The 225,510-nt window shown below is 71.1% G+C and carries 218 protein-coding genes and 6 pseudogenes (2 of these 224 running past the window's edge); 119 read left to right on the plus strand and 105 right to left on the minus strand.

Annotation, left to right across the window (positions count from 1 at the left end; all coding sequences use genetic code 11):
* Positions 1-244, plus strand: partial view of an RlpA-like double-psi beta-barrel domain-containing protein gene (locus tag LWP59_RS16180; protein ID WP_144646198.1) — the 3' portion only. It extends 158 nt beyond the left edge of the window; 244 of the gene's 402 nt are visible here — the last part of the coding sequence; the start codon falls outside the window, past its left edge; its stop codon occupies positions 242-244.
* On the opposite strand, the gene LWP59_RS16185 is transcribed toward LWP59_RS16180, so the two are convergent.
* From LWP59_RS16185 to LWP59_RS16205, 5 genes are all read right to left on the minus strand, one after another.
* Positions 234-3,539, minus strand: a complete 3,306-nt coding sequence (locus tag LWP59_RS16185; RefSeq protein ID WP_144646196.1) for a glycosyltransferase — start codon at positions 3,537-3,539, stop codon at positions 234-236. The genes LWP59_RS16180 and LWP59_RS16185 overlap by 11 nt on opposite strands.
* A gap of 21 nt (positions 3,540-3,560) precedes the next feature.
* On the minus strand, positions 3,561-4,313 hold the full coding sequence (locus LWP59_RS16190) for a hypothetical protein (RefSeq protein ID WP_191334800.1): 753 nt from the start codon (positions 4,311-4,313) through the stop codon (positions 3,561-3,563).
* A gap of 230 nt (positions 4,314-4,543) precedes the next feature.
* A complete protein-coding gene (locus tag LWP59_RS16195; protein WP_144643746.1) occupies positions 4,544-5,515 on the minus strand; it encodes a glycoside hydrolase family 18 protein in 972 nt (323 codons plus the stop codon).
* 256 nt (positions 5,516-5,771) lie between these two features.
* On the minus strand, positions 5,772-5,960 hold the full coding sequence (locus tag LWP59_RS16200; protein WP_229857465.1) for an MBL fold metallo-hydrolase: 189 nt from the start codon (positions 5,958-5,960) through the stop codon (positions 5,772-5,774).
* Entirely contained in the window at positions 5,957-6,196 is a 240-nt protein-coding gene (locus LWP59_RS16205) for an MBL fold metallo-hydrolase (RefSeq protein ID WP_229857466.1), read from the minus strand. Before LWP59_RS16205 ends, LWP59_RS16200 begins: the two co-directional genes overlap by 4 nt.
* Positions 6,197-6,463: 267 nt before the next feature.
* Between LWP59_RS16205 and LWP59_RS16210 the strand changes: the two genes are divergently transcribed.
* Both LWP59_RS16210 and LWP59_RS16215 read left to right on the plus strand, forming a co-directional pair.
* On the plus strand, positions 6,464-7,420 hold the full coding sequence (locus LWP59_RS16210; protein WP_144643745.1) for an SDR family NAD(P)-dependent oxidoreductase: 957 nt from the start codon (positions 6,464-6,466) through the stop codon (positions 7,418-7,420).
* Between the two features lie 29 nt (positions 7,421-7,449).
* Entirely contained in the window at positions 7,450-8,550 is a 1,101-nt protein-coding gene (locus LWP59_RS16215) for an esterase-like activity of phytase family protein (protein WP_144643744.1), read from the plus strand.
* Between the two features lie 169 nt (positions 8,551-8,719).
* Here LWP59_RS16215 and LWP59_RS16220 read toward each other — a convergent pair whose 3' ends face one another.
* Positions 8,720-12,211, minus strand: coding sequence for an indolepyruvate ferredoxin oxidoreductase family protein (locus LWP59_RS16220; protein ID WP_144643743.1), 3,492 nt, complete (start codon positions 12,209-12,211; stop codon positions 8,720-8,722).
* A gap of 242 nt (positions 12,212-12,453) precedes the next feature.
* Here LWP59_RS16220 and LWP59_RS16225 point away from each other — a divergent pair, with 242 nt between their 5' ends.
* Complete coding sequence (locus LWP59_RS16225; protein WP_144643742.1) at positions 12,454-12,933, plus strand: Lrp/AsnC family transcriptional regulator; 480 nt, start codon at positions 12,454-12,456, stop codon at positions 12,931-12,933.
* 9 nt (positions 12,934-12,942) lie between these two features.
* On the opposite strand, the gene LWP59_RS16230 is transcribed toward LWP59_RS16225, so the two are convergent.
* The 5 genes from LWP59_RS16230 to LWP59_RS16250 all read right to left on the minus strand — a co-directional run bounded on the left by LWP59_RS16230 (position 12,943) and on the right by LWP59_RS16250 (position 18,907).
* Entirely contained in the window at positions 12,943-13,557 is a 615-nt protein-coding gene (locus LWP59_RS16230) for a hypothetical protein (RefSeq protein ID WP_144643741.1), read from the minus strand.
* A 465-nt stretch (positions 13,558-14,022) separates the two neighbouring features.
* On the minus strand, positions 14,023-14,457 hold the full coding sequence (locus tag LWP59_RS16235; protein ID WP_144643740.1) for a hypothetical protein: 435 nt from the start codon (positions 14,455-14,457) through the stop codon (positions 14,023-14,025).
* Positions 14,458-14,479: 22 nt separating this feature from the next.
* Entirely contained in the window at positions 14,480-17,350 is a 2,871-nt protein-coding gene (locus LWP59_RS16240) for a WXG100 family type VII secretion target (RefSeq protein WP_144643739.1), read from the minus strand.
* Entirely contained in the window at positions 17,350-17,661 is a 312-nt protein-coding gene (locus LWP59_RS16245; protein WP_144643738.1) for a hypothetical protein, read from the minus strand. The genes LWP59_RS16240 and LWP59_RS16245 overlap by 1 nt, the downstream gene beginning before the upstream one ends.
* A 376-nt stretch (positions 17,662-18,037) precedes the next feature.
* Entirely contained in the window at positions 18,038-18,907 is an 870-nt protein-coding gene (locus tag LWP59_RS16250) for an alpha/beta fold hydrolase (RefSeq protein ID WP_144643737.1), read from the minus strand.
* 343 nt (positions 18,908-19,250) lie between these two features.
* Between LWP59_RS16250 and LWP59_RS16255 the strand changes: the two genes are divergently transcribed.
* The 4 genes from LWP59_RS16255 (at position 19,251) to LWP59_RS16270 (ending at position 21,797) form a co-directional block, all read left to right on the plus strand.
* On the plus strand, positions 19,251-19,766 hold the full coding sequence (locus tag LWP59_RS16255) for a DUF5994 family protein (RefSeq protein WP_144643736.1): 516 nt from the start codon (positions 19,251-19,253) through the stop codon (positions 19,764-19,766).
* An 8-nt stretch (positions 19,767-19,774) separates the two neighbouring features.
* Positions 19,775-19,963 (plus strand): DUF6307 family protein, encoded by a 189-nt coding sequence (locus tag LWP59_RS16260; protein WP_144643735.1) that lies wholly within the window; start codon positions 19,775-19,777, stop codon positions 19,961-19,963.
* Between the two features lie 145 nt (positions 19,964-20,108).
* Positions 20,109-20,591, plus strand: coding sequence for a DUF5994 family protein (locus LWP59_RS16265; RefSeq protein WP_222425708.1), 483 nt, complete (start codon positions 20,109-20,111; stop codon positions 20,589-20,591).
* Positions 20,592-20,612: 21 nt separating this feature from the next.
* Entirely contained in the window at positions 20,613-21,797 is a 1,185-nt protein-coding gene (locus LWP59_RS16270; RefSeq protein WP_144643734.1) for a N(5)-(carboxyethyl)ornithine synthase, read from the plus strand.
* A 49-nt stretch (positions 21,798-21,846) separates the two neighbouring features.
* Here the strand turns inward: LWP59_RS16270 and LWP59_RS16275 are convergent, their stop codons facing one another.
* From LWP59_RS16275 to LWP59_RS16285, 3 genes are all read right to left on the minus strand, one after another.
* Complete coding sequence (locus LWP59_RS16275) at positions 21,847-22,410, minus strand: DUF5994 family protein (protein WP_144643733.1); 564 nt, start codon at positions 22,408-22,410, stop codon at positions 21,847-21,849.
* Positions 22,411-22,540: 130 nt separating this feature from the next.
* Positions 22,541-23,017: a lipopolysaccharide assembly protein LapA domain-containing protein gene (locus tag LWP59_RS40700; protein ID WP_308431702.1), complete on the minus strand. Its 477-nt coding sequence runs from the start codon at positions 23,015-23,017 to the stop codon at positions 22,541-22,543.
* Positions 23,018-23,203: 186 nt separating this feature from the next.
* On the minus strand, positions 23,204-24,229 hold the full coding sequence (locus LWP59_RS16285) for a fatty acid desaturase family protein (protein WP_144643732.1): 1,026 nt from the start codon (positions 24,227-24,229) through the stop codon (positions 23,204-23,206).
* A 336-nt stretch (positions 24,230-24,565) separates the two neighbouring features.
* Here LWP59_RS16285 and LWP59_RS16290 point away from each other — a divergent pair, with 336 nt between their 5' ends.
* The 6 genes from LWP59_RS16290 (at position 24,566) to LWP59_RS16315 (ending at position 29,595) form a co-directional block, all read left to right on the plus strand.
* Positions 24,566-24,781 carry a hypothetical protein gene (locus LWP59_RS16290; RefSeq protein WP_144643731.1) on the plus strand — a complete coding sequence of 72 codons (216 nt, stop codon included), beginning with the start codon at positions 24,566-24,568 and terminating at the stop codon, positions 24,779-24,781.
* 166 nt (positions 24,782-24,947) lie between these two features.
* A complete protein-coding gene (locus tag LWP59_RS16295) occupies positions 24,948-25,781 on the plus strand; it encodes a slipin family protein (protein ID WP_373299429.1) in 834 nt (277 codons plus the stop codon).
* A 348-nt stretch (positions 25,782-26,129) separates the two neighbouring features.
* On the plus strand, positions 26,130-26,810 hold the full coding sequence (locus LWP59_RS16300) for an ANTAR domain-containing protein (RefSeq protein WP_144643729.1): 681 nt from the start codon (positions 26,130-26,132) through the stop codon (positions 26,808-26,810).
* 46 nt (positions 26,811-26,856) lie between these two features.
* Positions 26,857-27,615 carry a GAF and ANTAR domain-containing protein gene (locus LWP59_RS16305; RefSeq protein WP_144643728.1) on the plus strand — a complete coding sequence of 253 codons (759 nt, stop codon included), beginning with the start codon at positions 26,857-26,859 and terminating at the stop codon, positions 27,613-27,615.
* Positions 27,616-27,767: 152 nt separating this feature from the next.
* Positions 27,768-28,286, plus strand: a complete 519-nt coding sequence (locus LWP59_RS16310; RefSeq protein ID WP_186383531.1) for a DUF5994 family protein — start codon at positions 27,768-27,770, stop codon at positions 28,284-28,286.
* 172 nt (positions 28,287-28,458) lie between these two features.
* Complete coding sequence (locus LWP59_RS16315; RefSeq protein ID WP_144643727.1) at positions 28,459-29,595, plus strand: hypothetical protein; 1,137 nt, start codon at positions 28,459-28,461, stop codon at positions 29,593-29,595.
* 101 nt (positions 29,596-29,696) lie between these two features.
* Here the strand turns inward: LWP59_RS16315 and LWP59_RS16320 are convergent, their stop codons facing one another.
* The 5 genes from LWP59_RS16320 to LWP59_RS16340 all read right to left on the minus strand — a co-directional run bounded on the left by LWP59_RS16320 (position 29,697) and on the right by LWP59_RS16340 (position 35,781).
* Positions 29,697-30,845 (minus strand): acyl-CoA dehydrogenase family protein, encoded by a 1,149-nt coding sequence (locus tag LWP59_RS16320; protein ID WP_144643726.1) that lies wholly within the window; start codon positions 30,843-30,845, stop codon positions 29,697-29,699.
* A 33-nt stretch (positions 30,846-30,878) separates the two neighbouring features.
* Positions 30,879-31,037 (minus strand): hypothetical protein, encoded by a 159-nt coding sequence (locus tag LWP59_RS16325; protein ID WP_186383530.1) that lies wholly within the window; start codon positions 31,035-31,037, stop codon positions 30,879-30,881.
* 276 nt (positions 31,038-31,313) lie between these two features.
* Complete coding sequence (locus LWP59_RS16330) at positions 31,314-31,538, minus strand: hypothetical protein (protein ID WP_144643725.1); 225 nt, start codon at positions 31,536-31,538, stop codon at positions 31,314-31,316.
* The gene (locus LWP59_RS16335) at positions 31,535-33,661 is read right to left on the minus strand and encodes an acetate--CoA ligase family protein (protein WP_144643724.1); all 2,127 of its coding nucleotides are present in this window, start codon (positions 33,659-33,661) and stop codon (positions 31,535-31,537) included. Before LWP59_RS16335 ends, LWP59_RS16330 begins: the two co-directional genes overlap by 4 nt.
* A 26-nt stretch (positions 33,662-33,687) precedes the next feature.
* Positions 33,688-35,781, minus strand: coding sequence for an acyl-CoA dehydrogenase family protein (locus LWP59_RS16340; protein ID WP_222425706.1), 2,094 nt, complete (start codon positions 35,779-35,781; stop codon positions 33,688-33,690).
* A 108-nt stretch (positions 35,782-35,889) separates the two neighbouring features.
* Here LWP59_RS16340 and LWP59_RS16345 point away from each other — a divergent pair, with 108 nt between their 5' ends.
* Positions 35,890-36,531: a TetR/AcrR family transcriptional regulator gene (locus LWP59_RS16345; protein WP_229857469.1), complete on the plus strand. Its 642-nt coding sequence runs from the start codon at positions 35,890-35,892 to the stop codon at positions 36,529-36,531.
* An 843-nt stretch (positions 36,532-37,374) separates the two neighbouring features.
* Here LWP59_RS16345 and LWP59_RS16355 read toward each other — a convergent pair.
* The 3 genes from LWP59_RS16355 to LWP59_RS16365 all read right to left on the minus strand — a co-directional run bounded on the left by LWP59_RS16355 (position 37,375) and on the right by LWP59_RS16365 (position 41,715).
* Positions 37,375-39,753, minus strand: coding sequence for an acetyl-CoA acetyltransferase (locus LWP59_RS16355; protein WP_144645459.1), 2,379 nt, complete (start codon positions 39,751-39,753; stop codon positions 37,375-37,377).
* Complete coding sequence (locus LWP59_RS16360; protein WP_144645461.1) at positions 39,754-40,872, minus strand: MBL fold metallo-hydrolase; 1,119 nt, start codon at positions 40,870-40,872, stop codon at positions 39,754-39,756.
* Between the two features lie 231 nt (positions 40,873-41,103).
* The gene (locus LWP59_RS16365) at positions 41,104-41,715 is read right to left on the minus strand and encodes a PaaI family thioesterase (protein ID WP_222425739.1); all 612 of its coding nucleotides are present in this window, start codon (positions 41,713-41,715) and stop codon (positions 41,104-41,106) included.
* 102 nt (positions 41,716-41,817) lie between these two features.
* Here LWP59_RS16365 and LWP59_RS16370 point away from each other — a divergent pair, with 102 nt between their 5' ends.
* The 3 genes and pseudogenes from LWP59_RS16370 (at position 41,818) to LWP59_RS16385 (ending at position 43,830) form a co-directional block, all read left to right on the plus strand.
* A complete protein-coding gene (locus LWP59_RS16370) occupies positions 41,818-42,129 on the plus strand; it encodes a hypothetical protein (protein WP_144645463.1) in 312 nt (103 codons plus the stop codon).
* A gap of 256 nt (positions 42,130-42,385) precedes the next feature.
* Positions 42,386-42,667 (plus strand): annotated as a pseudogene (locus LWP59_RS16375) (thiolase family protein); the annotation flags it as partial.
* Positions 42,668-42,738: 71 nt separating this feature from the next.
* Positions 42,739-43,830 (plus strand): acyl-CoA dehydrogenase family protein, encoded by a 1,092-nt coding sequence (locus tag LWP59_RS16385; protein ID WP_144645467.1) that lies wholly within the window; start codon positions 42,739-42,741, stop codon positions 43,828-43,830.
* 216 nt (positions 43,831-44,046) lie between these two features.
* Here the strand turns inward: LWP59_RS16385 and LWP59_RS16390 are convergent, their stop codons facing one another.
* A complete protein-coding gene (locus LWP59_RS16390) occupies positions 44,047-44,811 on the minus strand; it encodes a FadR/GntR family transcriptional regulator (RefSeq protein ID WP_222425740.1) in 765 nt (254 codons plus the stop codon).
* Positions 44,812-44,852: 41 nt separating this feature from the next.
* Positions 44,853-45,644 (minus strand): FadR/GntR family transcriptional regulator, encoded by a 792-nt coding sequence (locus LWP59_RS16395; RefSeq protein ID WP_222425741.1) that lies wholly within the window; start codon positions 45,642-45,644, stop codon positions 44,853-44,855.
* A gap of 352 nt (positions 45,645-45,996) precedes the next feature.
* On the opposite strand from LWP59_RS16395, the gene LWP59_RS16400 reads away from it, so the two are divergent.
* Genes LWP59_RS16400 through LWP59_RS16410 form a run of 3 tightly spaced genes read left to right on the plus strand, consistent with a single transcriptional unit; the run spans position 45,997 to position 49,206 of the window.
* Entirely contained in the window at positions 45,997-47,517 is a 1,521-nt protein-coding gene (locus tag LWP59_RS16400; protein WP_144645468.1) for a class I adenylate-forming enzyme family protein, read from the plus strand.
* 16 nt (positions 47,518-47,533) lie between these two features.
* Positions 47,534-48,454 (plus strand): TIGR03619 family F420-dependent LLM class oxidoreductase, encoded by a 921-nt coding sequence (locus LWP59_RS16405; RefSeq protein ID WP_222425742.1) that lies wholly within the window; start codon positions 47,534-47,536, stop codon positions 48,452-48,454.
* Positions 48,451-49,206, plus strand: a complete 756-nt coding sequence (locus LWP59_RS16410; protein WP_144645472.1) for an enoyl-CoA hydratase/isomerase family protein — start codon at positions 48,451-48,453, stop codon at positions 49,204-49,206. The genes LWP59_RS16405 and LWP59_RS16410 overlap by 4 nt, the downstream gene beginning before the upstream one ends.
* Before the next feature lie 146 nt (positions 49,207-49,352).
* Here LWP59_RS16410 and LWP59_RS16415 read toward each other — a convergent pair whose 3' ends face one another.
* Entirely contained in the window at positions 49,353-50,366 is a 1,014-nt protein-coding gene (locus LWP59_RS16415; RefSeq protein ID WP_222425743.1) for a DUF2889 domain-containing protein, read from the minus strand.
* A 351-nt stretch (positions 50,367-50,717) separates the two neighbouring features.
* Between LWP59_RS16415 and LWP59_RS16420 the strand changes: the two genes are divergently transcribed.
* Positions 50,718-51,752 (plus strand): aldo/keto reductase, encoded by a 1,035-nt coding sequence (locus tag LWP59_RS16420; protein WP_144645476.1) that lies wholly within the window; start codon positions 50,718-50,720, stop codon positions 51,750-51,752.
* A gap of 423 nt (positions 51,753-52,175) precedes the next feature.
* On the opposite strand, the gene LWP59_RS16425 is transcribed toward LWP59_RS16420, so the two are convergent.
* Positions 52,176-52,382 carry a hypothetical protein gene (locus LWP59_RS16425; RefSeq protein ID WP_233921994.1) on the minus strand — a complete coding sequence of 69 codons (207 nt, stop codon included), beginning with the start codon at positions 52,380-52,382 and terminating at the stop codon, positions 52,176-52,178.
* Between the two features lie 15 nt (positions 52,383-52,397).
* The gene (locus tag LWP59_RS16430) at positions 52,398-53,525 is read right to left on the minus strand and encodes an amidohydrolase family protein (RefSeq protein WP_233921925.1); all 1,128 of its coding nucleotides are present in this window, start codon (positions 53,523-53,525) and stop codon (positions 52,398-52,400) included.
* Between the two features lie 267 nt (positions 53,526-53,792).
* On the opposite strand from LWP59_RS16430, the gene LWP59_RS16435 reads away from it, so the two are divergent.
* Both LWP59_RS16435 and LWP59_RS16440 read left to right on the plus strand, forming a co-directional pair.
* Complete coding sequence (locus tag LWP59_RS16435; protein WP_144639372.1) at positions 53,793-54,629, plus strand: SDR family oxidoreductase; 837 nt, start codon at positions 53,793-53,795, stop codon at positions 54,627-54,629.
* A 102-nt stretch (positions 54,630-54,731) separates the two neighbouring features.
* Entirely contained in the window at positions 54,732-55,496 is a 765-nt protein-coding gene (locus tag LWP59_RS16440; protein WP_144639374.1) for an enoyl-CoA hydratase, read from the plus strand.
* Positions 55,497-55,515: 19 nt separating this feature from the next.
* Here LWP59_RS16440 and LWP59_RS16445 read toward each other — a convergent pair whose 3' ends face one another.
* Positions 55,516-56,517 (minus strand): LLM class flavin-dependent oxidoreductase, encoded by a 1,002-nt coding sequence (locus tag LWP59_RS16445; RefSeq protein WP_144639376.1) that lies wholly within the window; start codon positions 56,515-56,517, stop codon positions 55,516-55,518.
* Positions 56,518-56,716: 199 nt separating this feature from the next.
* On the opposite strand from LWP59_RS16445, the gene LWP59_RS16450 reads away from it, so the two are divergent.
* Genes LWP59_RS16450 through LWP59_RS16465 form a run of 4 tightly spaced genes read left to right on the plus strand, consistent with a single transcriptional unit; the run spans position 56,717 to position 60,627 of the window.
* Entirely contained in the window at positions 56,717-57,487 is a 771-nt protein-coding gene (locus LWP59_RS16450) for an SDR family NAD(P)-dependent oxidoreductase (protein WP_144639378.1), read from the plus strand.
* Positions 57,488-57,496: 9 nt separating this feature from the next.
* Positions 57,497-59,008, plus strand: coding sequence for an acyl-CoA synthetase (locus LWP59_RS16455; protein ID WP_144639380.1), 1,512 nt, complete (start codon positions 57,497-57,499; stop codon positions 59,006-59,008).
* An 11-nt stretch (positions 59,009-59,019) separates the two neighbouring features.
* The gene (locus LWP59_RS16460) at positions 59,020-59,862 is read left to right on the plus strand and encodes a TIGR03619 family F420-dependent LLM class oxidoreductase (protein WP_144639382.1); all 843 of its coding nucleotides are present in this window, start codon (positions 59,020-59,022) and stop codon (positions 59,860-59,862) included.
* A 24-nt stretch (positions 59,863-59,886) separates the two neighbouring features.
* Positions 59,887-60,627: an SDR family NAD(P)-dependent oxidoreductase gene (locus LWP59_RS16465; RefSeq protein WP_144639384.1), complete on the plus strand. Its 741-nt coding sequence runs from the start codon at positions 59,887-59,889 to the stop codon at positions 60,625-60,627.
* A gap of 2 nt (positions 60,628-60,629) precedes the next feature.
* Here LWP59_RS16465 and LWP59_RS16470 read toward each other — a convergent pair whose 3' ends face one another.
* The 5 genes from LWP59_RS16470 to LWP59_RS16490 form a co-directional block, all read right to left on the minus strand.
* On the minus strand, positions 60,630-60,923 hold the full coding sequence (locus LWP59_RS16470) for a hypothetical protein (RefSeq protein ID WP_229857705.1): 294 nt from the start codon (positions 60,921-60,923) through the stop codon (positions 60,630-60,632).
* 159 nt (positions 60,924-61,082) lie between these two features.
* Positions 61,083-61,829 carry an SDR family NAD(P)-dependent oxidoreductase gene (locus LWP59_RS16475; protein WP_144639386.1) on the minus strand — a complete coding sequence of 249 codons (747 nt, stop codon included), beginning with the start codon at positions 61,827-61,829 and terminating at the stop codon, positions 61,083-61,085.
* A complete protein-coding gene (locus tag LWP59_RS16480) occupies positions 61,826-62,593 on the minus strand; it encodes an SDR family NAD(P)-dependent oxidoreductase (protein WP_144639388.1) in 768 nt (255 codons plus the stop codon). The genes LWP59_RS16475 and LWP59_RS16480 overlap by 4 nt, the downstream gene beginning before the upstream one ends.
* Positions 62,594-62,600: 7 nt before the next feature.
* Positions 62,601-63,026 (minus strand): Zn-ribbon domain-containing OB-fold protein, encoded by a 426-nt coding sequence (locus LWP59_RS16485; RefSeq protein WP_144639390.1) that lies wholly within the window; start codon positions 63,024-63,026, stop codon positions 62,601-62,603.
* Entirely contained in the window at positions 63,023-64,213 is a 1,191-nt protein-coding gene (locus tag LWP59_RS16490; protein WP_144639392.1) for a thiolase C-terminal domain-containing protein, read from the minus strand. The genes LWP59_RS16485 and LWP59_RS16490 overlap by 4 nt, the downstream gene beginning before the upstream one ends.
* Before the next feature lie 147 nt (positions 64,214-64,360).
* On the opposite strand from LWP59_RS16490, the gene LWP59_RS16495 reads away from it, so the two are divergent.
* From LWP59_RS16495 to LWP59_RS16505, 3 genes are read left to right on the plus strand one after another with little or no spacing between them, the layout of a single operon-like run.
* Positions 64,361-64,972: an acyl-CoA dehydrogenase family protein gene (locus tag LWP59_RS16495; protein ID WP_144639393.1), complete on the plus strand. Its 612-nt coding sequence runs from the start codon at positions 64,361-64,363 to the stop codon at positions 64,970-64,972.
* A 43-nt stretch (positions 64,973-65,015) separates the two neighbouring features.
* Entirely contained in the window at positions 65,016-66,494 is a 1,479-nt protein-coding gene (locus LWP59_RS16500; protein ID WP_144639395.1) for a FadR/GntR family transcriptional regulator, read from the plus strand.
* Between the two features lie 47 nt (positions 66,495-66,541).
* Positions 66,542-67,390 carry an SDR family NAD(P)-dependent oxidoreductase gene (locus LWP59_RS16505; protein ID WP_144639396.1) on the plus strand — a complete coding sequence of 283 codons (849 nt, stop codon included), beginning with the start codon at positions 66,542-66,544 and terminating at the stop codon, positions 67,388-67,390.
* Here the strand turns inward: LWP59_RS16505 and LWP59_RS16510 are convergent, their stop codons facing one another.
* Positions 67,391-68,017, minus strand: coding sequence for a cysteine hydrolase family protein (locus LWP59_RS16510; protein ID WP_144639398.1), 627 nt, complete (start codon positions 68,015-68,017; stop codon positions 67,391-67,393).
* Between the two features lie 99 nt (positions 68,018-68,116).
* Between LWP59_RS16510 and LWP59_RS16515 the strand changes: the two genes are divergently transcribed.
* Positions 68,117-69,487, plus strand: a complete 1,371-nt coding sequence (locus tag LWP59_RS16515) for a phosphotransferase family protein (RefSeq protein ID WP_222425555.1) — start codon at positions 68,117-68,119, stop codon at positions 69,485-69,487.
* 8 nt (positions 69,488-69,495) lie between these two features.
* On the opposite strand, the gene LWP59_RS16520 is transcribed toward LWP59_RS16515, so the two are convergent.
* Positions 69,496-70,665 (minus strand): acyl-CoA dehydrogenase family protein, encoded by a 1,170-nt coding sequence (locus tag LWP59_RS16520; RefSeq protein ID WP_144639400.1) that lies wholly within the window; start codon positions 70,663-70,665, stop codon positions 69,496-69,498.
* Between the two features lie 77 nt (positions 70,666-70,742).
* Between LWP59_RS16520 and LWP59_RS16525 the strand changes: the two genes are divergently transcribed.
* The 9 genes and pseudogenes from LWP59_RS16525 (at position 70,743) to LWP59_RS16565 (ending at position 76,973) form a co-directional block, all read left to right on the plus strand.
* Positions 70,743-71,708 carry an acyl-CoA dehydrogenase family protein gene (locus LWP59_RS16525; RefSeq protein WP_144639402.1) on the plus strand — a complete coding sequence of 322 codons (966 nt, stop codon included), beginning with the start codon at positions 70,743-70,745 and terminating at the stop codon, positions 71,706-71,708.
* Between the two features lie 8 nt (positions 71,709-71,716).
* On the plus strand, positions 71,717-72,475 hold the full coding sequence (locus tag LWP59_RS16530; protein ID WP_144639404.1) for an enoyl-CoA hydratase/isomerase family protein: 759 nt from the start codon (positions 71,717-71,719) through the stop codon (positions 72,473-72,475).
* On the plus strand, positions 72,475-73,344 hold the full coding sequence (locus tag LWP59_RS16535) for an SDR family oxidoreductase (RefSeq protein WP_144639406.1): 870 nt from the start codon (positions 72,475-72,477) through the stop codon (positions 73,342-73,344). Before LWP59_RS16530 ends, LWP59_RS16535 begins: the two co-directional genes overlap by 1 nt.
* A 56-nt stretch (positions 73,345-73,400) precedes the next feature.
* Positions 73,401-73,721: pseudogene (locus LWP59_RS16540) on the plus strand (FAD binding domain-containing protein); the annotation flags it as partial.
* A 185-nt stretch (positions 73,722-73,906) separates the two neighbouring features.
* Positions 73,907-74,203, plus strand: a complete 297-nt coding sequence (locus LWP59_RS16545) for an FAD binding domain-containing protein (RefSeq protein WP_229857764.1) — start codon at positions 73,907-73,909, stop codon at positions 74,201-74,203.
* A complete protein-coding gene (locus LWP59_RS16550) occupies positions 74,196-74,672 on the plus strand; it encodes a (2Fe-2S)-binding protein (protein WP_144639409.1) in 477 nt (158 codons plus the stop codon). The genes LWP59_RS16545 and LWP59_RS16550 overlap by 8 nt, the downstream gene beginning before the upstream one ends.
* Before the next feature lie 97 nt (positions 74,673-74,769).
* Positions 74,770-75,012: pseudogene (locus LWP59_RS41000) on the plus strand (hypothetical protein); the annotation flags it as partial.
* Positions 75,013-75,137: 125 nt separating this feature from the next.
* The gene (locus tag LWP59_RS16560) at positions 75,138-75,278 is read left to right on the plus strand and encodes a hypothetical protein (protein WP_222425567.1); all 141 of its coding nucleotides are present in this window, start codon (positions 75,138-75,140) and stop codon (positions 75,276-75,278) included.
* Between the two features lie 18 nt (positions 75,279-75,296).
* Positions 75,297-76,973 (plus strand): xanthine dehydrogenase family protein molybdopterin-binding subunit, encoded by a 1,677-nt coding sequence (locus tag LWP59_RS16565; RefSeq protein WP_222425563.1) that lies wholly within the window; start codon positions 75,297-75,299, stop codon positions 76,971-76,973.
* Positions 76,974-76,983: 10 nt separating this feature from the next.
* Here the strand turns inward: LWP59_RS16565 and LWP59_RS16570 are convergent, their stop codons facing one another.
* Positions 76,984-77,436, minus strand: coding sequence for an acyl-CoA thioesterase (locus LWP59_RS16570; protein ID WP_144639411.1), 453 nt, complete (start codon positions 77,434-77,436; stop codon positions 76,984-76,986).
* Between the two features lie 21 nt (positions 77,437-77,457).
* Entirely contained in the window at positions 77,458-78,639 is a 1,182-nt protein-coding gene (locus LWP59_RS16575; protein WP_144639413.1) for a thiolase family protein, read from the minus strand.
* Positions 78,640-78,828: 189 nt separating this feature from the next.
* On the opposite strand from LWP59_RS16575, the gene LWP59_RS16580 reads away from it, so the two are divergent.
* Complete coding sequence (locus tag LWP59_RS16580) at positions 78,829-79,779, plus strand: TIGR03619 family F420-dependent LLM class oxidoreductase (protein WP_144639415.1); 951 nt, start codon at positions 78,829-78,831, stop codon at positions 79,777-79,779.
* On the plus strand, positions 79,776-81,395 hold the full coding sequence (locus tag LWP59_RS16585) for an AMP-binding protein (RefSeq protein WP_144639417.1): 1,620 nt from the start codon (positions 79,776-79,778) through the stop codon (positions 81,393-81,395). The genes LWP59_RS16580 and LWP59_RS16585 overlap by 4 nt, the downstream gene beginning before the upstream one ends.
* 24 nt (positions 81,396-81,419) lie before the next feature.
* Here the strand turns inward: LWP59_RS16585 and LWP59_RS16590 are convergent, their stop codons facing one another.
* Genes LWP59_RS16590 through LWP59_RS16605 form a run of 5 tightly spaced genes read right to left on the minus strand, consistent with a single transcriptional unit; the run spans position 81,420 to position 84,688 of the window.
* Positions 81,420-82,499, minus strand: a complete 1,080-nt coding sequence (locus tag LWP59_RS16590) for a CoA transferase (RefSeq protein WP_186383277.1) — start codon at positions 82,497-82,499, stop codon at positions 81,420-81,422.
* Complete coding sequence (locus LWP59_RS40330; protein WP_186383278.1) at positions 82,433-82,909, minus strand: CoA transferase; 477 nt, start codon at positions 82,907-82,909, stop codon at positions 82,433-82,435. The genes LWP59_RS16590 and LWP59_RS40330 overlap by 67 nt, the downstream gene beginning before the upstream one ends.
* On the minus strand, positions 82,885-83,121 hold the full coding sequence (locus LWP59_RS40335; protein WP_373299581.1) for a hypothetical protein: 237 nt from the start codon (positions 83,119-83,121) through the stop codon (positions 82,885-82,887). The genes LWP59_RS40330 and LWP59_RS40335 overlap by 25 nt, the downstream gene beginning before the upstream one ends.
* Positions 83,118-83,636 carry a CoA transferase gene (locus LWP59_RS16600; protein ID WP_222425558.1) on the minus strand — a complete coding sequence of 173 codons (519 nt, stop codon included), beginning with the start codon at positions 83,634-83,636 and terminating at the stop codon, positions 83,118-83,120. Before LWP59_RS16600 ends, LWP59_RS40335 begins: the two co-directional genes overlap by 4 nt.
* The gene (locus LWP59_RS16605) at positions 83,633-84,688 is read right to left on the minus strand and encodes a DUF7065 domain-containing protein (RefSeq protein ID WP_222425559.1); all 1,056 of its coding nucleotides are present in this window, start codon (positions 84,686-84,688) and stop codon (positions 83,633-83,635) included. The genes LWP59_RS16600 and LWP59_RS16605 overlap by 4 nt, the downstream gene beginning before the upstream one ends.
* Positions 84,689-84,843: 155 nt before the next feature.
* Between LWP59_RS16605 and LWP59_RS16610 the strand changes: the two genes are divergently transcribed.
* On the plus strand, positions 84,844-85,254 hold the full coding sequence (locus LWP59_RS16610) for a hypothetical protein (protein ID WP_144639425.1): 411 nt from the start codon (positions 84,844-84,846) through the stop codon (positions 85,252-85,254).
* 71 nt (positions 85,255-85,325) lie between these two features.
* Here the strand turns inward: LWP59_RS16610 and LWP59_RS16615 are convergent, their stop codons facing one another.
* Together LWP59_RS16615 and LWP59_RS16620 are read right to left on the minus strand one after the other, a co-directional pair.
* Positions 85,326-86,300: an NADPH:quinone oxidoreductase family protein gene (locus LWP59_RS16615; RefSeq protein WP_144639427.1), complete on the minus strand. Its 975-nt coding sequence runs from the start codon at positions 86,298-86,300 to the stop codon at positions 85,326-85,328.
* A 125-nt stretch (positions 86,301-86,425) separates the two neighbouring features.
* A complete protein-coding gene (locus LWP59_RS16620) occupies positions 86,426-87,031 on the minus strand; it encodes a TetR/AcrR family transcriptional regulator (RefSeq protein ID WP_144639429.1) in 606 nt (201 codons plus the stop codon).
* Positions 87,032-87,138: 107 nt separating this feature from the next.
* On the opposite strand from LWP59_RS16620, the gene LWP59_RS16625 reads away from it, so the two are divergent.
* Genes LWP59_RS16625 through LWP59_RS16640 form a run of 4 tightly spaced genes read left to right on the plus strand, consistent with a single transcriptional unit; the run spans position 87,139 to position 90,911 of the window.
* Positions 87,139-87,333, plus strand: a complete 195-nt coding sequence (locus LWP59_RS16625) for a ferredoxin (protein WP_144639431.1) — start codon at positions 87,139-87,141, stop codon at positions 87,331-87,333.
* Positions 87,334-87,379: 46 nt separating this feature from the next.
* Complete coding sequence (locus LWP59_RS16630; RefSeq protein ID WP_144639433.1) at positions 87,380-88,603, plus strand: cytochrome P450; 1,224 nt, start codon at positions 87,380-87,382, stop codon at positions 88,601-88,603.
* Positions 88,604-88,614: 11 nt separating this feature from the next.
* Positions 88,615-90,081: an aldehyde dehydrogenase family protein gene (locus LWP59_RS16635; protein WP_144639435.1), complete on the plus strand. Its 1,467-nt coding sequence runs from the start codon at positions 88,615-88,617 to the stop codon at positions 90,079-90,081.
* An 11-nt stretch (positions 90,082-90,092) separates the two neighbouring features.
* Positions 90,093-90,911: a mycofactocin-coupled SDR family oxidoreductase gene (locus LWP59_RS16640; protein WP_144639437.1), complete on the plus strand. Its 819-nt coding sequence runs from the start codon at positions 90,093-90,095 to the stop codon at positions 90,909-90,911.
* A 49-nt stretch (positions 90,912-90,960) separates the two neighbouring features.
* Here LWP59_RS16640 and LWP59_RS16645 read toward each other — a convergent pair whose 3' ends face one another.
* The 4 genes from LWP59_RS16645 to LWP59_RS16660 form a co-directional block, all read right to left on the minus strand.
* On the minus strand, positions 90,961-91,557 hold the full coding sequence (locus LWP59_RS16645; RefSeq protein ID WP_144639439.1) for a TetR/AcrR family transcriptional regulator: 597 nt from the start codon (positions 91,555-91,557) through the stop codon (positions 90,961-90,963).
* Positions 91,558-91,690: 133 nt separating this feature from the next.
* Positions 91,691-92,458, minus strand: a complete 768-nt coding sequence (locus LWP59_RS16650; protein WP_144639442.1) for an SDR family NAD(P)-dependent oxidoreductase — start codon at positions 92,456-92,458, stop codon at positions 91,691-91,693.
* Positions 92,459-92,469: 11 nt separating this feature from the next.
* Positions 92,470-93,504: a phosphotransferase family protein gene (locus tag LWP59_RS16655; protein ID WP_229857709.1), complete on the minus strand. Its 1,035-nt coding sequence runs from the start codon at positions 93,502-93,504 to the stop codon at positions 92,470-92,472.
* Positions 93,501-94,694, minus strand: coding sequence for an acyl-CoA dehydrogenase family protein (locus tag LWP59_RS16660; protein WP_144639444.1), 1,194 nt, complete (start codon positions 94,692-94,694; stop codon positions 93,501-93,503). Before LWP59_RS16660 ends, LWP59_RS16655 begins: the two co-directional genes overlap by 4 nt.
* Before the next feature lie 132 nt (positions 94,695-94,826).
* Between LWP59_RS16660 and LWP59_RS16665 the strand changes: the two genes are divergently transcribed.
* Entirely contained in the window at positions 94,827-95,438 is a 612-nt protein-coding gene (locus tag LWP59_RS16665; protein WP_144639446.1) for a TetR/AcrR family transcriptional regulator, read from the plus strand.
* A 21-nt stretch (positions 95,439-95,459) separates the two neighbouring features.
* On the opposite strand, the gene LWP59_RS16670 is transcribed toward LWP59_RS16665, so the two are convergent.
* Positions 95,460-96,797 (minus strand): MFS transporter, encoded by a 1,338-nt coding sequence (locus LWP59_RS16670; RefSeq protein ID WP_229857711.1) that lies wholly within the window; start codon positions 96,795-96,797, stop codon positions 95,460-95,462.
* Between the two features lie 84 nt (positions 96,798-96,881).
* Here LWP59_RS16670 and LWP59_RS16675 point away from each other — a divergent pair, with 84 nt between their 5' ends.
* On the plus strand, positions 96,882-97,613 hold the full coding sequence (locus LWP59_RS16675; RefSeq protein WP_144639517.1) for an IclR family transcriptional regulator: 732 nt from the start codon (positions 96,882-96,884) through the stop codon (positions 97,611-97,613).
* On the opposite strand, the gene LWP59_RS16680 is transcribed toward LWP59_RS16675, so the two are convergent.
* A complete protein-coding gene (locus LWP59_RS16680) occupies positions 97,614-97,928 on the minus strand; it encodes a hypothetical protein (RefSeq protein WP_186383283.1) in 315 nt (104 codons plus the stop codon).
* A 194-nt stretch (positions 97,929-98,122) separates the two neighbouring features.
* Here LWP59_RS16680 and LWP59_RS16685 point away from each other — a divergent pair, with 194 nt between their 5' ends.
* A complete protein-coding gene (locus tag LWP59_RS16685; protein WP_373299583.1) occupies positions 98,123-98,275 on the plus strand; it encodes a CGNR zinc finger domain-containing protein in 153 nt (50 codons plus the stop codon).
* Positions 98,276-98,331: 56 nt separating this feature from the next.
* Here the strand turns inward: LWP59_RS16685 and LWP59_RS16690 are convergent, their stop codons facing one another.
* Entirely contained in the window at positions 98,332-100,266 is a 1,935-nt protein-coding gene (locus LWP59_RS16690) for a potassium transporter Kup (RefSeq protein WP_186383280.1), read from the minus strand.
* A 203-nt stretch (positions 100,267-100,469) separates the two neighbouring features.
* Between LWP59_RS16690 and LWP59_RS16695 the strand changes: the two genes are divergently transcribed.
* Together LWP59_RS16695 and LWP59_RS16700 are read left to right on the plus strand one after the other, a co-directional pair.
* On the plus strand, positions 100,470-100,889 hold the full coding sequence (locus LWP59_RS16695; RefSeq protein WP_144639450.1) for a cupin domain-containing protein: 420 nt from the start codon (positions 100,470-100,472) through the stop codon (positions 100,887-100,889).
* A gap of 90 nt (positions 100,890-100,979) precedes the next feature.
* A pseudogene (locus tag LWP59_RS16700) lies at positions 100,980-101,470 on the plus strand (AMP-binding enzyme); the annotation flags it as partial.
* A 175-nt stretch (positions 101,471-101,645) separates the two neighbouring features.
* Here LWP59_RS16700 and LWP59_RS41005 read toward each other — a convergent pair.
* From LWP59_RS41005 to LWP59_RS40710, 4 genes and pseudogenes are all read right to left on the minus strand, one after another.
* Positions 101,646-102,104 (minus strand): annotated as a pseudogene (locus LWP59_RS41005) (LUD domain-containing protein); the annotation flags it as partial.
* A 43-nt stretch (positions 102,105-102,147) separates the two neighbouring features.
* Positions 102,148-102,600 (minus strand): nuclear transport factor 2 family protein, encoded by a 453-nt coding sequence (locus tag LWP59_RS16705; protein WP_144639452.1) that lies wholly within the window; start codon positions 102,598-102,600, stop codon positions 102,148-102,150.
* 81 nt (positions 102,601-102,681) lie between these two features.
* Positions 102,682-102,927, minus strand: coding sequence for a hypothetical protein (locus LWP59_RS40705; protein ID WP_308431742.1), 246 nt, complete (start codon positions 102,925-102,927; stop codon positions 102,682-102,684).
* Between the two features lie 224 nt (positions 102,928-103,151).
* Positions 103,152-103,349: pseudogene (locus LWP59_RS40710) on the minus strand (hypothetical protein); the annotation flags it as partial.
* Here LWP59_RS40710 and LWP59_RS16715 point away from each other — a divergent pair.
* From LWP59_RS16715 to LWP59_RS16735, 6 genes are all read left to right on the plus strand, one after another.
* On the plus strand, positions 103,288-103,503 hold the full coding sequence (locus tag LWP59_RS16715) for a hypothetical protein (RefSeq protein ID WP_229857769.1): 216 nt from the start codon (positions 103,288-103,290) through the stop codon (positions 103,501-103,503). The pseudogene LWP59_RS40710 and the gene LWP59_RS16715 overlap by 62 nt on opposite strands.
* 70 nt (positions 103,504-103,573) lie before the next feature.
* A complete protein-coding gene (locus tag LWP59_RS40340) occupies positions 103,574-103,708 on the plus strand; it encodes a hypothetical protein (protein WP_267903769.1) in 135 nt (44 codons plus the stop codon).
* A gap of 574 nt (positions 103,709-104,282) precedes the next feature.
* A complete protein-coding gene (locus LWP59_RS16720; protein ID WP_186383281.1) occupies positions 104,283-104,480 on the plus strand; it encodes a hypothetical protein in 198 nt (65 codons plus the stop codon).
* A 32-nt stretch (positions 104,481-104,512) separates the two neighbouring features.
* The gene (locus LWP59_RS16725; protein WP_144639454.1) at positions 104,513-104,968 is read left to right on the plus strand and encodes a pyridoxamine 5'-phosphate oxidase family protein; all 456 of its coding nucleotides are present in this window, start codon (positions 104,513-104,515) and stop codon (positions 104,966-104,968) included.
* Between the two features lie 78 nt (positions 104,969-105,046).
* Complete coding sequence (locus LWP59_RS16730) at positions 105,047-105,574, plus strand: sugar phosphate isomerase/epimerase family protein (protein WP_144639456.1); 528 nt, start codon at positions 105,047-105,049, stop codon at positions 105,572-105,574.
* 35 nt (positions 105,575-105,609) lie between these two features.
* Positions 105,610-106,677 carry a lactonase family protein gene (locus tag LWP59_RS16735; RefSeq protein ID WP_144639458.1) on the plus strand — a complete coding sequence of 356 codons (1,068 nt, stop codon included), beginning with the start codon at positions 105,610-105,612 and terminating at the stop codon, positions 106,675-106,677.
* Between the two features lie 1,222 nt (positions 106,678-107,899).
* On the opposite strand, the gene LWP59_RS16740 is transcribed toward LWP59_RS16735, so the two are convergent.
* From LWP59_RS16740 to LWP59_RS16750, 3 genes are read right to left on the minus strand one after another with little or no spacing between them, the layout of a single operon-like run.
* Complete coding sequence (locus LWP59_RS16740; protein ID WP_144639460.1) at positions 107,900-109,462, minus strand: hypothetical protein; 1,563 nt, start codon at positions 109,460-109,462, stop codon at positions 107,900-107,902.
* Positions 109,463-109,493: 31 nt separating this feature from the next.
* Entirely contained in the window at positions 109,494-111,470 is a 1,977-nt protein-coding gene (locus LWP59_RS16745) for a hypothetical protein (protein ID WP_144639462.1), read from the minus strand.
* 7 nt (positions 111,471-111,477) lie between these two features.
* On the minus strand, positions 111,478-112,620 hold the full coding sequence (locus tag LWP59_RS16750; protein ID WP_144639464.1) for a toll/interleukin-1 receptor domain-containing protein: 1,143 nt from the start codon (positions 112,618-112,620) through the stop codon (positions 111,478-111,480).
* A 1,024-nt stretch (positions 112,621-113,644) separates the two neighbouring features.
* Here LWP59_RS16750 and LWP59_RS16755 point away from each other — a divergent pair.
* The 3 genes from LWP59_RS16755 (at position 113,645) to LWP59_RS16765 (ending at position 114,324) form a co-directional block, all read left to right on the plus strand.
* Complete coding sequence (locus LWP59_RS16755) at positions 113,645-113,839, plus strand: hypothetical protein (RefSeq protein WP_144639466.1); 195 nt, start codon at positions 113,645-113,647, stop codon at positions 113,837-113,839.
* Between the two features lie 75 nt (positions 113,840-113,914).
* Positions 113,915-114,115: a hypothetical protein gene (locus tag LWP59_RS16760; protein ID WP_144639468.1), complete on the plus strand. Its 201-nt coding sequence runs from the start codon at positions 113,915-113,917 to the stop codon at positions 114,113-114,115.
* Between the two features lie 62 nt (positions 114,116-114,177).
* Positions 114,178-114,324 (plus strand): hypothetical protein, encoded by a 147-nt coding sequence (locus LWP59_RS16765; protein WP_186383282.1) that lies wholly within the window; start codon positions 114,178-114,180, stop codon positions 114,322-114,324.
* Positions 114,325-114,416: 92 nt separating this feature from the next.
* On the opposite strand, the gene LWP59_RS16770 is transcribed toward LWP59_RS16765, so the two are convergent.
* Positions 114,417-116,642 carry a hypothetical protein gene (locus LWP59_RS16770; RefSeq protein ID WP_144639470.1) on the minus strand — a complete coding sequence of 742 codons (2,226 nt, stop codon included), beginning with the start codon at positions 116,640-116,642 and terminating at the stop codon, positions 114,417-114,419.
* Between the two features lie 265 nt (positions 116,643-116,907).
* On the opposite strand from LWP59_RS16770, the gene LWP59_RS16775 reads away from it, so the two are divergent.
* Entirely contained in the window at positions 116,908-117,714 is an 807-nt protein-coding gene (locus LWP59_RS16775) for a polysaccharide lyase family 7 protein (protein WP_229857713.1), read from the plus strand.
* 337 nt (positions 117,715-118,051) lie between these two features.
* Here the strand turns inward: LWP59_RS16775 and LWP59_RS16780 are convergent, their stop codons facing one another.
* The gene (locus tag LWP59_RS16780) at positions 118,052-119,011 is read right to left on the minus strand and encodes a sigma-70 family RNA polymerase sigma factor (RefSeq protein ID WP_144639472.1); all 960 of its coding nucleotides are present in this window, start codon (positions 119,009-119,011) and stop codon (positions 118,052-118,054) included.
* A 79-nt stretch (positions 119,012-119,090) separates the two neighbouring features.
* Between LWP59_RS16780 and LWP59_RS16785 the strand changes: the two genes are divergently transcribed.
* The 4 genes from LWP59_RS16785 (at position 119,091) to LWP59_RS16800 (ending at position 123,848) form a co-directional block, all read left to right on the plus strand.
* Positions 119,091-119,489, plus strand: a complete 399-nt coding sequence (locus LWP59_RS16785) for a YybH family protein (protein WP_144639474.1) — start codon at positions 119,091-119,093, stop codon at positions 119,487-119,489.
* An 88-nt stretch (positions 119,490-119,577) separates the two neighbouring features.
* Positions 119,578-120,006, plus strand: coding sequence for a Fur family transcriptional regulator (locus LWP59_RS16790; protein WP_144639476.1), 429 nt, complete (start codon positions 119,578-119,580; stop codon positions 120,004-120,006).
* A 23-nt stretch (positions 120,007-120,029) separates the two neighbouring features.
* A complete protein-coding gene (gene katG, locus LWP59_RS16795; protein ID WP_144639478.1) occupies positions 120,030-122,306 on the plus strand; it encodes a catalase/peroxidase HPI in 2,277 nt (758 codons plus the stop codon).
* Positions 122,307-122,468: 162 nt separating this feature from the next.
* Entirely contained in the window at positions 122,469-123,848 is a 1,380-nt protein-coding gene (locus LWP59_RS16800) for an amino acid permease (RefSeq protein WP_144639480.1), read from the plus strand.
* Between the two features lie 27 nt (positions 123,849-123,875).
* On the opposite strand, the gene LWP59_RS41010 is transcribed toward LWP59_RS16800, so the two are convergent.
* Positions 123,876-124,199 (minus strand): hypothetical protein, encoded by a 324-nt coding sequence (locus LWP59_RS41010; RefSeq protein WP_222425561.1) that lies wholly within the window; start codon positions 124,197-124,199, stop codon positions 123,876-123,878.
* A gap of 64 nt (positions 124,200-124,263) precedes the next feature.
* Between LWP59_RS41010 and LWP59_RS41015 the strand changes: the two genes are divergently transcribed.
* Positions 124,264-124,614, plus strand: coding sequence for an RraA family protein (locus LWP59_RS41015; protein ID WP_373299623.1), 351 nt, complete (start codon positions 124,264-124,266; stop codon positions 124,612-124,614).
* Here LWP59_RS41015 and LWP59_RS16810 read toward each other — a convergent pair.
* The 3 genes from LWP59_RS16810 to LWP59_RS16820 are packed head-to-tail and all read right to left on the minus strand — an operon-like array spanning position 124,611 to position 128,189.
* Positions 124,611-126,782 (minus strand): xanthine dehydrogenase family protein molybdopterin-binding subunit, encoded by a 2,172-nt coding sequence (locus tag LWP59_RS16810; protein WP_144639482.1) that lies wholly within the window; start codon positions 126,780-126,782, stop codon positions 124,611-124,613. The genes LWP59_RS41015 and LWP59_RS16810 overlap by 4 nt on opposite strands.
* Positions 126,782-127,741, minus strand: coding sequence for an FAD binding domain-containing protein (locus LWP59_RS16815; RefSeq protein ID WP_144639484.1), 960 nt, complete (start codon positions 127,739-127,741; stop codon positions 126,782-126,784). Before LWP59_RS16815 ends, LWP59_RS16810 begins: the two co-directional genes overlap by 1 nt.
* Positions 127,728-128,189 carry a (2Fe-2S)-binding protein gene (locus LWP59_RS16820; RefSeq protein ID WP_144639486.1) on the minus strand — a complete coding sequence of 154 codons (462 nt, stop codon included), beginning with the start codon at positions 128,187-128,189 and terminating at the stop codon, positions 127,728-127,730. The genes LWP59_RS16815 and LWP59_RS16820 overlap by 14 nt, the downstream gene beginning before the upstream one ends.
* A gap of 221 nt (positions 128,190-128,410) precedes the next feature.
* Between LWP59_RS16820 and LWP59_RS16825 the strand changes: the two genes are divergently transcribed.
* Entirely contained in the window at positions 128,411-128,983 is a 573-nt protein-coding gene (locus LWP59_RS16825) for a TetR/AcrR family transcriptional regulator (protein ID WP_144639488.1), read from the plus strand.
* Positions 128,984-129,026: 43 nt separating this feature from the next.
* Positions 129,027-129,224, plus strand: a complete 198-nt coding sequence (locus LWP59_RS16830) for a hypothetical protein (protein ID WP_144639490.1) — start codon at positions 129,027-129,029, stop codon at positions 129,222-129,224.
* Here LWP59_RS16830 and LWP59_RS16835 read toward each other — a convergent pair.
* Together LWP59_RS16835 and LWP59_RS16840 are read right to left on the minus strand one after the other, a co-directional pair.
* The gene (locus LWP59_RS16835; protein WP_144639492.1) at positions 129,205-129,774 is read right to left on the minus strand and encodes a hemerythrin domain-containing protein; all 570 of its coding nucleotides are present in this window, start codon (positions 129,772-129,774) and stop codon (positions 129,205-129,207) included. The two genes, LWP59_RS16830 and LWP59_RS16835, sit on opposite strands and share 20 nt — an antisense overlap.
* Before the next feature lie 61 nt (positions 129,775-129,835).
* The gene (locus tag LWP59_RS16840) at positions 129,836-130,897 is read right to left on the minus strand and encodes an RNA polymerase subunit sigma-70 (protein ID WP_229857717.1); all 1,062 of its coding nucleotides are present in this window, start codon (positions 130,895-130,897) and stop codon (positions 129,836-129,838) included.
* Positions 130,898-131,099: 202 nt separating this feature from the next.
* Here LWP59_RS16840 and LWP59_RS16845 point away from each other — a divergent pair, with 202 nt between their 5' ends.
* The 4 genes from LWP59_RS16845 to LWP59_RS16860 all read left to right on the plus strand — a co-directional run bounded on the left by LWP59_RS16845 (position 131,100) and on the right by LWP59_RS16860 (position 133,305).
* The gene (locus LWP59_RS16845) at positions 131,100-131,507 is read left to right on the plus strand and encodes a tautomerase family protein (RefSeq protein ID WP_144639494.1); all 408 of its coding nucleotides are present in this window, start codon (positions 131,100-131,102) and stop codon (positions 131,505-131,507) included.
* A gap of 47 nt (positions 131,508-131,554) precedes the next feature.
* Positions 131,555-131,893, plus strand: a complete 339-nt coding sequence (locus LWP59_RS16850) for an antibiotic biosynthesis monooxygenase family protein (RefSeq protein ID WP_144639496.1) — start codon at positions 131,555-131,557, stop codon at positions 131,891-131,893.
* A gap of 101 nt (positions 131,894-131,994) precedes the next feature.
* Positions 131,995-132,966 (plus strand): cytochrome P450, encoded by a 972-nt coding sequence (locus tag LWP59_RS16855; protein ID WP_144639498.1) that lies wholly within the window; start codon positions 131,995-131,997, stop codon positions 132,964-132,966.
* 12 nt (positions 132,967-132,978) lie between these two features.
* Positions 132,979-133,305, plus strand: a complete 327-nt coding sequence (locus tag LWP59_RS16860) for a 2Fe-2S iron-sulfur cluster-binding protein (protein WP_144639500.1) — start codon at positions 132,979-132,981, stop codon at positions 133,303-133,305.
* Between the two features lie 55 nt (positions 133,306-133,360).
* Here LWP59_RS16860 and LWP59_RS16865 read toward each other — a convergent pair whose 3' ends face one another.
* The 6 genes from LWP59_RS16865 to LWP59_RS16890 all read right to left on the minus strand — a co-directional run bounded on the left by LWP59_RS16865 (position 133,361) and on the right by LWP59_RS16890 (position 140,042).
* Positions 133,361-134,026 (minus strand): GntR family transcriptional regulator, encoded by a 666-nt coding sequence (locus tag LWP59_RS16865; RefSeq protein WP_144639502.1) that lies wholly within the window; start codon positions 134,024-134,026, stop codon positions 133,361-133,363.
* A gap of 46 nt (positions 134,027-134,072) precedes the next feature.
* On the minus strand, positions 134,073-135,140 hold the full coding sequence (gene hpaD, locus LWP59_RS16870) for a 3,4-dihydroxyphenylacetate 2,3-dioxygenase (protein ID WP_144639504.1): 1,068 nt from the start codon (positions 135,138-135,140) through the stop codon (positions 134,073-134,075).
* A complete protein-coding gene (gene hpaE, locus LWP59_RS16875) occupies positions 135,137-136,630 on the minus strand; it encodes a 5-carboxymethyl-2-hydroxymuconate semialdehyde dehydrogenase (protein ID WP_191334830.1) in 1,494 nt (497 codons plus the stop codon). The genes hpaD and hpaE overlap by 4 nt, the downstream gene beginning before the upstream one ends.
* Positions 136,627-137,565 (minus strand): 4-hydroxy-tetrahydrodipicolinate synthase, encoded by a 939-nt coding sequence (gene dapA / locus LWP59_RS16880; protein WP_144632275.1) that lies wholly within the window; start codon positions 137,563-137,565, stop codon positions 136,627-136,629. The genes hpaE and dapA overlap by 4 nt, the downstream gene beginning before the upstream one ends.
* Positions 137,566-137,595: 30 nt before the next feature.
* Positions 137,596-139,038, minus strand: coding sequence for a fumarylacetoacetate hydrolase family protein (locus LWP59_RS16885; protein WP_144632273.1), 1,443 nt, complete (start codon positions 139,036-139,038; stop codon positions 137,596-137,598).
* Between the two features lie 83 nt (positions 139,039-139,121).
* A complete protein-coding gene (locus LWP59_RS16890; RefSeq protein WP_144632270.1) occupies positions 139,122-140,042 on the minus strand; it encodes a LysR substrate-binding domain-containing protein in 921 nt (306 codons plus the stop codon).
* Here LWP59_RS16890 and LWP59_RS16895 point away from each other — a divergent pair.
* From LWP59_RS16895 to LWP59_RS16905, 3 genes are all read left to right on the plus strand, one after another.
* Positions 140,037-140,369, plus strand: a complete 333-nt coding sequence (locus tag LWP59_RS16895; RefSeq protein ID WP_144632267.1) for an MDR/zinc-dependent alcohol dehydrogenase-like family protein — start codon at positions 140,037-140,039, stop codon at positions 140,367-140,369. The genes LWP59_RS16890 and LWP59_RS16895 overlap by 6 nt on opposite strands.
* 167 nt (positions 140,370-140,536) lie before the next feature.
* Entirely contained in the window at positions 140,537-141,142 is a 606-nt protein-coding gene (locus LWP59_RS16900) for a sigma-70 family RNA polymerase sigma factor (protein WP_186382994.1), read from the plus strand.
* Between the two features lie 76 nt (positions 141,143-141,218).
* On the plus strand, positions 141,219-141,728 hold the full coding sequence (locus LWP59_RS16905) for a nitroreductase family protein (RefSeq protein WP_144632262.1): 510 nt from the start codon (positions 141,219-141,221) through the stop codon (positions 141,726-141,728).
* Between the two features lie 27 nt (positions 141,729-141,755).
* Here LWP59_RS16905 and LWP59_RS16910 read toward each other — a convergent pair whose 3' ends face one another.
* The 3 genes from LWP59_RS16910 to LWP59_RS16920 form a co-directional block, all read right to left on the minus strand.
* Complete coding sequence (locus LWP59_RS16910) at positions 141,756-143,048, minus strand: ArsB/NhaD family transporter (RefSeq protein WP_144632259.1); 1,293 nt, start codon at positions 143,046-143,048, stop codon at positions 141,756-141,758.
* Between the two features lie 13 nt (positions 143,049-143,061).
* On the minus strand, positions 143,062-143,502 hold the full coding sequence (locus tag LWP59_RS16915; protein WP_144632256.1) for a CBS domain-containing protein: 441 nt from the start codon (positions 143,500-143,502) through the stop codon (positions 143,062-143,064).
* Between the two features lie 291 nt (positions 143,503-143,793).
* Entirely contained in the window at positions 143,794-145,569 is a 1,776-nt protein-coding gene (locus LWP59_RS16920) for a chloride channel protein (protein ID WP_144632253.1), read from the minus strand.
* A 60-nt stretch (positions 145,570-145,629) separates the two neighbouring features.
* On the opposite strand from LWP59_RS16920, the gene LWP59_RS16925 reads away from it, so the two are divergent.
* The 6 genes from LWP59_RS16925 to LWP59_RS16950 all read left to right on the plus strand — a co-directional run bounded on the left by LWP59_RS16925 (position 145,630) and on the right by LWP59_RS16950 (position 152,105).
* Positions 145,630-146,124, plus strand: coding sequence for a MarR family winged helix-turn-helix transcriptional regulator (locus LWP59_RS16925; protein ID WP_144632250.1), 495 nt, complete (start codon positions 145,630-145,632; stop codon positions 146,122-146,124).
* 412 nt (positions 146,125-146,536) lie between these two features.
* Positions 146,537-147,724 (plus strand): IniB N-terminal domain-containing protein, encoded by a 1,188-nt coding sequence (locus LWP59_RS16930; RefSeq protein ID WP_144632247.1) that lies wholly within the window; start codon positions 146,537-146,539, stop codon positions 147,722-147,724.
* Between the two features lie 217 nt (positions 147,725-147,941).
* A complete protein-coding gene (locus tag LWP59_RS16935) occupies positions 147,942-148,514 on the plus strand; it encodes a TetR/AcrR family transcriptional regulator (RefSeq protein ID WP_144632244.1) in 573 nt (190 codons plus the stop codon).
* Positions 148,511-149,668 (plus strand): NADH:flavin oxidoreductase, encoded by a 1,158-nt coding sequence (locus tag LWP59_RS16940; RefSeq protein WP_144632242.1) that lies wholly within the window; start codon positions 148,511-148,513, stop codon positions 149,666-149,668. The genes LWP59_RS16935 and LWP59_RS16940 overlap by 4 nt, the downstream gene beginning before the upstream one ends.
* The gene (locus LWP59_RS16945; protein WP_144632239.1) at positions 149,665-150,399 is read left to right on the plus strand and encodes an SDR family oxidoreductase; all 735 of its coding nucleotides are present in this window, start codon (positions 149,665-149,667) and stop codon (positions 150,397-150,399) included. The genes LWP59_RS16940 and LWP59_RS16945 overlap by 4 nt, the downstream gene beginning before the upstream one ends.
* Positions 150,400-150,584: 185 nt before the next feature.
* A complete protein-coding gene (locus LWP59_RS16950) occupies positions 150,585-152,105 on the plus strand; it encodes a carboxylesterase/lipase family protein (RefSeq protein ID WP_144632236.1) in 1,521 nt (506 codons plus the stop codon).
* A 51-nt stretch (positions 152,106-152,156) separates the two neighbouring features.
* On the opposite strand, the gene LWP59_RS16955 is transcribed toward LWP59_RS16950, so the two are convergent.
* Positions 152,157-152,507 (minus strand): GatB/YqeY domain-containing protein, encoded by a 351-nt coding sequence (locus LWP59_RS16955; RefSeq protein WP_144632233.1) that lies wholly within the window; start codon positions 152,505-152,507, stop codon positions 152,157-152,159.
* Between the two features lie 37 nt (positions 152,508-152,544).
* On the minus strand, positions 152,545-152,718 hold the full coding sequence (locus LWP59_RS40715) for a hypothetical protein (RefSeq protein ID WP_308431735.1): 174 nt from the start codon (positions 152,716-152,718) through the stop codon (positions 152,545-152,547).
* A 98-nt stretch (positions 152,719-152,816) separates the two neighbouring features.
* Here LWP59_RS40715 and LWP59_RS16965 point away from each other — a divergent pair, with 98 nt between their 5' ends.
* The gene (locus LWP59_RS16965; protein WP_144632230.1) at positions 152,817-153,008 is read left to right on the plus strand and encodes a LacI family transcriptional regulator; all 192 of its coding nucleotides are present in this window, start codon (positions 152,817-152,819) and stop codon (positions 153,006-153,008) included.
* On the opposite strand, the gene LWP59_RS16970 is transcribed toward LWP59_RS16965, so the two are convergent.
* A complete protein-coding gene (locus LWP59_RS16970) occupies positions 153,001-153,669 on the minus strand; it encodes a GntR family transcriptional regulator (protein ID WP_144632227.1) in 669 nt (222 codons plus the stop codon). The two genes, LWP59_RS16965 and LWP59_RS16970, sit on opposite strands and share 8 nt — an antisense overlap.
* 17 nt (positions 153,670-153,686) lie before the next feature.
* Positions 153,687-154,190, minus strand: a complete 504-nt coding sequence (locus LWP59_RS16975; RefSeq protein ID WP_222425394.1) for a VOC family protein — start codon at positions 154,188-154,190, stop codon at positions 153,687-153,689.
* A gap of 113 nt (positions 154,191-154,303) precedes the next feature.
* Here LWP59_RS16975 and LWP59_RS16980 point away from each other — a divergent pair, with 113 nt between their 5' ends.
* Positions 154,304-156,484, plus strand: coding sequence for an alpha-ketoacid dehydrogenase subunit alpha/beta (locus LWP59_RS16980; RefSeq protein ID WP_144632221.1), 2,181 nt, complete (start codon positions 154,304-154,306; stop codon positions 156,482-156,484).
* Between the two features lie 26 nt (positions 156,485-156,510).
* Positions 156,511-157,758, plus strand: coding sequence for a dihydrolipoamide acetyltransferase family protein (locus LWP59_RS16985; protein WP_144632218.1), 1,248 nt, complete (start codon positions 156,511-156,513; stop codon positions 157,756-157,758).
* On the opposite strand, the gene LWP59_RS16990 is transcribed toward LWP59_RS16985, so the two are convergent.
* On the minus strand, positions 157,755-158,756 hold the full coding sequence (locus LWP59_RS16990; protein WP_144632215.1) for a LacI family DNA-binding transcriptional regulator: 1,002 nt from the start codon (positions 158,754-158,756) through the stop codon (positions 157,755-157,757). The genes LWP59_RS16985 and LWP59_RS16990 overlap by 4 nt on opposite strands.
* A 204-nt stretch (positions 158,757-158,960) precedes the next feature.
* On the opposite strand from LWP59_RS16990, the gene LWP59_RS16995 reads away from it, so the two are divergent.
* The 7 genes from LWP59_RS16995 to LWP59_RS17025 all read left to right on the plus strand — a co-directional run bounded on the left by LWP59_RS16995 (position 158,961) and on the right by LWP59_RS17025 (position 167,888).
* Positions 158,961-159,902: an NAD(P)-dependent oxidoreductase gene (locus LWP59_RS16995; protein ID WP_144632213.1), complete on the plus strand. Its 942-nt coding sequence runs from the start codon at positions 158,961-158,963 to the stop codon at positions 159,900-159,902.
* A 1-nt stretch (position 159,903) separates the two neighbouring features.
* Entirely contained in the window at positions 159,904-161,157 is a 1,254-nt protein-coding gene (locus LWP59_RS17000; protein ID WP_144632210.1) for a M24 family metallopeptidase, read from the plus strand.
* 10 nt (positions 161,158-161,167) lie between these two features.
* Positions 161,168-162,631, plus strand: coding sequence for an NAD-dependent succinate-semialdehyde dehydrogenase (locus LWP59_RS17005; protein WP_222425393.1), 1,464 nt, complete (start codon positions 161,168-161,170; stop codon positions 162,629-162,631).
* Positions 162,632-162,636: 5 nt separating this feature from the next.
* Positions 162,637-163,953 (plus strand): amidohydrolase family protein, encoded by a 1,317-nt coding sequence (locus tag LWP59_RS17010; protein ID WP_144632207.1) that lies wholly within the window; start codon positions 162,637-162,639, stop codon positions 163,951-163,953.
* Between the two features lie 13 nt (positions 163,954-163,966).
* Positions 163,967-165,580 (plus strand): amidohydrolase, encoded by a 1,614-nt coding sequence (locus tag LWP59_RS17015; RefSeq protein ID WP_144632204.1) that lies wholly within the window; start codon positions 163,967-163,969, stop codon positions 165,578-165,580.
* 493 nt (positions 165,581-166,073) lie between these two features.
* Entirely contained in the window at positions 166,074-166,583 is a 510-nt protein-coding gene (locus tag LWP59_RS40345) for an SDR family oxidoreductase (protein ID WP_144632360.1), read from the plus strand.
* Positions 166,584-166,655: 72 nt separating this feature from the next.
* Complete coding sequence (locus LWP59_RS17025; RefSeq protein WP_186382993.1) at positions 166,656-167,888, plus strand: CaiB/BaiF CoA transferase family protein; 1,233 nt, start codon at positions 166,656-166,658, stop codon at positions 167,886-167,888.
* Positions 167,889-168,042: 154 nt separating this feature from the next.
* On the opposite strand, the gene LWP59_RS17030 is transcribed toward LWP59_RS17025, so the two are convergent.
* Positions 168,043-168,645: an acyl-CoA-like ligand-binding transcription factor gene (locus LWP59_RS17030; RefSeq protein WP_144632201.1), complete on the minus strand. Its 603-nt coding sequence runs from the start codon at positions 168,643-168,645 to the stop codon at positions 168,043-168,045.
* A gap of 146 nt (positions 168,646-168,791) precedes the next feature.
* Here LWP59_RS17030 and LWP59_RS17035 point away from each other — a divergent pair, with 146 nt between their 5' ends.
* The 7 genes from LWP59_RS17035 to LWP59_RS17065 all read left to right on the plus strand — a co-directional run bounded on the left by LWP59_RS17035 (position 168,792) and on the right by LWP59_RS17065 (position 179,594).
* A complete protein-coding gene (locus LWP59_RS17035; protein WP_144632198.1) occupies positions 168,792-171,188 on the plus strand; it encodes an MFS transporter in 2,397 nt (798 codons plus the stop codon).
* 139 nt (positions 171,189-171,327) lie between these two features.
* On the plus strand, positions 171,328-173,220 hold the full coding sequence (locus LWP59_RS17040) for an NAD(P)/FAD-dependent oxidoreductase (protein ID WP_144632195.1): 1,893 nt from the start codon (positions 171,328-171,330) through the stop codon (positions 173,218-173,220).
* 59 nt (positions 173,221-173,279) lie between these two features.
* Positions 173,280-174,212, plus strand: coding sequence for a DUF2889 domain-containing protein (locus tag LWP59_RS17045; protein ID WP_144632192.1), 933 nt, complete (start codon positions 173,280-173,282; stop codon positions 174,210-174,212).
* Between the two features lie 108 nt (positions 174,213-174,320).
* Positions 174,321-175,184, plus strand: coding sequence for a 3-carboxyethylcatechol 2,3-dioxygenase (locus LWP59_RS17050; protein WP_222425392.1), 864 nt, complete (start codon positions 174,321-174,323; stop codon positions 175,182-175,184).
* A gap of 105 nt (positions 175,185-175,289) precedes the next feature.
* Positions 175,290-176,900, plus strand: a complete 1,611-nt coding sequence (locus LWP59_RS17055; protein WP_144632189.1) for a bifunctional 3-(3-hydroxy-phenyl)propionate/3-hydroxycinnamic acid hydroxylase — start codon at positions 175,290-175,292, stop codon at positions 176,898-176,900.
* A complete protein-coding gene (locus LWP59_RS17060; protein ID WP_144632187.1) occupies positions 176,897-178,426 on the plus strand; it encodes a class I adenylate-forming enzyme family protein in 1,530 nt (509 codons plus the stop codon). Before LWP59_RS17055 ends, LWP59_RS17060 begins: the two co-directional genes overlap by 4 nt.
* A gap of 16 nt (positions 178,427-178,442) precedes the next feature.
* Positions 178,443-179,594: an acyl-CoA dehydrogenase family protein gene (locus tag LWP59_RS17065; RefSeq protein ID WP_144632185.1), complete on the plus strand. Its 1,152-nt coding sequence runs from the start codon at positions 178,443-178,445 to the stop codon at positions 179,592-179,594.
* Here LWP59_RS17065 and LWP59_RS17070 read toward each other — a convergent pair.
* A complete protein-coding gene (locus LWP59_RS17070; RefSeq protein WP_186382992.1) occupies positions 179,560-181,695 on the minus strand; it encodes a CaiB/BaiF CoA-transferase family protein in 2,136 nt (711 codons plus the stop codon). The genes LWP59_RS17065 and LWP59_RS17070 overlap by 35 nt on opposite strands.
* 55 nt (positions 181,696-181,750) lie before the next feature.
* Here LWP59_RS17070 and LWP59_RS17075 point away from each other — a divergent pair, with 55 nt between their 5' ends.
* Positions 181,751-182,377, plus strand: a complete 627-nt coding sequence (locus tag LWP59_RS17075; RefSeq protein ID WP_144632181.1) for a TetR/AcrR family transcriptional regulator — start codon at positions 181,751-181,753, stop codon at positions 182,375-182,377.
* Positions 182,378-182,451: 74 nt separating this feature from the next.
* Here LWP59_RS17075 and LWP59_RS17080 read toward each other — a convergent pair whose 3' ends face one another.
* The 4 genes from LWP59_RS17080 to LWP59_RS17095 are packed head-to-tail and all read right to left on the minus strand — an operon-like array spanning position 182,452 to position 186,329.
* Positions 182,452-183,213, minus strand: coding sequence for an SDR family oxidoreductase (locus LWP59_RS17080; RefSeq protein ID WP_186382991.1), 762 nt, complete (start codon positions 183,211-183,213; stop codon positions 182,452-182,454).
* Complete coding sequence (locus tag LWP59_RS17085) at positions 183,210-184,502, minus strand: acyl-CoA dehydrogenase family protein (protein ID WP_144632178.1); 1,293 nt, start codon at positions 184,500-184,502, stop codon at positions 183,210-183,212. Before LWP59_RS17085 ends, LWP59_RS17080 begins: the two co-directional genes overlap by 4 nt.
* Before the next feature lie 19 nt (positions 184,503-184,521).
* Positions 184,522-185,286 (minus strand): SDR family NAD(P)-dependent oxidoreductase, encoded by a 765-nt coding sequence (locus tag LWP59_RS17090; protein ID WP_144632175.1) that lies wholly within the window; start codon positions 185,284-185,286, stop codon positions 184,522-184,524.
* Entirely contained in the window at positions 185,283-186,329 is a 1,047-nt protein-coding gene (locus LWP59_RS17095; protein WP_144632172.1) for a phosphotransferase family protein, read from the minus strand. Before LWP59_RS17095 ends, LWP59_RS17090 begins: the two co-directional genes overlap by 4 nt.
* A 279-nt stretch (positions 186,330-186,608) precedes the next feature.
* Here LWP59_RS17095 and LWP59_RS17100 point away from each other — a divergent pair, with 279 nt between their 5' ends.
* Genes LWP59_RS17100 through LWP59_RS17110 form a run of 3 tightly spaced genes read left to right on the plus strand, consistent with a single transcriptional unit; the run spans position 186,609 to position 191,352 of the window.
* Entirely contained in the window at positions 186,609-189,335 is a 2,727-nt protein-coding gene (locus tag LWP59_RS17100) for a branched-chain amino acid ABC transporter permease/ATP-binding protein (RefSeq protein WP_144632169.1), read from the plus strand.
* The gene (locus tag LWP59_RS17105; protein WP_144632166.1) at positions 189,332-190,051 is read left to right on the plus strand and encodes an ABC transporter ATP-binding protein; all 720 of its coding nucleotides are present in this window, start codon (positions 189,332-189,334) and stop codon (positions 190,049-190,051) included. Before LWP59_RS17100 ends, LWP59_RS17105 begins: the two co-directional genes overlap by 4 nt.
* Positions 190,052-190,089: 38 nt before the next feature.
* Positions 190,090-191,352, plus strand: a complete 1,263-nt coding sequence (locus LWP59_RS17110; RefSeq protein ID WP_144632163.1) for an ABC transporter substrate-binding protein — start codon at positions 190,090-190,092, stop codon at positions 191,350-191,352.
* Between the two features lie 49 nt (positions 191,353-191,401).
* On the opposite strand, the gene LWP59_RS17115 is transcribed toward LWP59_RS17110, so the two are convergent.
* Genes LWP59_RS17115 through LWP59_RS17125 form a run of 3 tightly spaced genes read right to left on the minus strand, consistent with a single transcriptional unit; the run spans position 191,402 to position 194,250 of the window.
* Positions 191,402-191,992, minus strand: coding sequence for a DUF2889 domain-containing protein (locus tag LWP59_RS17115; protein ID WP_222425391.1), 591 nt, complete (start codon positions 191,990-191,992; stop codon positions 191,402-191,404).
* Positions 191,993-192,005: 13 nt separating this feature from the next.
* On the minus strand, positions 192,006-193,181 hold the full coding sequence (locus LWP59_RS17120) for an acyl-CoA dehydrogenase family protein (RefSeq protein ID WP_144632160.1): 1,176 nt from the start codon (positions 193,179-193,181) through the stop codon (positions 192,006-192,008).
* Positions 193,174-194,250 carry a CaiB/BaiF CoA transferase family protein gene (locus tag LWP59_RS17125; protein ID WP_144632158.1) on the minus strand — a complete coding sequence of 359 codons (1,077 nt, stop codon included), beginning with the start codon at positions 194,248-194,250 and terminating at the stop codon, positions 193,174-193,176. The genes LWP59_RS17120 and LWP59_RS17125 overlap by 8 nt, the downstream gene beginning before the upstream one ends.
* Before the next feature lie 135 nt (positions 194,251-194,385).
* Here LWP59_RS17125 and LWP59_RS17130 point away from each other — a divergent pair, with 135 nt between their 5' ends.
* Together LWP59_RS17130 and LWP59_RS17135 are read left to right on the plus strand one after the other, a co-directional pair.
* Positions 194,386-195,915 carry a class I adenylate-forming enzyme family protein gene (locus tag LWP59_RS17130; RefSeq protein ID WP_144632155.1) on the plus strand — a complete coding sequence of 510 codons (1,530 nt, stop codon included), beginning with the start codon at positions 194,386-194,388 and terminating at the stop codon, positions 195,913-195,915.
* A complete protein-coding gene (locus tag LWP59_RS17135) occupies positions 195,912-197,294 on the plus strand; it encodes an MFS transporter (protein WP_186382990.1) in 1,383 nt (460 codons plus the stop codon). The genes LWP59_RS17130 and LWP59_RS17135 overlap by 4 nt, the downstream gene beginning before the upstream one ends.
* 15 nt (positions 197,295-197,309) lie before the next feature.
* On the opposite strand, the gene LWP59_RS17140 is transcribed toward LWP59_RS17135, so the two are convergent.
* Positions 197,310-199,559, minus strand: coding sequence for an acyl-CoA dehydrogenase (locus LWP59_RS17140; RefSeq protein WP_222425390.1), 2,250 nt, complete (start codon positions 199,557-199,559; stop codon positions 197,310-197,312).
* Between the two features lie 101 nt (positions 199,560-199,660).
* Here LWP59_RS17140 and LWP59_RS17145 point away from each other — a divergent pair, with 101 nt between their 5' ends.
* Genes LWP59_RS17145 through LWP59_RS17155 form a run of 3 tightly spaced genes read left to right on the plus strand, consistent with a single transcriptional unit; the run spans position 199,661 to position 201,767 of the window.
* Positions 199,661-200,248, plus strand: coding sequence for a flavin reductase family protein (locus tag LWP59_RS17145; protein ID WP_144632150.1), 588 nt, complete (start codon positions 199,661-199,663; stop codon positions 200,246-200,248).
* Positions 200,248-200,844, plus strand: a complete 597-nt coding sequence (locus LWP59_RS17150; protein WP_144632147.1) for a nuclear transport factor 2 family protein — start codon at positions 200,248-200,250, stop codon at positions 200,842-200,844. Before LWP59_RS17145 ends, LWP59_RS17150 begins: the two co-directional genes overlap by 1 nt.
* Positions 200,845-200,849: 5 nt before the next feature.
* A complete protein-coding gene (locus LWP59_RS17155) occupies positions 200,850-201,767 on the plus strand; it encodes an LLM class F420-dependent oxidoreductase (protein WP_144632144.1) in 918 nt (305 codons plus the stop codon).
* A gap of 9 nt (positions 201,768-201,776) precedes the next feature.
* Here the strand turns inward: LWP59_RS17155 and LWP59_RS17160 are convergent, their stop codons facing one another.
* Positions 201,777-202,856, minus strand: a complete 1,080-nt coding sequence (locus tag LWP59_RS17160) for a TIGR03857 family LLM class F420-dependent oxidoreductase (protein ID WP_144632141.1) — start codon at positions 202,854-202,856, stop codon at positions 201,777-201,779.
* Positions 202,857-202,917: 61 nt separating this feature from the next.
* Here LWP59_RS17160 and LWP59_RS17165 point away from each other — a divergent pair, with 61 nt between their 5' ends.
* Positions 202,918-203,982, plus strand: a complete 1,065-nt coding sequence (locus LWP59_RS17165; protein ID WP_222425389.1) for a phosphotransferase family protein — start codon at positions 202,918-202,920, stop codon at positions 203,980-203,982.
* 56 nt (positions 203,983-204,038) lie between these two features.
* Here the strand turns inward: LWP59_RS17165 and LWP59_RS17170 are convergent, their stop codons facing one another.
* On the minus strand, positions 204,039-205,208 hold the full coding sequence (locus LWP59_RS17170) for an amidohydrolase family protein (protein ID WP_144632135.1): 1,170 nt from the start codon (positions 205,206-205,208) through the stop codon (positions 204,039-204,041).
* A 101-nt stretch (positions 205,209-205,309) separates the two neighbouring features.
* On the opposite strand from LWP59_RS17170, the gene LWP59_RS17175 reads away from it, so the two are divergent.
* The gene (locus tag LWP59_RS17175; protein ID WP_144632132.1) at positions 205,310-205,606 is read left to right on the plus strand and encodes an acyl-CoA synthetase; all 297 of its coding nucleotides are present in this window, start codon (positions 205,310-205,312) and stop codon (positions 205,604-205,606) included.
* Positions 205,607-205,612: 6 nt separating this feature from the next.
* Here LWP59_RS17175 and LWP59_RS17180 read toward each other — a convergent pair whose 3' ends face one another.
* Positions 205,613-206,392 carry an SDR family NAD(P)-dependent oxidoreductase gene (locus tag LWP59_RS17180; protein WP_144632130.1) on the minus strand — a complete coding sequence of 260 codons (780 nt, stop codon included), beginning with the start codon at positions 206,390-206,392 and terminating at the stop codon, positions 205,613-205,615.
* 182 nt (positions 206,393-206,574) lie between these two features.
* On the opposite strand from LWP59_RS17180, the gene LWP59_RS17185 reads away from it, so the two are divergent.
* Positions 206,575-207,963 (plus strand): tannase/feruloyl esterase family alpha/beta hydrolase, encoded by a 1,389-nt coding sequence (locus LWP59_RS17185; protein WP_222425388.1) that lies wholly within the window; start codon positions 206,575-206,577, stop codon positions 207,961-207,963.
* Between the two features lie 24 nt (positions 207,964-207,987).
* A complete protein-coding gene (locus tag LWP59_RS17190) occupies positions 207,988-208,653 on the plus strand; it encodes a PKD domain-containing protein (protein ID WP_222425387.1) in 666 nt (221 codons plus the stop codon).
* A gap of 2 nt (positions 208,654-208,655) precedes the next feature.
* Here LWP59_RS17190 and LWP59_RS17195 read toward each other — a convergent pair whose 3' ends face one another.
* Positions 208,656-209,447, minus strand: coding sequence for an SDR family NAD(P)-dependent oxidoreductase (locus tag LWP59_RS17195; RefSeq protein WP_144632127.1), 792 nt, complete (start codon positions 209,445-209,447; stop codon positions 208,656-208,658).
* A 150-nt stretch (positions 209,448-209,597) separates the two neighbouring features.
* Between LWP59_RS17195 and LWP59_RS17200 the strand changes: the two genes are divergently transcribed.
* Genes LWP59_RS17200 through LWP59_RS17210 form a run of 3 tightly spaced genes read left to right on the plus strand, consistent with a single transcriptional unit; the run spans position 209,598 to position 211,821 of the window.
* On the plus strand, positions 209,598-210,218 hold the full coding sequence (locus LWP59_RS17200; protein ID WP_144632123.1) for a cysteine hydrolase: 621 nt from the start codon (positions 209,598-209,600) through the stop codon (positions 210,216-210,218).
* The gene (locus LWP59_RS17205; protein ID WP_229857721.1) at positions 210,215-210,640 is read left to right on the plus strand and encodes a Zn-ribbon domain-containing OB-fold protein; all 426 of its coding nucleotides are present in this window, start codon (positions 210,215-210,217) and stop codon (positions 210,638-210,640) included. The genes LWP59_RS17200 and LWP59_RS17205 overlap by 4 nt, the downstream gene beginning before the upstream one ends.
* Positions 210,637-211,821, plus strand: coding sequence for a thiolase family protein (locus LWP59_RS17210; RefSeq protein ID WP_186382989.1), 1,185 nt, complete (start codon positions 210,637-210,639; stop codon positions 211,819-211,821). The genes LWP59_RS17205 and LWP59_RS17210 overlap by 4 nt, the downstream gene beginning before the upstream one ends.
* Positions 211,822-211,874: 53 nt before the next feature.
* Here the strand turns inward: LWP59_RS17210 and LWP59_RS17215 are convergent, their stop codons facing one another.
* Positions 211,875-213,077: a CaiB/BaiF CoA transferase family protein gene (locus LWP59_RS17215; protein ID WP_144632118.1), complete on the minus strand. Its 1,203-nt coding sequence runs from the start codon at positions 213,075-213,077 to the stop codon at positions 211,875-211,877.
* Between the two features lie 185 nt (positions 213,078-213,262).
* Here LWP59_RS17215 and LWP59_RS17220 point away from each other — a divergent pair, with 185 nt between their 5' ends.
* Positions 213,263-214,033 (plus strand): enoyl-CoA hydratase, encoded by a 771-nt coding sequence (locus LWP59_RS17220; protein WP_222425386.1) that lies wholly within the window; start codon positions 213,263-213,265, stop codon positions 214,031-214,033.
* Here the strand turns inward: LWP59_RS17220 and LWP59_RS17225 are convergent.
* The 10 genes from LWP59_RS17225 to LWP59_RS17270 are packed head-to-tail and all read right to left on the minus strand — an operon-like array spanning position 214,020 to position 223,769.
* Complete coding sequence (locus tag LWP59_RS17225) at positions 214,020-215,486, minus strand: aldehyde dehydrogenase (protein WP_144632113.1); 1,467 nt, start codon at positions 215,484-215,486, stop codon at positions 214,020-214,022. The two genes, LWP59_RS17220 and LWP59_RS17225, sit on opposite strands and share 14 nt — an antisense overlap.
* A 9-nt stretch (positions 215,487-215,495) precedes the next feature.
* Positions 215,496-216,653 (minus strand): acyl-CoA dehydrogenase family protein, encoded by a 1,158-nt coding sequence (locus LWP59_RS17230; protein ID WP_144632110.1) that lies wholly within the window; start codon positions 216,651-216,653, stop codon positions 215,496-215,498.
* A gap of 11 nt (positions 216,654-216,664) precedes the next feature.
* On the minus strand, positions 216,665-217,849 hold the full coding sequence (locus tag LWP59_RS17235; RefSeq protein ID WP_144632108.1) for a CaiB/BaiF CoA transferase family protein: 1,185 nt from the start codon (positions 217,847-217,849) through the stop codon (positions 216,665-216,667).
* The gene (locus LWP59_RS17240; RefSeq protein WP_144632105.1) at positions 217,846-218,607 is read right to left on the minus strand and encodes an enoyl-CoA hydratase/isomerase family protein; all 762 of its coding nucleotides are present in this window, start codon (positions 218,605-218,607) and stop codon (positions 217,846-217,848) included. The genes LWP59_RS17235 and LWP59_RS17240 overlap by 4 nt, the downstream gene beginning before the upstream one ends.
* Positions 218,604-220,169, minus strand: a complete 1,566-nt coding sequence (locus tag LWP59_RS17245; RefSeq protein WP_222425385.1) for a class I adenylate-forming enzyme family protein — start codon at positions 220,167-220,169, stop codon at positions 218,604-218,606. The genes LWP59_RS17240 and LWP59_RS17245 overlap by 4 nt, the downstream gene beginning before the upstream one ends.
* Entirely contained in the window at positions 220,166-220,663 is a 498-nt protein-coding gene (locus tag LWP59_RS17250; protein WP_144632102.1) for an aromatic-ring-hydroxylating dioxygenase subunit beta, read from the minus strand. The genes LWP59_RS17245 and LWP59_RS17250 overlap by 4 nt, the downstream gene beginning before the upstream one ends.
* A gap of 4 nt (positions 220,664-220,667) precedes the next feature.
* Entirely contained in the window at positions 220,668-221,954 is a 1,287-nt protein-coding gene (locus LWP59_RS17255) for an aromatic ring-hydroxylating oxygenase subunit alpha (RefSeq protein ID WP_144632099.1), read from the minus strand.
* Positions 221,951-222,403, minus strand: a complete 453-nt coding sequence (locus tag LWP59_RS17260) for a Zn-ribbon domain-containing OB-fold protein (protein WP_222425384.1) — start codon at positions 222,401-222,403, stop codon at positions 221,951-221,953. The genes LWP59_RS17255 and LWP59_RS17260 overlap by 4 nt, the downstream gene beginning before the upstream one ends.
* Complete coding sequence (locus LWP59_RS17265; protein WP_144632093.1) at positions 222,400-223,536, minus strand: thiolase family protein; 1,137 nt, start codon at positions 223,534-223,536, stop codon at positions 222,400-222,402. Before LWP59_RS17265 ends, LWP59_RS17260 begins: the two co-directional genes overlap by 4 nt.
* A complete protein-coding gene (locus LWP59_RS17270; RefSeq protein ID WP_229857724.1) occupies positions 223,533-223,769 on the minus strand; it encodes a hypothetical protein in 237 nt (78 codons plus the stop codon). Before LWP59_RS17270 ends, LWP59_RS17265 begins: the two co-directional genes overlap by 4 nt.
* 184 nt (positions 223,770-223,953) lie before the next feature.
* On the opposite strand from LWP59_RS17270, the gene LWP59_RS17275 reads away from it, so the two are divergent.
* Together LWP59_RS17275 and hpaH are read left to right on the plus strand one after the other, a co-directional pair.
* On the plus strand, positions 223,954-224,820 hold the full coding sequence (locus tag LWP59_RS17275) for an alpha/beta fold hydrolase (protein ID WP_144632090.1): 867 nt from the start codon (positions 223,954-223,956) through the stop codon (positions 224,818-224,820).
* Positions 224,817-225,510: the 5' portion of a 2-oxo-hept-4-ene-1,7-dioate hydratase gene (gene hpaH / locus LWP59_RS17280; protein ID WP_186382988.1), read on the plus strand. The gene runs 128 nt beyond the window's last position; only the first 694 of its 822 coding nucleotides appear in the window; it begins with the start codon at positions 224,817-224,819; its stop codon lies beyond the right edge, outside the window. Before LWP59_RS17275 ends, hpaH begins: the two co-directional genes overlap by 4 nt.

Here is a 225,510-nt window from a genome sequence, read left to right on the forward strand (position 1 = left end):
CGCCCCCGGCACCAGGATCTACGTGCCCGACGTCAAGCGGTACTTCATCCTCGAGGACACCTGCGCGACCTGTTCGGGATCACATATCGACCTGTGGGTGGGCCCCGCCACGGACTCCGCCGTGCTCGACTGCGAGGACGCGCTGACCCACGACGACGCCCGGCCCTACGAGGTCGCCCCGCCACCGACACTGCCCGTGACACCCGGCGACCTCTACCGTTCCGGCACCTGCTTCAAGCCGTAGGCACCCTGGGCCGGACCTCGGCGGCCTCGGCCGAACCGGCGGGTGGATCCCACTCGGCGCGGGGCAGCAGCCGTGGCCGGCGCCGCGCCGCGACGTCCTCCACCCAGCCGAAGGCCGCGAGGGCCACCACCAGCAACACCAGTGCCGCGCCTGCCTGTGAGAGCCAGCCGAGGCGGGCCGCGACGGGAGCCGCCACGGCGGTCGCGACGGCGCTCCACAACACGATGGTCAGCACGCGTGCCTCCAGGACCGCCACCAGCCGCCCCAGCGGGGCACGGTCGAGCCAGCCCAACCGCGGCGACAGCCGCAGCAGCACGAGCACCGCGCCCGCGCACACGAGCGCCTGCCCCAGCGCGGTGGCACTGATGTCGGGCAGCCCGTCCCGCTGGTCCTTCCCGGCCGCCCACAGCACCCCGAGCGCGATCGCCGATGCGGACAGCACGCACACGAGCACCGGGTGGATCCGCGCGAGCCTGCCCTGGCGGTGTGCGAGACCGAGCAGCCAGCAGGCGCCGTAGACGCAGAGGTCCACTGCCGCCTCCCCGAACGCGCCGAGGTCCCGCGCGGGGGAGCCCGCCAGTGCGTCCGCGGCGACGAGTGCGAGGGGCGCGAGCACCACCGGCACCGGCCATCGCCGCAACGCCCGCATCAGCAGCGGGGTGAGCAGGATGAACCACAGGGTGGTGCGCACGAACCACAACGCCATGCGGGCGTCCAGCCCCCACGAGTCGATCGGTGGATCCGCGACGGGGAACAGCCACAGCACCAGCCGGGGCCAGTCCAGCGGCTCGTCGGCATCGGTGAGCCAGCCCGACAGCAGCATCACCGGCACGCAGACGAACCCCAGCAGCCACAACGGCGGCAGCGATCGCCGGATACCGCGCCCGATCGCGTCGATCGTGGCGTGCTCCCGCATCGCCTTCGCCATCGCCGAGCCACCGAGTGCGAACAACACGCCCAGCGACGGGAAGACCAGGCCCGGCCAGACCCAGCCGGTGACCGACGCGAGCACGATCCCGAGCACCGCGACGGCCGCGAGCAGCGCCGGCCACCGTTCCCGCGTGCGCCGCCGGTTCCTGGCCCGCTCCGTGAGCGTGGCGACACTGGGCACGGGCGGCAGTTCGCCGCCGCGGGCCGCGACCACCGGCGCCGCATCGCGCGGGCGGCTGCGCCCGGGTTCCTTCGGCGGGCGCAACAGGGCGTCGAGCGCGCCGATCCGCCGGGTCCGCTGCCAGCGCACCAGGACCCCCGAAGCGGCCGCGACGAGCGACTGCCCGAGCACCACGTACATCAGCTGCCGGTACACCAGCTGCTGGGCGGGCATCAGCCACAGCGGGCCGGCCGGCTCCTTGTCCATCCGGAAAGCCAGCGCGGCGCCCAGGGCCTGCGCCAGCATCACCGACAGCCACAGCACCAGCGTGGTCCCGGGGTTGAGGAAGAACAGCCCGTACACGAAGAAGATGTCGATCACCGGCGAGGTCACCGGCAGGATGAGCTGGAACACGACGACGTGCAGCAGCCCGAACCGGCCCACCCGGCCCGCCGGGCCCCGCTGCACGATGGCCCGCCGGTGCTTCCACACCGACTGCATGGTCCCGTAGGTCCAGCGGTAGCGCTGCTGCCACAGCTGCCGCACCTTCGTCGGCGCCTCGGTCCAGGCGACCGCGTCGTCGACGTAGACCAGGCGCCAGCCCGCCCGGCCCAGCGCGATGGTCAGGTCGGTGTCCTCCGCGAGCGTCTCCTGGCTGACCCCGCCGACCCCGAGCAGCGCCCGGCGGCGGAACGCGCCGGCCGCGCCCGGGATCGTGCACATCGAGCCCAGCAGGTCCTGCACGCGGCGGTCGATGGTGAACCCGACGACGTACTCGATGTGCTGCAGGCGGGTGAGGAACGTGTCCCGGTTGGCGATCTTCACGTTCCCCGAGACGGCGCCCACCCCGCTGTCGGCGAACGGCTGCACGATCCGGCGGACCGTGTCGGGCTCGAACATCGTGTCGCCGTCGACCATGACGATCAGTTCGTGCCGCGCGTGCGCGATGCCGGTGTTCAGCGCGGTCGCCTTGCCGCCGTTGGCCTGGCGGATCACCCGGACCCGGTCGAGGCCGAGGCCTTCCACGAAGTCGGCGGTGCCGTCGGTCGAGCCGTCGTCGACGACGATCACCTCCAGCGGATGGCCGTTGGCGAGGATGGACCGGATCGTGATCTCGATGTTCGCCAGCTCGTTGTAGGCGGGCACGATCACCGACACCGGGTCGGTCACCGGCGCGCCCCATCGCCATCCCGGCCGGTGCCGCCGCCGGGCCTGGACGCACGCGACGGTGACCATCAGCAGCAGGCGCAGCACCACCAGCAGGCCGACCGCGAACAGGATCAGCTGCAGCCCGTCCACCACGAACAGGGACACCGCGACGACCGTCAGCAGCACCTTGCCGAGAAAGCGGGTGCTCGCCGACGCGGGCTGGTACGCCGGCGGCAGGCCGAGCCCGCCGGTCACCGTGGTGAAGTGGTAGCCCCGCGCCTGCAACGACGGGATCAGCCGGTCGAGCGCCGCGACGGTTTCGGCGCGGTCGCCGCCCGCGTCGTGCATCAGCAGCACCGCGCCCGTCCCGTCGGCGGGCGTGGAGTTGCGGACGATCTGGTCCACGCCGGGGCGTTCGAAGTCCTTGCTGTCGGTGTCGCTGAAGACGCTGACGTAACCGCGGCCGGCCGCGGTCTGGACGCCGCGGTAGGTGGCGTCGTCGATGGCGGAGTTGGACGAGGAGTACGGCAGCCGGAACAGGTAGCTCGTCGCCCCTGTGGCGCCGGCGATCGCGAGCTGGCTCTCGTCGAGCTCCCGGTTCATCCGCCAGGCCGAGACGTCGGTCAGCTCGGGATGGGTGAACGTGTGCAGCCCCAGCTCCGAACCGGAGTCGTAGATGCGCCGGACCAGCTCGGGATGGGTGCTCGCCCGGGAGCCGACGACGAAGAACGTGCCGGGCACGTTGTACTTGTGCAGGATCGAGAGCACCTGCGGGGTCCACGTCGGGTCCGGCCCGTCGTCGAAGGTCAGCGCGATGGTGTGGTCGGGCATGCCCCGGGCGCTGATCGGCGAGCTCCGCACGTCGACGACCGGCCCGCCGGACTCGACCGCGGTCGGCACGTGGTCCGCCCCTTCGGGCTCGTGCGCGAGGTTGTCGCTGACGATGCCGGCACTCGCCAACCCGGCGACCACCAGCATCACCCCCAGCGCGGCCACCGCCACGCCCGCGAACACCCACGGCAGCCGAAGCCGCCGGTTCCTCTTCTCCCCGGCCATGTCCGCCCCTGTCCCGTGGTCCTACAGCGCGCTGACCGATGCGGTCGCCACGCCGAGCGACGCGGGCGGCTCGACGGCCGTCGGCGCCACGGTCGGCTCGGCGGGCGGGGGAGTCTCGACCGGCGCCGGGTCAGTCGTCACCGGTGGCGGCTCTGTGGTCACCGGCGGGGGAGTCACCACCGGGGGCGGGTTCGTGGTCACCGGGGGCGGTTCCGTGGTCACCGGGGGCGGTTCCGTCGTCACCGGAGGCGGCGTCACGACCGGCGGCGGCTGGGTGGTCACCGGCGGCGGCACGACCACGGGCGGCTGCTCGGGGCCCTGCAGCGGCGCGGGACTACTCGGCACGGGGGCGCCCGGGACAACGGGAGCCGGGTTTCCCATCCCGGACATCCCCGGAAATCCCGGAAAGCCGGGGAAACCCGGGATGCCGGGCACCAGGCCCGCGGCAGCGGGATCGATCAGGATTCCGCCCAGCCCGCCGGTGTCGACGGCGCCCCGCAGCGGTACCAGTGCGCTCCTGCCGGGAACGGGCGCCCAGCCGGCGACAGGCGGGCTCGACGCGCGCGGCGCGGCGGCGACGCCACCGCTGTCGCCGGTGTCCTGTCCGGTCACGGCTTCGCCGAGCAGACCGGGCAAGCTCGTCAGTGGCCGGTTGGTCAGCAGCGCACCGGCCCCGGCCATGAACACGAACGCCCCGGCCGCCACCGCCGCCGCTGAGGCGCGCAGCAGCCTTCGGCGCCGGCCGCTGGGATCGACGAAGACGGGTCTGATCAACACGGTGTCCGGTTCGGACGGTTGGGGTGTCGGTTCTGGCATGGCGGCAGCTCCGGATGATGTGGTGACGCGATGGGGGACTTCCCTTCCGGACTCCGCGGAGCTACCCCGAAACCGGCGATTCATCCGCCAACGCTGTCACTGGTGGTCGCGCCGATCTTGAGCCGCGTTACGAACTTCGCTTCATTCGTCCACATGAGCCGGAATCGAACCGGGGCGAACACCCGGTGTCACCGACCGCGAAGCGCTCGTGTGAACGCATAGGTTTCCTGTGCCAGGCCACTGCAGACCGGGCTCGCCCGCACCTCGTCCGCACAGTTTCCGTTGTCCCGGGCCAGAGACCAGAAACCGAGGAACGCGATCGCGTGCGCCACGGCGTAGTCACGCAGCGCGTGCGCGTCGTCCACTGTGGTGAGCACCCCGGTGTCGTTGCGTCCCGCCATGTAGGTGATTCCCAACCTGGAGTAGGGATTTCCGGGCCAGATCTCCCCTGTCTGCCCGGCGACCGTCGTCGCGGCCGTCAGCATCGATTCCCGCCAGGAACCGCTTTCCGGGAAGTTCATCACCATCGCGTTCACCACGACATCCGTGCCGCGCGAGGCGAGTGCCCGCAACAGGTCGAGCGTCGACTGTTCGAGCCCGCTGCCGGCGTCCGCGACCGTGGCCGTGATCGTCACCGGGACCGCGAGTTCGGTGTGGACGATGCGCAGGGCGTCGGCGACCACGTCGGGCCGGACCGCCGTTTCGACGTCGAGCTCCAGCCGGTCGGCGCCCGTGGTCTGGAGTGCCTGGCGATAGGCGCCCGCCAGTTCGGCGGCTGTGCTGCAAGCGTTTTCCAGATACGTGCCGGTCGCGCCACCGCTGGCCAGTGTCACGCTTCCGCCCGCGCTTCGCACCGCAGCGATGTCGCCCAGCACCGCCGGGTCGTCGATCGGTGTGCTGCCCGCCCAAGCCGGTGCGCACGCGGAATGCTTCGCCAGCATGAACGCGAGCACGAACCTTCGCGTGGGCGTCTTGGCGACGACTGATCCCAGCGGGGGATGCCGCACGCTGACGTCGACGTAAGGCGCGGTTTCCGTTGGCGCCGACGGTATTTCTGCCGACACCGGCGACGGCTGGGGCCGGGCGGGGCCGGGCGCGGCGCACGCCGTGAGCAGTGCGGCACAGACCGCGACCTTCCACAGACGATGGGGGAGCACCATGCGAGAGGCGGCTCCTCTCTGTCTGAAGTGGACCACCGGCGCGGCAGGCACGCCGGGGGGAGCATCGACGCTACGGGCAAGTCCGCCGCCGTGCAACACCGGCACGGCCACATCTCGGCGTACAGTCCATAAAGGACGGATGTGGGAAGGCGTCCGGCGGCCGGTGAGTACTCGTTGCGCAGCGGGTTCAGCCTGCTACGGAGTGCTCAAGCCCCGCCCGGACGGGAGCCGCGAACCCCGGCGGGTCACGATGTGCTCAGGCGAGTTCGGGGTGACCGAGCTGGACGGGGTGGTGGACGCTGTCGCCCGTGATGACGGCCCGGGCGTCGCCCCCGTCGAGCTCGACGGCGATCTGGCACGGGGTGTGCCCGGGCGTGGGCACCAGCCGGATGCCCTCGGCCGGCTCCACCGACGCCCAGTAGTCCCATTCCGTCCGGCTCGTCACGAACCTCCGTTCGGGAACGCCGGCGCCCAGGACTGTCCATCGTGGACGGTGTTCCAGCCGACGTGGTCGGTGTGCAGGTGGGTGAGCACGACGAGGTCCACCTCCCCGGCGGGAAAGCCCGCAGCGGTGAGCCGGTGCGCGTAGTCGGTCCACAGCCCGTGCCGGGCGGGGTTCGCGCGCTGCTTGCCGTTGCCGATCCCGGTGTCCACCAGCACGCGAAGGCCCCCGGCGCGCACCGCGAACGACGTACGGCGTCGCCTCCGGCAGCAGCCACGTTCCTGTCTCCGGCGGCAGCGCCACCTCGTCGACCCGGTGCACGACCAGCTCGCCCAGCGACCAACGACCTCCCGCGGCGGACGGCAACGGCGCGAACTCGGACACGGCCTCGATTCTGCACTGCCGGAAGGGTGGCCGCACTCACTGGCAAGTGGAGCCAAGTCCGCTTACACTCGACCGTACCGGACCCGGCTCCGCTTACCGGTCAACGCCACAGAGAGGCAGTCATGTCCACCCACCGCATCACCACGCCGTTCGGGGCACAGTCGACCGCCGGTCAGGTCGTCGACGGCGTCGACCTGACCGGAAAGCGTGCGATCGTCACCGGCGGCGCTTCCGGCATCGGCGTCGAGACCGCCCGGGCACTGGCGGGTGCGGGCGCCGAAGTCACCCTCGCCGTCCGCGATGTCGAGGCGGGCGAGCGCACCGCCGCGCAGATCACCCCCACGACCGGCAGCGCCGGCGTCCTCGTCGCCCCGCTCGACCTCGCCGACCAGGCGTCGGTCGCCGCGTTCGTCGCCGGCTGGCGCGGTCCACTGCACATCCTGGTCGACAACGCCGGGATCATGGCGACGCCCGAACTGCGCACCCCGCGGGGCTGGGAACTGCAGTTCGCCACGAACCACCTCGGCCACTTCGCCCTGGCCACCGGCCTGCGCGACTCGCTCGCCGCGGCGGGCGGAGCGCGCGTGGTGGTGGTGAGCTCCGTCGGTCACGTGAACGCGGACGTTGACTTCGACGACATCCACTTCCGGCGCCGCCCGTACGACAAGTGGACCGCCTACGGCCAGTCCAAGACCGCGAACGTCCTGTTCGCCGTCGAGGCGGCGCGCCGCTGGGCCACCGGGTCGATCGCGGTGAACGCCCTCAACCCCGGGCGCATCACCGGCACCAACCTCAGCCGGCACATCGGTGACGTGTCGAGCGCGCCCGCGTCGTTCGACCCGGCGAGCACCGACGTGTCGTGGAAGACGGTCGAGCAGGGTGCGGCCACCTCGGTGCTGCTCGCCGCGTCGCCGCTCGTGGACGGCGTCACCGGCCGTTACTTCGAGGACTGCGAGGAAGCCGTTCCCTACCGGGCGCCCGTCCGTCGTGGGGTCGCCGGCTACGCGCTCGACCCCGGGCGGGCGGCCCGGCTGTGGCAGGTCTCGCTCGACACCCTCGCGACCCGCAACATAGGTTGAGGGAAAACCGGTGTGCTGGAAGAGGGTCGATGAGAGTCCTGGATCGTCACCGCCGTATTCCCGTGGTGCTCGCGGGCGCCGCGCTGTTGACGCTGGCGGTCGCACCGGCGGCCGCCGCGCAGCCCGGGCCTGCCCCGCGCTGTTCCCCGACGGTGTCCGAACGCGGCTTCAGCGATGCCCTGAACAAGGCCGAGCACCACGGTGTCGAGGTCGGCGGCCTTTCCTCGCTGGCCTTCGACGCCCGCTCGCGCGCCTGGGCGTCCACAGTGGACAACCATGGCCGTGACCCGGCGCGCATCTGGTTCTTCACGGACCTGGCCGACCCGGTCGTCGCCCGGGATCCGCTGGTGCTCGAGAAACCGGACGGCACGCCCTACCTGGGCACGGACTCGGACAACGAGGGGCTCGCGGTGCTGCCGGACGGCGACTACCTGGTCAGCTCCGAGACCGAGCCGTCGATCCGGATCTTCGGTCGCGACGGCGCGCAGAAGGCGGCGCTGCCGGTTCCGGCGCGGTTCGGGGTCGCCGGCGGCGGATCCGCGGGCCAGGCCACCGCGAACGCCACCCTGGAGGGCTTGACGATCTCGCGGTCGGGCCGCGAGATCGTCGCGGCGATGGAGGGCGCCCTCGCCGGTGACGTCTCGGCCTCCGGGGACGCCTCGCTGCACCGTTTCCTGGTCTACACCACCGATCGGCATGGCCAGTGGCGGCTCGCCCGGCAGGTCGGCTACCGTGCCGAACCGGGCATGCGGGTGCCCGAAGTCGCCGCGTACGGCGAGGATTCGCTCCTGGTCGAAGAGGCCGCTTTCGACGCCGCCACCGGCAACTCCGTGAACCTGTTCGCCGTCACCGGCCTCGACCACGCCCCGGACGTCGGTCCGATCGCGAACCTGTCGGCCGCGCCGGCACGCGATGTCATGCGCAAGCGACCGGTCGCCGAGCTGGTGAACTGCCCGCCCCTGGGCGCGACGGCGCCGGAACACCAGACCAACCCGTTGCTGGACAACTACGAAGGCATGGCCGTCAACGGGAACGCTGGGGGCCTGACGGGGGTGAGCCTGATCAGCGACGACAACTTCAGCGCGACCCAGACCACCCGGGTGCTGAACCTGGTCGCCCGGCTGCCCTGACCCCGTGCGAAATCCGGCCGCTCCCGCTGGTCCGGCATCTGCGGGACAAGCGGGGAGCCGAGCCGATCGACCCGGTGAAGGTGGCGCGACATGACAAGCTGATGGACGAGGTCGGCCGCTCAGTGGACTTCGCCGGCTGAGCACGGCCTCTCCGGCATGCCACGAGCGCTCAGACGGCGCTGTCCACCGGCACCTCGCGTAGCTGTTCCCGGGCCTGCGCGAGCGCCGCACGGTAACGGTCCACGTTGTCGAGTTTGATCCGCTCGTAGCCGCGGACCAGGTCCGGGAGCTCCGCGAGGCGGACGGCCACGGGCAGCGTCACCGGGCTCAGCAGGTCCAGCGACTCCAGCACGGCTTCCCGGTACTCCGCGATCAGCGCCCGCTCCACCTTGCGCACGCGCGCGTAGCCGAAGAGGTCCGCCGGAGTGCCGCGGAGCCTCCTCAGTCCTTTCAGGACTCGCAGCGCCGGGCGCGCCGACGGGCCGAGCGCGATCTTCCGCCGCATGCCCAGCACCCGCAGCACCGGCGGGTGCAGCCGGTTGGCGTAGCGGGCGGACGGGCCGAACGTGGCCGCCAGCTCGGCCTGGAACGCGGGCGCCAGGGACAGCCGGGCGACCTCGTACTCGTCCTTGTAGGCCATCAGCTTGTGCAGGTACCGCGCCACGGCCTCGGTGAGCACGGCCGACCCCGGCGCCGCGGCGTCCTCGGCCGCATGGACCCGCGCGACGAACTCGGCGTATTCCTTGGCGTAGCGCGTGTTCTGGTAGCCGATGAGGTCCGAGACGCGCGCCCGCACGAGCTCCGCCACCGCTGACCCGCCCGGCAGCCCGGCCGCCGCCGCGAGTGGCGCGGCGGCGGCCGGGTCCACGGGTTCGGTCCGGACACCCCCGTCTTCGAGGAGCCCGCGCACCGCGTCCGGGTCGGCGATCGCCTGCCGTCCCCGGCGCAACGCCTGGATGTTGGCCTCCACGGCGGTGCCGTTGAGCGTGATGGCCTGTTCGAGCGCCGTCGCGTCCAGCGGAAGGGCGCCGGTCTGCAGCGCCGCGCCGACCAGGATCATGTTCGCGTACTGCTCGTCCCCGAACAGCCGGTCGGCGAGCCTGCCGGCGTCGAGGTAGGCGCTACGCCTGCTGGCCTCGTCGATCGCCGCGCTGATCCGCGCGTGCGGCGGGAACCGCGCCGTCGTGTCCACGACCATGCGTCCGGTCGGCACCTGCGTGCTCGACACCACGGCGACGGTCCGGTCGGCGGAGGCGACCGCGAGGTTCGCCGGGTCGGCCGCCACCACCACGTCGCAGCCGAGGTAGAGGTCGCAGCTGCCGCGATGCAGCTTCGCCGTGCGCGGCGCGGGCGCGGCGCTCACCTTCAGGTCGGAGATCACCGCGCCGCCCTTCTGCGCCAGCCCCGTCTGGTCGAGCGTGCGGACCGACCGGCCTTCGAGAACCGCCGCGGTGGCGAGCACCTGGCTGATGGTCACCACGCCGGTCCCGCCGACACCGCAGATGCGCAGGGCGAAGTCGGTGCCGGGAACGCCCGTGGGGGCCGGAAGCGCGTCCGCAGGCAGGTCCGCCACCCGGGCCCGGCGCTGCGTTCCGCCCGGCAGCACGGTGACGAACGACGGGCAGTCCCCTTCGAGGCACGAGAAGTCGAGGTTGCACGACGACTGGTTGATCCGGGTCTTCCGGCCGAACTCCGTCGCCACCGGCTGCACCGACAGACAGTTGGACTTGCTGCCGCAGTCGCCGCAGCCCTCGCAGATCCGCTCGTTGATCATGACGCGGGCGGCCGGTGCCGCCAGCTTGCCCCGCCGCCGCTTGCGCCGCTTCTCCGCCGCGCACTCCTGGTCGTGGATCAGGACGGTCACGCCCGGCACCGCGGCCAGCTCCCGCTGGACGTCCGGAAGGTCCTCGCGCGGCCGGACACGCACCCCGGCGGGCAGCGACCGCCCGGCCAGCCGGCCCGGGTCCTCGGTGGTGATCACCACCCGCTCGACGCCTTCGGCCAGCAGGAGTCCGGCCAGCCGCTCGACCGGCAGCGCGCCCACCGCGTCCTGGCCGCCGGTCATCGCGACCGTCGAGTTGTACAGCAGCTTGTAGGTGACGTTCACCCCCGCCGCCACCGCGGCGCGCACGGCGAGGCTGCCCGAGTGCAGGAAAGTGCCGTCACCGATGTTCTGCACGAAGTGCTGCTCGTCCAGGAAGGGGGCCATCCCGATCCACTGCGCGCCCTCGCCGCCCATCTGGGTGAGGCCGACGACGGTGCCGACCCTGTCCGGCTCCATGAACAGGACCATCGCGTGGCATCCGATGCCCGCGCCGACGAGCGAGCCGTCCCGCACCGCGGTCGACGAGTTGTGCGGGCAGCCGGAACAGAAGTACGGGGTGCGGGTCACGAGCGGCAGGGAGATCTGTGCCGTCCTGGCCCGCGCGCGCTCCCGCTGCCAGGCCCGCACCGGCTCGAGGCCGAGGTGCTCCAGCGCCGACGCGAGCCCGACGGCGACGGAGTCCGCGTCCAGCTCGCCCGTTTCGGCGAAGAGCCGGCTGCCCTTGGCGTCGCGCTTCCCGACCACCGACGGCGCGCCGGTGCGCCCGTAGAGGATCTCCTTGACCGCGGTCTCCAGGAACGATCGTTTCTCCTCCACCACGACGATCTCGTCGAGGCCCGCGGCGAACTCGGTCACGATCCCGGGTTCGACCGGGTGGACCATCCCCAGTTTGAGCAGGCGGATCCCGTGCCGCGCCAGTGCCGCCTCGTCCAGGCCGAGCAGCTCCAGCGCCTGCCGCAGGTCGAGGTAGGTCTTGCCGGCGGCGATGACACCGACCCGGTCGGACGGTCTACTGTGGACGATCGTGTTGAGCCCGCTGTGCCGGGCGTAATCGAGCGCCCGCGGCAGCCGGATCTCGTGCAGGCTGCGTTCCAGCGCCATAAGGTTCGGCCCGAGCAGCTGCGAGCTCGGCCGGTGTGCGCTGGGCCCGAGCTCGGCGAAGACCGCGGGAAGTGCCGCCCGGCGCACCACCGCGGTGCTCGCGCCGTCCGCGACGGCGGTGGCCATCTTCAGCGCCGTCCACACCCCGCTGAACCTCGACAGGTACTGCGCGTGCAGGCCGAACTCGACGACCTCCTGCGAGTCGGCGGGATACAGCGTGGGGATGGCGAGGTCGGCCAGGGCGGCCTCCGACGCACCCGGCACGGTGGAGGACTTCGCACCGGGGTCGTCGCCGACGAGGGCGACCGCGCCGCCGGCCGGGCCGGTCCCCACCAGGTTGGCGTGGCGCAGCGCGTCCGACGCCCGGTCCAGGCCCGGGGCCTTGCCGTACCAGATCCCGGTGACCCCGTCGCAGGACAGCGAGCCGACCTCGCCGGCGAGCTGGCTCCCCAGCACCGCGGTGGCCGCCAGCTCCTCGTTGAGGCCGGGCTCGTGCCGCACCCCGGCGGCTGTCAGCAGATCGCGTTGCCGAGCCAGCTCCAGGTCGTAGCCCGCCAGGGGAGACCCTTCGTAGCCGGATACGAAGGTCGCCGTCGTCAGCCCGGCACCGCGGTCGCACGCCGAGCGCTCGAGCAGGGTCCGGACCAGCGCCTGGACACCGGTCAGGTAGATGGTGCCCTCGTCCCGGACGTACTTCTCGCGCAGGGAGAACGGTGCGCCGCTCGGTGTCGCCATGTACTGGCCCCCCTCGTGGGTGTCGCGCTGTCGCGGGCGCCGCTGCTCGGCTGATCTCCTGGCTGCAGGAGAGCGACCGTCACCTGCGGATGCACGAACCGTAACGGTGAAGTGCGCCGTTGCGGCAAGAGATCGAAGGAATGCTGGACCAGTTGTACAGTAGCGTCCGTCGGCCGGACCGCCGTGAGTGTGCCACTGGTTCACGTCCGCCGTCCGCCTGACCCTGCCGAGAGGACACCGCCGTGGCACGAGAGCTGGACGCGACGGACCTGGCCATGCTGCGGTTGCTGACCGAGGTCCCGCGGGCCGGGGTCCGCGAGTTCGCGCGGCGGCTCGGCGTCGCCCGTGGCACCGCCCAGGCGCGGCTGGACCGGCTGATCCGGGAGGGGGTGGTGGCCGGCTTCCAGCCGCAGATCTCGCCGGCGGCGATGGGCTTCACCGGGCTGGCGTACGTGCACGTCCACCTGGCACAGGGGCGGCTGGAGGAGAGCAGCCTGCTGCTGGCGAAGATCCCGGAGATCCTCGAGCTCAACTCGATCGCCGGCGAGGGCGACCTGATCTGCCAGGTCGTCGCCCGCGACAACCCCGGGCTCGAAGCGGTGCTCCAGCGCATCATCGAGACGCCGGGGGTGGTGCGCACCCGGGCGGAGATCGTGCTGCGCCGCCGGATCGAGCCGCGCATCCGGCCGCTCATCGACGCGCTGGCCGAGGGCACCGCCTGACCCCCGGCGTCACGGCCCGGTCCGGCCCCTGGCGTCCGGGTAGCTGATGACCTCGATGCAGATCCGCAGCCAGTACGCCAGGTCCGGCCCGGTGAGCACGACGCGGTTCGGGTGCGCCGCGCTGGCGTGGTTGCGCATGAACCGGATGTGGTCGAGGTCGTGGAACTCCGCACCGGTGATGAGCCCGGTGTCGCGGGCCGCGCGCAGCAGGTGCACGTCGTCGATCCGGCCGAGATCGGACGCGTCCCTCAGGTGCTTGCGCAGGTAGCTGTTCCCTGCCGCGACCTCGAAGAAGTACTGGAGATCGGACCGCGCCACGCGGCGGTGCAGCTCGTTGACCAGCTCGTCCCACAGGTAGTTCAGTGCCGCGTCGAACAATCCGACCGCGGCCGCCGCGACCATCTTGCTGATGTAGTGCGAGCGCGCCAAGGTGTCGGGGTCCAGGCCGGCCAGGACGCCGGCCAGGCCGGCCAGCATCGTGTGCCGCTCGCTCACGTCGGTGAAGACCTGGTCGACCGGCAGACCGGCCCGCACGAGCTGCTCCCGCACGATCAGCTCGACCCGCCCCAGGTCGGCCGGGGCGGCTTCGCCGTGCGGCGGCGGAGCCGGAACGATGTCGGTCACCCGGTCAAGAGTAGACGGCGGGCCCCGGGCCGATGTCCCGCGCCGACGAGCGCCATGGCCACCAGGAAGAGGAGCGACGGCCTGGCCCGGCCCGGACAAGCCCGAGACCCGGCCGCGGCGTTCCGCCGGGACGTGGCCGGGCAGGAGCGCGAGCAGGACGGCCGGGGGCAGCACACCGGTGAGGAGCCGGGGGCGACGGATGCCCGGCCGCCACGTGGTGCGGTCGGAGACACGCCCGGCACCCACCGATGTGTCCATGTCGGACTCGGTGATACCGGTGTGCACCGCGTTGCCGAGGTCGCCGTGGTCGGAGAACTACCCGTGGTCGTCGGTGCAGATCACGTCCGCCCTGGCGAAGAGTCATCGACCCCTTCCTCCCGCCGGGGATGACATTGATCCTATGTGGACGGAGGACCTGGGCCGTCTCGCAGCGACGCGGGGAAAGCGCTTACGGAAGGGCCCGGATCACTCGTCGCGCCATCGGTTGTTGAGGAAGGCGTCGTCGTCCTCCTCGATGTCGTCCGCCCGGGTGCGGGCCCGGCGCGGCGCGCGCTCGGGCGCCGGTGCGGGCCGTGGCGGCGCGGGAGCGACCGGCTGCACGAACGACTGTGGCGTGACCGGTGCGGACTCCTCCGCCTCGGACTCGGCCAAGCCCTCGGGCTCGAAGTCCATCTCCTGCACCGCGTCCGGCCGCGGCTCCTCCTCGCCGGCCTCCCGCCGGCCCAGCTCGCGCCGGTGCTGGACGTACCGCTCGGCGGCCTGGGCCTGCTTGGTCATGTACTCGTGCGCCTCGGCCTTGATCGCCACGGCCTGCCGCTGGTGCAGCGCGCGCCGGTCGGCCTGCTCGCGGACCAGGCCCGCCATGGTGGCCTTCAGCTGCTGGATCTCGTCGGTGACCATCTGTTCCTCCTCGGCACGCCGCTCAGCCGCGGCGCTTGGCCGGCTTCTCGTCGTCGTCCAGCGAACCGATGATGCGTGGTCCCGGCTTCTCGCCACCGTCGAAGATACCGCCGTCGATCCGGTACGCCCGCGAGCCGCGCTCCTGGTTCTCGCCGCCGCCGCCCGCGCCCATGCCGCCCATCCCGGACATGCCGGACATGCCGCTCATCCCGCCGCCCGGCTGGGCCGCCGCCGCGGCGACGGGTGCGCCGGCGGGCTGGGCGCCGAGCGCTGCCGCGTCCGCGCCGGGCGAGCCGACGCCGGTCTGCACGCCGGTGGCCAGCGACGCGGGCTCGCCCGGCGAGCCCTGCACCGAACCCACGCCCGCACCGGCGAGATCGCCCGTGGACGGTGCGGTGCCGCCGCCGGCCAGGTCGTCACCGCCCGCGCCGGGGTCCGGCAGGTCGGTGTGCGCAGCCGTGAGGCTCTCGGGCGTCACCGGGGTATCCACGCCGTCCGGGCCGGCACTGTCCGAAGAGGACTCGCCGGTGGCGTCGTCGTCGCCCAGGGTGTAGGTCGTCGGCGTGCCCTGGCCGTCGTCGACGGTGACGACCGTCGGGCCGTCCGCACCGTCGGGACGCTCCGCGGTGATCTTGAGGTCGCCGTCCTGGATGTGGATCTTGCCGTCCGGGCCGGGCTGGTAGGCGCCGTCCGGGCCCTTGCCGTCGGTCCCGGCCGCGCCGTCCGCTCCCGCTCCGGGGTCGGCGCCGTTCGCCGTGTCGTCCGGCCAGTCGAGCTTGAAGTCCTTCGGCGTGCCGGACCCGTCGTCGACGCTGATGTCCATCTTCCCGTCGGAGTCGGGCTCGGTCATCTCGAAGGTCTTGCCGCCCTGCTCGACCTTGAGGTGGTCGAGGTGCTCGTCGCCCGAGTCGCCGCCGGAGTCGCCGGTGCCGTCGTCGGAGCCGTCGAGGCCGGTGCCGCCGTCGTCCAGCGGTGGGATGTCCGGGTTCGAAGCATCGGAGCCGTCACCGGATGTGCCGCCGCCGGAACCCGAGGGCAGGTCGGCGGAGCCCGGCCCGGAGCCCGTGCCGCCGAGGCTGGAGCCGTCCTCCCCGGACGGGGTGGTGAGCGACGGGATCGACGGTATGGAGCCGGAGCCCGAGCCGCCCGTGCCGAGGCCGCTGTCGCCGGTGCCGGGGTCGGTCTGGATCGGCGCGCCGTCGTAGGAGCCGGTGTCGCCGCTGTCCAGCGGCGGGATGTCCGGCACCGATGCGCCCGAGGAGCCGCCCGAGCCCGGAGGACCACTGCCGGAGCTCGTCGGCAGGTCGGGCGTGGAACCGCCGCCGGAGCCACCCGGGGAGTCCGGGGTGTCGGCGCCGCTCGGCACGTCCGCCCCGGGGTCGGTGAGGTCGGGCACCGAGCCCGAGCCGGAGCCGGAGCCGCTACCGGAGCCGGAACCAAGGCCGGTGCCGGAGCCGGTCGGGATGTCCGCACCGGACGGCCCGCCCGGCAGGTCCGGCACCGAGCCACCGCCCGAGCCCGACCCGGATCCGGAACCTGAGCCACCGCCCGAATCCGAGCCACCGCCGTCGCCCGATCCCGATCCAGACCCCGAACCCGATCCATCGCCCGCACCAGACCCAGACCCAGACCCAGACCCAGACCCAGACCCAGACCCAGACCCAGCGCCCGACCCCGAGCCACCGCCGTCGCCCGAGCCGCCGTCGGAGTACGAGTCCCCGGAACCGCTCGGGGTGTCCGCGCCCGGGCCGCCGCTCCCCGGGTCCCCGGGGGCCTCGCCGTCGCCGAACTCGTTCTCCACCTTGCCCATGACCTTGTCGAGCGCGTCGTAGGCCTGGTTGACCAGGTCGAGGGTGTCCTTGCAGGCCTTGTCGAAGCCCTTGTAGAGGCAGTCCCACATCTCGGGGTTGAACTGCTTCTGGATCCACTGCTTGGCCAGGTCCTGGCCGTGGCGCTGGATGTCGTCGTCGTCGCAGCAGCCGTCGTCGTTGAGCGTCTTGACGAGGTCGGTGCCGAAGTTCAGGTCCATCCAGCCAGCGATCTGCGCGAGGTCGTCCTTGCTGCCGTGCTCGCCGTTGGCGACCGCGATGACCTTCTGTGCCAGCACGTAGTCGGCCTTGCCCACCTGGTCGGTGTACAGCTCGATGATCGCGTCGGCCTTGCCCTTGCACAGCTGGAAGACGGTGTTGACGGCGGTGCTCGTCGCGTCGCCGGCGCCTTCGAGGGTCTGCGAGAGCTTGGTCGCCTTCGGCAAGATCTGCTCGTTGTAGTGGTCCGACGCCGCGTCCGCGCCCGCACCGCTCCAGGTCCGGAACAGCGTGCTCAGGGCGGTGCCGGTGTCCTTGATGGTCTGGTCCACCGACTCCGACCCGGTCTTGAAGTGCTCGGCGTCGTCGACGAAGCCCTGGAAGTCGATGCCGCGCTGCTCGTCGAAGCGCTTCTTGATGTCGTTGTCGAAGTCGAGCGCGCGCGTGTTGCCCCGGCAGTCGTCGGGCAGCTTCGCCAGCAGCGACCCGAAGGTCTGGAACAGCTTCAGCGCGGGCTCCGCGGCGTCGAAGATCTCGTCGGAGTTCTTGGTCCCGGCGCCCCCGGACGCGGGCTCCTGCTTGTCCTCGAGCTGGGTCTTGCCGTCGTCGACGGCCTTCTTCTCCTCGTCCTCGTTGTAGGACGCCTGGTCGCCACTCTTCTGGGCGGCGTCGTAGGCGTCATCGACGGACTTCCCGGCCGCGAACGGGTTCCCGTTGTAGGCGCTGACGTACTTGTCGGCCTCGTCGCCGTCGGGCTCGCCGGGGTGCTCCATCATCCAGCTGCTGATCAGGGCGGTCTTGTCGCCGGGCGGCACCGCCGGGTCGTCCAGCAGCGCCTTGACGTCGTCCCAGGTCTTCTCGGCCATCAGAGGGTCCCCGCTCCCGAGATGTTGCCCGACTGGGTCTGCTCGTTCTCGCCGTAGGCCGCTCCGCTGGAGCCGACGTTGCTGCCGAAGCTGTCGAGCGTCGTGCCGTACCCGCTGAGCGCGTCCCACAGCTTCTGCACACCGGCGGTGTACTTGTCCGCGTGGTCGCTGTGCGCCTGGCCGAAGCCGGCCGCGGTGAGCGTCGTGTTCTGCAGGTCCGAGTTGTCCTCGGGCACATCCTCCGCCAGCTGGGTGATCGTCTTCGACGCCGACGCCATCGCGTCGGTGCTCGCGGTGTACCCGCCGCTCATGTTCGCCAGCTCCCTTGTCGAGGTGGTCCAGACGATGCCCGGAGGGAGCCGGTGCGGTCGCACACACGCACTTGATCACTCGCACATCGCAGAGGCGACCTTAACGTGCCCGGCGGGGACGCGGGTGAGGTTGGCCGAAGAACTGTTCCCGTGCCGGCGCGGAGGAGTGCGTGCCCGGTCACCACGTGCCGCGAGGGACCGGCGAAGGCACAGGTCAGGCCGGCGGGCGCAGGGTGAGTGCAGCTCACGGTGGCGGACGCGCACCAGCCGGACGATCTGAGCCTCCTTTGCGGTGAGCGGTGGCGACCTCGAGCAGCGTGGTCTTGCCCACGCCGCGCACGCCGTGCAGCACCAGAGAGTGCCCCCCGCTGACGGCTCAGTTGCCGTCGAGAACCTCCCGCAGCTTGTGCGCGAAGGCCTCGGGCTGACCGGCGTAGCCGAACTCACCGCCGAGGAAGCCGCCGTGGTGGCTCGGGAAGACGGTCGCCCGCTGGTCGAGCAGCGCGGCCATGGCGACCGAGGTGCGTCCGGTGAACAGGTTCGCCGACTCCTCGCCGACGGCGATTACGACGCGAGTCGGTGCGGCGGCGATCGCCTCGACGTCGGGGTGGTAGCCGCTGACGGCCCAGGACCGGTCGGAGAGCAGGGGATCGTCGCGGGAGCCGTCGTCCTCGGCCGGCATGCCGAACTGCGCCGGGTCCGGCGCCGGCCGGGCGAAGTACTCGTCGGTGAACTCGCCTTGCCACGAGGTCAGCGCGATGAACGCCGCCATGCCGGCGTTGAACCCCTTGGCCTCGTAGGCGTCGCGGAACCCGGCGCGGGCCCGCTCGGCCGCCGCGGCGTCGGGGAGCACCGGGATCAGCGGGGGTTCGTGGGCCACCAGGGTGGTGACGTCGCCGGGGTGGGCCGCGACGAGCGCGAGTGCGGTCACCGCGCCGCCACTGCTGGCGAACATCTCGACCGGACCGGCGCCCAGGGCCTCGATCACGGCGTGCACGTCGCTCGCCTGTGTCGCGGGCACGTGGTCGGTCCGGCCGTCGTCGCGGGTGCTGCGGCCGAGGCCGCGCGGGTCGTAGGTGACCACGGTGCGCTCGGGCAGGAACGAGGCGAGCGTGCTGAAGCCGGCGGCCGCCATGGGCTGGCCGATCATGAACAGCGGTGGCCGTCCGTCCGCGGTCAGCAGCGGGCCGTGCACGTCGTAGGTGATGCGGGCGCCGGGGGTTCGGAGGGTGTGTGTCGTCGTCATGGCAGGAGAGACCTCTCCGGCGACGGGAACTCATCGGGCTGGACCGCGGCACGGTCGGCGAACACGCGGCTGTTCCGCCGGCCAGCCGTTCCGCCGGGTGGTCCCGGGGCGACGCACACCTTCCTCAGCAGGCCCGGGTGTCCGCATCCTGACGCGCGGTTTCCGGTGGCGGGCCTGGAATATCCCGTCATCCGAGCGCCCGATCGTGCTGCGGTAGCCGCATGGCGTGACCGGGCGAGTAGGGTTGAGCGTGCCGGGAGCTCTTCGCGCGTCGACAGTCACGTCGATGTCGTTGCCGGTGGTCAGTACCGGCCGATTTCCGGCCGGGGATGGGAGCACCGACATGAGGTCGGGCCCGCAACTTCGCAGCATCACGGTCGACCGGAACCCGCGCCCCGCCCGCCGGGCCCTGCGGCTGACCCTGAAACCGAAATCGGCGGTGATGGGGACGGTCGACGGCGCCTGGTGGCCGCGGTCCGCCGATCCGCTGGCCGAGTTTCCCGCGATGATCGCCGGTATCACGCTGCGGATCGGTCAGCCCGACCGGGTGGCTTTCAACAGTGCTGTGTGGACGGACGCGCCGGAGCACGTGGTGGTCGGCGGCCGGGCGGTCGAGCTCGAGGGGTTCCGCTCACTGGACGAGCACACCGTGCTGCTGCATGGACGCGACTGGCACCGGATGGCGCTGCTGGTCATCCCGGCGCGCGCGGACGCGGAGGCCGCCGCCGCGGCGCTCGCAGATGCGGCGGACCCGCGCAACAACACGTCCGCCACGCAAATCCTGCTCCGCCATGGCATCGAGCCCGCTGAGACCGCGCCTTCCTTCAGTGCGGCCGGGTCGACGGTCGGCATGTTCTGATGCACAACGTGACTCTCCAGAAGAAAGAAGAAGAACTGATGATCCAGAACCCCACATTCGTCTCCCAATACCAAAAACGCGTCGAACTCGTCCATGACGTCCTTCGCCACGGCACCGAACTCTCGGAAGAGCAGAGCCGTGTACTCGCGGTCGATCTGCTCCACACGCTCGACACCCTGCCGGAAAGGGTGCGTTGAACCGCGTCGAACATTTTCGTTCGACGGACGGAATTCGGCGTAGTATGAACCTTGCCGGGAGCATCTCGTACGTGAGCAGTCAAGTTCACGCCGTCCTCGGCAACCCAGGTCGGCCGTATCCGCGGCCGGGGACGGGAGCATCGACATGACGTCGAGCCCGCGCACACTGATCGCCACCCCACCGGCCTCCACGGCCATCGAGCAGTCTCGGCGAACGCTGCGTTTGCAGCTGAAGCCCAAGGTGCCCACCACGGGGTACGTCGACGGTGCGTGGTGGCCCCGGTCCCGGGATCTGGCCGCCGAACTGCCGGCGCTGCTCGCGGTGCTGGCAGTTCGGCCGGGCAGGATCGAGCGGGTGACCTACAACCTGACGACGTGGCAGCCGGTCGGCGGCCGGCTGCCGCTCGACGGACAAGTCATCCGGTTGGAGGGATTCCTTTCACAGCAAGCCGATACCGTGACCGTGAGCGGTCAGGGCCGGCAACGGCTGACCCTACTGGTGGTGCCGCCGGAAACCCCGCCAGAGGCCGCGCACGAGGTGTTGATGAGGGCTTCGCAGCGCGGCAACGACGATCCGGTCGCGGCGCTTCTCGCGTTCGACCGTCCAGATCGGTTCTCGCCCGCGTGAGCCAGGAGCAGAAAGGCATTCGTGGACCAGGTCACTCTCGGAGTTCTGTCCCAGTCCGGTAAGGAGAACGAGCTCCGGCTGCCGATCCACCCGGCGCACTTCCCGCGCATCGACGCGGACCTCCGGCGGCGCATCTATCTCGAACGCGGTTATGGCGAACGTTTCGGTGTGTCCGAGAAGGAGCTCTCGGCCTCTGTCGCCGGGCTGAGGTCCCGCGAGGAGCTGATCGCCGAGTGCGGGGTGATCCTGCTGGCCAAACCCCTGCCGGCGGATCTCGCGCAGCTGCGTCCGGGCCAGGTGCTGTGGGGCTGGCCGCATTGCGTCCAGAACCCCGAGCTCACCCAGCTGGCGATCGACGGCCGGCTCACGCTGATCGCGTTCGAGGCGATGAACCACTGGAGTGCCAACGGTTCGTTCAACCTGCACGTGTTCCACAAGAACAACGAGCTGGCCGGATACTGCTCGGTGTTGCACGCCCTGGCGCTCACCGGAACCACCGGCGACTACGGGCGCCGCCTGCGTGCGGTGGTGATCGGGTTCGGCGCGACCGCACGCGGAGCGGTGACAGCGCTGAACGCGCACGGCGTGCATGATGTGCACGTTCTCACCCAGCGGGAGGTCACCGAGGTCGGCTCGCCGATCCATTCCGCGCGGATCGTGCACTTCAACCACGACGTGACCAGCGGGACCGAAGCCGGCCGCAGTCATGTGCTGGGTTCCGGCGGACGCGTGCCGCTGGCGGATTTCCTGGCCGAACACGACATCATCGTCAACTGCGTGCTGCAGAACACCGCCGCCCCGCTGACGTTCCTCGTCGAGGACGACCTTCCGGCCCTGGCGCCCGGCAGCCTCGTCATCGACGTCTCGTGTGACGAGGGGATGGGCTTCAGCTGGGCGAAGCCGACGTCATTCGACGAGCCGACCTTCATCATCGGCGAAAACGTCACATACTACGCCGTCGACCACAGCCCCTCCTACCTGTGGAACTCCGCGACCTGGGAGATCAGCGAGGCGTTGCTGCCTTCGCTTCGCACTGTGCTCGCCGGGCCGTCCGGCTGGGACGCCGATCAAACGCTCAGGCGCGCGATCGAGATCCGCGACGGAGTCATCCAGAATCCCGACATCCTGAGCTTCCAGCATCGCGCTCCCGACTATCCCCATCGGATCATGTCGGGTGGGAACAGCGTGTCCGCCAAGCGTTCCTGAGTGGATTCCGGGCGGGCGTCAGTCGTCTTACGGGCCCACGGTTCCTCGGTCAGCTTGGCTTGTCGCGGGCGAGCCGGGTCCGGATACGTGGTCGGCTCCGGCGCGTGCCGAGGTCCCTTTCGGGATGGCCGCTGGGAAAAAGCGGAGCGGGCTGTGCCCCACTGACGGCCAGGATCTCCGCGGGCTGGTCGGCTTCCACGGGCAGGGAGGCCAGCGACATCGCATTGTCGCCGGTGGTGCCGGTGGCGTCAGGCGGGACCACGAGGAGATTGAGACGCTGTCGATCGGGGCCGGACACCCGCACGACGTTCTCGTCCTGTTCGCGGAGACCTTCCAGCCGGACGACATGGCCGTCGACCTCCACTCGTGGTGGAGCGGGGTCCCACGAACCGACCGCGAACGCCACGCCGGTCACGTGCCCCAGCCGCGTGGAGAGTCCTTCGGCCAGCGCCGGCAGCTCGGCGGCGAGGTCGCGCGAACGTGGCCACCAGCCGCCGTCGAGCTGATCGGCGGCAGGTGCCGTTGGCCTCAGTCGCAATCGCAGCGGTGGTGGCGGCGGGCCTGTGACGGGCGTCTGGGGGGTGGTGGTGTGGGTGTGCGGGCCCGACGTCATGCCGGTGCTCCCGTCCCCGGTCGGTGACCGGCATACAGCGCCGAGGACGACGGCCGCTGAAGGCCGCCGTACGAGGTGCTCTCGGCTGGGGCGCACTCTACGCCCGCTGTCGTGCTCCGGAGCCGCACTGTCAGTGGCGGCGCCGGCGTGCAGTGTGCCGCAGCTGGAAGATGCGGGCGGAGCCGACCAGGGCGATCAGCAGTGCCCCGGCGACCGCGGCGAGCAACATGGCCACACCGAGCGGCAAGGTGCCCGAAGCGCCGAGGAAGAACACCTGGGCGCCGGCGAGGTTCTGCAGGATGAAGATCAGCAGGAAGACGAGCACGAGCACGGCGACGATCACCGCGACCCAGATGCCGCTGGTCCTGGTCCGTGCGATCCGGGTCTTCCCGTGCTGCGGCGCCGGTGCTGTCTGCGCCGGTGCGGTCTGCACGGGTGCGGTCGCCGGGGCGGGCTCCACCGGGGCGGCCTGCGACGGCGCCGGGTCGGCGACGGCCTGCGGTGTCCGCTGCGCCACGGTGTCGTGCTGGTCCGCGGGCTGGCGGATGGGAGTGTCGGTACCGAACTGGTGGCGGGCGCGACGGGCGCGTTCTGACAGGGTGGGCATGACATGCCTTGTTTCTGATGCCGGTGTGGCGGTCACTCGGATGGGGTGTCGTCGCGTCCGGATACCGTCAGTCTACTCGCCTCGGCGCCCGCATGACGGTCTCGTGGGATGCCGGCACGGTAACGGCCCCGGACGACAGTCCGAATGAGACGGACGTGCTCACCGGTTGCGCTGACCCGTGGGTGTTCAGCGTCCGGCACGTAGTGGTACGCCGACGGCGTGCAGATGTTGCAGCACGTATCCGTAGGTCCGCGGCCAACCGCATTCCGCGTACTCGATGCCCTGCTGGGCACAGAAGTTCCGCACGATCGGCTGGGCGCGGCGCAGGTTGGGACGCGGCATGGTGGGGAACAGGTGGTGCTCGATCTGGTAGTTCAGACCGCCGAGGACGAAATCGACCCAGATGCCGCCGCGGACATTGCGCGAGGTGAGGACCTGGCGGCGCAGGAAGTCGAGTCCGTGCCCGCGCGCCAGTATCGGCATCCCCTTGTGCCCGGGCGCGAACGAACATCCCATGTAGACACCCCAGAGGCATTGGTGCACAAGGATGAACACCACCGCGGTCAGCGGTGAGAGCACGAGGAACACGGCGGTGAGATAGGCGGCGAAGTGCCCGGCCAGCAGGGCGATCTCCACCTTGCGCGCCCGCAGCACCGGCCGCCGCAGGGTCTGCACGCTGGAGACGTGCAGGCTGAACCCCTCCAGCAGCAGGAGCGGGAAGAACAGGAAAGCCTGGTACTTGGCCAGCCAGCGGAGGAAACCGCGTTTGGCGCCGCCCTGGCTCTCGGTGAAGGCGAGTGCGGGGATGCGGATGTCGGGGTCGTCCTGCTCGTGGTTCGGGTTGGCGTGGTGGCTGGTGTGCTGGTCCATCCACCAGCCGTAGCTGAGCCCGACCATGCCGCCGTGCCAGTAGCCGAGGAGGTCGTTGGTGCGGCGGCCGCGCAGGATCTGCTTGTGGCCGGCATCGTGCCCGATGAAGGCCAGCTGCGCGAACATCACGGCGAAGAACGCGGCGACGAACAGCTGCCACCACGAGTCGCCGAGCTGGACGAAGAGCACCCAGCCGCCCGCGAAGACTAGGACGTTGAGTGCGATCTTCACGGTGTAGTACCGGTAGCGCCGGCGCAGCAGACCCGCCTGCCTGATCGTCTGCGAAAGGACCGCGTAGTCCCGGCTTCGGACGTTCGGGGGCGAACTGTCGAGCGATGTCATGCGGAACCACCGATTCCTGCGTCACGTCGGACAGCGCACCGGGGGCTCGAGTAGCGCGTCGCGGTAGGCCCGCGAACTATGTCCAGCGTTCCACGGGATCGCCGGACCGGCAAACGCGTCCCCGGATTCCGGCTCGGTATGGGCACCGGACGCGCGGTCAGCGCACCGGTGCCGTTACCGAAACGTTGCATGTCGAGCTCTGTGCGGCCTCCGTCCGGCACCGGTGCGCGTAGCGTTGTCAGTACCGAGAGCACTTCGCACACCGGCGGCTGAGCCGGCGTCGTCCTCGGCGAAGTCCACGCCGGTCGCTGGTCGATCGGGGACGGGAGCACCGGCATGATGTCGGGCCCGGGAGTTCGCAAGGCCACCACGATGGTCGCAGAGCCCGGTGAACGGTCACCGCTGATCCAGCCGGAGCCGGCGGGCACGCAGATCGCTTCCATTATGGACGGAACGCGGCTCGCCGCCGGGGTGCTGTCCACCGCGCTGATCCCTGGACGCGCCGTTCGCGGTGAAGCGTTCGATGACAGCCGCGTTTACGAACGTGCTTAGCTGTCACGTCGTCGCGGCGGCGCGGTGCCAGCCGGTTCGCCGCCTGGTCCGTGTCGTCTGCCGTTCACCGGCGTGCCGTTCTCCTGTTTCAGTTCTGTTCAATTCTTCCGTGTCTTACTGAGGACATGTCGTGGTAGCTCTCATCGTCATTCCCATCGTCATCATCGTGCTCGTGTTGCTGGGATCGGGCGTTCGCCTGGTGCAGCAGTACGAACAGGGAGTCCTGTTACGTTTCGGGCGTCTCCTCCCGACGATCCGCCAGCCCGGTCTCCGGCTGATCATCCCGTTCGCGGATCGCCTGCGGAAGGTGTCCATGCAAACGGTCGTCATGGGTATTCCCGCCCAGGGCGCCATCACCCGCGACAACGTCACCCTCACCGTGGACGCTGTGGTGTACTTCCGGGTCGTCGACCCGGTGAAGGCGGTCATCAACGTGCAGGACTACGTCCGGGCGGTCTCCCAGGTGGCCCAGACCTCGCTGCGTTCGGTGATCGGCCGCGCCGACCTGGACACGCTGCTGTCCGATCGTGACCGGATCAACGAGGAGCTCAGGGCCGTCATCGACACCCCGACCGAGGGTCCGTGGGGCCTGCACATCGAGCGGGTCGAGGTGAAGGACGTCGCGCTACCTGAGAGCATGAAGCGCTCTATGTCGCGCCAGGCCGAGGCCGAACGCGAGCGCCGCGCCCGGGTGATCGCCGCCGACGGCGAGTTCCAGGCCTCCGCGAAGCTCGCGCAGGCCGCCCGCGTCATGGCTGACACGCCCAGCGCGCTGCAGCTGCGGCTGCTGCAAACCGTGGTCGACGTGGCAGCGGAGAAGAACAGCACGCTCGTCATGCCGTTCCCGGTCGAACTGCTGCGGTTCTTCGACAAGACCAGTGCCAGTACTCTGGCGGCAGCGGCTGAAGCACCGGCACCCAATGGGCATGAGACGGATTCAACACTGAAGCTCGACACCGTTCCGGTGCTGAAGGACCTGCCAGTCCCGGCACCGGCCTGATCAGCTCTTCGAGCTAGTCCTTGCCGTCGTTGTGTGGCAGGCTGAGGCACGCACGGCGGAAAGCCGTCGCACCACCCAGGACCCTGGTGGCGCCCAGCTCGCGCGACCGGGAGGCAGGGAATGTCGGCGAAACCAGTGTTGGCGTTGATGCCCGCGGGGGTCGGCCGGCTGCCAGGTGGGCGGCCGCTGCGGGACCGGAGCTTCCCTCCATGAACCGCTCTTTGGACGGGTCCGGGTCCCCGGGCAAGGCGGTGACGACGGCCGTCGGAAGCAGCGAGGTCGACGGCCCACTTACGCGCGCCCGTTCGGGGGGCACACAGGCAGATGAATGAGGACCGGCGGCTGCGGATGCGGTCTCTGCTGGCGGTGGAGGGGGACGGTACGTCCTCGATGCTGGCGCGGATCTGTGTGCTGGCGGCGTCGGAGCTGGGGGTGACCGGTGCCGGGGTGACTCTGCTCGACCGGGCAGACAGGACCGACGCGCAGCCGCGGCTGGCGAGGGCCGGCGACGCTGCGGCGGCCCGGTTGGAGGACTTGCAGCTGACGGTGGGCGAGGGCCCCGGATGGAGTGCGGTCACCGTAGGGGCTCCGGTCCTGGTACCGGACCTGGGCGTCGCCGACTCACGGTGGCCGGCGTTCGCTCCTGGTGCACGGGCGTTGGGGGTGGCCGCGGTGTTCGCGTTCCCCCTCACGCTCGGCGCGATCGGGCTGGGATCGCTGGACTGCTACCGCGCCAGTGCCGGGCTGCTGGAGCCGGACCAGGTCACTGACGGGCTGCTGCTGGCGGACCTGGCGTTCGAAGCGGTGCTGGCCCAGATCTCGGGCGGCGAGTCCGGCGATCTGAGCTGGATCACCGACCTGCACACCGAGGTGCACCAGGCCTCCGGGATCGTCAGCGACCAGCAGGGCATCGCGATCCAGGCAGCGTTGCTGCGGATCCGCGGCCATGCCTATGCCCATGACCTGCCCGTCACGGTCGTCGCGCGGGAGATCGTGGCGAGCCGTCTGGTGCTGGACGCGGAACAATGAAGCCATACCGGGACACGGCTGGCGGCGAAGTGGGAGGTGAAGAAGCGTGAACGACCGACACGAGCAGCGGCTGGCCCGGGTGTTCGTCGAGCTGGCGGATACCCTGGTCGATGACTTCGACATGCTGGAATTTCTGAGCATGCTCGTCGAACGGTGTGTGGAACTGCTGGAGGTCGCCGCGGCCGGGGTGGTGCTGTCCGACCAGAGGGGTGGCCTCGCCATGGCCGCCGCCTCGTCCGAACAGGCGAGGTTGATCGAGGTGTTCGCCGTGCAGACCGGGGACGGTCCCTGCTTGGACTGTGTCCGCACCGGCCGGCCGGTTTCCAGTGGGGACCTGGCCGCCGAGGATCACCGCTGGCCCCGTTTCGCCCCGGCTGCCCGGGCGGCCGGGTTCGCCGCCGCGCACGCGGTGCCCATGCGGTTGCGCACGACCGTGATCGGCGCGGTCAACCTGCTCAACACGCACCCCGACGGGGTGGACGAGGACAGCGTCCGCTTGGGGCAGGCACTGGCCGACGTGGCCACCATCGGCATGCTCCAGCAGCGCACCCTGCATGACAGCACCGTGCTCGTCGAGCAGTTGCAGACCGCGCTGACCTCCCGCGTGGTCATCGAACAGGCCACGGGCGTGCTTTCCAGCCACGGCGGCCTGGACATGCAAGAGGCTTTCACCGCCCTGCGCGGCTACGCCCGCTCCCACAACCTGCGCCTGTCCGAACTGGCCCGCACGGTCGCCGAGCGCACCGCCGATCTGGACGTGATCCTGCGGCAGCCGGCGCGAGGAAGCACACGAGAACGCCACTGACCTTTGCAGTCGGCGAGTAACCTGGAGTTACCGAGGGCGTATGAGCTTCGACGATCGCGTCGACGCCGCCTTGGGCGCACGAAGGACCCCTGGCCGGGAAGTATCGGCCCGGAGGCGGGAGCGTCGAGATGACCTCGACTCAGCTGAATTCCATGACCGCGACGGGCAGGCGCGATCGGCTCCGTTTGCAGATGAAGCCTGAGACGGCCGAGCGGGGCCACGTCGACGGCGGCTGGTGGCCTTGGTCGAACGACCCGGGTAAGGAGTTCGCGGCGCTGGTCCCTGCCCTCGAGGCCCGGCTCGGCCCGGTGAGCCGGATTTCCTGCAGTCTCGAGGCGTGGGAGCCCGCTGCCGGCGAGTTCAGCGTGGACGGTCGGGTGGTGCGGTTCGAAGGGTTCCACTCGATGGACGCGAACACGGTCGTCGTGATCGGTTCGGACTCGCGGCGGGCGACCCTGCTCGTGGTGCCGCCCGACACGGTGGGAGGCCAGGCACGGGCAGCGTTACGCGCCGCCGCTGGCAGTGACTCGTTCGCCGCGGTCGCCGACATCCTCTCCAGCAACGGCATAACGCCGCGTGCGGGAGGTGCGGCTGTCGCGCGCCTGGTCCCGGAACAAACGTCGGAAGATCGCTGGGAGTCCGAGGGCGGCCGCGTGGCCGTCCCGAGCTGAGCAGCCAGGGGGACCGGGGCGCCGTCCACAACGGAGTTGCGCGGTCGCCAGGCCCAGAGACCAAGTCCGCTGACCCCCGCCTGGCCAGCGGGCCAAGGGCGGCCATCGGGGATGATCCGTCACCCGCTATGCTCGCGAGCCCCACCGATGAGAACTTAACAAGGGTAACTACATGGAAACCGAGAGCGACCAGCAGGCTGCTTCAGCGGACGTCCTCAGCAGCGCGGCTCATGCCGCCCGCTTGATCATGTTGAACACCATCGACGAGAGGATCCGGTACGCCTGTGAGGCCCTGGTTGAACCGTCGACATCGGATGTGCTCGCGTTCCTGATGACCTACGGCGTGGTGACCGACCCCAAGCGCGACCGTTCCCACGTGGCCGCTGAGGTCGGCAAATGGCGGAAGGAGCGCGGGCTGAGCGACACCGGGGACCTGCCGCGCATGTCGGTGGAGTTGCTGACCGAACTGGACGGCCGCCGTGCCGCCGAAGAAGCCGCCACAGCCACCGACCCCCAGACCGAGCCGTCGAAAGCGCCCGCGGACACCCCGGCCGCGCAGACCGCGCAGGTGACGGAGGCTCCTGTCTCGGCCAAGCGGACGACGCCGGAGGGCTCGCGCGGCTTCTACCTCGTCGCGTTCATGTCGCTGCTGGTCTCGGTGGACACCTCGTGGCGGTTCTTCGGGGACAAGCTCGGGATCACGACCATCTCCGAGCGGGCCGCCATGTTCGCCGTGGTGGAGGTGGCGCTGATCGCCTGCGGGTTCGCGATGCGTGCCGGGATCCGGGGCCCCAGCGGAAAACCGGGTCCCGCCCGGCTGATCCTGTGGGCCCTCTGTGCCGCGTCCGGGTACATGGCGTTCGACCTGGCCGGCCCCGTGTCCGGCCTGGCGCGGGTCACGCTGGGGCCGGTGCTCGGCGTGGTCATGCTGCACCTGGCGCTCGGGATCGAGCTCCGGCACCGGCGCCGCCGGGTCTCCACGTGGGCCAGGGTCAGCCGTGAGCTGAAAGAGCGGTGTCTGTCCCGGCTCGGCCTGGGCGACGACGAGCGGGACGCCCTGGCGCGTACCCGCGACCGTGCGGCCCGCCGCGCCGCCCACCTGGCTCGCGCGTCCTGGTTCACCCCGTTCCGCAAGGTCCGGCTGGCCCGTGCGCTGCGCTCCGCGAACGCCGCGCACGACGACCGGATGCGGTCCAGGCTGATGGCGGAGCTGGCGGCGGTCCAGCACGCCGACGAGCTGCGGCGGCTGGACCTGGCGTCCCCGTGGTCGGACTCGCTGACCAACACCCTCAAGTACCTGAAGCGCTAGTCCGTCTTTTCCCGGCTGCGTGCCGCCACTCGTGGGCGGCACACAGCCGGATCTCCACGTCCGGATGACCGCTGTGCGACACCAGACGCTCGACCGGCGCGTCAGCTCCGGGCGACGGGGGAGAGCAGCTCCCGCGCGATGATGAGCTTCTGGATCTCCGAAGTGCCCTCGTAGAGCCGGTAGAGCCGGGAATCGCGATACATCCGCTCCACCACGGTTTCGGCCATGTAGCCCATCCCGCCGTGGATCTGCACGCCCCGGTCGGCCACCCGGGACACCATCTCGCTGCAGAACAGCTTGGCCGAGGACGGGCCGGCCGCGATGTCGGCGCCGGAGTCGAACTCGGCCGCGGCGTGCAGCACGAGGCTGCGCCCGGCGGCGAGCTCGGCGTAGGAGTCGGCGAGCATCGCCTGCACCAGCTGGTGGTCCCCGATGGGGCGGCCGCCCTGGCGGCTCGTGCCGGCGTGCTGCACCGACTCGTCCAGGATTCGCTGGGCGGTGCCCACGCACATGGCCGCGATGTGCAGTCGGCCGCGGGCGAGCACGGTCATGGCACTGCGGTAGCCGCGCCCCTCCTCGCCGATCAGCCGGTCGCCGGGCACCCGCACCTCGTCGAACATCACCTCGGCCGTCCAGGCCCCGCGCTGCCCCATCTTGTGGTCGCGTGGCCCGACCGTCAGCCCCGGGGAGGGGGCGTCCACGGCGAAGGCCGAGATGCCACGGCCACCCGCCGCCGTGGGGTCGGTTCGGGCGAAGACCACGAACAGGTCCGCGAGCGGGGCGTTGGTGATGAAGCGCTTCGTGCCGGTGACGACCCAGTCGCTGCCGTCGCGGCGCGCGGAGGTCTTCAGCCCGGCGGGACTGGAGCCGGCTTCGGATTCGGTGAGGGCGAAGGAGGCGATCGCCTCCCCGGACGCAAGCCGGGGCAGGAAGGCCTGTTTCTGCGCCTCGGTGCCGAACTTCGCGATCACCTGTCCGGCGATCCCGTTGTTGGTGCCGAACAGCGACCGGAACGCCGGGGTGGTGTAGCCGAATTCGAAGGCCAGCCGGACGTCCTCGGCCATGAGCGCCCCGAGTCCGCCGTACTCGGCGGGCAGGGCGTAACCGAACAGGCCCAGTTCGGCCGTCGCCGCACGCAGGTCGTCCGGGATCGAGTCGGTCTCCTCGATCTCGTTCTCCCGGGGGACGACCTCCTTGCGCACGAACTGGCGCACCGCGTCCAGCACCTGGCCGAAGGTGGTCTCGTCCATCAGCATCTCCTCACCGTTCTTCAGATAGAGAATCTAGCTGAACACGGTGCGAGGAGCTCGATCCTGGGCCGTCAGCCCGACTCCCTGGCCGACCCAGTAGGTCGCCAGCGCCTGCGCGCCGGTGTCGCCCTGCTCGGCGAGCTTGTCCACGCGCCGGAGGCTGGACTCGCTGACGAGGGACCGCAGCGGCATGGGCAGTGGTTCCGGGCTTGCGGCTTCCTCCCAGGCCCGGGTCCACTCCGATTCGAGCTGCCGGGGAGGACTTGCCTGTCGGCCCCTTCGACCGCATCGTGTCGCGCGAGGACGCCCGCAGCATCCACTGCACGGTGTACGGCGCGGTCTCCGCTTCCGGCGTCACCGAACCGGTCCACGCGCCCGCGGCGCCGAGTGCCACCGCCGCAGCCAGCTGCCTGCCCGTGACTATCCCGCCCGCCGCGACCGGGATGCCCGCGGCCCTCGCGCGGTCGATCATGAACTGCGGCGGCACTCCCAGCGCGTTGGCGATGAGGCCTCGACGACCTCCTCGGCCGAAGCTTCGATGCCGTGCTGTGTCAGCAGGTCCGCGACGAAGCGCCCGTGCGCGTCCGGCACCATCTTCCGCAGTGCCTCGGGGCCGAGCTGCTGCCCTTCGCCAGCGAACGTGTCCGGCACCACGATGTCGATCCCCAGCAGGTCGCAGATCGGGGTCCTCATGCGGTCTCCTTCCAGGTGACGACGGCGTCGAGTGCCTCCACGGTGCTCCCGTCCACGCGGAGCGGGTTGATCTCCAGGGACTCCAGGTCGTCGCCGAGCGCGAGGGCGAGGTCGCCGACCCGGGCCACGGTCTCGGCCAGGGCGTCGAGGTCGGCCGGTGCCGTTCCCCGGACACCGCGCAGCAATGCCGCGCCGCGCAGGCTTTCCAGCAGTTCCCGGGCACGCGCCGGGGTCACCGGCAGCGGCGACAGCGCGGAGTCGCCCAGGACCTCGACGAAGATGCCGCCGAGCGCGACGGCGAGCATCGGTCCCCAGTGCGGGTCCCGGACGACGCCGACGAGCAACTCCGTGCCACCGGAGCGCATCGGTGTCACCAGCACCCCTTCCACCTGCGCACCGGGAACCCGGTCGCCGGCGCGTCGCACGTCCTCGTAGGCGGCGGCGACCGCGTCGTTCCCGCTGACCCCGAGCCGCACCCCGCCGATGTCGCTCTTGTGCAGGATGTCCGGGGACACGATCTTGAGCGCGACCGGCCCGCCGAAGTCCGCGGCGGCCTTCGCGGCCTGCTGCGGCGAGGTGGCCAGCTCGCCCGGGATCACGGGGATTCCGGCCTCGGTCAGCAGCTGCCGCGCGCGAGCCTCCGACCAGCTCCCACGGCGGTCCGCCGGCGCGGGAACGGGGACGGTGTCGCGGGCGGGCGCTTCGCCACCCGGGTCGCGGGTCGCGTCCGACCACCAGCCGAGGTTGCGCAGCGCCACCACGGCCTGGCGCAGTCCGGGAATGGCGTGCGGCACCCGGGCCTGCGCCATGACCTCCTTGGTGTAGGCCGTGATCGGTTCCAGGACCTGGTTGACGTAGACGACCGGCCCGCTCGCGCGCTGGATCCCGTCGCCGATGGCGTCGGCGAAGGCCTGGCCGGCGAACGGGCCGCCGTCGGACTGCCAGGGCAGCGTGTTGACCACGGCCACCACGCCGATGCCGGGATCGGCCGAGACCGCCTCGATGGCGCGGGTGAAGATCGTCGGATCGATGATCGCGGCGCCGGTCACGTCGAGCGGGTTCTGGATCGTCCCGTAGGCCGGCATCACGTCGGCGAGCGCCTCCCGGGTGCTCGCCGCGAACTCCGGCAGTCGCGCGCCCAGGTCCTCGGCCCGGTCGGCCAGGATGTCGCAGGCCCCACCGGAGATCGACACCACGCCGATGCCCGGCCGTTCGAGCCGGTCGAGGTTGGCGGCGGCGCCCGCGGTGATGAGCATGTCCTCGATGGAGTCCACCCGGATGATGCCGAGGTCGCGGAACACTGCGTCGACCGTGCGGTCGTCGCCGACCAGAGCGCCCGTGTGGGCCGCGGCGGTCCGTGCGGACAGCTCGCTGCTGCCCGCCTTGAGCACCACGATCGGTTTGCCCGCCGCGGCCGCCCGCCGGGCGGCCGCCCGGAACACCTCGGGGTCCCGGATCGACTCCATGAAGATGGCGATGGCGCGGGTGTGCTCGTCGTCGACGAGGAAGTCCAGGACGTGGCCCGCGGTGATCATGGCCTCGTTCCCGAGCGTGACCATGTAGGACAGATCGGCGCCGGAGAGGGTGGCGAACTCGAGCATGGCCGCGGAGCTCGCACCGCTCTGGGAGAGCAGCGCGACCGAACCCGCCTCGCGCGGCAGGCCCAGGATCGGGGTCACCGGCGCCTGGTCGACGAGGTTGGCGAAGCCGAGGTGATTCGGCCCGAGCAGCACCATGCCGAGAGACTCGGCGTGCGCGACCAGCTCGGCCTGTGCGGCCCGCCCGGATTCGCCCGCCTCGCCGTAGCCGGCGGACAGGATGACGGCGTTGCGGATGCCGGCCGCGGCCGCGTCGGTGAGGGCGTCGAGGGTGCCCGCCTGCGGCACCATCATGAACGCCACGTCGACCGGTTCCCCGATCTCGGCGCACGAGGTGACGGTGGGCCGGCCGTGGGTCTCGGCGCCGCGCCGGTTGACCAGGTAGGTCTTCTCGGCGAAGCCGAACTCGACCAGGTTCCGGTAAGCCGTGCGGGAGAACGCCGACTTGTTCGAGGCGCCCACGAGCGCGACGCTGCGCGGCCGGAAGAGGGACGCGAGCCGCTGGGGGGTGATCACGCTGGACATTTCACGACTCCTTCGTGGTGAGGGCACTACCGGGGAAGGCCGAGGCCTCGCGCGATCAGCCCGCGCTGGACGTCGTTCGTGCCGCCGCCGACGACGTACATGACCGACAGCCGCAAGCCGTACTCGAAGGCCGCGTCCGGGGCGGCGGGGATGACTTCGAGAGCGGCTGCCGGCCCCAGGATGTCGAGGACGGCCTCGCCGAACGCCTCGGCGGTCTCGCCGCCGAGGACACCGGCCATGGGTGCCTCGAGCCGGGCGCCCCGACCCTGGCCGGTGGCGTCGATCGCGGCGGAGACCAGCGCCCGGGTGGCCTGGACACCGACGGCGACCTTGCCCAGTTCGGCGCGGCGTGCAGAGCCGCGGGGACCCACGGTGCCGTCGATGTCGGCACGGATGACGCCCAGCAGGTCGTCGAGCTGGCGGTGCAGTGCGGCGGCGATGTTGCCCATGGTGATGCGCTCCCCGGCGAGTGCGTCGGTGATGACCTTCCAGCCGCCGTTGACCTCGCCGACCCGGGCGGAGTCGGGTACGCGAACGTCGTCGTAGAACACGGTGCACGAGATCTCGCCGGACAGTGCGCGGTGTTGTTGCACCGTAATACCCGGGGTGTCCATCGGTACCAGGAACACCGTGATCCCGGCCTGGCGCGGCTTCGCGTCGGGGTCGGTGCGGACCGCCAGCCAGACCCAGTCGGACGTGTGGCCACCGGTGGTCCACAGTTTCTGCCCGTTGATCACCCAGTCTGCCCCGTCGCGCACCGCGCGGGTCTTCAGCGACGCCAGGTCCGAACCGGCCTCGGGTTCGCTGTAGCCCAGGCAGAACGCCAGTTCACCACGCCGGATGAGCGGCAGGAACTTCTCCTTCTGCTCGGGGCTGCCGTGCTTGAGGATCGAGTTGCCCAGCAGCATCACCGCACCGAGCGCCTTGCTGATCGGTGCACCCGAGTAGGCGGTCTCCTCGTTCAGCACGACCTGTTCGGCCAGCGTCGCGCCGCGGCCGCCGTACTCCTCGGGCCAGGCGAAACCGAGCCAGCCGCGGTCGGCGACGGCCTGGACGAGCTCGTGGTCCAGCGCCATCGTGCTGCGGGCGAACCGGTCTTCGTACTGGGCGAACAGCTCCCGTACCTCGGTGCGGAAGGCTTCCCCGGCCTCGCCCATGTCGAACGACGGCAGCGACGCTTCGGTCTCCACCAGCACGTCGGCGAACTCCCCGACCGCGCGCGGGAAAGCACGCAGCCTGGTGACGTCGGCGTGCACCCGGCGGAACAGCCACGGCGCCTCGTGCTCCTCGAAGTACCCGATCGCGGCGAGCGTGTGCTGCGCGCCCAGCTGGATACGCGGGGCCGCCGCGCGGGCGTGCTCCACCGCGATCTCCGCCCACGAGCTCCAGTCGGCCGCGTGGCTCGTCCACTGCCGCACGGCCTGGGCGATCAGCAGGTTTCCGGCGCTGAGGTCGATCTGGCAGGACGCGATGCGCTGCTGGACGGCGCCGAAGCCGCCGACCGGGCGCCCGAACTGGTGCCGGGTCTTCGCGTGCTCGATCGCCATCTCGTGTGCCCGCCCGGCGGCGGCGAGTGCCCGGGTGGCCAGGCCCAGCCTCAGCAGCAGGACGGCTTCGTCGGCGCGGGCGGCGTCGAGGTCGGCCGTGGCCACCGGGTCGCCGAGGCGGATCCGTGCCCACGCCGGCACGGCCAGCCCGGGTTGCTCGGTCACCCCGGCGATCTCCCGGAGCGCCGCCACACCGCCTGCCGCCGGCAGGACCAGCACATGCGTGGCTTCGGTGGCGGCTTCGGCGTAGGCCACCTCGTCGCCGGTGCCGTCGAGGGCGACCAGGACCCGCATCTGGCCGGACTCGATGCCGCTCGCGTCGGGCAGCAGACGGCCGGCGACGAACCCGTCCAGCACGGGCAGGGGACAGGCCACCCGGCCCAGCTCCATGGTCGCCGCCAGCGCCGCGTCCAGCGCCTCGGCCGAGCCCAGCTCGAACCAGCCCTGCGCTGCGGCCGCGTGCCACAGCTTCTCCAGGCCGGTGCCCGCCGCGGCGGTCGCGTCCCCCCAGTGCCGCCTGGTCAGCCCGGCCACGGCTTCGCCGAAGGCCGTCGCTTCATCGTTTGCCGACACGGTCACCCCCTAAATCTGAACAGCTTCCGTCTGTAATACGTTCGAGGTTATACTGACGGAACGCGTTCAGCAATGTGGTGTGATCCAGGGGTCTGGAAAGGTAGTGGCGTGACGCGAACTGCGAGTACCGCGGCCGGGCGCCCGCGCGATCCGGACGTCGACCGCCGGGTGGCGGAAGCCGCCATCGGGCTGTTCGGGGACGAGGGGTGGGCGGGGTTCAGCGTCGAGGCCGTGGCCAAGCGCGCCGGGGTCGGCAAGGCGTCGATCTACCTGCGCTGGCGGACCAAGCAGGCGCTGCTGCTGGAGGCGCTGCAACAGCACGTCAGCGGGGTCACCGCGATCGAGCCCGCCGATGTGCGCGAGGAGCTCGTCCAGCTCGCCCGGCAGCTGTTCGGGCACTACCTCGGCGACGCCGGGCGGGCGGCCTTCCGCATCGCGCTGGAGGCCGACCGCATCCCCGGGGTGGCCGAGCACTGGGCGAGCATCCGCCAGTCGCAGATCCTGGCCGCGCGGGCCATCGTCCGCCGGGCCATCGAGCGGGGCGAGCTGCCGGCCGGCACGTCGGTGACACTGCTGCTGGACACCCTCAGCGGCGCGGTGATGAACCACGTGCAGACCACCCCGCCCGAGGCACGCGCGAAGCTGGCCACCTCCGCCGGAAGCTACGCGCGCCGGCTGGTCGACTTCCTCCTCGCCAACGCCACCGCCGCGGCGTCGGAAAGCCGCGGTGGCCCGGAGAACGCCTCCTGACGGGGTATACCTGGGCGTTCGCCCGGCGGAGGCGTTCGGCTGCCTGTGCGCGGACGGCGTCACCGGACGCCGGGGGAGCGCCGCCTCCGGCTGCGACGCCAGGCTGTCCCAGTCGTCCACGGCCCACACGTGGTTGTCGTGCCAACGGAGGTTCTGCGCCTCGAAGTCGGCGTGGCCCAGCACGCACGGCAGGTCGGCGGCCAGCATCCGCTCGCGGGCCCGCTCGGCCGTGTCGCGAACATTTGCGGGCACGACGCTCTGGTCCCGTTCGTCGAGGAACCCGATCGCCGGCCACAACCCGGAATCCGTGTGGTCCCAACATACCCAGCGCGGATTCGGCAGCGGCGGCGCGACGGTCACCTCGGCCAGTTCGGCCATCCGTCGGGCGAACACCTCCGCGTAGCGCATGGCGACATCCGGTGAGTCGCCCTGCAGCAACTCACCGCCGGGCCGGAACTCCTCGGCGTGCACGGCCAGCGCACCGACGCCGACCGCGGGCGTGAGCGGGCGGGCGCACGGAAACCCCCGCTCCGCCAACCGGGCCTGTGCGGCGAGACACGGCGCGGCCCGGCCATCGTCCTGCCGCGCCTTCACCACGACGTCCCGGCCACCGGCCAACCGCAGCCCGAACACCGCCGACATCCGCCGCAGCGCGAACAGCACGCCGGCCGGCGCGTCCCCCAACTGGTCCACACACCAGGCCGGCAGCCAGTCCGGCAGCTCGTCCAACGGCACGGTGACGACTGTGCCAGGTGCGTCGTCGGCGGGGGAGGATGTCGCCGAGGTGGGGGGCGAAGCCCGGCGGGGGACTGGCACCGCCGGGCTTCGCCTGTCCTGGGGCCGTCAGCGGTTGCGCCACACCGGGCGGCGCTTCTGCGCGAACGCGGTCATGCCTTCGATCGCGTCCTCGCTGACCATCAGTTCGTCCACAGCGGACGAGGGGTGGGTGACCGCGTCGACCGTGTCGGCGATGCCCTGGGTCTCGCGCATCACCTGCAGCGACAGCCGGACCGAGGTGGGCGAGCCGTCGAGGATCTCGGCCGCGAGGGCGCGTGCCCCCTCGACCGCCTTGCCCGCTTCGGTGACCCGGTTGACCAGGCCGTAGGAGTGGGCCTCCGCGGCGGTGATGCGGCGGCCGGTCAGGATCATCTCGGTGGCGACCTTCGCCGGGACCGTGCGGGGCAGCCTGATCAGGCCACCGGCACCGGCGATGAGACCGACCTTGACCTCGGACAGCGCGAACCGGGCGGTCTCGTCGGCGACGACGAGGTGGCAGGCCAGTGCGATCTCGCAGCCGCCGCCCATGGCGAAGCCGTTCACCGCGGCGATGACGGGTTTGGGCAGCTCGCGTCGGCTGGTCAGCCCGGCGAAGCCGTTCTTGGGCACCCACATGGGTTTCCCGGCCGCGGAGTAGACGAGGTCGTTGCCCGCGGAGAACGCCTTGTCCCCGGCGCCGGTGAGGATCGCGACCCAGAGGTCGGGGTCGGCGAAGTAGGCGTCGAAGATCTCGTCGAGTTCCTCGTTGGCCTGCGGGTGCAGGCTGTTGCGCACGTCGGGCCGGTTGATGGTCACTTCCAGCAGGTGCCCGTCGCGGCGCACGAGGACGTGTTCGTAGCTGTCGCGGAACTCCGCGGGCCGGGGCGGGAACAGCTCGTTCATCCGGCTTTCGGTCGTGGTGACCCGGTTGCCGAAGCCGAACGAGCGGACGTAGACCCGGGTGCCGATGGGCTCGCCGCTGCCGAGCCGGTCCAGGATGTCCTCGTCGCCCTTGCGCGTCATTGCGAGGAAGCGGCGGTCGTCGGCCTCCAGGCGGCCGATCACCACGCCGGTGCGCTCGCCGTCCCGGCTGTGCTTGACCGTGTAGGTCTCGATCGTCGCCCAGCCGTCGGCCCGCGGCGCTTGCCCGGGGGCGGGCCAGGAATCGATCTCGGCCTGCAACTGCGCGCTGCGATCGGCGCGCCACTCGGTGGGCGTCGTCGAGTAGATGCCGACCGAGTACTTGCTCATGGTGCCGCCGTTGGCACCGACGAAGCCGAACGCGCCGGGGGTGGCGCGCATCCGCTGGACGGTCTCGGCGATGGCGTGCATCGAGTAGTTGTTGCCGGCGCCCCCGAAGAACGGCAGCCCGCCGGTGAGGGTGAGGCCACGGGGGTCGGCAGGGTCGATCCCGAGCCCTTCGCAGACGGTGGACACCGGGATCGGGAAGCAGCTGTAGAGGTCGAAGGTGGACACCTGGTCCACGCCGATCCCGGCTACTTCGAGGGCGTGCTCGGCGGCCAGCACCGTGGCGGGGCTGCGGCTGAGGTCCTGGCGGTCCATCAGGTCGCGCTCGCGCAGGTCGGCGTGCCCGTGCAGGAAGACCCACTTCTCCTCGGGCACCCCGAGCCGCCGCGCGGCCGCCACCGACATGACCAGGACGGCGGCACCCTGGTTGACCTTCTCCCTGGCGACGATGTAGCGGGTGTAGGGGTCGGCGATGGGGCGGTTGGCCTCGGTCGGCGTGACCAGCTCGGCGGCGGAGCGCTCGACGGGCGCGGAGGCGTAGGGGTTGGCGGCGGCCACCTCGGTGAACGGCGCGAACAGCTCGCCCATCGCGGTGGCGTACTCCTCGCGGGTCTGCTTCAACCGTGCCCGGCGGGCGTTCTCGAACAGGGCGTACTGGCTCGGCGCGTCGGTCAGCCCGTGTGCCACCTGCTCGCGCGAGGTCAGGCCTTTGAGCCCGTAGCCACGGTCTTCCAGGCTGCCCTCGACGTGCTCGGTGAAGTCGGGCTTGTCCTGCGCCTTGGCCAGGTGCCCCGCCGTGGAGATCGCCTCCGAGCCGAACGCCAGCGCGATCTCGGCGCCCCCGGCGGCGATGGTGGCCGACAGCTCGGTGAGCAGGTGCTGCGGGCCTTGCCCGCCGGCGACCTCCAGGATCGCCCGCGCCGGGGACGCGCCCACCCGGTTCGCCACCGACCGCGGGAAGTTGTCGGACCTGCCCAGCGGGGCGGGCGCACCAGGGGTGGAGATCTCGAACTGCCGGATGCCCGCGACGGTGTCGATCGCCGCCGCGATCGCGTCGGCGTCGGCGTCGGCGCCGGTGTCCGCGAGCGCCGCGCGCACCGCGTTCGCCGCGACGTCGACCGCGGACAGGCGCAGGTACCCGGGGTCCTCGATCCGCTCGGCGAACTGTCCGGCTCCGACGACGACCGGGGTGCGGGGGTCGATGTCTGCTGTGCTCATTCAGTGCTCCTGTGCGGGGTGACGGCTGCCGGTGCCCGTCGGCCGCACGCGGACGAGCCCGGCCTCGGTGCCGGCGGGGACCCAGGCGAGCCGGCCCGCCCGGGCGAGGTGTTCGAGGTGGGCGGCGGTTTCGGCCACCGCGCCGAACCGCATGTTCCCGATCTCCGCCCAGGGCCGCGACCACGTCAGGTGCTCGGCCACCTGCCACACGGTCGGTTCGCCGAACTCGCCGACCAGCACGAGGATCTCGGCGCAGCGCTGCTCGTGGTGCTCGCGCAGCGCGCGGGTCCGGCCGGCCAGGCCGCGGAACCGGTACTCGTGCGCGGGCAGGGCGTCGTGGTCGTCAAAGCCGCCGACCCGCTCGAGCGAGTCGAGGAACTGTCCCAGCGGCGAACCCGTGGACCCGGGGATCAGCCCGATGTTGGGCGTGATCCGGGGAAGCACGTGGTCCCCGGTGAGCAGCAGCCGCGCGTTGGTCTCTCGCAGGCACAGGTGCCCTGGCGTGTGCCCGGGGGTCCAGACCACCCGCAGCTGCCGTCCGGCCAGCGGCACCCGGTCGCCGTCGTCGAGCAGCAGGTCCGGCTCGGCCATCGGCCCGGCCGGCCGTTGCCCGTCGGTGCCCGCGACCAGCCGTGTCAGGCTCGCGATGTCCTCGTCCGGGGCGCCGGCGCGGGACAGCCAGTCCCTGACCCTGGCTGCGGCCTCGCCGCCGTCGCCCGCGGCCGGGCGCTGGCGCAGGGCGTCACGCTCGGCCGGATGCATCGCGACCCAGGCGCCGGACGCCGCGCGGAGGCGGGCGGAGAGGCCGTGGTGGTCGGGATGGACGTGGGTGGCCACGATCCCGGTCACGTCGCCCGTGTCCAGTCCCGCCTCGCCGAGCCCGCTCGTCAGCGCGTCCCAGCCCTGCTCGGTGTCCCAGCCCGGATCGACGACGACGACGCCGTCGTCACCGGGGACCAGGTAGCTGAGGGTGTAGCGCAGGGGGTTGTCGGGGATGGGCACCGGGACCGACCAGATCCCGGCAGGCAGCCGCTCGACCGGCGGAAGGGTCCGGCGTTGCCAGGCCGCCTGCTGGGCGGTGCCCAGCACTTCGATCCCGACCACTGGTTTCGCTGCCATTGCCCACCGGATTTCTAGACGTCGATCGTCTGAAATCACTTTACCGCAGGCAGTGCAGGTGGGCGCGCGAACGAGTGCTGGATCACGCGCCCACCGCGGCGCCGTGTGCGGTCATCATTTCGATCGCGCGCCGTTGCAGGTCCGCCGGCACATGCCGTAGGGAGCGAAGCCGAAACCGACGCTCATCTGGTCCCGGCCCCCGCTTCCGGGGCGCACCTTGGCATGCGAAACCTACGGCTGCCCGGGTTTCAAGGTCACGAACAGGCCCTCCGCGTCGGCGACCACCGTTTCCCCGTCGACCAGCGCGCCGGCGAGGATCCGTTTGCGGCCCTCCTCGCGTTCGAAGCGTGCCTCGACCCGCAGGCGGCTGCCGACCGGGGTGATCTTGCGGTAGTTCACGTGCAGGTAGGCCGTGCGAGCGCGCGGCCGGCCCGTGTTGGCCAACCTGCCCATCACCTCGTCGAACGCCAGCGGGATCGCGCCGCCGTGCACCGCGCCGTTGCCGCCGAGGTAGAACCGGCTGAACGTGACATGCCCGAGGACATGTTCTTCATCCCATTCCTCGATGTGCACGGGCGGTGCCATCGCCTGGCCGCGACCGGGCAGGTCGGTGCGGTGGCCGACGATCTGCGCGGCCTCGGGCACCGTGAAGGGCTCGAGCGCGGCGGCGAGCTTCTCCAGCGTCTCGGCGGTCTCGGTGACCGTTTCCGGGGGCGGGCCGGCGCCGGTCATCCGGGCCTGCAGCAGGCGCAGCGCCTCGATCATGCGGGGGAAGTCCGGCCCGCCCTGCTCGCCGGGCTCGTGGTCCCAGCCGCGGCGGTCGAGCCCCTCCGGTCCGGTCACTGTGGTCCCTCCTCTTCGTCGGGGGTGCTGCTCGTTGTCGTTCCGGGTCTGCCGAAGTAAGTTAAGATGAACTAGATCCGGAGGATACAGGAAGGTGCAGCGATGAAGCCGCGTGTCGGACAGCTCCTGGCCAGTACGGTCGACGGTACGACCGTCATCGTGGTGAAGGCTCCGGACGGTGACTTCACCGTCACCTGCGGCGGTGCCGCGATGGTCGACCCCAAGGCCAAGGACGCCGCCCCGGCGGGTGAGCCCGACCCCGCCCAGATGGACGGCAGCCAGCTCGGGAAGCGCTACGCCGACGACGAGCTCGGCCTGGAGGTGCTGGTCACCAAGGCGGGCCAGGGCACGATCGCGGTCAACGGCACGCCGCTGCCGCTCAAGGATGCGAAGCCGCTGCCGGCTTCGGACTGACGCGGGTCCCCGCCGGCCGGGCCCGTGCGACGAACTGCTCGCGCGGCCCTCGGCCGCGGGCCGCCATTCGCGAACGACGAAGCCGCGGCACTGACGAGCGCGCCGCGGCTTCGAGCTGTCGAACAGGCCGTCGCCCGTTCTCCTCGCCGGGTTGTGCTGAAGAATCTAGACAAACATCCTGACTTCTGGTCGTGACACCGCGGAAAGAGTCAAGATAAACTGCCTAAACCTGAACAGCGGGAACGAGGAGGTTCCGGTGCGCGATGCGGTGATCGTCGAGGCGGTGCGCGCCCCGGTCGGCAAGCGTGACGGCGACCTCTCGGCCGTGGCACCGGCGGATCTGTCCGCCCACGTGCTCAGGGCACTGGTCGAACGGACGGGCATCGACCCGGCAGTGGTCGACGACGTGGTCTGGGGCTGCGTGGGACAGGTCGTCGAGCAGGCGCTGGACATCGCGCGCAACGCGGTGCTCGGCGCGGTGGACGGCGGTCGCTGGCAGGACGCCTACCTCTACGCCCGCGCCTACACGATCGCCGGCGGGAGCTCGGAGATCATGCGCAACCTCATCGCCGAGCGCGGGCTCGGCCTTCCCCGGGAGCAGGTGGCGAAATGAGCGAGCTCGGGCTGAGCGCGGCCCAGCGGGATCTGGCGGGTATGGCGCGTTCCTTTCTCGCGCAGCAGACGGACCTGAACGCGCTGGTCGCCGGGACCGTGCCGGATCCACTGTGGACCGGCCCGCAGCTGCGCGCGGCCGGCGACCTCGGGCTGACCGCGCTGCTGGCCGCCGACGGCGGTGGCACGCACACCGATCTGGCGGTCGTCGTCGAGCAGCTCGGTCACACCGGCTCCGCGCTGCCGGTCGGCGCCACAGCGCTGGCGGTCGGGCTGGGTGAGGCGGCCGGGATCTCGTCGGCCGGCCTCGGCGAGTGCGCGGCGGGTCTGGGCCTGGCGGCCCTGGTCGCGGCCGAGCCCGGCGCGCCGGAGCTGTTCGGCAAGCCCTCCGGCGACGGCGGGCTGGTGCTCGCCGGGCGCGCCGGTTTCGTGCCGGCCGGTGCGGCCGCGGACTACTTCCTGGTGCTGGCCCGGACCGCCGAAGGCGGTGCCGTGCTGGCGATGCTCGACGCGGGCTTCGACGGGTTGACGATCACACAGCGCACCGTGCTGGACATCTCGCGGCGTTTTTCCTCGGTGGAACTGGAATCGGTGGTCGTCGGCGCGGGCGACTGGACGGCGGGGGAGCAGGCCGAAGCGGCGTTCGCCCTGGCTCGCGACGCGGCCGCGGTGCACGCGGCGGCCGACGCGCTCGGTGCCTCGACCCGGCTGCTGGAAATGACCTTGGAACATGTCCGCACCCGTGAGCAGTTCGGCCGCGCCGTCGGCTCCTTCCAGGCGGTCAAGCACCACTGCGCGTCGATGGCGGCCGATCTCGAGCTGAGCCGGGCGGCGGTGCTGGCCGCGATGCGGGCGCTCGACGGCGACGTGGCTGCCCGGGCCGAGGCGGTGTCGGCGGCGGCTTCGTTCGCCGGGGACGCGTGCAGCCGGGTCGCGAGTCTCGCACTGCAGCTGCACAGTGGCATGGGCTTCACCTGGGAGCAGCAGGTGCACGTGTTCCTGCGCCGGGTGAAGACCGACGAGCTGCTGGCCGGCACTCCGCGCTGGCACCGGGACAGGCTGCTGAAGGTGCTGGAGCCGGCCCGATGAGCACTCTCGGCACGGCCGCGCTGATCCTGCGGCTGCTGCTCGGGCTGCCCCTGGCCGCGCACAGGTACACGCACTGGCGGCCGGGTTCCTGACCTCGCCCGCCGCTGCCTTCGTGGTGGGCACGATGGCCGTCGCGGTGACCGGGCCGGGGCCGGCCTCGCTCGTCCACCTGATCGGGCTGGACACGGTGCTCGACGACCGGGCGAAGGAGCCGGTTCAGTAGAGCAAGTCGACGACCTGCGTCTCGTCCTCGCCGCGGAACAGGTGCGGCCGCGCGGCCTTCATGTGCCGGGTCCAGAACCGCTCCGCGCCCGCACCGTCGCGAGCCTCGACCAGCTCGGTCAGCTTCTCGTAGGCGCGCAGGGCTTTGCGGTTGTTCGCGAGGGTGTCGGCGGCGGTGTCCGGGGTCTCGTCGTAGACGCGGGCCAGCTGCCGGGTCACGATCTCCGACAGCATCCCGATCACGGCGGCGAGCGTCTTGTTGCCCGCGAGCTCCACGATCCGGCGGTGGAACCGGACGGTCTGCGCGCCGAACTCCGCCGACCCGACCAGCGCGCGGATCGACTCGAGCTCATCGGCGAGCGCCCGGCCGGCGGCCGCGTTGCCCCGCTGGGCGAGATCCCGCGCGGCGGCGGGCTCGATCACCATGCGCGCCTCGTAGAGGTCGCGGATGGTCGTGCCGGACAACGTGAGGAGCATGCCGAACTGGTCCGCCGCCGCTTCCGGCCCGGGGACCGTCACCCGGGCGCCGCCGGGCGGGCCGCGCCGGATGCTGACCAGGGAGTCGGCCTCCAGCAGCCGGAACGCCTCGCGCAGGGTGGGGCGTGAGACACCGAACTCGGCCATCAGCTGCGGTTCGGTGGGCAGCCACTCGCCGTCGCCGATCTCACCGCGCGCGATCGAACGCCGGATCCGGCCGGCGACCAGGTCCGCCATCTTCTTCGGCCGAACCAGGTTGCGGGCCTCGGCAGGTCGGGTCACGCCGGCCTCTCTTCTCGGTTCACGGGCGGGTCGGGGCGGCGTCAGTAGAGCAGGTCCACGACCTGGGTGGCCCCCTGCGTGCCGCCCTTGAGCACGTAGGGCCGGGCGGCCTTCATGTGCCTGGTCCAGAACTTCTCGGCACCTTCCCCGTCCCGCGCGTCGACCAGGTCGACCAGCCGCTCGTACGCGCGCAGCGCCCGTTTGGTGTTGGCCGCGACCTCCTCGGCGGGCTCGCGGGCGTCGGCGAAGACCTGCTCGATGTGCCGGGTGATGATCTCGTTCAGCATCCCGGTGACCGTGGCCAGCGTCCGGTTGCCGGACAGCTCGACCAGGCTCTGGTGGAAGCGCACGATCATCCGGTCGACCGACCGGCCCGCGTCCGCGGCGGCCCGGACCTCCTCCAGCAGCTCGGCCAGCTGCTTGCGGTCGGCGGCGGTGCCCCGCTCGGCGATCGCTCGCGCGGCCGCCGGTTCGATGGTCATCCGGGCCTCGTAGATGTCGGCCAGGGTGGTGCCCGACAGGGTCAGCAGCATGCCGAACTGCGCCGCGGCCGCTTCCGGCCCGGGGATCGTCACCCGGGCGCCGCCGGGCGGGCCGCGCCGGATGCTGACCAGCGAGTCGGCCTCCAGCAGCCGGAACGCCTCGCGCAGGGTGGGGCGTGAGACGCCGAACTCGGCCATCAGCTGGGGTTCGGTGGGCAGCCATTGCCCGTCGGTGACCTCGCCACGGGCGATCATCCGGCGGATCCGGCCCGCCACGATGTCCGCCATCTTCTTCGGGCGCACCGGTACGCCGTTCCCGGAGAAGACCCCGGAGGTCACGTGGCTCGTCACAGCTGGTCCTCGGCTTTCGATGGGGAGCGGTGCCGCCCCTTCGGGTAAAGCGAATGTAGATAATATACCCGGAAGTAACCCTTATCGCCCGGATGGGCGGGCCGGCGGCGCGGCGCCGGGGATCACGTGGCGACGGCCACCGAGCGGGAGCCTGGGCGCCGCCGGATGGCCGCGACGGCGGATCGCCTTCGCACAGTGCACCCGGGGTGATGAGCGCCGTCCGCCAATCAATCTAGTTCCGCTGGACCCGACCTGCGGCGAGCCGCGTGACGAACGCATCGGGCCGATTGCCTTCAGGAGGGCAAGAGTCTAGATTCATTGGTGAATCTTTCCGTTCCTGTGAGGGGCTTCGATGACGTCGCTGACGAGCCGGCTGAAGGGCCTGTGGGAGATCGATCCCGCGGCACAGGCCATCAGCTACGACGGCAGCTGGTGGACCTGGGGAGAGCTGACCACCACCGCGGACGACTGCGACGAGGTCTGGCGGGCCGCCGGTGCCGGGCAGGGCGCGCGGATCGCGATCGTGCTGGAGAACCGCCCCGAGTTCGCCGCCGCCGTCGTGGCCGTGTTGGCGTCCGGGCGCTGTCTCACCACGGTGAGCCCGTTGCAGCCGACCGAACGCATGGCCGCCGACCTCGAGCGCGTCCAGCCGCGGATCCTGGTCGCGTCACCGGCGGTGTGGGAACGGCTGTCCGACGCCGGTGTGCACACACGGGTGGGCCTGCGCGTCACGGTCCGGCCCGACGGCACGGTAACCGCCGAGGGCGGGCCGCCGGCCCCGAGGCCCGAGGTCGACGACGCCCCGGGCACCGCCGTGGAGATGCTCACCTCGGGTACGACGGGCCCGGCGAAGCGGGTGCGGCTGTCCTACCGCCAGATGGAAAGCGCTCTCAGTTCCGCGCGCTCGTACGACCGCCGCCCGGAGTCGGAGCGCAAGGCCCTGCCCCAGGGAGTGGGTATCGTCGCGAACCCGGTGGTGCACATCGGCGGGCTGTGGGGCGTGCTGCAGGCCATGTACGACCGCCGGCGGGTCGTGCTCCTCGAACGCTTCCGGGTGCAGCCGTGGGTCGAGGTGATCCGCGCCTACCGGCCGAAGCTGGGCAGCCTGACCCCGGCCGGGATCAAGATGGTGCTCGACGCGAACGTGCCGGCCGAGGACCTGTCGAGCCTGCGAGCGCTGAACTCCGGCACCGCGCCACTGGCGCCGGAACTGGCCGAGCAGTTCCACGACCGCTATGGCATCCCGGTGCTGTCGGTGTACGGCGCGACGGAGTTCTGCGGCGCCGTCGCGGGCTGGACCCTGGACCAGTTCCGCGAGTACGGCCGGAGCAAGCGCGGCAGCGTGGGACGTGCCCAGCCCGGCGTGCGGCTGCGGGTCGTGGACGACGCGGGCAACGAACTGCCGAGCGGGACCTCGGGACTGCTGCAGGTGTGCACACCGCAGGCCGAAGCCGGGCCCGGCGCCTGGACGCCGACCAGCGACCTGGCACGCATCGACGAGGACGGCTTCCTCTGGATCGAGGGCCGTGCCGACGACACGATCATCCGGGGTGGCTTCAAGGTCAGCCCGGCCACGGTGGCGAAGGTGCTGGAGAAGCACCCGGCGGTGCGGGAGGCTTCCGTCGCCGGGCGCGACGACGCGCGGCTGGGGCAGGTCCCGGTCGCCGCGGTGGAGCCCGCCGCCGGGCACCCGGCCCCGGCCGAGGACGAGCTCATCCGGCTGTGCCGCCGCGAGCTGCTGCCGTACGAGGTTCCGGTGCGGATCCTCGTGGTGGACGTGCTGCCCCGCACGCCGTCGATGAAGGTGTCCAGGGTGGATCTGCTGGAGCTGTTCGACCACCTCGACGGGGAACGGGACGAAGCAGCGGTCTGAAGAACGGAGGATGCCGGTGCGGTTCACCGTCGAACACCCGGTCGGGCAAGCGGAATGCGCGGCCGGACTGTACGGCCCGGAAGGGCTCGCCGAGTTCGCGCGCGCGGCCGAGGAGGCCGGCTTCGACGCGGTGGCCTTCACCGAACATCCCGCGCCCTCGCTGAAATGGCTGCGGGCCGGCGGGCACGCCAGCCTGGACCCGTTGGCGGCGCTGGCGTTCTGTGCGGCGGCCACCAGCCGCATCCGGCTGCTGACCTATCTGCTGGTGTTGCCCTACCGGAACCCGCTGCTGGCGGCGAAGACCATCGCGACGGTCGACCTGCTCTCCGGCGGGCGGCTGACGCTCGGGGTCGGTGGGGGCTACCTGCGTTCGGAGTTCGCCGCGCTGGGCGCGGACTTCGAGGCACGCGGGGCCCTGCTCGACGAGTCGCTCGACGTGCTGCGCGCGGTGTGGTCCGGCGAGTCGTTCGGCTTCGACGGCCGCGGTTTCACCGCGCGGGACCAGGTGAGCGTGCCGGCGCCGGTGCAGTTGCCGCACCCTCCGGTGTGGATCGGCGGCAACGGGCGCAACGCGCGGCGCCGCGCGGCCCGTGCCGCGCAGGGCTGGAGCCCGCTGCTCATCGACGAACGGTTCGCCGCGACGACACGCACCGCGGCACTGTCCACACCGGACGATCTGGCGGCGGCGGTGGCCGACCTGCGCGAGCTGACCGAGGCGCAGGGGCGGGACCCGGCGGCGCTCGACGTGCAGGTCCAGTCGAGCGAGAGCAACGTGCTCGTCGACGGCGGATCCCTGGAAGAGCACCGGAGCCAGCTGAAGGACCTGGCCGAAGCCGGGGCGACCTGGTTCGTGGTGCGGGTGCCCGCGGGCGGTCTGCCCGAGACCAAGGACGCACTCCGCCGCTACGGCCGCGAAATCATCGGAGAGCTGCGATGACCCCGGTCCTCGTGTACGACGAGGGCGACCGGCGGCTCGTCACGCTCAACCGCCCGGAGAAACGCAACGCCCTCGACGTCGAAGCCGCCGGGGCGGTTGCGGCCGCGGTGCAGGACGCGGCGGACGCCGGAGTCCGTTCGGTCATCCTCACCGGCGCGCCTCCCGCGTTCTGCGCGGGCGGGGACCTGCCGGCGCTGGCAGCGGTCGCCGAACGCGGTTCGCTGGTCGCCACCGACGCGATCTACCGTGATTTCCACGGCATCGTGCGCGCGATCCGGGACAGCCCGCTGCCCGTCATCGCGGCCGTCAACGGCGCGGCGATGGGTGCCCGCCTCGATCTCGCCCTGTGCTGCGACCTGCGGGTCGCGGCGGAGGCCGCGGTGTTCCAGAGCACGTGGGTGCGTGCGGGCCTCGTTCCCGGCATGGGCGGCGCACGCCACCTGCCGCACGTCGTCGGCTCCGCGCGGGCGGCGTCGATGCTCCTGCTGGGCCGGTCGGTGACGGCGGCCGAAGCGCTGGAATTCGGCCTGGTCAACGAGGTCGTGCCCGACGGTGAGGCGGCCGCCGCCGCGGCGCGCATCGCCGACGAGGTGGCGGCGTTGCCCACGGTCGCCGTCGCCCGTACCAAAGCGGCGCTGCGCCGGGGGATCGACGCGGACCTGGACGCCGAGCTCGCCACCCTCGGCGCCCAGCAGGGTCAGCTGTTGCTCGGCGAGGACTTCCAGAAGCTCGCCCGGCGCCTGGCGCGCTGACTCCGGCCTGCCGGCACGCGGGTCGAGGTCATCGTCGTGCGCGGAACTGTCGCACGGCTGCCGGCCGAGATGGACGCCGCCGACCGCCAGGCACCTGGGGCCGGCCGCCGAAGACTGACCACGGCGAGGTGTCGTTCGCCCGCTGGTTACGAGGCGAGCCGGAGCAGGTCGGGGACGTCGGCCAGCGCGCGGAGGGTGTCGTTGAGGTGCGTACAGGTCGAGGTGCCGGTGAAGGTCCGGCGGATGTGCCCGCGCAGCCCGGCCAGTGCCACCCCGGCGAGCCGGGTCACGCTGGCCGCGGCGGCCGGGCATTCCACCCACGGCAGGGCACGAGGGGTCGCCTCGCACGAACGCACGACACCCTCGGCCGCATCGAAGTCGAGCACCACCGTGTACTCGTGGATCACGGTCTCCAGGCCGTCTGGGCGCACGTAGGAGTCCCGGTAGAACACGTCGACACGCTCGCGGCCGGGATCGACGTCCATCAGGCGGGAGCGGCGCATCGCATGGGGCGGCAGCGGCGGCACGTCGTGCCAGGCCCACGGGTCGTCGCCGGTCAGGGGCGGCGCGGCCGGGCCGGTCACGATCGGCGCCCTGCCGGTCGCGTCGAACCCGGCCATGATCGTGCCCCCGTCGGCGAACCCGGCACACATGTCCCGCCCGTGCACGTGCTGCGAGGTGCCGCGCGGCCGGTGCCCGCCCTCGGCCTGCTTCGCCGCGCCGTAGGCCTGCCCCGAGACGAGCGTGGTGACCGGAACGTCGTCCAGCAACTGGTAGAGCAGCGCGCCGTCCTCGCCGAGTGCGGGCACGGCATCGAGCACCTTCGCCCGGAACCCGGACCCGGCACTCGTCCCGACCAGGCCGTCGAGCTCCGGATACGCGGGATCGGTCGACAGCGCGTTCAGCTCCCAGCCGCCGGTGAAGTCGACGGTCGCCGCCAGCGTGGCACGGCCCAGCTCGACCGGGGTGCCGTCGCGTTCGGTGCGCAGGTCGCGGGCGCGGCCGGCCAGCACGAGCGGGCCGTCGATGCCTACGGGCCGCAGCATGTCGGTGGTCACCGTCCGCCGGACCGATCCGCGCACGCGCGCCGGGGTCCCGGTGGTGGGCTCGTGGATCCCGTGCCGCGGGTGCAGCGGCCCGAGGAACACCGGTGCCGACAAGGCAGACCTCCTCGCTTGCATGAAAACGTCATTCTCAGTAGACGCCGCCACGGGTCCTGCTGTCAAACAAGGTGGTTCAGGACACGCTCTCCCGAGCGGCGGGAACCGCGCCGCCCTCGACCGGCTCCTGGTGGCCGGGTACCCGAACCCGCTCGGGCCCAGTAGGGTCGGGCAGGCCGCATCAGTCATGAAGAGTATAGATTCAATGGATCTGGTGCGTGCGCTCCTCCTGGTTTCGTGGAGCCGGCTTTCCCGTGTGCCGCAGCTGAAGCAGGCGGCCGCGGCGGATCGACCGGGTAGCCGGGCAGACGTGTGGATCGCAATACGGCAAGGGAAGGTGGCGGGCGTCAGATGCAGCTGCGAGTGCTGGGCCGCACGGGCGTACGGGTTTCGGCCCTGTGCCTGGGAGCGATGTCGTTCGGCCGGATGGGCAACGCGGATCACGACGACAGCGTGCGGATCGTCGACCGGGCCCTCGAAGCCGGGATCAACTTCATCGACACCGCCGACGCCTACTCCCGGGGCGAGTCCGAGGAGATCGTCGGCCGGGCGATCAAGGGGCGCCGCGACGACGTCGTGCTGGCGACGAAGTTCTACAACCCCATGAGCTCCGCGCCCAACGACCGGGGCGGCTCGCGCCGGTGGATCACGCGCGCCTGCGAGGACAGCCTGCGCCGCCTGGGAACCGACTACATCGACCTGTACCAGATGCACCGGCCGGACCCGGACACCGATCTCGATGAGACGCTGGGCGCGTTGTCGGATCTGGTCCGCCAGGGCAAGGTCCGGCTGATCGGTACCTCGACCTTCCCGGCCGAGGAGCTGGTCGAAGCACAGTGGACGGCGCAGCGCCGCGGGCACGTGCCGTTCCGGTGCGAGCAGCCGCCGTACTCGTTGTTCGTGCGCGGGCCCGAGCGGGACGTGTTCCCGGTGTGCGAGCGCTACGGGATGGGCGCGATCGTGTGGAGCCCGCTCAACGGCGGCTGGCTCACCGGGAAGTACCGGGCGGGGCAGCAGGCGCCGGACGGTTCGCGGTTCGACCGGCTGGCACGTGGCTCGTGGCGGGTGGACGCGTCTTCGGCGCGGCGGAAGTCGGAGCTGCTGGCGGAGATCGAGCGGATCGGGGCGGACGCCGGCCTGGATCTGATCACGCTCTCCGTCGCCTTCACCCTGGCGCATCCGGCGGTCACGTCGACCATCATCGGGCCGCGCACCCTCGAACAGCTGGAGTCGCAACTGCCCGCGGGTGAGGTGCGGCTCAGCGACGAGGTGCTCGACCGGATCGACGCCGTCGTCGCGCCGGGGGAGACCGTGGATCGCGCGGACTTCGCGTACGAGCCCCGCGCGATCCGGCACCCCGGGCTGCGCCGCGTCAGCGGGTCGTGACGCCGGCTGCCGTCTTCGCGCTGTCCGCCAGCACGCCCGGGACCCACGCGGCGATCCGGTCCCAGAGGACGGCCCGGCTGCCCGCGAAGTTGTGGCAGTGCGCCGAACCCTCGACGAGGTGGAGGGTGACGTCGCGGGAGGCACGGTAGCTGGTGCCAGTACCGCTTGTCGTAGGTGCCGCCCGCCAGGCAGACCAGCACGGCCGGGGCGGCGACGGGCCGCTCCGGCAGGAACAGCAAGGATGTCTGGGTCAGTGGCTCGCCGGTGGCTGTCGCGTCCGTGACGTCGAACGTGAGCTCTCGCGGGGCCATGTCTCTCCCTTGAAACCGACCGGATACAGCGAAACTACATCAACACCGGGAGGGGCGTCCACATGGGAGAAGCCCCGCGGCGCGAGGCCGCGGGGCTCCTCCTGCAGATCGGTCAGGCGATCGATCCCGTGTGTCTGCGGGCCATGTTGAGGCCTTCTTCGCGGGTGGGTGCGGTGGTTTCCCATTTTTCGCAGGAGCAGGCGACGAGGTAGGTGTCTTTGTTGTTGGGGATGACGGACTGGGCGATGCATTCGCCGTTGGTGTTCGCGACGTTGTGCAGGAACTCGGTGGGCGAGTCGTGCATCAGGTTGTCACTCATGGTCGTGTCCTGATCTCAGGCGGTGGTGGGGGTGGCGGGCACGTGGGGGAACAGTTCGCGGTAGGCGCCGATGGTGATGCGGTGTTTGATCGTGGGGTCGACGTGGTCGAACAGGTCGTGGAGTGTTTTCTGGGTGTGTCCGTAGGTGCCTTCCATGTGGGGGTAGTCGCTGCCCCACAGGACGTTGTGATAGCCCATGGAGGTGGCGGCGGCGATGGCGGACTGGTCGTGCTGGAACGAGGCGTAGACCTGGGAGTAGATGATCTCGCGGGGGGTGCGGTCGAGTTTGGGGCGGACGGCCATGTGGTGCTGGCGGTAGCCTTCCTCGATGCGGTCGGCGATGAACGGGACCCAGGTGGCGCCGCCCTCGGAGACCAGGACCTTGAGGTCGGGGTGGCGGTCCAGGGCGCCGGAGGCGACCATTTTGGTGACCGCGCGCTGGCCGCCGAAGGTGGTTTCGGTGTAGTTGAGGACCGCGCCGCCGGGGCCGCGGAAGACGACACCGGCGGAGGCGCCGGCACTCAGGTCGATGGGGTCGGTGCCGATGTGGAAGGCCAGCACGATGCCGGCCTGTTCGGCGACGGTCCAGAACGGTTCCCATTCCTTGCGGTTGTAGTCCACCTGCAGCGGGTGTGGTGTGACCGGCAGGAACACCGCTTTGAAGCCCAGTTCCGCGACCCGTTCGAGCTCGTGCACGGCGTCGTCGATGTCCAGGGTGGAGACCTGGGCGGTGGAGATCAGCCGGGGTTGTGCCTGGTCGATGGTCGCCCACGCCCAGTCGTTGCTGACCCGCAGCGCCTCGCGCAGCACCTCCGGGGTGCGGAAGGAGGAGCTCCACATGCCCAGTGACGGGAACACCAGCTCCGACCAGATGCCCTCCTGGTCCAGGTCCTTCATCCGCAGGTCCACGTTCGCCGCACCGGGAGCCCGGCTGGAGGCGTCGAAGAACTCCTGCTGCGCCGAGGTGGGCAGCTTACGGCGGAAGGACATGCCATCGATGTGCACCGTCTCCCACTCCCCATCGGGATCCTTCTCCGACCGCGGCACCAACTCCGCCAACCGCGGCGGCAAACTCTCCCGCCACAGATCATCCGGCTCCAGGAAATGCGAGTCACCCGAATTCGCCCAGATCTTCTCCACCATCACGCTGCCTCCTTCTTCGCTGTCCTTCACCCGCCGCGCTCGTCCCCGTCGCGACGGTGAAAACGTCATTTTCACATGGTCACCCCGCTGCCGCGGTCTGTCAACCGCGGCGGTCCGCGTGCGGGCTGCCGGGTCGCCACCGGGCGGTTCCACATCGGCACGCGTTGCGCCTCGTTCGCGCAAGAGTATAGATTTACTAGCGAAAAGTGGCCGAAGTTCTGCCCCGGGAAAACCGGCAGCCGCGCACCGAGTCACGAAGGAGCGTCCATGACCACCTTGGCGGGAAAAACCCTGATCATGTCCGGCGGCAGCCGCGGTATCGGCGAGGCGATCGCCGTGCGTGCCGCCCGTGACGGGGCCAACGTCGCGCTGATCGCGAAGACCACCGAGCCGCATCCGAAGCTGCCCGGCACGATCTACACGGCCGCGAAGGCGATCGAGGAGGCGGGCGGCCAGGCGCTGCCGATCGTCGGCGACATCCGCGACGACGAGGCGGTGCGGGCGGCCGTCGAGCAGACCGCCGAACGGTTCGGCGGTATCGACATCGTGGTGAACAACGCCAGCGCCATCGACCTGAGCCCGACCGAAGCGGTCAGCATGAAGCGCTACGACCTGATGCAGGACATCAACGCACGCGGCTCGTTCCTGCTGTCGAAGCTGGCGATCCCGCACCTGCGCAAGGCCGCCAACCCGCACATCCTCACGCTGTCGCCGCCGGTCAGCCTCGAGGAGAAGTGGTTCACCTCGGGCGCGCTGGCCTACAGCATCGCCAAGTACTCGATGAGCCTGGTGACCGTCGGCCTGTCCGCGGAGTTGCGCGCGGACGGTATCGCGGCGAACTCCCTGTGGCCGCGCACGACCATCGACACCGCGGCCGTGCGCAACGTGATCGGCGCGGAGATCGCCCAGCGCAGCCGGAAACCGGACATCATGGCCGACGCCGCGCACGCGATCCTGACCAGGCCGAGCGCCGAGGTGACCGGGAACTTCTTCATCGACGACGAGGTGCTCGCCGCCGAGGGGGTCACCGACTTCGCGAAGTACCGGCTCGGCGGCCGCGAAGAGGATCTGGAACTGGACATCTGGGTCGACCGGCGCCGCTGACGCGGCTGGTCCCGGGCGCGCCGGCGCACGCTCAGGACCAGCTCATATGGTTCATCCAGACGAACCCGTTCGCAGGGAGCGGTCCCGGGAAGGCGGCACGGCATGGGCGCGAGGACACCGTCGGACACCGGAGAGGTCGTCGTCGAGCGGGACGGCGGCACGGTCTGGCTCACCCTCGACCGCCCCGCCGCACGCAACGCGCTCAGCGAGCCGATGCGCCGCGCGTTACGCCGCGCCCTGCGTGGCGCCGACGCGGACCCGGAGGTCACGGCCGTCGTGCTGACCGGTCGCGACCCGGCGTTCTCCGGCGGGCTCGATCTCAAGGAGAGCCTGGGCGGCAAGCCCGCCGCCCGCGAGTATCCCGACCCGGGCCAGGTGCTGCGCGCTCTGCGGGTCCCGGTCATCTGCGCGGTCAACGGCGCCTGTTACACCGGTGCCCTGGAGATGGCGCTGAGCTGCTCGTTCCTGCTGGCCTCGGAACACGCCACGTTCGCCGACACGCACGCCCGCCTCGGGCTGCTCGCGGGCTGGGGGATGAGCGCGCTGCTGCCGCGCGCGGTCGGCACCCGCATGGCCCGGCAGATGATGCTGACCGGCGAGCCGATCGGCGCGGCGGAGGCCCTGCGCACCGGGCTGGTCAACGAGGTGCTGCCGCACGACGAGCTGATCCCGCGGGCCCGCGAGGTCGCAGCCCGGATCGGCCGCGCGCACCGCGGCGCGGTCCGCGCCACGCTGGACCTGCTCGACTCCGGCGACGGGGTGTCGCTGGCCCATGCGCTGGCGGCCGAGACCGACGCGAAGCTCCGCTGGCGTTCGGATCCGGCGGAGATCGCGCGCCGCTTCCAGCCGGGCGGTGCCGGGGGATGAGGGCCCGGCAGCGCCCGCGTCAGCGCCGGTCGAGCTGTTCCATCGTCGCGACGGCGGCCCGGGCGTAGTGCGCCTGGCGCTTGGGCCCGACCAGGAATGACGGTGTCGCCAGGAAAGCCAGCTGCGGCAGCACCTTCCGGCGCTCGAGTGTGGCGAGGGCCTCGCCGGTCGTGCCGCAGACCGCGATCTCCGCGAGCATGTCGTCGGTCACGGCGGTGGCCATCGCGTCGTTGTCCCCGGCCCGGAATCCCTTGCGGACGGCCTCGACCTGCGGCTGCCAGCCGTGCAGTTCGACGAGCCGGTCGTAGGTCTTCACGGTGAGGTAGAAGGCGACCTGACGGCGTGCGTCGAGCCGGGCGCGTTCGGGGTCTTCGTCGTTGATCGCGGTGATCACCCAGCCCCACCGGCGGATCCCCGCCGCGTCGCGCCCGGCCTCCGCGGCACCCGCCGCCAGCGCGGGCTCGACGACCTCGCTCCACCAGGCGTCGGTGAACAGCCCGTGGCCGAGCACGCCGTCGGCCGCCCTGCCGACCGTGCGGATCATGATCTTGTTGAACGCGCCGACGAGGATCGGCACGTCCAGGCGGCCGAGCACCGGCGCCCGGATGTCGGCCTTCACCGGGTAGAACTCGCCCTCGGTCTCGATGTGCTGCCAGTTCTCGGCGGTGAGGTAGGCGCGGATCGCGGTGATCAGCTCTGCCATCCGCTTGGCGGGCGAGCCCGACTCGGCCACGAACCAGTCCTGGTTCATCCGGCGGGTCCCGGCGCCGAGGCCCAGGAACAACCGCCCCGGCGCGGTCTTGGACAGGTGCCGGATCGCCGAGGCGTGCACGAACGGCGAGCGCGCGAAGGCGTAGGCGATGCCGGGGCCGACCTGAGCCGTGGTGGTGCCCGCCGCCATCTCGGCCGTGCTGAGATAGGCGTTGTGATCGGCGAACTCACCGGCGCAGAACGCGGTGGCGCCGGCTTTCTCCGCCTCCGCCGCGATCTCCGCGCCGGGCCAGGGAAGACCCCACTCCATCGTCGTCTCCTTAACTGTGTCGTTCGTTGCCAATCCGGCGGCAGCTACGGCGGAAACGGGTTTCTACGAGCAGGTCCGCTGCAGACCGTGTCCGCCTACTTTCGGTCGGATTGGTAACGGCCGGGGTTGGGTTGAAGAATCTAACTAAACATATTAGCGTCCGGAGGTGACAACGAGGCAAGAGTCAGGAGGGTCCGCAATGCGGCTCGAGGGTGGTTCCGCGATCGTGACGGGAGGCGCCGGCGGACTCGGCGGCGCGACCGTCCGCAGGCTGGCCGAGGCCGGGATGACGGTGGTCATCGCCGACCTCGCCGATGAGCAGGGCAAGGCGCTGGCCGCGGAGCTCGGGGGCGCGGTGCGGTACGTGCACACCGATGTGACCGACGAAGCGTCCACCAGGGACGCGATCGCGGCCGCGCAGGAGGCCGGGCCGCTGCGGGTCGCGGTGTCGGCGCACGGCGGGCCCGTCGCCGGCAGCAGGGTGCTCGACCGCGCGGGCGAGCCGTATTCGCTGGAGCTGTTCGAGCGCACCCTGAAGATCTACCTCACCGGCACCTTCAACGTCCTGCGGCTGACCGCGTCGGCGATGGCGCGCAACGAGCCGAACGAATCGGGCTGTCGCGGCGTGGTGGTCAACACCGCGAGCATCGCCGCGTTCGAGGGCCAGATCGGCCAGACCGACTACTCCGCGGCCAAGGGCGGTGTCGTCGGTCTCGGCCTCGTCGCCGCCCGCGACCTCGCGCCGGTCGGCGTGCGGGTGATGACCATCGCGCCCGGCACGTTCTTCACCCCGGCGTTCCGGATGGAGAAGGAGGCCGCGCAGGAGAAATGGGGCACGGCGGTGCCGTTCCCCAAGCGGATGGGCGAGCCGGCCGAGTACGCGCAGCTGGTGCAGAGCATCGCGGAGAACGACTATCTCAACGGCGAGGTCATCCGGATCGACGGCGCCCAGCGCTTCGGCCCGCGCTGAGGTGGGGGCATGCAGCTGACTCGGCTCGCCGCGGAGCTGGGCGGCAAACCGGCGATCGTCATGGGCGCGACGGGTGCCACGCTGACCTATCGCGACCTCGAAGCGCGCTCGAACCGGATCGCGCGGCTCTTCCGCGACCGCGGGCTGCGCCCGGGGGACCACATCGCCCTGTTGTTCGGCAACACGCTCGACGTGTTCCCGGTGGTGTGGGCGGCCCAGCGTTGCGGGCTGTTCTACACGCCGGTGAACTGGCACCTGGCCGAGTCCGAGGCCGCCTACATCGTGGAGAACTGCGAGGCGCGGCTGCTCGTGTCCGAAGTGGACATGGAGCCGCTCGCCTCGGCCATCGCGGGCGGGCTGGACCGGCTGGTGACCGGCGGGCACGTGGACGGGGTGGAGAGCCTGGACGCCGCGGTCGCGCCGTTTTCCGACGAGCCGGTCGACGACGAGACCGAGGGCTACTACATGCTCTACTCGTCGGGAACCACCGGGCGTCCCAAGGGAATACTGCCGGAGCTGCCCGCCACGCCCTTCGGCACCGGGTTGCCCATCGACCACCTGATGGCCGGGCGGTTCGGCTTCGGCAGGGACACCGTGTACCTCAGCCCCGGTCCGATCTACCACGCCGCGCCGCTGGGCTGGACGACCGGAACCGTGCGCAACGGCGGAACCGTCGTGGTGATGGAGAAGTTCGACGCCGAGCAGACCCTGCGGCTGATCGAGCGGCACGGCGTGACGCACGGGCAGTTCGTGCCGACGATGTTCGTGCGGATGCTCAAGCTGCCGGGGGAGATCCGTAGCCGGTACGACGTTTCGAGCCTGCGGGTGGCCGTGCACGCGGCCGCGCCCTGCCCGGTCGAGGTCAAGGAGAAGGTGATCGACTGGTTCGGGCCGAAGCTCGTCGAGTTCTACGCCGGCAGCGAGGGCAGCGGCTTCTGCCTGATCGACACCCCGGCCTGGCTGACGCACAAGGGTTCCGTCGGCAAGCCGGTCATGGGCGAGGTGCACGTCTGCGACGACGACGGTACCGAGCTGGGGCCGGGGGAGGTCGGCACGGTCTGGTTCGGCGGCACCCGCCGCTTCGCCTACCACCGCGACCCGGAAAAGACCGCGAGCGTGCACAACGACCGCGGCTGGAGCACGCTCGGCGATCTCGGGCAGGTCGACGAGGAGGGCTACCTTTACCTCTCCGACCGGCGGACAGACCTGATCCTTTCCGGCGGCGTGAACATCTATCCCCGGGAGATCGAGGACGTCCTGGCACTGCACCCCGCGGTCGAGGACGTCGCGGTCATCGGCGTGCCGGATCCGGAGTTCGGCCAGCGGGTGCATGCGGTGGTGCACCCGGCCGGGGCGGCCCGGCCGGAGCTGGCGGACGAGCTGATCGCCTACTGCCGCGACCGCCTCGGCCACTACAAGTGCCCGAAGACGGTGTCCTTCGCCGATGTTCCGCGCCTGCCCAGCGGCAAGATCCTGCGGCGCGAGCTGATGAAGCGGCACGAAGGCGTGGCGACGAGCTGAGGAGTACGACGATGCGCTTCGGGCTGAACATCGTGCCGGTCCGCCCGGCGGAGCTGGGCGAGCTGGCGGTTCGCGCCGAAGAGCTCGGCTTCGAGTCGTTGTGGTCCGGCGAGCACGTGCTCACGCCCGTCGAGCTCGGCGACGGCTACCCGAGTGGGCCGAAACCGCCGTTCGCACCGGACTCGCGGTTCACCGAGCCGTTCGCGACGCTGTCCTTCCTGGCCTCGGTGACGCAGCGGGTGCGGCTGGGCACCGGAGTGCTGATCCTGCCGTTGCATCCCGTCGTCCCACTGGCGCGTGCGATCGCGACCGTGGACGTCTTCTCCGGCGGGCGGTTGAGCCTCGGGCTGGGCGCGGGCTGGATGCGTGAGGAGTTCGCCGCGGTGGGGCAGGGCTTCACCGACCGCGGACGGCGGATGGACGAGATGCTCACGGTGCTCGACCTGCTCTTCGGCCAGGACCGGCCGAGCTTCGAGGGGAAGTTCCACCAGCTGCCCCCGATGGGATTCGAGCCGAAACCCGTGCAGCGCCCGCATCCGCCGTTCCTCATCGGCGGTTCCTCGGCGGCCGCGCTGCGGCGTGCCGCGCGGGTGGGCGACGGCTGGTACGGCAGCCAGGACCCACCGGACAAGCTCGCTCCCGTCATCGCGCAGCTGCACCGGCTGCGTGCCGGCTACGGCCGCGACGGGCTGTTCGAGATCACCGCCCTGCTCGGCTGGGGACAGGAGTTCGACGCCGACCTCGTCCGGGCGTACGCCGACGCGGGCGTGCACCGGTTGGTCGTCACCCCTTGGGCCCGTAGTCGCGAGGCGCCGGCGGGGATCGACCGGTTCGCCCGCGCGGCCGGGATCTGACCATTGTGGACGAAGAGGAGCACGATGCCGGAGTTCGACGGCAGGGTCGCGCTGGTGACCGGCGGTGGCAAGGGGATCGGCCGCGCGATCTCGCTCGAACTGGCCCGGCGCGGCGCCGACGTGGCGATCAACTACCGGGCTGACGCGGACGCCGCGGCGGAGACGGCGGAGGAGATCCGCGGGCTCGGCCGCCGCACGCTGCTGGTGCCCGCCGACATCACCGACGCCGATGCGGCCGAGGCGATGGTGACCGCGGTCCGCGCCGGGCTCGGCCCGGTCGGGCTGCTGGTCAACAACGCCGCGTACACCCGGCTGATGCCGCCGGACGAGCTGGGGCTGCGGGCCTGGCGGCGGATCTTCGCGGCCAATGTGGACGCCGCGTTCCAGATCACCTGGCTGGTCAAGGAGGACATGCGCGAGCACGGGGGAGGAGCCGTGGTCAACATCTCCTCGACCTCGTCGCTGAAACCGGATCCGGCCACGATCGCCTACGGCGCTTCGAAAGCCGCGCTCAACGCCTTCACCGCGAGCGCCGCGCTGGCGTTGGTGGGGGACGGGATCCGGATCAACGCCGTCGCCCCGGGCTTCACCCGCACGCCCCGGGTCGCCACCGTGGACCCGGCGACACAGGCGGCGATGCTCGCCGGCGTGCCGATGGGACGCCTCGCCGAGGCCGGCGAGATCGCCGCCGTGGTGGTGTTCCTGCTCTCGGAGCAGGCGAGCTACGTGACCGGGCAGGTGGTCTCGGTCGCCGGCGGTTCCTGACGCTACGCCGTGCGCAGCATGCCGAAGATCGCGGACAACACCAGTGCGACGGCCATCGCCGGGAACAACCCGAGCTTGCCGCCGATGCTGATCGTCTTGGGCAGTCCGGGAATCGGCAGGAGCAGCTCACCGCGCCGGAGGAACGAGTAGAGGTAGGCCGCGTAGAGGGCGATGGCCCCGGTCGCGAAGTTGACCACTCCGGAGCTGCGGAAGGTGACGACGAGCGCGAGCGCGAGTGCCGCGAAGACCGCACCGTTGCCGAGCCCGAGTACCAGGAAACCGATGTGCTGCGACATCGCACCACCTCATGTAGTCGTCGAGCGACGCGGCTATTCCGGATACTCTAAATACTCGCTCGGAGCGCGGTCAACCACGGCAGCAGCGTTGCTTGCCTGCGATAAGGCCAAGATCGGTATGGGCGCTACCTGGTGAAATAATTACGTGTACTAAATAAGTCACCGGGTCCGGACGCCGCCGTCGACCTCCAGCACCGTGCCATTGGTGAACCCGGCCGCGGGGGAGACGAGGTATTCCACGGCCGCGGCGATGTCTTCTCCCGTGCCGGGCCGGCCGACGGCGATGCCGCGGCCGATCCGCTCACTCCAGGCCGGGTCGGCGCCGCCGGGGCCGTAGAGCTCGGTCTGCGGGACAAAGCCCGGCGCCACGGCGTTCGCGGTGATGCCGTCGGGGCCCAGTTCGGTCGCCAGCGTGCGGATCCACCGATTCAGGGCGGCCTTCGTGGACGCGTACGCGACTTCGCCGCCACCGCCCGTCGCCCTCGCCGCGGCCGAGGTCACCACGACGACGCGGCCGCCGGGCCGGCGCAGCAACGGCTGAAAGGCGTGTGCGGGCAGTACCGCCGAAAGGATGTTCTGGTCCACCGTGGACCGCCAGTGCGCCGCCACGTCCGCCAGTGTCTCGACCGGACCGTGCTGCGCGCCGCCCGCGTTGAGCACCAGCGCGCCGACGACGCCGAGCTCGGCGCGCGCGAACTCCGCGAGCGCCTCGACGTCAGCGGGCCGGGAGAGGTCGGCGGTGCAGGGGATCAACCCGCCACCGGCCCGCTCCAGCACTTCGCCGCGGCGCCCGGCGATCACGACCCGGTTCCCCCGGGACGCGAGCCGCCGGGCGATCGCCAGTCCGATCCCGGTACCGCCACCGGTGACGACGGCGGTACCGGGGCCCGTGTCCGCGCCGCTCATCGCGGCGCGAACCGCTGCCCGGCGTCGAGGCGAAGGCACTGGCCGTTGAGCATCGGGTTGTCCACGATCGCCAGCGCGAGCTTCGCGTACTCCTCGGGCCGGCCCATCCGCCTGGGGAAGGCGGCGTCCTTGGTGAGCGCGACCTTCATCTCCTCGGACAGCCGCCCGATGCCCCCGGTGGCGAACAGGCTGGGTGCGATGGCGAGCACCCGGATGCCGAGCGAGCCCAGGTCACGGGCCATCGTCAGGGCCATCCCGGCGATCGCGGCCTTGGCCGCGGTGTAGGCGACCTGCCCGATCTGTCCTTCGAACGCGGCGATCGACGCGGTGTTGACGATGACGCCCCGCTCGCCGGTCTCCGGGTCCTCGGGTTCGTTGCGGCTCATGTGCAGGGCGGCAAGCCGGCTGATGTTGAAGGTGGCCACCGTGTTCAGGTCGAGTACCCGCCGGAAGGACTCCAGCCCGTGCGGACCCTTCCTGGACAGGGTGCGCTCGGCCATGCCGCCGCCCGCGGTGGTGACGGTGACGTGCAGTCCGCCCAGCGCCTCGACCGCGGCCTCCAGTGCGACCTCGGCGCGAGCGAAGTCGGTCACGTCGACCGGGTGGAACGTCCCGCCCAGCGCCGCCGCGACCTCGGCGCCGGCCGAGCCCGGGCGGTCCAGCACCGCGACGGCGGCGCCGCGCGCGGCGAACAGCTCGGCGGTGGCCCGGCCCATCCCGGACGCGCCGCCGACGACTGCTGCCTTCTTGCCCTTGATCTCCATCCCGGCCCTACCCGGCCGGCCGGAACAGCGGCAGCTTCCAGCCCTCGGCGATGGGCGAGAAGAGCACCTCGACCTCGTCACCGATCCGGACCTGCGCCGGGTCGACGTCGATCACGTTGCTGACCAGCCGGGCCCCGGGTGCATCGGGCAGCTCGAGCACGGCCGCGACCAGCGTGATGTCCGGCAGGCCGGGAAAGCCGTGCACCACCGAGAAGCTGTACACCACGGCACGGCCGGCGAGCTGGGCCCACTCGACCTCGCGCGACTGGCAGTTCGGGCAGAAGGGCGTGGGTGGCATCCGGAACGTGCCGCACCCGGCGCATTTCGCCGCGACCAGCCGGTCCTCCTTCGCCGCCTGCCAGAACGGCTCGGTGTACGGGTCCGTGGTGATGTGGACGTTTTCGCCGGGCAGCGCCGTGGCGAGCGCGGTCATGAGTCCCTCCCGAGGATGAGCCCGGAGACCGGGAGCGCGGCGGGGCCGCCGGAGACGAGTGCGAGTTCGGCGTCGGGGACCTGGTTGATGGCCGTGCCCCGCATCTGTTCGACGCCTTCCTTGATGTGGGTCATGCCGATGATGTAGGCCTCGGAAAGCTGGCCGCCGTGCGTGTTGACCGGGATGGAGCCGCCCTTGTAGCGGATGGCGCCGCTCTCCACGAACTCGCCGCCCTCGCCCTTCGCGCAGAAGCCGTAGTCCTCCAGCTGCATCAGCACCATCGGGGAGAAGTGGTCGTAGAGCAGCGCCACGTCAATGTCGGCCGGTCCGACACCCGCTCGCTGGTACAGGTGCTTGGCCACCGGTGCGTGCCCGGAGGAGGCGAAGTTCTCGCCGGGCATGCCCATCCAGCCGAACGCGCGGCCCCACTCGCGCCTGCCGCCATGGGCCGCGGCGACCACCGGCACCGGCTTCTGCTTCAGGTCCTTCGCCCGGTCCGCGCTGGTGGTGATCACGGCGACGGCGCCGTCGGTCTCGAGGCAGAAGTCGTACAGGCACAGCGGTTCCGCGATCATCCGCGCGTTGAAATAGTCCGCCCGCGTGAGTGGTTCCTTCTTGAGCGCCTTCGGCCGGTTCGCCGCGTTCTCCCGCTGGGACAGTGCGATCTCGGCGAACGCCTCCCGGCGGGTGCCGTAGTCGTGCATGTGGCGCCGGGTCAGCACCGACATCAGGTGCCCCGGGCCGGACAGGCCCGAGGGCTGGATGAAGGAGTTCAGCGGGCTGGGCGGCACCGCGGCGAAGACCGAGCCAAGCCGCTGCCGCGCCTGCTGCAGGGCCATCACGGTCACCACCACGTTGGCGTCCCCGGCGACGATCGCCGCGCGGGCGAGCCCGATGGACCCGGCCGCGCCACCGCCGCCGGAGGTGAGCGCGGCGGTGAAGGTGACCTCGGGGATGCCCAGGGTCTCCATGAAGTCCGCGGTGTCCATCGACTGGCCGTAGCCGGCGCCGGCGCCGGAGTAGTAGGCGAAGCCGTCGATGTCCTTCGCGGTCAGCCCGGCGTCTTCGCAGGCGGCCAGGATGGCCGAACCGGCGAGCTCGGTGATCGTTCGTGGCCAGGACTGGCCACGCCGGTAGTACTCGGTCGCGCCCACTCCGACTATGGCGACATCACTCGTGGCCCTCATCGGCCTCCTCCTCAGCGAAAACGTCGTTCTCAGTAGAGTCCCGCACGCCGGGGTTGTCAACCGTGCGCCCGGTGCAGTTGGCCCCACAGGGCTTATTGCGGATACTCTTCTCGGGAACTCTTACGCGCTCACCGGAGGGATGCCGCCATGGCACTGGCCATCACCGACGAACACGCCGAGCTGGCCGGGGTCGTCCGGTCGTTCGCGGTCGACCAGGGATTGCGCGTCGCCGCACGCGGTGCGCTGGATTCGCGCCAGGCCGGCGATCCGGGTCCACTGTGGAAGCAGCTCGGCGAGCTGGGCTGGGTGGGTCTGCACCTGCCCGAGGAGTTCGGTGATTCGGGATACGGATTACCCGAGCTGGCCGTCGTGCTCGAAGGGCTCGGCACCGAGCTGGTGCCCGGCCCGTTCGTGCCCACGACCGCGGCGTCGGCGCTGATCGCGGAAGTCGGCTCGCCCGCACAGCGGGCGGCGTTGCTGCCCGGGCTCGCGGGCGGCTCGGTCCGCGCGTCGCTGGCGTTGGACGGGGAAGCAGGGCCGGCGCTCGGCGCAGCGTGGGCCGGGCTGCACCTGTTCCGCCGCGGCGAGGACATCGTCGTCGTGCGGGGCGGGCAGGCGGAGCCGCTCGGCGGGCTGGACCCGTCGCTCGGGGTCGCCCGGCTCGACCTGGCGGGCGCGACCGAGGAGGCCGTGCTGCCCGGGGCGGCGCCGGCGGCGCTGAACACGCCGGTACCGAGGGTGACCGGAGGTGGCGACTAGAATGAGGCGTCCGAATTCAGTGAGGCGAGGAGTCGTCGTGCCGATGGTCCGAACAGACGGCGACGCCGTGCGGGACGGGGCCATCGAGGAGGACGACGCCCGGGAGGCCGACGCGCCGGAGCGCAAGCTGGCCGCCCAGGTCGCGCACCGCCTGGAAAGCGACATCATCCGCCGCGGCTGGCCGGTCGGCGAGGTCCTCGGCTCGGAACAGGACCTGCGCGAACGCTATCGCGTGAGCCGCTCGGTGCTGCGCGAGGCCGTGCGGCTCGCCGAGCACCACCAGGTCGCCCGCATGCGCCGGGGCCCGGGCGGCGGGTTGTTCGTCTGCGCCCCCGACGCCGCGCCGGCCACCCGGGCGCTGGTGATCTACCTGGAGTACGTGGGGACCAGCGTCGAGGACCTGATGCAGGCCCGTCAGCTGCTGGAGCCGCTCGCGGTGGCGCTGGCCGCGGAACGGATCACGGAGCAGGACATCGAGCGGCTGCGCGCGGGGCTGGACGAGGAGGTCGAACGCCACGACGAGGCCGGCATCTTCGCCCAGGACAGGGTGCACGTGCTGCTCGGCGAGCTGTCCGGCAACCCGGCGCTGCAGCTGTTCGTCGACGTGCTGTCCAGGCTCACCACCCGCTACGCGCACACCACCCGGCGGATCCCCAAGGAGGAGATCGACAGGGGCAAGGCGGAGGCGCGGGAGCGGCACCGGGTCATCGTCGACGCCGTGATCGCCGGGGCGGCGGGCCGCGCCGAGGCCGAGACGGTGGCGCACCTGGCCGGGGTGAGCGAGTGGCTGCTGGCCCATCGCGCCCGCCGCGGCGCGAAGGCCGCCGGTCGCGCCTTGGAGGTCTCCGGCGCCAAGCTCGCCGAGGTGGTCGCCGCGCGGATCCACGACGAGATCGCCCGCCGCGGCTGGCCGATCGGCCAGGTGCTCGGTTCCGAAGCGGACCTGCTGGCCCGCAACGGCATCAGCCGTGCGGTGCTGCGGGAGGCCGTGCGGCTGCTGGAATACCACTCCGTCGCGCGGATGCGCCGCGGGCCCGGCGGCGGCCTGGTCGTGACCGAGCCCGACCCCGGGGCCAGCATCGAAACGATGGCCCTGTACCTGGACTATCGCGGGGTGACGGCGGAGGACCTGCGCGTGGTGCGGGACGCGGTCGAGCTGGGCACGCTGCAGCAGACCATCCGGCGGCGGGCGGAGCCGGAAGTCGGGCAGCGGCTGAAGGCGGCCCTCGCGCGGACCGGCGAGCCCGGCCCCGAGGGGCGGAGCGGCTCCGAGGCGTTCCACACCGAGCTGGCCGAGGTTTCGGGCAATCCCGTGCTCGCACTGTTCCTGCGGATCCTGACCGAACTGTGGACCCGGCACCGGGCGGGCACGGACACCACGCCGCAGCCGGGGCCCGGGGCGCTGGCCGAGGTCGAGGCGGTGCACGAGCGCATCCTGGACGCCGTGCTCGCCGGGGACGAAGGGGTGGCACGGCACCGGATGCGACGGCATCTCGAAGCGCTCACGGCCTGGTACCACTGAACCTTCCCGAATATAGTTTCCTTAATTTGAGGCACCGGGGAGGGCTTGTGGACGGCATCGATCTGTCCGGGCAGGTCGCCCTGGTCACCGGCGGCGGAGCCGGGATCGGGCAGGGCATCGCGCTCGGGCTGGCGAAGCGGGGTGCGGCGGTAGTGGTCGCGGACATCGAGCCGGAACGGGCCGGGCACACGGTGCGGATGGTCGCGGACAGCGGCGGTGACGCGATCGCGGTGACCACCGACGTGATGGACACCGCGCAGGTCGAGGCCGCGGTGAAGACCGCCGAGGACCGCTACGGCAGGCTCGACATCCTGGTCAACAACGCCGGTGGGGTGCGCGGGCGGCGGTTCCTGGACCAGAGCGAGCGCAGCTGGCGCAGGCACATCGACATCAACCTGGTGAGCGCGCTCTCGGCCACCTGGCACGCCGCGCACGCGATGGTCCGTGGCGGGCGTGGCGGCGCGATCGTCAACGTGGCGAGTATCGAGGCCAGCCGCGCCGCGCCGATGTACTCCGTCTACGCGGCGTGCAAGGCGGGCGTGGTCAACTTCACCCGCACGATGGCGGTGGAGCTCGGCGAGCACGGCATCCGGGTGAACTGCATCGCGCCCGACCAGACCCGCACACCGGGCAACTCGGCGCTGCGGACCGGGCCGGTCGAGGAAGGCGCGTTGCGGGTGCGGCCCGCCGAGGAGCAGGAGGCGCTCGCACGGTACGTGCCGCTGGGCCGTGCAGGGCACGTCGACGAATGCGGTGACGTGACGGCGTTCCTGTGTTCACCGCTGGCCCGTTACGTCACCGGGGTGACGGTGCCGGTCGACGGTGGCACGTGGGCCTCCAGCGGCTGGGTACGGGAGGACGGGGGCTGGGGCCTGTACGGGAAAGCCGGCGGCTGACTACGCCCTTTCCTTGCGCAGTGCGGAGATCACCTCGTCGCTGGTCGTGACGGTGGCCAGCAGTGGAAGGGTGTGGGCGACCTGGAAGTCGTGGATCTCCCTGCTACTGCCCGCGATCGCGTCCGTGGGCACGATCGCGGTGAGGCCGCGGTTGAGCGCCTCGAGACAGGCGCCGGGGATGCCGACGTTGGTGGAGACGCCGGTCACGATGACGCTGCGGACCTCCCGTTCCCGCAGCACCGCCTCGAGCTCGGTGCCGTGGAAGGGCGAAAGCCCGTGCAGCCGCCGGGAAACGTAGTCCTCGGGCCGCGGTGTCAGCCGGGGATGGATCTCGGCCGCCGGTTTGCCCTCGACGCAGGCGCCGCGCTTGCGCAGGGCGCCGAGCAGGAGGCTGGACGCCTGCGTGCCGACGCCGTCGGGCCGCAGCACGATCGTCGAGTGCACGACGAGCATGCCCGCCTCCCGGCAGGCGTCGGCGAGCCCGGCGATCCGGGCGAGCACACCGCGCCGGGCGATCTCGCCGACGAGCCCGCCGTTGTCGCTGTGCTCGGCGTTGACCATGCCGTTCTGGCATTCGTTGATGACGAGCGCGGCGCGCTCGCCACGATCCAGACCGCGGACGGGCATGTGGTCCTCCAGAAGTCGCCGGCATCGCTCGGTGCATGAGTATACTCATTTAGGCGACGGGGAGATGAGCGGTTCCCGCGGTGATGAGGAGTGGTCGAGGTGTCGTTTGTGCGGACGGTGGGCTCGGCCCTGGCACTGCCCGCCGAGATCACGCGCTGGATCGAGGAGCCCACCGGCTTCCCGATCGCCGCCGCGGACCGGATCCCCGGCGGCGGCATGCGGCAGGGCTGGTTCGTGGACCCGCGGGAGGCCGGCGGCGCGGTGCGCGAGCTCTTCCTGCGCTACAGCCCGCAACCGGAGAGCAGCGCGTTTCACGCCCTGGCGACCGAGGCGCAGGTGATCCAGGCGCTGCACCGCGCGGGCGCCCGGGTGCCGGCCGTGCACGCGGTCCATCCGGAGCGCGAGGCGGTGCTGCTCGACCGGATGCCCGGCGCCACCTGGTTCTACCGGATCGGCGATCCCGCCGAGCAGGTCCGGGTGGCGCAGGACTTCATCCGGCAGCTTTCCTTCGTGCACCGGCTGGGCGCGCTGGACATCCCGGCGCTGGGCCCGGCCCGGTCCGCGCGGGAGCACGCGCTGGAGCGCATCGAGGCCATTCGCGAACGGGCGAGCGCACCCGACGGCACGATGGACCCGCTGGTCCGGCTGAGCGCCGACTGGCTGGAACGGCACGTGCCGGACTACGACGGGCCGCTCGTGCTGGTCCAGGGCGACACCGGACCGGGCAACTTCCTCTACCAGGACGGCCGGGTGAGCGCGGTGCTGGACTGGGAGCTGTGCCACTGGGGCGACCCGATGGACGACATCGCCTGGCTGTCGCTGCGCACCGTGCAGGACACCTTCACCCACCTGCCGGACCGACTCGCCGAGTACACGGAGCTGACCGGGTTCCCGGTCGACCCGGAGCGGGTCTGGTACTACCGCGTCTTCGCCGAGACGACGATGGCGACGTTGCGCCCGAAGGAGACCGGGCACGCGCAGCCGCACGACGCCGGCAACCGGCTGCTCTACACGCAGCTGCATCGCCGGCTGTGGCTGGAGGCCCTGAACGTGGTACTGGGGCTGGATCTCCGGCGGCCGGAGCCACCCGTCCCCGCGGAACCCGAGCCCTGGCACCGTTTCTACCACGACGCACTGGGGATGCTGCGTACCGTCGCGCCGCGGATCGACGATCCCCTCGCGGCACAGTGGACGAAAGGCGTCGCCCGGCTGCTGCGCTACCTCAAGGAGACCGACGCGTCCGGGCGCGTGGAGGCGAGCCGGGAGCGCGCGCGGCTCTCGGCGTTGCTCGGCGACCCGGTCGAGTCCGTGGCAGCCGGGCGCGCCGGGCTCGCGCAGGCCCACCAGCGCGGTGCCGTCACCGACGAGCAGCTGCTCCGTGAGCTGTGGAGCCGGGTCATGGTCGAGGACGAGCTGATGCGGACGGCCTCGGGCGCGCTGCACGATCGCGGCTGGCCGCCGCTGGGCTGAACCCCCGGTCAGCGGGGGAGACCGAGTACACGCTCGCCGATGATGGTCCGCTGGACCTCGGAGGTGCCGCCGCCGATCGAGGCGGCCAGGCTATAGAGGTAGGCGCCGGTGTGGCCGTCCGGTTCGTGCCGGTGCACGAAGGTCAGGCCCCGCGGCCCGAGCACGTCCATGGTCAGCCGCAGCAGGCTCTGCCGGATCTCGGCGAAGTACAGCTTGACGATCGAGCCCTCCGGCCCTGGCGTGGGCCGGCGGGCGTTGCGGGACACGGCGGCGTAGGTCATCGCACGCAGCGCGGCGACCTCGGCCCTGGCGTCGGCGAGGCGGCGGGCGATCTCGTCGTCCGCCAGCGCGGGGCGGCGGCCGTCGGGGCCGGTGACCTCGCCCGCCAGCTCGATCAGCTGCTCCAGTCGCCGGTGCAGGGCCAGCTGGTCGGCCATGAACGCGGAGCCGCGCTCGAAGCCCAAAGTGGACATCGCCACGCTCCAGCCCTGGTCGAGGGCGCCGACGACGTTGCTCAGCGGGATACGCACGTCGTCGTAGAACACCTCCGCGAAATGCCGGTCCCGCGCCGGGGTGCGCAGCGGCCGGACCTCGATGCCCGGCGCCCGCATGTCGGCGATCACCCACGTGATGCCCTGGTGCTTCGAACCCGTGGAATCGGTGCGCACCAGCAGTTCCTGGTAGTCGGCGGCGTCGGCGTAGCTCGTCCAGATCTTCTGGCCGGTGACCACCAGCTCGTCGCCGTCGAGGACCGCGCGGGTGCGCAGCGAGGCGAGGTCCGAGCCGGCCTCCGGTTCGGAGAAGCCCTGGCACCACACCGCCTCGCCACGCAGGATCCGGGGCAGGTGGAAGCTCTTCTGCGCGTCGTCGCCGCGGGCAATCAGGGTGGGCCCGCCGTGGTTGAGGCCGACGAAGTTCACCCCCACGTCCGGGCCGTTCGCGAGCGCGTATTCCTCATACCAGATCAGCTGCTGGGTCAGCGTCATACCGCGCCCGCCGTACTCGGCGGGCCAGGAGATCCCGGCCCACCCGCCGTCGTACTGCGTCCGCTGCCAGTTCAGGTCGAACTCACGCATCTCTTGGATCGCAACGGGTTGCGGTTCGGCGGGCACATTCTCGGCGAGCCAGGTACGGACCTCTTCGCGGAACTCGTGGTCTCCGGGGGTGGTGGCTTTCATGGTGGCCCTTTCCTCCTGGATCGAAATAAAGTACAAAGAATTATCAGCTGCGGCAAGGGCGCGAAGGAGTGGTCGGAGTGGATCTGCTCCCGTCGGCGGACCAGCTGGAGATGGCGGACGCGATCGAGCAGTTCCTCCGCCGGCGGCTGTCCGTCCCGCAGCTGCGGGAGCGGATGGGCGAACCCGCGCCGGACCATGCCTGGACCGAAGCCGCCGAACTGGGCGTGTTCTCGCTCGGGCTGCCCGAGGAGGCGGGCGGCGCCGGCTGCCCGGCCGTCGAGGAGGCGCTGGTGTTCCGCGTGCTCGGCAGGCACCTCGCGCCACCCGGCTTCCTCGGCACGGTGCTCGCGGCCCGCGTCGCACACGCCCGTGGCGACAAGGAACTGCGCGACGAGCTGGCCGCGGGCGCGCGGCGGGTGGCCGTGGCGATCCCGGCCGGGGTCGTCGACCTGCCAGGCGCTGTGCACGTACTGGCACCGGGACCGGATCTCGTCGGCGTGGCGGAGCTGAACGTGGGCCAGCGGCTCGACTGTCTCGACCCGACGGTCACCCTCACCGAGGTCACCGGCTGGCCGCCCGCCGGCGAGCCGCCGCCGGGTGAACGGATCGACCTGCTCGGCCGCCTGCTGGTCGCGGCGATGCTGACCGGGATCGCCGACGCCGCCCTCGAGGCCGGGGTCGCCTACGCCCGGGAGCGGGTCCAGTTCGGCCGTCCCATCGGCACCAACCAGGCGATCAAGCACCGCTGCGCGGACATGGCGATGCGCAGCGAGGCGGCCGGCTCACTGCTGCTGTACGCCGCGCTGGCGCTGCGGGACAACCGCGGGGACGCCGACTTCCAGGTCGCCGCGGCGAAACGCATCGCGACACAGGCGGCCTACGAGAACACCCGGGCCAACGTGCAGATCCACGGCGGGATGGGGTTCACCTGGGAACACGACGCGCATCTGCTGCTGACCCGCACGCATCTGCTCGACCAGCTCTTCGGCGACGTCCGGCACCAGCAGGCCGCGCTCCTCGCCACCGCGCCGGCCATCCCCTAGGAGACCCGATGGACAACGTCACGCTCGTGGTCGCCGACGGGGTCGGGACGATCTCGCTCAACCGGCCGCACCGGCACAACGCGATCGACGACGACACCCACGAAGAGCTCGAGCAAGCCTGGCAGCGAGCCGCGGCCGACGACGCGGCGAGGGTCATCGTGCTGCGCGGGGAAGGCCCGTCGTTCTGTTCGGGCCGGGACACCGCCCAGCTCGGCGAGCGCGTCGCGGGGGAGAGCGACCTGGCGTTCGTCCGCCGGCACCAGCGAGCGCGGATCGCCCAGCTGGACAGCCCGAAACCGGTGATCGCCGCGGTGCGCGGATACGCACTCGGTGGCGGGCTGGAGATGGCGCTGGCCGCCGACATCCGCATCGGCGCGACCGACGTGCGGATGGCGTTCCCGGAGATCCGCTACGGGCTGATGACCGACACCGGCGGCTCACCGCTGGCCACCCTGCTCGCCGGGCCGTCGCGGGCGAAGTGGTTGCTGATGACCGGCCGGCAGATCGACGCGACCGTCGCCCTCGGCTGGGGGTTGCTCGATGAGGTCGTGGCGCCGGAAGAACTGGACGGCCGGGTGGCAGAGCTGGCCCGCGAGATCGCAGGCAAGCCGCCCGGCGCGCTCGCGATGATCAAGCAGACCGTGGACGGGATGGGGCGCGGCCCGCTGCGCGCCGCCCTGGACGCGGAACTGCTCGGCCAGGTCGCGCTGTTCGCCGGCGCGGACTACCAGGAGCGCAAGCGCGCCCGCACGGAAGGTGCCCGCTGATGCCGTTGCCCGAACCGCCCCCGGCAGGCACGGCGATGCTGCCGCCGGGAACCTTCGACGGCGGCGTCGTGCTCGTCACCGGCGGTGGCACGGGCCTCGGCCGTGGCATCGCCGTGGAGTTCGCCCGTCTCGGCGCGGCCGTGGTCGTCGCGAGCCGGGCCGAGGACCACCGCCGGGCCGGGATCGAGGCCGTCGAGGAAGCCGGCGGCCGCGCGATCGGGGTGGCCCTCGACGTCCGCGAACCCGAAGCGGTCGCGGCCGCGTTCGACGAGGCCGAGCGCGAGCTGGGCCCGGTGTCCGTGCTGGTGAACAACGCGGCCGGGAACTTCCCCGTGCTGGCGGAAAAGCTGTCGCTCAACGGCTGGCGCGCGGTCACCGGGATCGTGCTCGACGGGACGTTCGCCTGCAGCACCGAGTTCGCCCGCCGGGCGATGGCGCGCGGTTCGGGCGGGGCGATCCTCAACATCGGGGCGACCTACTCGTGGACCGGCGGCCCCGGCACCGCGCATTCGGCGGCGGCGAAGGCCGCGGTGACCAACCTGACCCAGTCGCTGGCCGTCGAGTGGGCGCCGCACGGCATCCGGGTCAACGGCCTGGCGCCCGGCCTGTTCCCGCACGAGGACCACCACGCCGCGCTCAAGGCCGCCCGCCCGGACAGCGACCGCGACGGCTCGACGGTCCCGGCCGGGCGGGTCGGCCGGATCCACGAACTGGGCTGGGCAGCGACGTATCTCTGCTCGCCGTACGCGGTCTACCTCAGCGGCCACACGATGGTGCTCGACGGCGCGAACTGGCTCCGGCGTGGCCTGCGGATGCCCGAGTTCGAACCGGTCGCCGAGCAGTTCGGCTTCTCCGGGAAGAGTTCGTGAAACCCGCACCGTTCGGCTATCACGCGCCCGGTTCGCTACCGGAGGCCGTCGCACTCGTGGCCGGGCTCGGCGACGACGCGAAAGTGCTCGCCGGCGGGCAGAGCCTGATCCCGGTGCTGGCCATGCGGCTGTCCCGGTTCGACCATCTCGCCGACCTCGGCGGCGTGCCGGAGCTCGCCGGGATCTCCCGTACCCGCGACGGTGTCCGGGTCGGCGCGATGACGGTGCAGGCCGACGTCGCGCGCAGCGCCGAGCTGGCCGCGGTGCCGTTGCTGCGCCGGGCGACCCCGCTCATCGGGCACTTCCAGATCCGCAACCGCGGCACGCTCGGCGGTTCCGTGGCACACGCCGACCCGGCCGCGGAGTACCCGGCCGTGACGCTCGCGCTCGACGCGACGGTGGAGGCCACGGTGCCTGCCGGGGTCCGCCGGATCCCGCCGGCGAGTTCTTCGACTCGGCGTGGACCACCACGCTCGAACCGGACGAGATCCTCACCGCGATCGAGTTTCCCTCCTGGAGCGGTGGTTTCGCCGTCAAGGAGATCGCCAGGCGGCACGGTGACCTGGCCGTCGCCGGTGTCGCATGTGGACTTTCCGTGCACGACGGCACGATCACCCGCGCCGCGATCGCCTGGTTCGGCATGGACCCGGCGCCGGTCCGCGTCGACGCCGCGGAACGCGCGCTGACCGGTTCGGCGGTGCCCGGCCTGGATCTGGCGGAGGTGGCGGCGGCCGCTGTCGCGGACCTCGATCCACCCGACGACCAGCACGCGTCGGCCGGCGGGCGCCTGCGGATGGGCCGGGCGTTGGCCCGCCGGGCGCTGGCCGAAGCGATCGAGGAGGCGCGGGGAAATGCCTGAACACGTCAAGGTGAACCTGGAGGTGAACGGCCGGTCCGAAGCCTCCTACGTCGAGCCGCGCAAGACGCTCGCCGACTCCCTGCGCGAGGACTGCGCGCTCACCGGCACGCATCTGGGCTGCGAGCACGGGGTGTGCGGGGCCTGCACGGTGCTGCTCGACGGCCGGGCCGTGCGGTCCTGCCTGGTGTTCGCGGTGCAGGCGAACGGCCGCGCCGTCACGACCGTCGAAGGCCTCGCCGGGGCGGACGGCGTGCTCGGGCCGGTGCAGGAGGCGTTCCGCGCGGAGCACGGGCTGCAGTGCGGGTTCTGCACGCCGGGTTTCCTGGTGTCGGTGACCGCGTTCCTCGCCGAGCACCCGGATCCCACGGACGAGGAGATCCGGGCGGGACTGTCGGGCAACCTCTGCCGGTGCACGGGATACCAGGGCATCGTCGCCGCCGTGCGTGAACTCGCGAAGGCGAAGTCATGAACACCGGGCGCTACGTCGGTCAGTCGGTCCAGCGGCGTGAGGACCCCGCCTGCTCGGCGGTCGTGGCCGGTTCATCGAGGACATCGTCGTGCCGGGCATGCTGCACGCCGCGTTCGTGCGCAGCCCGGTGGCGCGCGGCCGGATCACCGCCGTCGACACCGGGCAGGCGTGCCGCGCCGAAGGGGTGCGTGCCGTCTACACCGCGGCGGAGCTCAACGGGCTGGTCCGCGAAGCCTGGTGGTCGATGGCAGGCCCGGACGCGACCTACGCACCAGGCACCTGCCTGGCCGCGGGCGATGTCCGGTTCGTCGGCGATCCGATCGCGATCGTCGTCGCGGACTCGCGTTATCTGGCCGAAGACGCCGCCGAGCTCGTCGAGGTGGACATCGAGCCGCTGCCGCCGGTGCTGGACACCGACGCGGCCCGCCGCGACACCGACCTCGTGCATCCCGAGGTGGCACCAACGTGGCCACGCGACTCCCCGCCGCGCCGGATCCCGCGCTGGAGGAGGCTTTCGCCGAAGCGGCGGCGGTGGTGTCCGAGACGTTCGTGCAGCACCGGTACCTCCCGGTGCCGATGGAGACCCGCGGCATCCTCGCCGGCTGAGACCCGTTCGACGAGCGGCTGGACATCTGGGCCGCGACGCAGAGCGCGCACGAGGTGCAGGCGTTCTACGCGCGGCTGCTGGGCCTGCCGCAGAACCGGGTCCGGGTGCGCACGCCCGACGTGGGCGGCGGGTTCGGGCTGAAGGTCTTCTCGATGCGGGACGAGTGGGCCGTGGTGCTCGCGGCGACCCTGCTCGGGAAACCGGTGCGCTGGATCGAGGACCGGTACGAGAACCTCGTCGCCTCCTCGCACTCCCGCGACGAGAAGATGACTCTCTCCGCGGCATTCGGCCCGGCCGGGATCCTGCGGGCGCTCAAGGCCGAGCACGTCGAGAACTCGGGCGCCTACCCCTACGCGGGGTCCGGCACGGTCAGCGGCGTGGTCGGGCTCTGCGTTCCCGGGCCGTACAAGGTGGTGCACAGCTCGTATTCGGCCGAGGCGGTGTTCACCAACACCTGCGGTCGCGCGCCCTATCGCGGGCCGTTCCTGATGGAGACGGTCGGTCCGGAGCAGCTGATGGACGCCGCGGCGCGGCAGCTGGGCATCGACCCACTGGAGCTGCGCCGCCGAAACGCGCTGTCCGCCGCCGACATGCCGCACACCCTGCCGACGGGGATGGTCTACGACAGTGTCACCCCACTCGAAACACTCGAGCAGGCCGCGGAACTGATCGGGTACGAAGAGTTCCGGGCCGAGCAGGCGCGGGCGCGGGGGCGTCACCTCGGGATCGGGATCAGCCTCTGCGTCGAGCCTTCGGCCGTGGCGTTCGGCGCGATGGGCACCGAAGGCGCCGTGCTGCGCATGGACACGAGCGGCAGGCTGCAGCTCGCGCTGGGCAGCTCCAGCACCGGGATGAGCCTGGAGACCACGATGGCGCAGGTGGTGGCCGAGGAGCTCGGGTGCGACCTCGACGACATCACCTTCACCCAGGGCGACACGGCGGTGACACCGTACGGCGCGGGCACGCAGGGCAGCCGGAGCGCCGTGCTCTACGGCAACGCCGCCCGGCTGGTCGCGGAGACCGTGCGGGGCAAGGTACTAGCCATCGCGGCGCACGCGATGGAAGCCGCGCCGGAGGACCTCGACGTGGGCGAGGGCCGCGCCTTCGTGCGCGGCGTGCCGGCGAAGGGCCTGAGCTTCGCGGAAATCGCCCAGCTCGCCTATGCCGGGCACGACCTGCTGCCACCGGGCCTGTCCGCCGGGATCGAGGCGGTCACCCGGTTCAAGGCGCCACAGCTGACGTTCTGCAACGCCTGCCACGTCTGCACCTGCGAGGTCGACACCGAGACCGGTCTCGTGCGCATCCTGCGCTACGTGGTCAGCGAGGACTGCGGGCGCATGATCAACCCGAAGATCGTCGAGGGCCAGATCTTCGGCGGCGTCGCGCAGGGTATCGGCGGTGTCCTCTACGAGCACCTGCCCTACGACGAAGAGGGCAACCCGCTCTCGTCGACCTTCGCCGACTACCTCGTGCCCACCGCGGCGGAGATCCCCGAGATCGAGTGCGCGCACCTGGAGTCGCCGGCTGCCAACGGGCTCGGCGTCAAGGGCGTCGGCGAGGGCGGCGCGGTCGCTTCGCCGGCGGCCGTGTTCAACGCCGTCGCCGACGCGCTGGCCCCGCTCGGGGTCGTGCTGCGCGGAACTCCGCTGGGGCCCCGGCAGATCCTCGACGCGCTGGAGGCCGCCGGCTCCTGACGCGGGCCGGTCAGCGCAGGAGCGCGGTCTCCAGCGCCGATCGGAAGTCGTCGGGCAGCGGGCCGGGGCCGTCGGCCGGGACGTGGGCCACGGTCGCGTCGCTCACCCCGACGCACCGGCCGCCCTGGTACATCGCCTGCGCGAGGGTGTAGGAGGCCCGGCCCAGCCGCTTGATCCCGGTGCCGATCTGGACGGGTTCCGGATATCGCGTCTCACCGAGGTAGTGCACGTTGAGCTGTACCAGCATGCCGCGGGCGGGCCGGAAGGCGTGCCGCTGCCGCAGAGTCTGCTCGAACAGCACCCGCGCCTCCTCGTACAGCCGGGTGATGGCGACGTTGTTCACGTGCCCGAGCGGGTCCAGGTCGCCGTAACGGGTGGGAACGTCGTGCCAGAGTGGATACCGGTCCCGGCGGGAGAGCGAGCTGTCCGGCCGTATCGGTGCTTGCAGGGCGGGGGCTTCCATGCCGATCCTTCCCGTCGCGAATCAGGAACCGGGCACCTCGACGACGACGGCACCCGCCTGGCCGCCGCCCGCGCACATCGCCGCGACCCCGAGACCGCCGCCGCGGCGGCCCAGCTCGTGCACCAGCGTCGTGAGCATCCGGGTGCCGGAGGCGGCGACCGGATGCCCGAGGCTGCACCCGCTGCCGCTGGTGTTGACCACGTCCGGGTCCAGCCCCAGCTGCCGGGTCACGGCCACGCACATCGAGGCGAACGCCTCGTTGATCTCCCACAGCGCGATCTGGCCGGGCTCCAGTCCGCACCGCGAGAGGACCTTGGCGATGGCTTCCACCGGGGCGAGCCCGGTGCGGACCGGGTCCGCCCCGACGGAGGCCCAGCCGCGGACGGTGCCCAGCACGCGGAGGCCTTCGCGTGCCGCGACCTCGCCGCCGGCCAGGGTGAGGGCGGCCGCCGCGTCGTTGATGCCGCTGGAGTTGCCCGCCGTGATGGAGAAGCCCTCGATTTCCGGGTGCAGCGGCTTGAGCGAGGCGAGCTTCTCCGGCGTCGAGTCCCGCCGCGGGTGTTCGTCGACGGCGAACTCCACCAGTGAGCCGTCCGGCCGCCGTGCCTTGACCGGCACGATCTCGTCGGCGAACAGGCCCGCGTCGATCGCGGCGATCGCCTTCTGGTGCGAGCGCAGCGCCCAGGTGTCCATCTCCTGACGGCTCACGCCGGCCAGCCGGGCCGCGTTCCAGCCGACGGTGACGGACATGTCGTCGTTGGGTGCCTCCGGGGTGTCCGGGTGGCTCGGGCTGCGCCACCCCTCGACCCAGTCCTGGGTACCAGGTGTGCGCCACCGGCCCTTCGGCGCGGTCGAGGAGGACTGCACGCCCCCGGCGATGACGACGTCGTCCATCCCGGCGCGGATGCTCGCGGCCGCGGCCGCCACCGAGGACAGGCCCGAGGCACAGTGCCGGTTGACGGCCAGGCCCGGTACCCCGGTGAGGCCGGCGGTGAGCGCGGCGTGGCGGGCCAGGTCCCCGCCGCCGTAGAGCGACTCGCCCAGGATCACGTCGTCGAACCGGTCCGGTGCCAGGCCGCTGCGCCGTACGCTCTCGGCCACCACGGCGTCGGCGAGTTCCATCGCGGTGGTCTCGGCGAGGCTGCCCTTGAAGGCAGTACCGATCGCAGTGCGGCACGCGCTCACGATGACGGCTTCAGGCATCGGCACTCCTTCGTGCGGCTTCGACCCGAGTGAGTCTATTTCAACTGAAGAATCTAAACAAGCAAAGCCGATCGGAGGTCCTGGCCGCCACCGTGGCCGCCGGGTGACGTTCGCGCAAACAGTTGATCGAGTTCATCTAGATTAACTATTCTTGGTCGGCTCACTGTCCTTCACCGCCGAAGGAGGCCCATGCGGTTCACCGTCGAGCACCCGGTCGGCAGGCCCGGTTGCGTGCCCGCGCTGTACAGCCCGGCGGGGCCGGCCGCCTTCGCCCGGGCCGCCGAGGAGGCCGGGTTCGACGCGGTCGCCTTCACCGAACATCCCGCGCCGTCGGCCAAGTGGTACCGCGCGGGCGGGCACGCGACCCTCGACCCGCTGGCCGCGCTGGCCTTCTGCGCCGCGGCCACGGAACGGATCCGGCTGCTGACCTACCTGCTCGTGCTCCCGTACTACAACCCGTTGGCGCTGGCCAAGACCGTCGCCACGGTGGACCTGCTCTCCGCCGGCCGGCTCGTCCTGGGCGCCGGAGGCGGCTACCTGCGCTCGGAGTTCACCGCGGTGGGAGCCGGGTTCGCCGAGCGCGGCGAACTGTTCGACGAAGCGCTGGGCGTGTTGCGAAGCGTCTGGGCCACCGAGGAGTTCTCCTTCGCCGGCCGGGGGTTCACCGCACACGGACAGGTCAGCACGCCGGCACCGGTGCAACGGCCTTGCCCGCCGGTCTGGATCGGAGGCAACGGCCGCGTCGCCCGCCGCCGGGTGGCGCGTGCCGGGCAGGGCTGGGCACCGCTGCTGATCGGCGAAGAGCTCGCCGCCACCACCCGCACCACGCCGCTGGAGACAGTGGCCGAACTGGCGGCCGCGATCAGGGAGCTGGCCGGGCTCGCCGAGGCGCAGGGGCGCGATCCGGCGGGGATCGACGTGCAGGTCCAGTCCGCGCAGAGCGACCTGTCCGAGCAGGGCGCACCCGCTGCCGGCCACGACGGGCATCTCGCGGAACTGGCCGTCGCGGGCGTCACCTGGTTCGTCGTGCGGACGCCGGCCACGAGCCTCGAAGCCGCGACGGACGCGCTGGCCCGATACGGCGCCGACGTGATCTCGCGGCACCGCACGGACCCACCGACCGAAGGGCGAAAGCGATGACCGTAGAGCAGGAGTCCGACCGCGCCGGACTGGTCCGGTCCTACCTCGAACAGGGCTTCTACGCCCGCCGGACCTTCGCCGAAGAGCTCACGCGCGGCGCGGAGCTGTTCGAGCAGGTGCCGGTCACGTTCACGGGGTCGGGTGCCACGGTGACGGTCGGCGAGCTGTACCGGCGGGCGGTCCGGGCGGCCGGTGCCCTGCAGCGGCTGGGTGTGCTGCCCGGCGACGTGGTCGCGGTCCAGGTGCCCAACTGGGCCGAAGGAGTCGTGGCGACCGAGGCCGTGCTGCTCGCCGGTGCGGTGCTCGTGCCCGTCGTGCACATCTACGGCCCGCGCGAGGTCGGCTTCATCCTGCGCGAGTCCGGCGCCCGGATGATGATCATGCCCGACCGCTGGCGGACCACGGACTACCTGGCGCGCCTGCCCGAACTGCTGGCCGTGCCGACGCTCGAGCACGTGGTCGTGGTGGGGGAGCCGGCACCGGAGCCCGCGATCTCCTGGCGCTCGCTGGAGGAGTCCGCCGCCGCCTGGGAACCGGTCGAGCAGGATCCCGACGACGTGTGCCTGCTGATCTACACCTCCGGCACCACGGCCGACCCCAAGGGCGTGCAGCACACCCACGAGACGATCCTGTTCGAGATCCGCACCCAGCCCCGGCTGATCGGCCCCGGCGACGACGAGGTGAAGCTCGGCTGCTTCCCGGCCGGGCACATCGCCGGCCTGCTCAACGTCATGCGCTCGCTCGTCCTCGGCACGCCCGCGGTGCTGCTCGACGCGTGGGACGCCAAGCTGGCGGCGGCGATGATCGAGGAGCACCGGGTGACCATCACCTCCGGCTCGCCCTACCACCTCGCGACCCTGCTCGACGCGGCCGAAGAGACCGGGGCGTCGCTGGCGACGCTGCGGGAGTTCATGGTCGGTGCGGCGACCGTGCCCGAGGAGCTGGTCGCCCGCGCGGAGGCCGCTGGAGTCGTCACCTACCGCTGCTACGGCTCGACCGAACAGCCGACGATCTCCTCCGGCACCGTCCGGGACCCGCTGTGGCCCCGTCAGCACACCGACGGCAGGCCCGCCCCCGGCACGGAGGTCCGCATCGTCGGGCCCGACGACGAAGACCTGCCGACGGGTGTCGACGGCGAGGTGCTCTCCCGTGGTCCGGAACTGTTCGCCGGCTACCGCAACCCGGAGCTCGACGCCGTCACGTTCGCGCCCGGCGGGTGGCTGCGCACCGGCGACATCGGCCGGCTCGACGAACACGGCTACCTCACCATCACCGACCGGATCAAGGACGTGATCATCCGCGGCGGGGAGACGATCTCCTCGCGCGAGGTGGAGGACGTCCTGCTGGCGCATCCGGCGGTGGCCGACGCCGCGGCGGTCGCCGCCCCGGATCCCCGGTACGGCGACCGGGTGTGCGCCTACGTCATCCCGCGGCCGGGGCACACCCTCGACCTGGCCGCGGTGCGCGAGCATTTCCGGGCCGCCGGCATCGCGCGGCAGAAGACGCCGGAACGCCTCGAACTGGTCGGCGAACTTCCGAGGACCGCCCTGGGAAAGGTGCGCAAGGCCGACCTGCGGGCGCGGTTGCGCGACGGGGAAGGCGACGCGCCGGCCTGAGCGACGGCGGCGCCTCGCGGATCGCTACGAGGTTTCGGTCACCGGAAGCTCCGGGCCCGCAACCGCACCACAGCGGAGGAGCGCCGCCACGTCCCCGGGCGGGAAACTGAGCTCGGCCAGGATCTCCGTGGTGTGCTCGCCGACGGCGGGGCACGCGCGGTCCAGCCGCAGGGGCAGGTCGCCGGAATCCCAGTAGGCGCCGAACTGCCGCAGTTCGCCCCATTCGCGCTGCGGGTACGAGACCACCTGCCGGGTCCGCAGGTTCTCCTCGTCGTCCCAGACGGAGAACCAGTGGAACTCGCGCACCCGCTCGGCGGGCACCCTGGCGGCGTCGAGCCGCGCGAGCGCCTCCGTGGTGGTCAGGCTCGGGAAGTCGATCGCGCGCACCGCCGAGAAACGCTCCTCGTCGGGCGCCACGACCGCGACCCAGCCGTCGGCGGCCGGGCGGATGCCGTAGTCCGGGCCGAGCCCGGCCTGATCGCCGTCGAGCCGCGGACAGGGCGCGACGGCGCCGGACTCGTCGAGAAAGGTCTCGTTGGAGGTGAAGGTCGCCGTGTTGAGCAGCGAGGCGGCGGTGGAGCTCGCGACACCCGTGCGCCTGCGGTGGTAGAGGGCCAGCAGGGTGGCCACGGCGGAACCGGCGGCGGTGAGGATGTCCAGGGTGCCGAGATGGTTGAACAGCGGCGGGTTGCCCTCCCCGGCGTTCTCGATGTTCCAGCCGGCCATCGCCTGGAAGACCGAGTCGTAGCCGGGCCAGTTCGGCCTTTCGCCGAGCGGGCCGTAGGCGGTGCCGTGGCTGAACACGACCCGGGGGTTGACGGCCCGCACCGACGCCTCGTCGAGCCCGAGCCGGGGCGCCGCGCCGGCACGGATGTTGTGGTGCGCGACGTCGGCCCAGGCCAGCAGCCGGTCGCGTACCCGGGCGCCTTCGGGGCTGTGCAGGTCCAGCGCGAGACCCCGCTTGCCGCGGTTGCAGGCGACGTAGAAGCCGTCACGCCAGCCGCGCACCGGGTCTCCGCGGACCGGTTCGACCTTGATCACCTCGGCGCCGGCGAGCAGCAGGGGCGCGAGCGGCCCCGCGAGGTAGGCCCCGAAGTCGACCACGCGGATGCCCTCCAGCGGGCGTCGCGGACCGGGTGCGGACGGGGGAACTTCAGCGCTACAACGGTTTCCGCGAGTACCTCGGCAGTGTGCTGGCCCAGCGACGGCGCGGGGCCGCGCACCTCGCCCGGTGGCTGCGTGCGGAACGGCGGGGCCGCCTGCCGGATGCGGCCGTGTTCGGGATCGGAGACCTCGACCACGTAGCCGTTGACCGCTACGTCCTCGTCGGCGAGCAGCGACCCGAGCGGGTTGATCAGCTCGACCGCCACGTCGACCGCGCGGATCTCCGCCAGCCACGCCGCCGCCGGTGCCTGCCGCATCGCGGCCCGCATGAGGTCGGCGTCGAACTCCTCGTCCGCCCGGCCGAGCGCCGCCAGCGCGGAGCGCATCAACGGCAGCACGGACAGGTCCACCGGTCGGCCGGGTTCATGATCTGCAGCCACCGGCAGTCGCCGCATTCGTACATCGCGGTCTGGGTGCTCGTCAGGGTGCCGGGCTGGCCTTCGGTCAGGCTCGGCGACGGGCGTTCCGCCCGGTTCCAGGCGATGTTCTGGATCAGGTGCACGCCCTGGGCGAGACTCGTGTGCGCGGCCCCGCCGGGGCCGGTGGACTCGCGGTGGATCAACCGGGCCACGATCCCGGCCGCGGCAAGGAAGGCCGCGCCCCAGCTCGGTGCCGGGAACCGCCACGCGTACGGGCCGGGGCGCCAGCCGGACTGCACGTCCAGCGGCCTTCGCGGGCCTGCACGAGCAGGTCGTACCCCGCGCGCCCGGCGTCGCGGTGCCCGGGCGGCCAGCCGCCGGCGCCACACACGACCAGCCGCGGACACCGCGTGCCGAGTGTCTCGTCGTCGAGCTCGTGCCGCCGGGCCGTCGCCGGCCGGAGACTGTGCACGAGGACGTCGGCCGATGCCAGCAACGACCGCAGCGCCGGCGAATCCAGGTCGAGCAGCACGCCCCGTTTGCTGCGGTTCCAGGTGCGGAACGCCGAGGGGTGCCGGCTGCGGGTCAGCTCTCCGCCCGGTGGCTCGACCTTGATCACGTCGGCCCCGGCTTCGGCGAGGATCTGGGCGGCCACCGGCCCGGCGAGCCCGCACGAGAGGTCGAGCACCCGCAGGCCCGCCAGGATCGGCGCACTCACCGGACTGCCCTGAGCGCCCCGAGCATCTTCCGGAAGTGCGGGAATTGCCAGCCGTCCTGGTCCTCGCCCCAGCCGATCATCCCGTCGTACTCCCACCGCATCAGTGCGTTCCAGCCCGCGCCGTGCTCGCACATGTGACTGACGGCGAAGCCCTCGGCCTCCAGCCGACGCCCGGCGACGTCGATCACCTCGACCTGCATGTGCGCACTCCACCCGGTCGCCGGGTCGCGGTAGTTCCGCATCCGGCTGCGTGCGGGGTCGAGCCGCTCGAACCGGCCGTCGCGCAGCAGCCAGCCGACGTTCATCGGCGACCAGCCCGCCGCGTCGCCGTCCTGCGGCCGGACGAAACCGAGAAATCCGGTGTGCGCCCCCGTGTGGCCGAAGATGTACTGGATCCGGCCGCGCCCGCGCTCGCGTTCGATCTCCCGCCAGCGCACCCCGCCGGGCTCGGTGACGCGGTGTTCACCCCGCAGGTAGGCCGGTTTCTGGCTTTGGCCGTGCGGGCCGCCGCGAGGGCCCCAGGTGCGGTCGCGCACCGAGTGGCAGTCGATCGGGATCCGTTCGCCGCGCAGGGTCAGCTCGCCGGTGACGTGCCCGAGCTGGTCGAAATGCGGGTTGTGCATCGCGGGCGGGCGGCCCGGGGTGAAGCGGTGCGGCGGGTGCACGCTCCGATGCTCGAACTCGATCGCGAAACCGGCCTCCGCGTCGCGGTAGCCGACCTGATAGTCCATCAGGGGCCGCAGCATCTTCACCGAGAAGCCGCCGGCGGGGAAGGTGATGTCGCGCAGGTCGGGATCCGGCGGCATCGGCACGTCCGGCATGTTCCGGTAGCACGCCAGCCGCCCCGGGTCGGCGCCCTCGTCGTCCCAGACGAACACCCGCCAGGTCGCCTCGCCGCGGTTGGTGTGGTGGCCGGCGTGCAGCCAGCACCCGATCCGCCGTTCGGGGATGTTGAACGACCACCAGGTCGTCTCGAACTCGTACGGGTCGGGCGAACCCCGGTGATAGGCGTCGTCCTCGGGGACGAACGGGGTGTCTTCGGTGACGGTCATGCCGGGAGTCCTCTCGGTTCGCCGGAAACCGGCAGCGGCGGCGCGAGTTCAGTTATTCAGGGCACTGATCACGGTAGCTCGAGCGCGGACCGGCCAACAAGTGTCGGTTTACTACACCTTGACCGGCGGGAATGTACGCAAATACAGTGAACTCTATGTCTGGATCCGGCGGTGTCGCCTGGCTGTTCGACGTGGACGGCACCGTGCTGGACCTGGTGACCGGCAGCTCGCTGAGGCCGCTGGCGAACGAGCTGTTCTTCGCCCTGCGCGCACGCGGTGCGCCCGTGTTGCTGTGGAGCGCCGGTGGTGCGGACTACGCGCTGCGCCGCACGCGCGTCGTAGGCGTCGCCCGGCTCGACACCGCCACCTACGGCAAAACCGAACGGGACGAGCACGGCCGGTGGCTGCTGCCCCAGCTGCCGCCCGCGCACCGGCCCGCCGTCCTCGTCGACGACGAACCACACGAGATCCGGTACCCGGGCGAGATCATCGGGGTGCCCCCGTATGTGGGTCACAACCCGCGAGACACCGCGTTCGCGCCCCTGCTGCACCGGCTGACGGCGTGAGCCCGCCGCAGAGGATGCCTGCGGGTCGGGCTCCGTGCTGCGCGACCGCCGCGACGCCGGGAACCGGGCGCTCAGCCCATTTCCACCACGATCTTCCCGCGCGCCTGCCGCGCCGCGACGCGTTCGAGCGCCGTGGCCGTATCGGCGAGCGGCAGGACATCGGAGATCCGCGGGCGCAGCCCGGCCGCGGTCAGCTTCGCCAGCTCCGGCCAGGAACGCGCGACCTCCTCGGGCCGGTGGTCGGCGAGGGTGCGGATCTCGAAACCCCGCACCTGTACGCCTTTGAGGAGTACCAGGTTGAGCGGGATGCGGGGGATCTGCCCGGCGGCGAAGCCGACACAGACGAACCGCCCGCCCCAGCGGACCGAGCGCAGCGCCTGTTCGCTGTAGGGGCCGCCGACCGGATCGACCACGACGTCGGCGCCCGCACCGCCGGTGATCTCCCGGATGCGTGCCTTGAGGTCTTCGTGGTCGTAGGCGATCCCGGCTTCCGCGCCCAGTTCCCGGCCGATGGCGACCCGTTCCGGCGTGCTCGCGGCGGCGATGACGCGTGCGCCGAGCCGGGCGGCGAGGTCCACGGCGGCCGTGCCGACGCCGCCGGCCGCGCCGAGCACGACGATCCAGTCGCCGGCCGACATCTCGCCGATGGTGGTCAGCGCGTGGTAAGCGGTGCTGAAGGTGACGCCGAACGCCGCCGCCTCGGTGAGGCTCAGGCCCGGCGGCACGGGCCGGAGCGCGGTGGCGGGAACGGCCACCTGCTCGCAGAACGCGCCGGTGTGCGTCGAGCCCATCACCTCGTCGCCGGAAGCGAACCCGGTCACGCCTTCGCCGACGCCGAGCACCCGGCCGGCGAACTCGCTGCCCGGGATGAACGGCAGCCGGACGTGCACCTGGTAGCGGTCGGCGATCGTGAGCACGTCCGGGAAGTTCACCGCGGCGGCGAGCACGGCCACGACCACTTCACCCGGCTTCGCCTGGGGATCGGGTACTTCCCGCAGCCGCAGTGCCGACGGGGGACCGTAGTTCTCGCACAGCACCGCCCTCATCGGCGATCTGACCGCATAGTGTCCACTCGGGCCTCCACTCGTCCGCTCGATGTGAAGATTATCTAAATAATCATCTCGTAGCCAGGGGTGAAGCAGCGGTGTGTGCGGCCACTCCACAGCCCCGATCACTCCGGCCGGATGCGGCTGAGCACGAAATCGACGAGGGGAGCGACGTGCTCTTCGAGGTTGTCGCGGGCCTGGTCCCGGCCGCCGGGGTCCAGCGTCAGCACGTGCATCAGCACGGCGCCGTAGAGGGCCTGGATGAACGGCTGGACCTGTTCCTCGCCGGGGAATTCGCCACGTCGTACCGCGCGCTGGACCATGTCCGAGGCCGCCTCGTTGTGCATCCGCACGATGCGGTCGCGGATGTGGCCGAACGCGGCGGTCTGCACCGCGGAGTCGACCGCCACCCGCACGGCGACCCAGCCCACCGGGTCGAGGAAGTACCGCAGGAGCTCTGTCGCCAGCGCCAGCACGTCGGTCTCCAGCGCGCCGGTGTCGGGTGCCAGCACGGGCGCCGAGTGTTCCTCCAGAGCGTCCACGAGCAGCTTCTCCTTGCTGGACCACCGCAGGTAGAGCGCGGACTTGCCCACGCCGGAGCACTGGGCGACCGCGTCCATCGTGAAGGCGGCCCAGCCGGTGCGTGCGTAGGTGTCCATCGCCGCGGTGAGGATCCGCTTCTCCACGGCGGGGTCGCGGGGGCGCCCCCGGACGGGCTTGGAGGAGTTCATGTCCCTATCTTTCCGAATCTATATTCTTTGCATCAAGTCGTTGCGGACGAAGGGTGTCCGTAAGTACCGTGTGACTCAGGTTACCGCCGCCGATCAAGGAGGATCGCGTGCGCATTGCCGTGGATGCCCAGCGCTGTCAGGGCCACGCTCTCTGTGCGGTGGTCGCGCCGGATCTGTTCGACCTCAGCGAGGAAGACGGGCACGCCGTGCCGTGGGCCGCCGCTGTGCCGGCGGGCCGGGAGGCCGAAGCCGAACACGCCGAGGCCGGTTGCCCCGAGCGGGCCGTCGAGCTCGAGTCCTGACCGTTTCCTCCTCCACCGAGGACGTCCCCTTCCCAGCGAGGTTCTTGTGACAACGACAGAATTCGATCACCACTCAGGCGAATACGCCCGCGACTGGCGGGAGATCAATGCGGGGCTGCGCGGCAGGTGCCCCGTCGCGCACACCGACGCGCACGGTGGTTTCTGGGTGCTGAGCAAGTACGCCGACATCGCCGCGGTCACGCGTGACGACGAGACCTTCTCGTCCTACCAGGAACTTCCGGACGGCTCGCGGACCGGCGCCACGATCCCGGCGGGGCCGTTGCGGCAGGTGCCGATCGAGATGGACCCGCCCGAGTTCTTCGACTATCGCAAACTGCTCAACGGCCGGTTCTCGCCCGCGTCGGTCAAGCGGTGGGAGCCGTTCCTGCGGGACGTCACCACGTTCTGCATCGACAACTTCATCGAGTCGGGCGAGGCCGATCTGGTCAGCGCGCTGGCGTCGCCGGTGCCGGCGATCCTCACACTGGAGTTGCTGGGACTGCCCACCGCAGACTGGCGCACTGTTTCCGACGTGACGCACGCGCTGGTGCACGCGGTGCCCGGCTCGCCGGAGTACAACACGGCGATGGGCAGCATGCTGGGAGTTCTGGGCCAGGTCAACGAGACCATCGCCGCGCGGTGTGCCCAGCCGCAGGACGACCTGATCTCCGAACTCGTGCACACCGAGGTCAACGGCGAGAAGATGACCGACGCCCGGCTGATCGAGATCATCACGCTGGTCGTCTTCGGTGGTGTGGACACCACGGGCAGCCTGGTCGGCAGTGCGCTGGAATGGCTGCACCACAACCCGGCCGAACGGGATCGGCTGCGTGCGGATCCTTCCCTGATTCTCACGGCGACCGAGGAGTTCCTGCGTTACTTCACCCCGGTGCCCGGGCTCGCGCGTACCACGACGACGGAGTGCACGGTCGGCGGGCAGGCGCTGGCCGCGGGGGAGCGGTTGTTCCTGTCCTGGTCCTCGGCCAACTACGACGAGGACGTCTTCGACCGGCCGGACGACGTGGTGCTGGACCGGCAGCCGAACCGGCACCAGTCCTTCGGGCTCGGTATCCACCGCTGCCTCGGTTCGAACGTCGCGCGCCTGGAGTTCCGGGTCGTGCTGGAGGAAGTGCTGCGCCGGCTGCCCGACTACGTCGTGGACACCGGCCGCGCCCAGCCGTACCCGACGATCGCCGTGGTCAACGGCTGGATCTCGTTGCCCGTCACGTTCACGCCCGGCACGCGCCAGGGCTCGAAGTTCGCCGTCTAGGAGGCATTTCGATGACAGCAACAGTTACCCCGGCAGGCCTGGGGGAGGCCAGGCTCTACGTCGGCGGCGGGTGGCTGGACGCCACGTCCGGCGGGACGATGGACAAGATCGACCCGCGCACCGGGCAGGTGCAGGGTTCGGTGCAGCTCGCAGGCGCCGCGGAGGTGGACAAGGCGGTGGCCGCGGCGAAGGCGGCCTTCCCGGCGTGGCGGGACCTCTCGGGCGCCGAGCGACGCAAGGCCCTGCTGCGCCTGGAGCGGATCATCGAGGAGCACGCGGCCGAGCTCGGCGAGATCGCCGCGGCCGAGGGCGGTACCGCGGTCGGCCTGGCCACCGGCGGGCACATGGTCGCGGCGAGCTGGTTCGGCTACTACGCGGGCTGGGCCGACAAGATCGAGGGCACCGTCGTGCCCGGCATTCCCGGCGGGGTCGACTACACCCTCGCCGAGCCCTACGGCGTGGTCGGCATCATCATCACCTGGAACGGCCCGATGATCTCGGTCGCGATGAAGGTCGCGCCCGCGCTCGCGGCCGGTAACACCGTGGTGCTGAAGTCGCCCGAACTCGCACCGTTCGCGATCCAGCGCTTCGCCGAGCTGATCGAGGACGCCGGGCTGCCGCCGGGCGTGCTCAACATCCTGCCCGGCGGGCCCGAGGCGGGTGACCGGCTGGTGCGGCACCCGGACGTCGGGAAGATCTCGTTCACCGGCGGCCACGGCACCGCCCGCAAGATCCTCGAAGCGGCGCAGCCCACACTCAAGCCGGTCGCGCTCGAACTCGGTGGCAAGTCGGCGAACCTGGTGTTCCCCGACGCCGACCTCGACGCGACGGTGCCGTTCGCGGTCGGTTTCACCGTCGGGCTGATGTCCGGTCAGGGCTGCGCGCTGCCGACCCGGATGATCGTGCACCGCGAGATCTACGACGAGGTGGTGCGGCGGCTGCGCGAGGCGGTCGAGGCGCTGCCCGTCGGCGACCCGCTCGATCCGTCCAATGTGGTCGGACCGGTGGTCAGCTCCGCCGCCTGCTACCGAATCCTCGGCATGATCGACGAGGCCAGGACGTCCGGCGCCGGCCGGGTGGTGACCGGCGGCGAGCGGGCGGGCGGGGAGCTGGCCGAGGGGTTCTACGTCAAGCCCACCGTGCTCGCCGACGTGGACAACTCCAGCCGGATCGCGCAGGAGGAGATCTTCGGCCCGGTTCTGGTGGTGCTGCCCTTCGACGACGAGGAGGAGGGCATCCGGCTGGCGAACGAGTCGACCTACGGGCTGGCCGCGTTCGTCCAGACCAAGGACAGCGCGCGGGCACACCGGGTCGCGGCCCGGCTGGAGGCGGGCAGCGTGTTCGTCAACGGTTTCGTTCCGGTGATGCCGTCCGCGCCCTTCGGCGGCTACAAGCAGAGCGGGTACGGGCGCGAGGGCGGCAGGCCCGGCCTCGACGAGTTCCTGCAGACCAAGAACGTCTACATCGCGACGAGCTGAGGGAGCCGCACATGAGCGCACCACTGGAAGGCCGCGTCGCTTTCATCACCGGCGTCGCGCGCGGGCAGGGCCGCGCGCACGCCGTCCGCTTGGCGCGCGACGGCGCGGACATCATCGGCGTCGACATCTGCGCCGACGTGTCCTCGATGGACTATCCGAACGCCTCGCCCGCGGATCTGGACGAGACGGTGAAACTGGTCGAAGAACAGGGCCGCCGGATCGTCGCGCGGCAGGCCGACATCCGGGACTACGCCGGGCTCGAGTCGGCGTTCGGCGAGGGCTTCGCCGAGTTCGGCCGGGTCGACATCATCATCGCCAACGCCGGCATCGTGCGGCTCACGCCCGAGGCGGATCCGTTGCGGGAGTGGCACGACATCATCGACACCAACCTCTCCGGTGCCTTCCACACCGTCCGGGTCGCGCTGCCCGCGATGCGCGCGGCGGGGCGCGGCGGGGCCATCGTGCTCACCAGTTCCAGCGCGGGGCTCAAGGGCACCGGCAGCGCCCAGGCCGGCCCGCAGGCCTACACCGCGGCCAAGCGAGGGCTGGTCGGGTACATGCAGGTCCTGGCCAACGACCTCGCGCCGGACTGGATCCGGGTCAACACCATCCACCCGACCGGAGTGGCCACCGGCATGGTCATGAACGAGGCCATGCAGCGGCTGACGGCCGATCCGGACGCGGACATGTCCACCATGCAGAACGCGCTGCCGATCCCGATCCTGCAACCGGAGGACATCGCCAACGCGGTGGCGTGGCTGGTCAACGACGAGCAGAAGTACATCACCGGGGTGCAGCTCCCGCTGGACGCGGGCTTCTCCGTCCGCTGACGTGCGACCGCGGGGCGAGGCCGTCGCCCCGCGGTCCACCGGGGGCCGGTCAGCCGCGCTTCCCGGCGCCGAGCGCCCGGAAGGCGAAGTCGGTCACCTGTTCCGCCGCGTCGGCCGCCGTCGTCCGCGCGGACCTGCTCATCCGCTCGCTGAACGCCTCGGTCAGGATCGCCCGGACGGCCCGGGCGTCCGCCTCGGGGTCGGTCCACGGGAACGAGCCGTCGGCCTGTCCCTGGCGGAGGATCCCGGCGATGTGCTCCTGCAGCTGGCGCATCGACTGCGCCCGCGCCTCGGCGTAGCCCGAGGCGCCGAGCAGTTCCGCCGAGGACAGCATGAGTACCCGCTGCCGCCGCCGGGGCTGCGCGGTCAGCCGCAGATAACCCTCGATCCAGGTCCGCAGCGCCTCGGCCGGTGAGGCCGCCGAGCGGGCGGCCGCGTCGAGCTCCGCGTGCAGCCGGTCGCTGTCACGCCGGAACATCGCCAGCAGCAGCGCGTCCTTGGATTCGAAGTGCCGGTAGAACGCACGAGTGGACAGCCCGGCGGCGCCGAGGATGTCCGTCATCGAGACGCCTTCGCCATCGCTCTGCGCCAGGCAGCGATAGGCGGCGTCGATGATCCGCGACTCCTCCGGGACGTCAACCGGCACCCGTCCGCCTCCTCTTCCGGCCTGCGGTCGCGGTCAAGCCTAGAGGGTAACCTGCAGACCGGGCCGGGACCACCAGCAGCGTGATCACCGTGCACAAAGGACTATCCGGCGCTGCCCCTGCGCCTGGGTCCGCTCAGTGCCCGGACATCCCGCCGTCGACCGCCAGCGTGGTGCCCGTGATGTAGGAGGATGCCGGGCTCGCCAGGAACACGACCGCGGCGTCGAGCTCGTGTTGCACGCCGAGCCGCCCCAGCGTGCTGGTCTGCCGGACGAAGGTCAGAAGCTGGTCTTCGGGGATCTCGGCGGTCATCTCGCTGGCGAAGTAGCCGGGTGCGATGGCGTTCACGCGGATCCCGCGCCTGCCGGACCACTGCTGGGACAGGTCGCGGGTCAGCCCGATGAGCCCGGCCTTGCTGGCGGCGTAGGCGGCTTGCGGCGCGTAGGACTTGATCAGCCCGAGCACGCTCGCGATGTTGACGATGCTCGAGCCCGGTTCCATCCGGCGGGCGCACGCCTGGGCCGCCCAGTAGGCGCCGTTGAGGTTCACGTCGATGACGCGGCGGAACTCGCCCGGCGGTTCCCGCAGCGCCGGGATCGCGGTGCCGACACCGGCGTTGTTGACCAGGATGTCGATCCGGCCCAACGCGGCCACAGCCTGTTCCGCGACCGCTTCGCACTGCTCGGGATCGCTGACGTCGGCGGCCACGGTGAGGGCGCGCCTGCCGGTCTCGGCAACCTGTTTCTCGGTGTCGCGCAGCCGGTCCACGCGGCGCGCGGCCAGGACCACGTCGGCACCGGCCTGGGCGAGTGCCAGCGCGAAGCCGGCGCCCAGACCCGAGCTCGCTCCGGTGACGACGGCGACCTTGCCGTCCAGCCGGAAAAGATCGAGTACCTGATTCATCGAACCTCCTGTCACAATGCTTTACCGAGTACGCGCAGCCCGGCCGCGGCCAGTGGCGCGACGGCCTCGCCGACGGTGTCGAACCCGGCCCCGCGGGTCATGCCCCGGCGGAAGCGGGCGTGGATTCCCTCCGCGATGACGGCGATCTTGAAATAGCCCAGCGAGAGGTAGAAGCCGAGTTCGCCGAGGTCGCGACCGCCGGACCGGGCGTAACGCTGGGCCAGGTCGGCGGCCGGGGGGAGCCGCTCGCTGGTGGAGGCGGCGGAACCGGCGAGTACCGGCGCGAAGGTCGGGTCGGCGTAGACCAGGTGCAGGGCGAGGTCGGCGAGGGGATCGCCGAGGGTGGCCATCTCCCAGTCGACCACGGCGCGGACCGTGCCCGGGTCCGCGGGGTCGAGGATGGCGTTGTCGATGCGGTAGTCGCCGTGCACGATCGACGCGCCGCTCTCGGCCGGGCACCCCGCGGCGAGGAGGTCGTGGAGCCGGTCGAGGTCGGCGAGTTCGCGGGTCCGGACCCGCTGCCACTGGTCGTACCAGCGCCGGACCTGCCGGGACAGATAGCCCTCCGGGCGGCCGAACTCCGCCAGCCCGACCGCCGCGGGATCGACGGCGTGCAGCCGGGCGAGCACGTCGACCAGGCCGTAGGCGCAGCGGGCGATCTCGTCGCCGGGCAGCGCGTGCAGCTGTTCGACCGTCCGGATCACGGTCCCGTCGACGTGCTCGACCACGGCGAAGGGGACGTCGAGCACGCCGGCGTCCGCGTGCGCGACCGCACGGGCGACGGGAACGCCACTGCCGGCGAGAGCGGCCACGACCCGGTACTCGCGTAGCATGTCGTGCGCCGACGGGGTGAGCCCGCCGAGCGGAGGGCGGCGGAGCACCCACTTGTGCGATCCGTCGGTGACCAGGTAGGTCAGGTTCGACCGGCCGCCCTGCAGCAGCTCGGCGGTGAGGCCGCCGCGGAACTCCGGTACGTGCGTGGCGAAGAACCGTTCCAGCGCGGGCAGGTCCAGACCGTCCACTGTGGAGCAAGGGACGCCGCTCACCGGGTGGCCGCCTTGTCGTGGCGGCGGAGTACGCGGCGCGCGATGGCCCACCGGTGTGTCTCGGAAGGACCGTCGTAGATCCGGAACGGCCGGACCTCCCGCAGGAACCGGCCGAGCAGGATGTCGCCGGAGACGCCGAGGGAGCCGCAGATCTGCAGGGCGCGGTCCACCACCCGCCAGACCGCTTCGGCGCAGAAGGTCTTGGCGATCGAGGTCGCCTGGGAAGCCGACCCGCCCTGGTCGAGCTCCCAGCAGGCCTGCAGGATCAGCCCGCGGGAGGCGGCGATGTCGATCTCGTTGTCGGCGATCATCTGCTGGACCATGCCGAGCTCGCCGAGCCGGGAGCCGAACAAGTGCCGCTGCGCCGCCCGCTCGGTGGCGATGTCCTGGGCACGCCGGGCCAGGCCCAGCCACCGCATGCAGTGGGTCATCCGGGCGGGCCCCAGCCGGACCTGCGCGTACCGGAAGCCCTGGTCGACCTCGCCGAGCACCGCGTCGTCGGTCACCACGCAGTCCTCGAAGAGCAACTCGATGTGGCCGCCGTAGAGGCTCTCGTCCAGCGTGTCAATGTGCCGGACGGTCTTCAGCCCGGGGTTGTCGCCGTCGACCAGGAACATCGTCGCCCCGCCCTGGGCGCCCGGCTCGCCCGAGGTCCTGGCCATGCAGATCGTGAACGCCGCGCCGTCCGCACCGGTGATGAACCACTTGCGCCCGTCGATCCGCCACCCGCCCGCGACACGTTCGGCACGGGTCGTCAGCGCGCTCGGGTCCGAGCCGGCGCCGGGTGCGGGTTCGGTCATGGCGAAGCACGAGCGGACCTCGCCGGCGGCGAGCGGGCGCAGGTAGCGGTCGCGCTGCTGGTCGGTCGCGATGGCCTCGAGCAGGTGCATGTTGCCCTCGTCGGGCGCCGCGATGTTCAGCGCCAGCGGGCCCAGCAGCGAGTACCCGGCCTCCTCGAACACCGCTGCCCGCCCTCGCATGTCGAGCCCGTGCCCGCCGAAGCCGACGCCCACGTGTGGTGCGAAGACGCCGGCGGCCTTCGCGCGGCGCTGCAGATCGGTCCGGATGTCCTCGGTGCGCGCGACGCCGTGGTGCTGTTCTTCGACCGGGACGACCACCTCGCGGACGAACTCGGCGGTCCGCCGGGCGAGCTCCGCGACGGCGGGCTCAGGCCTGAGGTCGACTGCCATGGCGCCTCCTTGTAGAGCTAATGGCGATTAGCCAAACCGTAGGCTGTCAGTGCGGTGCACCGCAACATCGCGTGTTTCACGAACAACCGTCCTATGCTGAGCTAGCGTGTGTTAGCCAAGGAGGGGGGAGAGGTGGCAAGGTCGGATGAGATCCGCGCCGCGGCCTTGGCGCTGTTCATGCGCCTGGGCTACGAGGCGACCACGATGGCCGACATCGGCAAGGCGCTCGGCATTCGCGGCCCGAGCCTGTACAAGCACGTCAGGTCCAAGCAGGAGCTGCTGGCCGGGATCATGACCGGCACGATGGAGGACCTGCTCGCCCAGCACCGGGCGGCGGTCGCGACGACCGGTGACCCGGTCGAACGGCTCCGGCGCGCGACGGAGACGCACGTGCGCTACCACGCCCGGCACCGCAGCGAGGCCTTCGTCGGCACCCGGGAGATCCGCAGCCTCGTCGAACCCCACCGCGAGGTCGTGCTGGCCCTGCGCGCGGAGTACGAGGCCGGCTTCCGTGAGCTCGTCCAGGCCGGTGTGACCGCCGGGTGCTTCGACGTCGCGTCCGTGCGCCTCGCCTCGTACGCCATTCTCGATCTCGGGATGGGTGTCGCGGTCTGGTATCGCGACGACGGCGAGCTGAGTGAGGACATCGTGGTGTGGCAACACAGTGAGTTCGCGTTGCGGCTGGTCGGGGTCGTGCGGGACCCGGGCACCGCGGCTGTCACGCGGCGGGACCGGAGTAGATGATCCAGGACTGGTACTCCCGCGTTACACGACCGTCCTTTTCGGACTGCGTACCGGAAGCAGGATCAGGGCGGAAGCGGCCATCGTGCCCGCCAGCATCAGGAATGCCGCTCCGTCGGTGCCGGTCGCGGTGCGCAGCCAGCCGACGAGGTACGTGCCCACGAATCCGCCGAGGGCACCGGCGGAGTTGACCAGCGCCACGGCGACACCGGCGGTACGGCGCGGCAGCAGCTCCGGGACGAGCGCGAAGAACGGCCCGTAAGGCGCGTACATCGCGATCCCGGCGAGGACCAGCAGGGGGAACGATAACCAGAAGGCGTCGTGCCCGGCGAGGTAGGAGCCGTAGAAGGTGACGGCGCCGCCGAGCAGCCACGGCCACACGTACCGCTTGCGGTACCGGGTCCGATCCGAGCTGCGCGAGTTCAGCAGCATCGCGACCACGGCGAACGCATACGGGATCGCCGACAGCAGGCCGGTGGCGCCGATCCCGGCGGACGAGCCCGACTTGACGATCGACGGCAGCCAGAACACGAAGCCGTACACGCCGATGCTCCACAGCAGGTACTGCGCGGACAGCAGCAGCACCGTACGGGAGCGCAGGGCTTCGGCGAGCGGGTGCCGTTCACCGGTCTCCAGGGTTTGCGCGAGCTCGGCCTGCTCGGCGGCGATCGCGTGGTCGACGGCGTCGCGCTCGTCCGGGTCGAGCCACCGCGCGTCGGCCGGCCGGTCGTGCACCTGCGCGCGGAAGTGGAACGCCCAGATCACGGCCGGGATGCCTTCGATGATGAACATCCAGCGCCACGACGTCGCCTCGATCAGGTAGCCCGACAGCGCCGAGAGCCACATCACGGTCACCGGGTTGCCCAGGATGAGGAACGCGTTCGCGCGGCCGCGCTCGGGCTTGGTGAACCAGCGCGCGAGCAGCACCACGAGCGCGGGCAGGACCGCCGCCTCGACGGCGCCCAGCAGGAACCGGACCACGATCAGCGCGGTCACCGAGGTGAGCAGGCCCTGCAGGGTGGCGAGGAAGCCCCAGGCGAGCACCGAGCAGAAGATCAGGCTGCGCACGCTGTGGCGGTCGGCGTAGAGCACGCCCGGTACCTGCAGCAGGAAGTACCCGGCGAAGAACGAGGCGCCGATGAGACCGGAGGTCGTGCCGGTCAGGTGCAGGTCCTGCGACATCCCGCCTGCCACGGCGATCGAGAAGTTCGACCGGTCGAGGTAGGCGAGGCTGTAGGTGACGAAGACGATCGGGATCAGGCGCAGCCAGCGCTGCCGCCCAGGCGCCGCTGCCCGTGCCGCCGGTGGCGTCTCCATGTCGGCCTCCTCGCCGTTCGCCGTGCGGGTTGACGAGTTTTCCACGATCTGGAAAACTATTCCGCAATTCGGTGTGGTCAGAGTGTGGGGTTGGTCCCCGGACGACGTCAAGGGGTGACCGTGGCGGACATGGTGGGCAAGGCCCTGCATGTGCTCTCGGTGCTGGGCGGGTACCCCGACGGTATCGGGCTGTCCGAGCTCGCGCGCCGCGTCGGCTACCCGGTGAGCACGACGCACCGGTTGCTCAGCTCCTTGCAGGAGCACGGTTTCGCCCGCAGCGATCCCGGGTCGAAGCGGTACGCGCTGGGCCTGCGGCTGTTCGAACTGGGACAGCAGGTGTCGCACGCACGCGGGTTCGCCGGGGTGGCCCTGCCGGTGCTGCGCGCGCTGACGGAGCAGACGGGGGAGCCGACGCTGATGGCCGTGCTCGACGGGCACGACCAGGTGTACGTGCACTCCGTGCACGGGCCGCAGCAGATCCAGATCCGGGGCGAGCCGGGCAAACGCGGCCCGCTGCACTGCACGTCGATGGGCAAGTGCCTGGTCGCGTTCTCCCCTGAGCGTGATCAGTTGCTGGCTTCGCTGGACCTGGTGGCGCACGCGCCGCGGACGATCACCTCCCGCGAGGAGTTCGCGGGGGAGATCGAGTCCGTGCGGGCCCGGGGCTACGCGGTGGCCGACGAGGAGCACGAGCCGGGCATCCGGGCGGTCGGCGTCCCCGTCCTCGGCCCCGACGGCACCGCGGTCGCCGCGCTGTCCACGGCGGCGCCCGCGTACCGGATGCCGCTGGCGGAGCTGGAGGCGTTCGTGCCCGCGCTGCAGGCGGCCGCGCGGGAGCTGGGCGCGGTGCTGCCGCGCTGATCAGGGGCCGGTGTGCACGTGTGCCGCCCAGCGCGTCGGCAGAGCCGGATCGGCGTCCCGGGCTTGGCGCACCGCGGCGTGCAGTGCGACGGCCGAGCTCAGCATCGTCGAACACGCCGACAGGTAGGCCAGTTCGCCGTCCTCGATCCGCAACCTGCTCACGTCCACCACCGTGACCGGCTGGTCGTAGAGCACCAGGTGGCTGGTCGACGGGTGCGGACGGAGGCGTGGGCGGAACCGCTCGCGCTGCTGGTCGGACCGCATGGCGCGGCCGGCGTTGGCGGCGTGCGCAGCGGCGGCCCGCGCCGCGACCAACTGGCCGCCGTACGGAACAGGATCGGGCTGTCGCCGCCCGAGCGGCCGACCTCGCCCGAGCGGCCGACCTGGCTCGGCGATCGGCCGGCGGCCATGGACAGCCGCATCTGGCACGAGTACGGGCTGGATCTGACGTCCTGCTCCTGGACGAGAAGGAGCTCGCGCGGCTGCTCGACGCCCTGTTCCGGGCGGAGGTGACCGGCCGGGCGCGGCGGCTCAAGCCGTGCACGGCGCCGGGGTGCCGCTGGCTGTTCTACGACCGTTCCCCCGCCGGGAACAGCGTGTGGTGCAACATGGACATCTGCGGGGCACGGCACAAGATGCGCGCCTACCGCTCGCGCCACTAGGGGACTGTTTCAGAGGTGGCTTGCGGGCCGGCGGCCGCCACGAAGCAGGCGGATCCCTACAGCTCGATCCGTGTTCCCATCACCACGGTGCGGTCCGCCGGCAGCCTGAAGTAGGTCGCCGAGGAGGCGGCGTTGTGGGAGAGGCCGATGAACAGCCGCTTCTGCCAGGTCGGCATGTCCGTCGCGTCGCCGAGCTCGATGGTGATCCTGGACAGGAAGTAGTACGCGGTGTCCGGGTCGGTCTCGAGCTCGCTGGTCAGCATGAACGCGTCCCGCAGTGCCGCCGGGATGTTCTGGTCGTCGTGGAAGCCCAAGCGCACTGCCAGGTGCACGATCCCGTCGTCGGAATAGGAGAGCGCGTCGACGTCGAACCGCTCGCTCGTCGGCACGTGCGGCACGTTCTCGGAGATCACCGAGACGATCACCACGTGCTCGTGCACGACTTCGTTGAACTCGGCATTGGCTCTCAGCGCGAGCGGCACGGTCTCTTTCGTGGGGTGCGGGAACACGGCGACGCCGGGAACGCGGATGAGTGGCCGTTGGCGCAACTGCTCGACGAACTCGGACAGCCCGCCTTCGATGTCGATCCGGCGGGCGGTGATCACGCGGTGCCCGCGCCGCCAGACCAGCATGATCAGGACGACCAGGGCGCCCAGGAGCAACGGCAGCCAGCCGCCGCGCACGACCTTGGTGAGGTTGGCGGCGAAGAAGACCAGTTCGAGGCCGCCGAAGACGATGCCGATCGCCACCAGCCGCCACGGGGGCCAATGCCAGGCCGCGCCGGCCAGCACGAGGAACAGCGTCGTCGTCAGCACGAGGGTGCCGGTCACGGCGAGGCCGTAGGCGGTGGCCAGCGCTGCCGAGGAGCCGAACGTGACGGTCAGGACGAGCACGCCGCCCAGCAACAGCCAGTTCACGGCCGGGACGTAGATCTGCCCGCTCTCCTGCTGGGAGGTGTGCCGCACGGCCAGCCGGGGCAGGAAGCCCAGCCGGATGGCCTGCCGGGTCACCGAGTACGCGCCCGAGATGACGGCCTGCGAGGCGATCACGGTGGCGAACGTGGCGAGCACGATCAGGGGGATCTGTGCCCAGCCGGGCGCGAGCAGGTAGAAGGGGTTGTGCACCGCGTTCGGCTGCCGCAGGATCAGCGCGGCCTGGCCGAGGTAGTTGAGGGTCAGGGCGGGGAAGACGACGGCGAACCAGGCCCCGCGGATCGGCGGACGGCCGAAGTGCCCCATGTCGGCGTAGAGCGCTTCGGCGCCGGTGATGGCCAGCACCACAGCGCCCATGGCGATGAACCCGAGGTAGGGATGGTCGGCGAAGAAGGCGATCGCGTAGGTCGGTGACAGGCCCCGCAGGACACCCGGCTGGGTGAGGATCTGCGGCACCCCCAGCGCGGCCAGGGTCAGGAACCACAGCAGCATCACCGGGCCGAACAACCGGCCGACCCGCTGGGTGCCGAACCGCTGCACGAGGAACAGCACGACGAGGATGGCGACGCCGATGGGCAGGATGGCCGACCGCACGTCGGGGGAGACGACCTCGATGCCCTCGACGGCGGACAGGACCGAGATGGCCGGCGTGATGACGCTGTCGCCGAAGAACAACGACGCGCCCACCACCCCCAGCAGCATGGCGACCGCGACCAGCCGCCGCTGACCCGAGACCCGCCGTCGGATGAGCGCGGCCACGGCCATGATCCCGCCCTCGCCGTCGTTGTCGGCGCGCATGACGAAGACGACGTACTTCACCGACACGATGAGCAGGATCGACCAGAAGACCAGTGAGATCACGCCATAGACGTCGCCGGGTACGGGTTGCACCGCGCCGTTGTCGATCGAGAACACGGTCTGCAGCGCATACAGCGGGCTGGTGCCGATATCGCCGAACACCACGCCGAGCGCCCCGAGTACCAGGGCCGCGGCAGGCCCGTCATGCCGCGCGGGCTGCCCGGTGGCGGACTGCTGCGCTTCGTTCTCCACAGAGCTCACGCCGCAAGTGTGCCCGGGGTGGACGCCGAGAGCGCGCTGGGCTTGCGCACCCGGTTCCTGGAGTACGGTGAACTGGTCTTCGTTCAACACCGCCAGGTCGGCGCGCCGGACCTCAGGCAGCCGCGGCCGGCGTCCTCGGAGCCCGGCCGAGCACTGCGGTGGCGAGGTCGTGCGGCCGGCGGGCAGGATCATGGAGGTCCGCAATGGAGAGTGAGCACACCGGTGGCGTGTTCGACGTGTTCGCCGAGAGCGCCGCGTTGCCGGACACCGCCGAGACGATGTTGGTGGACAAGTACTTCATCGACAAGCCCACCGAGAGCACCCGGATATTCCGGATATACCGGGAGGTTCCGCTGCACTACCACACCGAGTGCGACGAGAACCTGTACGTGGTGAGCGGACGGGGCACGTTCCACCTGGACGGCCGGGAGTACGAGGCGCGCCCGGGCATGTTCCTGTGCTTCGAGAAGCGGAAGGTGCACGGCTTCCCCTCCATCAGCGAGCACCCCCTGGTCGTCCTGGCGATCGACGTCCCCCGACGCCGTCCGGACGACATCGTCTTCGTCGACCCGGCGGCGGGGAACGCGCGGACCTTCATGGCCCGGAACGCGGACGGTGGCTGACGGCTGCCGACGCCGGCCGGCGGGAGCCCGGTCGACGTTCGCAGGCTAGACGTGCTGTTTGGGGACGTTGGTGACAGGTTGACACGCCGCGGCGAGCTCGAGGTGTCCGGCCCGTGGATCGCGGGTCGTACTACACGCCTGGGGAATCGCCGGTGGGATCGGACAAGTTCCACGACGGGTGGTTGCGCACCGGCGACGTCGGGCGCATCTCTTCCGACGGCTTCCTCACGCTGACGGACCGCTCGAAGGACGTGATCAAATCCGGGGGTGAGTGGATCTCCTCGGTCGAGCTGGAGAACGCCGTGATGGGTCATCCCGCGGTCGCCGAGGCCGCGGTCATCGCCGTGCCGGACCGGCGCTGGCAGGAACGGCCGTTGGTCGCGGTGGTGGTCAAGGAGCGCGAGCGGGTCACCGCTGCGCAGCTGCGCGACTTCGTCGCCGGGCGGGTCGCGAGCTGGCAGCTGCCCGAGAACTGGTCGTTCGTCGACGAGATCCCGAAGACGAGTGTCGGCAAGTTCGACAAGAAACGACTTCGCGCTTTGTACCACGACCACCGCCTCGACGTGCGAAGTATCGAGTGACGCGGTCAGAACCGATGGCTTCCCGGAGCAGCAGGACGGTGCCGCGTCCGGGGCGAGGTTCCGCGTTGAGGACGAGGAGGCGGTTGACGGCGCTGGGCTGCCCGTAGGCCGCCTGGGCGCGGGCGTTTTCCAACGGCAGAGCGTGGTCTTCTACGCGGCGCAGCGCGGTGGGTAGGTCGGGTACCACCTTCTGCGCTCCGACGACACAGATCGCGCGGGCGGCCCCGCCGGCGTAGGAGGGCAGCTGGCTTCCGCTGCCCGAGGCGACCACGAGGGAGCCGGTTTCGGTGACCGCGGCGACGCTGCCCACGACGACGTCGGGGCAGGCCAGCTGCCGCCGGATGTCGTCGGCGCGGGTGAGCCGGTCCATGACCAGGATGCGTGGTTTGACGGCCTGGTACCGCCCGCTGGTGTTGATGTCCTCCTCGATGCCGGACAAGCGGAGGGTCTCGCTGACCGCGGTCAGCACAGTCGCGCCCTCCGGTATCAACTGCCCGACGCGGGTCCGCGCGGCCGCGGCGTCGTCGAGGACTTCGACGGCGAAGCCGTGTGCCGTCAGCGCGGTGGCCGCCCGTTCGAGGCGCTGCGCGGGCGCCGGGTCAGCGAACCGGGTTGCGGAGATCGGGGTGCTCATGGCGCCTCTTCCGGCTGGTGGCGGTACAGGAAAGCGGGGGCGCTCAGCGGGCCTCTGCCGCGCGGGGCGCCGAGCCCGCCAGGGGAGTGGTGTCGAGGTACCTGACCTCGTAGACCCGCTCGGCGAACTTCCAGCCGTCCGGGGTGCGCTGGTAGCGGTCGTGGTAGATGGCGTAGTTCAGTCCCTGGCGGCCATCGCGGGTGCGCGCGAGCTCCTGAAGATAGGCACGGCCGGTCGCGGTGTCGCCGTCGAGCCGGATCGTGCCCGGATGCGTGGTCTGCACGAAGAAGTCCCACTGGGCCTGCAGCCGCTCGGCCCCGGCGCGGATCTCCTCCCGGCCGACCAGCTCGGCGGGGATGTCGGGCATCCGCAGCACGCCGTCCGGCGTGAACAGCGACGCGAGGCGGGCGCGGTCGCGCATCATCGCCGCGTCGGTGAACTCGCCGCGCAGCGCCTCGATCTCGACGCGGTCGGCGACGGCCTGAAAGTCGGTCATGGGGTTCCTCCTCGTCGCATCGGTGCGTTCGTCTCAGCAGTACGACAACGCAGCGCAGCGAAATGTGAGGCGGCGTCCTCCTCAGGCGGCGCGGACGGCGGGCTCGAGGATGTCTTCGCACCACTGCCGGAAGGTGGTGGGGGTGTCGATCGCATGCCGCGGCGTGCGGGCCACGCCGTTGTCCAGGCCGCTCTCCTTGGCGAGCAGCATCTCCAGCATGCCGTCGGCCCTGCCCTCGGAGAGGCCGAAGCCGATGGAGGCGGGCGGCGACGGCGGCGATGTCGCGGGTGGCGACGACAGGTCCCGTGTGGTCGGGGGAGAGGCCATCGGAGAGGACGCCCTGTTCCTTGATCGACCGGGTCTGCCTGAGCACGTTGTCCATGAACGAGGCCGCGGCCACCGCGCGGAATGCCATCCCGGTGCCGGCGATCAGGTCGTCCATCACCAGCGACGCGGGTGAAGCCGACATAGGCGTCGTGGATACTGGCGGCGGTGCGGTCGCTGGGCACCAGCCAGAACAACGCGGACGCGCCGGCGAACGCGCGGGCGACGACCTCGGGATCGCCGTGCGAGCCGGGGACGGCCTCGACCCGGTCGCGGACCTCGGCGGACAGCTTGGCCGGGTCGCGCACGATGACGCGGACCGGCTGGTCGGCGGCGAGGACGTGGTCGAGGACCTGATGGCCGATGTTTCCGGTGGGGGTGGTGATGGACACGTCGCGGCCCGCGCGGGGACTCGAAGCGGTCACCCTGCTCTGCGGCCGGTTCCTGCAGCTGATGGTGTGGGAGCCCCAGGTGCGCACCTGCCGGCTGAGCATCGCCGAGGCCGAGCGGCTGCCCGGCAGCTCGAACGCGTACTTCGAGGCCATGTTCGCCAACGCCTACGAGCGGCTGACCGGGTAACCTCGCCGAGCGGTACGAGCTGGACCACGCCGACGGTGCCGCGCTGGCGGAAGACCTGCTCGGGCGCGCCGTGCTGCCGCGGCTGTTCCGGACGTTGCTCAACGTCGAGAAGCCGATCAAGGACCAGCCCGACGACGCCGCCCTGGCCCGGCACGTCGATCTGGCGGCGATCGGCCGACTGGTCGCGGCGGCACTGCCCGGCTGAGTTCTCGTCACACACCGCGGTATCGGCGACCGGCTGATGGCCGGTCGCCGATACCCGTCAGTCATGCGCTGTCAACGGCACTGGCCGAACGCGGCGTGGCCGTGCACGTCGTCCTGCCGGGTCCGGTCGGAGTCCGTCGCACGCGCCATTTTGGACGGAGTGCGGGACGGTGCGGACGAAATTTTCCCGGACCCCGTGTCGGCGGCCGTCGCGGACAGCTGGCGCAACGGTGCGGCCAAGACGCTCGAGCACCAGAACCCGGCGCTCCCGCAACCGGCGGCCGCGGGGGCGTGAACGTGGGGCGGGCCAGCAAAGGGAGAAACGCCTGGATCATCCGGTAGGTGCCGAAGAGGTTGACGGCGAGGTGCTGTCCGACGAGCCGCCGCAGGAGCTCTCCGATCACGCGCCAGGCCCTGAGGCCCGGTACGAGTCCCGCGAGGCGAACTGGACGTCGACGCGCTCATCGCGCTGATGACCGACGACGCGTGGGTGCGGATGCCGTCACTGCCGTTCGAGTACCGCGGCAGCGACGCCGCGCGGCTTCTTCGGTGCGATCAGGGCCCAATTCGGGCGTGTGGACCGGATGGTGCCCGTCCGGGCCAACGGCCAGCCCGCGTGGGGCCAGTACATCCGCGACCAGGTCACCGGCAAGCTGCACATCGCCGGCGTCGTCGTGGTCGGCCTCGCCGGCGACCGGATCCGCGAGTTCACCCACTTCGAGCCGGCGGTCGCGCCGTACTTCGGCCTGCCACGGACGCTCGACCGGTCCTGACAATGGTGCACGGTCGGTGCGATCATCGGCGTATGACGGCATGGCAGGACGTCGAACGGGCGGAGCCGGAGTTCGCGCAGCGCGTGCGGGCGCTGTTCGACGCGCACAAGCACAAGACGATCGCCACCGTCCGAGCCGACGGCTCACCCCGGATCTCCGGCATCGAGGTCGTCTTCGAGGGCGGTGAGCTCGTCTTCGGTTCGATGCCGAACGCCCGCAAGGGCGCGGACCTCCGCCGGGATCCGCGGTTCGCCCTGCACAGTGCCACGGTCGACCCGGTAGAGGGCGCCGAAGCGCAGTGGCCGGGCGAGGCGAAGATCTCCGGCCGGGCGATCGCCGCCGGAGCCCTCACAGAAGGACCGGACGGCGACCGTTTCCAGGCCGACATCGCCGAGGTCGTGCACACCCACCTCAACGAGGAAGCGACGTTGCTCGTCGTGGAGTGGTGGACGGCTGCGCACGGACTGCGACAGATCGAGCGCGAGTAAGCACTCCGTCGTCCCGCTGCCGCCGCGCTGATGCGGTGATCGGCCGCGCCCGCAATCCGACCCCCGCACCCCGGATGAGTGCGCGCCGCGAACGAGTACGTCGCCGCCCTTCGCGAATGCGCGAAGGCCGCCGAGCAGGGCGGTATCCGCTACAGCCTCGAACCGCACCCGTTCTGCTACGGCGCCAACACCGAGGGTCTGCTGCGCATCCTGGAGGCGGTCGATTCGCCCGCACTGGGCGTGAACCTCGACCCGAGCCATCTCTTCCCCGTCGGCGACCTGCCTCACATCGTGGTGCACCGCCTCGGAAACCGCGTGCTGCACAGTCATTTCTCGGACAACGACGGCGAGACGAACGTCCACTGGCGACCCGGGACGGGCAAGATCGACTGGCGGCATCTCCTGCGGGCGCCGGCCGACACGGGCTACGACGGCGTGATCTCCCTGGAGTTCGAGGACGTGCCCGGGGTTTCGCGGGGCACCCGGGACGACCACGGCGCCTACCACGGTAACGTCGAGGCGACGGGCGAGTTCGAGAGCGAGTACCGCATCGCGTTGGCGTATCTCACCGAGCTCGCGACCGAAGCCGGACTGCGCGTCGAGTGACCGCAAGCGGTGACGAAGCTGTGAAGGAAGAAGGCATGAGCGCGCTCGTGATCGGGACCTACACCGAGAAACTGCCCCATGTGGACGGACATGCGACCGGGATACTCGCGGGCGGTTACGACGGTACCGGTGTCACCGGTCTGACCGTGCCGGCCCTTGTCCGCAACCCGTCGTGGCTGACGACGACCGAGGACGGACGGTACCTCTACGCGGCGGCGGAAACCGTGGAGTTCGAGGGGCGGCCCGGTGGTGGCGTGGTCGCCTACGCGCGAGACCCCGGGACCGGCGCCCTCAAGCTCCTGAACACGGCCTCCTCGGGCGGTGTCGAACCCGCCCACGTCGGGCTCGACCCGAGCGAGCGCTTCGTCCTCGTCGCGAACTACCGCAGCGGTTCGGTCTCGGTCTTCGCGCGCGAAGCCGACGGCCGGCTCGGCGCGATGGTCGAGCACGTCCAGCACGAGGGGTCGAGCGTGCACCCGGTCCGCCAGACCGGCCCGCACGCGCACCAGATCCTGTTCGACCCGGTGACCGGTGACCTGCTGGTTCCCGACCTCGGCCTCGACGCGGTGCTCGTCTACCGGTTCGGTGCGGACGGCTCGCTCGAGGAGCGTCCGGAGGCACGCCTGAACTGCGCACCCGGGGCCGGCCCGCGGCATCTCGCGTTCCACCAGGACGGACGGCACCTGTTCCTGCTCAACGAGCTCGACAGCACGCTGGCGGTCCTGCGCCGCGACGGCGACCGGTTCGCGCAGACCCAGGTGGCCTCGACCCTGCCGCCGGATTTCCAGGGACACAACCAGACCAGCGCGGTGCGGGTGTCAGCGTCCGGGAAGTCGGTGCTGGCGTCCAACCGCGGTCACGACAGCATCGCCGTCTTCGCGTTCGACGCCGGGCCCGCGACCGTGACGTTGCGCCTTGTCGAGCCCTCGCTCGGCCGCGAACCCCGGGATTTCGTCCAAACCCCCGACGGCGCGCATGTCCTCGTCGGGAACCAGGACAGCGACAACCTGGTGCTGTTCGCCCTCGACGAGGCGGCCCCGAGCCTGAAGCATGTCTGGACCGGCGAAGCCCCCACGCCGGTGTGTCTGCGTTTCACGCCATAGCAGACACATCTGCGGTGGGCGGCCGAGGGGCTCGGCAACCGCTCGACGTTGTTCGGCCTGTTCACTCGCGGCCGGGAGCAGAGGTCATCAGCTGGGCTGCCAGTGATCTCGCCGGAACCACCGCGTTCGCCTCTCGCGGGATGATGTCGTAGCCCCGCTCGTTGAACAGTCGCTGCGCCGGTAGCCGCCAGTCAGCGGGGCCGTAGCGAGGAGGGCGGCTTCAGCCGAGGCGGAAATGGTCGGCGGCCGGTGCCGAGAAGGTCGTTCCAGTCGCAAACAGCACCACCAGCCGGTAGTCGACCACCATGCTCAGCGGGTGCGGGCGCGCTTGCACCATTCGCCGGACAGGGCGAGCAGCTGCCAGAGGTTCGTACCGGGAGTCAGGACCAGCGCCGCTCCTTCCGGGTCGACGAGCAGCGTTGACTCCCGGGCACGGCCGCCACGCCGTCGAGCGCCATCGGGACGTGGCGCAGCGACGGGTTTCCGGCCAGCCAGCGCGCGGCCTAGCCGAGTACAACGCGGACGTCCCGGCGCCCTGGGGTGATCTCGTGCTCGTCCCGATGTCCAGTGCCCGTCGTGGTGCGCTGTGCCGCGCCAGGCCTGCCGCCACGACGGACCCGAGCCCGTGAGCGACCCGGAGCGCCTGCCCGGCGGCCGCGAAGTCCAGCGGTACTACGGTTTCGCCAGTGCGCTCGCCGGGGAGTAACGTACGCTGGGACAACAGCTGGTCGGCTGAGCCCGACGACCAGCCACCTGCCGACCGATGCGGTCGCCGATCTCATTGCGCCGACGCGGTCGGCCGAAGACGGTCGCAGGTCGCCCATCCCGGCGTGGTCCAACTTGACGCGGCGCCGCCGTGCGCGTCCCCAGCGGCAGGAGCGCGAGCCCCTGCTTGCCGGGGAACTTTCGGCTGGGGTAGGGGCAGCGGAAGGAGGGCCCGATCAGGTTGACGCTGACCTGGTAGGGCGAGCGGGCGCCGCCCTGCCACTTGCTCCAGACGAGCGACTCGATACTGCCGAGATCGGACCACCGGGGGCGTTCGCCGGTGCGGACGCGGCCTTGCACGAGGAGCTGTCAAGTGCGAGCACGAGCACCTGGGCCCCCGACCACCGTGACCCCAAACCCGCGTACCGCCCCACTGCCGTCCTGTGGACAGCCTGTCCAGCGGCAGTTCAACGATAGGAAACTGGATCTTGGCCCGCGGATCCGGATGTCGACGCCGTCAGAGACTGGACATCCAGTTGCCGAGCCAGGACTCGCGCCACGCCACGGTCAGCTCCACAAGTCCGGCCAGTCCGTTCAGCTCGGACCTCCACCTCGCTTCGAGGTCTGCGCAGAAACGTGAGACCGGTTGTTCGAGTACTTCGTTCTTGAAGTAGTGATCAATGACATCTTTCGGTACCGAGATCTTTCCTTTTCCACGCAGGACCGAGTAGTTGAACTGCCGGCAGATGAGATATTCGATGTTCGGATGGTCTTCCGGGTTGTGCCAGTGATCGTGCCGCGAGTCACGAATCTGCGCGAAAGCGGCATAGAGCCGGTCGACAATCGTGAGTAGCGCGTCCTCGGTCGCCTTGACCTGCCAAGAGAACCAGACTGCGACGCGGCGCCGCGTGGTCTTCGGCAGACACGGGAACAACGATCCGGCGAGAACCCGGTAGTCGAACGCGGGATTCGGCTTGGCCTGCCGGGTACCGACGATCGGAGCGACCTCCGGACACTCAAGTGCCCGGAGGATCCGAAGGAATGCCTGCACCGGGTTGGTGTCCTGGGAGTCCTCGTTGGCCAGTTCCTTCAGCGCCTTGTTTTTGGCGACCAGATCGCGAACCCCCAAGCCCTGGATCACCAGTTGCAGGTGAATGAACGCCAGATCGTCGAGAGTGGTGTTCGAGCACGCCACGACGCCGACGAAGGGCAGCGAGCTGAGGAAGCCCATGAGTGTATGGGTGGAACCGATTCGTGCCGGTCCGACAAGCGTGACTGGCAGGCAGACCGTGATCTGTTCGCGATCGTTGTCCTGGGCGAGGTATCCAGCTGTCCGGGAGGGAGCGAGTGAGGCGACGTGGAACCAGTTCCCGGTCCGGTGGCCCACCCTGCTGTCGGCCAGCCACAATCCGAAGCCTCGTTCCAGTGCGAATTCCGCCAGATGCCTGCCGAGCCGCATCCGGGTTTCGGCCGACGACTCCCCGAGGGCGAGAGCGAACCTGATGGCGTGGGAAGACGCATGCGGCGGCGGGCCCTCTTCACGGCCGTGCACGTGCTGGACCCCGGGCTTTCCACGCATCTTGGGCGGGACCTGGGCTGGCCACTGGGCGGACAGAAGCGGAACGCCGGCGACCTCCGCGGCGAGTTTCGCGGTGTAAGCGATGACCTCCTTGATCAGGAGCGCACGGCGGAAGTCGACGGTCGCTGCTTCGGAGCCGCTGATGCTGATGACACCTTCGAAGGTGCGCACCGACTCGAACGTGAACGACGGATTCGGCCGGGCGATCCCGGAGAAGACGTTGCGGCCGTTGCGGTCGATCGTGAGGCTTTCGCCTGTCCCGGCGTGCCGGCCCCCACGGGCCGAGTCGACCAAGCCGGTTCTCGTGCCGATGACAATGCCGACTCCATTCGCGCTGGACGAGAGAGCTTCGACGAACCCGGAGCCTTCTTGCTCCTGGGCCATCAGGTCACGGAAGTATCCCGGCGAGTTGGGCAGGTGGTGGATTTCGAAGTCCACCCGCATCTGGGGTCCCTTCCCCAGGATGTAACCCGCTTTGGCGAGTTCCATCAAGCGGCTCACCGACACTGGACCGTCGTCGCTGTGATCAGGCCTATCCATCACGGCCTCCCGACGAGGTGAGGATTTCGTCGGGCGCGCGATCCCGGCGTCCGAGGTGCTTGCCCGGCCCGGAAACCCACTTGGGGCCGCCCAACTCGGCGATCCCGTCCGCTGCTGCCCGTTCCGCCGGCGGGTCACGCAGGACCAGGATCGAAAGGGCCGGTACCACGATCGCTAGTGCGAAGAAGACGCAGAGAACCGAGTTCGGCGCACCGGCGGCGATTGCGGCCGCGAGCGCCGCAACCAGGAAGATACTGCCGTGTGAGACGAATCGGGGCAGTACCTGCATATAGCCGGCGATGGACCGCCGGGCCGGCAGCGACAGCCTGCTGTACAGAAAACCTGGGATCAGCAGGAGTACGGCGACGAGGGCGTCGGCGCTTCCCTGGCCTTCGAGAGAGTGATCCGCCAGCCCGAACGGAAACGGGAACCTGCCGAGCAGGCTGGCCACGACGTAAGTGATCGCCGAGACCGCTAGTGCGTACGAGCGGACCGTGCGCGGTCCGGAAGTGGTGGCGTCCACGACGAGTATCGAGGCGCGGATACCGACTTGGTCCGAGTTCGGGGGACGTCCGGTGGGCCGGCGCCAGTACGCGTGGGCCTGTTTCCCCAGGGGGTCGCTCTCGAAGGAAAGGTCGGCCTGCAACTCGAAGTCATGGATCTCCCGGGCCGCCCTGTCGAGGATGTCCGGCGCGACGAGTGGGTGTCGCAGGATGGAGTTATCGGGTTGCCCTTGCTGTCGCCCGTCGAGCACGGCCTCGCCGGAGATGGCGGCATGGGCCAGGTCACGACATGCGGGCATGGTTTCGCCGAGTTGGTCGTGATCGGCATGAACGGCATCCCATCTACGTCGGCACCAGAGGCCGTTCAGCCGCCGCAGCACGTTTTGTGTTTCCAACTCGAGTATCTTCCGGTGCGCTTTCGGAGCATCGGATGAGAACTGCCGCATCTGTCCGGCGAGAGTGCGGAGGTCCGCCGAGATGGCTTCCGAGAGCTCGCGATCGGAGTCGGCGCGCAAGAAGATTGTCTCAATGTCGAGACCGTCCGTGGTCTCGGCGACGAGATGGTAGGAGTTGAGGTTGCCGGGGACAGTCGACGAGTAGCTCACATAGTAGCCCCGCCGAGCTGAGCGGATTCGGCGTACGAGCTCCTTCGCCAGTGGCGGCCGTTCCGTCCGCCGCAGTGGCGACGTGTAGGAAAGGATGTGCTCGTTGGTCGACTGGTCCAGTCCGACCACCAGGAAGTAGTCGTCCATGGCGACACGGAGTAAGTGAAGGTAATCCCGTAGCGCAGGCCCGTACTCGTCGAGGATGTGGATCGCCATCTCGCGGTAGTGCTGGTTCACTCCCTTCACGGTGTGCTGGGTGAGGCTCGGTCGGCTCCCGCTGTGTGGCCTGTTCCGCTCGGTGAGCATGGTCAGGATGGCCTGCTGGATGATCCATCGGGATTCATGGACGCGATAGAGAAAGGCACTCAGCTCGGTCGACGGATCCTCTGCCTCTTGATGACCGCAGAGAATTCCCCGGAACAGCTGGTACAGACCGGACGCCAGCAGCCACGACGTCTCGTACTGGGTCATCGTCGGGAGACGTGCACCCGAAGCGTTCCGCACTTCGATCGGAATGGGGTTGCGGCTGGGTATTCGAGCGATGGGCAACCAAAGTGTCGAGCTCGCGGAATCGCTATCGGATATCGGGTTCGACGCCTGGAGGGTCTCGAGCGCCTGTCGTTGCCCCGAGTTGAGGAATTGCAAGCTCACGTCAACTTCCGTGGTCCGCTTGGTGTTGCGGTACTCGGAGATGTCGAGCTTCTCCGTGAGCCGCCGCACGTGCCCGAGACGCAAGGCGGCTTCGAGGAAGGCCAGGCCCGCTGTGGAACCTCGTCGGAACAGCCGAGGTGGTGCGCCGGGAATGGGACACACCTCGATCACCTGTCGCAGGACACCGATCACGTCGGTTGTGGCTTCCATCGGTCAGTTACCTGGTTTCGTTGTCTTCGGACGGGGTTTGGAATTTCCAGCGGTCCACGATCATCTGACCGTCGGTGAGCTTGAGTATGCTCGTTTCAATATTGCGGAATGTGTTCCTTGCGACCTTCGCTGTTGTCGCGGCTTCGTCCATGACCTGATGCAGAGCGGCCAGCTCCTGCCGGGCCGTGGTGGAGTGCTCGTTCAGGCAAGCGAGCTGTGACACTAGGGCCTCGCGCCCATCGAGATCGCCGGTCTGAAAAGTGGAGATGGGCCAGTGCAGCACTGCTTGCACACCGGTGTCCACGTCCTCGACCGCGCTCGTGAACTCCCGGGCGTTTTCGGTAAGGTCCTGTTCGGCATCACCGGTGAGATCGACCAGCCGAGTCAAAATGGCGAGTTTGGCGCTGGGATTCCCGATCTGAATCACCGCGACCACATAGTCTCGGATCATGTTCCGGATCTTCTTTGCCGCTACGGTGCATCGTTGTAGGTGGGAGGTGATGGTGGGCAGCGCCTCACCCGCGGTTGCGACGAGTTCGAGATAGGCGTCTCCGACGATTGCCGGGATCTGCGTTGCTGTAGTCGGCGCGGCGGGGAGGGAGAACACCGGCCCGGTGCGGGACGCGTCTTCGCCGGGCAACGCGATCCGTGGTGCTCTGGAGTTCTCCAGATCGACCAGTTCTTGGGCGAGCGCGTTCGCCTGGCGGCGGAAGTTGTCGGAGTCGGCCGCGAGCCACCGCAGCTCCAGCAGCTCCCGATGCTGGTACCGGGCCGCCCATGCAACGAGCTCGTCCGTGGAATCAATGGACATGTCAGGTATTCTGATGTAGACGATGCCCAGAACGCGGTCTGTCGTTCCCAGTTGCCGTGCCTTCGCCACAAACGCGCGAAACTCCTCACGACACGCCTCGCTGCGAAAGTAACGAGGAGAAAGAACGGGGATGAAGAACGCGGCCTCGTTGACTGCCCTGGCGATCCGTTCGGTCCAGTCGTCGCCCCAGTCGAGCGAGTCACGGTCCAGGAACAGGGCCATTTCATCTCCGGAAATGGCTTCGAACTCAGTGGCAACCAGACGTGCGAAGGTGGTTATACGCCTTTTGTCCTGTTGGTCATCATCATGACGGTAGGACCAAAAGGCGTGCACCGTCATGAACGATCACCTCATAGAATAATGCGTTGTTATCTGAGACAAGGAGTCGCCGAGGCATCACGGCTTGTTACGCACACGGCAGCAGACGGAATCACAATTGAATGACAGGGAACGATCATGTCGTCCCAGCGGTCGTCGTCATCGCCTGCCCTGTGCTGAACGGGGGCTTGCCCGCCACGCTCTGCTTCTCATCCGCTCCACTCGAGGTGACGCGGCAAGTGGCAAGTCAGATCGCCCGTTTGACGGGGCCGCAAAAAAGCGTCCATGCACGCTGCGGCCCGAACGTTCTACCGGCCGGTTAGCAGGCTGCCACCACCACTGGCGTTTCCGGCGTACGGATTCACTCGTTCGCGATCAGCTGGAACCGCCACGCGCGAAAGGCGATCTGCGCCGCGGACGCCCGTGCGCGCTTCGCGACGTTGGTGAGCTGCTCGCGCTCGAGATGCTGAACGTCGGACTGGCCGCATGACCTGCTGGAGCGGGTTGTGCACGACGCTGGGTCCCGGCGTCGACACGGCCGAGGAGTACCGCGCCTGCGGGCGCGACGTGATGGAGGACCGGCCGGGCCTGATCGCCGCCAGTGTTGATCCTTGGCGCGGACGGCGGCCTATTCGTCTTCCCAGCGGTGCCAGAGCTGGTGAAACGGCTCGTACGGGATGTAGCGGCGGGAAGCATCGTGATCGAGGGTGGAACGGTCCCGCTGATGGAGCACGGCTGCCCGAGGTTGCCACCCGTCGTGCTCGCCTTCCTCGTCGACGCTGATTAGCCTCGAAAGCCATGATGACAACGACGTTCGAGGACGTGCTGGCGGAACTGGCGCTGTGCCGGGAGGAGTTCCAGAGGCTGAGGTACGTGCCGCGCGACTTCGTGGACCGGCTCAGGGAGCTCGGGCTGTGTCGGGCGTCCACCCCTGCGCGTCTCGGCGGCGAGGCCCTTGCCGCCCGCGGGATCGAGCGTATTCGGTGGTCGACGGCTCGGCGGGCTGGTCGCGAGCTTCGGCTCGCAGCTGGTGTACCTTGGATCGGTGCCGCGGGAGACGCAGGTGATGCTCGACGCCGATGGGTCAGACGTGGTGTTCGCGGGGGCACTGTTCCTGTGCAGGAGCGGCTGCATGGCGGCGGACATCGTGTGCGTCGGCATCCCGGGTGACGAGGCCAGGGCGGGCAAGCTGCGGGGAGCGCTGCTGCGCCCGTCCGACGGGGAGATCGTCCGCGACTGAAACGTCGACGGGATGTGCGGCACCGGCCCGTTCGAGGTCGATTGAGAGCGGACGTTCATCCGAGGTGGCGAGCCGGTGATCGACGAATCGCTCTACCGGTACCTGGCGATCACCTACGCGCCCCAGTCGCTGGCCGTCGTCTCCGCCGGAGTCGCGCGGACCGCGCTCATCGCCGCCGAGAACACCGGCGGCCGGGCGCGGCGTCCCGATGCTCGCCGAGTGGGCGTACCTCTACGAGGCCGCCGAAGAAGCGTGGGAAAGCTCGCCGGCCGGTGACCGACAAGCAAACGTGCATCTGCGGCTGTAGGCCGCACGCCAGGCGCGGGACGGCGTCCACTGTGGTCGATCAGATCGCGTCGCTGTCCGGCATGGTGGTCATCTTCTCCGAGCACCCGTTGCACCTGGCGGCCGACGCCGGATCCCACGCACGCATGGGGCTGGTGGCGACATTGTGGCCCGGGAACGCGGTGACCACCGGCGCGTGACGAGGTACGATGCGGAACCGTTGTCACGGAAGCGAAGCCGGTTGTGCTCGAACGGCTCTACCGAGCCTGCTTTCCGGGCCGCCAAGCGCCGGTCACTTCTTCAGGTGTCTTCGTGCCTGTTCTTGGACCCTGCGGGAGAGTCGGGGGTCTTCGATCAGGTCGTGCAAGGCTTGGCGGCCTCGTTTTGCGTCGTATTCCTTAGCTTTCAACGCCGCTTGTAGGCGGACGCTGTCGTTCTCGCGTCGGTCGCCGGTGATGGTGATCAGGGCGTGCACCGCTGATGTTCTGGGCAGGGACAGGGCCGCCTCGATGCGGACTTTCCCGGGTTGGCCGGATTGAACCAGGCGTTTGAGCGCCGACCTGGCGCTCGTCCGGTCGAACTTGAGGAGTGTCTGAGCGGCCTCCAGCCGAATGGCGTCCGGCCGGGCGGTACCCGCCAGATCTCGCAGCGGACGGATCGCTTCGCTGCCGCCTTCCTTGGCCGCGGTCAGCCGGTAGGTGAAGCTTGCCTTCTTTCGGTCGGCCAGTACAGCCATCAGCTGCCGTCCCCGGACGGGGTCGGTCGCGAGGACTTTCTGGGCTGCCTCTCTGGCGGTGTTGTCGTCGTTGGTGCTGGTGGCGATGTCGCTGTAGAGGGCGATGCGGCGGGGCTTGCTGAGTTTCGGACCGGCGAGGTTGCCGGCCTCGAGGCGGATTCGGCCGGCGACGCGCTTCCTTCCGGCGAGTTCCACGAGTTGCTCTGCGGCGGTGCCGGGGTCCAGGGCGTGGGCCTTCTTGAGGAGGTCGAGCCGGGCAGCGTCGGAGGGCGGACCGGTGTTCGCGGTGGCGATGAGCAATCGGGCCCCGGTGACCGGGTCGGTCTTTCCGGCCTCTTTGGCCGCGGCGGCCCGGTACGTCCAATCCACGTCCGGAGCACCGACGAGCTCGACGAGTGCCGTGATCGGTCCTTGATGCTCGGCGGCGATGTGCTTCGCCGCGTCGAACCGGACCTCGTCGCTCACCGACGAATCCGCCGACAGCCGCGTCAGCGCCGGAATTGCCTGCGCTGGGTCGATCTCCCCAATCAGGATCACCGCGCGAAGTCGTAGTTCACCATCGCCCCTGTGATCGGCCGTCCGGGCGACGGCGCTCGTGATTTGTACAGCCTTTTGAGGATCGTAAGATCGCAACAGCTCGGCGATCCGTAGCCGGGTTTTCGGGGTGGCGGCGACGGCGAACCGTTCGGCGGCCGCGATCCCGGTGACCCGATCCCGCCCGAGGAGCTCGGTGCTCAACCGCAGCCGCGTGTCGTCGGACAGGCCGTGCCCATGCTCGACCAGGTCGGCCAGCAGGTCGGGCGAACCGGCCGCGATCGCCGCGTCCGCCCGGAACTCGTGCATGTCGGGGGTACTCGCGAGCTGCAGCATGGCCCGGATGCCCGGTGCGGGGTCGATGTCGCCGATCAGTCTCGCGGTTTTGAGCCGGTCGCGGGGTGTGCCGGTCAGGTTGGCGGCCAGGATTTCGAGGTTCTTCCGGCCGCGGTCCGGGGCATGCTTCATCAGCTCGACGGTGGCCAGCAGTTTGCGCTGGTCCGAGATCGCCTGCAGCGGAACCCGGATGAAGTCGTCCAGCTCGGCGACGGCGGCCTTGGGGTCGATCTGGTGTAGCCAGACCGCTGTGTTCATCCAGTCCTGGTCGGCCAACCGGTCGTCGGCGAGCGCGTGACGCAGGAGTTCGGTGGTCTGCCGGCCGACGTCGCTGCCGGGCAGCAGGTCTCGCCGGACCAGTTCGATCACGAAGCGGACATTCGGGTTGCGGTGCCGCTCGCTCAGCAGGCGGCCCAGCTGCCGTTCGACGGCGGTCCGCGCGGCCGGCCACCAGAGAGCGGCGAGGAAGAGACTCAGTTCGATGTGAGGCCAGGGCCAGGTCGGCTGCGGTGCCAGGTACTTCCAGGTTCGCGGGTCCCATCGACGCGGTCCGCGCGGATGGCTGCGGACAATGTGCCCGGCGGCCAGATACGCCTCGACGTCTGGGCGGGCGAAGGTGAAGTCGTTGTGATCGGCTATGGCAATACCGCTGCTGTCGATCATCTGCACGACAGCCTGGCGGCGGTCGGCTTCACTGAGCTCCGCCGGCCAGGCGAATCGCGGGTACGCGGCCGCCAGCTCGACCATTGACAACGACCGGCTGACGAAGGCCCTGCGACTGGCGATCTCTTCCACCAGTTCGCGTGCACCGGCTTCATCGAGGTAGTGCGTTCCGCTCAGTTTCTCCACACCGGCCTGGACGAAACGCTCCAGCTCTTCGATCTCGCGAGGCGTCTCGTCGTGAGTTGTCACGCGAGCATTTTAATTCCGCACCGGGCTCGTGCCCAGGACGAAAACGTGACAAGGCCTGTCCGCCTGTGCCGAACAGCGGCACGACGAACATGGTCCAGACCTCATCCGGAAAGAGTCTTTACAAACCCTGGTCGGATACCTACTGTTTGCCACAGTCGGCTACGAGTGCTTCACCTCGACCCGGGCGTCCGCGCGGAAAGCGTCCAGAACCCAAGGGAGCACCGACACGTGTGGCGCACACGAAGGAGGGCGTTCCGTGCAGGCAGTGAACGACAGAAAGCGGCGCGGACGCAGCCGGAGGCTCGCGTTGCTGATGGGCGGCGCCTTGGCCGCGGCCACCGCCGTGGTCGGGGCCAATGATCCGGCCCTCGCGAGCGCCGCGCTGAACCCGGCTGTCGCGCCGGGCGGCAACTTCGACCTGTCGGTGTGGGAGCTGCAACTGCCGATCGGGTCGCCAGGGTCGCCGACGACGATCGGGCCGTCGCAGCTGAAGGGCCCCAACGGATACAGCAATCCGGCGTACTTCTGGACCGACAAGAACGACGGCTCGATGACCTTCTGGGACCCCGAGGCCGGGGTCACGACGCCGAACTCGAACTACGCCCGCTCCGAACTACGCGAGATGAACCCCAACGGCAGCGCCGCCGACTGGTCGCTGTCCGGCACACACACGCTGTCCGCGAGACTGCGGGTCGTCTCGGTGACGTCGAGCGTCTGCGTCGGGCAGATCCACCTCGGCAGCGGCGGCTCGTCGACCAAGCCGCTGCTCGAGCTGTACTACCACGCCAACGGCGACGTGGTCCTGGGCCTGGAGAACTCGCCCACCGGCGGGCAGACCCCGCACACGCTGGCCAACGTGCCACTCGGTGCGCAGTGGAGCTACGCGATCGCGATCGTCGGCGGCAAGATCCAGGTCACCGTCAACGGCCAGGCGACCACTTACCCGATCGCCGCCGGTTTCTCCGCCTACCACCAGTATTTCAAGGCGGGCGACTACAACCAGTCGTCGTCCACCAGCACCAGCAACGGCCCGAAGGTGAAGTTCTACGCCCTGACGGTGGCGCACAACTGACGGTCCACGGCCGCTGACTTCGACGACGAGCCGACCTGCTGGGGGGTGCCATGCCGGCGACGTGGAGGTCCACGAGCCGGTGCGCGGTGCGACTCCAGTCGGGGACGTGCGGGAGTTGCTGTGCCGGCAGCGCGCCGAAGATCACGAGCAGCGAGCCGAGCGTGCGGTGCACCTCGGACCGCCGTGCAGGGACAGCACGAGGTCGGGTCCGGTGTTCGGTGGTCTGGACCAGGAAGTCGCACGTGACGCGGCGGACAACGGGGACCGGGCACCGCCGCCGCGTTCACCAAGCGCAACTGGGCCGGCTGAAGCCCGCCCGGCCACGCCGGGGTGGGGGTCAAGCGGGCAGCGTCGCGGGCAGGCCGAAGTCGGTGAGGTCGGCGGTCAGGAAGGCGACCACGTCGGCGACACGACCACCCCGGACGGTGAGGACGTCCAGGCCGCCGGGCACGTAGGCGTTCGTGGCGTCGTCCCACAGGTACGTGCCGAACGCCAGCTGCCCGTTGGCCGACGTCGGCAGGAACCGCCACCTCGACAGCAGCGGCCCACTCGCCAGGAACGCCCGGATCGCCTCGGTACCGCGGTACCACCCGGGCTGCGGCGGCATCGAGTACCGCGCATCGTCGGTCAGCAACGCGACGATCGCTTCGACGTCCCCCGCCTGCCACGCGTCGGACCAACGCGTCACGAGCTCGTCCACACCCTCGCGACCCAACGCCCGCAGCGCCGTCTGCTGGCTGGTGCCCGAGGACGTGCCGGCCGCCTTGCGGGCCCGCTGCAGCGCGCTGTTCACGGCGGCCGTCGACGTGTCGAGCAGGTCGGCGACCTCCGCGGCGGGAAACCCCAGAACGTCCCGCAGGATCAGCGCGGCCCGCTGCGGCGCGGACAACCGCTGCAACGCCGCGACGAACGCCAGCTCCACACTCTCCCGACCCAGATACCGCGCCTCCGGCGAGACGTCGGGACAGGGCTCGAGCCAGCTGATCTCGCTGTCAGGTGCGCCGGGCAGGACGCCGGTCGGCAACTCACGCCGGCCGCGCCGCTCGATCGCGGTCAGGCACCGGTTCGTCGCGATCTTGTACAGCCACGCCCGAACGAAGCCGCGCTCGTCGAGCCGGTCGACGCCGCGCCAGGCCCGCACGAACGACTCCTGCACCGCGTCCTCGGCGTCGTGCACGGACCCGAGCATCCGGTAGCAGTGCGCGAGCAGTTCCTCGCGATACGGGCCGACGAGCCGCTCGAAGGCGACCGGGTCCCCGGAGCGGGCGGCGTCCAGGGCGTCGGCGGGAACGTTCATGGGGTCATCTTGCTCCTGCGCGATGACTTTGCCGGCCGGCGCGGGTTCCAGCTACGACACTCGCCACGAGGAGGACGACATGACCGACGACGACCGGCGGATCCGCGAACTCATCCGGCGCTGGGCGAGCGCCGTGCACGACGGCGACCTGGCGACCGTGCTGGCCGACCACGCCCCCGACATCGTGATGTTCGACGTCCCGGCGCCGTACACCGGCGTGCGTGGCATCGACGCCTACCGCGACACGTGGCCGCCGTTCTTCGAATGGCAGGCCGGTGGAGCGGTGTTCGACATCGAGTCACTCGACGTCGTGGCCGGTGCCGACACCGCCTTCGCCTACGCGCTGCTGCGGTGCGGGACACCCGAGGAACTCGCGTGTCACCCGGAGCAGCGGCTGCGCCTCACCCTCGGGCTGCGCAAGACCGGTGGTCGGTGGATCGTCGTGCACGAGCACCACTCCTTCACCGACGCGTCGTGACCGGCCCGGGGGGCGCCAGGGCCGCGGGGTTACCACTGGCGGGGTGTCTAACTTGATTTGTTCCAGACAAGCGCTCTAAGGTCGACGCGTGAAGTCCGACCTCGAGGCGCAGCTGCGGGCGGTCTCGTTGCGCGTGACGCGGCCCCGGTTGGCCGTGCTCGCCGCGCTGCGCGAGCACCCGCACGTCGACACCGAGACGGTGATCGCGCTGGTACGCGAGGATCACCCGACCGTGTCCCACCAGGCGGTCTACGACGTGCTGCGGGCGCTCACCGACGCCGGTCTGGTGCGGCGCATCCAGCCTGCCGGCGCGACCGCCTGCTACGAGTCCCGGGTGGGGGACAACCACCACCACGTGGTGTGCCGCTCCTGCGGCGCGATCGCGGACGTCGACTGCGCCGTCGGCCAGGTCCCCTGTCTCACCGCCTCGGACGACCACGGCTACGTGATCGACGAGGCGGAGGTCGTGTACTGGGGCACCTGCCCCGACTGCGCGGCCGAACGCACCCCCCAATGATCCGCCAGCTCGGAAGGAAGTAGATGAGCGACACCCAGGGCAACGTGCCCTCGAGCGCGCAGGGCGTGGACCAGAAGGCGGCCGCCGGCTGCCCGGTCGCGCACGACTCGGTGACCTCGCACGGCAGCGAGAGCGAGAACCCGGCGATCGACTCGCCGACCCCGAAGACGGGCGGGCGTCCGCACACGAACCGGGACTGGTGGCCCAACCAGCTCGACCTCTCGGTGTTGCACGCCCACTCGTCGAAGAGCAACCCGCTCGGGGAAGGCTTCAGCTACGCCAAGGAGTTCGCCAAGCTCGACGTCGAGGCCCTCAAGCGGGACATCGTCGAGGTGCTGACCACCTCGCAGGACTGGTGGCCTGCCGACTTCGGCCACTACGGCGGCCTGATGATCCGGATGAGCTGGCACGCCGCGGGCACCTACCGCATCTACGACGGCCGTGGCGGGGCCGGCGACGGCGCTCAGCGTTTCGCCCCGCTCAACAGCTGGCCCGACAACGCCAACCTGGACAAGGCGCGCCGGCTGCTGTGGCCGGTCAAGCAGAAGTACGGCCAGAAGATCTCGTGGGCCGACCTGCTCGTGCTCGCCGGCAACGTCGCACTGGAGTCGATGGGCTTCAAGACCTTCGGCTTCGGCTTCGGTCGCGTGGACACCTGGGAGCCCGAGGAGATCTTCTGGGGTCCGGAGGACGACTGGCTGGGTGACGAGCGCTACGCCAGCGACACGGAGATGGTGCCCGAGCTCGGCGCGACCGAGATGGGCCTGATCTACGTCAACCCCGAGGGTCCCCGCGGCAGCGCGGACTTCCGGGCGGCCGGGCACTTCATCCGGGAGACCTTCGCCCGGATGGCGATGAACGACGAGGAGACCGTCGCGCTGATCGCCGGCGGGCACACCTTCGGCAAGACCCACGGCGCCGCCGTCGCCGACGACCACGTGGGCCCGGAGCCCGAGGCCGCCCCGCTGGAGGCGCAGGGCCTCGGCTGGCTGAGCACCAACGGCAGCGGCGTCGGCCGTGACGCGATCACCAGCGGCCTCGAGGTGACGTGGACCGACCGGCCGACCGAGTGGAGCAACCGCTTCTTCGAGATCCTCTTCGGCTACGAGTGGGAGCTCACCACGAGTCCCGGCGGCGCCAAGCAGTACGTCGCCAAGGACGCCCCGGAGATCATCCCGGACCCGTACGACCCGAACAAGAAGTACAGGCCGACCATGCTCACCACCGACCTGGCGCTGCGCTTCGACCCGGTCTACGAGCCGATCTCCCGCCGCTTCCTGGAGAACCCCGACGAGTTCGCGCTGGCCTTCGCCAAGGCGTGGTACAAGCTGCTGCACCGCGACATGGGCCCGGTCAGCCGCTTCCTGGGGCCCTGGGTCGCCGAGCCCCAGCTGTGGCAGGACCCGGTGCCGGCCGTCGACCACGAGCTCGTGGGTGACGCCGACATCGCCGCCCTCAAGGCGAAGGTCCTCGACTCCGGCCTCACGACCGCCCAGCTGGTCAGCACCGCCTGGGCCGCCGCCGCGAGCTTCCGGTCCACCGACAAGCGCGGCGGCGCCAACGGTGCCCGGCTGCGGCTGGAGCCCCAGCGCAGCTGGGAGGTCAACCAGCCCGAGCAGCTCGCGCCGGTCCTGGAGAAGCTCGAGGGCATCCAGCGGGAGTTCAACGAGGCCGGCGGCGCGAAGATCTCGCTCGCCGACCTGATCGTGCTGGCCGGCTCGGCGGCCGTCGAGAAGGCGGCCCGCGACGCCGGCGTCGAGGTGACCGTGCCGTTCCACCCGGGTCGCACCGACGCCACTCAGGAGCAGACCGACGTCGAGTCCTTCGCGCTCCTCGAGCCGCGCGCCGACGGGTTCCGCAACTACCTGCGTTCCGGCGAGAAGCTCCAGCCGGAGGTGCTGCTCGTCGACCGCGCCTACATGCTCGACCTGACGGCGCCCGAGATGACCGTCCTCGTCGGCGGCCTGCGCTCCCTCGGGACCAATGTCGGCGGCACCCAGCACGGTGTCCTCACCGACCGGCCCGGCGTGCTCACCAACGACTTCTTCGCCAACCTGCTCTCGCCGGGTACCCGGTGGAAGGTGTCGGAGTCCGAGGAGAACGTGTACGAGATCCGGGACGCGGCCACCGACAAGCTGAAGTGGACCGCCACCGCGGTGGACCTCGTCTTCGGCTCCAACTCGCAGTTGCGGGCCCTCGCAGAGGTCTACGCCGGCGACGATGCCCGCGAGAAGTTCGTGGCCGACTTCGTCGCGGCCTGGACCAAGGTGATGGAGCTCGACCGGTTCGACCTCGCCTGATCCGGCTGCACCGACGAGCCCGGCCGATCCACCAGCGATCGGCCGGGCTCGTCCCTTCCTGACGGGCACCGGCGCCGCGACGCGATCTTCGTCGACACGGGAGCTGATCACGCCCCGCAACGGGGTTTCGAAGCAGCCGGGTGGTTTGGCAACATTGCACGGATGAGCCAGACCACCGAAGCGGGACCGCGCTCGAACCTCCGGCAGCGGCACGTCCGCATGATCGCGCTCGGCGGCATCATCGGCGCCAGCCTGTTCATCGGCAGCGGCGCCGTGATCCACACCGTCGGCCCGGCGGCGGTGCTGTCCTACGCGATCGGCGGGCTGTTGGTCGTGCTCGTCATGCGCATGCTCGGCGAGATGGCCGCGGCCTCGCCGAAACTGGGCTCGTTCATGGAGTACGCCCGCGAGTCACTCGGCGGCTGGGCGGGTTTCACCATCGGCTGGCTGTACTGGTACTTCTGGGTCGGCGTGGTGGCGTTCGAGGCGGTGGCGGGCGCGAAGATCCTGGTCGGCTGGGTGCCGGCGGTGCCGCAGTGGGTGTTCTCGCTGGCGTTGATGCTGCTGCTCACGGCGACGAACCTGGCGTCGGCGCGTTCCTTCGGGGAGACCGAGTTCTGGCTGGCGTCGGTCAAGGTCGCCACCATCGTGGTGTTCCTGGTGCTCGGCGTGCTCTTCGTGCTGGGCTGGTGGCCGCAGGGCACGTTTTCGGTCGGCAACATCGGGCTCGACGGGTTCTTCGCCACCGGCGGGTTCTCGGTCGTGCACGGGGTGGTCATCGTGATCTTCTCCTACTTCGGCACGGAGATCGTCACGATCGCCGCCGCCGAGTCCGCGGAGCCCGCGAAGGCCGTGACCAAGGCGACGGCGACCATCGCGTGGCGGGTGGTCCTGTTCTACGTCGGCTCGGTGGCGCTGATCGTGATGATCACGCCGTGGCGCGAGGTGCCCAGCGACACCAGCCCCTTCGCCGCCGCGTTCGGACGGTTCGGCATTCCCGCGGCCGAGACGATCGTCAGCGTCGTGGTGCTGACTGCCGCGCTGTCCGTGCTGAACTCCGGCCTGTATACGGCTTCGCGCATGCTCTTCGCACTCCGGCGGCACGGCTGGGCGCCGCGCTGGATCGCCGACACCAGCCGGCGAGGCGTGCCGTGGAAGGCGATCATCCTGTCCACTGTGGTCGGTTACGTCGCGGTGATCATGAGCTATGTCGCGCCGGACACCGTTTTCTACTTCATCATCAACTCGGCTGGTGCGGTGGCGTTGTTCGTGTACGCCATCATCGCGGGCTCGCAACTGCGGATGCGGCGCAGGCTCGAGGCGGCCGCCCCGGAGAGGCTGAGCCTGCGGATGTGGGGGTATCCGTGGCTGACGTGGGTCACCCTGGCCGGCACCCTTGCCGTGGTGGTGTCGATGCTGTTCGTGGCGGACGCGCGCTCGCAGCTGTATCTGAGCGTGATCAGCCTCGTGGTGATCCTGCTGCTGTATCTGCTGGTCCGCCGTCAGGGCAAGCCGGTGGCGAGTCCCGAGGCCCGATCGTAGGCGCGGAACTGCTCGAGCAGACCCGGGTCACGTCGTCGGTCCGCCTCCCACGACCGGGCAGCGGAGCGGTTCGCCCGCGAAGTAGCCCAGGCCGGGGAACAGCACGCTGACCATCGGCGTGCCCACGAAGGCGGCGGGTGTGGTGGTCACCGCCGCGACGCCCTCGACGGCATCGGGTACTTCGACATCGGCCTGATGGACCCCGAGGTGCGGCCGCTCTGGTCCGGCATGCGGTTCTGGGGTGCGGTCGCGACCATCCGGTGCGTCCCGGCGAACCGTCCGATGTGGAAGCTCGATACGACGAAGGACATCGTCGACGCACACCGGATCTGGTTCGACCAGGCCGGTCACCGGCAGCCGCCCGGCGACCTGACCGGGCCACGTCGTGGTCACCGAGTCCGGCGGCGGCCGCGAGGTGGGCTTCTGGGGTTCGGAGAACACGATGGCCGCCATCACGCGTGGCGCCGTCGGCGTGGTGACCGACGACCACTGCCGCGAGACGGCCGAGGTGGAGCGCCAGCGCACGCCCCTCGCCGCGCGGCACCGCCGCCGCACCATCATCCCCGGCCGGATCGAGGTGGTCGAGGTCCAGGGCACCATAGGCGCTGGGTCTGCCCCTCGACCCGACGGTGGACGTCGAGGCCGTCGAGGCCCACTACGCCGGCGTGTGACACCGGGGCGGTGCCCGGGCCCTGCGGCCGGGGCACCGCCCGCGCGTCCTGGGCCGCCCTGGAAGGGAGCCTCGTCCCACGGCGGGCGTCGCTAGTCCAGCAGGTCCTCGATCACGATGGGGATGTGGCGGACCCGGATGCCGGTGGCGTTGTGGACGGCGTTGGCGACGGCCGCCGCCATGCCGACCGTGCCGATCTCGCCCAGTCCTCGCGCACCGACGGCGTTGTGCAGGGTGTCCGGGTACTCGACGAAGTGCACCTCGACGTCGGGGATGTCCGCGTTCACCGGGAGCAGGTAACCGGCGAGGTCGGCGTTGGCCGGACGGCCGTTCGCCTCGATCTCCAGGCCCTCGTGCAGCGCGGCCGACACGCCCCAGATCATGCCGCCGCTGAGCTGGCTGCGCGCGGCCTTCTCGTTGATGATCCGGCCCGCGTCGAACACGCCGAGCATCCGGGACACCCGGGCCTCCCGCGTCCACCTGTGCACGCGGACCTCGCAGAACTGGGCACCGAACGAGCTGAACGAGTGCTTGGTCAGCTCCTCGCCGGGTGCCGACGAACCCGTCGCCGAGATCGACGCGTGGTCCACAGCCCGCAGCAGCTCGCCGAACGTCATCGCGCGGCCGCCGGCCAGCACCCGGCCGTCGGCGTAGGAGACCTCCATACCCTCGAAGGGCGCTCCCGGGGACGACGCCAGGGCCGCCAGGTCGTCGAGCACCTTGGCGGCGGCGATCATGATGGCCGTCCCCGCGCTCGCCGTACCGGTCGAGCCGCCGGACATGCCACCGGGCGGAAACGCCGAGTCGCCCAGCCGCGGGGTGACCCGCTCCGGCGGGATGTCCAGCGATTCGGCGCCCACCAGGGAAAGCACGGTCAGCAGGCCGGTTCCCGGGTCCGCGCCACTGGTCGCGACCACGGCGGTGTCGTCCTCCCGTAGGGTGATCTCGACCGTGGCCGGGAACCGCAGGGCCGGGAACATCGCGGTGGCCATGCCGAGGCCGACGAGCCAGTCGCCGTCGGTGCGGCCGCGCGGCGAGCGGTTCGCCCAGCCGAACCGGGCCGCGCCCACGCGGAAGCACTCGTCGAGATGCTTGCTCGACCACTGCAGGTCCTTGCCGGGCGGTGCGGTCGAGTTGTTCCGCAGGCGCAGCTCGATCGGGTCCATGTCCAGTGCGACCGCCAGCTCGTCGATCGCGCTCTCCAGCGCGAAGGACCCCGGCGCCTCACCCGGCGCCCGCATGAACGTGGTCGGCGGGACGTTCAACGGCACCACCTTCTGGCTGATGGCCAGGTTCTGGGTGGCGTACCACTCGCGCGAGGTGCCGTGCGAGGTCGGCTCGACGAACGAGCGGCCGGTGTCCGTGCTGCACCACGAGTCGTGCCGCAGCGCGATCAGGGTGCCGTCGGGATCCGCGCCGAGGGCGATCGTCTGGACGGTCGCCGCGCGGCCCGCGGTCGCGGTGAAGACCTGTTCCCGGGTGAGCGCGGCCTTGACCGGCCGGTCGAGAACCCTGGCCGCGGCCGCGGCCAGGAACGCCGGCACGGAGGTACGGCCCTTGCCGCCGAAGGCGCCGCCCACGAAGGGGTTCACCGCGTGGACCGACGACAGGTCCGTGTCCAGGGCTGCCGCCAGGTCCGCCGCCTGCAGGTCGGACCCCTGGTTTCCACTGTAGACAGTCAGGCCGTCCGGGCCCCACACCGCGACCGCGGAATGCGGCTCCATCGCGGCGTGGTTCTGGGTCGCGGTGGTGTAGGTGGCCTCGACGACCACGGGGCTCGCCGCCAGTGCGTCCTCGATGGACTCGACACCGGGTGCGAGCACCTCCAGGGACGCCGGCTCTTGCCGGGCCGTCGGCGGCGCGTCCTCGGCCGAGGCGAGGCCGTCCCGGAGCGACGTCAGCGCCGGCCGCCGGTGGTACGAGACCTCCACGAGCATCGCCGCGTCCCGGGCCTGTTCGAAGGTCTCCGCCACGACGAAGCCGATCGGCTGGCCGTAGTAGGTGACTTCCTTGTCCTGCAAGGGAACCCAGGTCGCGCCGAGGATCGGGGAGGTCGGCGCGCGCAGCTCCAGCGGGTCGAACGGCGAGTACACGCCGAGCACGCCGGGCGCGCTCTTCGCCGCCGTGACGTCCATGGCCTCGATCTCGCCGTGGGCGATCGTCGAGAGCACGACGTATCCGTACGCCATCCCGGCGAAGTTGTTGTCGGCACCGTACTTGGCCCGGCCGGTGACCTTCAGTGGGCCGTCCACGCGGCTGGTCATCAACGACTCCCGTCGGTCAGTTCGTGCAACGCGCGGACAATGGTCCGCTTCAGCAGGGAGATCTTGAAACCGTTCGCGGACAACGGCCTGGCACCCTCGGCGGCCACGGACGCGGCGTCTTCGAAGGACGCCAGGGTCACCGGCGCATCGCGCAAGGCCGCCTCGACGCCCGGCAGCCGCCACGGCACCGTCGCCACACCGCCGACCGCGACCCGCGCGTCGGCGATGCGCGAGTCCTGGATGTCCAGCGCGACCGCGGCGGAGCACAGCGCGAACTCGTAGGACTGGCGGTCCCGCACCTTGACGTACGTGGAGCGCGCGGCCCAGGCCAGCCGTGGGACCACGACCTCCGTGATCAGCTCGCCGGGACGCAGGTCGTTCTCCACGGCGGGAGTGTCGCCGGGCAAGCGGTAGAAGTCGGCGAGCTTGACCGTGCGGTTCCCGGCCGCACCGGTCAGCCCGACCTCCGCGTCGAGTGCGACCAGGGCGACCGCGAGGTCGCTGGCGTGCGTCGCCACGCAGTGCTCGCTCGTGCCCAGCACGGCGTGCATCCGGTTGGCCCCCGCGATGGCGGGGCAGCCGCTGCCGGGTTCCCGCTTGTTGCAGGGCGTGGCGACATCGCGGAAGTACGTGCAACGGGTGCGCTGCAACAGGTTTCCGCCGATGCTGGCCATGTTGCGCAGCTGCTGTGACGCACTCGCCAGCAGGGCCCGGGAGATCACCGGGTAGACGCCCGGATGCCCGGCGACGTCGCCCATCCGCTCCAGCGCGCCGATCCGCAGCCCGTCGGCGGTGTCGATACCGCGCAACGGCAGCTCGTTGATGTCCAGGACGTGGTGCGGCGTAATGACGTTGAGCTTCATCAGGTCGACGAGAGTGGTCCCGCCGGCCAGGAACGTGCCGGGTTCGGCGAGCGCGGCTTCGACGCTCGCGGGTGCCGTGAGCTCAAACGGACGCATCGGCCCGCCTCGCCTGTTCGATCGCCGCGACGATGTTCGGGTAGGCCGAACAGCGGCAGATGTTGCCGGACATGAACTCCCGGACGTCCGCGTTGTCCTCGATGCGCTGCTCGACCGCGGCCACCGCCGACATGACCTGCCCGGACGTGCAGAACCCGCACTGCAGGGCGTCCTGGTCGACGAAGGCCTGCTGAACCGGATGCAGCCGGTCGCCTGCCGAGAGTCCTTCCACCGTCCGCACCTGCTGCTTCACGGTGGCGGCCAGGGTGAGGCACGAGAGCACGGGCCGGCCGCCGACGTGCACGGTGCACGCGCCGCACTGACCTCGATCGCAGCCCTTCTTCGGGCCGGTGATGCCGAGGCGCTCCCGCAACGCGTCCAGCAGCGTCACGCCGGGATCGACACTGAGTTCTGCTGTCCTGCCATTGACTTCAAGTGAGATGTCCACTGGATCCTTTTCCCGCAGAACGTCCACAAGGGACGACAGTTGCGGCATGGGTGGGGTGGGAACCACGTCGAGTTCGGGGAAGAACCGGATATCCGCTCGCAACCGAGGCTAGCGGATTTTTATCCGCTTCGCAATGAGCGCTCTCACCCCGGAGTTGCTCCAGATCAGGGTGGGCCGTGTATTACAGTTCTACCAGGCGGGACCGACCACCGGGAGGGACGATGACGACGGGAGCAGTCGATCCCCGCCGTGCGGACACCCGGCGCAACCACGAGCGCATCCTCGCCGCGGCGGCGGAGTCGCTGACCTGTTCGGGCGAGGTCTCGTTCAACGCCGTCGCGAAGAAGGCCGGGGTGGGGGTCGGCACCGTGTACCGGCATTTCCCCACCCGGGAAGCGCTCGTACTGGCGATCTACCGGCGCGAGGTGCGCCACCTCGTCGAGATCGTGCCGAGCCTGCTGGAAAAGCACGCCCCGGAGCAGGCCTTCCGGATCTGGGTGGCCGACCACCTCGCGCGTTACATGATGACCAAGCGCGGCCTGGCCAACGCCCTTCGCACCGCGACGGCGTCCCAAGGGGAACTGCCCGCGAACGCCTACGAGGCCATGGTCGGCGCGGTCTCCGCGCTGTTGGCGGCCAACGTCGAGGCCGGAACTGTTCGGGCCGACCTGGGCGCGGAGACGGTCCTGCGCGGGCTCGGCGGCCTGCTGTACCTCGACCCGGGCGGCGACTGGCGGAGTCAGGCCGCGAGCCTGATCGACCTGCTCTGGCGAGGCATGCGCACCGACAGCTGACCCACCTGAGGTTGCGTCCCCTGCTGTACGCCGTGAGCGGTACGTGGGCACGTGGCTGGTCGAGTTGCTCGCCGCGGATGTGGTGGCGTACGGCTGGGGCCGGGTCCGTCACTGCCCAAACCGCGACGTGCTCGCCGTCATGATCCCGCCCTCGCCCCTCGTCGACGCGATGACGGCACAGCTCGCGGCAACCGGCGCGGTGGTTCCCGCCGCGGTTCCGGCTATTCGCCCCGACCGCTGATGCCGTCGCGCAGCCGGTCGATCAGACCTGCGGCCCTGCCCATGATCTTCTGCACGGCTGGAGCGGGGGGAGTGCCGGGGTGCGGCCGGGTCGGCGCCTTCTTCTTGGCGGCGGCCATCTGTTCGCCCACTTCGCCGAGCCGGTCGGCGCCGACGGCCGCCCGCACCTCGGGCCACACCTCGTCCTGCTCGTAGCGGATGTGCTTGCGCCCGTCGTGCAGCAGGCGCTCGACCATCTCGTCGAAGTCGGACTGGTTCGCGGCCGCCTTGTCCAGCGCGTCCAGCAGGTACTTGGCCGCGGCCTCCTGATCGACCGCCGGGCCCGCCAGGCCCTCGCCGCCGGGGACCTCCTTGCGCACCATGGGCCAGAAGTACTGCTCTTCCACCGCCTCGTGCTGGGACTCGGCGATCACGATCTCCGTGACGAGGCTCTTCCGCGCCTCCAGCAGCTCGTCCGAGGCCCCGTCACGCGCGGCCGGGGCGGCTTGCAGCCGGTCCAGCATCGCGAGCACCTTGCGGTGGTCCTCACGCAGGAATTCGATCGCGTCCATCTCGCGTCTCCCATCATCGGCCTGCGCACCGTGCGTACCCGGGAAGTCCACGGGCGAACCGTCAGGGACCCGGCACGGTGGGCAGGCCACACAGCGGGAAGAGCCGGGGGAGGTGGAAAAGGGTCATCTCGGTCACGACGGGAGACTCGACGGTCAGCACGAGCAGGGCGAAGGGCCGGAAGTCCCCGCTGTCGTCGCGGATGTAGACACCCAGCGCGGGCTGCCGGTTCGCCGCGGTGGGCACGGCGCGCATGCGTCCGGGCATGCTCGGGGTGAACGCGTGTGTCGCGAGGAAGCTGGTGACGGCCGCACGGCCGTCGTACCACGAGGTCGTCGGCGGCATCACCAGGCGCGCGTCCGCGCCGAGCAGCGCGGCCACCGCGTTGATGTCGGTGCGGTTCCACGCGTCGACCATCCTCGCCAGCAGGGACCTTTCGACCTCGCTGATGCGGGCGAGGGCTCGGCGATCGGCGGCGTCCTGTCGCACCCAGCGCCTCCTGAGGGTCTCCCTGGCCCGCTGCAGCGCGCTGTTCGCCGAGGCCACTGTCATGTTCAGCGAGCCGGCTGTCTCCTTGGCGGACCACTCGACCACGTCACGCAGGATGAGCACGGCACGCTGACGCGGCGGCAGGTGCTGCATCGCGGCCAGGAACGCCAGCTCGGTCGCCTCCCGGCGGACCAGCGCCGCCTCGGGATCCACGCCGGCGGCCACGACGTCCTCGATGAGCCGGTCGGGGTAGGGCTCCAGCCAGGCGAGGTCCGTCGCCGGGCCCGGCCGGGCCCCCGGGTCGGCCGGGCCGGTGACCTCCGGCGGGGTCACCCGCCGCGGACGGCGCCGGAGCGCGTCGAGGCAGGCGTTCGTCGCGATGCCGTAGAGCCACGCGCGGAAGGTCGAGCGCCCCTGGAAGCTCGCACGTTTGGCCCACGCGCGCAGGAACGTCTCCTGGACCAGGTCTTCCGCGTCCTGGGTGGACCCGAGGAACCGGTAGCAGTGCAGGTGCAGCTCCGGGCGATGGCGTTCGACGAGCGCCGCGAAGGCGGACTCGTCACCCGCCAGTGCTGCCCCCAGTTCGTCCGCGTCCGCGGACTTCTCCTGCCCGCGTCGGGTCGTCACATCGGTCACCAGGACAACGCCACCTTCTCCGTGAGTTCCGGCCTACGCAGGTATGACGCGTCCGGCGCGGCGAAATCATCGGTCGGCGGGCGCCCGAAGGATCAGACGGGCGGAACGCGCACCGATGAGTCGGGCGGTGCCGCTGCGTCACACGTACCGAGGGGCCTGGCCCGGGCCCCGTGAGAGACGAACATCGACAGGAGACCCCACCATGCCGCAGTTCTTCATCGAGGCACCGGCAGGCATCCGTCCCGAGGCCAAGCAGACGATGATGCGGGAGATCACGGTGGCGATCGACGAGGCCTACCGGATCCCCGACGTCCGCGTCTGGCTGCGCGAGTACGCCGCGGAGAACGTCGCCCAGGACGGCCGCATCGCGGCCGAGCCGATCCGTCCCGTCTGCTTTCTCGAAGCGCCGGAACTGCACAGCATCGACGTCCGCAGGACCATGTCGAACAGGATCCACGCCGCCATCCACGAGGCGTACGGCGAGCTGGCCGACACCGCGGAAACGCTGATCCTGATGAACCTCTACCCGCTGGAGAACGCCGGCTTCGCCGGCCGGATGCAGTCCGACAACCCGGAGATCGTCGAGGCGGTCGGCCGGCTCAACGCGTGACGTCCCCGCCGCCATCCACTTCCGCGACTACACCAAGGAGAAGCACCATGCCCAAGGTAGTGATCGTGCAATACCAGACCCATCCCGAAGCGGCCGACGAGAACCAGCGGCTGATCGAGGAGGTCATGTCCGAGCTGGACGACCAGGACCCCGGTGGGCTGCGGTACGCCTCGTTCCGCCTCGACGACGGGGTGACGTTCGTCCACGTGGCCATCACCGAGGGCGACAGCGACCCGTTGTCGCAGTCCACGGCTTTCACGGCCTTCCAGCAGGGCTTCGGCGAGCGGCACGTCACCGGCACCCGCGCGCGCAGCACCGCGTCGGTCGTGGGGTCCTACCGGTTCTTCGGGCAGGCCGCTTCCGCGCGCCATTCCACGCCTCAGTAGTGGAAGTTGCGAAGTTCTTTGAGCTTTACCCGTGCTGCCGGATGCGAACACACTCGAGGTGAACGCGAGGCGCCGCGAGGAGGGACGAGTCGACGACGACCGTGGAGCTGACCGGCGCGCGGCCGATACCCGTGGCCGGCTGGGTGCGCATTCCGGACCTCTACCGCGACCCCTACGCGATCTACCAACGGCTCCGGCCCGGGGCGCCGGTGCACTGGGTACCCGCGGTCAACCGTTACCTGGTGGTCGGCTACCAAGCCTGCCACACCGTCGAGCAGGACCAGGAACGGTTCTCCGCCAACGAAACCGGCTCGCTCATGAAGCGCGCCATGGGCCACGGCGTGCTGCGCAGGGACGATCCCGAGCACGCGGTCGAGCGCAGGTCCTACGGCGGGGTGCTGCGGCCCAAGGCCTTCAAACCCGAGGCGTGGGCCAGGGCGGAGCAGTCCTATCGCGAGGTCGACGACGCGATCGACGAGATGTTGCCCTACCTGCGCGAGCATCCTGGCGCCAGCCTGCTTTCCGCGTTGTCCGGCCTGCCCGTTCCGCTCGAGGCCGTCCGCGCGAATCTCAAGATGACGATCGGGGGCGGGCTCAACGAGCCGCGTGACGCGATCGGCACCACGGCCTGGGCGCTGCTGCGGCATCCCGACCAGCTCGCCCAGGTGCTCGAGGGCGGCCGGTGGGCCGATGCGTTCGAGGAGTCGATCCGCTGGGTCGCGCCGATCGGCATGTACCCCCGCGAGGCGACGACCGACACCGCACTGGACGGCGTGCTGGTGCCGCGCGGTGCGCGCCTAGGGATCGTGGTCGGCGCCGCGAACCGCGACCCCGGGGTGTTCGCCGATCCCGAGTCCTACGACATCAACCGGGAGCGGCGACCGCATCTCGCGTTCGGCGGGGGGAACCACTTCTGCGCGGGAGCGTGGGTCGCCCGGGCCTCGTTCGTGGGCGTCGCGCTGCCGAAGCTGTTCGCGGAGCTGCCGGGCCTGCGACTCGATCCGGACGCCTCCGCCGTGGCCGGCGGCTGGGTCTTCCGCGGCATGCTGAGTCTGCCGGTGCGGTGGGGCTGAAAGGACTGTGCGATGCCGAAAGTGACCTACCACCGGTCCGCGGGCGATCCGGACGTGCTCGACGTCCCGGCGGGCACGAACCTCATGCGGGCCGCCGTCACCGGCGGGGTGCGGGGGACCGTGGGGGAGTGCGGTGGGCAGGCCATGTGCGCCACCTGCTACGTGTACGTGCGCGAGCCGTACCTCGGCCGGCTGCCCGAGATCGGCGAGGACGAGGAGGAGCTGCTGGAGTGCACCGCCGCGCCGCGGGACGACCGGCGGAGCAGGCTCGGCTGCCGGCTCACCCTCGGCGACGGCCTCGAGGAGATCGAGGTCGACCTCCCGGCGAGCCAGGTATGACGGGGATCGGGATGGTTCGCCGGCCCGCCCCGGCGAACCAGGTGGGATCCGGGAGTCAGGGACGCGTGGCGGTGAGGTAGGAGCTCAGCGTCTGGAGCTTGTGGGCTCTCGTGACGCGCTCCACCTCGTCGGCGGGGGTGCCGGTGCGGAGCAGCCGCAGGATCTGCTCGTGCTCGGTGACCGAGGTGGCCGAGCGGCCCGGCACGAACGTGAAGCTGGACCGGCGGATGAGCGACATCCGCTGCCACTCCCGGCCGAGCAGCTCCCGCAGGTGCCTGTTGGGACACGCGTCGCACAGCAGCCGGTGGAACCGCTCGTTGAGCTCGGTGAAGCGCACGGGATCGAAACCGTTGCCCTGTAACGCACGCATCTGCTCGTTGAGCTCGGCCGCCTCGGCCAGCCGCTCCGCGCTCAGGTGTGGCGCGGCGAGGCTCGTCGCCGCTCCTTCGAGGTAGGCGAGCGTCTGCATGGCGTCGGCGTAGTCGGCGGTGTCGATCCCGGCGACCTCCGCGCCGACGTTGCGCGTGAAGTCGACCAGCCCCTCGGCCTCCAGCCGGCGCACCGCCTCCCGGACCGGGACCGTGCTGACGTTCAGCTCGCGCGCCAGCTGGTCGAGCACCAGCCGGAAGCCGGCGACGTACCGGCCACTCAGGATCCGGCCCCGCAACTCCTGGTACACCGTCTCGGACTTGGACAGCTTCGGGGCCGCGGTCTCGCTCATGGCTGCCCCTCGTTCTGCTCGGCGTCGCGGATCGTCATCGTAGCCATCACAGCTGGGTGCCGACCTTGAACCCCTCGGCCGGGCCGCCCTTGCGGGTGTAGGAGAAGCCGTCCGCGCCGATGGTCACGTCCAGCTCGCGGGACTCCTCGCGCTCCAGGACCGGAACCGGCTCCCCGTCGAGGTCGAGCACCCTCGACGCCTCGTTGTACCAGCTGGGCACGACCGGGCTGCCCCACCAGTCGCGGCGCTGGTTGTCGTGCACGTCCCAGGTCACCAGCGGGTTGTCCGGGTCCCCGGTGTAGTAGTCCTGCGTGTAGATCTCCACCCGGTGCCCGTCCGGGTCCCGCAGGTACAGGTAGAAGGCGTTGGACACCCCGTGCCTGCCCGGACCGCGCTCGATGACGTCGGTCCGCCGCAGCGCGCCCAGCTTGTCGCAGATGTACAGGATGTTGTGCTTCTCGTGGGTGGCGAACGCGACGTGGTGCATCCGCGGCCCGGCGCCGCCGGTGAGCGCGGTGTCGTGCACGGTGTCCTTGCGCGCGAACCACGCCGCGTAGGTGACGCCTTCTTCGTCACGGATGTCCTCGGTCCGCCGGAACCCGAGGTCCTCGAGGTAGCGCGCGCCCCGCGTGACATCCGGGCAGACCTGGTTGAAGTGGTCGAGCCGGACGATCGCGCCCGCGCCGTGACGTTCGTAGTTCCAGGTCAGCCGCGGAACGTGCCGCACGTCGTGGAAGAACTCGTACGGGAACCCGAGCGGATCCCGCACCCGCACGACTTCGCCGACCCCGCGCCGGAATCCGGCTGCCTCGCGGCGGACCTCGCAGCCCAGCGCGCGGTAGTACTCCTGCGCCCGGTCGAGCTCGCGCGGATGCCGCACGCGGAACCCGAACGCCGCGGTCGCGGGCACCGGGCCGGCGCGCAGCACCAGGTTGTGGTGGATGAACTCCTCGAGCCCGCGCAGGTGGATCTCGTGCTCGTCCTCCTCGGTCACCACCAGGCCGAGAACGTCCACATAGAACTCGCGCGACGCCGCGAGGTCGCTCACCACCAGTTCGAGGTAGGCGCAGCGGACGATGTCGGGCGGGGCGGGCCGGGCGTTGTCCTCGCTCACTGGTCCCCGTCCTTCCCGAACCGTGGGGTGTGCACGTCGCCGAGGGTCACGTGCACCGCCTGCTCCTCGGTGTAGAAGTCCAGCGACCGGTAGCCGCCCTCGTGGCCGACGCCCGACGCCTTGACGCCGCCGAACGGGGACCGGAGGTCCCGCACGTTGTGCGAGTTGATCCACACCATCCCGGCCTCGATCCGCCCCGACACGTCGTGCGCGCGGCGCAGGTCGTTGGTCCACACGTAGGCCGCCAGCCCGTACTGGACGTCGTTGGCCAGCTCGACTGCCTCGTCCTCGGTGTCGAACGGCGTGATGGCGACGACCGGGCCGAAGATCTCCTCCTGAAAGATCCGCGCGGTGCGGGGCACGTCGGCGAACACCGTCGGCGCGAGGTAGTTGCCCTCGGGCAGGTGCTCGGGCCGGCCGCCGCCCGCGACGAGCTTCGCCTCGGACCTGCCGGTCTCCACGTAGTTCAGCACCCGCTCGTAGTGCTCCGGGTGCACGAGGGCGCCAACCTCGGTGGCAGGGTCGGCCGGGTCGCCGACCTTGACGGCGGCGGCCCGGCGGGCGTAGCGCGCCACGAACTCGTCGTAGACCGGCCGCTCGACGAGGAGCCGCGAGGAGGCCGTGCAGCGCTCGCCGTTGAGGGAGAACACGCCGAACAGGGTCGAGTCCAGCGCGGCGTCGAGGTCGGCGTCGGCGAAGATCACCGCGGGGGACTTGCCGCCCAGCTCCATCGACAGGCCCTTGAGCCGGTCGGCGGCGCCCGCGAAGATCGTGCGCCCCGTCGTGGTCTCGCCCGTGAACGAGATCAGGTCCACGCCGGGATGTTTGACCAGCGCGTCGCCCGCGACCTCACCGATACCGTTGACCAGGTTGAACACCCCGTCCGGCAGCCCGGCCTCGGTGAAGATCCGGGCCCACAACGACGCGGACAGCGGCGTGAACTCCGCCGGCTTGAGCACCACCGTGCAGCCGGCGGCCAGCGCCGGGGCGAGCTTCCAGGACTCCAGCATGAACGGCGTGTTCCACGGCGTGATCAGCCCCGCGACGCCGACCGGCTTGCGGTTGACGTAGTTGAGCTGCATGCCCGGCACCCGGTACGCCTCGTCGGCCTGCGCGACGACCAGGTCGGCGAAGAACCGGAAGTTCTCCGCAGCGCGGCGCGCCTGCCCCTTCGCCTGGGTGATGGGCAGCCCGGTGTCGAACGACTCCATCGCCGCCAGGGTCTCGTCCTGTGCTTCCACGGCGTCGGCGATCCGGTACAGGATCCGGGCCCGCTCACGGTTGCGCATCCGCGGCCACGGGCCGTCCCGGAACGCCCGGCGCGCGGCGGCCACCGCCGCGTCGATGTCGGTCGCGTCGCCCGCGGAGGCTGTCAGGTAGACGGCGTTCGTGGTCGGCTCCAGCACGTCGAACGTCTCGCCGTGCGCGGAGCCGACGAAGGCACCGTCGATGTAGTGCTGGATGGTCTTGGGGAGCTGGAGGCCGCTCACGACAGGCTCCTCGCCGGAACTGGGGTCAGGTACTGCTCGGCTTCGGCGGCGAGCGCGCGGACTTTTTCCCGGCCCTGCTGGGTGAGCGGGACCAGCGGCGGCCGGACGTGGCCGGAGCGGATCAGCCCGCGCTCGGCCATCAGCCACTTCGACGGCGCCGGGTTGGTTTCGGTGAACAGCAGGTCCACCAGGGGATGCACGCCGTAGTGCAGTTCGCGCGCCCGGTCCCAGTCCCCTGCCACCGCCGCTTCGTAGGTCTGCGCCACCGCGGCCGGAGCGATGTTGGACAGCGCGGAGATGAACCCGGCGCCGCCGAGCGCGATCAGCGGCAGGCACAGCAGCTCGATCCCCGACCACATGAGCAGATCCCGGCCGCACAGGTGCATCACGCGGGAGAAGTGCTCGAAGTCCTTTGTGGTCTCCTTGATGCCGACGATGTTCTCGTGGTCGCGGTAGAGCCGGGCGAAGGTCTGCGGCGCGATCTCGACCGCGGTGCGCACGGGCACGTTGTAGGCGACGATCGGCAGGTCCGGGAACTCCCTGGCCACGGTGGAGTACCAGACGTAGAGCGCTTCCTGGGTCGGCCGTGCGTAGTAGGGCGTGATCACGAGGACCACGTCGGCGCCCGCCTCGGCGGCGATGCCCGTCAGCTCAAGGGTTTCGTCGAGCTTGGCCGAGCCGGTGCCGGGCGCGAACGGCACCCGGTCGCCCACCTCTTCGGCCACCGTGCGGATCGCCTCGGCGCGCTCGGCCAGGGTCTGCGACGACGGTTCGCCCGTCGAGCCGCCGATCGAGATGCCGTGCGAGCCGTTCGCCAGCTGCCAGCGCACCATCGCCCGCAGCGAGTCGTGGTCGACGACGCCTTCGCCGGTGAAGGGGGTGAACAGCGGTGCGATCGCGCCGCGGATCCGTGCTGGGTCGGTGCGGTACTTCATCGTGGTCCTCTCGTCGCGTGCTGAGGAGACTCAGCGCTGCGCGCGCCAGGTCTCGAACCGCTGCCGCCAGTCCGGATCGAGCGGGTACAGCCCGGCGACGGACTCCCCACGGCCCACCATCTCGGCGATGAAGGTCTCTTCCTGCTCCTGGGCCTCGGCGGCGGTCAGCACCTCCTCGACCAGACCGGGCGGGATCACCAGCGCGCCGTCGTCGTCGGCCACGATCACGTCGCCTGGCTGGATCGTGGCACCACCACAGCTGATCGTGGTGTCGGTCTCCCACGGCACGTGCCGCCTGCCGAGCACCGCGGGGTGCCGCCCGGCGCAGTACACCGGCAGGCCGAGTCCGGCGAGCGGGCCGGCGTCGCGCACGGCTCCGTCGGTGATGATGCCCGCGGCGCCCCGGACCTTCGCCCGCAGCGCGAGGATGTCGCCGACGGTGCCCGCGGTGGCGTCGCCGCGGGCCTCCATCACCAGCACGTCACCGGGGCCGACCGAGTCGACCGCGCGTTTCTGTGCGTTGAACCCGCCGCCGTGACCGGCGAAAAGATCCTTGCGGTACGGGACATAGCGCAGCGTCCGGGCGGTTCCGGCGAGCCGGGTGCCGGGGACGAGCGGGGCGACACCGTCGATCGACACGTCGTCGTACCCGCGCCTGCGCAGCTGCACCGACAGGGTCGCCACCGCGACGCGGCCGAGGCGTTCGCGCAGCTCGTCGGTGAGCACCGGAGCGGCAGGCGGCGTGCCCCACGCTTCGGCTCGCTGGGCGTCGTCCACCTCGGGCGGGTTACCCCAGTTCGCCAAGGCCGGTCCCGCCACGACTTCGGTCGTGAGCCGGCCGGAGGTGACGGTGTGCTCGTCGAGCGCGAAGACCTCCACCTCGATCCGCTGACCGGGCTCGGCGACCGAGGCGCCCGCCGGCGTACCCGTGAGCACGACGTCGCCGGGTTCCAGGGTCATCAGGCGCGAGAGGTCGGCCAGCATCAGCGCGAACGGGAACAGCATCCCCGCGCTGCTGTCGTCCTGCACGAGCACACCGTCGAGCCAGGTGCGCACCCCGATGCGGGCCGGGTCGAGCCGTTCGGCGGGGATCAGTTCCGGGCCCAGCGGCGTGTAGCCGTCACCGCCCTTGGAGCGCACGTTCGAGCCCTTGTCGGCGTAGCGCAGATCGTGCAGCCCCAGGTCGTTGCCGGCGGTCACCCAGCCGACGTGTGACCAGGCGTCGCCGGGGGAGACCCGGCGTGCGGCCTTGCCGAGCACGAGTGCGATCTCCCCTTCGAAGCCGAGCAGTTCGGTGGCCTCGGGGCGCTCCACGGTGCCCGGGCCGGTCACCGACGAGCTGGTCTTGAGGAAGTACGAGGGATGGCTCGAGATCCGTCCGCGCTGGGCCGCCCGCGAGGTGTAGCTCAGGTGGACCGCGATCACCTTGCCCGGACGGCTACCGAGGAGCCGGGTTACCGGGTCGACGCTCACTGCTGCCTCCTCTACGACATCCTCGACGATGTCGTATACGATTGCTGGCGATTTTGAAGCGCGTCGCGCCGCCGTGTCAAGGCTCAGCCCGCGGTGGCGGTTTCGGAGCTGTACCGGACGAACGCCTCCGCCCGCCGGGTGAGGCAGGTGCGGCGGGGCCAGCCCAGCACCACCGGCACGTCACGGTCGGGCAGCTCGGCGATCTCCTTGTGCACCACGCACAATCCCTCGTAGCTGCGGTCGTTCGGCGGCCGCTGCATGATGATCGCGTAGCCGAGGCCACGGCCGACGAGGGCGCGCGCGGTCTCACCGTTGCGCGCGCGGTAGCGCACTACCGGCGTGATGCCCGCTTCGTGACACAGTCCGAGCGAATGGTCCGGACTGGGTGGTTCCTGCAGCAGCACCACCGGTTCGTCGGCGAGATCGTGCAGCGCGACCACGGGCTCGTGTGCGAGGCGGTGGTCCGCCGCGAGCATGACGTGCGGGCGCATCCGCGTCAGCTCCACGACCCGGATCTCGGGGGAGAGCGAGACGTCGTAGAGCATGACCAGGTCCAGCTTTCCCGCCAGCAGGCGCTGTTGGAGGCCGGTCTGGTCGCCCTCCTCGAAGCCGATCGTGACGCCGGGATGCCGGTTTCCGAAGCCCTGCAGCAACTTCGGCAGCAGGACCGGGGCCAGCCCCATGAAGCAGCCGACGGACAGCAGGCCGGACAGTGCGCCGTCCGGGTTGGCCAGCTCGGTCTCCAGCTCGCGCGCCCGCCGCAGCAGTGTGCGCGCGTGCCGCAGCAGCTGCGTGCCCGAGGCCGTCAGCGTCACGCCGTGTGCCTCGCGCCGCACGCACAACTGGACCTTGAGCGCACGCTCGAGTTCGGTCAGCGCCGGCGAGATGGCCGACGGCGAGACGCGGAGCCGTTCCGACGCCCGGCTGACGGTGCCCTCCTCGGCGACGGTCACGAGCGCCGCGCAGAGCACGGCCGCCACCACGCCGAGGTGCCAGTCGTGCACGCCGTTGTAGGTCAGCAGCCGGCCGACATCATGCGGCTCGCGGCGAAGCGGGGGCGCGTCGTGGTCACGAACATCCACCCGGCGGACGAGATCGACGTGCGGCTGAGCATGAACGACCTCATCCAGCTGGAGAAGCGGATCGTCGGCGCGATCTTCGGCTCGGTCAACTCGCGGCGGGACATCCCCGCACTGATCCAGGCCTACCAGGACGGCACCCTGGACCTGGAGGGCATGATCACCCGGGAGTACCCGCTGGACGAGGTCAACCAGGGCTACCACGACCTGCGGGCGGCTACGAACATCCGCGGCGTGCTGCGGATGTCCTGAGCAGGCTCCGAGTGGCCCGGACGAAATGCCACCGGCCGTGCAGGGATAACGAAAAGCGCGGGATGCGGTTGACCGGTAACATCTTCGGCCATTCTCGCGACATCCAGACGGAACTGCCGCTCCAGACCCGGGCGGCGTCGCGTGCAGCGGACGAGCCGGGGTGTGCCATGAGTGGTGAGGATCGCGAGCCGCCGTCGGTCGACGAGTCGCTGGTGACGGCGGCTCTCGCCGGACTTCCGGGCGCCACCGGGGAACTGCTGCGCCGGCTCGCGCCTTTGGTGATGCGGCACTGCAAGCGGAAGGTGCTGCCCGGCGAACGCTGGCGGATCGACGCGGAAGACCTGGCGCAGGAGGTCGTCCTGGCCGCTCTCGCGGCATTGCCGCGCTACCACTATCCCGCCGGTGCCTTCCTCGCCTACACCTTCGCCATCGCGAACCGGAAACTCGCCGAAACCCGCCGGAGGCACCGCAACCGCGGGGTCACGCCGGTCGGGGAGTTCAGCGATGAGAGCCGGCCGCTGGCCGTCACCTGGGCGGACCCGTGGGCGGAGGTCGAGCGCGCGGACGTGCGCCGCCGGCTCACGGCGCTCCTGGCCACCCTGCCGCCGCGCACCCGGCAGATCCTCCGGTTGCGCGTGGTGGACGGGCTCTCGGCGCGGGAGACCGCCGAGGTCCTGGGCATGTCGAGCGGATCCGTGCGGGTGGTCCAGCACCGCGCGCTGAGCGACCTGCGCCGGCGGGTGCAGGCCGACCACTGGTTCCAGGTCACCTGATCCCCACCTCGCGAAAAGCGCCACATCGGTCCCGCTGCGGCGTTTCGCCCGCCGGCAGCTGGGTATCGCGAAGGCCGTGGAGCTGTGGGATGCCTTGACTTCGCGTCGTAACGTGCGCACCTATGACGACCGGCCGATTCCGGGGGACGATCTCGACCGGATCCTGGACGCGGCCCGGCGTGCGCCGTCGTCGCGGAACACCCAGCCGTGGGACTTCGTGGTGGTCACCGAACGGGACCGGCTGCGGCGGCTGGCGCAGGTGTGGCAGGGCGCCGGGCACGTGGCGACCTCCGCGGCGACCGTCGCGCTGGTCGGGCCGGTGACACCGGGCGAGGGTGAGCGGGTCGAGTACGACCTGGGCCAGGCGACGATGTGCTTGATGCTGGCCGCGACGGATCTGGGCGTCGGCAGCGCCCACGCCGCGGTGGGGGACCAGGCGCTCGCCCGTGAGCTGCTCGGATTGCCGCAGGACCGGTACTGCGCCTATCTGGTCGCGCTGGGCTACCCGGCCGACCGCCCGCTGAAGCCGATCCGCCACCCCAACCGGCGGCCCTTCGACGAGGTCGTGCACCGGGAGCAGTGGTAGCGGGAACCCACGCTCCGTCGCGATGCGTCAGGCGAGCACGAAGTAGCGTAGCCACAGGTAGGGCGCGGCCAGCAGCACGGTGACGAGGGTGACGATGCTGCCCTTGCGGGTGAATTCCCAGAACGAGATGGGATGCCCTGCCCGCAGGGCGATGCCGAGCACCACGACGTTCGCGCTCGCGCCGATGGCGGTGAGGTTCCCGCCGAAGTCCGCGCCGAGCCCGAGGGACCACCACAGCGCCTGGCCGTGGGTCTGGTCCGGCAGGTCGGCGACGAGCCCGGCGACGAGCGGGCTCATCGTCGCGACGTAGGGGATGTTGTCGATCACGCCGGAGGCCAGGGCGGACACGACCAGGATGAGCATCGTCGCGACGAGGGCGTTGCCGCCGGTGGCGTCGGCCGCGAGGTGGGCGAGGTGGTCGATCACGCCGGTGCGGATGAGGGCGCCGATCATCACGAACAGCCCGGCGAAGAACAGCAATGTCTCCCATTCGACCCCGGCGAGGTATTCGCTGGGCCGGGTGCCGGAGATCAGGACGAGCAGGCCGGCGCCGACGAGTGCGACGACCGAGGGTTCGAGGTGGAACACCGAGTGCCCGACGAAGCCGGTGAACACCGCGGCCAGCACGGCGCCGCTCTTGAGGAGCAGCGTCCGGTCGCGGATCGCTTCGCGTTCGTTGAGGGCCATGATCTCGGCGGCGCGGGCGGGGTCGGTGGTGAACGAGCCGCGGAACAGCCACGGCAGCAGCAGTGCGAGCGCGGCGATCTCGAGGACGACGATCGGGGCGAGGTTGGTGAGGAAGTCGTCGAAGCTCAGCCCGGCGCGGCTGGCGATGATGATGTTCGGTGGGTCGCCGATGAGCGTGGCGGTGCCGCCGATGTTGGAGGCGAAGACCTCCGCGATGAGGAACGCGACGGGGCTGGTGTCGAGCCGGTCGCACACGAGCAGCGTGACCGGGGCGACGAGCAGCACGGTGGTGACGTTGTCGAGGAACGCCGACGCGACGGCGGTGATCAGCACGAGCAGGAGCAGCACCCGCAGTGGCGAGCCCTTGGCGCGCTTGGCGGCCCAGATGGCGGTGTACTCGAACACGCCGGTCCGGCGCAGGATGCCGACGATGATCATCATGCCGAGCAGCAGGAAGATGACGTCCCAGTCGATCCCGGTGTCGCGGGAGTAGAAGGCCTCGTCCGGTCCCACGATGCCGATCACCAGGATCACGCCCGCGCCGGCGAGCGCGGCGACCATCTTGGGGATCTTCTCGGTGGCGATGAGCGCGTAGGCCACCACGAACACGGCGATCGCGATCGCCGCGCTCACCGGGGCGCTCCGGTCAGCGCAGGGCGTGCTCCAGCAGCCGGGGCGCGGTGATCACCCCGATGAGCTCGCCGGACTCGAGGACGGCGACCAGCGGGCAGTGCAACCGGGCCATCATCGCCGCGACTTCGACGACAGTGTCGTCGCCCTGGACCACCGGCAGCTCCGGCGGGTGCTCGGGCAGCAGCTCCCGGACCGTGCGGCCGGCGAGCTTGTCCGCGATCCGGTCCGAGGCCGACTCCGACAGCACACCGGCCAATGACGGGTCGTCCTGGATGTAGCGCGGGACCAGGAACGCCACGACCGACGCCGCGGGCAGGATGGCGTGCGGGCAGCCCGGCCCCTTGGTCACCACCAGCCCCGGCAGCCGGTGCTCCGCCAGCAGCCGGGTGGCGGCCAGCGCGTCCGAGTCGATGTCGACGCCCGGGAACTCCTCGGCCATCTGCTTCGCGTGCATGGGACCAGGGTATTGCCCGGGCCCCTGGTGCCGCCGCGAGTCCGGTCGACGACACGCTCAGCGCCGACACCACGCCGAACGCGAGAACGAGTACCACGGGCGAACTCCAGGGTCTTCGAAGATCCCGCTCCCGGTGGAACGGGCCGCCGACCAGACTTCCCGGCACTCCGTCCGTAAAGATGCCGCAAAAGGATGCGCAGCGCAAACCGGCGACGGACGCGCGGGCGGGGGTTCGTGCGCGGCGCCGCGTCCGTCCACGACGGACAGAACAGGTGCGGGGCCAGCCCGAGATCACGACGGCTTCGTCGCCGGGTGCAGGGCCGCGAGGATGGCTTGGTGGGTGATCCAGCCGGTGAGGTTGCCTGTTTTCTGGTCGAGTACGGGTAGGCCGGTTCCGGTGGCTTGGGTGAGGGCGTCGAGGGCGTCGGTGAGGTTGGACTCTTCGGTGACCAGTGGTGGTAGTTCGGCGAGGTTGCCGACGGTTTCGTCGCGTTCGTCGGTGAGTGCTTCGGCGACGGCGCGTGCGGTGATGCAGCCGCGGTATTGCCCGTCGGAGCCGATCACGGGCAGGATGCCGTGTCCGGAGAGGGCGAGTGCGCGGGCGGCGGGGCGTAGTGCGGTGTCCTCGGTCAGCGCGTCGGGCAGTGGTTCGAGCACCTGGGCGACGGTGGTGCGGGCGAGGCGGCGGGTTTCGGGGTGTTTGTCGATGTTCACGCCGCGGCGTCGTAGTTTGAGGGTGTAGATGGTGTCCTCGCCGAGCAGGGTCTTGCTGGTGAGGGTGGCGATGACGATCGCGGTCATCAGCGGCAGGATGATGGTGTACTGGCCGGTGAGCTCGAACAGGATGATGACGGCGGTGATCGGCGCCCGGGCGGCGCCGGCGAATGCGGCGCCCATGCCGATGAGCCCGTAGACGCCGGGGGAGGCGGTCAGGTCGGGTAGCCAGGTGTGCACGGCGATGCCGAACGCGGTGCCGCCCATCGCGCCGATGAACAGCGAGGGCGCGAATACTCCACCGGAGCCGCCGATGCCGATGGTGAGGCTGGTCGCGACTATCTTCCCGATGAGCAGGAGGAGCAGGAACCCGAAGACGTACTTGCCCTGCACGGCGTTCTGCAGCACCGGGTAGCCCACGCCGTACATTTCGGGCAGCAGCAGGAGCAGCCCGCCCAGGATGATGCCGCCGACCGCGGGGCGCAGCCATTCCGGTCCGCGCCAGAGCCAGTCGCAGGCGTCCTCGATCCAGTACAGGACCTTGGTGAACAGCACGCCGCAGGCGCCGACGACGACGCCGAGCACGATGAACAGCAGGTACTCGACCGGGTTGCGCAGGGTGAAGGGGGGCAGGGTGAGGAAGGCGACGTCGCCGAAGACCGCCCGGCCGACGACGCTCGCGGTGACGCTGGAGAGCACCACGGCGCCGAAGGATTCGACCGCGAAGTTGCGCAGGATGAGTTCCATCGCGAAGAACGGGCCTGCCATGGGTGCGTTGAAGGTGGCCGCGATACCGCCGGCGGCTCCGCAGGCGACGAGGACCCGCAGCCGGCCTTCGGGCAGTGTGAACCAGCGGCCGAAGGTCGAGCCCAGTGCGGAGCCGATCTGGACGATGGGGCCCTCGCGGCCGACCGAGCCGCCCGAGCCGATCGTCAGGGCGGAGGCGAGCGCCTTGACCACGGTGACCTGCGCGGGGATGCGCCCGCCGCGTTCGGCGACCGCGTACATCACCTCGGGCACGCCGTGCCCGCGCGCCTCGGGGGCGAACTTGTGGACCAGCGGTCCGTAGATCAGCCCGGCCAGGACCGGCACGATCAGCAGGAACCAGGGGCCCAGTGCGGGGAACCACGGGTGGGCCTGGCCGCCGGCGCCGGAGTAGTCGGCGTGGCCGGAGAACAGGTGGGTGAACGTGGTGATCAGCCAGCGGAACGCCACCGCGCCCAGTCCCGCGCCGGCGCCGATCGCGACGGCCAGCACCGCCAGGCCCGTCGAGCTCTCGCGCAGCCACACCCCGGCCGGCTGGCGTGCCGGCACCGGCACCCGTCCTCGTTCCCCACTCATCCTCAGCGACATGTTTGCAGTATGCAATACTTGCCCAGGCTATACGTAGTGAGTGTGAGGTAGAACGGTGCTATGTCCACCCGCCGTACCGCCGCATCGTCGGCCGCCGACGATGTCGACGCGGTCACCGATGCCGTCCTCACCGCGTCCCGGCTTCTGGTCGCCGTCTCCGCCCGCTCGATCGCCGCGGTCGACGAGTCCATCACGATCCCGCAGTTCAGGCTGCTGGTCGTGCTGGGCAGCCGGGGGCCGGTCAAGCTCACCGCGCTGGCCGAGTTCCTCGCCGTGAACCCGTCCACCGCGACCCGGATGGTCGACCGGCTCGTCGCCGCCGAGCTGGTCAGCCGCGAGGCCAACCCCGCGTCCCGCCGCGAACTGGTCGTCTCGCTCACCGGGACCGGTGCGGCGGTGGTCCGCGAGGTCACCCAGCGGCGGCGCAAGGAGATCTCCCGGATCGTCGGCCGGATGGCGCCGACCACGCGGCGTGGCATGGTCCGGGCACTGGCGGCGTTCACCGACGCCGGCGACGAGCCCGGGATCGCCGACCAGGGCGACCTCTGGCTCTGATCTCGGCGGGCACAGACCGGGGTCGGCGGGCACCGGCCGGGTCGCGGTGACTTGGTTCGCCCAGCCTGTTCGTCGGCGGCGCGATCAACGCGACGGGAAAGGCGTCCGACGTCCCCCGCTCGATCACCTGGGCCTCGCTGGTGCTCCTGGCGCGGCCGCCGTGGCCGTGATCGGCGGGAAGAAGCACGCTTCCCCCAGGGCGGCTGAACGAGGCCGAGCCGTTCGTCACTGAGCGTGTAGCCCCGTTACCCCCCTAGTCGGGGGTCACCCGGCTCCCTAATGGGGTCATTCGGGGACGGGGAGTGACCCCCGATGACGCTCGGACACCACCGGGTCTAGCCTCACCGCGTGGCAAGGTCTCTTGATCTTGCCTGAACTGCTCATCTAGTGGCTACTTCGAGGGAACACAACTATGAGCGCGGTGCAGACACTGCACGGATTCGTACTGAACCTCCTGAACGATCAACAGGCTCTGGCGGACTTCGACCACGACCCGCAGGGTGTCCTGAACGCCGCCGGGCTGGCTGACGTCACCCCGGCGGACGTGCACGACCTGGTTCCGCTGGTCACGGAGGCCGCGCCGGTCTCCATGGCCGGCGGGACGGACTCCTTCGCCGCCAACGGCGACCTCGCGACCACGTTGGACGACTCCGTGGCCAGGGGCAGCGCGGTCTCTTCCCCGCTGGTCAGCGACGTCTCTCACGTCGTCGCCGGCGGGCTGAGCGGGCTGCCCAACCTGAGCGGCGTGTTCGGCGCCACCAGCGACCTGGCCGGTGCGACCGGCCTGAACACCGTCACGGACGAAGCACTCCACACCGCCTCCGGCGTCGTGCACGAGGTCGCCGCCGCGGTCGACACCGTGCCGGTGGTCGGGCCACTGGCCGACGCGGAAGACATCGACCTGCAGAACACCGCTGCCGCCGTCGGCGACCACGTCTTCGACGGCCAGCTCGTCGGGGCCGTCGTCGACGCCACCACGAACCACCTCGGCGACGCCCTGCTGGCGCAGACCGCTGTCGGCACCGTGAGCGCGCTGCCGGGTGTCGGCGGCCCGCTCGGTGACCTGGCCGGCCAGGTGCGGTTCGACGGCGGTGCAGCGCTGGGTATCGGCAACGAAGCCCTCGGGTCCACCCCGGTGGGCACGCACAGCGGCGAGGCGCTGGCAGACCAGTTCCTCGGCGGGGACTTCGGCCCGGGCGGCGACATGTCGGACACGCTGGACCACGCCTCGTCCGCCGTCCCGGCGGTGCCCGGGGTTCCGGCCCTCCCTGCGGTGCCCGGGGTTCCGGCCGTGCCCGCCCTGCCGGCCGTGTCCGCCCTGCCGGCGGTGCCGCACCTTCCGGCCCTCCCGGCCGTGCCCGCGATCCCGGCCTCGGGCGATGTCGTCAGCTCGGTGACCGACACCGCCGGCCATGGCGGCGCGCACCTGCCCGTCGTGGACCACACCCTGGGCTCGCTCGGCGACTCCGGCGTCACGGACCTGCACCAGGACGTGGCCAGTGTGCACAGTCACGTCTACAGCATCGTCAGCCCCCAGGCCGACGATCTGGACCTGCACGGCACGGACAACCCGCTCGACCACTTCGGCCTCGGCCTCTGAGGGTGAGCACCGCGGGTCCGGGTCTCCCAGCGAGAGGCGCGGACCTGCGGTCGTGCAGAGCCCCGGTATGAAGTCGATCCACGAAAGGATCGTCTCCGTACCGGGGCTCTGCGTCTTTCCGTGAGGTGTTCGAGCGGCGCAGGCGCACCTGGCGTCCCTCGGCCGCCGAATCAATCAGTGATTGATTCGGCGCTGGGGAACGTGCTGTGCTGGTCGGGTGCGAAACACCGACGCCACCACCCGGGAGCGCCTGCTGACCGTGGCCGAGCGGCTGTTGCTGGAACCCGGCTACGACGCGGTGTCCGTGCGGGCGATCAACAGCGCGGCGGCCATGAACCCGGCGGCCGTGCACTACCACTTCGGTTCCAAGGACGCACTGGTCGCCGCACTGCTGGAGGCCCGGCTCGCGCCCGTGTGGCAGCGGCGGCTGGACGAGGTCGCCGAGCGGCGGCGGGGTGGCTGGGTGCCCACGGTGGCGGAACTGGTCGATCTCGTGGTGACGCCGCTCGCCGAGCTGGCCGCGGACCCGGTCGGGCAGCTGCGGCTGCGGCTGCTGGCCAGGTTCGTGCTCGGACGGCGGGAACCGGCGTGGACGTCGCGGTGGTTCGGGCTGGGGCCGTGGATCGAGCTGCTGCGGGACGCGCGGCCGGAGCTCTCGAAGACGGGCGCGGCGCACCGGTGGCTGCTCGCCTTCGGACTGGTGCTCCAGTTCTTCTCCGACGCGATGCCGGGCGAGGTGCCTGTCGACACCCTGCGCACGTTCGTCGCCGCGGGGTTGGCGGGGTCATGACCGACGTCTTCGCGCCCGCGCAACTGGGGCCGGTGCGGCTGCGCAACCGGATCATCAAGGCCGCGACCTTCGAGGGGGCCACCCCGCAGGCCCTGGTCACCGACCGGCTGATCGAGTTCCACCGGCGTCCGGCCCGCGGCGGGGTGGGGATGACGACGGTCGCCTACTGCGCGGTCTCCCCGGAGGGCAGGACCGACCGGCACCAGATCTGGATGCGCGACGAGGCGGTGCCCGGGTTGCGGCGGCTGACCGAAGCGGTGCACGCGGAGGGTGCGGCGGTGAGCGCGCAGATCGGACACGCCGGGCCGGTCGCGAACGCGGCGTCGAACCGGCTGCCCGCGCTGGCACCGGGACGGTTCCCCAACCCGCTGGGCACGCGGATGACCCGAGCGGCCACAGTGGACGATCTGGACCGGGTCGTGCGCGCGCACGCCGGAGCGGCGCGACTGGCCGTCGAAGCCGGCTTCGACGCCGTCGAGATCCACTTCGGACACAACTATCTGGTCAGCTCGTTCCTCAGCCCGAGGCTGAACCGCAGGCGGGACTCCTACGGCGGAGCACTGGAGAACCGTGCCCGGCTGGCACTGGAGATCGCGCGGGCGGTCCGGGACGCGGTGGGCGACCGGATCGCGGTGACGGCGAAGCTCAACATGGACGACGGGGTGCCCGGCGGGTTCTGGCTGGACGAGAGCGTGCGGGTCGCGCGGTGGCTGGAGGCGGACGGGACCGTCGACGCACTGGAGCTGACCGCCGGCAGTTCGTTGCTGAACCCGATGTACTTGTTCACCGGGGACGCGCCGCTGCGGGAGTTCGCCGCGCAGTTCCCGCCGCCGCTGCGGTGGGGCGTGCGGGCGGCCGGTGGCGCTTTCCTGCGCAGTTACCCGTTCGAGGAGGCCTACCTGCTCGAACGGGCACGCCAGTTCCGCGCGGCGCTCGACCTGCCGCTGATCCTGCTGGGCGGGATCACCCGGCTGGAGACGATGGAACAGGCACTGGCGGAGGGTTTCGCGTTCGTCGCGATGGCACGCGCGCTGCTGCGCGAGCCCGACCTGCCGCTGCGGCTGCGCTCCGGGGCCCGCTCGCTGTGCGTGCACTGCAACAAGTGCATGCCGACGATCTACCGTGGGACGCGCTGTGTGCTGGCGGCCGGATGATCGCCGTGACGGGGTCCGCGTCGGGGATCGGCGCCGCCGTGGTGCCGGCGCTGCGGGCGGAGGGACACGACGTGATCGGCGTGGACCTGCGGGACGCGCAGGTGCGTGCGGACCTGGGCACTCCCGACGGCCGGCAGCGCGCGATCGACGGGGTGCTGGACCGGTGCGGGGGTTCGCTGGAGGGGCTCGTGCTGTGTGCCGGGCTCGGACCGCACACGCCGGATCCGGTGCGGATCATCGAAGTGAACTACCGGGGGGCGGTCACGGTGCTGGACGGGCTGTTCCCCGCGCTGCGCACGGCGGCGGTGGCCGTGTCGTCGTCGGCCTCGACGATGGTGCGGTGGGCGGACAACCCGATCGCACGCGGCGAAGAGGCCGCCGCGCTGGCGGACGCCGGTGAGTACCGGGGACAGCTGGCGTACGCGTGGTCGAAGAACGCGCTGACGGTCGCGGTGCGCAGCCGGGTCGCCGAGTGGGGCGCCGCCGGCGTGCGGCTGAACACGGTGGCCCCTGGCGCGGTCGACACGCCGCTGCTGGCGGGTGGCCTGGCCGACCCCCGCTACGGCGACGCGATCCGGAACTACCGAGCACCGATCCCGCGGCACGGCAGGCCGGCGGAGGTGGCCGCGCTGATCGTCTACCTGCTGGGCCCGCGCGCCGGGTACGTCCACGGCGCTCAGTTCATGATCGACGGCGGGTCGGACGCACTGATGCGACCCACGGAGTTCTGAAGGACGCTGCGTAACCGGCTCCCGGCCTGCAGGCCCGGCTGCCACCTGACCGAGGGCTCGCCCACTTTCCGGCACCGGCCCGTACCCAGCGCGCGCCCGCGGCGGTCGGTAAATGGCTGGCGCGCATCCCGATGGAGCGGGGACGATCTCGTATCGCGCTCGGCCCGTCCGGAGAGGAAGTCGTGATGACCGTTCTCGCGTCCCGACCCGAAGTCCGCGCGGTGGCCGGGACATTGCGCGGCAGCAGGGAGGCGGGTCTGGCGGTCTTCCGTGGCATCCCGTTCACCGAGCCGCCGGTCGGCGCGCTGCGTTTCGCCGCACCGCGGCCGGTACGGCGGTGGAGCGGGGTGCGGGAGGCTGTGACCTACGGGCCGCCGCCCCCACAGGCCGGTGCGTTCGCTATGGACGCGCTGTCGCGGGACGCGGCGGGGGACTGGCTGACGCTCAACGTCTGGTCGCCCGACCCCGGCCCGGGCGCGGGGCTGCCGGTCATGGTGTGGATCCAGGGCGGCGCCTACGCGATCGGCATGGCCAACCTCCCCGAGTACGACGGCGGCCGCCTCGCGCGGGACGGCGGCGTCGTCGTGGTGACCTTCAACTACCGCGTGGGCATCGAGGGCTTCGCGCAGCTCGACGGCGCGCCCGCCAACCGAGGCCTGCTCGACCAGGTCGCCGCGCTGGAGTGGGTGCGTGACAACATCCGGGCTTTCGGCGGCGACCCTGATCAAGTCACGGTCTTCGGCGAGTCGGCGGGCGCCGGATCGGTCGCGGCGCTGCTGGCGATGCCGTGTGCGGCTGGGCTCTTCCGCCGGGCCGTCGCGCAGAGCGTGCCGGGCACGTTCTTCTCGGCGGAGCTCGCCGCCGACATCGCCGCCGCCTGCGCCGCCGAGACGGGGCTGCGTCCCACGGTGGCCGACCTGTCCGCCGTGGCCCCGGCCCGACTGGCCGCCGCCGGTGACGCGGTCACCGCCAAGATGGGCCGGTGGGCGGGGCGCTGGGGCCAGGCCGCGCACAGGTCGATCCCGTTCTCGCCCGTCGTCGACGGCGATGTCCTGCCCGCCACCCCTTGGCAGGCCCTGGCCGAGGGCGCCGGCCGGGACATCGAACTCCTCGTCGGCCACACCCGCGACGAGCAGCGGCTGTTCACCGCGCTGGACGGCTTGCTCGGCCAGGTGACGCCGGAGCAGGCGGCGACCGCACTGGAAGTCTTCGCCCCCGGCCCGGACGGTGCACGCCGGTACCGCGACGGCTTCCCGGCCGCCGGCCCGGACGAGCTGTACCAACTGGTCAACTCCGACTGGCTGTTCCGGATGCCGACACTCCACCTCGCCCAGGCGCAGACCACGGCCGGCGGCCGTGCCCACCTCTACGAGCTCACCTGGCCCGCCCCGGGGATGGGCGGTGCCCTCGGTGCCTGCCACGGGCTCGACGTGCCACTCGTCTTCGGCAACCTGGACAGCGGGGGGCCTGCCATGCTGATCGGTGAGGACGCCGCTGCCGAGGCAGCGGCGCTGTCCACGGACATCCGTGGCGTGTGGACGGCGTTCGCCACCCACGGCGACCCCGGCTGGCCCGCGTACGACACCGGCCAGCGCCTCGTGCGGCTCTTCGACACCCGCCCGGCGGTCACTGCTTACCCGGAAGAGGCCTCCCGGCTGATCTGGCAGGACCACACCTTTTCCGTGCTGCCACTGCTCGGCCGGTAGCGTCGACCGGCCCACGATCCCGGACGCAGGGATATCGTCCGCGGGTTGGGCTTATCGCAGGTACCGGCTCAGCACCACGGCCTCCGCCCGGAGCCGCTCGGCAAGGTCCTCGCGGCCGAGTTGCCCATACTGCTGCGCGGCGGCCGAGCGCTCCTGCACCTCGTTCTCGACGATCGACGGTAGATCGGCCTCGGTGAGGTGACGGCGTTCTGCTTCCGCCGCGCCCAGGCCGGTCGCCGCTCCCGCGACGTGTTCGTTCCCGGTGACGCTGTCCGACGCGCTGTCGACGGGGACGGCCTCGGCATTGTCGATCGCGGCCAAGGCGGAGCGGAGTGCCGTGACGGCGACGCGGTCCCGGGCCTTGAGAGCCGCTGTCAGGTCGTCACGCAGGCTGGTGCGCATCTGACGATCTTCCCAGCACCCGGCCAACTCGAGCGACTCATTTTCCTGGCGCCGCAGCCCGGAGTCGGCGGGCTGCGGGTGCTGTCACGGCTGTTTCCGGATTCCGTCCGCAGGACGACCAGAGCCGGCCGCGGGTTTGCGCGGTCCCCGCCTCCTCGGTGCGGTTGCGCGCGCGCAGCTTGGCCATGGCGCTGGAGAGGTAGTTGCGCACTGTGCCCTCGGCCAGGAACAGCCGCGCCGCGATCTCGGCGTTGCTCGCCCGTCCACGATCGCGCGCAGCAGTTCGCGTTCCCGGTCGGCCCGAGCGACGTGACCAACCCGCCGCCGACCCGGTACGTCCTGCCGCTGGCCGAGATGAGCACGATGACCGCCCGGCTGCTGCTCGACCGCATGCAGCACCCGCGCGACGCGGCTCCGGCGGAGCCGAACGTGATGCGCTTCGAGGGCAGGCTCGTGGTCCGGGAGTCCACGGCGCCGCCGCGGTCGCACGAGCTCAGCTGACCTGGAAGACCTCGGGGTGCTGCGCGAGCTCGACCCGGGTGCGGCGGATGTGCAGTTCCAGGATGCGCTCGGCGGAGGTGTGGTCGCGGTCGCGCAGGGCCTCGATGAGCAGCCGGTGCTCGGAGCCGATGATCCAGCGGCGGCGCTCGCCGGTGAGCCTGGTGAACGCGCGGCGGTAGTGCTGGGTGGTGTCCCACAGCCGGGCCACGATCGACGCCAGCTCCTCGGCCTGGTGGTGGCGGTAGGTGGCCCAGTGCAGCTCCCGGTCGAGCACCAGGAACTCCTCGACGCCGGGTGCCTGCTCGATCCGGTCCTGCAGCCGGGCCAGCCCGGCGATGTCGTCGTCGGACAGCCGGGGTGCGGACTCGGCGAGCAGCAGGGGCTCCACCCGCTCGCGGATCTTGTAGCTGAGCTCGCATTCGCGCATGTCCATGCTGGTGACCCACGCGCCCTGGTTCGACCGCAGGGTGACCAGGCCGCGCGACTGCAGGATGCGCAGCGCCTCGCGCACCGGCAGCCGGCTGGTCCGCAGCTGTTCGGCGAGCTCGTCCTGGATGATCCGGGTGCCGGGCGGGAGCGTGCCGTTCAGGATCTGTTCGCGGATCTCCTCGGCGATGCGCTGGCTCGCGACGGCCGCCGGCACGCCAGTGCGACCAGTCACCCTCGGCTCCTTCCGGGTCAGGCGAAGGCTTCGGGGTTGCGATGGAACGCCTTGCCGTGCGGATAGGACACTAGCTCACACTGCAGACCCCACGGCGACAGGAAGTACACCCAGCGTTGCCCTTCGTGCGGCCCCTTGCTGGCGGTCGGCTCCCCGAGCACGCGCAGGCCGCGCCGGCGCAGATCGGCGATCGCGGTGTCGAGGTCCTCGACGTAGAACGCCAGGTGGTGCCCGCCGATGTCGCTGTTGCGCGGTGGGTCGAGACGCTGGTCGGGCGCCTGGTACTCGAAGACCTCGAGGACCGCCTGCCCGCCGAGCCGGTAGAAGTGCAGCCGCGGCGCCACGGCCCGTTCGTGCACGCCGAGATGCTCGCGCATCCAGCTGCCGTGGTCGTCGCGCAGCGGGCCGAGCGTGTACAGGTACTCGCACCCGAGGACGTCGACGAAGAACTCACGGGCCTGGTCGAGATCGGGGACGGTGATCCCGAGGTGATCGACATGAGTGAGGCCGGGGATGGGCACGACAGCTCCAATGGATCCATTACGGCTTGCATTTGCTGATCCTGGCGAGCATAGTACGAAAAGAGTTGCCAGTTGGATCCATATGGCGAGAATTCCGTCTTCAAGGAGCATTGATGCCCACCCGTGAGAACCTGGCTGCCGCCGCCCCGTGGGTCGAGCTGGCGACCTCGGCCGAGGACTGGGACGGCGCGGATCCGGACCTGCTGCTGCGGATGCTGGGCCAGGCGCTGTGGATCCGCACGTTCGAGGAGTACGTGCTGGAGCTGGCCGCGCAGGGGCTGGTGCACGGGCCGGCCCATTCGAGCATCGGGCAGGAGGGCGGCGCGGTCGGCTCGATCGTGTCGCTGCGCAGCGACGACTACGTCAACGGCTCGCACCGCGGGCACCACCAGTTCCTGGCGAAGGCGTTCGGGCACGTGATGGCCCGCAAGTCCGGCGTGCTGCCCGAGCTGGACGACGAGGTGCGCACGGTGCTGCGCCGCACCCTCGCCGAGATCTGCGGGCTGGCCGAGGGCTACTGCCGCGGCCGGGGCGGCTCGATGCACCTGCGCTGGCGCGAGGCGGGCGCGATGGGCACGAACGCGATCGTCGGCGGCGGCGTCCCGCAGGCCGCGGGCTTCGCGTTCAACCAGCGCCGCGCGGGCACCGACGCCGTGACGGTGAGCTATTTCGGCGACGGGGCGGTGAACATCGGTTCGGTGCTGGAGACGTTCAACCTCGCCGCGGCCTGGCGGCTGCCGGTGTGCTTCTTCATCGAGAACAACCAGTACGCGGTCTCGACCTCGGTGGCCGAGGCGACCGCGGAGGCGCGGTTGTCCGGCCGTGGCCCGGGCTTCGGGATCCCGAGCTGGCGGGTCGACGGGATGGATCCACTGGCTGTGCACCTGGCCATGACCGACGCGCTGGCGCACATGCGCGCCGGGAACGGCCCGGCGATCGTGGAAGCCGACCTGTACCGGTACCTCCACCAGAACGGGCCGTACCCGGGCAGCGCGTTCGGCTACCGCGACAAGGCGGAGGAGCAGGCCTGGCGCGACCGTGACCCGGTGGACCTGTTGCAGTCGCACGTGGTCCGGCGTGGACTGGCCACTGTGGACGAAGTGGCGGCCGCGCGCGAGGAGGTCACCGCGGCCCTGCACGAGATCGGGGACTCGCTGCTCGAACCCGTGCCGGACGGCAAGCCGGGGCAGCGCCGGATCAAGGCCTCCGCCTGGCCCGGCCCCGGGTTCGTCGACGTCGGGGTGCGTGGTGACCTCGGTGAGCTGGCGGGGAGCCGGTACGAGGAGGCCGAAACGTTCTCGGGCGAGCTCGCCGAGCGCCGGTTCATCGACGTGGTGAGCGAGGTCCTCGGGCGCCGGCTGGAGACGGACGAGCGCGTCGTCGTGCTGGGCGAGGACGTGCACCGCCTCAAGGGCGGCACCAACGGCGCTACCCGCCGCGCTTGCGAGGTCGCGCCCGAACGGGTGCTGGGCACCCCGATCAGCGAGAACGCCTTCACCGGGCTCGGCGGCGGGATGGCACTGGACGGGCGGTTCCGGCCGATCGTCGAGTACATGTACGCGGACTTCATGTGGGTCGCGGCCGACCAGTTGTTCAACCAGGTCGCCAAGGCCCGCCACATGTTCGGCGGCGAAAGCCCGGTGCCGTTCGTGTTGCGCACGAAGCTCGCCGCCGGTACCGGGTACGGCTCGCAGCACACGAACGATCCCGCCGGGGTGCTCGTGACGGCGCCCGGGCTGCGGGTGGTCGCGCCGTCGAACCCGTTCGACTACGTCGGCCTGCTCAACACCGCGCTCGCCTGCGACGACCCGGTCGTGGTGCTCGAGCACGTCGACCTCTACACCTCGACCGGGGCAGGCCCGGTGTCCGATGTGGACTACCGGATCCCCGTCGGCAAGGCGGCGCTGCGCCGCGAAGGCGACGACCTGACCGTGATCTCGTACCTGTCCATGGTCGGTCACTGCCTCGAAGCGCTCGACCAGGTGCCGCAGCTGCACGCCGACCTGGTCGACCTGCGCTGGCTGGACCCTGCCAGCCTCGACTGGGACACCATCGAGCGCAGCGTGCGCAAGACCAACCGCGTGCTGATCGTCGAGCAGGGCGCCCGCGGCATGTCGTACGGCGGATGGCTTGCCGACGAGATCCAGCGCCGCCTGTTCGACTGGCTCGACGCGCCGATCGAGCGCGTCACCGGCGCGGAGGCCTCGCCGAGCATCAGCAAGGTCCTCGAGCGGGCCGCGATCGCCTGTACCGAGGAAGTCGTCACCGCACTGCGCGACATCGCCGCCCACTGACGTCGAGAGAACGAGGAGCCCCAACCATGGCGACGCTGCTGCGTATGCCCGAAGTCGCGGCCGGTGCGAGTGAAGCCGTGCTGTCCGAATGGCTGGTGAAGGAGAACGACCCGTTCCGGGCGGGCGACCCGATCGCGGTGATCGAGACCGACAAGGCATCGGTCGAGCTCGCCGCCGAGGAGGACGCGACGATCCTGCGTGCCCTGGTGCCCGGCGGCACTTCGGTCGAGGTCGGCTCGCCGATGGCGGTGCTGGGTGCCGGCGGGGAGGAGGCCGGTGATCTCGACCGCGTGCTGGCCGACCTCGGCGTTGCCGGGACGTCCGCACCGGCCCCCGCCCCGGCCCGCCGCGAAGTTCCGGCCCCGGCACCGGAACCCGTGCCCGCCGACACTGCCCGGCGCGTCTTCATCAGCCCGCTCGCTCGCAAACTGCTCAAGGAAGCCGGCCTCGCTCCGGAGCGGGTGCCGGGCACCGGCCCGAACGGCCGGATCGTCCGCCGGGACGTCGAGCAGGCGATCGCCGCCGCGCGGCAGCACGCCACCGCGCCGACCGCTCCGTCCTCGGCGACCGCGCCCGCAGAACCGGTGGCCGGGGACGGTTTCCAGGAGATCCCGCACTCCCGGCCGCGCCGCGCGATCGCCGCCCGGCTCACCGAGAGCAAGCGGACGGTTCCGCACTTCTACCTCAAGCGCACCGCCCGGGTGGACGAGCTGCTGGCTCTGCGGCAGCGGCTCAACGCGGTGTCCCCGCACAAGATCTCGGTCAACGACCTGGTGCTCCGCGCGGTCGCGGTGGCCCACCAGGAGGTCCCCGAGGCGAACGTCGTGTGGACCGACGACGCGCTGCGGCAGTTCGACTCGGCCGACATCGCCGTCGCCATCGCGGCCGGGCGTGGGCTCGTCACCCCGGTGCTGCGCGGGGTGGAGAAGAGCACGCCGAGCGCGATCGCGGCACAGGTGCGGAAGTTCGCCCGGCAGGCCGACGACGGCACCCTGCGCCAGAGCGATCTCGAAGGCGGCTCGATCAGCGTGACGAACCTCGGCATGTACGGCGTCGAGGAGTTCTCGGCGATCATCAACCCACCGCATTCGGCGATCCTGGCCGTCGGCGCGGCCGTCGCGACCCCGGTCGTGGTCGATGGCGCCGTCGGGGTCGCGACACAGCTGACGCTCGTGCTGTCGGTCGACCACCGTGCCATCGACGGCGCGCTCGCCGCCCGCTGGATGGCGGCACTGGTGCGGACGCTGGAAGAACCGCTGCGGCTGGTCGCCTAAGGCGGCGGCGCCGTCGACCCGCGCACCACCAGGTGCAGCGGAAGCGACACCGTCTTCGCCGCGCGGTCGGGGCGGTCCAGCTGCTCCAGCAGCAACTGGGCCGCCTCCGCGCCGAGCCGGTGGTGCGGCACGTGCACGGTGGTCAGCGGCGGCACCAGCTTGTCCACGAAGCGCATGTCGTTGAAGCCGATCACCGACACGTCCCGCGGGCAGTCCAACCCGCGCTCGCGCAGCACCTGCAGCGCGCCCAGGGCGATCATGTCGTTGCCGGCGACGATGCCGGTGGTCGCGGGGTGCTCGTCGAGCAGTCGCCGCGCCGCGTCGATGCCGGCCTCCTCGGTGTAGGACGCGCATTCGACCACCGGCGCCTCGTCCCCGGCGTGCTGGCGGAACGCCCGTGCCCGCACCGAGCCGGTCGACATCCCGGCCGGCCCGGCCAGGTGCGCGAGCCGGCGGTGACCGAGCCCCCTCAGGTGCTCCACCGCGGCGGCCACCCCGGCCGCGTCGTCGCCGGTCACCGCCGGGAACAGCGGAAGGTCTGTCGACCGGTTCACCAGCACGACCGCGATGCCCTGGTCGTGCGCGCGGGTCAGCAACCGGTCGTCGCGGCGAGCGGTGGCGATCAGGAACCCGTCCACCCGCCGGGACAGCAGCGCGTCGAACTGGGCGTCGGCGCGCTCCGGGTCGTTGTCGGTGTTCGCCAGCAGCGCGGTGTACCCCTGGCTGCCCAGCGCGTCCTCGATGCCCCGGACCACCAGCGGGAACAGCGGGTTGGTGAGGTCCGGGATGAGCACCCCGACCGTGGCCGACCGGTTCGTGCTGAGGCTGCGCGCGACCGTGTTCGGCTGGTAGCGCAGCCGTTTCGCCGCCGTCAGCACCCGGCGCGCCGTCGCCGGGTTCACCTGGCCGTTCGTGCGGGGGTTGAGAGCCCGGGACGCGGTCGCCTTGTGCACTCCGGCGAGCTTGGCGACATCGGCGATCGTGGGCGGCTTCTCCATCCCGACATCATACGGTTACTGCAACCGATCGCAGCACACGCACCAGGATCTTTCCGGGCTTTTCTTGACAAGTTCACCGGGTCGGTTCAGGCTTGACTGCAACCGGTTGCAAGAGGTCTGGCGAAACCAGAGGACGCCGACCCGGTACCCGCGCCGCGACCGGGTGTGAAGCGGGTCGATCGAGATCGTCGAGGAGGACGAAACATGGGTTACCGTCCCACCGAGCACCCGCGGATCGGGTGGATCGGCACCGGCCGGATGGGGTTCGAACTGGCGGCCCGGCTGCTCAGGGCCGGCCACGACGTGGCCGTCTACAACCGCACGCGTGCCAAGGCCGAGCCGCTGGTGGAGCTGGGGGCGTCCGTTGTGGACAGCCCGGCCGGGCTCGCCGACCGTGACGTGGTCTTCGTGATGGTGTCCGCTTCGGCGGATCTCGCGGCGGTGACCACGGGCGAGAACGGCGTGCTGAGCAGGACCGATGCGGCGCCGGGGCTGATCGTGGACTCGTCCACGGTGTCCACCGAGGCATCCGCCGAAGCGCGCGCCGCGGCGCACGCCCGCGACACGGACTTCCTCGCCGCCCCGGTGAGCGGCAATCCCAAGGTCGTCAAGTCGGGCAAGCTGACCCTGGCCGTGTCCGGGCCCCGCCCGGCGTTCGACGCCGCGCGCCCGCTGCTGGAGCTGCTCGGCCGTGGCGTCACCTATGTCGGCGAGGGCGAGGTGGCGCGCCTGGTCAAGATCGCTCACAACGTGTTCCTCGGCGTGGTGACCCAGGCGCTGGCGGAGATCACCGTGCTGGCCGAAAAGGGCGGCACCAGCCGGGCGGCGTTCCTCGAGTTCCTCAACAACTCGGTGATGGGCTCGGTGTTCAGCCGGTACAAGACGCCCGCGCTGGTCAACCTGGACTTCACCCCGACGTTCACGATGCCGTTGCTGCGCAAGGACTTCGACCTCGGGCTCGCCGCGGCTCGCGAGCTGGAGGTGTCGATGCCGGTCGCTTCCGCGACCGCGCAGCTGGTGTGGGAGGCCATCGCCGCGGGCTCGCGGGAGAACGACTTCGCCGAGCTGATCCTGGAGCAGGCACGGCGGTCGGGGATCGAGCTCAAGCCCGAGCACGTGACCGTCGACGACGGCCTGGAGGCCTGAGATGACCGCCGTCGCGACCGCTCGCCCCCTGCCGGCGCCGGGACACGGTGCGGTCGACTTCGAGCAGCGCGTGGACTTCGGCCGCTTGCGCGACTACCGGATCGGCCGGGCCAGGGCGGCGCTGGAGTCCTCCGAGTGCGGGGCCTTCCTGCTGTTCGACTTCTACAACATCCGGTACGTGACGCAGACGTGGATCGGCGGCGCGCTGGGCGACAAGATGACCCGGTACGCACTGCTGCCCCGGGGCGGCGAGCCGGTGCTGTGGGACTTCGGCTCCGCCGCGAAACACCACCAGCTCTACTCGCCGTGGCTGCTGCCGGAGAACTCCCGCGCGGGGATGCTGGGCCTGCGCGGGGCGATCGCGCCGAGCGCGGGGCTGATGGAGTCCGCGGTGCGGGAGATCAAGGGCATGCTCACCGACGCGGGGCTGGCGGACCAGCCGGTCGGGGTGGACATCGTCGAGCCGCCGTTCCTGTTCGAGCTGCAGCGGCAGGGGCTGCGGGTGCTCGACGCGCAGCAGCTGATGCTCGACGCGCGGCAGATCAAGTCGGCCGACGAGATCACGCTGCTCACACAGGCCGCCGCGATGGTCGACGGCGTGTACCAGGACATCGTCGAGGTGCTCAAGCCCGGTATCCGGGAGAACGAGATCGTCGCGCTGGCGAACAAGCGGCTGTACGAGATGGGCTCGGACCAGGTCGAGGCGATCAACGCGGTGTCGGGGGAGCGGTGCAACCCGCATCCGCACAACTTCTCCGACCGCCTCATCCGCCCCGGCGACCAGGCGTTCTTCGACATCATCCAGTCCTACAACGGCTACCGGACCTGCTACTACCGCACGTTCAGCGTCGGCAGCGCGACCGCAGCCCAGCGCGACGCCTACACCAGGGCCCGCGAATGGATGGACGCCGCCATCGAGGTGGTCGGCCCCGGCGTCGGCACCGACGAGGTCGCGCGCGTGTGGCCCGCCGCGACCGAGTTCGGGTTCGACAGCGAGATGGCCGCGTTCGGCCTGCAGTTCGGCCACGGGCTCGGGCTCGGCCTGCACGAACGGCCGATCATCTCCCGGCTCAACAGCCTCACCAACCCGGTGCAGGTCCAGCCCGGCATGGTGTTCGCGCTCGAGACTTACTGCCCGGCCGCCGACGGCTTCTCCGCGGCACGGATCGAGGAGGAGGTCGTCGTGACCGAGCACGGCGCGCACGTGATCACCAAGTTCCCGGCGCAGGAACTGTTCATCGCCAACGAGTACTGACAGGAGTGCCGTGAAGACCATCGACCCCGACTCGATCGTGAAGGGCGTGCCGGTCGAGCTGTTCATCGGCGGCGCCTGGCGGCCGGCCTCGGACGGCGCCCGGATCTCCGTCGCCGACCCGGCGACGGAACAGGAGATCGCCTCGGTCGCCAGCGGTTCCGTGGCCGACGGGCTCGACGCCGTGACCGCCGCCCACCGGGCGGGACCGGGCTGGGCGGCGACCGCGCCGCGGGAGCGCGCCGAGATCCTGCGCCGTGCCTTCGACCTGATGACCGAACGGACGGACGAGCTGGCCGCGTTGATCGTGCTGGAGAACGGCAAGACGCTGGCGGACGCTCGCGGGGAGGTCGCCTACGCGGCTGAGTTCTTCCGCTGGTACTCGGAAGAAGCGGTGCGGAGTCTCGGCACCGTCCAAACGGCACCGTCCGGGACGAACCGCATTCTCGTGCTGCGGCAGCCCATCGGGGTCTGCGTGCTGGTGACGCCGTGGAACTTCCCGGCCGCGATGGCGACGCGCAAGATCGGTCCCGCGCTCGCCGCGGGCTGCACCGTGGTGCTCAAGCCGGCCAGCGAAACCCCGCTGACGGCGCTCGCGATCGGTGGGATCCTCACCGAGGCAGGCGTGCCCGCCGGGGTGGTGAACGTCCTGCCGTCGGCCCGGTCCGGGCCGGTCGTGCGGGCGATGCTGGACGACCCGCGGGTGCGCAAGGTGTCGTTCACCGGCTCGACCGAGGTCGGCCGGGCGCTGCTGTCCGGTGCTGCGAAGACCGTGGTGAGCTCGTCGATGGAACTGGGCGGCAACGCGCCGTTCCTCGTGTTCGCCGACGCCGACCTCGAAGCGGCGGTGGACATCGCGATGGTCGCGAAGATGCGCAACGGCGGAGAGGCGTGCACCGCGGCGAACCGGTTCTACGTCGAGCGTGCGGTGGCGGACGAGTTCACCGCCCTGCTCACGACCCGCATGGGCGGGCTGCGGATGGGGCACGGACTCGACGAGGAGGTGGCGCTCGGCCCGCTGGTCAACGCCGAGTCGCGGGACAAGGTGGCGGCACTCGTGGCGCAGACGGTGGCGATGGGCGCCACCGCCGCCACCGGAGGATCCATTGTGGGCGGTACGGGACATTTCTACCCGCCGACGGTGCTCGCGGACGTGCCGCCCGGCGCGCCGGTGCTGACGCAGGAGATCTTCGGCCCGGTGGCGCCGGTCGTCGCGTTCGACGGGGAAACGGAGGCGGTGGCGCTCGCGAACGACACCGAGTACGGGTTGGTGTCCTACGTCTGCACCGGCGACCTCGCGAAGGGGCTGCGGGTCGCCGAGGCACTGGACTCCGGCATGGTCGGGCTCAACCGCGGCATCGTCTCCGACCCCGCCGCGCCCTTCGGCGGCACGAAGCAGAGCGGAATCGGTCGTGAAGGCGGGCACGAAGGCATGCTGGAGTTCACCGAGTCCAAGTACATCGCGGTCGAGTGGTGAGCGCGATGACGACGAGGACCCTGATCACCGGTGGCATCGTCTTCAGCGTCGATCCGGAGATCGGCACCCTGCCCCGGGGCGACGTGCTGATCGAGGACGGCGTCATCCGCGCCGTGGCCCACGAGATACCGGTGACCGACGCCCGGATCGTCGACGCGGCCAACCGGATCGTGCTGCCCGGCCTGGTCGACACCCACCGCCACCTCTGGCAGGCCGCCGTCCGGCAGATCGCCGCCGACTGGACGCTCGGGCAGTACGTCGAGCAGATGCTGCTCCAGCTCGGCCCCCGGTTCACCCCGGACGACGTGTACGTCGCCGACCTGCTCGGCGCGATCGAAGCGCTGGACTCCGGCATCACAACGATCATGGACTGGTCCCACATCGTGCGCACGCCCGAGCACGCCGACGAGGCGGTGCGCGGGCTGGCCGAGTCCGGGATCCGGGCCGTGTTCGGCTACGGCAACCCCTGGTCCCCGCAAGCGGACTGGTACCGCGCCGACGTCGTCCGGGTGGCCGAACGCTACTTCTCGGCGAAGGACTCGCTGCTGACCTTCGCGATCGCCAGCCTCGGCCCGGAGTTCGGCCCTGTCGAAGAAGCACTGATCGACCTCGAACTGGCCCGGGAGCTGGACGTCCGTTTGTCCACGCACGTCGGGGTGGGGCTGCTGGGGCAGGTCCGTTCGGTCACCGACCTGCACCGCCGCGGGCTGCTGGGTCCCGATCTCGTCTACGTGCACTGCAACACCTGCACGGACGAGGAACTGAAGATGATCGCCGACTCCGGCGGGCACGTCTCGCTCTCCCCCCGGGTGGAGATGCAGATGGGGCACGGCTACCCGGCGACCGGCCGGGTACGCGCGGCCGGGCTGGAACCGAGCCTGAGCGTGGACGTCGTGTCCGGCGTCGGCGGCAGCCTGTTCGCCGAGATGCGCGGGACGCTCGAGGCCGAGCGGGGCTGGCAGAACCACCTCGCGCTGAGCCGGGGCGAGACCCTGCCGGAGCTGACGATCACGGCGGCGGACGTCGTCCGGATGGCCACGATCGAAGGTGCCCGCGCGCTCGGGCTCGACGACCGGATCGGCTCGATCACCCCGGGCAAGCAGGCCGACCTCGTCCTGCTGGATGTCGAGCTGCCGAACCTGTTCCTGGTGAACCACCTGCCCGCCGCCGTCACGCTGGCCGACAGCCAGAACGTGGAAGCGGTGTTCGTGGCAGGCGAGCAGGTGAAGGCGGGCGGCCGGATGCTGCGCCACGACCTGCCCGCGCTGCGCGAGCGTGTCCGTTCCTCCCGGGACGGCTTGCTGAAGAACTGGTCTCTGTAAGAAAGAAGGTCACGTGGCTGACTCGACGAAGAGCGCCGCCGACGAGCTCTACGTCAACGGCCGGATCTGGACGGGCCGGGCACCGGAGGTCACCGCGCTCGCCGTGCGCGACGGGCGGGTGGCCGCCTGCGGTGCGGAGGCGATGGAGTGTGCCGGGCCCGGCACCCGGGTGGTCGACCTGCAGGGCCGCCGGGTGATCCCAGGCCTCGTCGACGGGCACCTGCACGCCGCCCGTGCCGGCGCGACCTGGACGGCCGAACTGCACTGGACCGGGCTGCCCGACGTGCCGAGCGCGCTCGCCACCATCAAGGCCGCCGCGCGGGACCGGCCCGTGGGGGAGTGGATCAGGGCGATCGGCGGCTGGCATCCCTGCCAGTTCACCGAGTCGCGCGAACCCACCCGCGCGGAGCTGGACGCGGTCGCCCCCGGCCATCCCGTGTACGTGCAGGCTCTCTACGAGGTCGCCGTACTCAACTCGGCCGGACTGCGGGCGACCGGCCTGGACCGGCTGTCCGGCAACCCGCCGGGAGGCTGGGTGGAACGTGCACCGGTCACCGGCGAACCGACCGGGCGGGTGCACGGGATGGGCGCCTTCACCCATTGCCTCGACGCGATGGCGGTGCCAGGACCCGACGAGCAGCTGCGCTCCACCGCCGCGATGTTCGCCGACCTGCACGCGGCCGGTCTCACGGGAATCGTGGACGCGGGCGGTTTCGGGATGGCTCCCGAACGGTACGACCCGCTGTTCACGCTGTGGCGCCGCGGCGAGCTGTCGATGCGGGCACGGCTGTTCCTCTCCGCGGTCGACCCCGGGCGGGAACAGGCACAGCTCGACGGCTGGCTGCGGCACGCGCACTCCCGGTTCGGGGACGGGATGCTGCAGGTGCTCGGCATCGGCGAAGTGGTCCACTTCGGCTGCCACGACTTCGAGGGCCTGGAGGAGTTCCGGATCAGCGAGGCGGCCGCGGCCCAGCTGTACGACATCAGCTACGCGACCGCGGCCCGGGGCTGGCCGATGAACATCCACGCCGTCCTGGACTCCTCGATCGACGTGATCCTGGACTGCTGGGAGGCGGTCGACCGGCTCGTTCCGTTGCGCGGGTTGCGGTTCACCCTGTCGCATGCGGACCGGATCGGTGCCCGGAACCTCCGGCGGCTCAAGGCGCTGGGTGCCGGGATCGTCCTCGACGACCACCAGGTGTTCAAGGCGGCGGCCTCGGAAGCGGCGTGGGGCCCGGGATCGATGGAGACGGTCCCGCCGGTAGCCGACATCCTCGCTGAAGGGATCCCGGTCGCCGCGGGGACGGATGCGAGCCGTGCTTCGTCGTACAGTCCCTGGCTTTCGCTGTGGTGGCTGGTGACCGGCACCTCCCTCGACGGCGCCCAGCGCCGGTCCGCGCGGCAGCTGTTCACCCGCGAGCGCGCGCTGGAGGCCTACACCGCCGGGAGCGCATGGCTGAGCTTCGAGGAGGCGACCCGGGGGCATCTCCGCCGCGGGGCGAGAGCGGACTTCGCCGTTCTGAGCGACGACTACTTCACGGTGTCGGCCGAGCGGATTCCCTCGATCTCGGCGGAGCTCACCGTCGTCGGCGGCAAGGTCGTGCACTCGACCGGCGCGGTGGGGTGAACGCCTGGCGGCGGTCGGGCTTCGGCCGGTGCCGGCCGGGATGCCGTGCCCGGATCCCGGCTCTGCCCCTCCGGCTTCGCCGCCTGCCACGGCACGGGTGATGGACAGCACCCGTGCCGCGCGGGCCAAGGAAGCTCGAGGTCGCCGATGCCCGGCCTGCCCGGGCATCGGCACGTTCGGCGTGCGATCTCGCGGTAGGCGCCTCTCGCCGCGCTTGCCCACCTCAGCGTGGGGTCACGATGTTCGACTTCGCCGTAGTCCACGCTCGGGCCGATGCTCGATTCAGTGCCCTGTTGGTCGACAACCTCCGTCCCTGCCTTCCAGAAACGATGCCCCGCACGCCGCGGCATCTCGATCCGTCTCGTAGAAGTTGTCGGGCGGCTTGTGCACACCGTCGTCGGCCGGCGCGAAGGCCGGTGTGCTGCCGCGGCAGCTCGAGGCCTTCCGCACGCGACGTTCCGCCAGAACCGGCGGTGTTCGAGGGATCGAAACCATGGTCAAAATCGGCTATCGTCTGGCCATCGAAGCGTCGAATTTAGACAATGTAGATGCCTCGGCGCGATTCTCCGCAGGCCCGGTGCCGTTCGACGAAGAAGGGAACCGAAATGGGACGTGTCGAGGGAAAGGTCATCCTGATCACCGGCGTCGGTCGCGGCCAGGGCGCGCGCATGCCCTCCGCCTGGCCGAGTTCGCCAAGCGGTCGGTGGCCTCGTTCGTGAACGACCTGGCGGTGGTGCTCGCGCGACGCCGGATCCGCGCCAACGCGATCCACCCGGCCAACTGCAACACCGCCATGCTCAACAGCGACATCATGTACCGGCAGTTCCGGCCCGACCTGGAGAACCCCACGCGGGAGGACGCGCTCGCCGCGTTCGCGGCGATGAACGCGATGCCGGTCGGGTTCGTGGAGCCGGAGGACATCGCCTCGGCCGCGCTCTTCCTCGTCCCGGACGAGCCCCGTTACGTCACCGGTGTGCAGCTACGGGTCGATGCGGGGGCCTAGGTCAAGGGGCGCCCCCGGCAACCGGCGTTCTGAGCACGACTCACATTTCGAGAGGCGAGGAGGACCGGCCCCATGCACCGACCGATGGAGGGCGTACGGATTCTGGAGGTCGCCCAGTTCACTTTCGTACCGGCGGCGGGCGCCGTACTGGCGGACTGGGGTGCCGACGTGATCAAGGTCGAGCACGCGGAGCACGGTGACGCGCAACGCGGTCTCGTGCGCCTGCTCGGTCTCGACGCGGCAGGCAAGGGCAGCTCGTTCTTCCCCATCATGGAGGGGCCCAACCGGGGCAAGCGCAGCATCGGCCTGGCGCTCGAGACCCCGGGCGCCCGCAAGGTGCTCGAAGAGCTGATCCGCACCAGCGACGTGTTCTTGACGAACTTCCTGCCGACCGCACGGCGGAAGCTGGGCATCGAGGTCGAGGACGTGCGTGCGGTCAACCCGGACATCATCTACGTCCGGGGCTCGGGCTTCGGGTCCCGCGGTCCGGACGCGGACAAGGGAGGTTACGACAGCACGGCCTTCTGGGCCAGGGGTGGCAGTGCCGCCGGTGTCACCCCGCCGGCGTCGGAGACGATGATGCGCATGCCCGCCGGCGCGTACGGCGACTCCATGGGCGGGATGACGATCGCCAGCGGCATCGCGGCGGCGTTGTACTCGCGCAAGGTCACCGGGGAGCCGTCGTTGATCGACGTTTCGCTGCTCGGTGTCGGGGCGTGGGCGACGCAGTTCTCGGTGAACCTCGCGCTGCTGGCGGACGGGCCCCTGCCGGTCGCGCAGGCGCCGAAACACGGATCGCGGACGAACCCGCTCGTGGGCGCCTACCGCACGTCGGACGACCGGTGGCTCGAGCTGTGCATGCTCCAGCCCGGCCGGTACTGGCCGGAGTTCTGCCGGATCGCCGGCCGGGAGGAGCTGGTCGCCGACGAGCGGTTCGACAGCACCGAGAAGCTGATGGCGAACGCGGCTGAGGCCGCCGAGCTGGTCGCCGGGATCATCGCAGGCCGTCCGTTCGAGGAATGGCTGGAGCTGCTGGGCAGCGGCGCCGGTCAGTGGGCGGCGGTGCAGAACGCCTGGGAGGTCGGGCAGGATCCCGCCCTCCGCGCCACCGGCATGATCGCCTCGGTCGTCGACGCCGAGGGCAAGGATCGCGAGCTGGTGGCCAACCCGGTCCAGTTCGACGAGACGCCGGTGCGGCTCACCCGGGCCCCGCAGTTCGCCGAGCACACCGACGACATCCTGCGGGAGCTGGGGCTTTCCGACGACGAGCTGATCCAGCTCAAGATCGAAGGCGCGGTGACCTGATGACGCGGGTCGCGGCACCGCACGTGAGCGGCGCCGAGCTGTGATCGTGCCGACGGAACCGGATCCGCCGTACAAGTGATCCCGGTCATGCCGGACCCGCCGGAGCACACCACGTGGCGCCGGTTGCTCGGCGGCAGCGTGGCGCTCCCCAGGATCATCTCGTGTCGAAACCCTCCGCGAGCAGCGTGAGCATGGCGTCGACGGACTTGGCCAGGGAGGGCCTGTCCGCCGATGATGAGGCGTCCAGCCACCGCTGCACGGCGACGCGGAGGCACGCCAGCACCGCGGCGGCGAGCGTGGCCGGGTAGGGATCGGTGTCGGTGTCGGTGTTCATCCGGCCGGCCACGGCCTCGGCGAGTTGCTGCTCGTAAGCCGCGAAGGCGGCCAGTTGGTGGGGCAGGAGCGCGGGGATGCGGCGCAACGCGCGTCGCTGGTTCGCTTGTGTCCTGTCGATGTGGGCGGGCAGGACCTCGGTGATCGCCGCGTGCAGGGCCGTCAGCACCGGTTCGCCGGTGGGGCGTCGTGCGAACGCGGCGACCAGGGCTTCGGCGGTCGCGGCGTCCCCGGCGACCACGGCGTCTTCCTTGCCGGAGAAGTAGTTGAAGAAGGTGCGCAGGGAGACGCCGGCCTCGTGGGTGATCTGCTCGACGGTCACCTGGTCGAAACCTTTCTCGACGCACAGCCGCAACGCCGCGTCGGCGAGGGCGCGTCGCGTCGCGAGCTTCTTCTGCTCGCGCCGTCCGAGGTCGTCGGTCATGCCCACCAACTTAGGCCGTACCCGTGGCGGAAAATTTTTGCACGACGTGCAAGTTTTGCGCTACAGTGCTTTTCGGGGACGAACGTGCATGGATCCCCCGAGCGCGACATTCCCGGCTGCACACCACTGCCTGCGAGGACCTGCCCATGACGACTGTTTCCGAAGCCTTCGAGCCCGCCGCCGATGCCGCGGGGACGCCGCCCGCCGGCAGGCGGCAGGTGCTCGAGGCGCTGTCCGGACTGCTGGCCGCGCTGTTCGTCGCGATCCTGTCCAGCACGATCGTGTCGAACGCGCTGCCGCGCATCATCGGCGAGCTCGGCGGCACTCAGGCCCAGTACACCTGGGTGGTCACCGCGTCGCTGCTGTCGATGACGGCGTCCACGCCGATCTGGGGCAAGCTGGCCGACCTGTTCAGCAAGAAGCTGCTGGTCCAGCTCGCGATCATCATCTTCATCGCCGGGTCGGTGCTGTGCGGGACCACTCAGTCGACGACGATGCTGATCGTGTTCCGGGTGCTGCAGGGCCTCGGCATGGGCGGGTTGCAGGCGCTGGCCCAGGTGGTCATCGCGGCGATCATCCCGCCGCGGGAACGGGGCCGCTACAGCGGATATCTCGGCGCCATCATGGCCGTCGCGGTGGTCGGGGGACCGTTGATCGGCGGTGTCGTCGTGGACACCTCGTGGCTGGGCTGGCGGTGGTGCTTCTTCATCACCGTGCCGTTCGCGGCGATCGCGCTGGTGGTGCTGCAGCGGACGCTGTCGGTGCCCACGATCAAGCGTGAGGTGCACATCGACTACCTCGGTGCGGTGCTCATCGCGGGCGGTGTGTCGGCGCTGCTGGTGTGGACCTCGCTGGCGGGCAAGAACTTCGCGTGGGTCTCGTGGTCGTCGCTGGCCTGGGCCGGTGCCGGTGTGGTGGCGCTCGCGCTCGCGGTGCTGGTGGAGTCGCGGGCGGCGGAGCCGGTCGTGCCGTTGCGGCTGTTCCGGGAGCGGACCGTCACGCTGGCGACGGTCGCCGGGCTGTTCGTCGGGGTCGCGATGTTCGGTTCGACGGTGTTCTTGAGCCAGTTCTTCCAGCTCGCCCGCGGCGCTTCGGCCACGGAGGCGGGTCTGCTCTCGCTGCCGTTGATCGGCGCGATGTTCGTGTCCTCCGCCGTGGCGGGGCAGCTGATCAGCAAGTACGGCAAGTGGAAGCGGTTTCTCGTGCTGGGTGGCGTGCTGCTCACCGCGGGCCTGGCGCTGGAGGCCGGTTTCGTCAGCGCCACCGCAGTGTATTGGCAGCTGGCCGTGTTCATGGCCCTGGTCGGGCTCGGCGTGGGCATGACACAGCAGAACCTGGTGCTCGCGGTGCAGAACACGGTCGCCCTGCGGGACATGGGGGCGGCGAGTTCGACGGTTGCCTTCTTCCGTTCGCTGGGCGGTGCCGTCGGGGTCGCCGGGCTGGGCGCGGTGCTGAGCACCAGCGTCACGGACAACATCACCTCCGGGCTGGCCGCGCTGGGAATCGACCCCAGCGCCACGTCGTCCTCCGGTGGGCAGATCCCGCAGCTGTCTAGCCTTCCCGGCCCGATCCGCGCGGTCGTCGAAGCCGCTTACGGCGACGCGACGGCGCACGTGTTCCTCTTCGCCGCCCCACTGGCCGCGGTCGCGCTGATCGCGATCCTGTTCCTGCGCGAGGTCCCGCTGCGCCACACCATCGACCTGGAACCAGCGGGGTCCGCGGTGGCCGCCGCCCCGGAACGGGCCATCGCCCCGGAACGGGCCATCGCGCCGGGCGAGCTCCGCGGCCGGTTGCGCACCGCCGACGGGTCGGGGCTCGTCGGCGCCATGGTCACCGTGACCACTGTGGACGGCAGGCAGGTCGGGCGGGCCAGGGCAGGCGAGAGCGGCGGCTACGCGATCGAGGCGCTGTCGCCGGGCACCTACACGGTGATCATCACGGCGCCCGGGTTCCGGCCGGCCGCGGCGACGGTGACCGTGAACGGCACCGGCGCGGCCCGAGATTTCGTCGTGACCAGCGACGGCGTCGTGACCGGCACCGTCCGCGGCTCCGATGGCCAGGCCGTGGCCGGCGCGACCGTGGTGGCCACCGACACGGCAGGGCAGGTGGTCGGCCGGACCAGCACCGCCGGCAACGGCGAGTTCCAGCTCACCGGCCTGCCCTCCGGCGAGATCATCGTGACCGCCGACCTCGCCGGCCACCGTCCGGGCACCGCCGCGGTGCGGCTCGGCGGTGAGCCCGTGGTCGCGGACATCCTCGTGGAGGCCACCGGCGTGTTGTGCGGCATCGTCGCGGGGCCGGACGGGCTGGGCCTGGCCGACGCGACCGTCACGGTCGCCGACGCTCAGGGCTCTCCGGTCGGGACAGCGGTCAGCGGCCCGGACGGCCGATACCAGCTGAGCGGGCTCCCGCCGGGGGAGTACACCGTCGTGACGAGCCTGTACGAGCCCAGTACGAACCAGGTCGAGCTCACCTCCGCGCAGCCCGCCACAGTGGACCTGCAGCTCCCGCTCATCCGCCACCGGGTGGCGGGACCCGCCTGAACCGGCGGCGCACGCCGTTGAGCCCCTGACGTTGACAGTGGTGTCACCTCTTCGTAGGTTTCAAGGCAAGGATATGCGCCTCTACGAGGATGGCGGTGCCGGTGAGAACTGACACGCTGTACACGATCGGCTCGCGGGCATGACGGAGGACTACGCGCTGCATGGCGAAGGCCTGCGCCGCGCGCTCGCGGACGCGGAGCTGGTTCCGCTGTTGCCGGCGTTGGCGCACCTGACCGACGACCTGTCCCTCCTCGAACCGGCACTGCGCCCCCGCGACGTCTCACAGGTCATCGGGCAGGCGCCGCAGGGCGGGCTGGGGCCCGAGGAGCAGGCCAGGGCCCGCACGCTGGCCGAACGCGCCATCAGCCGGTGGGCCGACGCGGGGCGGCCGCCGCCCGGGCTGGTCGCGCCGGACCGGCTGCTGGAGATGATGCGCTTCCTGGCGGGGCCGGTTTCGCCCGAACAGCTTCCCCTGCTCCACCACCAGCTGGGCCTTCATGAGGAGCCCGCCCGCACGGCCGCGGTGCCGGCGGACTTCCTCGTCGTCGTGATCGGCGCGGGCATGTCCGGGCTCGTCGCGGCGCATCAGCTGCGCCGGGCCGGCATTCCGTTCGTGGTGCTGGAACGCAACGACGACGTGGGCGGCGTGTGGCTGGAGAACACCTATCCCGGTGTGCGCCTGGACACCAGCAACTTCTGCTACAGCTACTCGTTCGCGCAGGGGGACGGGTGGGAGGACTACTACTCGCCGGGTGGTGCGGTACGGCGGTATCTCGGGGGCGTGTCGCATGACCTCGGGCTGCGCGACTCGATCCGTTTCCGCACGGCCGTGCGGGCGCTGACCTTCGACGAGAGCGACCTGCGCTGGCGTGTCGAAGCGACCGGCCCGGACGGCCCGATCTCCTTGCGGGCCAACGCGGTCGTCAGCGCCGTCGGGCAGCTGAACAATCCCCGCGATGCCGAGATCCCCGGGCTCGGCACCTTCGCGGGCCCGTCGTGGCACACCGCGCGCTGGAACCACTCGGTGCCGCTGGCGGGCAAACGGGTCGCCGTGGTGGGCACCGGTGCCAGCGCGTTCCAGGTCATCGGCCAGATCGCGGCCGAGGTCGGCTCGCTCTCGATCTTCCAGCGCACCCCGCCGTGGGTGATGCCCACGCCGACCTACACCCGCAAGCTGAAACCCGGGCTGCGCTGGTTGTTCCACGCGCTTCCGCTGTACCAGCGGTGGTACCGGTTCAACCAGTTCTGGATCAACGTCGAAGGGCGGCGCCGGTTCGCCCTCGTCGACCCGGCCTGGCACCGGCCCGGCTCGGTTTCGGCGGACAACGACCGCCTGCGGGAGGCGCTGACGGCGAGCCTGGCGCAGACCTACGAGGACCGCCCGGACCTGCTGGCGAAGATGACCCCGGACTATCCGCCGTACGCCAAGCGGATGCTGCGCGACGACGGCTCCTGGGCGGCCGCTCTCAAGCAGGACAACGTCGAGGTCGTCACCGAGAAGATCGCCGAGGCCTACGAAGGCGGGCTGCGCACGGTGGACGGCGCCGAACATCCCGCCGACGTGATCATCCACGGCACCGGGTTCACCGCGTCGGAGTTCCTGCGGGGGATCACGGTCCGGGGACGGGGCGGAGCCGATCTGCACGAGCGGTGGGGAGACGACGCCCGCGCCTACGGGGGCATCACCGTGCCGGGCTTTCCCAACCTGTTCCTGCTGTACGGGCCCAACACCAACCTCGTCGTCAACGGCAGCATCGTGTTCTTTTCCGAGGCCGAGGTCGAGTTCGTGCTGGCCTGCCTCGGTCATCTGTTCGAGCATCGGCTGCGGGTACTGGAGCCGACCGAAGAGGCGCTGGCGCAGTTCTACGCCCGGGTGGACGAGGCGAGCTCGCGGATGGCGTTCGGCGTGGACGGTGTGTCGAGCTGGTACAAGTCGGCCTCGGGGCGGGTGACGCAGAACTGGCCGCTGACCACGCTCGAGTTCTGGGAGATGACCCGTGGACCCGTCGAAGGCCGCTTCCGCGCGTGGTGACCGCGGGACATGGTAAGAATATTGATATAACTGATTTAACCCAGGTCAGCGAGGTCGCCGTGGTGCTCGAATCCCTGCCCGCCCTCGGCGCGGGTGCCCTGCGGCGGACCGTCTCGCTGCAGGTGACCCCCGACCCGGACTGGCGGCAGGGGTTGTGGATCGCCGCCACGGGACGGGACATCGCGGCCGAGGGCTCCCGGGCACCCGGCACCCGGGAGCTCGCCGTCGCCATCGACGCGCGGAACCGGATCACGGCAGTGACGGGCGAGCTGCCCCCGCGGGTGGCGGAGGCGTTGCTCGGGACCTCACCGGTCAGCGGGTTCCGCGCCCGGCTCGACGCGCTGCCCGGGCTGGTCCCCGGCTCGCTGGAGTCGGTACTGCTGGACGACCTGCCGACCGTGCGGCTGGTGTCCGGTTACGCGGCGATGATGGAGTACCCACAGCTGTTCCAGGGGCCGGGGCGGCGCTCGCCGATGCTGGGCATCTGCGCGGGGTGGGCGGAGGGCGCCACGGCCGACCGCCGGGCGCGGGCCGGTGGGCCACTGCTGTCCTCCGCGCCACGGGCGCGCGCCCTCGAGGCGATGCTGCCCGGGGCCGGAGAGTTCCACGCCGAACCGCCGGGGCGCCCGAGCTCCATGTGGCGCCGGAGGATCCTCGACGTGACGCCGCGTGCCGGCGGATACGACGTGTTCGAGTACTTCCGGGACAGCTACGTCGATCCCGAGGGGCTGGAGCGCTCCCTGCACGAGTACTCGGTGCGCGCCCGGGTGGCGGCGGACGCCGAGACGGTCGAGGACGTCGAGGTCACGCCGCACGCCCTGCCGTTCCCCGAATGCCCGCTCGCGGCGCCGAACGCGCGGGACCTCGTGGGCACCTCGCTGCGTGAGGTCTCCGGCACGGTCAGGTCCCGCCTTTCGGGCACGCGCGGCTGCACGCACCTGAACGATGTGCTGCGGTTCCTCCGCTGCGTCCCGGTGCTGACGGCGGTGTGACACCGCGTTCCTGCTTTCCGCACTGGTGATGGACAGATCCGTGTTTCTGGCACAGACTGTTTCTGACAGTATGTGTACTGTTGCACGCGACGCGAGGGAGGCGGCCCGATGAGCTCGACGATGGTGCTGTGCGCCAGTCACGCGCCCGGCATGGACCGGGACACCGAGGAGGCGCTGGGCCGGACGTTCCGCGCCGGAGTCGCCCGGGCGCGGGCCCGCATCGCCGAGTTCGAGCCGGAACTGGTCCTGCTCTTCGGTGGCGACCACCGGCGGGCGTTCAAGACGGTCGTGCCGGCGTTCGCGGTCGCCCTGAGCGCGAACCTGATGGCCGAGGGGGCCCAGCGGGCCGCCACCCTCGACGTGCCGCCGGACCTCGCGCGGGCGTTGAGTGAATCGTTGCTGCGCGCGGGGTTCGACGTCGCGGTGTGCCGGTCGGTGGAGCTGGACCACGCGTTCGGCCAGCCACTGGGGCACTACCTCGGCGGCGTGGACCGGGCGCCCGTGATCCCGATGCCGGTCAACTGCGCGGGCCCGCCGCTGCCCGCCCCGGCCAGGGTGCTCGCCTACGGTGCCGCGGTCGGGGACTTCCTGCGGACCGTGGACAAGCGGGTGCTGGTGATCGGCACCGGGGGCCTCGCGCACCACCCGGCGAGCCTCGACAACGACCGCTACGACATGTCCGACGACGAGCGGCGCACGCTGAACCAGAGCACCGCCGAGCAGGCCCGCGGCCGGATGAACCCCGGGTGGGATCAGCGGTTCCTCGCCGCGATGGAGGCCTGGGACACGGCCACGCTGATCGAGATGACCGAGAACTGCGAGGCCGAGGCGGGGGTCGGGGCGAACGAGGTCCGCACCTGGCTCGCCGCCGCGGCCACCGCCGGCGGGCGGGGGCTGCACACCGTGGTGTACGAACCGGTCCTCGAGTGGATCACCGGCATGGGCGCGATGACCTCCGCGCCCGTGGGCTAGGGATTGTTTCAGAGGTGGTTTGCGGGCCGGTGCGGGTAGCGGTGCGGGCTGACGGCCCACAGCAAGCGGCTCCGCCGCTCAGAAACACAACCCAAGGGAGACCCGATGGAGGATCTCGACTGCGACGTCGCCGTCGTGGGTGCGGGACCGGCCGGCGCGGTGCTGGCGAACCTGCTGGGACACGCGGGCGTGTCGGTGGCGCTGCTGGAGGCGCGGAAGACGGTCATCGGCCATCCGCGGGCCGTCGGCATCGACGACGAGGCCGTCCGCACGCTCCAGTCGGTCGGGCTCGCCCAGGTCGTGCTGGACAACTCCCTGCAGAACGCGCCGATCCGTTACCACGACTCGCGCGGACATGTACTCGCGCACGTGGCACCCAGCGCGCGGCCGTACGGGTGGCCGCGCCGGAACCTGTTCTACCAGCCCTTCCTCGAAGAACGCCTGCACGAACACCTCGCCGGCTACCCGGACGTGGTGTTCCGGACGGGCGCCGAGGTGACCGCACTGAGTCAGGATTCCGGCGGGGTGCGGTTGCGGGCCCGTGCGGACGACGGCGAGTTCGACGTGCGGGCCCGGTACGCGGTGGGCGCCGACGGCGGCCGCAGCTTCGTCCGCGGTGCGCTCGGCGTGGAGCTGCTCGGCGACACCGCGCCGGTGAAATGGCTCGTCGTGGACGTCGAGAAGGACACCTGGCACGCCCCGTACTCGGCGGTGTACACCTCGGCGTTCCGGCCCTGCATGACGATCCCGCTGCCCTTCGGGTACCGGCGGTTCGAGTTCCAGATCCGCGAGGAGGAGGACCCGGCCGCGATCAGCGACCCGGCGAGCGTGCAGCGCCTGCTGAAGCGGTTCTATCCCGACTCGCCGGTACCTCCCGTCGTGCGTGGTGACGTGTACTGGCACCACTCGCGCACCGCGGCGACGTTCGGGGTGGGCCGGGTGTTCCTGGCCGGGGACGCGGCACATCTGCAGCCCCCGTTCTTCGGCCAGGGCATGAACTCCGGCTTCCGCGACGTCACGAACCTCGCGTGGAAGCTGACGTCGGTGGTCGGCGGGCGGGCGAAGCCCGGGATCCTCGCCAGCTACGACAGCGAGCGCCGGCACAACGCCGCCGAGATGGTGCGGTTCGCCACCCGGATGGGCCGCATGTACAAGGCGCGCAGTGTGCTCACCGAGCGCGTGCGGAGCAGGTTCTTCGTCGGCGTCCAGCGGATTCCCGGCGCGCGGGACTACATCCTGCAGATGAAGTACAAGCCGGTGCCGCGCTACACCGACGGTCTCGTCGTCGGCGCCCGTGACGTCGACAAGGGATCGCTGGTGGGACGCGCGTTCCCGCAGCCGCCGGTGCGGACCGCGGCCGGGGAGAGCGCCCGTCTCGACGACGTGCTGGGCCCCCGCGTCGCGGTGGTGGGCCTGGTGTCGGACGCCGCGTCGGGCATCTCGGCGGGGACCGCGGAGCGGCTGCGCACCCACGGCGGGGTCGTGGTGCAGGTCCGGCCCGCGCGGGTGTACCGGCGGGAGAGCGCGTCGGCCACGGACCTGCCCGCCGAGCAGGTCGAGGTGTTCGACGTCGACGGCGGTCTGCGCGACCTGCTGCTGGCACGGCCCGCGGACGAGGTGTACGTGGTGCGCCCGGACCGGTACGTGGCCGCGGCCTGCCGCGCCGCCGATCTCGATCGCGTGCTGGGCGCCTTCCTGGCGCTGCTCGAGTCATGACGCCCGGGTACCTGCGGGCGACCGGTATCTGGGAGCTGGTGGCGCGAAGGGCGGCGCTGACCCCGGACGCGGTCCTGGCCTACGACGAACGGCGCCGCCGGCTGACCTTCGGCGAGCTGAAGTCCGCGGCGGAGCGGGCGGCGGCCGGGCTCGCCGAACGCGGCGTGGGCCGGGGGACCGTCGTGTCGTGGCAGCTGCCGAGCCGGTTCACCACCATCGTCCTGACCGTCGCGCTGTCGCGGCTGGGCGCGGTGCAGAACCCGCTGATCATGATGCTGCGGGAGCCGGAGGTCCGCTTCATCTGCGAGCAGGCGGGCAGCGCGTTACTGATCGTGCCGTCGGAGTTCCGCGGGTTCTCCCACCACGCGCTGGCCACATCGGTCGCGCGGGAGCTCCCCGGGCTGGACGTGCTCCTCGTGGACGGCGAACTGCCCGAAGGGGATCCGGCCGCGCTTCCACCGGTGGCCCCGGAACCCGAGGTGCGCTGGCTGTTCTACACCTCCGGCACGACCTCCGCACCCAAGGGCGCCCGGCACCGCGACGCCGGGTTGATCGCCGCTTCGGCGACGTACTGCGCCGCCCTGCGGCCGCGGCCCGAGGACCGGATCGCCGGGCTCGCCCCGATCGCACACGTCGGCGGCGTGCTGCACGTCCTGTCCGCCGTGCAGGCGGGCTGCTCGCTGGTCATCACCGACGTGTTCACCCCGCAGGAGACCGGCGACCTGCTGAGCGAGCTCGGCGTCACCCTGGGCGGCAACGGGGTTCCGTTCGCGCGGATGTTGATCCGCCGCCAGCTGGCGGAGCCGGGACGGCGGTTGTTCCCGCAGCTGAGGGCTTTCCTGGTCGGCGGGGCGCCGCGGACCCCGCAGCTGCACCGGCAGGTCCGGGACGTGCTGGGGGGCATCGGCATCGTGTCGGGGTACGGGCTGACCGAATGTCCTTACGTCGCTTGGGGAAGTCTCACCGACGGGGACGAGCGGCACGCCACCACCGAGGGCCGCGCCGGTCCCGGCACCGAGCTGCGGATCGTGCGGGAGGACGGCACGCCGGCCGACCCGGGTGAGCCGGGCGAGCTGTGGGTCAGGGCAGCCCAGCTCTGCCTGGGCTATGTGGACCCGGCGTCGAACGCCGAGGCGTTCGACGAGTCCGGGTTCTTCCGGACCGGCGACCTGGCGACGGTCGACGCCCAGGGCTACCTGACGATCACCGGCAGGCTCAAGGACGTGATCATCCGCAACATGGAGAACATCTCCGCGCGCGAGGTCGAGGACCACCTGCTCGGCTGTGCCGGGGTCGCGGACGCGGCGGTGATCGGGGTCCCCGACCCGGACACGGGGGAGCGGGTCTGCGCGGTGGTCGTCCCCGACGGACCGCCGCCCGAGCTGGCGGGGCTGTGTGCGCAGCTGCTCGCGCGGGGGCTGAACAAGCGGAAGCTGCCGGAACGGCTGGAGGTCGTCGCCGAGCTGCCGCGCAACGCCATGAACAAGGTCGTGAAGCGCGAGCTTCGCGACGCTTTCCGGTCCTGACGAACGGGAGACGGCTGTGGACCTCGATTTCTCACCGGCGCAGAAGGAGTTCCGCGAGGAGGTCCGGACGTGGCTCGCCGAGCACAAGCCGGCCGAGCCGCGCCCGCACGACGCGGCGGGGATCCGGGAGTACGACCTGGGCTGGCAGCGGACGCAGTACGAGGGCGGCTGGGCCGGGATCTCGTGGCCCGCGGAGTACGGCGGGCGCGGGCTCTCCCTGCTCGAACAGCTGGTCTGGTACGAGGAGTACGGCCGCGCGGGGCTGCCGAGCCTGGACAGCACCTTCGTGGGACTCAACCACGCTGGTCCCACGCTCATCGAGCGCGCCAACGCCGAACAGAAGGCGGCGCACCTGCCGCCGATCCTGCGTGGCGACGTGGTGTGGTGCCAGGGGTTCTCGGAACCGGAGGCGGGTTCGGACCTCGCGTCGCTGCGCACCCGGGGAGTCGTCGACGGGGACGAGCTGGTGGTGTCCGGGCAGAAGATCTGGACCAGCAACGCCAACCTCGCCGACTGGCAGGAGCTGCTGGTCCGCACCGACACCACGGTGCCCAAGCACCGGGGCATCACCTGGGTGGTCTGTGACATGCGCGCCCCTGGCATCGACGTGCGCCCGATCGAGACGATGGACGGCGAGCACGAGTTCTGCGAGGTCTTCTACGACGAGGTCCGCATCCCGCTGTCCCATGTGGTCGGTGCGGTGAACGAGGGCTGGAGCGTCGCGATGTCGACGCTGTCCTTCGAGCGGGGCACGGCGTTCACGGCCGGGCAGGTCAGGCTGGCGTCCACGGTGGAGCAGCTGATCGCGCTTGCCGCCGACCGCTCGGCGCTCGCCGACGACGAGCTGAGCCGGCGGCTGGCCGTCCTGCGTGCCGAGGTCGCCGCACTGCGGGCGATGACCTATTCGGCGATCTCGCGCAGCGCCCGGCGAGGGACACCGGGCCCCGAGGGCTCGATCGTGAAGCTGTACTTCTCGGAGCTGGAGAAGCGGGTGGCGCGGTTGTCGATGGACCTGCTCGGCGGCGACTCACTGCGTTTCCGGTCCCGCTGGCTGCCCGGCGGGTGGACCGGGGACTACCTGCACTCGTTCGCCTCGACCATCGGCGGTGGCACGTCGGAGGTCCAGCGCAACATCATCGGTGAGCGGGTGCTGGGCCTGCCCCGCTGAGCCAGTCCGCGTATCCGCGCACCACCAGCAGCCGCCCCAGGTCCTCGTCCTCGACCAGGTGGGAGAACCCGTTCTGCACGAGGAACGGGTCGGCCAGCTCGCCCTCGGCCGCGAGGACGCGGCAGGCCGGTACGCCGTGGGCGGTGAGGACGTCGATCCACTCGTCGACCGGCCGCCCGGCGAACGCCTCGCCCAGCGCTGAGCTGTCCACTGTGGACGCTGTGGCCCGGGCGAGCGGGCCGGGGTCCGTAGCGGCGATCGCGAGCCAGCCGTCCTTCGCCTGGTACAGCCGGTGCGTCGCGTCCGGGCCCGGGAAGTCGGGGCCGCCCCGGGCCGCGGACGGGCGGCCACGGAACGTGGTCAGCTCGGCCGACTGCAGGAAGGTCGAGGTGGCCGCGAGCGAAGCCGTGACGTGCTGTGCCCGTCCGCTCCTGGCGCGCTCGAACAACGCGGCGAGCACGCCGAACGCCGCGAGGGTGCCGGTGGCCACGTCGTTGACCGGCGCCGTCGAGGCCACCGGCTGACCGTCGCCGCCCTGCGCCGTCATCATCCCGCTGAGCGCCTGGACCACCGGGTCGAACCCGGGCAGGTCCGCCCAGGCGCCGGTGCGGCCGTAGGCCGACACCGAGCAGCGGACCAGCGCCGGGCTCGCCGCGGCGAGCACCTGCTCGCCGAGCCCGAGCCGATCGAGGCTGGCGGGACGCAGGTTGTCGACGAGCACGTCGGCGTCGGCGACGAGCCGCAGCAGGGCCTCGCGCCCGCCGGGGGAGCGCAGGTCCAGGCTCGTCAGGGTCTTCCCCTGGTTCACCGCGGCGAAGGACGCCGAGTACACCCGATAAGGGTCCCGCGCCGGTGGTTCGATCTTCTCCACCTGCGCACCGAAGTCGGCGAGGATCGCGCTCACGAACGGCGCCGCGAGGAACGTCGACAGGTCGAGCACGCGCAGCCCGGCCAGCGGCAGCCCGGTGGCCGGCCGGGCTTCGGTCCGGTCGCGGGGCGACTGCCAGAGCGCGTTGGGCGAGACCCGGGAAGCGAGGGCGCGCACGCCGCCCGGCGTCTGCGACAGGCTGACCGGGACGCCGGGCATGACCACCGGGCCGAGGGCGGGATGTGTCACCTCCAGGCGGGCGTTGTTGTGCGCGACGACCTCGCTGTCCATCCACTCGGCCCGGTCCGAGACCGGCGCGGCCGGTACCCCGGCTTCGGCGAGGACGCCCAGCCAGTGCGCGCACGGCTGCCGCGCGAAGGTCGCCGCCAGTTCGGCGCCCACCGCGTCGCCGACGCCGGGACGCAGGATGTTGGTGAACTCCCCGCCGACGTCCTCCCGCACCAGCAGGTCCATCCGGTCCACCGCGTCGAGCGCGCGGAAGAAGAAGTCGGGAGTGAGCGCGGCCAGGAAGAGCCAGCGGCCGTCGCCCGCCTGGTAGGTCCGGAAGTTGGGCGCGCCGCCCAGCTTCTTGCCCGCCGAGTAGATCCGTTCGACGTCGAGGCCTTCCATCATCATCGTGCCCTGGGCGGCGGCGGTCGCGTGCAGCCCGGTGACGACCACCGCGCGCCCGCCCCCGCCGACCAGCGCGGCGGCGACCGCGGTGGCACCGAGCGCGCCGTGGATGTAGTCGACCGTGGGCACCACCGGTGCCACCGGCCGGTCCTCGTTCGCGGGGAAGTGGGCGGCGAACCCGCCGACCGCGGCGAGCAGCAGCGGGTCCTGCGGCAGGCCGCTCCAACGGCCCCGGGCCGCGTAGGGCGGCAGCCACGCGTGCACGAGTCCCGGGTTCCGCCGGTGCAGGGTGGCGGGGTCGAGGCCGCGCCGTTCCAGCTCCCCGGGCCGCGCGTCGCTCAGCAGCACGTCACAGGCTTCGGCGAGACGGCGGACCTGCACCGCCGCCGCCCCGGGATCCGTGCCGGCAGGCTCGAGCAGTGCCTTGCCCCGGTCCCAGCACACCGTCCGCGGGTCGGCCGGATCGGCGGGTGGGGCGACTCGTGCCACCTCCGCGCCGAAGTCCGCCAGCAGCATGCCGGCCGTGCGGCCCGCGGTGCCCGTGGTCAGTTCCAGAACTCGTACGCCGGTGAACGGCCCGGTCCCGATAGTCGGTTCCACACCAAGGAGACTATTATTCTCGCACTGGAGACTGCAAACCTCGGCAAGGAGAACCATGACTTCTCGGGTGGCCGCGGCCGTCGAGCGCGCGCTGGACGGGCGCCAGCGGGAGGCGACCGAGGAGGTCGAGCGGATTCTCACGGCCGCGGTGACGGTGATGGAGCGGGTCGCGCCGGCCGCGCCCCGCGTCAGCGACATCGTCGCGGAGGCCGGCACCTCGAACAAGGCGTTCTACCGGTACTTCTCCGGCAAGGACGATCTGATCCTGGCCGTCATGGAGCGCGGCGTCGCCATCGTGGCCTCGTACCTGGAGCATCAGATGGCGAAGGAGGGCGATCCGGCGCGCAAGGTCGCCCGCTGGGTGGAGGGTGTCCTCGCCCAGGTCGGCAAGCCGAAGCTCACCCGGGCCAGCCGGGCGGTCACCACGCAGCTCGCGGCCACCGCGGAAAGCCGGGTCGCCGACGTGCAGATCACCCAGCCGCTGCGCGAGCTGCTGCTGTCGGCGATCGAGCCCCTCGGCGGCGCCGATCCCGAGCGCGACACCGACGCGGTGTTCGCCACCGTGGTCGCGACGCTGCGCCGTCACCTCGCGCTCGACAGCCAGCCGGAGCCGGGCGACGTCGAGCACCTGGTCTCCTTCTGCGTCAAGGGGATCGGGGCCGCCCGGAAGCGCCGCGCCTGACGCGGGCGGCGTCCGCCGCGGCGTTCGGCGGCTGTCGGACCGCGCACCGCCTCCGGCGACCACCGGCAAGGTCGTCATCGAGCCGGGGGAGTGGCCTCCCCGGTCACCGCGTCGGTCCGCGCCCCGGCGAGCCGGGCGGAACCCCGATGCGTGAACACATAGTGCCTGCGGTCGCGGACCGCCTCGACGAAGCGGTCCGCCACCTCCCCGGGGCTGATCCCGCTGAGGTTGCGCACTGTGTCCACATCGGACAGCGACTCGCCGAGCCGGGTGGTAACCTGCCCAGGCAGCAGCACGCTCACCCCGACGTCGTGGCCGTCCCGGTTCAGCTGCAGCCGCAGGGTGTCCGCGATGGACAGCAGTGCGTGCTTGGTCGCGTAGTAGGCGGGCATCGTCGCGCTGGTGGTCACCGCCGCCATGGACGCGGTGATGCCGACGTGGCCGGGCGGATGCTCCAGGATTCGCGGGACGAAGGCGCGCAGCGTCGACACGACACCGAGCAGGTTCACGTCGATCACCTGCCGCCAGGCGGCGTCGGGCACCTCCCACAGCCGTTCTCCGAGCGGGCCGATGATGCCCGCGTTCGCGCAGATGAGATGAACCGCCCCGAACTCCCGCTCGGTGCGCTCCGCGAACGCCGCCAGCTGTGCCGGATCCGAGACGTCGACGGGCATCGCGAGGACGCCGGGAATCCTGCGCCGCACGTCGGCGAGGCGCTCGGCGTGCACGTCGCCGACCGCCACCCGGCAGCCCAGCGAAGCCAGCCGCCCGGCCAGTGCCAGGCCGATCCCGCTGCCGCCGCCGGTGACGGCGGCGACCTTGCCCTCGAAGTTCACAGGCTGCCGACCTCCAGCTCCAGCTTGGCCTTCGCCTCCGCGAGCCTGGTCGGGATGTGCTCGGACGGCCAGAGCGACTCGCTGGGCCGGTAGCCCTTGAGCACCTCGCGCGCGACGGTCACCTTGTGCACCTCGGTGGGGCCGTCCGCGAGCCCCAGCACGGGAGCCGTGACCCACATGTGTGCCAGCGGCAGCTCGTTGGACACCCCGAGCGCGCCGTGCACCTGGATCGCCCGCTGCACGATGTCGTGCAGCACGGCCGGGGTGAGCGCCTTGATCGCCGCGATGTCCTTGCGCACCCGCCGGTAGTCGTTGTACTGGTCGATCTGCCACGCCACGTTGAGCACGAACAACCGGAACTGCCGCAGCTGCGCGTAGGAGTCGGCGACGTACTCCTGCACCTTCTGCTTGTCGGCGAGCGCCGAACCCTTGGTCTGCCGACTCAGCGCGCGTTCGCACAGCATGTCCAGCGCGCGCTGGGCGAGGCCGACCGTGCGCATCGCGTGGTGCACGCGACCGCCGCCGAGCCGGGTCTGCGCGACCGCGAAGGCGCCGCCCTCTTCGCCGAGCAGGCTGTCGGCGGGCACGCGGACGTTGTCGTAGTGGATCAGCGCGTGCGAGCCGTCCTCGGCGGGCTCGAACATGAGCCCCACGTTGCGGACGATCTCCACGCCGGGCGTGTCCCGGGGCAGCAGGAACATCGACATGCCGCGGTAGGGGCCCGCCTCGGGGTTCGTGACCGCCATGACGATGAGGAACTCCGCCCAGCGGGCGTTGGAGGAGAAGAACTTCCAGCCGTTGATGACCCAGTGGTCGCCGTCGCGCACCGCCCGGGTGGTGAACTGGGCCGGGTCGGCGCCCGCCTGCGGCTCGGTCATCGAGTAGCAGGAGAAGATCTCACCGGCCAGCAACGGTTCCAGATAGCGCCGTTTCTGTTCCGGTGTCCCGAAATGCGCGATGATCTCGGCGTTGCCGGTGTCCGGGGCCTGGGTCCCGAAGATCACCGGCGCCCAGCTGGACCGGCCGAGGATCTCGTTGAGCAGCGCCAGCTTCAGCTGCCCGTACCCCTTTCCGCCCAGCTCGGGACCGAGGTGAGCTGCCCACAGGCCCTGGTCCCGCACGGCCTGCTTGAGCGGTTCGACGATCTTGCGCCGTTCGGGGGTGAGCGGCTGGTAGTTCATCGGCGCGGGCCAGACGAGGTCGATCGGCTCGACCTCCTCGCGGACGAACGTCGCGGCCCAGTCCAGCTTCTCCTGGAACTCGGGCTCGGTGCTGAAGTCCCATGCCATGGGAGGTTCTCCTCGCGGGTTAAGGGATGCCGCCGTCGGCGCGCAGGATGGAGCCGGTGGTGTAGCTGGAGGCGTCGCTCGCCAGGAACAGGGCCGCGCCGATGATCTCCTCGGGCTGCCCGCCGCGGCGCAGCGCGTGCCGCTGCAGGCCTTCCTCGACGCGCTCGAGATCCCACGCCTTGCTGATGTCGGTGAAGAACGGGCCCGCCATCAGGCAGTTCACCCGCACCGTCGGGCCGAACGCGTGCGCGAAGCCCTCGGTGATGGCGTTCAGCCCGGCCTTCGCGGCGGAATACGGCAGGATGTTCGGCGTCGGGCGGATCGAGCCGGTGCTGCTCACGTTGACGATCGAACCGCCACCGTCGGCGACCATCCGGGTGCCGATCAGCGCGGTGAGCCGGAACGGGCCCTTGAGGTTGAGGTTGACGACGCTGTCCCACATCTTCTCGGTGACGTCGGTTGGCTCGTCGTAGAGCAGCGACATGCCGGCGTTGTTGACCAGCACGTCGACCTTGCCGAACCGCTCGTAGGCGGCGTCGACCAGGCCGTCGAGCTCGTCCCAGTGCCCGAGGTGGCAGCCGTGGGCGAGGGCCTGGCGGCCGGTGGTCGCGGTGACCTCCTTCGCCAGTGCCTCGCAGTTGTCCAGGCGGCGGCTGGTGATGACCACGTCGGCGCCGGCCTGGGCGAACGCGAGCACCATCTCGCGGCCCAGGCCCCGGCTGCCGCCGGTGACGAGCGCGACCTTGCCGGTCAGGTCGAAGCGGTCGAACGGGGGCGTGTTCATGTCAGCGACGTGCTCCTCGTCAGCTCGGCGGCCTTGCGGAGCAGTTCGAGGACGATGCCGTCGAAACGCGCGACCCGCGGGTCGCCGCCGCTCGCGGCCGCCCTGGCGACGCTCTGCTCCAGCACGACGGCGAGCTTGAACCTGGCGAGGATGACGTAGTAGTCGATGTCCTCGACGCCGCGTCCGCTCACGGTGGCGTAGTGCTCGAGCAGGTCGTCCCGCGAGGGCATGCCGGCGTAGTCGAGGTAGCGGGACTCGGTCATGTCGTCGCCCTCGGGCGGCCAGGCGATCAGGGCCCAGCCGAGGTCGAGCAGGGGGTCGCCGATCGTGGCCATCTCCCAGTCCACGATCGCCGCCAGCCGGGCCGGTGCCCCGTGGCCGTACATCACGTTCGCGAACTGGTAGTCGCCGTGCAGGATGCCCGGCCGGTAGTCGCGGGGCCGGTGCGTGCGCAGCCAGTCGGCCGCGACCTCCAGTCCGGGCAGCTCGCGGAACGCGTAGCTGTCCAAATACGACAGCCACCGGTCCACCTGCCGGTCGTGGAAGCCGTCGGGCCGGCCGAAGCCCTCGAGGCCGCCGGCCCGCCAGTCGACCCGGGAGAGCCGGGCGATGCCGTCGACCAGTTGCGTGGCCAGCCCGGCGCGGGCCTCGAGGTCGGTGTCGAACGGGGCGGCCCAGCCACCCTGCATGGGCGACCAGCCGTCGACGTGGTCCATCACGTAGAACGGCTGGCCGAGGATCCCAGTATCGGTGGTGGCCGCGTGTACCCGGGCATGGGGGACGTCGGTGCCGGCGAGTGCCCGCACCAGCTCGTACTCGCGCAGCATCCGCGCGGCCCGCTCGGGGGACGCGTGGCTCGGTGCGGCTCGCAGCACCAGCCGCTCGGCGCCGCTGCGCAGCTCGTACAGCTGGTTCTGCGAACCACCTGGTATCCGGGCGACGACCAGGTCCCCGTCACCGCCGGGCAACCCCTGCTCGCCGAGCCAGCGGCTCAGCCGGTGCACGTCCGGCGCAGACCGGACGGCTGTGTCTTCGTTGCTCACGTTCGGAGAATAGTGTTCTCTGCGCTGAGACCGCAATACTCGGAAGTGAGAACCGGAGGTCTTCGTTTAGCAGTAGCAATCATTGTGGTCCACAACGCTCGGTCGGGACGATTTCTGGCACCTTGTACATTTCGACCGTCCAGTTGGTTAGGCGTTTTCTACCTGGTAGATCGTCTCGATTCGGCGACGCTATTTACACCGGCACGAGGTTGTTCTAACGTCTCGTGCACATCGGGCCCGGCCGTGTCCGGCGGCACGAGCGAGAACTGAGGTTCAACGATGACCCATCTGGTTTTTCTCCTGCTCGGATTAGGGAACGGCGCCGTCTTCGGTGCGCTGGCCCTCGCCCTCGTCCTCACCTACCGCAGCTCCGGAGTGCTCAACTTCGGCACCAGTGCCATCGCGCTGCACGCCGCCTACGTCTACGCGTTCCTGCGCCAGGGCAAACTGCTGCTGCTCGTGCCGGGTCTGCCCGTGAGCGTCGACATCGGCGACCCGCTGTCGTTCATCCCCGCACTGATCGTGACGCTGGTGGTGTCCTCGCTGTTCGGGCTCGTCCTCTACGTGCTGATCTTCCGGCCGCTGCGCACGGCGCCACCGGTCGCCAAGGCGGTGGCCGCGCTGGGGGTGTCCCTTGTGGTCAGCGGGATCGTCGCCGAGCGGCTCGGCACGACTCCGGTGGCGGTCAAGCCGATCTTTCCGACCGAGCTGTGGAAGTTCGGCACCCTGCGGATGTCCTCGGACCGGATCTACTTCGCGCTCACGATCCTCGTCGTGGCCGCGTTGCTCGGGCTGGTCTTCCGCTACACCAGGTTCGGTCTCGCGACCCGGGCTTCGGCGGAAAGCGAGCGCGGGGCCTACCTCAGCGGGGTCTCGCCGGACCGGGTGGCGGCCTACAACTGGATGCTCAGCTCGGCGATCGCCGGCCTGTCCGGCATCCTCATCGCGCCGATCGTGCCGCTGGTCCCGCTGGCCTACACGTTGTTCATCGTGCCCGCACTGGCCGCGGCGATCCTCGCCCGCTTCCAGCTGGTGTTCGTCGCCGCCGCGGCCGGCCTCGTGATCGGCATGCTGCAGTCGGAGACGCAGTACCTGCAGACGCACCTGAGCTGGCTGCCCAAGTCGGGCCTTCCCGAACTCGTGCCGCTGGTGCTGATCCTGCTCGTGCTCGTCGTCCGGGCGCGACCGCTGCCGACCCGCGGCGCGCTGATCCTGCGCACCCTCGGTCGCGCGCCACGGCCGAGACTCGTCATACCCATGGCCGTGCTCGGGGTGATCGTGGTGGTGGCGGCGCTGTTCGTGCTGCAGGACCGGTTCCGCGCCGGGCTCATCGTCAGCCTGATCATGGCGATCATCGCGCTCTCGGTCGTCGTGGTCAGCGGCTACGCCGGACAGCTGTCACTGGCGCAGCTCACCCTCGCCGGGGCCGCCGGGTTCGTCCTCGGCCCGCTCGGCAACGACCTGCACCTGCCCTTCCCGCTCGCCCCGTTGCTCGCCGCTGTCGCGGCCGCAGTGCTGGGTGTGGTGATCGGCCTGCCCGCGCTGCGCATCCGCGGGCTGACCGTCGCGGTGGTGACCCTGGCGCTCGCCTTCGCACTGGAAGCGTTCTGGTTCCGCAATCTCGACTTCGTGAGCAGTTCCGGCGTCGCCATCCCCGAGCCGGAGCTGTTCGGGTGGGATCTCGGGATCGGCGCCGGGCTCGCGTATCCGCGCGTGACCTTCGGCATCCTCTGCCTGCTCGTGCTCGTCGTCGTCGCGATGGGCGTGGCCTGGCTGCGCCGCAGCGGACTCGGTTCGCAGATGCTCGCCATCCGGGCGAACGAGCGGGCCGCCGCGGCGGCCGGGGTGAACGTGGTGCGGGTGAAGATCGTGGTGTTCGCGATCGCGGCCTTCATCGCCGGACTCGGCGGGGCGTTGCTGGCCTACCAGCAGCGGACGATCACCTACGACGCGTTCTCGGCGGTCTCCGGGCTGAGCCTGTTCGCCACCGTGTACCTGGCCGGGATCACCTCGATCTCCGGTGGCATCCTCGCCGGTTTCTGCGCCACCGGCGGGCTGGTGTTCATCATCGTCGACGAGGTCGTCGGCACCGGCGGCTGGTACGTGGTCGTGTCGAGCGTGCTGCTGATCCTGACGGTGATCATGAACCCGGAGGGCATCGTCGGGCCCGCACACCAGAAGCTCGCGGCCGTCCGGGCGAAACGGGAAACGGCGGTGGCGCCGGTGGAATCCCCGCCCGAGCCGGTCCCGCTCCGGTCGGAGAAGCCGGGCCGTGCCGATCTGCTGTCCGTGCGGGGCCTGGGCGTGCACTACGGCGGCGTGGTCGCGGTGGACGATGTGACCTTCGACGTGGCGGGCGGGACGATCGTCGGCCTGATCGGGCCGAACGGCGCCGGCAAGACCACCCTGCTCGACGCGGTCAGCGGTTTCGCCGAGCACACCGGCACGGTCGTGCTCGACGGCCGTTCGCTCGAAGACCTCGCACCGCACGAGCGGGTCCGGGCCGGCCTCGGCCGCACGTTCCAGGCACTGGAGCTCTACGACGACCTCAGCGTCGAGGAGAACGTGGCGGTCGGCCTGACCGCGTCGCACGGTCGTCGCGAACGGCCACCGGAAGAGGCGCTGCGCCGGGTCTTCTCGCTGCTGGATCTGGCGTCGCTGCGCACCCGTCCCGCGGGCGAGCTGTCCCAGGGGCAGCGCCAGCTGGTGTCCATCGCCAGGGCACTGGTGGGACAGCCGCGCGTGCTGCTGCTCGACGAGCCCGCGGGCGGGCTCGACACCGCCGAGAGCACCTGGCTCGGCGAACGACTGAAGGTCATCCGCGACAGTGGGGTCACGATCATCATGGTCGATCACGACATGGGTCTCGTGCTGAGCCTGTGCGACGAGGTCCGGGTGCTCAACTTCGGCAAGGTCATCGCCGCGGGCACCCCCGCCGAGATCCGGGCCGACCGGGAGGTCGCGGCGGCCTACCTGGGCAGCACGCCCGAGGCGGCGACGGCATGAGCGCCGCGCTGGAATGCCGGGGGCTGGTGGCCGGGCACGGTCCGGTCCCGGTCCTGCGGCCACTGGACCTGACCGTCGAGCACGGCACCGTCCTCGCCGTGCTCGGCCCCAACGGCGCCGGCAAGACCACGCTGCTCAACACGCTCGCCGGGCTGCTGCCACGGCTCGGCGGCGAGGTGCTGGTCGACGGAAAACCGTTGCCCCGCGGGAGACCTCGCGCGGCGAACCGCGCCGGGCTGATCCTCGTGCCCGATGACAGGGCGCTGTTCACGACCCTCACCGTGCGGGAGAACCTGACCCTCGCCCGCCGCGCCGGCGCCCCGACGCTCGACGAGGTGCTCGACATGTTCCCGGCACTGCGCGAGCGCCTCGGCGTCGCCGCCGGCGCGCTCTCCGGCGGCGAGCAGCAGATGCTGGCCGTCGCGCGCGGGCTCGTGCAGAAGCCCGAGGTGCTGCTCATCGACGAGATGAGCATGGGGCTGGCGCCGGTGATCGTCGAGGAGCTGCTGCCGGTGGTGCGGCGGATCGTGGACGAGACCGGGGCCGTGGTGGTGCTCGTCGAACAACACGTGCGGCTCGCGCTGGAGGTCGCCGACAACGCGATCGTCCTGGTGCACGGGGACGTCACGCTCGCCGGGCCCGCAACCGGACTCGCCGCCGACCGGCGGCGGCTCGAAGCCGCCTATCTCGGTGGTGTCGAGGCGGGTGCGGCCTGAGCCGCAGCCGCCATACTTCGAAGAAAGGTCCAACCGACATGGGAGCCGGATCCACACAACGACGTGTCCGGGCCGTTGTCCCGGCCTTGCTGGCCGCGACGGTGCTGGTCCTCAGTGCCTGTAGCGGCGGCAGTTCGAACTCCGCCGCGGACACCGCCGACACGACGGCGGCGCTCGGCACGCCGGACAAGGCCACGGGCACGCCCGTGACGCTGGGCATGATCAGCGACGGCAAGGGCACCGCCATCGACCAGAGCGCGGAGATCCAGGGCGCGCAGGCGGCGGTCGGCTACATCAACGACTACCTCGGCGGCCTCGGCGGGCATCCGATCGACCTCAAGGTGTGCGAGACGAAGAACTCGCCGGCCCAAGCCACCGACTGCGCCAACCAGATGGTCAGCGCCAAGGTGTCGGGCGTCGTCGCGGGCACCCTGGCCGAGGCGGACCAGGTGATCTCCGTGCTCTCCGCGGCGAAGATCCCCGCGTTCTTCTCGCAGGCGGCGTCGAAGCTCGGGCTCTCCACCCCGGGCGTGTTCTCGATGACCAACGCCATCAACTACTTCAGCACGCCCGCGGCCTACGCGAAGCAGCAGGGCTACCAGAAGGCCACGATGGTCGTCATCGACGTGCCGGGTGCGAGCGGTCCCGCGAAGCAGATCGGGACCTTGTTGTTCGGCAACGCGAAAATCGCGTACAACGTCGTGCCGATCGCGCCGGGCACGGCCGACATGACGCCGCAGATCCAGGCGGCCGAGGGCGACAGCCCGCAGATGTACGTGCTGCTCGGTGACGCCACCTTCTGCAGCAGTGCGATCAAGGCGCTGCGCACCCTCGGCGTGAACGCGACCATCGCCGCGTCGGAGACGTGCGTCAGCAAGGACGCGAGCGCCTCGATCCCGGGCGGCTACCAAGGGGTCAAGGTGATCGCGAGCCTCGAGTTCAACGCCGACGACCCGGAGTACAAGACCTTCAAGGCCGCGCTGGCCCGCTACGGCGGCGGTACGGCCCCCGCGTCGATCCCGGGCATCGGCTACACGGTGACCCTGGCGCTGGCGAGGGCCGCGAACGCGGCGAAGATCCAGGACACCTCGGCGGCGGGCCTGCTGGCCGCGGTGCAGTCCGCGCCCCCGGTCCCGTACCCGCTCAACGGCGGTGCGACGTTCCAGTGCAACGGCAAGGCGGTCTCGTTGTCGCCGAACATCTGCAGCGCCAACGGGATCATCGCGGACGCCGCGGACGACGGCAGCCTGTCGAACTACCAGGTGGTGCAGGCGAGCGAGCTGTTCAAGACCGGCGGCTGAACCGGAGCCGGCAGCGGGGCACGTCCGGTCCGGGCGTGCCCCGCTTTCGTCAGCCGCGCAGGAACGTCTCCAGTGCAGGGACGGGGCGCTCGACGCTGCCGGGCACCCAGCCCGCGTCGATCTTGCGGGGACCGGCACCGTCGGGGGCCCAGATGTGACAGCTGCCCAGTGGCAGCGGAACCGGTCCCGCCGACTCCTCCGGCTGGTTCAGCCGGGCGTGGGCGACGCGTTCGCTCGCCGTGCGCACCACGGCCGGGCCGATCGCCCGGGCCAGTTCGCCCAGGTGCGCACAGCCGGACACCCCGCCGAGCCGGCGGCGCAGCTCACGCGTGAACCCGCGGCGCACGGAGATTCCTGCCAGGCGGGCGAAAGCGGGCGCGATGAGGGGACATTCGCTGTGCGGGAAGGAAGCCATGCCCGCCTCGGCGGCCGTGATCACGAGATCCGGCAGGTGCACGGTGACGCCGAGGGTCATGTCGTGGATCCGCTGCTGACCGGGCTCGGCCCACGGGATCTGGTCGGTCAGCCTGCCCACCACCGTGAAGTGCTCGTCGTCGAGGGCGTAGGAGTCCATGATGATGCTGCGCCGGTGGACCGCCTCGGCGGGCGGGGGCGGCACGGCGGGCAGTCGGTCGGTCAAGGGGGTGGCTCCTTCACTTCAGCAGGTGGCGGGCGACGACCATGCGTTGCACCTCGGTCGCCCCTTCTCCGAGCCGCTTGACCCGCAGGTCCCGGAACCAGCGTTCCAGCGGCATCTCCCGGGACAGTCCGAGCGCGCCGAACAGCTGCACGCAGCGGTCCAGCACGCGGAACGCGGTCTCGGTCGCGTACAGCTTGGCGGCCGAGGCGTCGACGCGGACGTCGCGGCCGAGGTCGGCGTTCCACGCGGCCTGATACGTCAGCAGGCGGGCCGCGCGCAGCTCGATCTCGCTGTCGGCCAGCATCCACTGGACGCCTTGCTTGTCCGACAGCCGCGAGCCGAACACCGCGCGGTCCTTGACCCACTCGACGGTCATCTCCAGCGCCTGCTGCGCGATGCCGATCGGGCCTGCCGCGTACAGGATCCGGCCCCGCACCAGGAAGTCCGACGCGAGCGCGAAGCCCGCGCCCTCCGCGCCGATCCGGTTGCCGACCGGGATCTCGGCGTCGTCGAACCGCAGCTCGGCGGGGGAGAAGGAGTTCATCACCTCGATCGGCACCATGCTCAGGCCCGGGGTGTCCCGCTCGACGACGAAACAGCTGATCCCGCCGCGCTCGCCCTGCTCGCCGGTGCGCGCGTAGACCACGCCCCAGTCGGCCGTCAGCGCGTGGCTGGTCCACAGCTTCGTGCCGTTGAGGACGTAGTGGTCGCCGCGGCGTTCGGCTCGGCAGCGAATGGCGCGGGCGGGGTCCGAACCGCCGGAGCTCTCGCTGATCGCCGTGTACGCCTTGCCCGTACGCCCTTCGATGATGGGCCGGGCGAAGCGCTCGAACTGCTCCGGGCTCGCCTTGAACAGCACGCTCGGCGGGTTGCCGCCGAACGCCCCCGCGGCCGGGAAGAACGCGCCCATCCGGCATTTGGCGGCCTCCTCGGCAACCACGACCTGGCCGAGCACGCTGAGCCCGGCACCGCCGTACTCGGCGGGCGTCTGCAGCGCCCACAGCCCCAGCTCGCGCGCTTTCTCTTGCAGCGGAAGCAAGAGCTCGGGCGGCAGACCCGCCGCGTCGTGCTCGAGCTTGTCCTCCAGCGGCCGCACCTCGGTCGCCATGAAGCGCCGGACGGTCTCGGCCAGCAGGCGGAACTCCTCCGGCAGCTCCCAGGCGCCGGTGGGCGGCTCGTGCTCAGGCATGCGGGCTCCAGTCGCGCAGAACGGTGGCCACGGTCGCCGGGCCGCTGCCCGGTACCCGGGCCGGGGTCCGGGAGAAGCGAGGTGCCGGTGCGGGCTCGAGAACGCCGCCGGCCTCGACGAGCGCGTTGCGCGCCGACATGTGCGGGTGCGCGGGAACCTCGTCGAAGGCGAGTACCGGTGTCACGCAGGCGTCGGTGTCCTCGAAGACGGCCGTCCACTCGGCGCGGGTCTTCGCCGCGAACGCCTCGGTGAAGGCCTCGCGCAGCATCGGCCAGCCCGACTCGTCCGGCTGCGCGGGCAGTGCGGCCGGATCGAGGCCGAGCCCGGTGACGAACTCCTGGTAGAACTTCGGTTCCAGCGCGCCGACCGCCATGTAGCCGCCGTCGGCGGTCTCGTAGACGTCGTAGAACGGCGCGCCGCCGTCGAGCCGGTTGGTGCCGCGCTCGTCTCGCCATCGTCCCGCGCCGCGCAGGGACCAGATCGCCTGGGCGAGGCTGCAGGTGCCGTCCACGATCGCCGCGTCGACCACCTGCCCGCGCCCCGACGCCTGGCGCTCCACGAGCGCGGCGAGGATGCCGAGTGCGAGGTAGAGCGAGCCGCCACCGAAGTCGCCGACCAGGTTCAGCGGCGGGACCGGCCGTTCGCCCGCGCGCCCGATGGCGTGCAGCACGCCGGTGAGCCCGATGTAGTTGATGTCGTGCCCGGCGCGTTCGGCCAGCGGCCCCTCCCGGCCCCAGCCGGTCATCCGGGCGTACACCAGCCGCGGGTTGCGTGGCGCGCAGTCGTCCGGGCCGAGCCCGAGCCGTTCGGCCACGCCCGGGCGGAACCCTTCGACGAGCACGTCGGCACGTGCGGCGAGGCCGAGGACGGCGTCGCGGTCGCGGGGGTCCTTCAGGTCGGCTTCGACGATCCGCCTGCCGCGTCGCTGCCCGCCGGCGCCAGGGCGGCGCACCTGGACGACGTCGGCGCCGAGGTCGGCCAGCAGCATCGCGGCGTGCGGGCCGGGCCCCATGCCGGCCAGCTCGACGACCCGGGTGCCGGTGAGCGGACCGCCTTCTCCCTGCGTCATGTGCTCGACCATAACTGACCCCACGTGCACGTCGATAGTGGCGCGAACGCCAGATCAGAACCAGTACTTGCCTATCGGGTTATGGTCAAGACACAATAGTTCTGACAGTGCGTTCACTATACTCTTCGAGGTCTCATGCTGGTCGGTGACATCCCGCGCCGCAATGCGCGGCGCTATCCCACGAAGATCGCCCTGCGGCACGGCGACAGCGAGCTCAGCTGGGCCGCGCTGGACGAGCGAGCCGACCGGCTGGCGACCCACCTGCTCGACCGGGGCCTGGCGCACGGCGACCGGGTCGCCGTGTCGGCGCGCAACTGCCTGGAATGGCCCGAGCTGGTGTTCGGGCTGGCCAAGGCGGGCCTGATCCTGGTTCCGGTGAACATCCGGCAGTCCCCGGACGAGGTCGCGCACGTGCTCGCCGACTCTGGCGCGCGCGCTGCGATCCTGCACCACGACCAGGTGGAACGGCACGGGCAGACGCTCTCGGAGCTGGACCTCCTGCTGGAGATCGGCGGCACCGAGGCTGGCGAGTCCTACGACACGGCGCTGGCCAAGGGACGCGCGGTCGACCCGACGCCCGCCACCCTGACCGACGCGGACGTGCAGTTCATCCTGTACACGAGCGGTACCACGGGCCGCGCCAAGGGCGTGGTGAACGCCCATCGCGGCATGCTCGCGCAGGTGCTCGACACGAGCATCTCCACCGAGGCGCGCCACTCCGACGTCATGCTCGCCACCACGCCGTTCTTCACCGCGGGCGGCATGGTGCGCACGCTGTCCTGGCTCTACCTGGGACAGACGATGGTGATCCACCCGCGGTTCGACGCCGACGCGGTGCTCGACGAGATCGAGCGCAGCCGGGTCACGTTCACCACGTTCATCCCCACGATGCTGCACCGGACCCTGCGCATCCTCGAAGAGGGACCGGCAAGGGACATGTCGAGCCTGCGGCGGATCAGCTACGGGTCGGCGCCGGTCCCGGTCGGCCTGGCGGAGAAGGCGATGAAGCTGCTGGGCTGCGATCTGCAGCAGCGGTACGGGCTCACCGAGGCCGGTGGCCAGGTGACCATCCTGGGCCCGGACGAGCACCGGCAGATGGTCTCCGGCCGGGAGTCGCTGCTGACCTCGTGCGGCCGCGAGACGCCGCACGCCGAGATCCGGATCTGCGACGACGAGGGCAACGAGCTGCCGCCGGGCGAGGTCGGCGAGATCGTCATCCGCTGCGAGTCGAACGCGCTGGGCTACTGGAACAACCCGGAGCAGACCCGGAAGACGTTCCGGCCCGGCGGGCTGTGGTCGGGCGACCTCGGGCGGCTCGACGAGGACGGCTACCTGCACATCGAGGGCCGGCGCACCGACATGATCATCTCCGGCGGCTTCAACGTGTACCCGGCCGAGCTGGAACGCGTGCTCGGCGGGCATCCGCAGGTCGACCTCGCGGCGGTCGTGGGCGTGCCGGACGAGGAGTGGGGTGAGACCCCCGTCGCCGTCGTCGTGCCCAAGGGCACCGTCGACGCCGAGGCCTTCGAGGCACAGCTCAAGGACCTGTGCCGCGACCAGCTCGCGGGCTACAAGCAGCCGCGCCGGTTCGTCTTCCGGGACGAGCTGCCGCTGGGACCCGCCGGCAAGGTGCTCAAGCGCGAGCTGCGGGCGCAGCTGTCGTGACGGCGGAGCTGCAGGTCGGCGCCCGGCTGGACCGGCTGCCCGGCTGGCCGTTCTCGCGCGCCGTGTTCGCCGTGCTGGGCGCCGGGTTCTTCTGTGCCTACTTCGACATCACCAACATCGGCTCGGCCTTGCCGAAGGCGCTCGAGCAGTTCCACGCGCCGGTCGGCAGCGCGGGGACGGTGGTCGGTCTCGGCCTCTGGGGCTACGTGGCGGGGGCGGTGCTCAACAGCGTCCTGGCCGACCGGTGGGGCCGGCGGCCCGGCCTGATGACCGCGACGCTGCTGTTCGGGCTCGGTTCGCTCGCGAGCGCGCTGAGCCCGGGCATCACCACGCTCACGGTCGCCCGGTTCGTGTCGGGCATGGGCATCGGGGCCGCGCTGAGCGTGGTCAGCACCTATCTCAGCGAGGTTGCCCCGGCCCGGCGCCGGGGCCGCTACATGTCGTGGGTGACGCTGCCCGCGCTGCTCGGGAACTCGGCGGTGCCGTGGTTCGCGCTGTGGCTGGTGCCGTCGTACTCCTGGGGCTGGCGGCTCATGCTGGCGATCCCGGCGCTGGCGATGGTCGCGTTCGCGTTCGGGTTCCGGGTGATCCCCGAATCGCCGCGGTGGCAGGCCGCGCGGGGGCGCGAGGAGCGCGCGCTGCGGGCGGTCGCGGACGCCGAGCAGCGGGTGCGCGCCCGCACGGGGCTGGAGCTGCCGGAACCGGTCCCGGCCCGGCCCGTGCCGGTGGCGTCGGGCTGGCGTGCCTGGTTGACGCTGGTGCGGCCACCGCATCTGAAGTGGACGGTGTTGTTCTTCACGATCTTCTTCTGCGTCTACTTCTCGGCGTACTCGTTCACCGGGCTCGGCATCACGTTGCTGACCCAGCACGGGCTGAGCCTGACCAAGAGCATCAGCCTCACCCTCGGCTCCAGCTTCGGCGGCCTCATCGGCGCCGCGCTCGCGCCGCTGATCGCCGATCGCTGGCCACGCAAGGTTCCCGCCGCCGCGACGACGATCCTGCTCGCCGCGGACATGATCGTGCTGGGCGTCCATCCCGGCAACGCGTTGTTCGCCGCCGGGTACTTCCTGCTCAGCTTCCAGCTCGGCATCTTCGCGCCGATGGTGTACCTGCTGACCGCGGAGCACTTCCCGACGCAGGTCCGCAACGCCGGCGTCGCGATCACCGACGGCGCCGGGCACGCCGGCGGTGCGATCGGGCCCGCGGTGACGCTGGCGGTGTTCCAGGCAGGCGGCTTCGGCGCCACCTGGCTGACCCTCGGCCTGATCTTCCTGCTGGCGTCCCTGCTGTTGCTGCTGGCCCGCAACACCACCGGTGTCGCCCTGGAGAAGGCGAGCGGCGGCGAGCTCGCCGCCGCTCGGTCCGCGGTCGTGGACTGAGCGGCGGCGAGTGCGTCAGCGCGGCAGGCCCAGCACCCGCTCGGCGAGGATGTTGCGCATGATCTCCGTGGTGCCACCCGCGATCGTGGCCGCCCGCGAGCGCAGGTAGGCCTGCTGCGCGGAGACCGCCTCGCCGCCGATCCCGTCCAGGCCGAGCGCGGCCAGGTGGGTGTCGCCGACCGCCTGCAGGGCCAGGCTCCAGGCGAGCTTGATCACGGAGTGCTCGGCGCCGGGTGCGCCACCCGCGGCGATCCTGCCGAGCGCGCGCTGCCCGAGCAGGCCGAGGGCGCGCGCCTCGGCGAGCCGGTCGGTCAGCGCGAGCCTGGTCTCGTCGTCCAGCTCCCGGCCGGCCAGCTCGGCGGCGACGTCACGCACGGTCTGCTCGAGGCGGCCCGCCATCATGATCACCCCGGCGCGTTCGAAGCCCAGCGTCGTCATCGTGACGGTCCAGCCTTCGTGCAGCGGACCCAGCAACGCCGACCGCGGCACGCGGACGTCGTCGAAGAACAGCTCCGCGAACCCGCCCTCGCCGGTGATCTGGGTGATCGGGCGCCGGGTGATCCCCGGCGTGTCCAGCGGCACCAGCAACGCCGAGATCCCCTTGTGCGGCTTGGCATCGGGGTCGGTACGCACGAGCAGCAGGCAGTAGTCGGCCTCCATGCCCTCGGACGTCCAGATCTTCTGGCCGTTGATCACGAACTCTTCCCCGTCCAGCGCCGCGCGCGTGCGCAGGCTCGCCAGGTCGCTGCCCGAACCGGGTTCGGAGAAGCCCTGGCACCACACGGTCGTCCCGGCCTGGATGCCTGCCAGGTGCCGTTGTTGCTCCGGCGTGCCGTAGCGCATCAGCGTGGGCGCGACGTTGTTGACGCCGAGGACGCCGGCGAGGTCGGGCGCCCGGTGTTCGGCGAGCAGCCGGTCACAGGCGACCTGGTCCACGATGCCCAGCCCGCGGCCGCCGAACTCGGCCGGCCACTGCGGTGCTATCCAGCCCACGCCGTGCAGCGTGCGCTGCCAGTCCAGCCGGGCCGTGAACGAGTCGTCGTCGCCCCACTTCGCGCGGTGGGCGGGCAGCAGGCGTTCGACGTGTGCGGCCAGCTCGGCGGCCGGGCTGCCCGCGGGCGGTGCGGGCACCGGGCGGGCGCCGGCCTGCCCGGCCGGGTCGAGCCGCCGCCGGTGCGCCGCCGGGCCGCCGAACAGTGCCGCCGCGGCACCGGCCCGCCGGTGGTACAGGTGCGCCTCGTGCTCCCAGGTGAACCCGATGCCGCCGAGGATCTGGATGTATCCGGCGGTGACCTGTTTGGCCACCGACGTCGTCCGGAGCAGGGCGAGCGCGAGCGCGTCGTCGAGGTCCGGCTGGGCGGCGCCTTCGTCCAGCAGGCCGGTCAGGTGCCGGGTGGTGGCACGGGCCAGCTCGACACCGGCGAGCATGTCGGCGCACAGGTGTTTGATCGCCTGGAACGACCCGATGGGCCGGCCGAACTGCTCCCGGTCGCTCGCGTACGCGACGGCTCCGGCGAGGCAGTGCCCGGCCGCGCCGACGAGCTCGGCCGCCATGGCCGCGCCCGCGGTCACCAGGCCGCGCCGCATGGCGGCGACCGCCGCCCGGCCCCGCGCGAGCACGTTCGCCTCGGTCCCGTAGGACGTCAGTGCGCCGAGGGGACGCAACAGGTCCAGGCCTCCCGTCCGGCGCATCGTGATCCCGTCGGCGCCGGTGTCCACCGTGAGCAGCAGCGGGCCCTCGGGGCTTTCCGCGAGCAGCAGCACGATGTCGGCTTCGGGGGACAGCACGAGGTCGGCGCGGCCGGAGACCCGCACGACGTCGCCGGGCTCCGCGTGGAACCCGCCCCGGGCGCCCCAGAGCCCGGCTCGCTCCGTCCACCCGACGGCCGGGACGAGCGCGCCCGAGCAGATCCTGGCGAGCAGGTCCGCGGCGTCCTCGCCGAGCTGGTCGAGCACGCCGATGGCGCCGGCGACCGCGACCGCGGGAGTCGGGGCCAGCACCGCGCCGCAGGCTTCGAGCGCGACGGCCAGATCTGCCCACCGGCCGCCGGCTCCGCCCCGCGCCTCGGGGACCGGGAGCCCGGCGAGGCCGAGCTCGGCCAGGTGCGGCCAGAGTGCGCGCTCGCTGACGGCGCCGGCGTCGCCGACCTGTTTGTGGGCCGCGCCTTCGGGCCAGTGCCGGGCCAATGACCGGGTGACCGCGTCGGCCAGTGCCTGCTGGTCCTCGGTGTCGGCCACGGCGACGTTCGGATGCACGTCGAGCACCGTCCTTCCGTCGGTACGGGCGATTATGAATACGCCTTGTCAGAATCTACCCGATAACGCCCGCTTGTAAGAGCTACCAGGCATCCTGCATAGTGACATACATGTCAGAATTAGACTTGAAGGCAGCCGATTACACGCTGTCCGGCCTGCGGCCGTTCCCGGTGGCGGTGACCGCCGTGCACGAGGGGCGGGCCAACGGCCTGATGTCCCTGTCGGCGGGTTCGGGCGGGATCATCCCGGAGGCCCCGAGGGTGACCATCAGCCTCACCAAGTACAACCTGACCCACCACATGGTCCTGGGCTCCGGGGTGTTCGTGATGCACCTGCTGGCGGCCACGCCGGAACCGGCGCTGGAGGCGTCGATGAAGATCCTGATGGGACTCGGGGGCAGTTCGGGCCGTGACGGCGACAAGCTGGCCGCGTTCGGCACCAAGCCCGGGGTCACCGGCGCACCGATCCTGCTCGACGCGCTGAGCTACGTCGAGGGACGCGTCGTCGGCACGCTGGACGCCGAGGAGAACACGATCTTCCTCGCCGACGTCGTGGGCGCGGGCGTGCTGCGCGAGGGCGAGCGGCTGCGCATCGGCCCGGCGTGGGGCAGGCTGCCCAAGGAGTGGATCGAGCAGTACGAGGCCAACCACGTCCCCCAGTTGGAGAACGCCCGGCGCAACCGCGGGCTGGTGGACTGATGACAGGGTTCGCCCGCGCCGAGGTCGAGCACGCGTTCCGGCACTACTTCCTGACCGGGCCGGTCGGCGAGGACTGGGCGGCGTGGTCGAGGCTGTTCACCACCGACGCGACCTACCACGACCATTTCTGGGGCACCTTCCACGGTCCCGGCGAGATCCAGCGGTTCCTCGAAGGGACGATGTCGTTCGCGGCGCACGTCTACTCGCCACTGGTCTGGTACGTCATCGACGGCTCGCGGGTGGTGTACGAGGTCGTCAACCGCGCGGACAGCCCCGAACCGGGCGGCGAGCCGATCGACTTCCCGTCCCTGCAGGTGATCCGGTACGCCGGTGACGGGAAGTTCTCCTCCGAGGAGGACTGGTGGACGGTGGCGGAGATGAAGCTGTTCAACCAGCGCTACGCCGCCGCGAAAGAGGCGGCGGGGGACCGGGCACGGGATCCGCTGTCCCGTTCGGACTGGGGCTCGTGGGTCGACTGGGCGCGCCCGGCGGACGGGCACGTGGCGAAGCCGTCCTGGCTGGGCCGGGACGTGCCGCCGATCGCGAGCATGGCGGACATGGACTTCGGCAGGCGCAACCCGAAACCGGCGAGGTGAGGAGCGTGCGGTTCAACCTGATGTTCCCGATGCGGGCCGTCAAGCACTACGAGGCCTGGCGCGGCGACGGCGATCTGGGGACTGTCGCGCGGATCGCCGAGGAGGCCGGCTTCGACGGCTTTTCCATGAGCGATCACCCCTTTCCCGAGCAGAACTGGCTGAGCACGGGCGGGCACCACGCGTTCGACCCGTTCGTGTCGCTCGGCTTCGTGGCCGCCTCGACCCGGCGGATCAAGCTGCTCACCTACGTCCTCGTCGGCGGCTACCGCAACCCGTACCTGTCCGCGAAGGCGATCGCGAGCCTGGACGTGCTCTCCCGCGGCCGGATGATCGTGGGCATGGGCGCGGGCTACCTGCGGCCCGAGTTCGAGGTGCTCGGCGCGGACTTCGAGGCCCGCGGGAAGACCCTGGAGGCCTCGATCCCGGCGATGCGCGCCGCGTGGGCCGGACTCGACCACCCCGGCCCGGCGTTCCCGGCCGAAGGGCACACGATGCTGCCGGCGCCGGTCCAGCCCGCGGGCCCGCCGATCTGGATCGGCGGCAACAGCGTGGCCGCCCGGCGGCGGGCGGTGACACTCGCCGACGGCTGGATCCCGATGGGACAGTCCCGGGAGGTCGCGAAGATCACCGGGACGCCCGCGCTGGAAACGGTTTCCGAACTCGCCGCGCAGGTGCGCGCGATGCAGGACAGGCGAACGAGCGCCGGACAGTCCCCTTTGGACGTTTCGTTCGTGCCGTTCGAAAGCGAGCAGCTGCGCCACGGTGACGCGGGTGACTTCGCGACGCAGGTGCGCAAGACGCTCGACGCCTACGCCGACGCCGGGGTCAGCTGGATCACGATCGAACCCGCCAGTCGCGGGCTTGAAGCGTTCCGCCGCGACGTCGGGCGGATCGGGGAGCTGCTCGTCTCCCCGGCCCGCTGACGCCGGAGCTCACCCGCGCAGTGCGCCGATCACGGCGGGCAGCTGGTCGGGCGTGCTGCCGTGCAGGACCAGCTCGTCGGCGCCGGCGGCGAGGTAGTCCCCGAACCGCTCGACGCAGTGGGCCGGGGTGCCGACGGCGGCGGCGGAGCCGAGCCATTCCGCGGGCAGCACCGACGCCGCCTCGGTGAGCTGGTCGCGGGTGCGTACGAAGTCGGCCGAACCCTTGATCCCGTTGAGCTGCGGGTGCGCGCGCAGCTTCTCCAGCGGGGCGGTGTCCCAGCCGTTCGCCCCCGCGAGCTGCTCGCCGAAGCCGGGGATCTGGAAGTAGGTGACCGCGCGGCCACCGACCACCGCGGCCTCCTCGTCCGTTGGCAGACCCGATGCCGTGATCACGGTGGCGTAGACCCGGATCGACGCGGGATCGCGTCCCGCGTCCGCCGCGGCCCCGCGGACCGTCGCGACCGAGCGGGCGACCGCTTCCGGCGTGAGGAACGGGTGCAGCAGCACGCCGTCGAAGTGGGTGCCGGCCAGGGCCAGGGTCTTGGGGCCGATGGCCGCGAGCACGAGCGGAGGCGGGGGAGCGTCCGGCAGGTCGGACAGCCGCATCGCGGGGAAGTTCCCGGCCGGTCCGTGGTATGACACCTTGTCACCCCGGCAGAGGCGGCGCAGGATGTCGGCGGAGTCGGCCAGCAGCCGGTTGGTCACCGGCGGCAGCCCGACGGCCTTCCACATCGCGGCGACCGAGCGCCCGAACCCGAGCACGAGCCGGCCGCCGGTGAGTCCCTGTGCGGTCATCGCCATCGAGGCGAGCACGGCGGGGTGGCGGACGGAGAAGTGCGTGATCCCGGATGCGATCCTCGTCGTGCTCGTCACCTGGCCCAGCGCGCCCGCGAGCACCGCGAAGTCCTTGGTGCCCCAGCGTTCGCTCAGCCAGACCGTGCCGAGCCCGAGCTCCTCGGCGGCTCTGGCCTGCGCGAGCGCGGGCCGCGGGTCGGGCACCCGGCCGGGCAGGACGTACGCGCCGAGTGCGCTCGCGTGCACCGGTACCCGGGCGGTGCTCGCCGGAATTACCGCGGGGGGTGTAGTCATGGCGATATTCTGACACTATGTACACGAAATGGCGAGTGTCCTGCGACGGCGCGGAGGTTTCGTGAGCACGGACTCGACGGTGACACGTGAGGTGCTGGCGCGATGGCTGGCCCGGCAGGGCTGCCGGGACGTCCGGCTCGGCGAGCTGACGCAGCCGGACGCGGGGTACTCCGGCCGCACGGTCTTCGTGGCGGCCTCCTGGGCCGAGCCCGGGGGCACCGCCCGGCACGAGGAGCTGGTCGTGCGGGTCCAGTCACCCGACCAGCAGCTGTTCGTGGCCCCCGACGCGGTGCGCCAGGCCGAAACCATGCGCGGGCTGGCCGGCGAGCCCGGCGTTCCGGTGCCGCGGATCTGGTTCACCGAGTCCGACCCCGCCGTGCTCGGCGCGCCGTTCTACGTGATGGGCCGGGTGCGGGGCCGGGTACCCGGCGACGTGCCGAGCTGGCACGTCCGGGGCTGGACGGTCGAGCTCTCCCCTGGCCAACGCACCCGGTTGCACGACAACGGGCTGGCGGCGCTGGTCGCCCTGCACCGGGTGGACTGGCGCCGTGAGCTCGGCTTCCTGGACCCCGCGGGCACCGGCACCGCGCTCGAGCGCTATCTCGCCCAGCTGGAGAACTGGTACGCCTGGTGCGGCCCGAGCCGCCGGTTCGGGCCGGAGGTCCTGGCCGCGGGGCTGGCACACGTTCTCGAACACCGGCCGGACGACGACGGCGAGGTCGTGGTGTGGGGCGACGCGCGGCCGGGCAACATCTGCTTCGCCGACGACCTGTCGGTCGCCGCGCTGTTCGACTGGGAGACCGCCACGATCGGGCCGCCGGGGATCGACCTCGGCTGGTGGCTGATGTTCGAGCGGTACCTGTGCGAGGCACAGGGCAAGCGGCGCCTCGACGGCGTGCCCGGGCGCGCCGGGACGATCGCGCGCTACCACGAGCTGGGCGGGGTGAAGATCCCGGACATCGACTACTACGAGCTGCTCGCCGGCGTCGTGATGACGCTGATCGCGAGCCGTCTCGCGGACGTGCTGGTGGAGACGGGCCGGGTCACGCCGGAGATCGCGGCCATCTACCCGAACCGTGCCGTCGGCCTGGTCGGGGAGTCCCTGGCCCGGATCCACGCGGGCTGAGCCGCCGGTGCGGCCGGACCGTCCCGTGTGGACGGTTCGGCCGCACCGGCGCGAGTTCAGCTACGGGGGAAGTTCAGCATCCGGCGGGCGTTGGTCTCCACGATGAGCTCGACCTCGTCGTCCGGGATGTCGGCCAGCACCTCGTGCGCGCGCTTGCGGCTGTTGGGCCAGTTGGAGTCCGAGTGCGGGTAGTCGATCTCCAGGGTGATCCGCTCGATGCCGATCTCGTACCGGTTCTTCAGGCCGTGCTCGTCATCGATGAAGCAGCCGTAGAAGTGCTCCCGGAACAGGTCGCTCGGTCGCGCGTCGCGGTCGATGTCCTGGTACCAGCGGTGCCGGTCCCAGCTGTAGTCCGAACGCTCGAGGATGTAGGGGATCCAGCCGATGCCGCCTTCGGCGAGGGAGAACTGCAGGTTCGGGAAGCGCTGCAGCGCGCCGGAGAAGAGCAGGTCGACCGTGCTCCACATGAGGTTCGAGGAGAACAGGATCGTGGGCACCACGAACGGCGCGTCGATCGGCGCCATCTCACCGGCGACGGGCTTCATGGCGGCGAAGGAGAAGCCCGGCATGAACGAGCCCGAGCCGAAGTGCAGCGAGACCGGCATCCCGGTGTCCGAGCACACCTGCCACAGCGGGTCCCAGTGGTCGCTGTGGAACGACGGCAGGCCGAGTGGCACCGGGCTGTCCGGGAACGAGATCGTGCGGGCGCCCTTGGCGGCCACCCGCTCGGCCTCCTTGACCGCGAGGTCGCGGTCCCAGACCGGCAGGATCGCCATCGGGATGAACCGGTCGGGCGCGCTCGCGCACCACTCGTCGATGTAGAAGTCGTTCCACGCCTGGACGCACAGGTGCGCGAGCTCCTTGTCCTGCGCGCGGAAGAACGTGCTGCCGCCGAAGCCGGGGAACGACGGGAAGCACAGGGCGGCCTGGACGCCGTCGAGGTCCATGTCCTTCACCCTGGCCGCGGGGTCGTAGCAACCGGGGATCATGTCCTCGTACCGGACCGGGTCCAGGCCCCAGTCCTTGGGGTCCTTGCCTGCGACGGCGTTGAGCCCGATGGTCGGGAAGACCTTGCCGTCGTAGTGCCACAGGTGCTTGCCCTCGACCTCTTCGATGCGCGGCGCCTGGTCGCGGTACCGGGCGGGGACCCGGTCCTGCCAGACTCGCGGATGCTCGACGAGGTGATCGTCCACGGACACGATCTGGTGGTGTTCCTGTAACGGCATCCTTGCCCCTCCAGAATTTGATCGGGCTTTTTTCTGACGCGGTGTCTACCGAACTGTATATCCTCTGTGGTAGGCACCACCAGAGCTGTCAAGGAGGAAAAATGTCCCAGGCCGATGAGGAAATCACGGTCGAACGGCCCGATGAGGACGACTACGACCTGCTGACCTTCGGGGAGGCCGGCGCCCGGCTGGAGATCGAGATTCGGACGATGCGTGCACGCGTTCGCCGGCTCGAGGAGGCCACCCCACCGGACGAGGACGCGCTGCGCGGCGCCCGCGAGCGGCTCGCTGCCCTGGAGGAGGGGGCCGAGCGCAACCGCGCCCAGCCGATCAACGACGAGAACTTCGAGCGGTTCTTCGGCTACCCGGGCAAGGCGCGCCGCAACACCACGTGGTGACCCGGCTCAGCGCACCATGAGCATGCCGCCGTCGACCGCGAACACCTGGCCGGTGATGAACCGCGAGCCGGGGCCCGCGAGGAACGCCATCAGCGGGACCAGGTCGCGGTCGACGTCGCCGAGCCGGCCGTCGATGGGCATCACGGTCTTCAGCTGGGCGTCGTGCGCGGCGAGCTGCCCGGCGGTCATCGAGGCGCGCGTCTTGGCGTACATGGGCGTCGCGATCGCCGGGGCGATGGCGTTGACGGTGATCCCGTAGGAGCCCCATTCCTGGGCGACGGTGCGCGTCCAGCCCAGGACCGCGCCCTTGCTCGCCGCGTAGTGGGCCTTGTTCCGCAGCCCGATCACGCCCGCCGCGGAGGCGAAGTTCAGGATGCGCCCGCCGTGGTCGCGCAGATGGGCGAACGCGGCCTGGTTGGTGAGGAACGTGCCCTTCGCGTTCACCTCCAGCACGCGGTCCCACTCCTCGGCGGCGATCTTCTCGGCCGGCGCGCCGGGCGCGATCCCGGCCGCGTGCACGAGCACGTCGAGCCCGCCGAGCAGGGTCGCCGCGCTCTCGAAGGCCGTGCGGACCGAGTCCTGGTCGGTGACGTCGCAGGTGCGGAACCGGGCGCTGCCCGGGCCGTCGGCGGTGGCCTTCTCCGCGATCTCGGTGCCAGGGCCCTCCTGGATGTCGCAGGAGACAACGGAACCGCCTGCCGCGCTGAAGGCGCGGACGACGCCGGCGCCCATTCCGCTGGCGCCACCGGTGACGAGGATGCGGATGCCCGCGAGCGAATCGGTCATGTGAGGTCCTTCCGAACATGACGAGACTGTCTCCAGTCCTTCGTCACGAGCGTCTATTGGTAGGTGAAACCGATGTTATGCCAACGCTTTTCGCCCAACCGTGATCGTTGACACATTGTCAGAACAACCCTAGGCTCGCCATGCGGCCGCACCGTCGCGGCCCGTCAGGCCGAGGAGACGAGATGACGGCATCGATCGACTGCGCGTCCTACCAGGTCACGGACTCCTTCTTCGGTGAGCCGTACGTCGACGTGGACGAATGGCGGGAGCAACCGCACCCGCACCGGCACGTGCACGGCGGCTTCGCCGGTTGTGACACCCGCTTCACGTTCTACTTCCCCAGCGCCGAAGAGTGGCAGGGCAGGCTGATCCAGCCCATGGAAGGCGCCCACGCGGGCCACGAGGACTTCTTCGGAAGCGCGCTGGGCGACGCGATGGGCGGCGTCGCGCTCACGGCCCGGCTCGGCGGGTACATGGTCGAGTCGAACATGGGGCACATCGGCGACGACATCGACCCCAGGGGCGGCGACGACCCGACGCTGTACGGATGGCGGGCAGCGGCCGAGGCGGCGCGGTTCTCCAAGCACGTGGCGGCGCAGGTCTATGGCACGCCACCGCACCACGCGTACGTCTGGGGCGGCTCCGGCGGTGGCCGGCGCTCACCGTTGCTGCTGGAGAACGCGCCGGACGTCTTCGACGGCGCGCTGCCGTTCATGGGGGGCGGCGACGTCGCGGAGTTCCCCGCCACGAAACGCATTCGCGGCGCGCAGGTGATGAGCTTCGCGTGCATGTTCAACGTACAGCGGCTCTTGCGCGACAAGATGGAACCGCTCGTGGACGCGACGCGCCCCGGCGGGAGCGGCGATCCCTTCGCGGGCCTGACCACACACGAGCGCGAGGAGCTCGCGAGCCTGTACCGGCAGGGGTTCCCGCGTGGCGACGAGTACATGATCGGCGCGCCGATGGGGCAGATCTGGCTCTGGTCCTCCATCGCCGACCAGCTCGCCGAGCAGGATTCCGCCTACTTCGAGAACTTCTGGACCCAGCCGGGATACGTCGGCCACGACCATCCCGAGGTGGTGCGCGACGACGTGCTCGACTTCGCCGCCACCGTGGAGCGGGTGGTCACCATCGGGGAACTGGTCTCCGACCCCGCGTTCGCGGGACCGGAGTACCAGCTCATCCGCGGCACCGCCGCGATACTCGGCGCGAGCATGGGGACCGACCTGCCGTACGCCGTGGTGCTCAAGGACGTGCCCGCCGGGTACCGCCTCGGCACCGGCCTGCGGCCCGAGACCGGCGACGCGGCGGGGCGTCAGCTCTACTGCACCGGTGTCGCGGGCGACCTCTTCGTGGGGGACGGGCACGGCGAGGCGAACGTCAAGAGGTTCGGCGGGGTCCGCGCCGGTGACCGGATCCACGTGGACAACCGGCGGTTCCTCGCGTTCTGCTACTTCCACCGCCACCACGTGATGGCCGAGCCGCAGTTCGACTCGCTGCGGCTGGACGGCGTCCCGGTGTACCCGCAACACCCGGTGCCGCTGATGTCGCCGCTGATGGGCGTGTCCTAAACCGGCCACTACGCGGGCAAGCTGTTGTGGATCCACCACACCCTGGACTCGTCGTTGTGGCCCTCCCAGGGGCTCGTCTACGCCGACGCGGTGGTGGCCGAGCAGGGCGAGGCAGGCGCCGCGGAGCGGTTCCGTCTGCAGTGGACGGAGAACGCCGAGCACATCCCGCCGGTGTACCTGCCGGACTCGCCGTCGCGCGCGAGCAGCACCTGGCTGGTCGACTACTTCCCGGTCATCGAACAGGGGCTGGCCGACCTGATCCGCTGGGTGGAGCAGGGCGAGGCACCGCCTGCCACGAGCTACTCCTACGTGGACGGTCAGATCCGGCTGCCCGCGTCCGCCGCCGAACGTGGCGGGGTGCAGCCGGTCGTCACGGTCGTCGCCAACGGCGCCGCCCGGACCGAGGTGAAGGCCGGTGACCCGGTGGAGCTGGAGGTGCACGCGGAGGCGCCGCCCGGCGGTGGCACGATCGTCTCGGTCGAGTGGGACTTCGACGGCCGGGGCGCGTTCCCGTTCCGCCACGAGGTGAGCGGCGCCGACAAGAGCGTCCGGCTGAGCCACACGCACACCTACGAGGCCCCGGGCACCTACTACGTGACAGCACGGGTGCACGGGCACCGGGACGGCGCGGTGGACGCTCAGTTCCGGCGGCTGCCGAACGTCGCCTCCGCGCGCGTCGTCGTGCGCTGAGCTCAGGCCGGGTCGGCGGCGGCTTCGGCGTCGGTCACGGCGTCGCCGTTGATGGAGAAGCCGCCGTCGGCGGTCAGCTGGGTCCCGGTGACGAACTCGGCACGGTCCGAGGCCAGGTAGGCCACGGCGTAGGCGATGTCCATCGGGTTGCCCATCCGGGTCAGCCTGCCGCCACCGGTGTGGTGGCCGGAGTCGCCGCGGGAGGCCACGACGCGGCCGACCAGGACCGAGTTCGCCCGGATCCCGTCCTTGGCGCCTTCCACCGCGAGGGTGCGGGTGAGCGAGCTGACCCCGGCCTTCGCCGCGCCGTACGCGCCGAAGCCCTTGAAGCCGGCGATGGCCTGTCCGGAGGAGATGTTCACGATCGAGGCGCCGTCGGCGGCCGCGAGGTGCGGCCACGCGTACTTCGACGCCCAGAAGACGTTGCCGGTCAGCGTGCCGACGAGGACGCGGTTCCACTCCTCGGTGGTGTAGTCGGCGACGTGCTTGACCGTGCTGGCCACGACGTCGGTCGGCGCGGCGTTGTTGACCAGTGTGGACAGCGAGCCGAAGCGGCGCACGGTCTCCTCGACGACCTCGCGCACGTTGTCCTCGTCGGTGACGTCCAGCCGCAGGAACTCGGCCTTGCCACCGGCTTCGCGGATGCGGTTGACGACCTTCTCGCCCTTCTCCACGGTGCGGCCGGTGACGACCACGGCGGCGCCCTCGCTCGCCAGATGCTCCGCGATGGATCGCCCGATACCGCGCGTGGATCCCGAGACCAGTGCGACCTTGCCCGCCATCAGCTCACCCATGTCGTCTCCCACTTCGTCGTGTACTCGGTTCAAAAGGTGTCACTACTGTCAGATCTTGTCAACGAAAACGCTTGCAAACTGCTGTTACGGTGGGGATATTGTGTAATCGAAACGTCAGACTAGCGATGTTCGGCCGGTGACGGGAGAGCGATGGGGACCGACCCGCTGCACGCGGCAGCGCTGGTGATCAGCGAATGCCAGCTCGGGATCCTCGACCCCGGGGAGTCGATGATGGCAGGCCTGGCCGCGCAGGCGGCGGAGCGCGGCATCGTCGGGCGCATCGCCGAGCTGGCCGCCGCGTTCCGGTCGGCAGGCAGGCCGGTGGTGCACTGCCTGATCGAGCACCGGGCCGACCTGGCGGGGATCAGGCCCAACTCCCTGCTCGGCTCGCTGGCGATCAAGCACCGCAGGATGATCGCCGGCACCCGGGACACGCTGCCGCCGCCGCAGCTGACACCGCGACCCGCCGACCATGTCAGCACGCGTGCCGTCGGGCTGACCGCGTTCTACGGCACCGATCTCGACGTCACGCTGCGGCTGCGCTCGGTCGAGACGATCGTGCTGACCGGGGTGTCCACGAACGTGGCGATCCCCGGCTTCGCGCTCGAGGCGGTCAACCGTGGTTACTACGTGCGGATCCCGGCCGACTGCGTCGCGGGTACCTCGGCCGAGTCGCACGAGTTCATGATGCGCGGCCTGCTGCCCGCGCTCTCCCGGATCACGGACTCGGAATCCGTGCTCCGCGAGCTTCGAGAAAGGGATGGTCGATGACCCGACCCGCTTACCGCATGCTTCCGCAGGCGACGGCGGACTCCACCGCGTTCTGGACCGGCGGTGCCGACGGCGAGCTGCGGATACACCGCTGCCACTCGTGCTCGCGGCTCTTCCACCCGCCGGTGGGTGTCTGCTTCCGCTGCCGCAGCCGCGACGTCGCCCCGGAAGCGGTGTCCGGCCGCGCGACCGTGGTCTCGTACACGGTCAACCACCACCCCTGGTTCGGGGACGCGTTCCCGCCGCCCTACGTCGTGGCGATCGTCGAGCTCGCCGAGGACCCGGAGATCCGGCTGACCACCCAGATCGTCGATTGCCCGGTGGAGGACGTGACGATCGGGATGGCCGTCGAGGTCGCCTTCGAACACCACGAGGACGTGTGGATCCCCGTTTTCCGGCCGGTACAAGGGAGTGTGGCATGACGTTCGTCGAGGGCAAGGCGGTCATCACCGGCGTCGGGCAGTCCGCCGTCGGCCGCAAGCTCGGCCGCGGCGGGGTGGACCTCGCGATCGACGCGGCGCTGGAGGCGATCGAGCACGCCGGGCTCGACGCGAGCGACATCGACGGCGTCGCCAGCTACCCGGGCCCCGTGCCGGCGGAAGGCGGGTTCGTCGGGGCCACCACGCACGATGTCCGCGACGCGCTGGGCCTGCGCACCACCTGGGTGATCAGCGGGTCGGAGACGCCGGGGCAGGCGGGCACCCTGATGGACGCCGCGGCGTCCATCGCCACCGGCCGCGCCACCCACGTGCTCTGCTTCCGCAGCGTGTTCGAGTCGACGGCGCAGGCGGCCGGGCGGGCCCAGGCACTGACCCAGGTCGCGCGACGCGCGAGCGGGCACCTGGAGTTCCGGATGCCGTTCGGCGCCGCGTCCCCGGCGAACTGGATCGCGCTCTACGCCCAGCGCTACATGCACGAGTTCGGGCTCACCCGTGAGCAGCTGGGCCAGATCCCGCTCAACGGCAGGCGCAACGCGGCGCGGAACCCGAAGGCGATCTACACCGCGCCGATGACGCTGGAGGACTACCTCTCGGCCCGGCTGATCTCCTACCCGTTCGGGCTGTACGACTGCGACGTCCCCTGCGACGGGGCGACCGCGGTGATCCTGTCCCGCCGCGACGCCGCGAAGAACTCCGGCCGCCCGGCGATCGCGATCGAGGCGGCGGGCTCGGGGCTCTACCAGCGGCACAGCTGGGACCAGCGCGCGGACCTGACGACGATGGCGGCACACGACGCGGGGCACCACATGTGGGAGCAGACGAGGCTCACCCCGTCCGATGTGGACTTCGCCGAGCTCTACGACGGGTTCAGCTACCTGTGCGCGCAGTGGATCGAGGCGCTCGGGTTCTGCAAGCACGGCGAGGTGGGGCCGTTCCTGGAGGACACGGCCCACTACGCGCCCGACGGCGAGCTGCCGATCAACACCCACGGGGGCCAGCTCTCGGCCGGCCGCCTGCACGGCTACGGCTTCCTGCACGAGGCCTGCGTGCAGCTGTGGGGCGAGGCGGGGGAGCGGCAGATCCGCAAGGACGTCGAGATCGCGGCGGTCGGCATCGGTGGCGGCCCGGAGGCGGGTTGCCTGCTGCTGCGCCGGGAGAACTGACCAGCCGGAGAAAGGGAACCGGGTCCCGCCGCGTGCGGCGGGACCCGGAGTCGTCAGAGGACCGAGCCGGAGATCTTCAGCTCGAGGATGCGGTCCATGTCCAGGCCGAGTTCGCCGAGCACCTCATCGGTGTGCTCACCGTGCTCGGGCGCGCGGCGGGTGTCGCCGGACTCGCCGTCGAACTGCAGCGGCGCGGGCACCAGCTGGAACGGGTTGCCCTTCGAGTCCTTGACGTCCTGCAGGTAGCCGTTCGCGACGACCTGCGGGTCGGACAGCACGTCGATCGGCCGCTGCACCGGCGCCCAGGGGCCGCGCCCCGCCGCCAGGATCGCCGAAACCTCCTCGAACGTCCGCTCGCCGAACAGTTCGGCGAGCGCCGCCGTGGCCTCCTCGTTGTGCTTCATCCTCGCCGCGTGGTCGGCGAACCGGGGGTCGCCCGCCAGTTCGGGCCTGCCCAGCGCCGTGACCAGCTCCGGCCAGAACCGGTCGGTCTGCAGCATCACGAGGGAGACGAACCGGCCGTCCTTGGTGGCGTAGGTGTTCACCAGGGAGTTGGGCGCCTCGGCGGGCTTGTACCGCGGGATCCGCTCGACCCCGAACGCCGCGGACGCGGCCAGGCTCGCGCCCATCGCCCAGGTGCCCATCGACAGCAGGGACCCGTCGACCGTGAGCGCCTCCCCGGTGCGTTCGCGGTGCAGCAGCGCGGCGGAGATGCCGCCCGCGATGGTCAGCCCGCCGAGCACGTCGCCGAACGCGGCGCCGGGCTGGGTCACCGGATAGCCGAGCTCGTCGGGGCTCACGGTGTCCGCGGCGCCGGAGCGGGCCCAGAACGTCGAGTTGTCGTACCCGCCCTCGTTGGCCTCCGGACCCTGCGGGCCGTGTGCCGAGCCGCGGGCGTAGACGATGCCCGGGTTCACCGCGCGGATGTCGTCCACGTCGATGCGCAGCTTCGTGCGCTGGGCCGGCAGGAAGTTGGTGAGGAAGACGTCGGCCCGCGCGGCGAGCCGCAGCAGCAGCTCATGGCCCTCCTCGGACTTGATGTCCAGGCCGATGCTGCGCTTGCCCCGGTTGGGCAGCTCGACCATGTGCGCGACGCCGCCGAGGGGGACCAGGCCCGAGGTCACCAGGCCGCGCTGGGGGTCACCGGTGTCGGGATGCTCGACCTTGATCACGTCGGCGCCCCATTCGGCGAGGATGCCGCCCGCCACCGGGACGTAGGTCCAGGACGCGACCTCGAGCACGCGGATTCCGTTCATGATGGCAACCACAGGCCGGCTCCTCGTCGTTGATGAAGACTGGATGTGCTCGAAGTCTAACAGTAGCGTCACCTAATGCCATGGCTGTTGCGCAGGATTTTTCGTTGCTGTGGATCGAAAGATCTGACTCGATGTATGTTCCTGGTACGGCAAGTGGCCACAGCGATGCGAGAGGGCGTGCCCGGGTGAACGAGCTGCTGATCGAGGACGCCGGCGCGGTCCGGGTGCTGACCCTGAACCGGCCGCGGGCGCGCAACGCGCTGAGCGGGGAGCTGATCACGGCGCTGTACCGGGCCCTGCTCGAGGTCGACGCGGACGACGCGGTGCGCGCGGTGGTGCTGACCGGTACCGATCCCGCCTTCTGCGCGGGTGTCGACCTCAAGCAGGCCGCGGCCGAGGGCGTGGCGTACTTCCGGCGGTTCGACGAGGAGAACTGCGTCGGCCAGGTCGCACTGGTGGGCAAGCCGGTCGTCGGCGCGGTCAACGGTGCCGCCTTCACCGGCGGCCTGGAACTGGCGCTGGGCTGCGACTTCCTGGTCGCCTCGGAGCGCGCCGTGTTCGCCGACACCCATGTGCGGGTCGGGGTGCTGCCCGGCGGCGGGCTGACCGCGCGGCTGCCGCAGCTCGTCGGCCCGGCCCAGGCGCGCCGGATGTCGATGACCGGGGAGGTGGTCGACGCGGCCCGCGCGGCGTCGATCGGCCTGGTCACCGAGGTCGTGCCACACGAACGACTTCGCGAGCGCGCGCTCGGGCTGGCCGCCGCGATCGCGGAGGTGCCGCCCGCGGCGATGAGCGCGCTCAAGCGCATCTACACCGAGAGCGCGACGAGCCTGATCGGCCGGGCGCTGGAGATCGAGACCGCCATCTCGGGCGCGCACGACTCGGACCTGGCCGGGCTGGAGGAGCGCCGGGTCGCGGTGACCCGGCGCAACCGCGCCCAGCTCAGCCGAGGGTGAACGGGTCGCGCGTCTCGCCGGAGAGCTCCACCCAGATCGCCTTGGTCTCGGTGTAGTCCCGTACCGCGTCGGCCCCGTTCTCACGGCCGATGCCGGACAACCCGACGCCGCCGAAGGGGACCTGAGGCGCCACCGCGCGGTAGGCGTTGACCCAGACGGTGCCCGCGCGCAGCCTGGCCGCGACCCGGTGCGCCCGGTGCACGTCCTTGGTCCACACCGAGCCGGCGAGCCCGAACGGCGTGTCGTTGGCCTTGCGCACGGCGTCGTCCTCCGAGGAGAACGTGGTGACCGCGAGGACCGGGCCGAAGATCTCCTCGGTGATGGCCCGCGCGTCCGGCGGCAGGTCGGTCAGCACGGTGGGCCGGACGAAGTAGCCGCCGAGCTCGGCGACCGGCTCGCCGCCACACGCGATGGTCGCACCCTGTTCGCGCGCGGCCTTGAAGTGCTCCAGCACCTTGGCGAACTGGCGATCGTTGGCCAGTGGGCCCAGCTCGGTCTCCTCGGCCCGCGGGTCGCCGATGACGATCTGGTTCGCCCGCTCGACGATCCGGCCGACGAGCGCTTCGGCGACGGATTCCTCGACGAGCAACCGGGAACCGGCCAGGCAGGTCTGCCCGGCCGCGGCGAACACCCCGGCGATCAGGCCGTTGGCGGCCGCGTCGAGATCCGCGTCGGCGAACACCACCTGGGCGGACTTGCCGCCGAGCTCCAGGCTGACCTGGGTGACGTTGTCGGCCGCGGCGTGGGCCACCGCCTTGCCGGTCTCGGTGCTGCCGGTGAACGCGACCTTGTCCACACCGGGATGTGCCGACAGCGCCTTCCCCGTCTCCGGGCCCCAGCCGGTGATCACGTTGAACACCCCGGGCGGGAAGCCGGCCTCGGCGACCAGTTCCGCCAGTGCGACCGTCGAGGCGGGCGTGTAGTCGCTGGGTTTGACGACGATCGTGCAGCCGGCGGCAAGCGCGGGCGCGAGCTTCCAGGTCAGCAGCAGCAACGGCGAGTTCCACGGCGTGATCGCCGCGACCACGCCGACCGGCTCGTGTCGCGTGTAGACCAGGTAGTTGGACTTGCCGGTGGGGATCACCTCGCCCTGGAGCTTGTCCGCCATCCCGGCGTAGTAGGTGTACCAGGACGGCAGTCCCTTCGCCTGGCCGGACATCTCGCGCATCAGCTTCCCGCCGTCGCGCACCTCCAGCTCGGCGAGCTTGCCGGCGTCGCGGGCGATCAGCTCCGCCAGCCTGCGCAGCAGCTCGCCCCGCTCGGGCGCGGTGAGCGCACCCCAGGAGCCCGACAGCGCGGCGCGTGCGGCGGCGACCGCGCGGTCCACGTCCTCGGCGCTCCCGTCGGCGACCTGCGCCCACGGCTTGCCCGTGTACGGGTCCTGCGTCTCGTAGGTCCGGCCCGAAACCGAGGGCACGGACTTGCCGTCGATGTAGAGGTTGAACTGCTCCACGTTTGCTCCCTAGTCCAGGCCGCCGCGCTTGACCAGCTGCGAAGCGATCACGTTGCGCTGGATCTCGTTGGTGCCTTCGCCGACGATCATCAGTGGCGCGTCCCGGAAGTAACGCTCCACGTCGTACTCGGTGGAATAGCCGTACCCGCCGTGGATGCGGACCGCGTCGAGCGCGATCTGCATCGCGGCCTCGGAGGCGAACAGCTTCGCCATCCCGGCCTCCATGTCGCAGCGCCGTCCCGCGTCGTACTGCTCCGCCGCGTGCAGGGTGAGCTGCCGCGCGGCGGTCAACTTCGTGGCCATGTCGGCGAGGTGGTTGCCGACCGACTGGTGTTTCCAGATCGGCTGCCCGAAGCTCTCCCGCTCCTGGGCGTAGCGCAGCGCGTCGTCCAGCGCCGCCCGGCCGACGCCGAGCGCGCGGGAGGCGACCTGGATGCGGCCGATCTCCAGTCCCTTCATCATCTGGGCGAACCCGCGCCCCTCGACCCCGCCCAGCACCGAGGAAACCGGCGTCCGGTAGTCCGAAAAGGACAGTTCGCACGCCTCGACGCCCTTGTAGCCCAGCTTCGGCAGGTCCCGGGAGACCTCCAGGCCCGGCCCCTGCTCGACGAGCAGGATGGAGATGCCCCGGTGCCGCGGCGTCGCGGCCGGATCCGTCTTGCACAGCAGGGCGATCAGCTGCGAGCGCCGGGCGTTGCTGATCCACGTCTTCGCGCCGTCGACCACGTACTCTCCGCTGTCGCCGTCGCGGCGCGCCACGGTCGTGATCGCTTGCAGGTCCGAGCCGCCACCGGGCTCGGTGAGTGCCATGGTCGCGCGGACCTCGCCGGTCGCCATCCTCGGCAGGTACCGGTCCTGCTGCTCCCGCGTGCCGAAGGCCACCAGCAGCTTGGCGACCACCGTGTGCCCGCCCATCGCCCCGGCCAGGCTCATCCAGCCGCGCGCGAGCTGTTCGGTGACCCCGACGTAGCACGGCGTCGACACGGGGGCCTCGCCCCAGGGCTCGGGAATGGCGAGCCCGTAGATGCCCAGCTGCTTCATCTGCTCGATGAGCTTCTCCGGGTACTCGTTCGCGTGCTCCAGCTCCCGCACGACGGGACGGACCTCGCGGTCCACGAAATCCCGGACGGTCCCGACGACCGCCTGCTCCTCGACACTCAGCTCCACACTCGCTCCACTCAGATCACGCCTTCGGCGCGCAGCCGTTCGATTTCGGGGCCGGTGCGGCCGAGCGCACGCAGGATCGCCGCGCTGTGCTCGCCGACCGCGGGGACCGGGTCCATCCGCGGGACCACCCCGGCGAGCGTCGCCGGGGGTAGCAGCGCGCGCACCGGGCCGCCGGGCGTTTCGACGTCCTGCCACCGCTCGCGCCCGGCGAGCACCGGATGAGCCAGGAACTGCGGCACGGTACGCAGGCGGGCGTTGGCGATGCCGGCGGCGTCGAGCAGCTTGACCGCGGTGGCGGTGTCCAGTACGGCCAGCCGGGCCGCGATCAGCTCGTTCAGCTCGGCCCGGTTCGCGACGCGCGAGGAGTTGCGCGCGAACCGCTCGTCGGTGGCCAGGCCTTCGTCGGCGAGCACGTCCGCGCAGAAGCGGGTCCACTCGCGGTCGTTCTGCACCGCGACCACGACCGTTTCGCGGTCAGCGCACGGATAGGGGCCGTAGGGGGCGATCGTCGCGTGCTCGGCACCGGCGCGGTTCGGTGCGCTGCCACCGTATTCGGTGTAGTAGGCCGGTGAGCCCAGCCATTCGGCCAGCGCTTCGAACAAGGACACCTCGACCGCGGGCGCGACGCCGGTGTTGGCGCGTTGCAGCAGCGAGGTGAGGATCCCGGAGTACGCGTACATCCCGGCGGCGATGTCGGCCACGGAGATGCCCACCTTGACCATGTCCGCGGGCGTCCCGGTCACCGACATCAGGCCCGTTTCGGCCTGGACCAGCAGGTCGTAGGCCTTGCGGTCGGCCCACGGCCCGGTCGAGCCGAACCCGGTCACGTCGCAGACCACCAGCCGCGGCCACCGCGCGGTCAGCTCGGCGGCGCTCAGCCCCATCCTGGCCGCGGCGCCGGGTGCGAGGTTCTGCACGAACACGTCGGCCCCGGCGAGCAGCTCGTCGAGCACCGCCCGGCCGGCCCCGGACTTCAGGTCCAGGCTCAGTGACTCCTTGGACCGGTTGAGCCAGACGAAGTAGCTCGACTGGCCGTGCACCGATTCGTCGTAGCCCCGGGCGAAATCGCCCTTGCCGGGACGCTCCACCTTGATCACCCTGGCACCGAGGTCCGCCAGCTGACGGGTCGCGAACGGCGCCGCCACCGCCTGTTCCAGGCTCACCACCGTGATCCCGTCGAGCGGGCGGGCCGTCACCGCAGCCGCCGCTCTCGGCGTTCGCCCCGGGGCATCGTCCCGCGCCCCTGGTTGCCGAGCTGGGTGTAGGCCAGGCCGTGGCGCTGTGCCAGCGAAGGCGGCTCGTCGAGCGACTCCCAGATGGCGCGAACGGTGCCCTGGATGGCCTCGGGCCGCCGGCTCGCGATCTCCTCGGCGAGCGCCCGCGCCGCGGGCCACAGCTCGTCACGGGGCACCACCTCGGTCACCAGGCCGAGCCGCAGCGCGGTGGCCGCGGTGATGCGTTCCTCGTTGCCCGCCAGTGCCCAGCGCAGCACGTCACCCAGCGGGACCCCGCGGCGCAGCATCCCGACCGGTTCGAGCGCGGACACCATGCCGCTGTTGGCGTGCGGGTCGAAGAACGTCGCGTCCTCGGCGCAGATGACGATGTCCGCCTCGTTGAGGAAGTACATCGCGCCGCCCGCCGCCATCCCGTGCACGGCGGCGACGACCGGCTTCCACACCCGGTGCTGCTTCGGCCCCAGCAGAACGCCGGGGTCCTCCTGGTTCCACACGCTCTTCCCGGTCCACCACGGGCCCTCGCCCATGTCGATGCCGGTGCAGAAGGCGCGGTCCCCGGCGGCGCGCAGCACCGCGACGTGGATGTCGTCGTCGTCGCGGACCCGCTGCCAGATCTCGGCGATCTCGCGGGTCATCTTCTCGTTGAACGCGTTGAGCTTCTCGGGCCGGTTCAGCGTGATCGTCGCGACGTGCCCGGCGACCTCGAAGAGCACGGTCATGCGGTCTCCTTGAACCTGCTGGTCAGCTCGCGCTTGACGACCTTGCCCATCGCGTTGCGCGGCAGCGCCTCGACGAGCTCCAGCTGCTCGGGCAGTTTGCGGGTGCTCAGGCCGTGCGCGCGCAGGTGCTCGCACAGGCTCGCGAGACCCGGCGGGGCCCCGGGGTCCGCCGGCACGACGACCGCGCACGCGCGCTCCCCGGTCTCCGGGTCGGGCAGCCCGATCACCGCGACGTCCGCGACGGCTTCGTGCGTGACCAGCAGCTCCTCGAGCTCCCGCGCGGAGATGTTCTCCATCTTGCGGATGATCACGTCCTTGATCCGGCCGGTCACGGTGACGTAGCCGCGGGCGTCCCGGTAGCCGAGATCGCCCGTGCGGAAGTAGCCGTCCTCGTCGAACGCCTCGGCGTCGAGCGCCGCGTCGACGTAGCCGAGCATCAGCTGCGGCCCCTTCACCCGCAGCTCGCCGGACTCGCCGTCCTCGGCGCGGGAGCCGTCGGCACGGACCACGATCACCTCGCCGCCGGGTCCTGGGCAGCCTTCGGACCGCGCGTGGTCCTCGTCGTTGTCATCCCAGCGGCCCCACGTGATGTACGGGCATTCGGTCATGCCGTAGCCGGACACCACGCCGACACCGCCGAGCTCGCGCTTCACCTGCTGGTGCAAGGCTTCCGGCCGGGGCGAACCGCCGCAGAGGGTGACCCTGGCCCGCGGGAACAGCGGCGTGTCCCGCTCCCGCTGGCGTGCGAGGTAGACCTGGATGAACGGCAGCCCCGACCCGACGAGCGTCACCCCTTCCCCGGCGAGCAGGTCCGGCGTCGTCTGCGGGTCGAAGACCGCACTGGTGATCATGCCGCTGCCGGTGCGCAGGGAGCTGAGGACGTGCGCGATCCCGCCGACGTGGGCCAGCGGCAGCAGCGTCGCCGTGACGTCGGCGGGCCGCAGCGCGAGGTGGGCGCAGAAGGTGCCGGACGCGGCGATGAGGCCCTGGTCGGTGTGCCTGGCGCCCTTCGGGTCCGACGTGGTGCCCGAGGTGTAGAAGATCCACCGTGCGGCCGTCCCGTCGGCTGGCGGGGGCGGCGGCAGCGTGGCGGGATCGCCCTCGGGCAGCTCGCCGTCGATCAGCAGGACTTCCAGACCCGGCTGCGCCTTCGCCACCGTCCGGGCCATCGCCTCGTGGTCGACGTCGCGGAACGTGCCGGGGACGGCCAGCCAGCGGGCACCGGCCTGACGGCAGATGAAGGTCAGCTCCCGTTCGCGCAGCATCATCACCAGCGGGTTCTGGACGGCGCCGATCCTCGCCAGCGCCAGGGTGAAGGTGATCGTCTCGATCCGGTTCGGCAGCTGCCACGACACCACGTCACCGGGCCGGACGCCGCGGGCCAGCAGGCCGGCCGCGGCCCGGTCGACCGCGCCGGCGAGGTCGGCGAACGTGCGCCGCCGCCGGTGCTCGTCGACGACCATGACGGCGTCCGGGGTGGCGGCCGCGCGCAGCTCCAGCAGCCTGGCGATGGTGCCCGCCGCCAGGCCCGCCTCCGCCGTGACCGCTTCCGTCGTGCTCACAGCAGGAACGCCAGGGTCGGTACCGGGCCGCCCGCGTTGACCAGGTGCACGGTCTTGGAGGCCAGCCGCGGCCCGCGCTCCGGGGCGCCCACCCGGACGCGGTGGATGACCCGCCCCGCCCAGGTGGTCAGCTGGTAGCGGTACTCGAACAGCACGAAGTTCGAGCCGACGGTCACGGTCTCGGCGTCCCGGTCGAGCAGCTCCATGTTGGTCAGCAGGCGGCGCATCTGCGACGGCGGCGTCTGGGAGTGCCGTGCGCCGGTGTTGAGCTGCGCCACCCGGCTGCGGATCCGGCGCCGGTTGTCGTAGATGTAGGACAGGTCCTTCGCGGGGTCGGCGTCGGGCGACATCGGCACCCAGTACAGGCCGTCGTCGTCCCACAGCTCCTCCCACTCCGAGTAGCGCGCCTCGTCGGCCAGCCGCGCTTCGAGGAACAGGAAGGACGCGATCGCCGGGTCGATGCCCACGGCGCCGGTCTCGGTCGCGCTCGTCATGGCGTCACTCACCTTCCGGGGCGCCGTCGAGCACCGAGGCCCAGTGCCGCCACAGGCCGCGCTGGGGGGTCTCGGAGCTCTTGTCGTGGTTGACCGTGCCGGTCTCGTCGTGGGTGTCGGTGGTCGCGCCGCGCGCCAGCATGATCCACTCCGGCCTGGTCGAGGCCAGGCCCATCTGGTTGCGGGCGCCGATCTCGCCGTCGTCGGCGATGAGGAACCCGGCGGGCCCCATGGCACCCTCGGTGCGGCGCAGCATCCGGCTGTTGAGCTCGTCCATGCCGGGGATCAGCGCCGGGGTGGTGTAGGCGATGGTCTCCCCGGGCGCGAGCGGCTCGACGAACATGATGTTCATCTCGGCCAGGAACAGGTTCGGGAAGATCATCGTGTGCGGCGGCCCGACGACGAACGCCTTGTGCGTGTCGTCGGCGCCGTAGGCCTTTTCCATCGCCTCGACGTAGCGCGGCAGCTTCGCCCGTGGTGCCCGGCCGAACCACACGAACTCCTCGTCCAGGCGGGTGTACTCGGGCAGGTAGTCGATCTCGGAGTGCCCGTTGCCGAGGTCGCGGACGTAGACCTCGACCTTGCTCGGCACGTGGGACACCTTCGCCTCGCGCACGGCCTCGTACACCGACTGGTGGGTGAACAGCGCGTGGTAGCCGTCGACGTTGTTCTCGATCACCATCTTCCAGTTGCTGAAGTGGTGGTGCTTCATCCAGCCGGCGCGCAGGTCGAGCCTGCCGTCGGGGGAGAGCGCGAGCAGCCGGTCGATGGCGCCGGTGGCCCGGCCGAGGTGCTCGCGCAGCGAGATCCCCTCCGCGGCCAGCGAGGCGAACACGAAGCCGCGGTAGCTGTCCATCCGCGGCGCGGGGGACAGGCCGAGCTCGGCGCGCTTGGCGAGGAACTCGTCGCCGTAGCCGCCGCGCATCGGGACGGCGACCAGCGCCCCGTCGTTCTTGAACGTCCAGCCGTGGTACGGGCAGCGGAACGTGGTGCTGTTGCCGCGTTCGGCGTTGCACAGCCGGTTTCCGCGGTGCGCGCACCGGTTCGCCAGCACGTGCACCTCGCCGTCCTTGCCGCGGCTGACGATCACCGGCTCGCGGCCGATGCGCCGGGTGACGTAGTCGCCGGGTTCGGGCACCTCGCTCTCATGGGCGACGAAGACCCAGCCCTCCCGGTAGATGCGCTCGAGCTCCAGCTCGAACACATCGGGGTCGGTGTACACCGACCCGTGCACCCGGTCGGGCCGGACCAGGTCACGGACGCCGGAACGGCGCGTGTCCAGTTCGGTCATCGGGACTCCTCCTGTTCACCAGAGGGTGGGACTGCGCTGTGGTAGGCCGGCACGGCCACTTCGCCGAGCCGGCGGAACCGGATCGACACGGGGTCGCCGATCGCCGGGGGATCCGAGGTGGGTTCGGCCGAGGTGAGCACCAGGCGGTGGCCGTCGGCGAGTTCGATGTCGGCGACCGGGTACGGCCGCGTGGCGCGCACCAGGCCCGGTTCGAGCCGGTGCACCACGGTCACCGTGTGCACATGCCCGCGGAGCGCGACCGGCCGCCAGTCGGCGCCCGCCGTGCCGCAGCCGTCGCAGACGCGCTGTTCCAGCTCCAGCGGCAGCCGGCAGGCCGGGCAGAACGGCAGCACCAGCCGGTCCCTCGCGGCGCCTTCGTACAGCGGTCCGAGCACGTCGTCCGCAATGGACGGTGCCAGCTCGTCGCCGAGCAACCAGTCCCCGCTCACGCCGCCTCCAGGATCAGGCACGCGTGGTGGTCCAGCCTGCCGCCGATGCCGCCGACGAGCGCGGTCCGCGCGCCGGCGACCTGCCGCTCGCCCCCCGCGCCACGCAGCTGGACGATCGCCTCCACCAGCGGCGTCATGCCCTGCAGGTAGAAGCCGGACAGCTGACCGCCGCCGGTGTTGGTGGGCAGGCTCCCGCCCGGCGCGAGCGCGCCCGAGCGGACCAGCGGGCCCGCCTTCCCCGGTTCGCAGAAGCCGTACTCCTCCAGCAGGCACAGCGTCACCACGCTGAACGGGTCGTACAGTTCGAGCACGTCGAGATCGGCGCGGGTCATGCCGGCCGCGGCGAGGGCGTCCTCGGCCGCCCGGCGGCCGCCGCCGAACCACGACTCGGCACCGGCCCGGCGGCGCCGGACGGGATGCTCCCTGCCGATGCCGCGGATGCGCACCCCCGCTCCGTCCTTGCTGACGACGACCGCCGCCGCGCCGTTGACCGGGCGCGCGCAGTCGAGCCGCCGCAGGGGAGTGGAGACCATGGGGCTCGCGTGGTAGGCCTCGGCGTCGAGCGGCGTGCGCTGCACGGCGTCCGGATTGCCGAGCGCCCAGGCACGCGCCGAGAGCGCGACCTCGCAGAGGTGGTCGGGCGAACCGCCGGTCACCGCCAGCCAGCGCGTGGCGAGCAGCGCGTAGGTCGGCACCGAGCCGAGCACGCCGGAGGCGCGCTCCAGGCCACGGACACCCGAGTTGCCGCCGCTGTGCGCATAGGTGGAGCCGGCGCCGCCCCCGGCGCGCAGCGGGGCGTCGGCGAACACGCAGACGACGGTGCCGGCCGCGCCGGAGCGGATGGCCAGCTCGGCGCGCTGCACCATCGCGACGGTGGTCGAGCCCTTGATCTCCACGTGTTCGAGCAGCCGCAGGTCCCCGAACCCGGCCTGCTGCGCGAGCGTCACGCCGACCCGGTCGGGGCGCACACCCTGGCTGGACCCGACGAGGAGCCCGTCGACGTCGCCGTGCCCGAGTGCGGCATCGGCCAGCGCGGCCTGGACGGCTTCGACGGCGAGCTCGGCGGCCGAACCGCCGGGCCGGACCGACATCGCCGTCAGGCCGAGGCCGACGATCGAGGGGTGCCCGCTCATCGGCCGCGCTCGTCCCGGTAGTGCCCGACCCGCAGCCAGTCCAGCCTGTCCTCGGGCGTGGCGAGGCAGAAGCTCGCGAGCTCGAGCGGGGACAACAGGATCTCCGCGCCGCTCTCCAGGTCCTGGATCAGCAGCCGGGGCCCGTTCCCGCGCTCGTCGAGCGCGACCCGGACCGCGGCGAACTCGTTGCACAGCTGGGCGAGCTCCTGGACTTCCGGGCGGGCTTTCATCACGCGTTCCGAGTTTCTGTCGACGGCGGCCACGAGTTGGTTATATCGTACACTCACTGTCAGAAACAATGCCTCCAGAAGAAGGGCAGGCAACGGTGACTCCCTCTCCGGCCCAGCTCAAGCGCAGTAAATGTGACGGCGACCAGGTAGACATGATGTCGTCCACACGGTTTCCGGTGGTGGTCGCGTGAGCGCGGCCGAGTACCGCAGCATCTGGACCTGGCTGCGTGAGCTGGAGTTCCGCCAGGGCTGGTGCGACGCGGGCGGTGTGCGGACCCGGTTCGCCGAGGCCGGCGACCCCGCGAAACCCGGTGTGCTGCTGCTGCACGGCACCGGCGGGCACTGGGAGACCTTCGCCCCCAACCTCGGGCCGCTGAGCGAGCACTTCCACTGCGTCGCGGTCGATATGGTGGGCAACGGCTTCTCCGAAAAGCCCGACTACGACTACGAAATCGCCGTCTACGTCCGGCAGATGCTGGCCGTGCTCGACCACTTCGGCATGGAGCGCGCGTCGCTCATCGGCATGTCGCTGGGCGCCTGGGTCGCCGCGCGGCTCGCCCTCGACGCGCCCGAACGGGTCGAGAAGGTCATCCTCATGTCGCCGGCCGGGCTCGTCGCGACCGCGTCGAACATGGCCCGCATCCGCGCCGAGCGCACCCGCGCCGTCGAGAACCCCGACTGGGACTCGATCAAGGCCATGTTCGACCACCTCATCGCCGAGGAGCACAACCGCATCCCGGACGTCGTCGCGCTGCGCCAGGCGATCTACCGGCTCCCCGAGACGCGGGAGACGATCGACCACCTGCTGATCCTGCAGGACCCGCAGGCGCGCGAGCGGAACCTGCTCAGCGAAGGGCAGTGGTCGGCCATCAAGGCGCCGACCCTGGTCGTCGCCTCCGGCAAGGACTACAGCGAGTACGAGAGCACCGCGCGCCGGGTCGCCGCACTGCTGCCGAACTCGCAGCTGCTGGACATGCCGAACGTCAAGCACTGGCCCCATTTCGAGGATCCCGGGGTGTTCAACCCCGCCGCGCTGAAGTTCCTCAGGGGGTGACGAAGGTGCTCGACGAGGAGCAGGTCGCCGACGCCGCCAGAAGGCTCGACGAGGCCGAGCGCACCCGCAGCCCGATCCGCCAGCTTTCCCTGCAGTACCCGGACATGACGATCGAAGACGCCTACGCCGTGCAGCGGGCCTGGGTCGCCGAGAAGCTCGCGCGCGGCCGGGTGCTGCGTGGCCGCAAGATCGGGCTGACGTCGCAGGTGATGCAGCGGGCGGTGTCGATCACCGAACCGGACTACGGGGCGTTGTTCGACGACATGTTCTTCGACGACAGCGGCACCGTGCCGCACGGGCGCTACATCTACCCGCGCATCGAGGTGGAGCTGGCGTTCGTGCTCGGGCGGCCGCTCAAGGGGCCGGGCGTCACGGTGTTCGACGTGCTCAGCGCGACCGAGTACGTCACGCCGGCGCTGGAGATCCTGGACGCGCGGGTGCAGATGAGCGACCCGGAGACGGGGCATCTGCGCACGATCGTCGACACGATCGCCGACAACGCCGCCGACGCCGGGATCGTGGTCGGCGGCCGCGCGATGCGCCCGCTCGACATCGACCTGCGCTGGGTTTCGGCCGTCCTGCACCGCAACGGCGTCATCGAGGAGTCGGGCGTCGCGGCCGCCGTGCTCAACCACCCGGCGAACGGCGTCGCGTGGCTGGCGAACCGGCTCGCGCCGCACGGGGTCGGGC

The sequence above is a fragment of the Amycolatopsis acidiphila genome, from assembly GCF_021391495.1.
Classification (GTDB): domain Bacteria; phylum Actinomycetota; class Actinomycetes; order Mycobacteriales; family Pseudonocardiaceae; genus Amycolatopsis_E; species Amycolatopsis_E acidiphila.

Coding starts and splice junctions, on each gene's coding strand:
- LWP59_RS17215 (WP_144632118.1), bottom strand. CDS start 213,077: ATGAACGGAATCCGCGTGCTCGAGGTCGCGTCCTGGACCTACGTCCCG.
- dapA (WP_144632275.1), bottom strand. CDS start 137,565: ATGAAGTACCGCACCGACCCAGCACGGATCCGCGGCGCGATCGCACCG.
- LWP59_RS16750 (WP_144639464.1), bottom strand. CDS start 112,620: ATGACGGTGCACGCCTTTTGGTCCTACCGTCATGATGATGACCAACAG.
- LWP59_RS16430 (WP_233921925.1), bottom strand. CDS start 53,525: ATGGTGGAGAAGATCTGGGCGAATTCGGGTGACTCGCATTTCCTGGAG.
- LWP59_RS17200 (WP_144632123.1), top strand. CDS start 209,598: ATGGGGACCGACCCGCTGCACGCGGCAGCGCTGGTGATCAGCGAATGC.
- LWP59_RS17000 (WP_144632210.1), top strand. CDS start 159,904: ATGACCGCCGTCGCGACCGCTCGCCCCCTGCCGGCGCCGGGACACGGT.
- LWP59_RS16990 (WP_144632215.1), bottom strand. CDS start 158,756: ATGGAGAAGCCGCCCACGATCGCCGATGTCGCCAAGCTCGCCGGAGTG.
- LWP59_RS16445 (WP_144639376.1), bottom strand. CDS start 56,517: ATGGAGTGGGGTCTTCCCTGGCCCGGCGCGGAGATCGCGGCGGAGGCG.
- LWP59_RS16605 (WP_222425559.1), bottom strand. CDS start 84,688: ATGACCGTCACCGAAGACACCCCGTTCGTCCCCGAGGACGACGCCTAT.
- LWP59_RS16995 (WP_144632213.1), top strand. CDS start 158,961: ATGGGTTACCGTCCCACCGAGCACCCGCGGATCGGGTGGATCGGCACC.
- LWP59_RS16255 (WP_144643736.1), top strand. CDS start 19,251: ATGAGGTCGGGCCCGCAACTTCGCAGCATCACGGTCGACCGGAACCCG.
- LWP59_RS17055 (WP_144632189.1), top strand. CDS start 175,290: ATGGAGGATCTCGACTGCGACGTCGCCGTCGTGGGTGCGGGACCGGCC.
- katG (WP_144639478.1), top strand. CDS start 120,030: ATGAGCGACACCCAGGGCAACGTGCCCTCGAGCGCGCAGGGCGTGGAC.
- LWP59_RS17075 (WP_144632181.1), top strand. CDS start 181,751: ATGACTTCTCGGGTGGCCGCGGCCGTCGAGCGCGCGCTGGACGGGCGC.
- LWP59_RS16385 (WP_144645467.1), top strand. CDS start 42,739: ATGAGCGAGCTCGGGCTGAGCGCGGCCCAGCGGGATCTGGCGGGTATG.
- LWP59_RS16745 (WP_144639462.1), bottom strand. CDS start 111,470: ATGGAAGCCACAACCGACGTGATCGGTGTCCTGCGACAGGTGATCGAG.
- LWP59_RS16470 (WP_229857705.1), bottom strand. CDS start 60,923: ATGTCGCAGCACATCGGTTTCCTGGTACTCGGGCTCGGCAACGGTGCG.
- LWP59_RS16215 (WP_144643744.1), top strand. CDS start 7,450: ATGAGAGTCCTGGATCGTCACCGCCGTATTCCCGTGGTGCTCGCGGGC.
- LWP59_RS16635 (WP_144639435.1), top strand. CDS start 88,615: ATGACAGCAACAGTTACCCCGGCAGGCCTGGGGGAGGCCAGGCTCTAC.
- LWP59_RS17175 (WP_144632132.1), top strand. CDS start 205,310: ATGTCCCAGGCCGATGAGGAAATCACGGTCGAACGGCCCGATGAGGAC.
- LWP59_RS17255 (WP_144632099.1), bottom strand. CDS start 221,954: ATGACCGAACTGGACACGCGCCGTTCCGGCGTCCGTGACCTGGTCCGG.
- LWP59_RS16220 (WP_144643743.1), bottom strand. CDS start 12,211: ATGGCGACACCGAGCGGCGCACCGTTCTCCCTGCGCGAGAAGTACGTC.
- LWP59_RS16265 (WP_222425708.1), top strand. CDS start 20,109: ATGACGTCGAGCCCGCGCACACTGATCGCCACCCCACCGGCCTCCACG.
- LWP59_RS17090 (WP_144632175.1), bottom strand. CDS start 185,286: ATGAACACGCCCCCGTTCGACCGCTTCGACCTGACCGGCAAGGTCGCG.
- LWP59_RS16460 (WP_144639382.1), top strand. CDS start 59,020: ATGCGCTTCGGGCTGAACATCGTGCCGGTCCGCCCGGCGGAGCTGGGC.
- LWP59_RS16520 (WP_144639400.1), bottom strand. CDS start 70,665: ATGAAAGCCACCACCCCCGGAGACCACGAGTTCCGCGAAGAGGTCCGT.
- LWP59_RS16865 (WP_144639502.1), bottom strand. CDS start 134,026: ATGAGCGAGACCGCGGCCCCGAAGCTGTCCAAGTCCGAGACGGTGTAC.
- LWP59_RS16440 (WP_144639374.1), top strand. CDS start 54,732: ATGGGCGCGAGGACACCGTCGGACACCGGAGAGGTCGTCGTCGAGCGG.
- LWP59_RS17050 (WP_222425392.1), top strand. CDS start 174,321: ATGAGCTCGACGATGGTGCTGTGCGCCAGTCACGCGCCCGGCATGGAC.
- LWP59_RS16950 (WP_144632236.1), top strand. CDS start 150,585: ATGACCGTTCTCGCGTCCCGACCCGAAGTCCGCGCGGTGGCCGGGACA.
- LWP59_RS16930 (WP_144632247.1), top strand. CDS start 146,537: ATGAGCGCGGTGCAGACACTGCACGGATTCGTACTGAACCTCCTGAAC.
- LWP59_RS16485 (WP_144639390.1), bottom strand. CDS start 63,026: ATGACCGCGCTCGCCACGGCGCTGCCCGGCGAAAACGTCCACATCACC.
- LWP59_RS17145 (WP_144632150.1), top strand. CDS start 199,661: ATGTCAGAATTAGACTTGAAGGCAGCCGATTACACGCTGTCCGGCCTG.
- LWP59_RS16850 (WP_144639496.1), top strand. CDS start 131,555: ATGCCCAAGGTAGTGATCGTGCAATACCAGACCCATCCCGAAGCGGCC.
- LWP59_RS17085 (WP_144632178.1), bottom strand. CDS start 184,502: ATGGCATGGGACTTCAGCACCGAGCCCGAGTTCCAGGAGAAGCTGGAC.
- LWP59_RS16615 (WP_144639427.1), bottom strand. CDS start 86,300: ATGAGGGCGGTGCTGTGCGAGAACTACGGTCCCCCGTCGGCACTGCGG.
- LWP59_RS17150 (WP_144632147.1), top strand. CDS start 200,248: ATGACAGGGTTCGCCCGCGCCGAGGTCGAGCACGCGTTCCGGCACTAC.
- LWP59_RS16285 (WP_144643732.1), bottom strand. CDS start 24,229: ATGACATCGCTCGACAGTTCGCCCCCGAACGTCCGAAGCCGGGACTAC.
- LWP59_RS16860 (WP_144639500.1), top strand. CDS start 132,979: ATGCCGAAAGTGACCTACCACCGGTCCGCGGGCGATCCGGACGTGCTC.
- LWP59_RS16185 (WP_144646196.1), bottom strand. CDS start 3,539: ATGGCCGGGGAGAAGAGGAACCGGCGGCTTCGGCTGCCGTGGGTGTTC.
- LWP59_RS17170 (WP_144632135.1), bottom strand. CDS start 205,208: ATGCCGTTACAGGAACACCACCAGATCGTGTCCGTGGACGATCACCTC.
- LWP59_RS16275 (WP_144643733.1), bottom strand. CDS start 22,410: ATGACGTCGGGCCCGCACACCCACACCACCACCCCCCAGACGCCCGTC.
- LWP59_RS17110 (WP_144632163.1), top strand. CDS start 190,090: ATGGGAGCCGGATCCACACAACGACGTGTCCGGGCCGTTGTCCCGGCC.
- LWP59_RS16620 (WP_144639429.1), bottom strand. CDS start 87,031: ATGAACTCCTCCAAGCCCGTCCGGGGGCGCCCCCGCGACCCCGCCGTG.
- LWP59_RS16315 (WP_144643727.1), top strand. CDS start 28,459: ATGGAAACCGAGAGCGACCAGCAGGCTGCTTCAGCGGACGTCCTCAGC.
- LWP59_RS16955 (WP_144632233.1), bottom strand. CDS start 152,507: ATGCGCACCAGCCTGCGTGACGACCTGACAGCGGCTCTCAAGGCCCGG.
- LWP59_RS16845 (WP_144639494.1), top strand. CDS start 131,100: ATGCCGCAGTTCTTCATCGAGGCACCGGCAGGCATCCGTCCCGAGGCC.
- LWP59_RS16785 (WP_144639474.1), top strand. CDS start 119,091: ATGACCGACGACGACCGGCGGATCCGCGAACTCATCCGGCGCTGGGCG.
- LWP59_RS16320 (WP_144643726.1), bottom strand. CDS start 30,845: ATGGACGAGACCACCTTCGGCCAGGTGCTGGACGCGGTGCGCCAGTTC.
- LWP59_RS16310 (WP_186383531.1), top strand. CDS start 27,768: ATGACCGCGACGGGCAGGCGCGATCGGCTCCGTTTGCAGATGAAGCCT.
- LWP59_RS16980 (WP_144632221.1), top strand. CDS start 154,304: ATGCCCACCCGTGAGAACCTGGCTGCCGCCGCCCCGTGGGTCGAGCTG.
- LWP59_RS17130 (WP_144632155.1), top strand. CDS start 194,386: ATGCTGGTCGGTGACATCCCGCGCCGCAATGCGCGGCGCTATCCCACG.
- LWP59_RS16355 (WP_144645459.1), bottom strand. CDS start 39,753: ATGAGCACAGCAGACATCGACCCCCGCACCCCGGTCGTCGTCGGAGCC.
- LWP59_RS16610 (WP_144639425.1), top strand. CDS start 84,844: ATGTCTGGATCCGGCGGTGTCGCCTGGCTGTTCGACGTGGACGGCACC.
- LWP59_RS16495 (WP_144639393.1), top strand. CDS start 64,361: ATGGCACTGGCCATCACCGACGAACACGCCGAGCTGGCCGGGGTCGTC.
- LWP59_RS16920 (WP_144632253.1), bottom strand. CDS start 145,569: ATGTCGCTGAGGATGAGTGGGGAACGAGGACGGGTGCCGGTGCCGGCA.
- LWP59_RS16575 (WP_144639413.1), bottom strand. CDS start 78,639: ATGCCTGAAGCCGTCATCGTGAGCGCGTGCCGCACTGCGATCGGTACT.
- LWP59_RS16490 (WP_144639392.1), bottom strand. CDS start 64,213: ATGAGGGCCACGAGTGATGTCGCCATAGTCGGAGTGGGCGCGACCGAG.
- LWP59_RS16325 (WP_186383530.1), bottom strand. CDS start 31,037: ATGCCGCTGCGGTCCCTCGTCAGCGAGTCCAGCCTCCGGCGCGTGGAC.
- LWP59_RS16675 (WP_144639517.1), top strand. CDS start 96,882: ATGGTGGGCAAGGCCCTGCATGTGCTCTCGGTGCTGGGCGGGTACCCC.
- LWP59_RS17210 (WP_186382989.1), top strand. CDS start 210,637: ATGACGTTCGTCGAGGGCAAGGCGGTCATCACCGGCGTCGGGCAGTCC.
- LWP59_RS17195 (WP_144632127.1), bottom strand. CDS start 209,447: ATGGGTGAGCTGATGGCGGGCAAGGTCGCACTGGTCTCGGGATCCACG.
- LWP59_RS16660 (WP_144639444.1), bottom strand. CDS start 94,694: ATGGCAGTCGACCTCAGGCCTGAGCCCGCCGTCGCGGAGCTCGCCCGG.
- LWP59_RS16705 (WP_144639452.1), bottom strand. CDS start 102,600: ATGACCGACTTTCAGGCCGTCGCCGACCGCGTCGAGATCGAGGCGCTG.
- LWP59_RS16735 (WP_144639458.1), top strand. CDS start 105,610: ATGAGCGCGCTCGTGATCGGGACCTACACCGAGAAACTGCCCCATGTG.
- LWP59_RS17120 (WP_144632160.1), bottom strand. CDS start 193,181: ATGCCTGAGCACGAGCCGCCCACCGGCGCCTGGGAGCTGCCGGAGGAG.
- LWP59_RS16435 (WP_144639372.1), top strand. CDS start 53,793: ATGACCACCTTGGCGGGAAAAACCCTGATCATGTCCGGCGGCAGCCGC.
- LWP59_RS16810 (WP_144639482.1), bottom strand. CDS start 126,782: ATGACCAGCCGCGTGGACGGCCCACTGAAGGTCACCGGCCGGGCCAAG.
- LWP59_RS16580 (WP_144639415.1), top strand. CDS start 78,829: ATGCGGTTCACCGTCGAGCACCCGGTCGGCAGGCCCGGTTGCGTGCCC.
- LWP59_RS16370 (WP_144645463.1), top strand. CDS start 41,818: ATGAAGCCGCGTGTCGGACAGCTCCTGGCCAGTACGGTCGACGGTACG.
- LWP59_RS16925 (WP_144632250.1), top strand. CDS start 145,630: ATGTCCACCCGCCGTACCGCCGCATCGTCGGCCGCCGACGATGTCGAC.
- LWP59_RS16475 (WP_144639386.1), bottom strand. CDS start 61,829: ATGAGCGGCGCGGACACGGGCCCCGGTACCGCCGTCGTCACCGGTGGC.
- LWP59_RS16530 (WP_144639404.1), top strand. CDS start 71,717: ATGGACAACGTCACGCTCGTGGTCGCCGACGGGGTCGGGACGATCTCG.
- LWP59_RS17205 (WP_229857721.1), top strand. CDS start 210,215: ATGACCCGACCCGCTTACCGCATGCTTCCGCAGGCGACGGCGGACTCC.
- LWP59_RS17265 (WP_144632093.1), bottom strand. CDS start 223,536: ATGAGCGGGCACCCCTCGATCGTCGGCCTCGGCCTGACGGCGATGTCG.
- LWP59_RS40345 (WP_144632360.1), top strand. CDS start 166,074: ATGGTCAAAATCGGCTATCGTCTGGCCATCGAAGCGTCGAATTTAGAC.
- LWP59_RS16550 (WP_144639409.1), top strand. CDS start 74,196: ATGCCTGAACACGTCAAGGTGAACCTGGAGGTGAACGGCCGGTCCGAA.
- LWP59_RS16945 (WP_144632239.1), top strand. CDS start 149,665: ATGATCGCCGTGACGGGGTCCGCGTCGGGGATCGGCGCCGCCGTGGTG.
- LWP59_RS16535 (WP_144639406.1), top strand. CDS start 72,475: ATGCCGTTGCCCGAACCGCCCCCGGCAGGCACGGCGATGCTGCCGCCG.
- LWP59_RS16420 (WP_144645476.1), top strand. CDS start 50,718: ATGCAGCTGCGAGTGCTGGGCCGCACGGGCGTACGGGTTTCGGCCCTG.
- LWP59_RS40700 (WP_308431702.1), bottom strand. CDS start 23,017: ATGCCCACCCTGTCAGAACGCGCCCGTCGCGCCCGCCACCAGTTCGGT.
- LWP59_RS16480 (WP_144639388.1), bottom strand. CDS start 62,593: ATGGAGATCAAGGGCAAGAAGGCAGCAGTCGTCGGCGGCGCGTCCGGG.
- LWP59_RS16780 (WP_144639472.1), bottom strand. CDS start 119,011: ATGAACGTTCCCGCCGACGCCCTGGACGCCGCCCGCTCCGGGGACCCG.
- LWP59_RS16290 (WP_144643731.1), top strand. CDS start 24,566: ATGATGTCGGGCCCGGGAGTTCGCAAGGCCACCACGATGGTCGCAGAG.
- LWP59_RS16585 (WP_144639417.1), top strand. CDS start 79,776: ATGACCGTAGAGCAGGAGTCCGACCGCGCCGGACTGGTCCGGTCCTAC.
- LWP59_RS16510 (WP_144639398.1), bottom strand. CDS start 68,017: ATGCCCGTCCGCGGTCTGGATCGTGGCGAGCGCGCCGCGCTCGTCATC.
- LWP59_RS16650 (WP_144639442.1), bottom strand. CDS start 92,458: ATGAATCAGGTACTCGATCTTTTCCGGCTGGACGGCAAGGTCGCCGTC.
- LWP59_RS16725 (WP_144639454.1), top strand. CDS start 104,513: ATGACGGCATGGCAGGACGTCGAACGGGCGGAGCCGGAGTTCGCGCAG.
- LWP59_RS17185 (WP_222425388.1), top strand. CDS start 206,575: ATGACGGCATCGATCGACTGCGCGTCCTACCAGGTCACGGACTCCTTC.
- LWP59_RS16985 (WP_144632218.1), top strand. CDS start 156,511: ATGGCGACGCTGCTGCGTATGCCCGAAGTCGCGGCCGGTGCGAGTGAA.
- LWP59_RS16825 (WP_144639488.1), top strand. CDS start 128,411: ATGACGACGGGAGCAGTCGATCCCCGCCGTGCGGACACCCGGCGCAAC.
- LWP59_RS16210 (WP_144643745.1), top strand. CDS start 6,464: ATGTCCACCCACCGCATCACCACGCCGTTCGGGGCACAGTCGACCGCC.
- LWP59_RS17010 (WP_144632207.1), top strand. CDS start 162,637: ATGACGACGAGGACCCTGATCACCGGTGGCATCGTCTTCAGCGTCGAT.
- LWP59_RS16300 (WP_144643729.1), top strand. CDS start 26,130: ATGCGGTCTCTGCTGGCGGTGGAGGGGGACGGTACGTCCTCGATGCTG.
- LWP59_RS16815 (WP_144639484.1), bottom strand. CDS start 127,741: ATGCGTCCGTTTGAGCTCACGGCACCCGCGAGCGTCGAAGCCGCGCTC.
- LWP59_RS16195 (WP_144643746.1), bottom strand. CDS start 5,515: ATGGTGCTCCCCCATCGTCTGTGGAAGGTCGCGGTCTGTGCCGCACTG.
- LWP59_RS16410 (WP_144645472.1), top strand. CDS start 48,451: ATGACCCCGGTCCTCGTGTACGACGAGGGCGACCGGCGGCTCGTCACG.
- LWP59_RS17105 (WP_144632166.1), top strand. CDS start 189,332: ATGAGCGCCGCGCTGGAATGCCGGGGGCTGGTGGCCGGGCACGGTCCG.
- LWP59_RS16940 (WP_144632242.1), top strand. CDS start 148,511: ATGACCGACGTCTTCGCGCCCGCGCAACTGGGGCCGGTGCGGCTGCGC.
- LWP59_RS17060 (WP_144632187.1), top strand. CDS start 176,897: ATGACGCCCGGGTACCTGCGGGCGACCGGTATCTGGGAGCTGGTGGCG.
- LWP59_RS16450 (WP_144639378.1), top strand. CDS start 56,717: ATGCGGCTCGAGGGTGGTTCCGCGATCGTGACGGGAGGCGCCGGCGGA.
- LWP59_RS17250 (WP_144632102.1), bottom strand. CDS start 220,663: ATGACGAGCGCGACCGAGACCGGCGCCGTGGGCATCGACCCGGCGATC.
- LWP59_RS16235 (WP_144643740.1), bottom strand. CDS start 14,457: ATGGTCACCGACGAGATCCAGCAGCTGAAGGCCACCATGGCGGGCCTG.
- LWP59_RS17160 (WP_144632141.1), bottom strand. CDS start 202,856: ATGACTACACCCCCCGCGGTAATTCCGGCGAGCACCGCCCGGGTACCG.
- LWP59_RS16455 (WP_144639380.1), top strand. CDS start 57,497: ATGCAGCTGACTCGGCTCGCCGCGGAGCTGGGCGGCAAACCGGCGATC.
- LWP59_RS16335 (WP_144643724.1), bottom strand. CDS start 33,661: ATGTCCAGCGTGATCACCCCCCAGCGGCTCGCGTCCCTCTTCCGGCCG.
- LWP59_RS17180 (WP_144632130.1), bottom strand. CDS start 206,392: ATGACCGATTCGCTCGCGGGCATCCGCATCCTCGTCACCGGTGGCGCC.
- LWP59_RS16250 (WP_144643737.1), bottom strand. CDS start 18,907: ATGACGACGACACACACCCTCCGAACCCCCGGCGCCCGCATCACCTAC.
- LWP59_RS17240 (WP_144632105.1), bottom strand. CDS start 218,607: ATGACCGTGCTCTTCGAGGTCGCCGGGCACGTCGCGACGATCACGCTG.
- LWP59_RS16245 (WP_144643738.1), bottom strand. CDS start 17,661: ATGAGCGGCGGGTACACCGCGAGCACCGACGCGATGGCGTCGGCGTCG.
- LWP59_RS16465 (WP_144639384.1), top strand. CDS start 59,887: ATGCCGGAGTTCGACGGCAGGGTCGCGCTGGTGACCGGCGGTGGCAAG.
- LWP59_RS16900 (WP_186382994.1), top strand. CDS start 140,537: ATGAGTGGTGAGGATCGCGAGCCGCCGTCGGTCGACGAGTCGCTGGTG.
- LWP59_RS16425 (WP_233921994.1), bottom strand. CDS start 52,382: ATGAGTGACAACCTGATGCACGACTCGCCCACCGAGTTCCTGCACAAC.
- LWP59_RS40705 (WP_308431742.1), bottom strand. CDS start 102,927: ATGGCCTCTCCCCCGACCACACGGGACCTGTCGTCGCCACCCGCGACA.
- LWP59_RS16640 (WP_144639437.1), top strand. CDS start 90,093: ATGAGCGCACCACTGGAAGGCCGCGTCGCTTTCATCACCGGCGTCGCG.
- LWP59_RS17040 (WP_144632195.1), top strand. CDS start 171,328: ATGACGGAGGACTACGCGCTGCATGGCGAAGGCCTGCGCCGCGCGCTC.
- LWP59_RS16240 (WP_144643739.1), bottom strand. CDS start 17,350: ATGGCCGAGAAGACCTGGGACGACGTCAAGGCGCTGCTGGACGACCCG.
- LWP59_RS16400 (WP_144645468.1), top strand. CDS start 45,997: ATGACGTCGCTGACGAGCCGGCTGAAGGGCCTGTGGGAGATCGATCCC.
- LWP59_RS16915 (WP_144632256.1), bottom strand. CDS start 143,502: ATGCACGCGAAGCAGATGGCCGAGGAGTTCCCGGGCGTCGACATCGAC.
- LWP59_RS17030 (WP_144632201.1), bottom strand. CDS start 168,645: ATGACCGACGACCTCGGACGGCGCGAGCAGAAGAAGCTCGCGACGCGA.
- LWP59_RS16570 (WP_144639411.1), bottom strand. CDS start 77,436: ATGGAAGCCCCCGCCCTGCAAGCACCGATACGGCCGGACAGCTCGCTC.
- LWP59_RS16360 (WP_144645461.1), bottom strand. CDS start 40,872: ATGGCAGCGAAACCAGTGGTCGGGATCGAAGTGCTGGGCACCGCCCAG.
- LWP59_RS17035 (WP_144632198.1), top strand. CDS start 168,792: ATGACGACTGTTTCCGAAGCCTTCGAGCCCGCCGCCGATGCCGCGGGG.
- LWP59_RS17125 (WP_144632158.1), bottom strand. CDS start 194,250: ATGACGCAGGGAGAAGGCGGTCCGCTCACCGGCACCCGGGTCGTCGAG.
- LWP59_RS16835 (WP_144639492.1), bottom strand. CDS start 129,774: ATGGACGCGATCGAATTCCTGCGTGAGGACCACCGCAAGGTGCTCGCG.
- LWP59_RS16330 (WP_144643725.1), bottom strand. CDS start 31,538: ATGAGGACCCCGATCTGCGACCTGCTGGGGATCGACATCGTGGTGCCG.
- LWP59_RS16500 (WP_144639395.1), top strand. CDS start 65,016: ATGGTCCGAACAGACGGCGACGCCGTGCGGGACGGGGCCATCGAGGAG.
- LWP59_RS16695 (WP_144639450.1), top strand. CDS start 100,470: ATGGAGAGTGAGCACACCGGTGGCGTGTTCGACGTGTTCGCCGAGAGC.
- LWP59_RS16800 (WP_144639480.1), top strand. CDS start 122,469: ATGAGCCAGACCACCGAAGCGGGACCGCGCTCGAACCTCCGGCAGCGG.
- LWP59_RS16715 (WP_229857769.1), top strand. CDS start 103,288: ATGTTTCCGGTGGGGGTGGTGATGGACACGTCGCGGCCCGCGCGGGGA.
- LWP59_RS17100 (WP_144632169.1), top strand. CDS start 186,609: ATGACCCATCTGGTTTTTCTCCTGCTCGGATTAGGGAACGGCGCCGTC.
- LWP59_RS17025 (WP_186382993.1), top strand. CDS start 166,656: ATGCACCGACCGATGGAGGGCGTACGGATTCTGGAGGTCGCCCAGTTC.